This is a genomic window from Delftia sp. WSY_12, assembly GCF_043104645.1.
Classification (GTDB): domain Bacteria; phylum Pseudomonadota; class Gammaproteobacteria; order Burkholderiales; family Burkholderiaceae_C; genus Comamonas; species Comamonas tsuruhatensis.
Map to the genome: position 1 here is coordinate 111,867 of NZ_JBICKW010000016.1, position 221,333 is coordinate 333,199.

The following is a 221,333-nucleotide window of genomic DNA, read 5'->3' on the forward strand; positions in this document are numbered from 1 at the left end:
TCATGTAGGGGTTGATGTGGGGCTCGACCACGCCGGGCTCGTCCACCACGGAGGAATCCAGCTCGAACCAGCCCGCCTCCGACTCACGGCGGAAGAAGGCCGTGCCGCGCACGTCGGTAATGCTTTCCACGGGCTCGCGCGCAGCCAGGCGGTGGGCCACCTCGACCAGGGCGCGTTCGGCGTTGCCGTACAGCAGGATGTCGCACTTGCTGTCCACGACGATGGAGCGGCGCACCTTGTCGCTCCAGTAGTCGTAATGGGCGATGCGGCGCAGGCTGCCCTCGATGCCGCCCAGCACGATGGGCACGTCCTTGTAGGCCTCGCGGCAGCGCTGGCTGTAGACGATGGCCGCCCGGTCCGGGCGCTTGCCGCCCACGTCGCCCGGCGTATAGGCATCGTCGGAGCGGATCTTGCGATCGGCCGTGTAGCGGTTGATCATGGAATCCATGTTGCCCGCCGTCACGCCCCAGAACAGGTTGGGCCGGCCCAGGGCCTTGAAGGCCTCGGCGCTTTGCCAGTCAGGCTGGGCAATGATGCCCACGCGAAAGCCCTGTGCCTCCAGCACCCGGCCGATCACCGACATGCCGAAGCTGGGGTGATCCACATAGGCGTCGCCCGTCACCAGGATCACGTCGCAGCTGTCCCAGCCAAGCTGTTCCATCTCGGCCCGGCTCATCGGCAGGAACGGGGCCGTGCCAAAGCGCTTGGCCCAGTAAGGACGATAGCTGGTCAGCGGCTTGGCGGCGCGATGGAAGAAGGAAACGTCAACGGGGGCGTTCATGATGGGCGGTTCGGCTTCTGGGAGCCTGTGCGGAAGGAACCGGCCAGTGTACGTTTCGGCACTCAACCCTGCTGGTCAAGGGTCTTGCTCCAGCCCCCTGATACGGCCTTCCTGCTGCTGCCAGCCCGACCTCTTTGCGGCCTCCTGCGCCAGCCAGGCCTTGGGCGTGTGCCCGGACCAGCGGCGAAATGCCCGCGCAAACACCTTCGGCGAGTCGTAGCCCGCGTTCTCGGCGATGCGGGCCGATGACAGCCCGCCGGCTTCCATCTGCTGGGCCGCCAGCGCCATGCGGTGCGCCGTCAGATAGCCGATGGGCGTGGCACCCACCAGCTCCTTGAAACGCATGCTGAAGCGGGTGCGCGACATGCCGGCCTCGATGGCCAGCGTCTCCACGCTCCAGGCCCGCTGCGGTTCGCGGTGCATGCACACCAGGGCACGCGCAACACAGGCATCGCCCAGGCCCCGCAGCCAGCCTTCGCCAATGGCAGTCTCGCGCGCCAGGTGCTCGCGCAGGATGTTGACCAGCAGCAGCTCGCCCATGCGCGCGGCCGACAGGCGCCAGCCCGGGCGCCGCGCCAGCGTCTCCAGCGTGAGCGACTCCATGGTGGTGGCCAGGCAGCCGGCCAGCGGCAGGTCGCTTGCCCGGATGTGGATCAGCGGCGGCAGGATGCGGAACACCGAATGACGGCAGTAGGCGGAAAACCACAACAGGGCCGAAAACATGTCCGTGGCCTCGCCGCCGCCGCCATGGCTGAAGACCAGGGGATTTTCGTCCCGCGGTCCTTCGGCGTGGCGGGCGATCATGCGCGAGAACAGCTCGCTGGCAACGTCCATGTCGGACGCCACCACATGCGCGGCGCCCATGGGCAGCATGACCAGATCGCCGGGCTCGACCCGCAGCGCCGGCATGCCCTCCACCTGGATCCAGTAAGGCGCGCCGCGCGCCATGCGGATCATGGCGCCAGTGACGCCCGTGGACTTCAGGCTCCACGGCGCCGTCAGCGCAAAGCGCGCCGTGACGGCGCGCTCCGAGCGGCAAATATCGAGAACTTCACTGAGTACATCCATGGCTCGCGGGACCCTTGTTTTCGGGCCGATGTTAGCCAGTGCCGGCCATGCCACGGCCCGTCGGCGCCCCGACAGCGATAGCGGTTTTCCCTGGAGCGCGACTACGCACTAGAGATCCTGCTGCGCCGCCTGCACCAGCTCCGAGAACACGGACGCGCTGCCCAGCCGTTCGGCCGCCAGCAGCGCCAGCTTGACCAGGAACAGCTCGGACCGCTGCGGGCCCGCCGTGTCGATGGCTGTGGCCAGCTGGTCGTAGACAGTTTCCAGGCCGGCGATATCGAGGGTGTGGGGTGATGTCTGTTCTTGGCTCATGCCGGAACTCCTTGCGTGCAGGTGGCGTTGTCGATGGCCGATTGCAGGCGCCGGGCATCCAGCGCCAGCCAGCGCGCGCAGACATGCTGATCGGGCCGCAGCAGATAGGCGGCACCAGGCGGGTGCCCTGCCGGCACGCCATGGCGTGCACGGCAGCGGCCATCTGCATCGGCCAGGGTCAGATCGGCACCCTGGACCGGCTGCGCGGCCGCCTGGCTGGAGATGGCCACGATGCGCAGGCCCACGCCACGGCCGCGCACCATCCTGGCAACTTCGCACCACTGGGCAGGCACGGGCGTGCCATCGGTGAAATACAGCAGGTCGAATCCACCGCCCAGGTGGTCCAGCAAATAGTCATCGGGCCCCAGGCGCAGGTTCAGCGGCGGTGCGCCATGGCCAGGGCCGGCTTCAAACAGGTGGTTGTCGTCATCCGCGCTGTTGAGCGGCGAGTGCGCGTATTCGTGCGGCCGGGAGGTGCGCCAGTGGTACAGCGGCCGCACGAATTCCTGGGTGAGCGACAGCGACAGCACGGCATCGCGCAGCAGCCGGAAGCCGCGCGAGGGCGGCGCCATGAAGCGCGTGCTCTTGCCGGCCTCTTCGACAATCTCGCGCGCCGCGCCCACGCGCTCGCCGCTGTAGCTGTCCAGCAGCCTCACCGGCGCCACGCCGCGCGCCACCAGGGCCAGCCGCCAGGCCAGGGCCTGGGCATCCTGAAAACCCGTGTTGGCACCGCGCACGCCGAAGATGGGCAGCATGTGGGCCGCATCGCCCGCGAAGATCACGCGGCCGTGCACATAGTCCGGCAAGGTCAGCGCGCGGGCGGAGTAGACCGAACTCCAGTCCATTTCCCAGGGCGTGCCGCCGAAGCCGATCATCTCCAGCTGCGCGTCGATGCGCGCCTTGAGCGATTCGGGCTGCAGCGCCTGCTGCGCGTCCTCGCCCGCAGGCAGTTGGTAGTCCACGCGCCAGATGCCATGCGGCTCGCGGTGCATGAGGATGGTGTTGCCGGGGTTCCAGACCGGGTCGAAGAAGGCCAGGCGCTCCGTGGGCAGTGGCAGGTCGATGCGGATGTCGGCGATCACGAAGCGGCCCTCGTACGACGCCCCCTCCATCACCAGGCCCATGGCCGTGCGTATGCCGGAGCGGGCGCCATCGGCGGCGACCAGCCAGTCGGCCTCCATCGCATACGGGCCTTGCGGCGTGTCCACTTGCAGCCGCGCCTTTGCGGCGGCGCCGCTGCCGACCTGCTCCACCCGGTCCACGCGGTTGCCCCAGCGCAGCTCGATCAGCGGATGGGCCAGCACCGCATCGACCAGGTATTCCTCCAGGTACTGCTGCTGCAGATTGGTCATGGGATGGAAGCGATCGTCCTCGCTGTGCGGCGCCTCCATGCGGAACACGCGCTGCCCCCGGTAGAACGAGTTGCCACAGCGCCAGGGCAAGGCGTTCGCCATGACCCGCTCGGCCACGCCCACCTGCTGCAGGATCTCCATGGAGCGGCGCGTGAAGACGATGGCGCGGCTGCCTTCGGACACCTGCAGTTCGGACTCCAGCAGCACGCAGCGCTGGCCGTGGCGCGCCAGCTCCAGCGCCGTGGTCAGCCCCACAGGGCCCGTGCCGACGATGACGACAGGATGGCGCTGCACCCCTGGATGCTGCGAAGGCAGCCAGGGCTGGTGCACCCGGTACCGGTAGTAGATGGAATGCCGCGGCTGGGCATGGGGCTGGTGCATGGATGTCTCCGTCTTGCGTCTTGCGTCTTTGTGAGGCCGCAGTGTAGGCAGCCCCCGCTCCGGCAATGTCCCCGGATGGGGACAGACAGGACCCTTCAGCCCCCAGGCTCAGGACAGCGCCTCGGGCTCCATCAGCAAGGCAAACAGCTCGCGCTGCCCCTGCACGCCCAGCTTGCCGCAGACGCGCTTGAGATAGGTCCGGGCACTGGCCACCGTGATGCCCAGGCGCTGCGCCAGCCGCTCGGTGTCCAGCCCCTCGACCACGCAGCGCACCACGTCCATATCGCGTTGCGTGAGATGCGCAAAGCGCCGCGCCAGGCGCGCCAGCACCAGGCCCGCCAGATCGTCCTGCAGGGCCTGGCCCGCGTAATGCAGGCGCATGGCCTGCATGACCAGCGGAGCAAAGGCCCCGATGCGTGCAATGGACTGCGGGTCAAAGCCGCCGTGCTCCTCACCCCGGTACAGATTCACCGCCAGCCAGCGTGCGCCGGTCTGCAGGGTCAGCAGCGAAAGCCGCTCCACCAGGCGGGGCAGGTCATAGCAGACACGGCGGTACTCGGGATGGCTCACGTCCGAAGGCTTCTGGCGATGGAGCCAGACGCGCGCTGGCGCCTGGGGATTGCGCTGCTGCCGCGCCAGCTCGGCCTGCATCACGCGCTGCGCGCCGTCCAGTGGATAGAAGCGCTCGCTGTAATCCTGGGAAATCAAAGGCAGTGCGCCTGTGCGTGCCCGGTCCCCGAACCCCACGATGCGCGGCCGAGATCGCCCCTGGAACGAAAAGATCGTGCACTGCGCCAACGGCACATGCCGGCCCAGCAGGTGCAGCAGCTGCCCGGCCACCTCGTCGCTGCTGCCGCTGGAACGGCCCACCTGCTCCAGCAGCGCCGTCACATCGCCCAGCGGCACAGGCAGGCTGGCATCGCTGGCGCAGGCAGGTGCCAGCAGCCAATGGCTGCGGACGGTGTCATTGCTCATGGGTGCGGGAACAGGCTGTGGCAGGAATGCAAAAAGGCCGGTGCATTGCGCAGCCGGCCTGGGTGAAGATGTTGGAATGATAAATCCAGCGCAGCGAGGCCATTGCCTGCTGCGTTCCCGTCGGCGGTCGTTGGAGCCGCTCAGCCTGGCCGGATGGCCCTTGGCTGCACGGCTGCAGCCATCACCATTCGCCTACGTTGCGAATGCGCTGGTCCAGGTCCAGAGGAAGGCCGCCACCGGCGGCTTCATGGTCCTGGCCTGCCTGCTCCAACGCCATGGGCGGAGGACTGAAATGATCGCGGCCAAAGGTGTGTTCGGTGAGAACGGGATCGCGGGAAGGTGGGGTGTTCATGGTTGCGCCTCCTTGACAGAAAGCTTACTGCGAATCTTTCACGATTTCTGTAGGACAAACCTGGATGCAACCCTCTGAAGCTGAAATGACACAAGGTACGCATGCTCACAAATGTGTAGCGCTTCGTAATAAAGGCGTAATGAATCCATGCGCCAAACACCGAGCCAGGGGCAATCGGGTAAGCTTGCCGCCCTCCATGCCACAGACACTCCGCGCGCCTGCGCACAGCGAACTCCTCATCAAGAAAAGCCGTTTCATCGGCTGCGTGCAGCCCATGGCCGACCGCGCCAGCGCCCAGGCGGTGGTCGATGCGCTATGGCACGAGCACCCCGGCGCCGCCCATGTCTGCTGGGCGCTGCTGGCAGGCGGCCAGTCGGCAGCCGTCGATGACGGCGAGCCCAGCGGCACGGCAGGCCGCCCCATGCTGGACGTGCTGCGCCACCAGGACCTGGAAGGCGTGCTGGCCACCGTGGTGCGCTACTTCGGCGGCGTCAAGCTGGGCGCCGGCGGCCTGGTCCGTGCCTACACCGATGCCGTGGCCCAGGCCTTGCTGACCGCCGAGAAGGTGACGCTGCAGCGCATGCAATTGCTGCGCTGCAGTGTCCCTTATGCGCTCGAAGGCCTGGTGCGCCGCGAGATCGATGCGGCAGGCGCCGAGCTGCTCCAGGTCGAGCATGGATCGCTGGTGCAGTTCGATCTGCGCCTGCCGCAGTCGCAGGCTGAAGGCTTTGTGAGCCGCCTCAACGAGAGCGGTCAAGGACGCGTGGGCTGGCTGGAAGTCCACCCCAGCGAATGAGATGCGCCGGGCTCAAGCAGTTCAACCGGCCACCAGAAACCGCTGCGCCAGCAGCACCCAATAGGCGGCTCCCACGGCGATGTTGTCGTCGTTGAAGTCATAGCCCGGGTTGTGCACCATGCAGGCGCCTTGCTCGCTTCCCTCGCCATTGCCAATCAGCAGATAGCTGCCTGGCACGCGCTGCAGCATGAAGGCAAAGTCTTCGCTGCCCGGCAAGGGTGGCGCCTGCAGCGTGACATGTTCCGGGCCCAGCAGCTCCAGCGCGATCTGGCGCGCGAAGTCCGTCTCCTTGGGCGTGTTGACCAGCACGGCATAGCCGGGTCGCCAGTCGAGTTGCGCCTGCACGCCGAAGCTCTCGGCCTGCGCACTCACCAGGTCGCGAATGCGCTCCTCCAGCAGCCTGCGCACATCGGCATCCAGCGCACGCACGCTCAACTCCAGCACCGCGCTGTGGGCGATCACGTTGTTGGCCTTGCCCGCATGGATGGCGCCCACGGTCACCACCGCCATCTGCAGCGGATCGATGTTGCGCGAGACGATGGTCTGCAAGGCCATGACGATGCTGGCGGCCGCAACGATGGGGTCGGCCGCGCGGTGCGGCATGGCACCATGCCCGCCCACCCCGGTGAGCGTGAGCGTGGCGTAGTCGGAGGACGCCATGGCCGCGCCCTCGCGCAGGGCCAGCCTTCCCTGGGGCAGGCCCGGCATGTTGTGCATGGCAAAGATGGCGTCGCAGGGATGTCGCTCGAACAGCCCGTCTTCCATCATGCGCAAGGCCCCGCCGCCGCCCTCCTCCGCAGGCTGAAAGATCAGCGTGAGCGTTCCGTCGAAGCCGCCGTGCTCGGCCAGATGCCGGGCCGCTGCCAGCAGCATGGCGGTATGGCCGTCATGGCCGCAGGCATGCATGACGCCGGCATGCGTGCTGGCATGGGCGAATTCATTGGCCTCGGCGATGGGCAGCGCGTCCATGTCGGCGCGCAGACCCAGACGCCGGCTGCCGCTGCCGCGCACCAGCCGCCCCACCACGCCCGTGCCACCCAGGCCGCGTTCCACCTCGTAGCCCCATTGCTCCAGTTGCTGCGCGACCAGGGCGCTGGTGCGGTGTTCCTCGAAGCCGAGCTCGGGGTGCCTGTGGATGTCGCGGCGCAGCTCGACGAAGGCTGCGGCCGAGCCGCGCAAAGTGTCCAGAAGGGTGTTCATGTGCGGCGTCTCACTGGGGTTGCAGGCGGATGGAGCGGGCAATGCTGCGGTAGCGGGCCGTCTCGGCCTCATAGAACTGCGCCGCTTCGGCCAGCGACATGGGCGCCGCGGCCAGTTGGGTCTGCAGGGCCAGTTGCTCGCGCACGCCCGGGTCCTTGAGCATGGCGCCTATCGCCTGGTGCAGCCTTTGCACCACCTCCTGCGGCGTGTCCTTGCGCACCAGGAAGCTGGTCCAAGTCTTGTAGGCGAAGTTTTTCAGCTCCCGGCCCTCACGCACCGTGGGCACATTCTTGAGCAGCTCCGATCGCTGCTCCCCCAGCTGGCCCAGGATCTTGAGCCGGCCCTGCTCGGCCAGCGCGCCCATGGCAGCGCTGTAGACGAGCACAGCGAAATCGACCTGCCCGCTGCCGATGTCCTGCAGCAGCGGCGCATTGCCCTTGTAGGGCGCATGCATGAGTTGTATGCCGGCGTCCTGCTGCACCTTCTCCAGGATCAGGTGGTAGAGCGAGCCAATGCCGACACTGCCGTACGACAGCGGCCGGCTGGCGCTTTTGCGGGCCAGCGCGATCAGCTCATCCACATTGCCGGCCTCCAGGTCCTTGCGGGCGACAAACACCATCACGGCCTCGGCCACGGGATGGACCAGGCGGAAATCCTCGGCCTTGAGCCGCACGGCGGCATTGGCCAGCGGCGACAGGATCACCTCGTTGGGCGAGCCCTGGAAGACGTAGTGCCCGTCGGGCGGCGCTGCCAGCACTTTCTGAGCGGCCATGGCGCCGCTCACGCCGCCCAGGTTCTCCACGATGACCTGCTGGCCCAGCGCCTTGGACAGCGGCACGCTGAAGATGCGGGCAATGGCGTCCGAAGGGCCGCCGGCCGGATAGGGAACCATCAGGCTCACGGGCCTGGAGGACGGGCTCTGCGCACAGGCCAGGCCCGCGCTCAGCAGCAGGCCGGCGCCCGTCAGCCAAACGCGCTGGAACAAAAATCTCATCATGTCTCCTTGGTGGATGGCTCCGGCTCGGTCGGCCGGATACGCGGCATCCTAGGAGCCGGGTCATCGAACGTCCAATGCATTGTTGGCTGCATTAGCATGAGTTTCATGCAGACTTCAGGGCGCGAAAAATCATGACGCTGGTGCAGCTCAGACATCTCATATCGGTGGCGCAGACCGGCTCCTTCAGCCGCTCGGCCGAGGCCATGCATCTGACACAGCCGGCCCTCAGCCGCAGCGTGCGCGCGCTGGAGCAGGAGCTGGGCATACCCTTGTTCGACCGCATCGGCCGCCACAGCGAACTCACAGCATTCGGCCGCGAGATGCTGGGACGGGCACGCGCCCTGGTGACTGAAGCCGACGAGCTGCGTGACAGGGGGCGCCAATTGCGCGAGGGTGCGGCCGGCACTGTGCGTGTGGGCCTGGGATCGGGCCCCGGCGCAATATTGATGACGCCGTTCCTGCAGCACATGACCGTGCACCACCCCGGCGTGCGAACCGAGGTGGCGCGCGGCAGCACCGATCTGCTGGTGCACTCGCTACGCGAGCGCCTGCTCGACGCCCTGGTCGTGGACCTGCGCGCGCTGCGGCCCGCACCCGACCTTGCGTTGGACGTCGTGCACGAAATGCGCGCCGCCTTCATGTGCCGCACCGACCATCCACTGGCCCGCCTGCAGCGGGATCTGCGCTTCGAGGATGTGCAGCGCTACCCCGTCGCCTCCACCCCGCTGAGCGACCAGGTGGCCTGGCTGCTGGTGGAGACCTATGGCGCCACAGCACACCCGGCGCGGTTCGTCACACTGCAGTGCGAGGAGTTGCCCAGCCTTGTGGACGTTGCGCGCAACAGCGACACCGTGCTGCTGGCCGTGCGCGCCGTCGCCCCGGACCTGGCCGAATTGCCCATGGACCCGCCCATGCGCAGCACCGCCCGCTTCGGGCTGGTCACGCTGCGTCAGCGCAGTGAGGCGCCGACGCTGGCAATCCTGCGAGGCCTGATGGTCGATTTGATGTGCGATGGCCCTCCAGCCGTCGCATAGACAAGGCCTCTGCCCTGCACGGCCGGGCAGAGGCGTCTGCAAGGGCCGACAAGGACCACAGGCAGCGCTTCAGCGGCGGTCTTGGGTCGGCCACCAGGGATATGCGAAATCGGCTTGAAACGAAGGCAGCTGTGCTCAAAACAGAAAATGATCATCGATCAGTTTTTGCTGGACATCTTTACCCATTCCAACCAATGAAGAATGTCCACCAAAAGAGTAAATTGGATTTTCCAATGACCACATCCCTATACTATTTGCTTGGACTCCACATGACCAAAAAGCCGCAATGGCAACTGACACTGCCGCTGTAAATCTTGCATATCGCTTTTTCATAAATCACCTTTCTTGGATTTGAAATGATTTCAAGCTTTCATGGCGCACACAGGTTCTGTATGAAAGCGTGCGTCGCAAGCTGCGTGACTTCGCTTTTGCCTGTCATATAGCAGCCATCCTGGCTCAACGCCGAGGCAGTGCTGTTCTCACCGCCCGCGAGGGTTCCCCGGTCCACCGTGCCGCCCGTTGGCGTCCAGGTGATGGCGTGGGAGCTTCCGTCGGCCAGTTCGCTGTGGCCTGCCACCGTTCCGTTGTCACCGATATCCACCACACGTGCATTCATGCCGCCAGGCAGCGGAGGAATATCGCGGATGACACCGGTCTGGCTGTTCCAGTAATAGGGCATGCTGCGCCCGTCTGCCAACTGGTAGTGCCCAATCACCTCGCCGAGGATGTTGAGATCGACGCCGCTGTTTCGCGCGGGCGGGGACGATATGGACAACACCTGCGGACTGGAGGACGAGTTGAGCCAGACGACGGTGCGTCCACCCTGGGCACCGAAATCGCAGTAGCCCATGATGCGGGTATTGACGACGGTCTTTGCGCGGCAGAAGACGGCATTGAGAGGCAGGTTCAGGGCCGTGGCCATATAGCCGCCCAGAACTGCGGCAGACCAATAGACAGGACGCGGATGCCCGCTGTTGTCGGGACAGTTGCCCACGATGCCCGGCATGTTGCCGCCCACCACGAAATTGTCCACATCGGACGGAATGCAGTTGGTGCTGTTCAGGCCCAGCAGGCCCGCCGGCAGCGCGCGTGCCGTGGTTTCATTGTTGCGCCACATGACAGGGCGGGCCGTGTTGCTGCCGCTCAGGCTGACGCCTGCCACATAGCCGCCCTGGTTGAATGCCGTGGGCATGCTGCGCACATCGAGCGTCAGCGGCTGCAGTGTCTGCACCGTGGCCGGCGTGGCCGCATTCCAGAACACGCCCACGGACACCGAATTGCCGTCCAGGCAGCTGCCCACCACCTGGCCGCTGTTGGTGATGGCCGCCGCGTTGCAGTTGCGCCCCGGCGACAGGCGCACAAGGTCTGCCGCACTGCCCGGCGCCAGCGACACGAAGCCTGCGGACGAGCCGTCGCTCTCTGCACAGGCGCCCACGACATGGCCGCTGTTGTTGATGTCCAGGCCCACGCATTGCGGGCCTGCCGACGTGCCCACGTCCTGCATGGGCAGGGCCTGCGCGGCCGGCAGTGCCAGCAACGCAAGGCACGCAACGGAAAAATTCAAATGCTTTGGCTGAAGGCGCATGAAGGGTTCTCCTGAAAAAGCAAAGAAGTCGTTCATGTAAATCGGGCACCGAACAGGAAATCCGCATGGGGCTTGGCATATGCGCGCCGGTGCAGACGCTATTTCCGTGATCCGCATCCCGGCCCCACGATAGGCATCGCGGTATGGAGCCGTCCATCCGAGCAGCAATCAAAACAACAAAAACCATCAACAAAATCAAAAGCTTGCAAAAGAATCCCCCATCAATAATTGTCTCATCGGCATCCGGGATTCAGGCCATGCCATAGCGCAGCGCCATATGAATGGGGGCTCTCCATGGCAATCACACACTGCCTGACATCCGACAGCGCACGGCCGAATGGCGCAATCCGCCGCCGCTGGAGTCCGGCAGAACTGCTGGCACTCGAACGCTGGGCCGGCGTCCTGCCCGTGCAGGTGATCTGCCGCCGGCTGGACCGCAGCGAACGCTCCGTTCGCTGCCAGATGCACAGGCGCGGCCTGAGCACCCGAGTCCGCGAGGGCGTCGGGCTGCGGCAGGTCTGCGAGGACCTGCAGCTGTCCGCACGGTCGGTGAAGGCCTTCATCCTCGATGGCCGCCTGCGCCTGCACAGCGCACAGGTGCATGGCGGGGTGATGGCCCAGCTTCATTGGTCCCTGCGCCGCTGGCTGCAAACAGCGCAAAGCCGCTTGTGCCGTGTCAGCCATTTGAGGGTTACCGAGACATCCCTCAGGCGCTTTGCGCGGGAAGCGGATTTCGGCGCATCAGGCAGCCGCACGGGCGCGGCATGGCAACACTGGGCATCCGGCTAGCCCCTGCGCGGCACGGGCCGGGCCCTGGATGTCCAGCAGCGGTTTCGGCCCTTCGCCTACGACTGCCGCGAGCGCCAGCATGCAGACTGGCACGCATGTCCCATGGCAGGCGAGGCAGTCATCTCGACCATCTGTCGGTACTTCAGTCGGCACTTCAGTCAGCACTCCCGTCGGCACACCTTTCGGCACATCCACCGGCGGCGGAGACCTCCACGGGACCTGGTGCCACAGTCAAAGGAATCAGACAGCATGAAAAACCCACCCACCACCGCCCTCGACGTGATCATCGTCGGTGCCGGCTCGGCCGGACTGTCGGCACTGCGCGAGGTGCGCAAGCACACGGAGCATTTCGCCATCGTCAACGACGGGCCCTGGGGAACGACCTGTGCGCGGGTGGGATGCATGCCGTCCAAGTTGCTGATCGAGGCGGCCAACGCCTTCCATGCACGCCATCACTTCGATGCCTTCGGCATACGCGGCGCGAGCGGGCTGCAGCTGGACCTGCCCGCCGTTTTGCGCCGCGTGCGCAAGCTGCGCGACGAGTTCGTGGCAAGCACGATCAAGGCCACGGAGGGCCTGGGCTGGCGGGCCATCGACGGGCGTGCCAGGCTGCTGGCAGCCAATCGGATCGAAGTCAACGGCAAGGTGCTGGCTGCGCGCAAGCTCATCCTCGCTCCAGGCTCCAGCCCCGTGGTGCCGGAGGAATGGAAGCGCTTTGGCAAGCGCATCCTGACCACCGACACCTTGTTCGAACGCAAGACGCTGGGCCCGCGCGTGGCCGTCGTCGGCCTGGGTCCGCTGGGCGTGGAGATTGCACAGGCGCTGGCACGGCTGGGACTGGAGGTCACCGCACTGGGACGCGGTCCGAAGCTTGCCGGCCTGTCCGACCCGAATGTCACCGACGCATTGCGGCATCTGCTTGAGAAAGAGATGACGGTGATCACCGACCATGAAGTGCAGTTGAGCAAGGGCCCGGACAGCAGCATCGTCGTGCGTGCAGGCGACACCCGCATCGTCGTGGACCACGTGGTGGCCGCCATGGGCCGGCGCCCGCAGCTGGAAGGCCTGGGGCTGGAGACGCTGGGACTTGAGCTGGACGAGCACGGTCAGCCGCCCGTGAGCCGCGAGACACTGCAGGTCGGCGAGCTGCCGCTGTTCCTCGCGGGCGATGCCAATGGCGACCGCCCCTTGCTGCATGAGGCCGTGGACGAAGGCCATATCGCGGGCACCAACGCCATGGCAGAGAACGTGGCCTGCTTCGAGCGGCGCGCGCCGCTGTCCATCGTCTTCAGCTCGCCCAACGCGGCCGTCGTGGGCCAGCCCATGAAGGCGCTGCTGGGGCAGGACTTCGTGGTGGGCCGCGTGGATTTCGCGCACCAGGGGCGTGCGCGCGCTGCGCAGCACAACGCGGGCCTGCTTCACGTCTATGCGGACACGGCCAGCGGCCGGCTGCTGGGCGCGGAAATGTGCGCACCGGGCGGCGAGCATCTGGCCCATCTGCTGGCCCTGGCCGTGCAGCAGCAACTGACCGTGCAGGAGTTGCTGCGTGCGCCCATCTATCACCCCGTGCTGGAAGAGGGCCTGCGCACCGCCCTGCGCGACGCGGTGCGCCAGCTGCCCCAGCAGCCGCCCTCCGACCTGGGCAACTGCGATTCTTTGCCCATGGACGATTGATCGCGCGCGGCCCAGGGCCGCACGCGGATCAATCCTGGGGCGCGCTCTGCGGTGCGCTTACTTCCGACAGCGTCCACCCGCCATTGCCATCGACCGCCAGCGCGTGGGTATGGAAACCCGCCAGCGTGCTGCGGTGGCCCACGCTCACCAGCATGGTCGAGCGCATCTGCTCGCGCAGCAGCGTGTACAGCGCATGCTCCAGGCCCTCGTCCATGGCCGAGGTGGATTCATCGAGAAAGACGATGGCGGGCCGGTTGAACAGCACGCGGGCAAAGGCCAGGCGCTGCTGCTCGCCAATCGACAGGATGCGGGACCAATCCTGGTTGACATCCAGCTTGTCGGCCAGATGGGCCAGGCTGACCTGGCGCAGCGCCTGTTGAAGGTGCTCGTCGTCCTGCGGTGAAGCATCCATCGGATAGGCAATGGCCGTGCGCAGGTCGCCCAGCGGCAGATACGGGCGCTGCGACAGGAACAGCGCCTGGTGGCCGCCCGGGCGGCCCACCGTGCCCTGGGCATGCGGCCACAGGCCGGCAATGGACCGCAGCAAGGTGGTCTTGCCACTGCCCGAAGGCCCCTTGATCAGCAGCGCCTGGCCGGGAATGAGCTTCAGTTGCAGGCCGCTGAGCAGGTGGTGGCCGTCCGGGCGGCTGACCTGCAGGTGCTCGATGTCCAGGGCGCCGGGCTGCTCTCTGTGGACGACCTGGGGCAGTTCGCGGGTCTGCGCATTGGCATCCAGAAAGCCGCACAGGCGATCCAGCGCAGCGCGGTACTGGGCGAAAGTGTCGTAGGAGGTTCGGAAGAAGGACAGCGCATCCTGCACCTGCCCAAAGGCCTGCGAGGTCTGCATCACATCACCGAGCTTGATGGCACCGCTGAAAAAGCGCGGCGCCTGCAGCAGAAAGGGAAAGACCACGGCCACCTGGTTGACGGTGAGGTTGAAGCCGTCGAACTTCAGGCTGCGGTAGACCAGGGCCCAGACATTGGCGATCAATGCCGAGAATCGCGTCAAAAGCGTGTTGCGCTCGATGGCCGCGCCCTGGTAGAAGGCGATGTTCTCCGCGTATTCGCGCACGCGCACCAGGGCGTAGCGGAAGTTGGCGGTCAGCCTCTCGTTCAGGAAGTTCAGCCGGATCAGCGGCTGGCCCAGGCGAAAGGCGATCAGCGTGGCGATGATCACATAGATGTAGACCGCAAAGACCATGGCCCGCGGAACCTCCACGCCCGCCACGGCAATCGGGGCAGACAGCCCCCAGAGAATGCCCGTGAACGCCACCAGCGAGACCACCGCGCTGACGGCACCCAGCGCCAGGGTCAGCGAGTTCGAGACAAAGGTGTTCACATCCAGCTCGATGCGCTGGTCGGGGTTGTCCACCGGCTCGTCCAGGAAGTGGCTGCGATAGTAGGCATCGCCGCGCATCCAGTCGGTGGTCACGCGCTCGTTGAGCCACACCCGCCAGCGGATGCGGAACGCCTGGTTCACATAGAAATTGAACAGCTCGCGCAGGATGTGGACCGTGGCCAGCACCGCAAAGATACCCAGGAAGCGCCAAAAGCCCTTCTGGTCCAGTTCCTGCAGCGCGCTGTAGAAGCCGTTGTACCAGTAGGAAAACAGCACGTTCATGCGCACCGAGACCAGGGCCAGCACCAGCAGCAGCGTGAACACCAGCAGCGGCCACCAGCTGTTTCTGGGGTGCAGGAACGGGCCGGCCAGCTGCCAGAACTGCCGACCCCAGCGGGTGAATCGAACCACCAGCAGCGCCACGGCCGCGAAAGCCACGACGGTGATCACTGAGGCCGCCGCCAGCCAGACCAGGCTTTCCTGCAGCGCCTTGCTCCAATCCATGTCCATGTCGGAGATCCTCGGGTTGTGTGGGTGGAGAGAATCTACTCCTGTTCAGACAGGCCGGCGGGCAGGCCTGGGCGCATGCCGGCAGCAAGCCATCTGCGCTTGCAATGCCCCCATCGCCGTTGCCGATGGGGCCGCTGCCGACAAGGCCGCTGCGCAGGATTAACATTCCGTGCGTGCCGCCCCGGCGGCAGGCACGAAGACAGGACCGGCCCGCGCGGTTCCCCCACGACAACAGCGATGCCCTCCCGGGGCCCTGCCCGGGCGGCTCAGACACAAGCCAGAACATGCCCGCATCGCCGCCCCAGGCCCACCCGCCACACGACCCCGCCGATGTGCCGGCCCGGCGTCCCGCCCCCGTCAATCTGCGCGATCTGTTCTGGTCCTTCACCTGGCTGGCCCTGCAGGGCTTTGGCGGTGTGCTGGCCGTGGTACAGCGCGAGCTGGTCGAGAACAAGCGCTGGCTGACCAATGAAGAGTTTGTGGAGGACTGGGCCGTGGCCCAGATCATGCCCGGCCCCAATGTGGTCAACCTGTCCATCACCATTGGCGAGCGCTACTTCGGCTGGCGCGGTGCCGTGGTGGCCGTGTGCGGCATGCTGTGCTTTCCCATGCTGCTGGTGCTGACGCTGACCGTGATCTATTCCCAGCTGGCCGACCACCCCGCCGTGGCCGGCGCGCTGCGCGGCATGGGCGCCGTCGCAGCCGGCCTGGTGGCGGGCATGGGCCTGAAGCTGGCCAGCACGCTGAGCCGCCACCCGCTGGGGCGCTGGTGCAGCGCGGGCCTGGCGCTGGCCTCGTTCATTGCCATGGCGGTGATGCGCATTCCGCTGGCCTGGGTGCTGCTGGTGGTCGGCGGCGCGGGCTGCGTGCTGACCTGGAGAAAGCTCACGCCATGAATGCTGCCCACCAGATTGCACTGAGCCTGCAGCCCGCCGACTGGTTGCAGTTGCTGCTGTATTTCCTGACGCTGTCGCTGATGGCCGTGGGCGGGGCCATTGCCACGGCGCCTGACATGCACCGTTTTCTGGTCGATGGCCATGGCTGGCTCAGCGAGGCGCAATTCAGCTCCTCCATCGCCATTGCCCAGGCGGCGCCCGGGCCCAATGTGCTGTTCATCGCCTTGCTGGGATGGAACCTGGGCCTGAACGCAGGCGGAGGCACGGGCCTGCTGGCCTGGGCCTTTGGAGCACTGGGGGTGACCATCTGCATGATCGGCATCCTCTTGCCAAGTTCGCTGCTGGCCTGGCAGGCATCGCGCTGGGGCCAGCGCAACAGGAACCGGCGCGGCGTGCGGGCCTTCAAGCAGGGCATGGGCCCTCTGGTCATCGGCCTGCTGCTGGCCACGGGCTGGCTGCTGGGCACGGGCAGCGGCCGCCCCGCCCAGGATTGGCGCCTGTGGCTGCTGACCCTGGTCTGCGCCCTGCTGGTCTGGCGCACGCGCATTCACCTGCTGTGGCTGCTGGGCGCCGGCGCGGCGCTGGGAGCGCTGGGCTGGATCTGAGCGGATGCGCGAGAGGGAGGGGACTGCCCCGGTTGTGCGTCAAAAGGAGCCGCCATGGCGCAAGCCCCTTCCCTCCCCCTGGGCCGCGTCGGGCGGCCTGCCCCTCCGCCTTCAGTCGCCCAGCAGCAGCGGCAGCACCTGTGCCGACGGGCCGCGCAGGCATTGGTGGGCCGCGTCATCCAGCTCGGACGGTGCGGGATTGATCACGGCCACATGTGCGCCCGCCCTGCGTGCGATTCGCGCCAGCCCTGCAGCCGGGTACACGGCGCCCGATGTGCCCACCACCAGCAGCACATCGCAGTGCTGCACCGCCGCCTCGGCGGCCTGCCACACGCCCATGGGCAGGGACTCGCCGAACCAGACCACGCCCGGGCGCACCAGGTTGCCGCAGACGGCGCACTGCGGCGGCTCGCCCGGCTTCACCTGGGCCAGATCGCAGCATGCGCGCGGCCTTTCCAGCCATCGGTCCCGCATCAGCTCACCATGCAGGCACAGCACGCCGGGGCTGCCTGCGCGCTGGTGCAGGCCATCGACGTTCTGCGTGACCAGCGTCATGCGGCCCGGGTGGCGCAAGGCCCATTGCGCCAGCGCATGGTGGCCGGCGTTGGGCTGCACCGCAGCCACGGCTTCGCGCCGGTGCGCATACCACTGCCAGACGCGCTGCGGATGCGCGCGAAAGCCTGCCTCGCTGGCCATGTCCTGCGGGTTGAACTGTGCCCAGTAGCTGTTCTTGTCGTCGCGAAAGGTGGGTACGCCGGATTCGGCGCTGACGCCTGCGCCCGTGAGCACCGCGATATGGGCTGCACGCGCGATGCGGTCGCGCAGCTCGCCCTGGCCGGCCAGTTTAGGCTCGGCGGGGGAAGGCGAGGAAAGGGAATGTTCGTCGGGCATCGGGGCGGCGATGGAAAAAAGGCAGGCCATTGTGAGGTAGTGTCGCCCCGCCACGCATCAAATGCCTTTTTCCACCATCTCCAGCAGGCGCAGCGCCAGCGCGCGCCGCTGCTCGGCGGTGGCGTGGCGCAGCGGCCCGTCTATCACCAGCAAGGCCATGCCGTGCACCGCGGACCAGGCCAGGAACTCGGCCTGGGGCCGGCGCTCGGCAGGCAGCACGCCGGCCTCGGCCATGCTGTCCAGCGCATAGCCCAGCAGCTCGAACGGGTTCAGTCCCATGGCCGCTGCACGCGTGGTGTCGGGCGGCAGGTCCACGTCGTACTCGACCGAAGCAAAGGCCGTGCGAAACCAGCCGGTCTCCGTCTGGGCAAAGCCCAGATAGCCGCGCCCCACGGCAGCCAGCAGCGCGCGTGAGCGCTGCAGCACATCGGGCAGGGTGCGCGCCTGGGCCATTTCGGCCTCGATGGCTGCGGCCAGTGCGCCCAGGGCCGCAGCGCGCACGGCATCAAACAGCGCCTGGCGGTTGGCAAAGTGACGATAGGCTGCATTGGGCGCCACGCCCGCACGGCGCGTGGCCTCGCGCAGCACGATCGCCTGGGGACCGCCTTCACGCGCCAGCGCCAGGCCAGCCTCGACCAGGGCCTGGCGCAGGTCGCCATGGTGATATGACTCACGCCTGACACGTCGCTGCGTCACTGTTTTGCTTCCTTTTTTCTGCGTGGCCACATCACCCGAGAGGGAAGACAGCCCGGCCCCGCCGATTTACAGCTTGACACCGAAGCTGACAGCGCTTGATGTGGACAGCGTCCATTTTAGTCCCTAGCATATGTGAACGGCGTACACACGCCGGGCAGAAATCGATAAAAAGCCGGCATCGAACGGCATGAAACGGTTATCACCGTCACCAAGGAGACAAGCATGGCTTTGCACACCGGCCGCATACAGCCCTGCCTCTGGTTCGACAACCAGGGCGAGCAGGCGGCGCGCTTCTATACCGAAGTCTTTCCCGATTCCCGCATCACGGCCATTGCGCGCTACGGCGAAGCAGGCCACGACATCCACGGCAGGCCGGCGGGCAGCGTGATGACGGTGCAATTCGAGCTGGAAGGCCAGCCCTTTCTGGCGCTCAACGGCGGCCCCATGTTCCGCTTCAACGAGGCCGTCTCGCTGATGGTCAGTTGCGATACACAGGACGAGATAGACCACTACTGGGGCGCCCTGTCCGAGGGCGGCGACCCGGCGGCGCGTCAATGCGGCTGGCTCAAGGACCGCCATGGCCTGTCGTGGCAAATCGTTCCGTCCCAGATGGCCAGCTGGATGGGAGGCCCCGACATGGCCGCCGCCCAGCGCGTGATGCAGGCCCTGCTCGGCATGCAAAAGCTGGACATCGCCGCTCTTGAGCGCGCGCATGACGGCGGCTGAAGCCTCCTGGTCCCCTCCTCCCGTCGTCCCGTCCTCCCGTTCCTCCACTCCCCTCGCCACCGTCCCTCCCAGGAGCGTTCCATGCAATTCATCCCCTATCTGAACTTCAACGGCAACTGCGCCGAGGCTTTCGCCTTCTACGCCAGGCTGTTCGGCGGCACCATCGTGCACCAGAGCACCTTTGGCGAGACGCCGGGCATGGAGCAGATGCCCGAGGCCGACAAGCGCCTGATCATGCATGCCCACCTGCAGATCAAGGACCAGGCGCTGATGGCCTCGGACGCCACCGACAACTGCGGTGGCGGCGGCTACCAGCAGGCCCAGGGCATGTGGATCTCGATCGGCGTGGACGACGCCACCGAGGGTGGCCGCATCTTCAACGCGCTGGCCGAAGGCGGCAAGGTGACCATGCCCTTCCAGGCCACGTTCTGGTCGCCGGGCTTTGGCATGGTGACGGACCGCTTCAACACACCCTGGATGGTCAACGTCAAGGGCGAGGCCTGAACAAGGCCGGCCGACACATTGCCTCTGTCACCCACGAAGGAGTCCTCATGAACGCCAATCCCGTCGTCTGGTTCGAGATCCATGTGCAGGACATGGCGCGTGCGCGCCGGTTCTATGAAACCGTCTTCCAGGGCAAGCTGGAGCACCTGCCCGCGCCCGATGGCTCCGACAGCCAGGAGATGCTGTCCTTTCCGATGGACATGACAGGCCCCGGCGCGAGCGGAATGCTGGTGCGGATGGACGGCGCACCTTCCGGGGGCGGCGGCACGCTGGTCTATTTCGGCTGCGAGGACTGCGCCATAGAACAGGGCCGCGTCGAGGCCGCAGGCGGGCGCATCGAGCAGGCCAAATTCTCCATCGGCCCCCACGGCCACTGCGCCGTCGTGGTGGACACCGAGGGCAACCGCATCGGCCTGCACTCCATGCAATGAGGAGCACCATGACAGCACAAGACCTTCCCGAACACGCCAACGACCTGGTGCTCACGCGCCTGTTCGACATCCCCGCCGACAGGCTCTACCGCTGCTGGACCGAGCCGGCGCTGATCCAGCAATGGTTTGCACCCAGCCCCTGGAGCGTGGCCCGGGTGGACAACGACGTGCGGCCCGGCGGCCACAGCCTCATCGTCATGCGCAGCCCCGAAGGCCAGGAGATGCCCGGCAGCGGTGTCTACCTGGAAGTCATTCCCAACCGGCGCCTGGTCTTCACCGACGCCTTCACCCAAGGCTGGGTGCCAGCCGACAAGCCCTTCATGACGGGCATCGTCACCTTCGACCCCGAAGGCAGCCAGACCCGCTATACCGCCCGGGTGCGCCATTGGAATGCCGCCGACCGCGCCCAGCACGAGGCCATGGGCTTTCACAGCGGCTGGGGCCAGTGCGCAGACCAGTTGGCGGAACTCGCAGCCCGGCTCTGACGCCGGTTTTCACCAGGAGAGCACCATGCACTACATCGACGGATTCGTACTGCCCGTTCCCCGGGCCAACCTGCAGGCCTACCGCGAGGTGGCCGAGGCCGCAGGCAAGGTCTGGATGGAATACGGCGCGCTGCAGTACTGGGAATGCGCGGGCGACGACGTGCCCATGGGCAAGCTGACCTCGTTTCCCCAGGCCGTGCAGCTCAAGGAAGGCGAGATCGTGTTCTTTTCATGGATCGTCTATGCTTCGCGCGCGGAGCGCGACCGCATCAATGCCGCCGTCATGAAGGACCCGCGCATTGCCTCCATGGACCCGGCCACCATGCCCTTCGACGCCAAGCGCATGTTCTGGGGCGGCTTCGAGAGCGTGGTGGAGCTGGGCGCCGGCGGCGCGCCAGCCTAGATCTGGTCGGCCGGGACGGCGGATACGGCAGGCGTGGTGCCCAGGCCGCGCTGGCGCAGCGCCTCGTACAGGCACACGCCGCTGGCCACGGACACATTGAGGCTGGAGACGGCGCCCATCATGGGAATGCCGATCAGCTCGTCGCAGGTCTTGCGCGTGAGCTGGCGCATGCCGTCGCCTTCTGCGCCCAGCACCAGGGCCGTGGGGCCCTTGAGGTCCACCTCGTACAGGGTCTTGGGCGCATCGTCGCTGGTGCCGATGATCCAGATGTCGCGCTCCTTGAGCTCGTTGAGCGTGCGCGCCAGATTGGTGACCATGAAATAGGGCACGGTCTCGGCCGCGCCGCTGGCCACCTTGGCCACGGTGGCGTTCACGCCCACCGCATGGTCCTTGGGGGCAATCACCGCATGGGCGCCTGCGCCATCGGCCACGCGCAGGCAGGCGCCGAGGTTGTGCGGATCGGTCACGCCGTCCAGCACCAGCAGCAGCGGGTTGCTAACGCCATCGGCCTCCAGCTGCTCCAGCAGTTCATCCAGCGAATGCACCTGTGCCACCGCCTCCACGCGCGCGGCCACGCCCTGGTGGCCGTGGCTGCCGGCGAGCTTGGCCAGGCGTTCACCGTCGGCCTCGATCAGCCGGACGCCGGCCGACTTGGCGCGGTCGAGGAACTGGCGCATGCGCGCATCACGGCGCGTGGCCTCGTAGTAGACCTCGATGATGGATTGGGGCGCGGTCTTCATGCGCACGCCGACGGCGTGGAAGCCGAAGAGAACTTTGGGGGACGACATGGGGCGCGATTATCCCGCCAATTGGGCGCAGCCCCGGCACCCGCCGGACGAAGCCCGTCTGCACGCAACGGCTCCTGTGGTTTTTACGTAGCCGCTACACTGCGCGGGTTGGCCGCTTTCCAGCGGGCCCCTCTCATTGCGGCATGCACCGAAGCCACGGGCATGCCGCTTTGCATTTTTCATCGCCCTGTTTTTCCATTTCTTTCTCAACCATCATGCTCAAAGCCTTTCTTGCCTGGCTTGCCCGCACCAGCCTGGTGGGCCAGATCGCCATCAGTCTGGTCGCCGGCGGCCTGTTGGCCTGGCTCTGGCCCGAGGCCGCCCAGTCCGTATCCCTGCTTGGGACGCTGTTCATCTCCGCCCTCAAGGCCGTTGCCCCTGTCCTGGTGCTGCTGCTGGTGGTCTCGGCCACCAGCAACCACCGGCCCGGCCACGCCACGCAGATACGGCCCATCCTGTGGCTGTATGTGCTGGGCACCTTTGCCGCGGCCGTGGTGGCCGTGGTGGCAAGCATGGCCTTCCCGTCCACCATCCAGTTCAAAGACGCCGCCCCCGCCCAGGGCGCGCCTGGGCGCATTGGTGAAGTGCTGATGGCCCTGGTGCAAAGCGCCTTCGACAACCCGGTACGCGCGCTGATGAATGCCAACTACATCGGCATCCTTGCCTGGGCAGTGGCCATGGGCCTGGCCCTGCGCCACGCCTCTGAGACCACGCGCGCCGTGATGCATGACCTGGGCCAGGCCATCACCCGCGTGATCCAGGGCGTGATCCGCCTGGCGCCGCTGGGCATCTTCGGCCTGGTGGCGGGCACCTTTGCCCAGTCGGGCCTGGAAAAGCTGCTGGACTATGCCCACCTGCTGGCCGTGCTGCTGGGCTGCATGCTCTTCGTGGCCCTGGTGGTCAATCCGTTCATCGTCTGGACGCAGACGCGCCGCAATCCCTATCCCCTGGTGCTGACCTGCCTGCGCGAGAGCGCGGTCACGGCCTTCTTCACGCGCAGCTCGGCCGCCAACATCCCGGTGAACCTGGCGCTGGCCAAGCGCCTGGGCCTGGATGAGGACACCTACAGCGTCTCCATCCCGCTGGGCGCCACTATCAACATGGCCGGCGCCGCCGTCACCATCAGCGTGCTCTCGCTGGCTGCGGCCCATACCCTGGGCATCCAGGTCGATCTGCTGACCGCCATCTTGCTGTGCGTGGTGTCCGCGGTGTGCGCCTGCGGCGCCTCGGGCGTGGCCGGTGGCTCGCTGCTGCTGATTCCGCTGGCCTGCAGCCTGTTCGGCATCTCCAACGATCTGGCCATGCAGGTGGTGGGCGTGGGCTTTGTGATCGGCGTGATCCAGGACTCGGCCGAAACCGCACTCAACTCCTCCACGGACGTAATCTTCACGGCCGCGGCCTGCGAGGCGGCCGGGTGGCGCGAAGCTGTCGCCGCCTGAGATCAAGCCGCCAGCGCCTGCCCCTCTTCGATGCTGGCGACGCGGCCGGCCTCGATGGTCACGCGCCGCTCGCAGCGCGCGGCGATGGCTCGGTCATGCGTGACCATGACCAACGTGGTGCCGCGCTCACGGTTGAGCGCGAACATCAGCTCCATGATGGTTTCGCCGGTCGCAAAGTCCAGGCTGCCCGTGGGCTCGTCGGCCAGCAGCACGGCGGGCTCGACCACGAAGGCGCGGGCCAGCGCCACACGCTGCTGCTCACCGCCCGACAGCAGCTTGGGATAGTGGCCCAGGCGCTGGCCCAGCCCCACGCGCTCCAGCATTTCGGTGGCGCGGCGGCGGGCGTCGCGGCTGCCGGCCAGCTCCAGCGGCAGCATCACGTTCTCCAGCGCCGTCAGATTGCCCAGCAGCTGGAAGCTCTGGAAGACAAAGCCCAGCTTCTGCGCACGCACGGCAGCGCGCGCATCCTCGTCCAGCGCAAACATGTCCTGGCCCTGCAGCCGCACCGTGCCGCGCGTGGGCGTATCCAGGCCTGCGAGTATGGACAGCAGCGTGCTCTTGCCCGAGCCCGAGGCACCGACGATGGCCACGGTTTCCCTTGCCGCGAAGCGCAGATCGATATCCCTCAGAATATCCAGTGTTCCGGTCGAATCGCTGACCGACTTGAAGACATGCTCGACTTCGATCAGGGGCTGGGCAGTGCTTTGTGACATGGAGGATGGGAAGACGATGCAAGACAAGCTGCGCGCAATGCGCCGACGCCGCCACTTTATCTCGGCCGGCTTGGCCTTCGGTCTGCTGGGTACTTGGACGGCCATGCCCGCCCGGGCTGCAGACGCCGGCCCGTTGCTGGTGCTGGGCGATTCGCTGAGTGCCGAGTACGGTCTGGCCCGCGGCACGGGCTGGGTGGCGCTGCTGCAAAAGCGCCTGCAGGAGAGCCAGAAAAATGTGCCGCTGGTCAATGCCAGCGTGAGCGGCGAGACCACCTCGGGCGGCCGCTCGCGCCTGCCGGCCCTGCTCAAGCAGCACAAGCCGTCGGTGGTGGTGATCGAATTGGGAGGCAACGATGCGCTGCGCGGCCTGCCGCTGCAAAGCACGCAGGGCAATCTGGACGCCATGGTACGCGCGGCCCGTGATGCCGGGGCCAAGGTGCTGCTGGTGGGCATGCAGGTGCCTCCCAACTACGGCAGCGGCTATACGCGCCAGTTCGAGCAGTTGTTCTCCAAGGTGGCGCAGGAGCAGAAGGTGCCGCTCGTGCCCTTCCTGCTGGCCGGTATAGGCGATGCGGCCGACTCGGCCCAGTGGTTCCAGGCTGACCGCATCCACCCCACGGCCAAGGCCCAGCCGCGCATGCTGGACAACGTCTGGCCACAGCTCAGCAAACTGCTGCCCTGAGCACAGGGCAGCCAGGCTGTCAGCTGCTGCGGCCTTCCTCGCCGGAATGCGCCGCTGCGGGGGATGCCTGGTCTTCACCCGCCATACCGCCGCCCTCATGGTCGTCGGGTTTTCTTTCGGCCTTGGCCTTCTCCTTTTCAAGCTTCTTCTGCTTCTTGGCCAGTTCGCGCTGGCGTTTTTCATAGGCGTAGTTGGGTGTCGCCACAGGTGGACTCCTCTGTTGTTGCAAGCCCCACTGTAGCCGCAAGACGGGGCCCGGCCGTAAAACCTCAGGATAGGGGGGACGCAGGGTCGGCAGATTCACCCACGCTGCAGCGGTAAGCATGCCAACTGGCGCACCCCAGCAAAGGCCCCACCAGCAGCAGGCCCACGCCGTGCCACCACAGCGCAGCAGCCACCAGCACGGTGATGATCGCGGCCCATTGCAGCATGACGGCCAGGTTGAGGCCGACCACGCGCATGCTGGTGATGCAGGCCGTCAGCGCATCGCTGCCCCGGTCCAGCATGGCCGGCAGCGCCACCACCATGCTGGCGAACACCAGGGCCGCGAAGGCGCCGCCGACCAGCACGTAGATCGCCAGGAACTCCCAATTCTCCGGCCGTGTCACGGCCTGCAGCATGCCGGCCGTGGTGGGCATGCCGGTATCGAAGAACACGGCAAACACCACCATGGAGGCGCGCGCCCAGAGCATTTCCAGCACCAGCAAAACCATGACCAGCATGCCCATGCTGCCCATTTGCGTGTCCCAGCAGGTCAGCGAGCTGCTCAGTTGGGTCGGCAAGCCCCGCTCCAGCCTGCGGCTGGTGTCGTACAGGCCCATGGCCAGGAAGGGGCCGATGAGCAGACAGCCGCTGGCCATGGCCATGCTGTATTCAGGGCTGGCACGGGACACCCAGCCGATGAGCAGGGCCATGGCCCAGAAGCACAGGCCATAGAACAGCGCAACGCCCGGCGCCCGCCGCAGATCGCGCCAGCCCAGCGCCAGCCAGCGCCAGGGATCGGCCATGCGCAGCGGTTGCACCTGCAGCGCGCCAGCCGGGTGGTCGGAAGCTTTCTCGGGAGCGGGGGATGCCTGCATGCCTGGACCTCCTGGATCAGCGAGCCCCAAGTTAGCGCAGCCATGGCCGCGCTGCCATGGCGGAAACTACCGAGGGCCCCCGCCCAGACCGCGCAGGCCCGCACCCCGGTCCGCCCTCAGGCCTGCACCAGCTTGCCCGGCTGGCCGGGCAGCACCTTCCAGGCCGCGTCCCGCACGGTCTGATACTGGCGGCTGAACACCGTATCCACATAGATCCATTCGGCCTGGCAGGCCTGGGGGGTTGCCGTGACGATCATGTAGCCGCGGCGGGAGGTATCGCAGTACTTGAGCGTGTTGATGAACTGCAGCAGCGCGCCACGCAACTGGGCCGGATCCTGGCCGGGCAGGTAGTCCTCGAAGCCGGGCGAGCTGACGGACGAGGTGGCGAACTCCACGCCCACGCCCTGCCCGCTGCGGTCGCGCAGCTCGCTGGCCCAGGCGTTGTGGGTGTCACCGGCCAGCACGACCAGGTTCTTGCCCAGGCTGCGCGCCGTGGCCAGCACGGTCTCGCGAGCCACGGCGTAGCCGTCCCAGGCATCGAGGTTGTAGGGAATGCTGGGCTGGGCCAGGATGGCCTTTTCCGCCGCCGTCAGGCTGGCCGGGTTGGCCTGGGCCTTGGCCAGCAGCGCCGCGTAGGCCGGCAGCGAGACACCGCTGCCGGGGCTGAGGATGTCCATCAGCAAGGGCGCCGGCAGCTCCATGCGCCCCATCAGCACCTGCTGGCCCAGCACCTGCCAGGTGGCCTGCGAGGCCGCCATCTGCTGGCCAAGCCACTGGGTCTGCGTGGCGCCCATGAGCTGGCGTGCGGGATTGGCCATGTCGGAGGAAAAGCGCGCCGCGTCCAGCCCCTGTGCCGTGAAATAGTCGGCGTAGTCCAGCTGTTCGTCGCGCCCGATGACGCGCGTGTCCAGCATGTGCAGCGCCAGCAGGTCGCCGAAGGCGAAGCTGCGGTAGATGATCTCGGGCTGTGCGTTGCGCGTGGGCATCCACTCGTGATAGGCCTTGAGCGCGGCCACCTTGCGCAGCTCGAAGTCGCCTTCGGTGGCCGGCTGGTGGTTCTCGGCGCCGTGCATCCAGGTGTCATTGGAGACTTCGTGGTCGTCCCAGACCGCAATCATGGGCGCTGCCGCATGCAGGGCCTGCAGGTCGGCATCGCTCTTGTACTGGGCATGGCGCTGGCGGTAGTCGGCCAGGCTGACGATTTCGTTGGCCGGCAGGCTCTGGCGCTGCATGGCTTCGGCCTTGCCGTTGGCATAGCCGCCGCGCGCATATTCGTAGATGTAGTCGCCCAGATGCACGGTGGCGTCCAGGTCGCCCTGGCGTGCCGCATGCGCGTAGACATTGAAGTAGCCGGCCGGGTAGTTGGCGCAGGAAAACACGGCCAGCTTGACCTGCTGCACGGCGCCCACGGGCAGGGTTCGCGTGCGGCCCGTGGCGCTGGTCATGCCCTGGCAGCGAAAGCGGTAGTGGTAGCGCGTGGCGGGCCTGAGGCCCGTGGCATCGGCCTTGAAGGTGAAATCCTGGGTGGCGCGCGCCATGGCCTTGCCCGAAGTCACGAGGGTCTTGAAGTCGGCGTCCGATGCCACTTCCCACTCCACCTCGATGTCGCTGGAATGGCCCTGCGGCGGCGTCACGCGGGTCCAGAGGATGACGCGGTCACTCAACGGGTCGCCGCTGGCCACGCCGTGGCGGAACTCGACGGGAATGCGGCTGTCGCCATCCGACCCGCCGCAGCCAGCCAGTGGCAGCGCCAGGGCCGAGGCGCCCATGCCGCGCACGAAATGGCGGCGGCTGGCCACGAGGCCGGATTCGCGGGAGCCGGCTTTCGCCTGCTGCAGGATGTTGGTGATGCTCTCTTTGTGCTTCATGCTGGACCGGGGCCCGAAGGCCTCCGTGGGGTGGTATGAAGCCAGCGAGCATCGGCGGCGCAGGTGACAGGCAGATGTCACCTGCGCCTGGCGCTCAACTATGCAAACGCGGCGGCCAGGGCCTGCTCCAGGTCGGCACGCAGGTCCTGCACCGCTTCCAGGCCGATGGCAAAGCGCACCACGGTGCCGCTGCGCAGCTGGGGCGTGGGGCAGCTGCGCATGGACGACAGCTCATAGGGCACGACCAGGCTGATGGGACCGCCCCAGCTGTAGCCGATCTTGAACAGGCGCAGGCTGTCGCAGAAGCGGTCCACGGCCTGCTGGCCGTGGCGCGGATCGATGACCACGCTGAACAGGCCGGCGGCCACGCCCTCGCCGCCTGCGGCTGCGCCACACAGCGCCGTCCAGTTCTCGTGGCCCGGAGCGCCTTCCAGCGCCGGGTGCAGCACCTGGGCCACGGCCGGCTGCTGCTGCAGCCAGCGCGCCAGCTCGCGCGCGGCGCGGTCCTGGGCGTGGTAGCGCAGCGCGATGCTGGGCAGGGAGCGCAACACGGCCTCGGTGTCGTTGCCGCCCACGCCCAGGCCCAGGCGCATGTGCGCCAGCTTGATGCGCATGTGCAGCGCCTGGTCGCGCGTGATGATGCTGCCCATGAGCACGTCGCCACCGCCGCTGGGGTACTTGGTCAGCGCATGCACGGTGGCATCCACGCCCAGGCTGTGCGTTCCATCGGCCAGCAGATCGAAGGGGTTGAAGGCCAGGCCCGCGCCCCAGGTGTTGTCCAGCACGGTGGTGATGCCCCGCTCGCGGCACAGGCGCACCATGGCGATGAGGTCGGGGAACTCCATGGTGACCGAGCCCGGCGCCTCCAGCCAGACCAAACGCGTCTTGGGCGTGATTTTGGCTTCGAGGTCGGCAACATCCATGGCGTCATAGCACTGGTGGCGCACGCCGAAATGGGCCAGCTCTCCCTCGCTCAAGGTCTTGTTGGGGCCGTAGGCGTTGTCGGGCAGCAGCATCTCGTCGCCGGTGCGCAGCAGGGCCAGGGAGGTGGTCGCAATCGCAGCCAGGCCGCTGGGTACCAGCAGGCACTGCAGGCCGCCTTCCAGCGCGCTCAGGCGCTCTTCCAGCAAGAAGGTGGTGGGCGTGCCGTGCAGGCCGTAGGTATAGCTGCTCTTGTCCAGCCACTGGCGCCGGCGCATGGCCGCCACGTTCTCGAAGATCACCGTCGAGGCCTTGTGCACGGGCGGCTGCGGCGCAACAAAGCCCTCGGGCGGCTGGTAGGGATGGTGGATGAGATGGGTGCTGATCTGCAGGTCGGGTGTGCTCATGCAGCGCATCTTATGCGCTGGGCTGCAGCGTTCGGGCATAAAAAAACCAGGCGGGGAATCCGCCTGGTTTTCACAAGGGCAACGGAGCCGGTGGCTGCGATCAGCTGGCCTTGATCTCCAGCATGTTGCTGACGTTGTTCACGCCCTTGACGGACTTGGCAATGTCGCCTGCGCGCATCTTGAGTGCTTCGCTGGGGACCGAGCCGGTCAGCGTCACGGCGCCTGCCTTGGTGTCCACGTCGATCTTGAGGGCGGAGATATCGGGCTCCTTGATCAGGTCGGCCTTGATCTGGGCCGTAATGCCGGCGTCGTCGAGTGCGGCGCCTGCCTGGCTCATGGCGTTGTTGGTGGCCGCTTCGGCCTTGGCAGCACCTTCCTCGATCTTGGTGCCGGCGCTGCTCATGGCGTTGTCGATCTTCTGGCCGGCGCTTTGCGCGGCCTGCTGGGACTGCTGAACCGCAGAGTCGAGCTTCTGGCCCGCAGTGTCTTCGGTCTTGCCGCAGGCGGCAAGGCCGAAGGCCAGGGCAGACACGGCGAGGATCTGGCAGCAGCGTTGGGTGATGAAAGTCATGCGGTTACTCCTTGAATAGTTGTGAGGCGGTCAACACAGGCCTCGACTTTATTGAGGGCCCTGGGACAAACCCATACGACGCCGACGCAAGCGCCTGTAGGACAAGCCCGAACATCCCGGCACCATCCAGTTAGCATGACAATAGCGGCCATGCATTCCCTGGCGCGCTGGTTTCCCTTCCTGGCATGGCCCAAACCTTCGGCAGCCGTGCTGCGCGGGGAGTTCTGGGCAGGTCTCACCGTTGGTCTGATGCTTCTGCCCCAGGGCGTGGCCTATGCCGCCCTTGCGGGCATGCCGCTGATCACGGGCATTTACGCATCCATCGTTCCGGCCCTGGTGGCCGTGCTGTTCAGCGGCTCGCCCCGTCTGGGCGTGGGACCCACGGCCCTGAGCGCGCTGCTGATCGGCGCCTCGCTCACGGGCCTGGCCGAGCCCGGCTCCGCGCACTGGGTGGCGCTGGCCGCATGGATGGCGATTCTGTCGGGCCTGGTGCAGTGGTCGCTGGGGCTGATGCGCGCCGGCTGGCTGCTCAACCTGGTGACCTCGCCCGTGCTCACGGGCTTCACGCAGGCTGCGGCGCTGCTGATCCTGGCCTCGCAGCTGCCCACGCTGCTGGGCCTGCGCTCGACCTGGGGTGCCGTCTGGAACACGCCGTCGCTGCAGCTTTTCGACTGGCAGTCCATCGTCTACGGCATGGCCAGCATTGCCTTGCTCGTGCTCGCCAAGCGCTGGCGTGCGGCCTTTCCCTCGGCCATCTTCATCATCGCGCTGACCGGCGTGATCAGTTGGGCCACGGACTTTGCCGACGACGGCGGCGCCGTGGTCGGCCATCTGCCCGCGGGCCTGCCCAGCTTCCAGCTGCCGGGGCTGCTGAGCTGGGACGAGTTCGGCGCCCTGGTGATGCCGGTGCTGGTGATCTCGCTGGTGAGCTTTCTGGAGACGGCCTCCAGCGCCCAGGTGGAGCACCAGCAGGCCGGCACGCGCTGGAACGAGAACCAGGACCTGGTCGCCCAGGGCCTGTCCAAGATCAGTGCGGGCCTGTTCGGCAGCTTTGCCACCAGCGCCTCGTTCTCGCGCTCGGCCGTGAACCTGCTGGCCGGCGCCAAGACGGGATGGTCCAACGTGTTCTCCATCCTGCTGGTGGTCATCGTGGTGATGTGGTTCATCCCGGCGCTGTACCACGTGCCCAAGGCGGCGCTGGCGGCCATCGTGATCACGGCCGTGGTCAACCTCGTCAAGCCGCGTGTGCTGCTGCAGCTGTTCAAGGTGTCGCGCGTGGAGGGCAGCATTGCCCTGGCCACGCTGCTGCTGACCATCGTCACGGCGCCGCGCATGTACTGGGGCGTGTTCGCGGGCATCGTGCTGAGCCTGGGCTACTTCCTCTACCAGCGCCTGCACCCGCGCATCATCGAGGTGGGCCAGCATCCTGATGGCAGCCTGCGCGACCGCAATCTCTGGCAGCTGCCTCCGCTGGCGCCAGGCCTGCTGGCCCTGCGCATGGATGCCGAGCTGGACTTCGGCTCGGCCTCGGCCCTGGAGCGACGCATCGGCGACGAATGGGCGCTGCGCCCCGAGACGCATCACCTGTGCCTGCTGGCCCAGCCCATCAACCGCATCGACGTGACGGGCGTGGAGACCTTCGTGCGCCTGCAGCTGCTGGTGGCCAAGCGCAGCGGCGTGCTGCACGTGGTGGGCCTGAAGTTGCCGGCCGAGCAGGTGCTGCTGCGCGCCGGCGCCCTGCACCGCGGGCCGCACCTGCGGCTGTACCGCACCGATGCGGAATTCCTCGCCGCGCTGGCCCTGCCGCCCTTCATATCTCGGCCGGGATCAACATCTGTTACCAGCGATGGTGCAAAAGTCGACGCCGGCGCGGCGACAATTGAGCCTACACACTGATACACTTCACCGGCTTTTGATTCAGCCCTCTGTGACTGCCCCCGCCTCCCACCAATCCGTATACCTGCGCGACCTGCGCCTGGCCACAGCCCACGCGCTGGTTACCCACGCTGGCGGGGCGGTCCATTTGCCCACGGATTCGCCGACGCGATACCTGCAGGCGCTGATCGATGAACTGTGCTCGCTGTCGCTGCGCGACCCGCTCACGGGACTGGCCAACCGCCGCCATTTCCGCACCATTGCCGAGCGCGAGATCGACCGTGTGGCGCGCTCGGGCGAAGCGGCGCTGATGCTGATGCTGGACATCGACCATTTCAAGCAGATCAACGACCAGCACGGCCATATCGTCGGCGACCGGGTTCTGCAGTCGGTGGCCCGAACCCTGACCAGTTGCGTGCGCCCCATGGACACGCTGGCCCGCTACGGAGGCGAGGAGTTCGCCATCGTGCTGCCGGCCTGCCCTGCGACGTTCGGCCTGTCCGTGGCCGAGCGCATACGCAGCGCCATCGAGCGCATGCCGGTGGTCATCTCACCCACGTTGACACTGCAGATCACCATCAGCATCGGCGGCGCCTATGCGCTGCAGTGGATACGCAGCACCACGACCTTGTGGACCGAGCGTGCCGACAAACAGTTGTACCTGGCCAAGTCTGCCGGCCGCAACCGCGTGCACATTGAAGAACAACCAGACAGTACGGTAAGCGCGGAGGAAAAAAGCCTGCTTTTCGGACCTTTGTATGCCCCCTCCCCGTTTGACAATGGGCTGAATCCAGATATTGCAACCGATGTGGACCCCGAAGATGGACTCCGCTGATAGCCCGGTGGTAAGCGACAACGCCATTCCCCACCCCTCCCTGCCCGCTGCCGTTTCGATGAGCGATGCCGTGCGCGCCAAGCCGCGCGGACACATCATCGCCGTGACCAGCGGCAAGGGCGGCGTGGGCAAGACCTTCGTTTCGGCCAACCTGGCCGCAGCGCTGACACGCCATGGCCTCAAGGTCCTGGTGCTCGATGCCGACCTGGGCCTGGCCAACCTGGACGTGGTGCTCAACCTCTACCCCAAGGTCACGCTGCACGATGTGTTCACCGGCCGTTCCACGCTGGAGGAAGCCATCCTGCCCGCCCCCGGCGGCTACTCGGTGCTGCTGGCCGGCTCGGGGATGATCGAGTACTCGCGGCTCACGCCCGAGATCCGCCAGCAGTTCACGCACACCATCGAGACGCTGGCTCCTCGCTACGACATCGTGCTGCTGGACACGGGCGCGGGCATCTCCGACGTGGTGCTGTTCTCGGTGTCCATGGCCACCGAAGTGCTGGTCATCGCCACGCCCGAGCCCACCTCGCTGACCGATGCCTATGCGGCCATCAAGGTGCTTGCCATTCAGCAAAAGCGCCAGCAGATCCGCCTGGCCATCAACCAGGCCGCGCGTCCCGGCGATGGCCGCGCCATCACGGGTCAGCTCCAGCAGGTGCTCAACCGCTTTGTCAGCACGGCCTCCGGCGAGCCATTGCGGCTCACGCACCTGGGCGACATTCCCTCCGACCCGGCCGTGCGCGAGGCCGTGATGCGACGCCAGTTGCTGCTGCAATCCATGCCCGGTGCACCGGCTTCGCTGGCCGTGGCCCAGCTGGCCAATAAAATCAAGGCCCTGCTGGTGTCGGGCGGCTGATCGGGCCGCCCCTCGCCGGCGACCCGATCCAACCTGCGGCCCTTGCCGCCCCCCGCCTGCCTGCCTGTGCCCGATATCCTCAATATTTCCTGCTACAAGTTCACGCCGCTGCCCGACGCAGCGGCGCTGCGCGACACCCTGGCCGAACGCGCCCAGGCCCTTGCGCTCAAGGGCACCATCCTGCTGGCCGAGGAAGGCATCAACTTCTTCCTGGCAGGCCCCGCCCAGGCGGTGCACAGCTTCGTCGATCAGTTGCGCACCGATGAGCGCTTTGCCGACCTGGCCCCCAAGGAAAGCTGGTCCGACACCGTGCCTTTCCGCAAGATGCTGGTCAAGGTCAAGCGCGAGATCATCCGCATGGACCACCCCACCATCCGCCCGGCAGAGGGTCGCGCGCCTTCTGTCAGCCCCGCCACGCTGCGCCGCTGGCTGCAGCAGGGCCACGATGACGAGGGCCGCGAGGTGGTGACGCTGGATACGCGCAACGACTTCGAGGTCGATGCCGGCGCCTTCAAGGGCACCATCGACTGGCGCATCACCAAGTTCACCGAATTCCCGCCCGCGCTGCGCGCCCACAAGGCCGAACTGGCCGGCAAGACCGTGGTCAGCTACTGCACGGGCGGCATACGCTGCGAGAAGGCCGCCATCCTCATGCAGGACGAAGGCCTGGACCATGTCTATCAGCTCGAGGGCGGCATCCTCAAGTACTTCGAGGAGACCGACGGCGCCTTCTATGACGGCGGCTGCTTCGTCTTCGACGAGCGCCGCGCCGTGGGTGCGGACCTGTCGGCCGCACCCCAGCTGGAGCATCCGCAGGCCCAGGAGACTCCGTCTGCATAGGCCGATCCCCCAGCCCTGACCTGAAGCCCGGGGCATGCACACCACGCTTGCGGCGTGCACCACCAATGCGGCCATACCGGCTGCAGCATCGGCTGCCGTTCAACCCAGGGCACGCACCGAGTTGCTGAGCGAGCGGGCGCAGGCCAGCAGCCCTGGGCCCAGGCGGGCCTGCGCCTCCTCCACCGTCCATCGGCTGGTCGGCGCGACGATGTGCACGGCAGCCACGGGGCGGCCATGGCTGCCGATGACGGGCGCGCCCAGCGTCATGTCGCCCAGAAAGAGTTCCTCCCGGTTGACGGCATAGCCGCGCTGACGCGCCTGGGCCAGCTCATCGAGGATGGCGGCCTCGTCCGTGATGGTGAAACGTGTGTGCGCGGTCCGCTCGCTCTGGCGCAGCAGGGCCAGGGCTTCTTCATCGGGCAGTGCGCTCAGCCAGGCACGCCCCGAGGCAGTGCAGTACATGGGGATGCGGCTTCCAATGGGCATGTGCACCGGCACAAACTGGGCGCTGATGAAGCGTGCCACGTAGACCATCTCCAGCCCGTCGGGCTCGGTCAGGCAGGTGGTCTCGGTCGTGATCTTGGTCAGTTCCGAAAGATACGGATTGGCCAGGTCGATCACCGGGTTGGCCGCCAGGTAGTTGTAGCCCACGCGCATGACGCGCGGCGCGAGCTGGTAGCGCCGGGTTTGCGGATGCTTGCGGACATAGCCCAACTGCTCCAGCGTGAACACCATGCGTTGCGCCGAGCTTTTGTTGATGCCCGCAGCGGCGGCCACATCGGCCAGCGTCATGCTCCGGTGCTGCGCGCTGAAGGCGCAGAGCACGGCCAGGCCCTTCTCCAGCGACTGGTTGAACAGGGGGTTGGTGTCGTCATCCATCGGTGACGAAGCGGGTTGAGACGGTGCTTGCATGGCGGCAAGTATAGGCATCCACATCAAAAGAATCGCATATCGATTTCTTTGAATTGCTTAGTGGTTTTTTCTTATTTTTTAAAGATTCATCCACATTGATCATTGGCACGGTTCCGAGAATTCTCCGCTGCAGGCGAGGGCTGCCCCCAAGGTGACCTGTCCCTGCTCTTTCCTTCCGTCGTTCACGCCAAGGAGTCAGGCAATGCCAGGTTTTGTCCACCGCGTCCTCCACCTCGCCTTGGGCCTGTGTGCCGCCGGCGCCGTCGCGCTGGCTGCGGCGCAAGGCGGCAGCGCCCCGGCCAGCTACAACGTGGGCGCCACGCCCACAGGCATTCCGTTCACCTTTCTGGACGTCAAGAGCAACAGCATCCAGGGCATGATGGTCGACACCATGCAGGCCGTGGCCAAGGCCGGAGGCTTCCAGGCCCATGTGCAGCAGACCAGCTTTGCGGCGCTGATCCCCTCGCTCACATCCAGCAAGATCGACATCATCTCGGCGGCCATGCTCAAGACCGCCGCACGCCAGCAGGTGGTCGATTTCAGCGATGCGGTCTACTCCTACGGCGAGGGCCTGATCGTCAAGGCCGACGATGCCAAGGCCTATGTGTCATTGGACGACCTCAAGGGCGAGGTCGTCGGTGCCCAGGTGGGCACGGTGTTCTACGACCTGCTGCAGAAAAAGGGCATCTTCAGGGAAGTGCGCAGCTACGACTCGGTAGCCGACATGACGCGCGACCTGGCGCTTGGCCGCATCAAGGCAGGGCTGGGTGACCAGCCCATCATTGCCTACCAGATACGCCAGCACAGCTTCCAGGGCGTGAAGCTGGCCGAAAGCTACAAGCCCTCCAACGTGGGGGATGTGTGCCTGGTGGTGCGCAAGGGTGACACCGAAACACTGGCCCGCCTGAACAAGGCCATCGCCACCATCAAGGCAGACGGCACCCTGGCCCAGATCGTCAAGAAGTGGGGCATCTGAGGACATCGGACGCCCGTCGGATCGCCTCGCGCATCACCCCCTTTGCCGCGCAATGCACGGCAATGACACCTTCGAGGAAAGTACGCCATGCAAGCATTTGTGCAGCACGCGCGAGAGTTCCTGCCCATCCTGCTGCAAGGAGCGGTGGTCACAGTGCAGGTCACCGCGCTGTCGTTCCTGTTGTCCAGCGCGATCGGACTGGTGCTGGCGCTGGGCAAGCTCTCACCCGTGCGCGCCGTCTCGTGGGCCGCGTCGACCGTGGTCAATGTGATACGGGGCCTGCCCATCATCGTGCAGCTGTTCTACATCTACTTCGTGCTGCCCGAGGTCGGCATCCAGCTCACCGCCTTCCAGGCCGGGGTGATCGGCCTGGGCATTGCCTATTCGGCCTATCAGGCAGAAAACTTCCGCGCCGGCATCGAGGCGGTGGACCCAGGCCAGCGGGAAGCCGCATTGGCCATGGGCATGCGACCGGCCCTGCTCATGCGCCGCGTGGTGCTGCCGCAGGCATTCCGCATAGCGCTGCCGCCCTACGGCAACACCCTGGTGATGATGCTCAAGGACTCGTCCCTGGTCTCCACCATCACCGTGGCCGAGATGACGCGCCAGGGCCAGCTGATCGCAGCGTCCACCTTCCAGAACATGACGGTCTACACCCTGGTCGCCCTGCTCTACCTGGCCATGAGCCTGCCGCTGGTATGGGGGCTCAGGTGTCTGGAGAAGCGCTTTGGAGCGGGAAGGAAGTCGCCATGATCGAGATCGATCACCTGGAAAAGGCCTACGGCGAGCATCGCGTGCTGCGGGGCGTCAACCTGCGCGTGGCACGTGGAGAGGTGGTGTGTCTGATCGGCCCTTCGGGTTCAGGCAAGTCCACGGTGCTGCGCTGCATCAACGGCCTGGAGTCGTACCAGGGCGGCGAGGTGCGCGCCTTCGGTGAGCGCGTGGACACACGCGCGCCGTCCATCCACGCGCTGCGCAGCCGCATGGGCATGGTCTTCCAGCGCTTCAACCTCTTCCCGCACCGCACCGTGGTGCAGAACGTGATGGAAGGCCCCATCCATGTGAAGGGCCAGGCGCCCGGCCAGGCCCATGCCGAGGCATTGGAGCTGCTGCGCAAGGTAGGTCTGGCAGACAAGGCACAGGCTTGGCCCGCACAGCTTTCGGGCGGGCAGCAGCAGCGGGTGGCCATTGCCCGCGCCCTGGCCATGAAGCCAGAGGCCATGCTGTTCGACGAACCCACTTCGGCCCTGGACCCCGAACTGGTAGGCGACGTGCTGGGCGTGATGCGCCAGCTGGCCGAAGAAGGCATGACGATGATCGTGGTCACGCACGAGATGGCCTTTGCTCGCGAGGTGGCCGACCGCGTGTGCTTTCTGCACGGCGGCACCATCGTGGAGGAAGGCCCTTCGGCCCAGGTGCTGGGCGCACCGCGCCATGCACGCACGCAGGACTTCCTGCGGCGCGTGCTGCACCAGCACTGTGCGCCATCAGAAGGTGCGGCATGACGATGGCAGCTACCGCCTCCATCGCATCGTCTTCGTCGGTACGCCCCGTGCTGTCGCACCCGTCAGCGCCATCGCTGTGGGCGGCCACTGCACCCGCCGCACCGCCCACGCCACCGCTGGCGGCAGCGCTGACCACCACCGACGTGCTGGTGATCGGCGCGGGATATACCGGCCTGTCGGCAGCACTGCACCTGGCCGAAAGCGGCGCCAGCGTGTGCGTGGTTGACGCCCATGCTCCCGGCTGGGGCGCGTCGGGCCGCAACGGCGGCCAGGTGAACCCCACCCTCAAGTACGACCCCGACGAACTGCAGCGCATCCACGGCGCCGCTCGTGGCGAGCGGCTGATCGACGCCGTCTCCCGCTCGGCCGACCTTGTGTACGGGTTGATCGAACGCCACGGCATCGACTGTGCGCCCGTGCGCGCCGGCTGGCTGCAGGTCGGATACACCCAGCAGGCGGTGGACGGCATGCATGCGCGCGCCCGGCAGTGGGAGCGGCGCGGCGTGCGCGTGGAACTGCTGGACCGCACTGCCACGGCAGCACGCACCGGCACGCCCGCGTTTGCCGGCGGCTGGCTGGATGGCCGCGCCGGCGCCATACAGCCCCTGGCCTACGTGCGCGGACTGGTGCGCGCCGCACAGACCCTGGGCGCGCAGGTCCACAGCGGATCGCCCGTGCTGGCACTGGAGCGACAGGGCACGGACCATTGGGCCGCCACCACGGCCCAGGGTCAACGCATACAGGCCAGGCAGGTGCTGCTGGCCACCAACGGCTATACCGATGGCCTGTGGCCTGGCCTGGCGCGCACGGTACTGGCAGCCAACAGCTTCATCGTGGCCACGCAGCCCCTGGGCAAGGCGGGCGCGCACATCCTGCCCGGGGGCGAGACAGGCTCGACCTCGCAGCGCCTGCTGCTGTACTTTCGCAAGGACGCACAAGGCCGTCTGCTCATGGGCGGGCGCGGACATTTTGCGGACCCGCAGGGTGCAGGCGACTATGCCCACCTGGAACGCGCCGTGGCGCTGATGTTCCCCGGACTGGGCCCCCTCCAATACGAGTACCGCTGGGCAGGGCGCATCGCCGTCACACGCGACTTCATGCCCCACCTGCACCAGCCTGCCCCCGGCATCACCATGGCCCTGGGCTACAACGGCCGCGGCATTGCCATGGCTACCCTGCTGGGGCGGGAGGCGGCCGCGCTGATGGCCGGCGGAAATGCGCCGGCCTGCCCCTTTCCGGTAACGCCGGTTCAGCCGATACCGCTGCATGGGTTGCAACGGTTGTACATAGCGGCAGGGGTGGCTTGGTACAGCCTGCTGGACCGGCTGGGTGCGTGAGGTTCAGTGGAGCCGGCCGATCAAGCCGCGCCGGCCTGGCGCACCAGCCGCAGTGCCTGCTGCGCCACGCGCTCGCCGAACAGGCGCGCGGTCTCCAGGTCGCCCGGCAGCATCTCGGCGGCCGAGGCATCCGAGGCCGATTGCGCCATGGCGCCGCTGAAGGCGCCTATCCAGTTGAGGTCGTTGCGCTGCGCGGCGCGCGCGTTGGACGGCAGCATGCCGCTGCCCACCCACAGCCCGCCGTGCTGCATGGCCAGCTGGAACAGATAGTCCAGCGTGGTCTGCTTGTTGCCGTTGACGCTGGCACTGTTGGTGAAGCCGGCGAACAGCTTGTCCTTCCAGGCCTGCACGAACCACGGCTTGGACGAGGCATCGGCAAAGCGCTTGAACTGCCAGCTGGGCCCGCCCATGTAGGTGGGCGAGCCGAAGATGATGGCATCTGCCGCCGCCAGCAGCTCCCAGCCGCCGGCAGGCAGCTGGCCGTCGCTGTCTATGGCCAGCATGCGCGCACCCGCGCCATCAGCCACGGCCTGGGCCATGCGCTGGGTGTGCCCGTAACCCGAGTGGTAGACCACCACGATATCTGCCATACAAGAAATCCTCGGGCGCCGGCCACGGCTCCAGGCCGGCAGGCGCCACATTCATCGATCATCCACGCCAAAAGGCCCCACAGCGCTGCTGCGGGGCCCACTCAGGCCGGTAGCCTAACAAAAATAAAGGAGCCGGCAGCAGTGCGCGGGCCACTCAATGGCGCCGTGCATCCACACTCCAGCCACCGGCGCCATGGGCGGCAAAGCCCAGCAGGCCGCCCGTGACGGCGATGTTCTTCCAGAACAGCAGCTGCTGCATCATGGCCGCGTCAGCCGGCACGCTCCAGTAGGCATGGAAGAAGAAGCTGGCCACCAGCGTGAAGAAGGCCAGCGCCAGGGCCGCCCAGCGCGTGCACCAGCCCAGCAGCAGGGCCAGCCCGCCGACGATCTCCACCACCAGGGCCACGGCCACGCCGATCTGCGGCATGGGCATGCCCACCGAGGCCGCATAGCCCACCGTGCCGGCGAAGCCTCCGATTTTCTGAAAGCCCGCAGGCACGAACATCAGCGCGATCAGGATGCGGCCGGCCAGCGCCAGCGGGTTGCTCAGACGGTTCAGCATGATGGTTACTCCTCGTGAATGCTCAGGCTTGCAGATCGAACACCAGGACCTCGGACTGTTCCCCGTCGTGCAGGCGCAGTCGCGGTTCATTCTCCACAAGGGCCGCATCGCCCGTTGTCAGCCGTTGCCCATTGACGCTCAGCGCGCCGCGCACCAGGTGCACATAGGTTTTGCGGCCGGGGGGCAGCTCCATTTCGGCGTGCTCATCGCCGTCGAACAGGCCGGCATAGAGCCGGGCATCGGCATGGACGGTGACCGAGCCATCCGCGCCATCGGGCGAGGCCACCAGGCGCAGGCGGCCGCGCTTTTCCTCGTCGGCAAAGGCTTTCTGCGCATAGCCGGGCGCAATGCCCGTCTCGCTGGGCAGCAGCCAGATCTGCAGGAAATGCGTGGTCTGGCCCGGTGCGTGGTTGTGCTCGCTGTGCACCACGCCCGAGCCGGCGCTCATGCGCTGCACCTCTCCCGGCGAGACGGTCTGCTCATTGCCCATGCTGTCCTTGTGCGAGAGCCGGCCTTCGAGCACGTAGCTGATGATCTCCATGTCCTTGTGGCCATGGGCGCCAAAGCCCGTGCCCGGGGCGATATGGTCTTCATTGATCACGCGCAGGTTGCCAAAGCCCATGTGGCGCGGATCGTGATAGCCCGCAAACGAGAAGCTGTGGTGCGAGCGCAGCCAGCCGTGGTCGGCATGGCCGCGTTCGCGGGATTTGCGCAGGGCGATCATGTGTATGTCCCTTTCAACTGGTCAGATCTTCAAAACTCTTGCGTCGGTGGCTCCACTGTAGAAGCCGCTGTAGCAGGCCAGGCACAGCGGGATTGATGGCATCATTCAAAGCTTTTGAATCCATAACGCCCCATGCCCAGCCCCCGCGACGTGCTCACTCCCGACAGCCTGGCCATGCTCCAGGCCATTGCCGAGGCCGGCAGCTTTGCCGCCGCCGCACGCCAGCTGGGCCTGGTGCCAAGTGCCCTGACCTACCGCGTGCGCCAGATCGAGGATGCGCTGGACGTGCTGCTGTTCGACCGCCGCTCGCGCCACGCCCAGCCCACCGAGGCCGGCCGGGAACTGCTGCGCGAAGGCACCCGGCTGCTGCATGAGATCGACACCGTGGCCCACCGCGTGCGCCGTGTGGCCACGGGCTGGGAGCCGCATCTGACCATCGTGGTGGACGGCGCCGTGGCGCGCACGCCCATGCTGGAACTGGTCGAGGCCTTCTACGCCATGCAGCCGCCCACGCGGCTGAAGCTGCGCGACGGCATCCTCACCGGCACGCTGGAGACGCTGACCTCGGGCCGCGCCGACCTGGCCATCGGCGTGGCCGTCAACTCCAGCAACGTGGCGGGCCTGCAGGCCTGCGAACTGGGCGAGCTGGACTTCGTCTTTGCCGTGGCGCCCCACCATCCGCTGGCCACGGCGCCCGAGCCCATCACCGACGCGACGCTGCTGCAGCACCGCATCATCGCCGTGGCCGATTCAGGCCTGCGCGACAGCGCCAGCATGGGCCTGCTCAGCGGCCAGGACATCTTCACCGTGGACTCCATGCAGGCCAAGATCGAGGCCCAGGTGCGCGGCATAGGCTGCGGCTTCCTGCCCCATTTCATGGCCGACGTCTATGTGCAGGCCGGCCTGCTGGTAACGCGCCAGGTCGCCCGGCCCTCGCGCAATGTGCGCATGCACTACGCATGGTCCTGCCCGCCGCAGCAGGACCCGCCGCGCGCGCTGCAGTGGTGGCTGCAGCAGCTGGAAAGCCCCGCCACGCGCCGCGCTCTCATGGAAAATCATCACCGACATTGAGCTGGCGCACGCCGCCGGGCGGTCTGTGCGGGTGTAGAGTGGTTACAGGTCCCGGCCTGCTCCGCCGCTGCGGCGAAGCAGGCCGGCAAGGACATGCTTCCCGGAATCTGCCACTGCCCGCAAAGGTCTGCTCCATGAACGCTTCCCGCGCCGCCTCCAAGTCCACGGTCAAGAAAAAGGCCACCAAGCCCCCCGAAGCCTCCAAGGCGCGCCCCAAGGCCGGCGCGCGCCGCATCGCCGTGATCGGTGCCGGCATGGCGGGCCTGGCCTGCGCCCGCACGCTGATGCAGGCCGGCCACGATGTCCATGTCTACGAACGGCTGCCCCAGGTGGGCGGGCGCATGCGCTCCGTCAACGCCGCGCATGGCGCCTTCGACATCGGCGCGCAGTATTTCACCGTGCGCGACAAGCGCTTCGAGCTGGCCCTGCAGACCGTGCCCGGCCTGTGCCGCCCCTGGAGCGTGAGCACGCTGCGCGTGCTGGATGCGCAGGGTCGCCAGTCCAGCGCCGCACCCGCACCCACCGAGGCCCATTGGGTGGCCACGCCCGACATGCAGGCCCTGCCCATGGCCTGGGCCGCGCCGCTGTGGGACGCCGACCGCCTGCATCTGGGCCAGCGCGTGACCAAGCTCGAACGCCAGCCCGGCTCGCGCGGCTGGAGCCTGCATGTGGAGACGACCGAGCCGACCACGCAGATCCGCACCGGATTCGATGAAGTGATACTCGCCCTGCCCGCGCCCCAGGCGCGCCAGCTGCTGCAGACCACGCCCCTGGCCCTGTCGCTGGTGCAGGGCATGGCGGCCGTGGAGATGGCACCCTGCTGGGCGCTGACGCTGTCCTATCCCATGGCCACCGAGGCCGGCCTGTCCACCCTGGGCCCACAGTGGAATGCAGCCCGTACCACCCATGAGCGTGCAGTCTGGGTGGCGCGCGAATCGTCCAAGCCGGGACGCTCCCAGAGCGAGCGATGGACCGTGCTGGCCAGCCCCCAATGGTCCCAGGAGCACCGATCCGACGACGCGCCCCGCGTGCTGGCCAAGATGCAGAAGGCCTTTGGCGAGATCACGCGCATCCGCATCCCCCCCCGCCATGCCAGCGTCTATCTCTGGCCCCATGCCCAGACCCTGTCGCCGCTGGGCAGCAGCCATTTGCGCAACAAGGACGCCGGCCTGGGCCTGTGCGGCGACTGGTGCATTGGCCGCCGTGTCGAGGATGCCTTCGTCTCGGGGCTGGAGATGGCGCTGGCCATGGTTGCGGACTGAGCCGGGGCAGTGTCCGGCTCCCAGGTCATGGCAAGGGGCGGCGCGAGGCTTTAACATCCGGCCCCGATGATTTGCGCCGTCCCTCAGTCCCCCGCTCCCGGCATTGCCACCGCGGCCTCCCCCTATGTGGGCCGCTTTGCGCCCTCGCCCACGGGCCTGCTGCACGCAGGCTCCCTGGTGGCAGCGCTGGCCAGCTGGCTGGATGCCCGGGCCCACGGCGGGCGCTGGCTGGTGCGCATCGAGGACATAGATCCCCCGCGCTGCCAGCCCGGTGCCGACATGGCCATCCTGGGCCAGCTCGCCGCCTGCGGCCTGCTGCCCGACGAGGAGCCGGTCTGGCAATCCCGCCGCGGCGCCCTCTACGAGGCCGCTGTGGAGCAGCTCAAGGCCAGCGGCCTGGCCTATCCCTGCGGCTGCACGCGCAAGGACATCGAGGCCGCCTGGGACCGCCTGGGCTGGATCCATGAACGCCATGTGGAGCGCCCCTACCCCGGCACCTGCCGCGACGGCCTGCATGGCAAGAGCCCCCGCGCCTGGCGCTTTGCGCTGGACCACTTTGCCGGCCGCCACCCCGTGCTGCACTGGCAGGACCGCCGCATGGGCGCCCAGCAACAGGACGTGACCCACAGCGTCGGCGACTTCGTGCTGCGCCGGGCCGATGGCCTGTGGGCCTATCAGCTGGCCGTGGTCGTCGATGACGGCCTGCAGAGCGTCACCCATGTGGTGCGCGGCGCCGACCTCGCCGACAATACGCCCCGCCAGATGCTGCTGCAGCGCGCCCTGGGCCTGCCCGCCCCGCAGTACCTGCATACGCCGCTGGTGCTCATGCCTGACGGCGAGAAACTTTCCAAGCAGCACGGCGCCCCCGCCCTGGACCTGAGCGTCCCCCTGGCCACGCTTCGCACCGCCGCCACCCACCTGGGCCTGCCCCAGCCTTCTCCACAGACCGCATTGGGCGAAGCGCTGCAGTTCTGGGTACGGAGCTGGCGCCATACATACAATTGAGCCCGTGAACCCAATTCCTTCCTCCCACGCCGAGCAGTCCATGGACGGCGACATCCCGAACACCATGCCCGCTGCCTCCGGCACGCCGCATGATTGCCCTTCACCCTCCACGCCTGCGGCCGCGCGTACCGGCCAGCCGCCCGAGGGCGTGGCCCATCCCAAGACCATCAAGAGCTATGTGCGCCGCGCCGGCCGCACCACGACCGGCCAGGCCAAGGCCTTCGAGGAACTGGGCCCGCGCTTCGTGCTCAACTACCAGGCCGCGCCGCTGGACGCCGCAGCCACCTATGGCCGCCAGGGCCGGCTGATCCTGGAGATCGGCTTCGGCATGGGCGAGGCCACGGCACACATTGCGCGCGTGCGCCCGGACGACAACTTCCTATGCTGCGAGGTGCACGAGCCTGGCGTGGGCGCCCTGCTCAAGCGCATTGGCGAGCAGGACATCACCAACATCCGCATCCTGCAGCACGACGCCGTCGAAGTCATAGACAACATGCTGCCCGAGGCCAGCCTCGACGGCGTACACATCTTCTTTCCCGATCCCTGGCACAAGAAGAAGCACAACAAGCGCCGCCTGATCCAGGAGCCGCTGGTGGCCAAGCTGGCGCGCCGGCTGCGCCCCGGTGGCTACATCCACTGCGCAACCGACTGGGAACCCTACGCAGTGCAGATGCTGGAAGTGCTGGGCGCCGAGCCCCTGCTGGCCAACACGGCACAAGGCTATGCCGCCAAGCCCGACTACCGGCCGCTGACCAAGTTCGAGAACCGCGGCATCCGCCTGGGCCACGGCGTATGGGATCTGGTGTTTGAGCGCCGCTGAGCCGGTCGCGCCCTCCTCCAAGACAAGGCCTCGCATGCAGCCATTGCTACAGAATCTGGTCGAGATGACGGCCCACCGGGACCATCTGCGATTGGAAATCTCGGTGCTGTCCACCTTGTTCAAGCTCAACGGCGTGGTGCAGGTGCGGGCGCTGGAGCTGTTCGCCATGCCTGACGGCAGGCACTGCGTGCGTGCGCGCACCTGGAGCCAGGGCGATGAGGTCATGTCCACCGATGCCGAGGCCCTGTACGACCCGCAGAGCGTGGAGCTGTCCTCCATGCCCTCGCTGCAGCAGGCCCTGCAGCAGCGCGCCCTGGTCGCCTCGGCCGTGCAGCCCGATGGCCGCCATGTGCTGTGGCTGCCGCTGTGGCGCCAGGAGACGGCCTACCACTGCCTGGAGATTGCCCAGTCCACGGCCTTCTCGCCCAGCCGGCTGGATGTGATCCAGGGCATCTTCGGCGTCTATCACAACTACCAGAGCCTGCTGGACTACAGCGAGCGCGACGCGCTGACCGGCCTGCTCAACCGCAAGACCTTCGACGAGCAGTTCCTGCGCCTGTCTCTGCAGGAGCCGCCGGCAGCCATGCCTGGCGTGGCCACGCAAGATGTTCCGGGCCAGTGGCTGGCCGCCATCGACATCGACCATTTCAAGCGCATCAACGACCGCTTCGGCCATCTGTATGGCGACGAGGTGCTGATCCTGGTGGCCAACATCCTGCGCAGCTGCTTCGATGCCAAGGACCGCGTATTCCGCTTCGGCGGAGAGGAGTTCGTGGTGCTGCTGCGCTCGGTCAGCCTGGCCAATGCGCGCAAGGCGCTGGAGCGCCTGCGCCACGATGTGGAGAGCTATGAGTTTCCCCAGGTCGGCCGCATCACCGTGAGCGCGGGATTTGCCGCCATGGGCACGGGCGCGCCCGTGGAGGTTCTGGGGCATGCCGACCAGGCGCTCTACCACGCCAAGGAGCATGGCCGCAACCAGACCTGGTACTACGGCGACCTGATCACCCAGGGATTGCTGGCACCCCAGGTGAACAGCAACGACATCGAACTGTTCTGAGCCCGACCTGAGGGCAGGCCGGTCAGGCCGGGTCGGCCACGCGCACGCAGTCGCGCCCGGCGTGCTTAGCCTCGTAGAGCATGGCATCGGCACGCTGCAGCAGTTGCTGCACGCCCTCGCCGCCACGCAATTGGGCCACGCCAAAGCTGGCCGTCAGCATCAGATCCAGCCCGTGGACATGCACGGGCGTGGTGCGCACGGTCTCGCGCAGTTGACCGGCCAGTGCCCCGGCCCGGGCCGCAGCGACACCTGGGATCACGATCAGGAACTCCTCCCCGCCGTAGCGCGCCATCCAGTGCGCCGACGAATCCAGCTCCAGCGCACGCTGGCAGCGCAGCGCCACCTCGCGCAGCGCGGCGTCGCCAGCGGCATGGCCGTGCCTGTCGTTCACCCGCTTGAAGTGGTCCACGTCCACGAACATCACGCTCAGCGCCGCGCCCCGGTCCCGGCTCTGGACGACCTCGGCCGCCAGGCGCTCGTCCATGGCGCGCCGGTTGAGGCAGCCGGTCAGCGCGTCGGTCAGCGACATGCGCTTGACCTCTTCCACCAGCTCCTGCAGTTGCCCGGTGCGCTGGGCCACCAGCAGGTCCAGATGCTCGATGTGGCCGCGCAGGTCATGCTGCAGCTGGGCAAAGCCCTGCACCACCAGATCGATCTCGTCGTGCTGGCCGCGCCGGGTCCGCTCCAGCACCAGTGGCCGCGACAGCTCGTTGGGCTTGAGGCTGGCCGCAAAGCTTGCAATCTGCTGCAGCGGCTGGCGAAGTTCGCGGCGCATCACCCAGGCCACCATCAGGCAGACCAGGGCCGTGAACAGCGCATAGCCCAGCAGCACACGCAGCGTGGAGTCGCGCAGCACCTCCAGGTAGTGGCCCCGGTTTTCCCAGACCTGCAACTCACCCAGCGGCAGGCTGGACTGGCTGTGCCTGGGCGCCGCAATGGCCATGGACACGGCGGGAGCCTGGCCATCCCTGGGCTCGCCGGCCTCGTACATCTCGCCCGTGGAGGTGACGCGCAGCTGCACATGGCCGACCAGGGGCAACCGGCCCAGCCACTGCACCTGCTCGTGCACCAGGGCAGGCTCTATATCCCACAGCGCGGCCGACAGCGAGATCATGCTGTTGGTCACCACCGTCTCCATGGAACGGCGAAACTCCTGCTGCCCCTTGCGGTACTCCCACCAGGCGTGGGCACCGCCGAACACCAGCATGCAGGCCACGGCCAGCAGCATGATGCGCACAATCAGCAAGGAGGCGATCGAACGGAAGCGGGGCATGGAAGGCGCTCAGCGCAGCAGGTGCTTCAACTCGAATCCGTAGCGCCGCAGCCGGGGATTGAGGTGCTTGCTGTAGCTGCGAAAGTCCAGCGGAGCCAGGGGCGCGCTGATCCTGTGCTCGTAGCGGTCGATCTGGGACTTGTCCAGCAAGGCGAACATGGGCCGCACCTGCTCCAGCCCTTCGGTGGCGAAATCGCTGCCGTGCGCATGGTCGTACAGCATGACCAGGGCCCAGGCGCCCGTGAGGAAATGGCCGCCCGCCAACGCGCTCAGCTCGCCCGTGCGCAGCGCCGTCATGGCGGCGGCCGATGAATTGATGGCACTGAAGAAGGCATCGTGCCCGGGCGCTCCCCCGCGCGCGCGCCAGGCCTGCATGGCGCCAAAGGCCATCTCGTCGTTGCCGGCCCACACCAGGCGCACTTCGGGATAGCGCTGGAACAGCACGGCCGCCTGCTGCTCGGCGCGTTCGCGGCGCCATTCGCCAAAGACTTCCTGCTGCAGCACCACGTCGCCGGCCTCGGCCGCTGCGCGGCGCATGCCGGCATTGCGCTCCACCGACGAGGGCGTGGAGCGGTCGCCGGCAATGGCCACCATGTGCAGCCGGCCATCGGCCGCACGCGCGTGGCCCGACGCCCGCGCGGCGGCGAACAGGGCCTTGGCCGTGAGGTAGCCGGCCTCTTCGGCGCCCGGCTCCAGGCTGCCCAGCCAGTGGCGATAGCGCTCCCGCGCCACGCCGGTCTGGCCACGCAATGTCTCGGGCACGCCACTGAAGGCCATGAAGCTGTCTATGCCTGCCGCCTCCAGCGTACGCAGGATTTCGGGCGCCACGCTGTAGTCGTTGGTGAACATCACGTAGCGGGGCCGCTGCGCCTTGGGCAGGGCCGCGATCTGCCGCGCGATCTCGATGGGGCGCAGGTGGTCGCGCTGCGCATAGCGCACCTGCAGCTGCATGCCCAGGCTGCTGGCCGCGTCCTGCATGGCCTCGCTGACCGTGGTCCAGTAGCGCTCGTCGGACCGGCCGGGGTTGATGAAGACCACGCTTTGCGCGGCGGCAGCGGCCGATTGCGCCACCACGCCCATCACGCACGCCATGCGCAGCGCCCACGGCAAGACGCCCCGGTGGAGGAATCCACCGGGGCGTCCCGAAGCGGGAGCAGCAGCAATCATCTGCCGCGCAGCTGGATCAGGCGCGCTCTGCCACCCAGGCCTGCACGGCGGCCAGCGCGGCCGGCAGGCCCGCTGCATCCGTGCCACCGGCCATGGCCATGTCGGGCTTGCCGCCGCCCTTGCCGCCGACCTGGCTGGCCACGAAGTTCACCAGCTCGCCAGCCTTGATGCGCGAGGTCTCGGCCTTGGTCACGCCGGCAGCCAGCTGCACCTTGTCGCCATCGACCGCCGCCAGCACGATGGCGGCGGCGCCCAGCTTGTCCTTGAGCTTGTCCATGGTCTCGCGCAGGGTCTTGGCATCGGCGCCTTCCAGTCTGGCGGCCAGCACCTTGATGCCCTTGACGTCGACGGCCTGACCGGCCAGTTCGTCGCCCTGGCTGGAAGCGAGCTTGCCCTTGAGCGCAGCCACTTCCTTCTCCAGCGCACGGATCTGCTCCAGCGCGCCGCCGATGCGGGTGTTCAGCTCGGCCGTCGGCGCCTTCAGCGCAGCGGCCGCCTGGTCCACCGTGGATTCCAGCGATTGCAGGTAGGCCAGCGCGTTCTCGCCGGTCACCGCCTCGATGCGGCGCACGCCAGCGGCCACGCCGCCTTCGCCCACCACCTTGAACAGGCCGATGTCGCCCGTGCGCTGCACGTGGGTGCCGCCGCACAGCTCGCGGCTGGTGCCGATGTCCAGCACGCGCACGGAGTCGCCGTACTTCTCGCCGAACAGCATCATGGCGCCCGTGGCCTTGGCCGATTCGATGTCCATCACCCGCGCGTCGGTGGGCGTGTTGGCCAGGATCTCGGCGTTCACGCGGCGCTCGATCTCGCGGATCTCGGCAGCGGTCACGGCCTGGTTGTGGGCAAAGTCGAAGCGCGTGCGCTCGGCGTTGACCAGCGAGCCCTTTTGCTGCACGTGGTCGCCCAGCACTTCGCGCAGGGCCTTGTGCATGATGTGCGTGACCGAGTGGTTGCGCATGGTGGCGGCACGCAGCTGCGTGTCCACCTCGGCCTGCACGGCATCACCCACCTTCAGGCTGCCGGACTCCAGCACGCCGTGGTGGCCGAACACATCGGCCTTGATCTTGAGCGTGTCCTCGACCGCGAAGCGCGCGCCTGCGGTGCTGATCACGCCCTGGTCGCCCACCTGGCCGCCGGACTCGGCGTAGAAGGGTGTGGTGTCGAGCACGACCACGCCGCTCTGGCCGGCCTTGAGTTCCTGCACGGCGCTGCCTTCGGCATACAGTGCCACCACCTTGGCGGCCTCGGCCAGCTTCTGGTAGCCGGTGAAGGCATTGGCCTGGCCCGTGTACTCGAGGGCGCGGTCCATCTTGAACTTGCCAGCCGCGCGGGCCTTGTTCTTCTGTTCTTCCATGGCGGCCTGAAAGCCTGCCTCGTCCACGCCCAGGCCACGCTCGCGGCAGACGTCGTTGGTCAGGTCCAGCGGGAAGCCATAGGTGTCGTGCAGCTTGAAGGCCACGTCGCCGGGCAGCACCTTGGCGCCACCGGCCAGCGCCGCATCCAGGATTTCCATGCCGTTGGCCAGGGTCTCGAAGAAGCGTTCTTCCTCGACCTTGAGCACTTCGGTGATGCGCGCTTCCTGCTCGCGGATCTTGGGATAGGCGTCGCCCATCACGGCCACGAGGTCCTTGACCAGCTTGTGGAAGAACGGAGTCTTCTGGCCCAGCTTGTAGCCGTGGCGGATGGCGCGGCGCACGATGCGGCGCTGCACGTAGCCGCGGCCTTCGTTGGACGGGATCACGCCGTCGGCCACCAGGAAGGAGGTGGCGCGGATGTGGTCGGCAATGACCTTGAGCGACGGGGTCTCGAGGTCGGCAATGTGCGTCTCGCGCGCAGCCGCCTTGATCAGTGCCTGGAACAGGTCGATCTCGTAGTTGCTGTGCACATGCTGCAGGATGGCGGCCAGGCGCTCCAGGCCCATGCCGGTATCCACGCAGGGGGCGGGCAGCGGCTTGACGTTGCCCTGTTCGTCCATGTCGAACTGCATGAACACGTTGTTCCAGATCTCGATGAAGCGGTCGCCGTCTTCGTCAGGGCTGCCCGGAGGGCCGCCGGCCACGTGCGCGCCGTGGTCGTAGAAGATTTCCGAGCAGGGGCCGCAGGGGCCGGTGTCGGCCATCATCCAGAAGTTGTCGCTCTTGTAGCGGCCGCCCTTGTTGTCGCCGATGCGGATCACGCGCTCGGGAGGCAGGCCGATTTCCTTGGTCCAGATGTCGTAGGCCTCGTCGTCCTCGGCGTAGACCGTGGCCAGCAGGCGCTCCTTGGGCAGCTTGTAGACCTCGGTCAGCAGTTCCCAGGCCCACTTGAGCGACTCGCGCTTGAAGTAGTCGCCAAAGGACCAGTTGCCCAGCATCTCGAAGAAGGTGTGGTGGCGGGCGGTGTAGCCCACGTTTTCCAGGTCGTTGTGCTTGCCGCCTGCGCGCAGGCAGGTCTGCACCGAGGTGGCACGCGTGTAGGGGCGCTTGTCGGTACCCAGGAACACGTCCTTGAACTGGACCATGCCCGAGTTGGTGAACATCAGCGTCGGGTCGTTGCCGGGCACCAGGGGGCTCGACTCCACGATGGTGTGGCCCTTGGATGCGAAAAAGTCCAGAAAGCTCTTGCGAATGTCGGCAACGGTGAAAGTGGGTGTGCTCATGGTGTCTAGGAGTTCGGAGCGCGCACGCGGGGCGCTGTCCCTGGCGGGAGGGTGTCCCGTCGGGACCAACGCGCATTATAGGTTTGCCCCATCGTCGCGGCAGCGAGCCCCGCCCGTCCCTCCATCGCGCACCTGGCCGAAGAAGGCCTTACCCCCCATCTGCCCGCCCTTGAGCACGATCTCCAGCCCGCCGCTGGCCGGATCGCTGACATGCGCGCGCAACAGCGGCGCGCGACTGGCCGGTCCGCGGCGCCTGCAGCTGTGGGTGGCGCCCCATCCGGGCCGCAGGGCCGACATTCTTGCGCTGGAGAAATGGCTGGTGCAGGAGATGGGGGAGATGGCTAGCACAGGCGATCTCGCCGTTCCCTGATCCCGCTCAGACTGCGCGCGATGGGCGCCCTGGATAATCGCCAGCCGGAACCACAGCAAGCACACCATGGCGCAACCACCGACACCCGAGCCTCATTCCGCCAAACCGGCCCAACCAGGCAAAAGCCGCATCGTGCCCTGGCTCATCGGCCTGCCCGTGGCCTTCTTCGCTGTGCTCATGCTGGCTGGCCAGTTGCTGTCCACGCCCGAAGGCGAGGCGCGCTGGGTGGAGCGCGAAACCATCAAGATCTGCCGCAAGGAAACCGCCAGGCCTGAGGCCGAGCGCAAGACGCGGCAGTTTGAATCGGTGCAGGACTGCGACAGGCTCGAATTCGACTTCAAGCAGCGCTACGGTGAAAACCCCTGAGGCGGAGCCGCAACGGAAAATGCCCCCACGCTCCCCTGCTTCGCAAGGTCCGCTGCCCCCCAGGGGGCCAGCTTTTTGCCTTGGGGCAGCCCGGCGACAAAAAAGGCCGGCAGAGCCGGCCTTTGGCTTGCAAGGGCCCGTTCAGTCGCGCGTCTCGATGGCCCGGTTGATGCCCAGCGCCGCCAGCGTGCACAGCGCGCCCGACAGCAGATAGATGCCCAGCGCCACCAGTCCGAAGCGCGAGGACACGCCCAGCGCCACCAGCGGGGCAAAGGCCGCGCCGACCAGCCAGGCCATGTCCGAGGACAGGGCCGCGCCCGTATAGCGATAGCGCGAGGGGAAGTTGGCCGTCACCGTGCCTGCCGCCTGCCCGTAGGACAGGCCCAGCAGGATGAAGCCGACGATGATGAACACGTTGTTGCCCGTGGTGCCGCTGCCCAGCAGCCAGGGAGCCACAAAGCTGAAGATGCCGATCAGGCAGGCCATGGTGCCCAGCGTGTTGCGCCGCCCCACCCGGTCGGCCAGCCAGCCCGAAACCATGATGGCGCCGGCCGCACAGAAGGCGCCAACGATCTGCACGCCCAGCACATGGTTCACCGACTGGTCCGAATACAGCGAGATCCAGGACAGCGGGAAGATGGTCACCAGGTGGAAGAGCGCAAAGCTGGCAAGGGCTGCAAAGGCGCCGATGACCACGTTGCGGCCCTCGTCGCGCATCAGCGGCACCACGCCCATGGGCTCCAGCTCGCGCTGCGCCAGCAGCTCGGTGTAGGACTGGCCCACCACCAGGCGCAACCGGGCAAACAGTGCCACCACGTTGATGGCAAAGGCCACGCAGAAGGGATAGCGCCAGCCCCAGCTGAGGAACTCGTCGGCATCCACATGGGCATAGATGAAGGCAAACAGGCCTGCCGCCAGCACAAAGCCCAGCGGCGCACCCAGCTGCCCGATCATCGAATACCAGCCCCGCCGGTTCTGGGGCGCCGACATGGCCAGCAGCGACGGCAGGCCGTCCCAGGAGCCGCCCAGTGCAATGCCCTGGCCGATGCGCAGCAGCGCCAGCACGATGATGGCGTTCACGCCCGCCTGCTGGTAGCTGGGCAGGAAGGCCATGCCCACCGTACACACGCCCAGCAGGAAGAGCGCCAGCGTCAGCTTGGTCGCCCGGCCCCAGCGCCGCTGCACGGCCATGGACAGCGCCGTGCCCAACGGCCGCGCCACGAAGGCCAGCGCGAAGATGCCGAACGACATCAACGTGCCGTCAAGCTTGGAAAGATAGGGGAACAGCAGTGCCGGGAAGACCAGCACGCAGGCGATGCCGAACACGAAGAAGTCGAAGTACTCCGAGGATCGCCCCAGGATCACGCCGACGGCGATCTCGTTGGGCGTGACATCTTCGTGGGTGTCGGCGCGGGACAGAGATTCCTTGCTTTCGTAGCTTCCGTTGGGGAAGCTTGCAGTTGTGTCGAGGCCGCTCATAGATGGATGCTCCTTGTCTCGTCTCACTGACAGCTCCGTTCTACGCCCTCGCTTGATCTGGCGCAAGGCGGTTTCACCTCGACCGGACTTGGTGTTTTTCCTGCTGCGCGCGGCCGAAAAATGCGGCCTCCGGATCGCCGGGACCCCGCTGCCTGCCCCGCCAGGTAGCAGAAAGTTCCCGGCTTCTCCTTGACGTTGGACAAAATGTCCAATGGACAAATTTATACTTCGTAATACATTTGCCCGGATCTTGTAATCCGCGTTTCTATGTAAACGCGCTCTTGTTGCGCCCCTAGCATGCTAAAAATCAAGGAACTCCGTGGGCCTGCGTGGCTCACCGCGGCCGCTTTGACAGCCAGTCTCACTGGCTGCAGCAAAGCCGTCGTGCTCAACCCGGCCGGCGATATCGCCGCGCAGCAAGGCAACCTGGTGGTCACGGCCACCTTGCTGATGCTGATCATCATCATCCCGGTGATCATCCTCACGCTGCTGTTCGCCTGGAAATACCGCCAGTCGAACACCGAGGCCCACTACGACCCCGAATGGCACCACTCCACCACGCTGGAGCTGGTGATCTGGTCCGTGCCGCTGATGATCATCATCGCGCTGGGCGCCATCACCTGGATCAGCACCCACAAGCTCGACCCCTACCGCCCGCTGGACCGCGTCTCGGCCTCCAAGCCCTTGAGCACCGATGTCAAGCCGCTGGAAGTGCAGGTCGTGGCCATGGACTGGAAGTGGCTGTTCTTCATCCCTGAAAAGGGCATCGCCACCGTCAACGAGCTGGCCGCTCCCGTGGATCGTCCCATCCACTTCAAGCTGACCGCCACCTCGACGATGAACGCCTTCTACGTGCCTGACCTGGCCGGCATGATCTATGCCATGCCCGGCATGCAGACCGAGCTGAACGCAGTGATCAACAAGACCGGTGTGTTCCACGGCCTGGCATCGCACTACAGCGGCGCCGGCTTCTCGGGCATGACGTTCAAGTTCCACGGCCTCAGCGACGAGGAATTCGAGCAGTGGGTTGCCAAGGCCAAGTCCGAAGGCAAGGCCCTGAACCGCGACACCTACCTGAATCTGGTCAAGCCCAGCGAGCGCAACCCGGTCGAGCGCTTCGCCACCGTGGACGAAGGCCTGTACGACAAGGTGCTCAACCGCTGCGTCGAGGAAGGCAAGATGTGCATGCACCACATGATGGCCATCGATGCCGCAGGCGGTGAAGCCTATCTCAAGGCCGTGGGCATGAACCTGCCCCAGGATGTGTGCACGGTGCAAAACGCCGACCGCGTCGTGGCCTTCCTGGACCAGCGCGACGGCTCGGCCGCCAGCGCACAGCAATAAGCAGATAGCGGAAGCGGACGACGGCCAGCCCGCCGCCCGTTCCAAAACGACCTAAGAGACTCGATATGTCTGAACATACCTCCCCGGCACAGGCCCACTGGCTGCTGGGACGCATCACCTGGGACTCCATCCCGATGGCGCATGAGCCCATCGTGCTGGTGACCTTCATCGCCGTGGTGCTCGGCGGCCTCGGCGTGCTGGGCCTTCTCACCAAGTTCCGCCTGTGGGGCCCGCTGTGGCGCGACTGGCTGTGCAGCATCGACCACAAGAAGATCGGCATCATGTACATGATCCTCGGTCTGGTCATGCTGCTGCGCGGCTTCGCAGATGCGCTGATGATGCGCCTGCAGCAGGCCATGGCCTTCGGCGACAACCTGGGCTACCTGCCTCCGCACCACTACGACCAGATCTTCACGGCCCACGGCGTGATCATGATCTTCTTCGTGGCCATGCCCTTCGTGACCGGCCTGATGAACTACCTGGTGCCGCTGCAGATCGGCGCCCGCGACGTGTCCTTCCCGTTCCTGAACAACTTCAGCTTCTGGATGACCACGGGCGGCGCCGTGCTGGTGATGATCTCGCTGTTCCTGGGCGAGTTCTCCACCTCCGGCTGGCTGGCCCTGTCCAACCTGGGGGCGCAGAACCCGGGGGTGGGGCTTGACTACTACATCTGGGGATTGCAGGTGGCCGGTGTCGGCACCACGCTGTCGGGCATCAACCTGATCGTGACCATCATCAAGATGCGCGCACCCGGCATGAACCTGATGAAGATGCCCGTCTTCACCTGGACTGCCCTGTGCACCAACGCGCTGATCGTGGCCTCGTTCCCCATCCTGACCGCAGCCCTGGTGCTGATGTCGCTGGACCGCTACGTCGGCACGAACTTCTTCACGAACGACCTGGGCGGCAACCCCATGCTGTACGTGAACCTGATCTGGATCTGGGGCCACCCCGAGGTCTACATCCTGATCCTGCCGTGCTTCGGCATCTTCTCCGAGATCGTCTCGACCTTCAGCCGCAAGCGCCTGTTCGGCTACACCTCCATGGTGTACGCGACGGTGTGTATCACCATCCTGTCCTACCTGGTGTGGCTGCACCACTTCTTCACCATGGGCTCGGGCGCCAGCGTGAACACGTTCTTCGGCATCACGACGATGATCATTTCGATCCCGACGGGCGCCAAGATCTTCAACTGGCTGTTCACCATGTACCGCGGCCGCATCCGCTTCACCGTGCCGATGCTGTGGACCGTGGGCTTCATGTGCACCTTCGCCATCGGCGGCATGACCGGCGTGCTGCTGGCCGTTCCCCCGGCCGACTTCGTGCTGCACAACAGCCTGTTCCTGATCGCCCACTTCCACAACGTGATCATCGGCGGCGTGGTGTTCGGCGTGTTCGCCGGCATCAACTTCTGGTTCCCCAAGGCCTTCGGCTACAAGCTCGACGAGTTCTGGGGCAAGTGCTCGTTCTGGTTCTGGCTGGTCGGCTTCTGGGTGGCCTTCACGCCGCTGTACGTGCTGGGCCTGATGGGTGTGACGCGCCGCGCCAACCACTTCGAGGACCCCTCGCTGCAGATCTGGTTCATCATCGCCGCCTGCGGCGCAGGCCTGGTGGCCCTGGGCATCGGCAGCTTCCTGATGCAGCTCGTGGTCAGCTACTTCAAGCGCGACCAGCTGCGTGACGAAACCGGCGATCCATGGGAAGGCCGCACGCTGGAGTGGGCCACATCCTCGCCCCCGCCCCAGTACAACTTCGCCTTCACGCCCGTGGTGCATGAGATCGATGCCTGGTGGGATATGAAGAAGCACGGCTACCAGCGTCCGCTGACCGGCTTCAAGCCCGTGCACATGCCCGCCAACACCGGCGCCGGTGTCGTGATCGCTGCGCTGTCCACGGTCTTCGGCTTCGCGATGATCTGGCACATGTGGCCCCTGGCCATCGTGTCCTTCGCCGCCACCGTGCTGGCGTCGATCATCCACACGTTCAACTACAAGCGCGACTACTACATCCCCGCCGCGGAAGTCGCGGCCACGGAAGAACTGCGCACACAACAGCTGGCACGTCATGTCTGATATCCGTTACACCGCAGGCGGCGCTGCCGCCCTGGCCCCGCGTGAGTACCACCTCGCCGAGGAGCCCCATCCCGAAAACGGCACCGCTCTGGGCTTCTGGCTCTACCTGATGAGCGACTGCCTGATCTTTGCAGCGCTGTTCGCCACCTATGGCGTGCTGGGCCGCAACTACGCTGCAGGCCCCACGGGCGCCCAGCTGTTCGACCTGCCCCTGGTGGCGATGAACACGGCCTTCCTGCTGCTGTCGTCCATCACCTTCGGCTTCGCCATGCTGCAAAAGCAGCAGGGCAAGCTGGGCGGCACGCAGATGTGGCTGGCCATCACTGGCCTGTTCGGCCTGTGCTTCCTGGGCCTGGAACTCTATGAGTTCTCCCACCTGCTGCACGAGGGCGCTGGCCCTCAGCGCAGCGCCTTCCTGTCCTCGTTCTTCACGCTGGTGGGCACCCACGGCCTGCACGTGACCTTCGGCCTGATCTGGCTGGTCACGCTGATGATCCAGATCAACAAGCACGGCCTGACGCACGAGAACAACCGCCGCCTGATGTGCCTGTCGATGTTCTGGCACTTCTTGGACGTGGTCTGGATCGGCGTCTTCACTTTTGTTTATCTGATGGGGGTGCTGTAAATGGCTGCACACGACATCCACGCCGGCCACGGTCACCACGACCATCACGGCCATGACGACCACCACCACGATGCCGGCCCGCACAGCACGTTCTCGGGCTACATGTGGGGCTTCGTGCTCTCGATCATCCTGACGGCCATCCCGTTCTGGCTGGTGATGGGCAACATCATCTCGGACCGCTCGACGGCCGTGATGGTGCTCGGCGGCTTCGCCGTGGTGCAGATCCTGGTCCACATGGTCTTCTTCCTGCACATGAACGGCAAGATCGAAGGCGGCTGGACCCTGCTGTCCACCATCTTCACCGTGGTCTTCGTGGCCATCGGCATCGCAGGCACGCTGTGGGTCATGTTCCACATGAACACCAACATGATGCCCCAGCACACCATGCCGGCCGATCCTGCGGCGCAGACGGCACCGGCCGTGGTCACGCCTTGACCGCATCCGGAAACTCCGGGCCCTCCAGCCGCGCAGGCGCATCGCGCCGGCGCGGCCCACTCGCTCAGGCGATGCTCATCTCGGTGGGCATCGCCTTGTTTTTGGGCTTCATCTTCCTGGGCAGCTGGCAGGTGCAGCGCCGCGCCTGGAAGCTGGATCTCATAGAGCGCGTGGAGCAGCGCGTGCACGCCGCACCCGCTGCCCTGCCCCCGCCCGCCGAATGGCCGCAGATCACGGCCGCCGACCATGAATACCGCGCCGTGCAGGCCAGCGGCCAATGGCTGACAGGCAAGACCGTGCTGACCCAGGCCGTGACCGAGCTGGGAGCAGGCTTCTGGGTGCTGACGCCGCTGCAGCTGGACGATGGCAGCCAGGTGCTGGTCAACCGGGGCTTCATCCCCACGGAGCAGCGCGCACGCTGGCAGGCGCAGCCCGGGCAGGCATCCCAGGACCAGGTGACGGTGTCCGGCCTGCTGCGCATCAGCGAGCCGCGCGGCGGTTTTCTGCGCGAGAACGATCCTGCTCAGCAGCGCTGGTTCTCGCGCGATGTGGCGGCCATTGCACAGGCCCAGGGCCTGGACCATGCAGCCCCCTACTTCATCGACGCCGGCCTGCCCGGCCAGCCCGTGGCGGACGGCACCTGGCCGCGCCCGGGCATGACCGTGATCCGCTTTCCCAACAGCCACCTGGTCTACGCACTGACCTGGTACGGATTGGCGCTGATGGTGGTCGGTGCCGCCTGGCTGGTCAGGCGCAATGACCGGCAGCCGGCCGACAAGCCATAGAACCGCCTTGCGCAGGCAACGAGGCCATCGATGACATCGGTGGCCCTTTTTCTTCAGTCCTCTACAAGACCCTGCCGCGCCACGGCTGCCTGCGGTAGCGCACAATCGCCCGCGTGAATTCGCCTTCAGAGTCCCTGTTCCGCGTCGAGCGCACCACCGAACGCCAGAACATGCAGCTGCTGATACAGCTGCGCTGGTTTGCCGTGGTCGGGCAGGTGATCACCATTTCCCTGGTGCACTACGGCTTCGGCATCAACCTGCCGCTGCCGGCCATGGCCCTGGTGCTGATGGCCAGCGTCTTCACCAATCTTGGCTACATCTACTGGTACCGCAGCCACCGCCGCCAGATCTCGGCGCGCAACCTGTTCCTGGCCCTGCTGGCCGACGTGCTCGCCCTGGCCATACAGCTGTATTTGAGCGGCGGCGCCAGCAATCCCTTCATCTATCTGTTCCTGCTGCAGGGCATTCTGGGCGCCGTGCTGCTCAGGCCCGTGCACGCCTGGATCATCGTTGCCAGCACCTCGCTGTGCACCCTGGTGCTGGCCATCGTGCACTGGCCCCTGCCCATTGGCGCGGCGGGACCGGACGGGCTGCCCGGCCTGTACGTGAGCGGCATCCTGATCAGCTTCGGGCTGACCACGGTGCTGCTGGTGGTCTTCCTGCGCCGCATCGTCTCCAACCTGCGACGGCGCGACGCGCGGCTGGCCAACATGCGCCAGCGCGCCAGCGAGGAAGAGCACATCGTGCGCATGGGCCTGCTGGCCACGGGCGCGGCGCACGAGCTGGGCACGCCGCTGTCGACCATGTCCGTCATCCTGGGCGACTGGCAGCGCATGCCCGTCATCACGCAAGATCCCGATCTGCTCGCCGACCTGCAGGAGATGCAGCAGCAGCTGCTGCGCTGCAAATCCATCGTCTCCAGCGTGCTCATGTCCGCCGGCGAAACCCGCGCCGACGCGCCCCAGGCCACGACCTTGCATGCCTTCATGGATGGAGTGGTCGCCCAATGGCAGTCACGCCATGCGGTGGAGCGTTTCGACTATGTCCAGGCCGAAGAGGACTTCCCCATTCTTTCGGATACCGCGTTGCAGCAAATGGTTTGCAATGTGCTCGACAATGCCGCCGAGGCATCTCCCGGCCATGTGGCGCTGCACCTGTCCGTGCGCACCGGCATGCTGTGCATCACCGTGCGCGACAAGGGTCCCGGCTTTGCACCTGCCGTGCTGGAGCAGCTGGGCCAGCGCCATATCTCCACCAAGACGGAGCGCCCGGGCCGCGGACTGGGCCTGTTCCTGGTGCTCAACGTGGCGCGCTCGCTGGGCGGACGCGTTCAGGTGAGGAACACCCCGCCCAGGGGCAGCGAGGTGGAGATCCGCCTGCCCCTGTCATCGATTGCCATTGAACCCGGCGCCTGAAGCGGCGCCCACAGGAACCCGAATCGCCCATGGACAGCTCCCGCCTCCTGCTGCTGGTTGAAGACGATGCAACGTTTGCACGCACGCTGACGCGATCGTTCGAGCGGCGCGGCTACCGCGTGCTGCAGGCCGCCAGCGCCGAGGAAGTGCGCGAGCTGCTGCAGACGCATTCGCCGCAATACGCCGTCATGGACCTCAAGCTGGCCGGCAATGCCTCGGGCCTGAGCTGCGTGCAGATGCTGCACCAGCACAACCCCGAGGCGCTGATCGTCGTGCTCACCGGCTATGCCAGCATTGCCACGGCCGTGGAGGCCGTCAAGCTCGGCGCCTGCCACTACCTGGCCAAGCCGTCCAACACCGACGACATCGAGGCCGCCTTCGGCCGCCTCGAAGGCCGCACCGACGTGGAGCTGTCTCGCAACCCCACTTCCATCAAGACACTGGAGTGGGAACACATCCACGAAACCCTGGCCGAGAGCGACTTCAACATCTCCGAGGCCGCACGCCGCCTGGGCATGCACCGGCGCACGCTGGCGCGCAAGCTGGAAAAGCGGCAGATCAAGTAAGACGGCAGGCACCAAGACAAACCGGGCCTCAAGGGCCCGGTTTGTCATTGCGCGGCCATGGCCCTCAGGCCATCAGCCCAGCCAGAGGTAGTGATCGATCAGCAGTGCCAGGAACAGCATGCTCAGATGCACCAGCGAGAAGCGGAAAGTCCTGCGCGACAGCTCGTCCGAGTAATTGCGCCACAGCGCGAAGGCATAGCCGCAAAAGCCCACGCTCAGCACCACGGCCACCACCAGGTACAGCCAGGAGCTCATGCCGTACATGAAGGGCAGCATGCAGGCTGCGAACAGGATCACCGTGTACAGCAGGATCTGCAGCCGCGTGTACTCGCTGCCATGCGTGACGGGCAGCATCGGCAGGCCCGACTGGCGGTAGTCCTCCACGCGGTACAGCGCCAGCGCCCAGAAATGCGGAGGCGTCCACAGGAAGATGATGAGAAACAGGATCAGCGCCTCGGGTCCGACCTGGCCCGTCATCGCGGCCCAGCCCAGCACGGGCGGCATGGCGCCGGAGGCGCCGCCGATCACGATGTTCTGCGGCGTGGCGGGCTTGAGGATCACCGTGTAGATCACGGCATAGCCCACGAAGGTGGCCAGCGTCAGCCACATGGTCAGCGGATTGGTGCACAGCAGCAGCACCAGCGCACCCAGCGTGCACAGGATGGCCGAGAAGGCCAGGGCCTGCTGGCTGGTCAGCTCCCCGCGCGCCGTGGGCCGCCAGGAGGTGCGCTTCATGCGCGCATCGATATGGCGCTCCACCAGGCAGTTGAAGGCCGCTGCGGCGCCCGCCACCAGCCAGATGCCCAGGCAGGCCAGCGCCATGTGCAGCCACTGGTCGGCGTTGGGCCAGCCCGGCACGGCCAGCACCATGCCGATCAGCGCGCAGAACACGATCAGCTGCACCACGCGCGGCTTGGTCAGGGCATAGAACTGCGTCCAGCGTGAGGACTCGACACTCAGGGAAGCTTGTTTACTCATGCAATCTCTCCACGGGCAACCGGCAACCCGGCCCGCAGCGTGCCCGGGCGACTGGCCGCCAGGCACCAAACAATCACGGTCACCAGCGCGGCTGCGCCACCCGTATGCAGCACCGCGGCCACCAGCGGCCAATCGAGCACCACGTTCGACAGGCCTGTCAGCACCTGCAGCACCAAAAACGCACCCAGCACGCGGCGCTGCAACGCCAGTGCGGGCACTTCACCCAAACGCCACCACAGCCCGGCCAGCGCAGCCACCACCACATAGGCCGCCAGGCGGTGCAGATAGTGGATGGCCGTGAGGCCCGCAAAGCTGATGTTGCTGCCGTCCTGCAGCAGGCCCAGCGGACGCCAGATCTGCAGCGCCTGCGAAAAATCCATGGCCGGCCACCAACTACCCTGGCAGGTCGGAAAACTGCTGCAGGCCAGCACCGCATAGTTGGTGCTGACCCAGCCACCCAGTGCCACCTGCAGCACCAGCAAGCCCAGGCCCAGCCACAGCAGAGCACGCAGGCCCGGGGAAATCACCGTTGCCTGCTGCTGGCGTGCCGCCCGGCTCAGCCCCACGGCGGGCACGCACAGCAAGGCCAGCAGGCCCGTGCCGCCCAGCAGGTGCAGGGTCACGATGGCCGGAAACAGCTTCATGGTTACGGTCCAGGCGCCAAAGGCACCCTGCAGGCAGACCCAGAACAGCGCCAGCGTGGGCCACCAGGGGCTCATGGCCCCCCGCCGTGCGCCTTCCACGCCTTGGGCGCCACCCGCCCTGCCCTGGCGGCGCGCACGCCGCCAGGCCATGATGGTCATGGCGATGATGAGCACGCCCACGGTGGTGGCCAGATAGCGGTGGACCATCTCTATCCATGCCTTGCCATGCGTCACCGGCCCGGTGGGCATGGCGGCCTGCGCCTCGGCAATCTGCGCGCGGGCGCCCATGGGGCTGGCGCTGCCATAGCAGCCCGGCCAGTCAGGGCAGCCCAGGCCGGAATCGGTCAAACGCGTAAAGGCGCCGAACAGCACCAGGTCGAAAGTCAGAAACAGCGTCAGCACCGACAGTGCCTGCAGCCGCTTGAGCGAGCCACCGTTGCGGTTGCGCAGCCACACCCAGGCCAAGGGTCCCAGCGCCAGCAACAGGCCCAGCAGCATCAGCTCCAGAACGGGGGCCAGATCGTACAGCGCCTGCTCGTTCACCTCCGCCCTCCGCAGCGCAGCGTCCACCGGACGGAACCGACCCCAGGCAAGCCGCAAGGCAATGCCACAGGCGCATCCGGTTGGCGACAGCAGAACTTCATAAATGAGAGCAATTTGACGAGAAGGCTCAGCCCCATGCGCGAGATTGGATCGCAGGCCGGGCCCACAGAGAATCAGGACATGCACCCAGATACAGGCTGCGGGACGGCGCCCCATGCACAAGGCCCGCCAAGCGGGCCCGGTCGCTGCAACTTTCAGAGCAGCATGTCTTTGATATGAAACAATTCTACTTGCCTGCGCACCACTCAAGCGCCCAAGCGCGCAGTGCCCCTAGACCGCAGCCAGCTTCTTTTGGCCGGCGTGATGCGGCTTGGGCCGGGCGCACACGAATTTGCGCAGGGTGCCACCCGAGGCATCGGTGGCCCGGCTTTGCACAACTGCTCAGATTCGCTCAGACTCAGACGCCCAGCGTTCCTTAGATTGACGCTTTTACTTGGGGACCGGCAACCGCCGGGTGAGGCCATGATTGCAGGACGCTCGTGGACTGTGCTTGATGGGCGCGGACACGAAATCGGGCGTGTCGAAGGCGATGAATTCGTCCGGTGCGGGACCAGGCTCATCTACCGCATCGATGGGCCGGCGCTGTACTCCATGGACGGCTCGGCCAGACTGATGGGCTTTATCGAAGGGACCGAGGTCAGAACGCGGCAGGGGCGGATCTTTCTCAAATTCCTCGCGCATTGAACTGCGCTGCTCTGATCTGCGCAGCACCGTGCGCATGCAGCGGCAAGCTTTCGGCCCCTTCTGCGCCAGCCGATGACAATCTATATCAATTCATTCATAGCCAGTCGCTAAGACGCACAGATAATTGCCGGCATTCGTGTGAATTGTGAGAAGGGACCGGGCCACGTGCCACGCCCTTCGCATGCTGGAGGATTGGCAGATGAGCGCCCCGGAAATGGAGGCCATACAGGAGCGGCTGAAGAAGCTGCGGGCCGACGAGGCGCAGGTAGCCGAGCAGCTGGAACGGCTGCAGACCCAGAAGGCTGCGCTGGAGCACAGGCAAGCCATGATCCAGGGCGCCTTGGAGGTGCTGGAAGAGATGCGGCAGGAGCTGGAGCCATGAACCGCGGCAAGCCCGGTTCGTCCCCGTCCCCGTCCTCGTCACCGCCCGCCACTGCCCTGCCAACAACCCAGGACTGGCTGGAAAGAATTGCAGCCCTGGATGCCACGCAGCCGCCGCCTACCCCACCTCGTCCGCGCAACACCCGCAAAGCAGCGCGCCGCAAGGCGGTCACCATCGTGGCAAGGCTGGTGCTGCTGGTGCTGCTGGCCATCGCCCTGGCCGTGGCGGCGCAATTGATGTGGGTCAAGTAGCTGCCTGCGGTATACCCTCGCATCCTGGCGAAGTTCCCATATTGTTTGCATGCTCACTTGCGCCTAGCATGGAGGCACACTCAACGCAGTGGAGGTGTCATGGCCGATCCCGAAGAACCGCTGGAAATACGCTCAGAACGCTGGCAGTCGCTGAAGGGGCTGGACATCGCCTCCGTGGATCTGGGCCCCATCTGCGTGGTGCTCTTGCTGACGTTGATCTGCATGGCCGTGATGCTGCTGCTGGCCAAGTCCGGCGCCGAGCAGGTGCGGCAGGCCCAGCCATCGCCCCAGGCCAAAGGCCCTGCTCCCCGACCGCAACCGGCGCAGCCCGTGGCAGAACCCGCCCAGCAACAGACCTGGATACCGGCCTTGCGCACCTGAGCGCGGCAAGGCCGGTCCAGGCCGTAGGTAGCGCGTTCAGACCTTCATCGAACGTGTCGCAATGAAGGTCGGCACGAACTTCTCGATCACAAAACGGGCGTGGGGCTGCCAGTCCTCGTGGAAGCCCGTCAGCACAAGCCCCGCATCCAACTGCCCCCCGATCTGATCGGCCAGCGTATGGCCGAACACCAGGGCCTCGTTGCGCTCGCGCTTGGCCGCAATCGCCTCGGGCGGCAAATCCGCCACATCGGAATACGGCAGGCGCCAGGCGGGCCGCACGAGTCCTTGCTCGCGCAATGCAGGATCACGGTCCTCCACGAAGACCACCGGATTCCAGAAGCTGGACAGAAGACGCCCGCCCGTCGTCAGCACCCGCGCGCATTCACGCCACACGGGCCGCACATCGGGCACGTAGAGGTTGGAGATGGGGTGAAAGATCACATCAAAGCTGGCGTCTGCAAAGACCCCCAGATCGCGCATATCGCCCTGCACGCAGGTCAGCGCAAGGCCTTCGCGCTCGGCCACATGCCGGTCCTGCGCAAGCTGGCCGGCTGAGGCGTCGAAGACGGTGACCTGGGCGCCCGCCGCAGCAAGAATGGGCGCCTGCTGGCCGCCGCCGCTGGCAAGGCAGAGGATGCGCAGGCCGCGTACATCATCCAGCCAGCCGGCAGGCAAGGGGCCTGGCGTGAGCCGCGCCTGCCAGCTTCCGGCGCGGGCCCGTGCTATTTCGGCGCTGTCGACCGGGCGCGACCAGTCGCAGGACTTGGCAGCCTGCTGGTTCCAGGCGGCCGTGTTGTGGGCAAGGATATCGATGGATTCCGTCATGGGCACTCTTTCAAAAATTCCGAAAGGAGGCCGCACGGCGACGCCGGGTTGCGTTCAGGAAACGCAGAGCAATCAACGAACAGGCAGGAGGTGACGCAGGCGTCCGCCGTCGGCCGGCAAAGGGCTTCGGGGGATTGGTCGGACGAAGGTCCGAAGGCGTCACAGGTTCATGTCAGGCTCGCAATGGTCGCAGGAACGGAAGCAAAAATTCTAGGGCTGCCCGAAGCACGCTGTCAAACAGCTGCGGCGCCTTCCCCACACGGTCATGCAAAAGTCACAACCGTGAGACGGCCTGGCTGTAAGTTGAACACGCACCCTCGATGGCGCCGGCTTCTGCTGCGCCTTGGCGCGCCCGCTGACGACCGCCTTTTCCAACCCGGCGCCCAATGGATACCGAGGAGCAACACTTTGAAGGAGAGCTATGCGTAGTCCCAAGAAAGGCAGAGAGCCGATCCGGCTCCTGGACCTGGCCCCCGCCGTCTTCTGCATGCAGTGCGAACAGGAAAAGCCCGCCACAGGCGCCCGCCAATTCCATGCGTGGCACGTGTGCAGCGATTGCTCGCAGAAGCTGGCCCGACTCCCCACGGCGCAAGCACCGACGGCGCACCCTGCGCACTGAGGCAAGCGATTCCCCAAAACGACAGCCCGCCAAATGGCGGGCTTTCTCATGCCCTTTCGGGCATGGGCGGGACCATGACAGTGGATCGCGCCTACCAGGGCGCAAACACCATCATCAGCGCCACGGCCACGACGGCTGCGGCGATGTACATGGTCCGCCTGGTGGCGAACCGGTTGCGGGACGACGACGTGGGCACTTGGCCAGGGGTGTTGGGAGGAGGTGTGTTCATGGCCTCAAGCATGGGTGCCGCCCAGGCACGCCCTTGTCGGACAAGCACAGGTCAGGGAATCAGCGCAAGGCAGGACCAGGCCGTCGGCATTGGCCCATGGCCCGGTGGTCTGAAAGACGAATGGCGCTGCAATCGCTCGCGTGTGCCTCAATATGGGCGGACTCCGCAGATCAGGTGTGAACCGGTGCCGAGAAATCCCAGGCGTTTGCGGGCATGACCGCGCAAAACGCCCCTTCCAGCGTCGCGTTGTGGTGTTCCACAATCTTCTGCGCTGCAAGCTGGGGGGTGTCGGCACAAGTATGTCCATCCGCAATAAGGACGGCATCAAGGCCCAGATCGCGAGCGACCCGGCAATTGGTGTCCACGCAGTACTGAGTCTTCATGCCGGTGATGACCAGGCCGGTCACGTTGCGTGCTTGAAGCTGCTGCAACAGATCGGTGCCTGCAAAGGCGCTTGGGCGGTGTTTTTCGAACACAACCTCACTGCCGTCCAGTTGCAGTTCGGGTGCGAGTTGGGTCAGTGGGCTGCCTGGGCCAATGGGCGTTCCCACGGGACCGATGTGACGAGCCAGAAAAATTGGCGCTCCCGCACGGCGGGCCTGTGCCATCAAGGTATTGATGGTGTCCAGCACCTCGGTGCAGCGCCACATGGGTTCAGGGCCTCGGACCAGGCCGACCTGAACATCGAGGACTAACAGAGCAAACATGAGAACAACTCCTTGCGTGGTGCCGGCGACGCAAGGGCAAAAAAAAGGGCCCTGTCCATCGCTGGCGGGCCTGGGAAGTGGTTCAACTGAGACTCACGGCACTTCACACGGTCCGCAGGAAGCGGTCGTGGAGGTGATAGTGGTGAGAGTGCAGTGAACCATGGAGTTCCATTGTAACGAGCGCCTTCGCCTGTCATCTCAGCACCTATGCGGCTTTTTTGCGTTTGTCGCGCCGCAGATCTCGCCCCTGTAGTTCCGGACGCTGTCCAGCTGTTTTCGGGGGAGACGTCAGGCAAGAACAAGCCCACTGTTAGGGCTTGTCTGCACCTCGGTGTGCTTCACCTTCTTCGACGTCTCGTCACTTCCCAGGATGACAAGGTGCTGCGTCCTTTGCGAGACCAGTTCATGGAGAACCCTCAGGCGCTGACGGATCCGGGCAGCGACTACGCCGACAAAAGCGCCCAGCGTTCGTGATCTCGCCAGCGACCACCGACCTTCATGAATGCGGGCGACAACCCCTCCAACTTGAAACCACAGGACTTCACCAGTGCTATGGCTGCCTTGTTCTCAGGCTGAATGTTGGCTTCCAGCCGATGCAGCTTCGAAGTCCTGAAGACCTGCTTCACGACATGCGCGAGGCCCTCCTTCATCAGGCCCTTCCCTTCGAAGCCCGAGAATGCAAAGAAGTCGATATGGGCAGAGCGGAACGGGTCCATCAGGATGTTCGTGATCTGCACGACCCCGGCAAAACCATCGCTGCACCACTCCCAGATCACAAATGCCGCACCCGACGGCTCCTGCACGCGAGCCAGGTAGCCCTGGAACTCCTGTGCCGTGCTGGGCGGCGAAACCCATGGAGCGTGCAGTTTGCGGCTCTGTCCGACCGCGTCGATGAACTGCTGCTCCAAATCGGCGGTCAGCGTCGAAACGTAGATATCTGTGCCCATGACTTCCCTTCTCTGTGGAAAGAAAAGTGTAGCCAGCCCAGGAATCCGTCGGAAGCCTGGCAGCGCGCTTGCACCCTACAGCTTTGTCAAGTGCACCATTGAAACGACGAAGCCCGCTCGGCGCGGGCAGCCTAAGAATTCGAGTTCGAGCTCGGCGCACCATCAAGAGGCGATGCGCAAGCGCTCGGGTCGAACGATATGGAAGAAATGGCGCGACTGCCAACGGCGCAGCGTTGTGGAGGCGAAGAAGAACTTGCTTTAAGCGGCCGGGCGAAATGGTGACCGTACGCATGTTCGACTGCCAGCTTGTGGAACTGCATGTCCACGTCGGCTTGCTCAATCGCTTTAGCCAGATTGGCCACTCTCAAGCCGCATTCTGTTTGTGCACCAGAACCGACGTCAGTAGGGATGTCTATCTGGAGCGGGCGATGGGAATCGAACCCACGTCTTGAGCTTGGGAAGCTCAGGTCCTGCCATTGAACGACGCCCGCCTTGGCCAAGCCATTGTCGAATCATGCATTTCTTCGCCAAGGGCTTGCATTTCTTGGAAATTTCACGGCGCGCTTGCCGCAGAACCTCAACTTGGCACCCAGCGAATCCATCTTCACTTACGAACTTGGCGTAGGTTCTGGCGTAGGTTTTTGCTCCCTACGCCGTTGGCAATAAAACCTACGCCATGACTCTGGAAGAGATTCTAGTGCCATTCGGTCCGCGTTCTTTCAAGCAGCTTGCTGCGTGGGCACGGGACTCACGGAGTGGTCGAGCATACGAACCTGGGCGGTCTTCGTCAGGGGCTTGCCAGGGGACGGTACGGTCGATGAGGTAGCCAGGAGGAAAGTCTTGGGCGTTATGGAGTTCGCGCGGCACCAGCATGCGCAACGTGATAGCCACGATCCTCCCAAGGCTCGCCCTTGAGCCACACGGTCGCGAACGCCAGGCGGTCGCGCGTGGTGGTCGTGTTCATGGGGTCGCGCAGGTCGCGGGCCGGCGTGCTGTTGAACCCGCCGTTGGCCTGGACCATGAAAGCAGAGGCGAGGTTTTGGCCGCCGCCGCTGGCCGTCGCGGGGCCCAAGGAGCCCTTGATGTATTTGGCGCCGTGGCTCCAGCGCTTGTTGCCGTCCTTGCCCTCGCCGTGTTCCGGACAGGCCAAGTCGTCATGGACAGCTTGATGCTCGTTGTCGGTGTCGCAGAAGACCGGGACCATGCTGCAGGATGGGCAGCGCTCCATGGCGAGCAGCAGCACGGCTGTGCTGTCCTTGCCGCCAGATACGGAAATGACGTGCTTTGTCGCCATGGATTGGGAATTCAGAACATCAAAAGCCCGAGTTGCCTGCACCGTTCGGGCTTCGGGGCGGGTTGCCGGCCTCTTGATGCAAGAGTTAGTGAGCAAATAGATTACCCAAATTGAATCCAAAACTTGACTTGAATTGGAATATCGCAGTCACATGATTGCCAGTTATAGTTAATCGTTTTTTTCAGTTCAAACATCAATGGAGTCGTTATGAATCGTTTTGCCCGTAGTGCTGTGTTCTCTGCGCTCGTATCCTGCCTGGCTACGCCGGCAATGGCGGCCCTGCCTGATTCAGGTATGTGGACGATTGACGGGGAGCTGAACGGCAAGCCAGGACGCGGCATTCAGATCGACAGGCAAAGCGGGCTGAACGTCATCGTCACCTATTACGGCTATAGGACGGACGGGTCGGCACTCTTCCTGCAAGCGGCAGGCCGGTTGAAGGACGAGAAGATCTTCGAGGGGGAGCTGACCGAATACCAGGGCGGTCGCGTGCTGGGAGGTCCGGCGCAAAACGGCGAAGTTGCACAAGTCGTGGGCCCTGTTCGCATCGTCTTCGACACTGAGACATCGGCGTCCATCACGCTCCCCGGCGAAACCACTCAACTGATGAAGAGATTTCGCTTTGAAGACCACTTGAGCCGCCTTCACACAAAATCTTTCAGCTATTCCACCGCGGAGGAAATGGTCAGAAAGGTGACCCCTGGGACGATCCACATCTACGCAAAGGATGGCATCTTTCGGATGGAAGAAGAGTTGGTCAACGGCGGTTCATGCTTTTACGAAGGTGGACTCGAAGTCTCGGGGCAGTCTGTCAACTCCGCCGGGTCCGTGACCTGCAAGGACCCGTCTACTCGACCGAATGTCCATTCCTACAAGGTTGAGAACCTGCAAGTAGACGAGTATGGGGTCTTGACTGGGCGCTTCAACTGGTCCGGGTGGGACACTGCGGGAAATACGCTGAGCAATACGCGCACCGTGGTCGGCATCTGCAGCTCCAATCTGGAGCCGCTTGACGCAAAGGCCTGTCTTGAAAATGGTCACAGCTTCTATACGAAGCCGAATTGATCCGATTCCTTGATCCCAGGCCCACAGTACCGTGCTGAAAGAAAAAAGCCCCTGGCGCGTGCGCGCCCAAGGGCTTGAGGTGCCGCCTAGACTTGGCGCGCACCTGCCTGCTTGGTGTATCGGCAGTCCGTTGCCTAACTTTTGGCTGTTTCGATCAGGAATTGCTCCCTGTCCTTGCCGTCGATCCAGTTCGAGGCCTGCCTCGGTACTTCGGGGTGCCCACGCTGCCCAGGGGGACGACATCGGCAGCCGGCAGGGCGTCGCCGCGGCGGTGGTCTTCGGGCTGGCTACGGGCGTGGGCGCGGCGATTTGTGCGACAAATCCGAGCCAAGCGGGCTACAGTCGCAAGCAACGTTCCATCCAACCTCGGCAGACAGCATGCAGGACACCGTCTCTTGCGAGAGCACCAACGCAGAAATCCGGCTGAGAGGCTTGCGCGTGCAAAGCATGCGCCCCTGCGATTCCTACGTACGCATGCACATGAATCTCGAAGCCTGTGGCTCGCCCGACGCACTGGGCGTCATGCACCACTTCTTCAACTGCTACTGGCTCAACGACCTGGAGCTGCCCTATCTCACCGATCTGCTGGATTTGCGCAATCCGCAGGTGTGCCCCGTCAGCCTGCGGGAGGACGGCTGGGCGCAGATGGAGCCGGACCGACGCCAGGTACGAATCTGCAGCACCTATGGTGATTCACCCTGCGCGTTGATCGCCTGGGAAGAGTTCAGCGCGGCCATGCAGCTCAAGCACCGCTTTCTTTGCCTGATGCGGCAGTACGAGGGTCAGGGCATCCCTCGCTACAGCATCGCTGAAGGCTTCAGGGTTCGCCTGCGTGCACCTGCTCGTGCATAGGCCGGGTGTCCACCCTGGAGACTAGGGACACGGAAATCTTTCCTCCTGATGCAAGCATGAAAAGGCTTTCAGAGGCCAGGGAGACCAGGTGCAGTTGCACACAGAGCATCCTGCATGCAGAAGCCCCTGACGTTTTCGACCGAGCGTCAGCCTGGGGCAAGACCATCCATCCGGCACTCAGGCCATGAGCCCCAGCAGCCAGTCCGCATACTCCACGGTGGCGGGAGTGGTCCCGGAAGGAGGCTTGATGCATGCCGCGCGTGTGGAATTCGCCATGGCGCGTATGTCGCTGGGTGTGTGGCCGAATTTGGCCCGGAATGCGCGGCTGAAGTGGGCCTCACTGGCAAAGCCCAGGCGTGCGGCCACCTCGGCGACACGCAGGCGTCGGTAGGCAGGGTTTGACAGGGCATGGAAGGCCTCTTGCAACCGTCGCTGCTGCACATAGCGCATCACACCCCCCAAAGGTTCGAAAAGGTGGTAGAGCCGGTGACGTGAGATGCCGAAGCACCGGCAAAGCAGCTCGGGCGAGAGGGGAGCGGCCAGGTTTCGTGCGATATGGCGCTTGATACGGTCCAGCATTGCTGCCTGCAATTCAGTCCGAGCCTCGGCCACCGTCCGTAGACTGGGGCGCAGGCAGGCCGCCAGCATCTGGGTAGTGGCATGCACTATGTCGTCAGCCTGCTCCAGGCCGATGGAAGGCAGGCGTCGCTGCAGAGCGCAAAGATGATCTGCCAATAGCCCGGCGAAGATGCTGCTGCCGGTCAACACGGTTCCGTGCAAGCCTGAACTCGATGCACCCATTGCCTGGTCGCCAAGGCTGCGGGGCACGATCAACGAGAGCACATGGGAGTCGTCCGCAACGGTATGCTGGCAGCGAGCCATGTCGAAGAAGACCACATCACCTGCTTGCACCGTCAGCTCGTGACCATCGTCACAGCGCCCTGTGAAGCCGCCTCCCCGGTACCACTGCACCAGATAGTGGTCCAGCCCGTCATGGGCCGCGCGTGCATGTCCGCGCGAGAAGCGCTGTGCACCGAAGCGCAGGTCTCCCAAAAGCAATTGTCCCAAGTGGACTGCATCTACCGAGGCGTGGAAGCCACCGCGCACCGTACCGCGTTCCAGCGGGGTCACATCGAACAGTACAGAGATGCCGCTGCGCCAAGCGTCGAACCTGTGCGCCTCCAGGCACTGCTCGGTGGTGAAGGTGGTGCTCGGCAGGGCTGAGGTCGGAGTCTGCATGTCGAATGATCTGGGCAAAAGAATGCCGTGGTGAAGCCGTCCCTCCGATAGCAGCCAAGGCGTTGCGACACACTCGCCCAGGACGGCTTTCATTTGAGAGCCGCGGCATCGTAACGCAATGTGTGCTGGGGCGAATCAAACTGACGAACGGTAGCCCGTCAAGATGCAACCCAGGCAGTGATGCATGAAGATGCGCAGAAGTTGGTGCCTCGGCAGGTCCAGCAGCCATTCAGCCTGTGGCGGTGGATAGCGTTCACAGGCCTTGGAGAATCGATGCTTGAGTTTCTCAAGAGTCAAAACGGAGTGTTCCATGACCCCTACCACCGAACAAAAACGTGCCAGCTTCCGGGCCCTGCACCGCCAGGGCTGCTTTGTACTGCCCAATCCATGGGACGCCGGCAGCGCCCGCATGCTGCAGGGCCTGGGCTTCAAGGCGCTGGCCAGCACCAGCTCGGGCCATGCATGGTCGCTGGGCCGGCCCGATGGCGCCATCTCGCGCGACATGACCCTGGCGCATCTGCGCACCCTGGTCGCGGCCACCGACCTGCCCGTGAACGCGGACTTTGAAAGCGGCTTCGGCCTGGGTCCGCAGGAGGTGGCAGAGAGCGTTCGCATGGCCTTGGACACCGGCGTGGCAGGGCTGTCCATCGAGGATTCGACAGGCGATGCGGCCAACCCCTTGCGCAGCATCGAGGACGCCGTGGCCCGGCTGCGCGCCGCCCGCGCTGCCATCGACGAGGCAGGCGGCAGCACCTTGCTGGTCGGGCGTGCGGAGAATTTCTTCGTGGGCCGGCCCGATCTGGACGACACCATTGCCCGGCTCAAGGCCTATGCCGAGGCCGGCGCGGACTGCCTGTACGCACCCGGCATCCGCAGCGCCGAGCAGATCCGTGCCGTGGTGGCGGCCGTGGCACCCAAGCCGGTGAATCTGCTGATCGGAGGGGCCAGCGAATGGAGCCTGCAGGATGCCGAGGCCATGGGCGTGCGCCGCATCAGCGTGGGCGGCGCACTGGCGCGCGCAGCCTGGGGCGGCTTTCTGCATGCGGCGCGCTCCATTGCCGAGACGGGGCGCTTCGACGCGTTCGCCCAGGCCACGCCGGGCGCCGAGCTCAATGGCTTTTTTCAGGGCAAGGACTGATCCGAACCGGCCTGCAGCCGCTGCGCGGTCATGACCCAGACCGCGATATCGAGCAGGGCGGCCGCGCGCTCCACCGGCGCGAGCTGCGGGTCCAGCACGCCGTCCATCTGCCGTGCCAGGGCGGACCAGCCCAGCAGTGCGGCCTGATCGGCCCAGGCCCGGCCTGCGGCCAGCAGCGGTGCGCCGGCACCCACCAGGCCTGCGGCCTGCATATCGGCCAGCCAGACCTGGCCCTGTGCCAGCCAATGGCGCAGCGGCGCCTCGGCGTTTTCGTTCGGTGCCGTGCTCATGGCTGCTTCTCCCTGCTGCCCTGCGCTGGCGGCGGCTTCCAGGCCGTGCTGGGATGGTGCCAGTCCGTACTGTCCCGCCAGCGCACCGATGCCACGGCCATCTGCAATCGCCCGGCCACGAATTCCACGCGGCCAAAGACTTCCTGCAGCACCCGGCCGCACGCCAGCTCCCGGCGCAGGGCCTCGCCCGCCCTGCCCTGCATGCCGTGCAGATCGCCGGCCAGGCATATGACGGGGCCGGAGGTTGGCAGCTGCGGTTGCAGCTCCATCGTCCAGCGCTGCAGCAGCAGGTCAGTCTGCGGCAGGCCGCTGCCGCTCACCTGCCATCGCGCCCAAAGGGGCGGCTGCTGGCGCCAGGGGTCTGCATGCAGCTCCTGCAGATGGCGGCGCAGCAGGACCTGGGGGTCGTCGGCCTCCGGCAAGGGGCCGGCCGCCTGGGCCGCCACCAGCCGGGTGGCATCCCGCGCCGAAAGGCGGCCGTCGTCGCTGACCCAGCCGTCCACCAGCACATGAGGACCTTGCAGCAGCTGCCTTGCCGTGAGGCCGCCCAGGGTTTCCGATTCCAGCGCCTGGGCAGGCTCCCATTGCGGATCAAAGCCCTCAGCGCGCGATGCCGACCAGGTCAGGAACCGGCCGCTGGCCGCATCCTGCAAGTGCACCGAAAAACCGCGCTGCCCTCCGCGCGCCAGCCACAGCTCGGCCGCCACGGCATGCAGGCACAGGCCTTGCACGCGCCGGTAGCTGCGCCTATGCACGCCAGCCAGCTCCTGCAGGGGCCGAGGCAGGGGTTGCTGGGCCAGGCCGCGCAGCAGCATCCACAGCGCGGCCAGCAGGGGCGCCACGCGCTCGGCCGCGCCGGCACGGCCCGCGCGCTCGTCGCGCAAGGCGCGCACCAGCAGGTTGAGCACGCTGGAGGGGCGCGGCAGGTCGGCCTGGCGCAGTTCGGTGGACAGTGCCTCGCCCTGATCGAGGAAGGCCGGGCTCATGCCGGCACGGCCCTGCAGCACCCAGCCGGTCAGCCAGAGCCTCACCTGCGCCAGGCGCTGCAGTGCGCCGGCTTCCAGCGCATGCGCAGGCAGCTCGGGCATGGGTGCGCCCGCTGCGCGCCGGGCCTGCAATGCCACCAGGGCGCGGTGCGCGCAGGTGGCGGCCTTGCAGTTGCAACTGGCCGCCGCCAGGCCGCCAGCACGCGGCAGGCGCACGGTCACTTCGTCGGGATTGGAGAGTTCACCGACCAGCGCGGCCGGCGTCTCTTCCAGCACGGCCTCGAAACCCTGTGCCATCCAGCGCAGGGCCTTGCGCTGGGCAGCGCTGCCGAAGGCCCGCGCCACGGCCTCGGCATCGCCCTCCAGCCATGGCGCGATAGGGGCCTGTGCTGCCTCATCGGCCGCCCCTCCGCTGGCCAGGCGCGCGCGCAGGCCCAGCAGCAAGGCGCACAGATGGTGGCAGGGTCCATACGCCGGGCAGCTGCATTGCAGCGTGGCAAAGCCCGCGCCCGTCAGGGTCTGGACATGGCCTTCGATATCGGCCCGGGCATGGCTGGCATCCAGCTCCCAGGCCGCCTCATCCAATGTCGCCAGGGCCTTTGCGCCGCGCTTGAGCAGGCCCTTGTTGGCCCAGTCGGCAATGGCGTCATCGTCCAGGGTGCGCAGCCATTCCTGCATCATGAGGATCGCCCTCCCTGCATGGCACAGGCCAGCCAGTCCACCAGATGGTCGGGCGTCATGGCGCCGATCTGCGCACCGCGTTCCACCAGTTGCGCAGCCAGGTCCCGGTCGTAGTCGGGATGGGCGCGGCGATCCAGGGCGGCCAGCACCAGCACGCGCGCACCGCTGGCGATCAGCCGCTCGGTCTCGGCGATGACGCGGGCCTCGTCATGGCCTTCGTAGAGATCGGTGATCAGCACGACCACGCTGCGGCGCGGCGCGCCCAGCTGCCCGGCCGCATGCGCCAGGGCGGCACCGATATTCGTGCCTCCGCCCAGTTGCGCGCCCAGCAGCAGTTCTTCGGGCGCATGCAACTGGCCGGTGACATCGGCCACCTCGTCGGCGAACAGCAGCACATGGGTGCGCAGGGCGCGCACGCGCGCGAAGATGCTGCCCATCACGGCGCTGTGGATGACGGATTCGTACATGGAGCCGCTCTGGTCCACCAGCAGCCACAGGTCCCAGGTCAGGCGCTGCGCCTCGTTCTCCCTGAAGAACAGGCGCTCCAGCACCAGCACCTGCTCCTCGCTCTGGTAGTGGCGCAGGTTGTGGCGCAGGGTGCGCGGCCAGTCCAGATCGCTCATCTGCCCCTGGCCACGGCTGCTGCGGCGCCTGCGCCGCCGCCCCAGGGCCGAGTGCACGCGCGAGGACAGCCGTGCCTGCAGATCCGCCACCACGCGTGCCACCAGCCGCCGGGCCTCGTCCAGCACCTGCACGGGCAGGCTGGCGCGCACGGCCATCAGCGCGGCCACCAATTCAATGCTGGGCGTGGCCTGGGCCAGTACCTGGGGGTCGCCGAGCAGGCCGTGCAGCCCGTAGCGCGACAGCGCATCACGCTGCAGCGTTTCCACGGCGCTGCGCGGGAACAGGTCGCGCACCTCGCCCAGCCAGTGCACTGCCTGGGGCTCGGGCACGCCGCTGCCGCCCTGGCGCGCGGACAGCCCGCCCGTGCCCTGCCAGGCGTCGGTGCCTGCACCGTCGGGCTGCTCGCGCAGGCGGTGCTCGCGCTGGTAGAGATAGTCCAGTGCCGCGTCGCGGCGCGCATCGGCGTCATCGAGCGGCTGCGCCGCAGCCAGGGGCTGGGCCGCCTCGGGCCCGAGGATGAGGCGCCAGCGCCGCAGGGTGGCGGCATCGATTGCCTGTTCCTGCATTGGCGGCTCGTGCATTGGCAGTTCGTGCATTGGCGGATCTTTCCGGCTCATGACAGTCCCCAAGGTTGCAGCAGCCGGCCCACCTGGGCCGCCAAGGCGCGGCTGTGCGCCAGGGCCTCGTCCGATGGCAGGTGCACGCAGGCCAGCGTGGTTGCGCCGGGTGGCGTGGCCGCGCCCGACAAACCGGCCAGCCGCCCGGCCAGCTGCCGCAGTTCGGCACGGGTCAGCTGGGCAAAGGCCATCCGCAAGGCCGGCAGGCCGGCCAGGAAGGCGTCTTCCGGCCAGTGCGCAATGCCGTCGCTGAGCAGGCGCAGCAGCGGCGGATGACTGAGCAGCCAGCCCTTGGCCACGCGCACAAAGCCCTGCAGGTACTCGCCCATGGCGGCAGCATCGACCTGCGCCAGGCCCAGCATGGCGCGCAGGGCGGCATCGGTCTGCGCAATCTGCCAGCGGCCGGCCATGCTCAGGATGCCGGCCGTGGCGCCGCGCACGCGCGCGGGCGTGCTGTCGGCGCCTGCCTCATGCAAGGCGGCACAGGCATCGTGGAACAGGCCGGCGTCGGCCCAGGGCGCGTGGCGGCAGACCATGCCGTGCAGATCGGCCAGGGCATCCAGGGCCTGTGCCTGCTGGGATGCAACGCCCTCGCCCAGCCAGGGCAGGCGCAGGCAGGCCTGCGCAAAGCAGCGCCGCAGCAGCGGCAGCAGGCGCGCCAGGCCCACGCCGCCCAGCGCATGGCGGGCCTCGTAGGCCAGGGCCAGGCAGCCGGTGGCGCGGGCCAGGGCCAGGGCGTCGTGGCTGCGCTCCATCCAGGCCTGCACGGTGTCCAGCACCTGCTGGGCAATGCCGTCCAGGCCCATGACCAGCACTTCCAGCACGCGCTGCGCCGGCTCGGTGTCGGCGGTCTGCGACAGCCGCTCCAGCACGCGGTGGACAGCGGCCTCTTGCAGGCTGGAGCCGTGGCGCATGGCCTCGGTGAGTGCCACCGTGGTCTCGACCTGCCAGCCCAGCGTCCAGACCTCGCGCACGCGCGCCAGGCCGGTGCCCGCCACAAAGTCCGGTCCCGCCAGGCATTGCGCATAGGGCACGCCCAGGTAGCGCAGCCGGTGCAGTCCCTGCGACAGGCGGCGGTGGCGGGCGCTGCGGTAGATGTCCAGCTCCTTGCGCACGGGTGCGGCAGGCCGCACGGGCAGGCGGTGGCGCAGGCAGAAGGCCTGTACATCGACCAGCAGCGGGGCGGCCGGCGCGTTGGGTGGCAGCTGGCCGTAGTCGTCGGCGTCCAGCAGCCATTGACCAGTCTGCTGCCCGGCCTGCGGCTCCATAGGCTGCGGACGCAGGGCCTGGGCATGCTCCTTGAACACGGCGCTGTCCAGCGCTTCCAGCAGCTCGGCCCGGCCGCCGTGGCAGGCGCGCAGTGCAGCCAGGCCATGGGCCAGGCGCACGGCCTCTGCCGCGTCGGGCAGGCTGGCGGGCAGGCCCCGGGCACGCAGGCCGTTCACGGTGCGTGCCGCCATCTCGGGCCAGGCCTGGGCATCGGGTTGCGAGGCGCCCTGCTCCAGCGCCTGCCAAACGCCCTGGTAGTAGCCGGGCATGGGCATGCCGGCCGCGTAGCCGCTGGCACGCTCCAGCCGCTGCAGCGTGTAGGGGATGAGATGCACGCCCACATCGATGGGCTGACCGGCCGCAGCCGGACGCTCGGGCGCCGACAGGCCAGCGGTGATGCCAGCCACGATGCCCGCCACATGAAAGCCGCCGCAGACCACCAGGCAGCGCCCGCCTTCGGCCAGGGCCTCGCGGACCTGGGCGGCCATGTGGGCCTCGCGAGCCCTGTCTTCGGCATCAGGACCCGCGCCGCCCGCTGCCTCGTCCCGCTCGCGCAGCAGCTGGCTGAAGGCCAGCACGCCGGCAAAGTACGCCTGGGGCGAGGCGTCCTCATTGCCCGATTCGTAATGCCGGTCCCACCATTCGTCGAAGTCGCGGCAGCCGCCGGCCTGGATGAGGCCGGCCAGCACGTCGGGCGCGCGCCGCGAGGGCTCGTCGGCCAGCAGGGGTTCGGGCGCGCAGGCGAAGTAGTCCAGCTGCGCGGCCTGGGCCAGCCGCGCCGCATAGGGCAGGTCGATGAAGCGCACATGGCTGCGCAGCCGCACCGCCTCGCGCAGGGCCACCCATTCAGGAGAGAAGGCCGCAAAGGGCACATAGCAGCGGCAGCGCCAGTCGTCCTCCAAAGCGCCATTCGAGCCATTCGTTTCATGTGCGCCATCGCCGCCTGCCACGGTCGCATGCAGGTAGGCCGCCAGCGGCGGACGCGCCTGGGCGTGCTGCAGCGCAGGCAGCAGGGCATCGAGCTCGCCCGGGCCTTCGATCAGCACGTGGGTGGGCTTGAACTCGCGCATCAGCGCGCGCAGGTGATGGGCGCAGCGCGGGCTGTGGTGGCGCACGGGCACCAGGCGCAGCTGCGGCAGCGGCGCCAGCCACGCGGCAGCGTCAGTGCTCACGGCCGCCTGCGACAAAGTCCTGCCAAGCCGGCTGCCCTGCACGCTGGCGTGCCACCACGCGCAGGTATTCGGCGAAGCGGCGACGGTCCTCGTCGTCGTCCTTGATCACCGTGCCCAGCAGGTGGCGCGCCAGGTGGGCCGGACCCACGCGCTCCTGCCCGAAGTACCAGCACTGGCAGGCGGCGTTGAAGGCCACGTCGATGGCCTCGGCCGTGGACAGCACGGTGCCCGGCCGCTCCACGGCCGTGCCCTCCACGCTGCCGCTGCGCAGCTCCTGGAAGGCCGTGGCCAGCAGGGCCAGCACATCGGGCGCGACGGTGGTGCCGATGCGCTGCTGCGCCAGTGCGCGGCCCACCTCCTGCCCTATCAATGCGGCCTGCGCGGCCACGCCTTCGAGCGGGCGCATGGTCTCGAAGTTGAAGCGGCGCTTGAGCGCGGCCGACATCTCGTTGACGCCGCGATCGCGCAGGTTGGCCGTGGCAATCACATTGAAGCCCGGCCGTGCCAGCAGCCAGGGCTGCTCGTGCTTGAGTTCGGGAATCTGCAGCAGCCGGTCGGAGAGCACGGGCACCATGCAGTCCTGCACTTCGGTGGAGCAGCGCGTGATCTCCTCGAAGCGCAGCAGCCGCCCTTCGCCCATGGCGCGGTGCAGCGGGCCGGGCACCAGGGCCTCGGGGCCGGGGCCGTCGCGCAGCAGCAGGGCGTAGTTCCAGCCATAGCGGATCTGCTCCTCCACCACGCCGGCACCGCCCTGCACGGTGAGCTTGCTGTCGCCGCTGATGGCGGCGGCCAGCAGCTCGGACAGCAGGGATTTGGCCGTGCCCGGCTCGCCCACCAGCATCAGGCCGCGCTGGCCGGCCAGGGTGACGATGGCGCGCTCGACCAGGGCATCGTTGCCGTGGATCTTGCGGGCGATTTCGGGGCCGCCGCCATCCGGGGCCGGGCCGCCCAGGATGAAGCGCCGAACGGAGCGCGGGCTCAGGCGCCAGCCGTCGGGGCGCGGGCCCTGGTCGGCGGCCTGCAGGGCCGCAAGTTCCTGGGCGTGGGCCATCTCGGCCGGCAGCCGCTGGGCGGCAGGTTCCGGGGTGGGCGCTGCAATGCGTTTGGTGGCCATCAGTCGCTCTCTTTGGTGCTGGCCGATTTGGCGGCGATGGCCGCGAACTGCGCCATCAGCGTGGCCTGCAGCGCGCGCGGCCACTGCTGCGGCTGCAGCCGGGGCCAGCGGCCATCCTCGCCGCGGTGGCTGCTGTCATAGACCACGGCGTGGGCGATGTCCACGCGGTGGTCCAGTTCCATGAACGGCAGGTAGCGCCCGTGGTGGAGTTCGATGTACAGCTGCGGTCCTGCCAGGTCCAGCTTGTGCTCGTAGATGCCGGGGCCGTCCCCCACGGGGCCGGGGCGGTAGTTCCACTTGGCCAGCAGGCCGGACAGCGCGCCCTGGCGTATCTGCAGCGGGCCGGCGGGGTGCAGGGCATGGTTCTTCCACTGGCTGGCGTCGGGCAGTTGTGCGCCTGCGCCCAGCTGGTCGATCAGCGGCTGCAGCTCGTAGTCGGCCAGGCAGGTGCGCCAGGCCTCAACCTCGCCCGCTGCGGCATCGACCGGATGCCAGAGCAGCACCTGCGCATCGTCGGGCAGCTCCACGGCATCGTCTGCGGCATCGAGCAGGGAAAAGTCCTCGGCAATGCGAAAGCTGGCGCCCTGCTCCAGCCGCCAGATCAGGGTGCGGCCCATGATGCGCAGCAGGGGATGCTGCAGGAACAGGCGGCGCCAGCGCGGGACGGACCAGCGCTGTCCCGTCATGAAGGCGGTACCCATGCGCGGCGCCTGCTGCCTGGCGATGGCCTTGACGCCAGCGGCAACGGTCTTGAATTCGGCCTGTGCCGCATTCCACTGAAGGCGCAGCGATTCGTCCTTGAGCGCAGGCAGGGTCTTGGAGGCCTTGCCCTTGTCGCTCACCACGCGCAGGCTCAGGTCGCCCTGCAGCTGCAGGCGGTAGCGCTGCGGGCCCACGTCCAGCACCAGGCCTTCGCCGCCCAGGCCGAAATCGGGCGTCAGCTCGTCATACAGCTCGATCAGGCTCAGGCCGCGCCGCTGGGCGGCTGCCTCCAGCGCGTCATGCGCTGCCGCAATCACCAGGTCCTTGAGCTTGCGCGAGGTGGACAGGGTCTGGACCTGGGACAGCGCGTACAGCGTGTCCAGCGCACCGAGCTGCTCCACGGCGATGATGGCGCGCAGCTTCTTGCTCCAGCCCCAGGCCTTCACGGCGGCCACCAGGGTCTGCACCAGGCGGTCGTCGACATGGCCGTTGGCCAGTCGCAGCGCCCAGCGCGCCTTGGGCTCGCCCTCCAGGGCCACCCAGGCATTGACCAGGTGCAGGGACAGCTGGGCGCGGCTTTCGGCCGGCACATGGGCCAGCAACTGCTCCACCAGCGGCGGCAGCTCTTCCTCGGCCGTGGCCACCAGATGCAGCACGATGCGGGCCGCATGCCCGGACAGCGGCGCGAACAGGGCCAGGGTCTCTGGCTGGTCATAGGCCTTGATGCTGCTGGAAAAGCGCTTGAAGCGCGCCACGCGGGCCTCCAGTGCGTCAAGCGGCACCCTGCCCCCCTCCCCCTGCGCCACGGTCAAAGCACCCGGCACTGGCACACCCAGGGCCAGCAGCCGGCCCTCGACCATGCTTTCGGAGCCCAGGTCCAGGCCCGTGCGCAGCAGCGCCTGCAGCAGCGGTGCGACCCCGGGATCGGGGTGGACCAGCAGGATGTCGCGGCAGGCCAGCTGCATCGCCTTCTCGCGCCGCTGCAGCCAGGCGTTGGACTCGAAGACAGCGCCTACGGCCTGCGCATCCAGCCCTTGCATGAAGCGCGCCACCGCTTCGCGCAGCGCCCGCGAGCTGCTGGCAGCCAGCAGTTCGCCCAGCAGGGGCAGCCGGGCATGCAGCATGGCCGGGTCCAGCTGCGCCAGCAGCGGGGCCAGGCGCACGGTAGGAATCTCGCGCAGATAGTCGGGCTGCTCGGTCAGCATCTGGTTGAGCAGGCCGATGAAGGGCTCGATCCGCGATTTCTGCATTATGCAGCGCAGCAGATGGGGCAAAAGCTCCGGGTAGCGTGCCTTCCAGATCTGCTGGGCGACCACCGCATCGAAGTGGTACTTGGGCTGCCATCCTTCGATCCAGGCGACGAAGGGCGCGGAATCCTCCCGCACCAGGCGGTCGAAAATGGGGATGAAGTAGTCGGCCGGCTCATGGTCCGCCCTGCCCAGCAGCAGGTTGACCAGTTCCAGGCGCCGCTGGGCATCGGCGCCCAGGTCCCAGCGCAGCGCGATCAGGCCCGGGTCTTCGTTGATGGGCTTGTCGTCGAACCAGTCGGGATGGCGGCGGTAGAAGTCGTACCAGGGCGCGCAGCGCTGCGGGTGCGGAACGTCGCCGTGCCGCGTCATGTAGACATCGCGGATGTCGGCATAGAGCGCGCCGCCGCGCTCGGCCAGCTCCATCAGGTCCTGGTCGTCCAGGCTGCCCAGCAGCAGCTTCCAGTCGGCTCTGTCATACCCGCCACCGGACTGGACGTTCAGCTCTGCGGCCCAGTCCAGCAGCTGCATCACCCGTTCACGGCTGATGCCCGGGTACCAGAGCCAGCCGAACATGTCCAGGATGCGGATCTCACGGTAGTCGTTGTCGCCGTCCGGCGCAGGTGGACGGGCCAGGCTGGCGCGCGCCATCTGCTCGAACTCGGCCGCAAGCTCGGGACTGTGGCGTGGAATGTCGCCGTCCAGGCTGCCGTCGATCCTGCACCCGAAGGGGATGGTCTGCCGCGCGAAGGCCAGCCACAGGTCATGGTCATGGGTCCAGGGCAGATCGAAGTTGCCCAGGGCGCGGATGGGGTTGGAATAGTCGTCGAAGGCCTTGCGCGTGAAGGCGCCCACTTCGTCATGCCGGCCCGCGCGCATGCGGCTGGCCAGCACCTGGACCAGTTCGGCGGGTGGCAGCGAGGCGCTCAGTTCCTCCAGCGTGGCCTGGTCGGTGTGTTCTAGGGTCGAAGAGTTCATGGATTCAGGGGTTATGGAGGGAGTCAAACCTGGGCTGCAGCCGCGCCCGCAGCGCGCGAGGCCAGGGCCTGGAGCATGCCGCACAGCGATGCCTGCAGCGGCAGCGGCCATTCGGCCGGGGGCAGCAGGCGGTCGACGGCCATGTCGCGCAGGGCAAAGCCTTCGATGTCGATCTCATGGCCGGGCTCGTAGTACGGCATGGCCGCGCTGTGCAGCAGTTCCACGCGCCAGCGCTGCACGGCAAAGTCCCGCAGGTGCAGGTAGATGCCGGGGCCATCGCACACGGGGCCGGCATGAAAGCGCCATGGCCCTGCCAGGCCGTCCAGCGCCTGCTGCGTGAGCCGTATCGGTGCCAGGGGCTGCAGCAGTTCCTGCTGCCACTGGCTGGCCAGCGGCAGGTCGGCGGGCGCATCGACCTGCTCGACCAGGGCCTTGAGGCCGTAGTCGGCCAGGCATTCGCGCCACTGCGCACGCTCCTGCTCGGTGGCCTGCGCGGGGTGCCACAGGGCGATGCGGCCCTCGGCCGGCAGTTGCACCGCGTCGCTCTGGGCATCGACCAGGGACAGGTCCTCGGCAATGCGCAGGCTGAACGGCTGGCCGGCCGCGGGCTCCACCCGCCAGACCAGGCCCTGTGCCACCACGCGCAGCAGCGGGTGTTCCAGGAAGAGGCTGCGCCAGGTGTCCAGCGGCCAGTGCCGGCCCAGCATCAGGCAGGACTGCAGGCGCGGCGCCTGCTGCTGCAGCACGGCCTTGATGCCCTTGGACAGCGTCTTGAGCCGCGCGGCGGCCGCATCCCACTCCGTGCGCAGGCCCTCGTCGTCCAGGGCCGGCAGGCTGCGCACCAGCTTGCCGGCCGGCGTGCGCAGGCGCAGCGACAGGTCGCCCTGCAGCAGCACATCATAGGTCTGCGCGCCCACCTGCAATTGCACGCCCCGGCCCAGGTCGAAGTCCGGGGTCAGCTCGTCGCCGAGGTCGGCCAGCGCCATGCCGCGCCGCGTGGCGGCCTCGGCCAGCACGGCCTGCGCGGCGGCCAGCACGCTGGGCTTGAGGGTCTTGCCGGTGGCCAGGGCCTGCACGCAGGACAGGGCATAGACCGTGTCGAGCCGGCCCAGCTGCTGCAGCGCGACCACGGCGCGCTCCTTGCGCGTCTTGTGCCAGGCCAGGGCGGCCGAGGACAGCACATCGACGATGCGGTCGTCCGCCGCGCCGGGCAGCAGCTTGAGCACCCAGCGCGATTCGGGCGCGCCATCGGCAGCCACCCAGTGCTGGACCAGGGCCAGCGCCAGCCGCGCACGGTTCTCCGCGCCGGCCTGGGCCAGCAGTTGGCGGGCCAGCGCAGGCAGCTCCTGCGGGCTGGAGGCCGCCAGGTGCAGCAGCGCACGCGCGGCCTGGGCCGACAGGGGCGCGAGCAGGTCCAGCAGCGCCGGCTGGTCCAGCGCGGCAATGGCGGGCGACAGGCGCTGCAGGCTGGCGGCCTGGGCTTCAAGCGCTGCCAGGGAGCCGGCATCGCTGCCCGCTGGCACGGCCTCGCCGCCAGGTGACCCGGCTGCGTCCGCAACCGGGGCTGCGGCACCCAGATCCTTCAGTCGCGCCTGCACCGGGCCTTGCTCGGCCACGTCCAGCAATCCACCCGACAGCAGTGCCGACAGCAGGCTGCCAGACGCCGGATCAGGATGGGCCACCAGCACATCGCGGTAGGCCAGCACCAGGTTCTTGTTGGGCTTGGCCAGCCAGCCGGCGGCCTGGGGCGCATCCACCGGCAAGGCAGACAGCGCCTGTGCCAGCGCCGCACGCAAACCCTTGGAGGCACTGCCGGAGGCGGCCTTGCCCAGTTGCGGCAGCAGCCGCTGCAGCGTGTCCACGCGCAGCGCGGGCAGCAGGTGCGTGAGTGGGCCGGCGGCCAGCCGGGCCAGGTCGCCAGGGCGATCGGCCAGCAAGGTTTCGGCCACCGGGGCGTAGCCGGCGCGGTCGGATTCGTGCTTGCAGCCGTCTGCGCAGGCCGGCAATAGCAGCGGCAGCAGGGCCGGCCACCGGGCTTCCCACAGCCGCTGCGCCACGGCGGGATTGATCGCCAGGTGGCCCAGTTGCTTGAACCAGGCGGCCAGGGGCGCAGCGTCGGTCTGCAGCATGCGCTCCACCAGGGCACGGTCATGCGGCCAGTCATCGTCCGAGGCAAAGCACAGGGCCTTGAACAGGTCCTGGGCCAGCAGGTCGCGGCGCGCGGCATCGGCCGTCTCCCAGCGCGATGCGATCAGCACGGGCTCGGGCAGGCGCAGCTGGTCAAGCACGGCGGGGAATTGCGCAAAAAAATCCCGCCACAGCGCCCAGCGCTGCGCTGCAGGCCGCGTGCGCTGCAGCGGCAGCTGGCGTTGGACGATGTCGCGGCTGAGCTGGCCGCCGCCGTCCTCGATGGCCATGGCCAGCAGTTCGGGCTCGGGCAGCTGGTGCAGCAGGTGCTGCCACTGGCAGTAGTACTGCGCGCCGGGCGCAATGCCGGCCTTTGCGCTCAGTTCCCGCGCCCAGCGCAGCAGGCCGGTGATATCGGCACTGGACATGCCTTCATGGCCCAGCACGCCAAACACCTGCCTGAGCACGAGGTCGTAGCCATCGCGCAGTCTCCAGGGCTGGTGGGTGCGGCTGCCCCAGTCATCCAGCCAGGCGCGGGCCAGTGCCGTCAGCTCTGCGGTCAGCTCGGCACTGCGCCGGGGCACGCCCGGGTTGCCCCCATAGAACTGTCCCAGCGGAAGGCTGATGCGCGCCAGCGCCAGCCACAGCGCGTGGTCACGCTGCCAGGGCGCATGCTCGCCGGGCAGCTGGCGCAACCGCTCCTGGCACAGGCTGCTGCTGTCGCGCAGGAAGTCCGCCACCTCGGCATCACGCCCCTGGGCCAGGCGCTTTGCCAGTTCGGCGGCAAAGGCCGGCATGCCCTCGCGCCCGGCCGGCGCGGCCGTGTGCAGTTCGTACAAAGCCTGCAGGGGAAGCGCTGCTGTCTCGTTGTTGCTCATGGTCTGTGGAGTCTTCGGTGATGGGCGATCGGCCGGCCAACGTTTCAAGGGAGCAAAGGTTCACAAAGACAAGGGCTCAGGCAGCCGCCTTGGCCGCCAGGGCCAGCCACTGGCCTTGCAGCGTGGCCAGCAGCGGCTTGGGCAGCCGCGCCGGGTCGGCGCTGGCCCCGTAACCCTTGCTCAGGTCGTGCACGCGCAGGCCTTCCACGGCCACGGGCAGGCCCAGGTCCAGGTAGGGCGGGAAATAGCCGTGCGACAGCTCCAGGCTCAGCTCCAGCGCGGGCAGGCGCCACACATGCTCGTTGATGCTGGGGCCATCGCCCACGGGGCCGGGCCGGTAGCCGAACTTCTTGAGCATGGCGCCGAGCTGCTCCTGCGCCAGCGTGATCGGCGCGGGCGGCAGCAGCATGCCGTTCTTGAACTGGCCGGGCGCGGGCTGCTCGGCGCAGGCGCCCAGCTGGTCGACCAGGGGCTCCAGCTCATAGTCGGCCATGTAGGCCTGCCAGGCCTCGCGCTCGCCGGGCTGGGCCGTGGCCGGGTGCCAGAGGCTGATGCTGCAGCCTGCCGGCAGGGCCACGGTTTCATCCTCCACATCGACCAGCGAGAAATCCTCGGCCAGGCGGAAGCTGGTGCGCGCCAGGCCCGGCGCATCCTCTGCGCGCCAGATCAGGCTGCGCCCCACGATGCGCAGCAGCGGGTGGGCCACGAACAGCCGCTGCCAGCGATCCAGCGGCCAGCGCTTGCCGCTGACCAGGGCCGCCAGCATGCGCGGCGCCTGCTGCTTGACCACGGTCTTGAGGCTGGTGGCCAGGGTCTTGAGCTGCGCGGTGGCGGCCTCCCATTCGGGCTTGAGCGCCTCGTCCTTGACCGCAGGAATGGTCTTGCTGGCCTTGTTCCTGTCGTTGATGACGCGCAGGCTCAGATCGCCCTGCAGCTCCACGCGGTAGCTGTGCGGCCCGACCGTGACCGTCAGGCCCTGGCCCAGGCCGAAGTCCGGCGTCAACTCGTCGAAGAGCTCGGGCACGCTCATCTTGCGGCGGGCAGCGGCGGCACGCAGGGCGCTGCGCGCCGTGCGCTGCACCTGATCCTTGAGCGAGCGCGATTCGGAGATCTCCTGCACGCGCAGCAGAGCGTAGAGGCTGTCCACCTCGCCCAGATGCTCGACAGCGGCGGCCGCGCGCTGCAGGCGCGGGCGGTTCCAGGCCTGGACGGCGGCCACCAGCGCATCGACCACGCGGTCATCGGCATGGCCGGGCAGCAGCCTGAGCGCCCAGCGCTGCTTGGGTTCGCCCTCGGAAGCAATCCATTGCTGCACCAGGGCCAGCGCCAGGCGGGCACGGTTGTCGGCCGGAATGCGCGCCAGCAGCTCGCCGGCCAGCGGCGGCAGGCCGCCTTCGGCAATGGCGGACACATGCAGCAGCACGCGGGCCGCGTGCTCGGACAGCGGCGCGCACAGCGCCAGCAGCTCGGGCGTGTCGAAGGGCTTGATGGCCGCGCTCAGGCGCTTGATGGAGGCGATCTGGGCTTCCAAGTCCACGCCGCCAGCGGCAGACGCTGGCGATGCGGCATCCGCCTGGCTTTCTTCCGATGCCGAGGCGCCCTGCCCGGTCAGGCCCAATTGGTTCAGCCGCTGCTGCACGCTGCTGGCCGAGGCCGCATCCAGCTTGCCGCCGGCCAGCAACTGCGCCAGCAAGGGACCGACGGCGGGGTCGGGGTGGGCCAGCAGCACGTCGCGGCAGGTCAACAGCAGGTTCTTGGGCGGCTTGTTCAGCCAGCCGGCATCCACCAAGCTGGCCAGCGGAATATGGGCGGCCAGACCGGCCATGGCGGCGCGCAGGCCCTTGGCGCTGCTGCCTGCGATGAGCGGGGTCAGGGTGGGCAGCGTGGCCTTCAGGCTGGCGGTGTCGAACGCGGGCAGCACATTGACCAGGTCCTTGACAGGCACCTCGGCCAGATCGGCCGGGCGGCGGGTCACCAGTTCGCGGATCGCGCTGCGGTAGCGGCGCAGCTCGTCCTCGCGGTCGCAGTGCTGGGCAATGGCCGGCAGCAGCAGGGGCAGCAAGGCGGCATCGTCCTGCTTCATGACATGCATGGCCAGCGCCAGGCTGATCCGATAGCCGCCGTTCTCACGCATCTGCCTGGCAAAGGGCGCGGGATCCTCGGCCACCAGGCGGTCCAGCAGCTGCAGCGCACGGGTACGCTCCCCGCCCTGGGCATGGCCCAATTGGCCCATCAGGGTGCCCGCCAGTTCCTCACGCCGTGGGGCATCTGCGCTGGCCCAGCGCTGCTCCATCAGGTCCGGATCGCCTATGTAGGTCTGGTCATACAGCTCGGGATGCGCGGCAAAGAAGCCCATCCAGGACTTCCAGCCCTGCCCCTTGGGCTGCTTGGGTTGGCGCTCTTCGCGGTAGTGCACTATCACGTCGGCGAACAGCTTGCCGCCCACGGCGGCGTAGCGCTGCAGGTCGGCATCGTTCAGCTGGGCGATCAGCCGCTTCCAGGGCGCGTGGTACTCGGTGTCGGGCTTGTACTCACCTTCCTTGCGCAGCGCCAGCGTCCAGTCCAGCGTGGCCGTCACTTCCTCGTAGGGCATGCCTGGATAGCAGAGCCAGGGCACCAGGTTGCCCAGCACCATGCCTATGCCTTTGAAGACCGGCAGATCCGCGCTGCGGGCATGGGCCAGCCATTGCTCGGCCATCACGCGCACTTCGGCGGCCACCTTGGCATTGGTCAGCTTCTCGCTGAGCCCTGCCGGCGCATGGCCGCGCGGCACCGTGAGCCGTGCCAGGGCCAGCCAGCGCTCACCGTCATGTGTCCAGGGCGATTCGCTGCTGTTCAGGCGCCCCAGCATGTAAAGGCAGCGCTCCTCGCAATCACGCAGGAAAACCTGCACCTCATCGGCCCGCCCGTCATGAAGCCGGGCATCAAGTTCGGCGGCAAAGGCCTCTTCGCTGAGGCCTTCGTCCAGCCGGTCATAGAGATCGCTCAGGGAAGCTGCGTGAAGATCGGTAGTGCTCATAAAGATGAGGAGATGAACAATGTGGGCAGCCGCAAACCGGGGCCTGCCGGGATGGAGACGGGGGTGGAGCCTGCACGGGATGGGCGCAAAGGTTCTTGATCCATTCGGACAGTTCCTCGGAAAACTCACAGATTCATGCCCTGCGTATGTCGTCAGCTTCGGAAAAATCTGTAGCGCCGTCGGCAAGGAATGCGCCATTGTTCAGCGGCACGCGCGCGGCGCGGGCGCCGATCTTGTCAGGTCGCGGACCCGGGCACTTGACAGGCTGTCAAGCAGCCGACTGCCACCGCTGCGGGCCATGGACTGTACTGGGGACTTTTCGCCCAGGCGTACTGCCCGGCCCCGCCATGCCGCCGATACCATGGACCGCGACATGACCCCGGAGACACCCCATGCCCATGCCCATGCCCCTGTCCCAGACGCACAAGCTCTTTGACGACGACGCCTACCTGGACCGCTGCGAAGCCACCGTGATCGCGGTCAGCCCCGAAGGCATCGAGCTGGATGCCACGGTCTGCTATGCCCGCAGCGGCGGCCAGGCCGGAGACACCGGCACGCTGATCCTGGCCGACGGACGCAGCCTGGCGGTCATCGACACCGTCTATGCCGATGACCGCCAGCGCATCCTGCATGTGCTGCAGACCGATGCGCCGCCCCAGGTCGGCGAGCGCGTGCAGGTTGCCATCGACTGGGACAGGCGCCACCGTCTGATGCGCCTGCACACCTGCCTGCACCTGCTGGGCGTGCTGGTGCCCGTGCCCGTGACGGGCTGCAGCATCTCGCCGGACTCGGCACGCCTGGATTTCGACCTGCCTGAATCCACGCTGGACAAGGCCGATCTGACGGAGCGCCTGAACGCCCTGATCGCCGCCAGCCATGCCGTGAACGTGGACCGCATCACGCCCGAGCAATTGGCCGCCCAGCCCGACCTGGTACGCACCGCAGGCGCCGCGCCCCCGGGCGGCACGGCGACGATCCGCATCATCGACATCCCCGGCCTGGACCGCCAGCCCTGCGGCGGCACGCATGTGCGCAGCACGGCCGAGATCGGCACGGTGGCCGTCACCAAGATCGAGAAGAAAAGCCGCACGAACCGGCGCGTGGTCGTGCAGTTCGCCTGAGGCCTGCCGGACCTGCCTGGCCTGCCTTGGCTGCCGCCCCGCGCCTCAGGACATCCAGGACCTGGGCGCCGAGGGGCCACCCGGCTCACGGGACCCCTCGCCGCCCGGAGCCACCCCTTCGGGCTGGCTGCCGGACTTTCGCATCAGCTGCAGGATCTGATCGAGCTTGTCCTGCTCGACGGCGATCGAGTGCAGCCTGAACAGCACGTACGGAATGAGGACGCTGGCACAGGCCATGCCCGCCAGTGCCGTCTGTTGCTGGGAGCTGTCGACGAAGAACGCCGTCAGCAGAAAGATGGCGCCAATGACAGCGCCTATGAAAACCATCACTCTCATAAACCCCCTCTATGTTCCGCAATCGTACCCAAATGTGACTGAGGTGAGTAGAGGCATGCGAGCTGTGGGGTTGCCCGTCGCCAAAAGACGACGGACGGCAAGTGATTCCCGGCGACAGCCACCGCGCATACCCTGCCGGCGTGACGCCATACCGCATGCTTGGAGCGCAGGTCTTCGAACTGTTTTGACTTGATTCAAATCAACCCGCCCTCCCCCATCCTGTCTATGCTGGAGGCAGCCATACAAAGCATCCATGGCGACAGACCGCCTGCCGGTCCATGGCCACCGGATGCCAGCCACCTCACCCGCTTTTCAAGGAGAAAACAATGGCAATGCAATGGAAACCCGTCCTCTTGGCCCTCGCAATGACTGCCGTCGCCGCACCTGTGCTGGCCGCCGACTGCGCCGTCGAGATCGAAGGCAATGACGCCATGCAGTTCAACAAGCCCACCATCAGCGTGCCCGCCAGCTGCAAGCAGTTCACGGTCAAGCTCAAGCACGTGGGCAAGCTGCCCAAGACGGCCATGGGCCACAACTGGGTACTGAGCAAGACGGCCGACCTGCAGCCCGTGGCCAATGACGGCATCGCCGCCGGCGCCGCCAAGGACTTCGTGAAGGACAAGGACGCCCGCGTGATCGCCCACACCAAGGTGATCGGCGGCGGCGAGACCGACTCCGTGACCTTCTCCACCGCTGCCCTGAAGGCGGGCGAGGCCTACAGCTACTTTTGCTCCTTCCCCGGCCATTCCGCGCTGATGAAGGGCACGCTGACGCTGGCCAAGTAAGCCGGCGATCTGCCCTGGCCCGGGACCTTGCGCCCCGCGCCCTACCCGGCGGCACTTCGGTGCCGCTTGTCGTTTCCGCCCCTCACATTTGCGGGGCCGGGCAAGCCACGCTTGCCTGGCCTGCCGGTCCCTGCTGGTTCCTGCCGATGCATGCCGATCCGTGCCGTTGTGCGCTGCCTCTCAGTGCCGGCTGGCGGTCCTGCCGTGCGGGCGGCCCTGCATTTCCATGCAACCCTTTTGCATCAGGCGCAGCAGCAGCTGGGTCCAGCTGGCGTCGGCCCATTTGGTGCTTTCCAGCACCAGGGACCGTGCCGACTGCAGGCCGTCGCCGGGCTGCAGCTCCACGCGGAAACTGCCGCGTTCACGCTGGGCCGTGACGGCCACCACGCTGCCCAGCAGGGCGATATCGAGGGAAGGGCGCGGGCCTTGCGGGCCGTCCAGGTCCACGCGCAGCACGCAGCCGGGGCGAAGTTCGTAGGTCCAGCGGTGGTCGGCATGGCCGGCCGCGCCCATGGCGTTCATTTCGGCAAGCCGCTGCTCCTGCGTCATGTCGTAGGGGCTGATGATGGGCGCCTGCTGCTGCGGGTAGCCCTGCACGCCGTCCAGGCAGGCGGCCATGAAGACCACGGCCGCCGCGCATGCCAGCAGTTTCCAGGCGCAGCGCGGGGCCCTTCGTTCAACGCGGTGCATGGGCTGCTCCTGCGTCTTCGTCGCCGGGCACCTGCAGCGACACGTCCACGCGCATGGCCAGCACCTTGTCGATGGCCTTGCCGTCCATGTCCACCACCTCGAAGCGCCAGCCTTCCCATTGCACGGTGTCGGTGACACGCGGCAGCCGGCCCGTGAGCAGCATGACCATGCCGGCCAGCGTGTGGTAGCGGCCGCGCTCTTCCTCGGGCACGGTGGCCAGCTCCAGCCGGTCCTTGAGCTCGGGCACGGGGATGTGGCCGTCCAGCAGCCAGCTGCCGTCCTCGCGCTGCAGCGCCCAGGAGTTGCGCGGATCGCGGGGCTGGAATTCGCCCGTGATGGCCTCCACCAGGTCCTGCAGGGTGACGATGCCCTGGACCTCGCCGTACTCGTCGATCACGAAGGCCATGTGCACGTCGGACAGCCGAAAGCTCTCCAGCAGCTCCATGCCGGTGATGGTCTCGGGCACATAGAGCGCGGTCTGCATGGGCTGGTCGGTCAGGCCCTGATCCTTGCCCTGCAGCGCGCGCGACAGCCACTGGCGCGCGTTGAGCACGCCGATGATGGAGTCCATGCCGCCGCGCACCACGGGAAAGCGCGCGTGGTCGGACTGCTCGATCACGCGCAGGTTGTCCTCGAACGGCGCATCGGCATCCAGGCAGACCACGTCGCTGCGCGGCACCATCAGCGAGCCGATCTGGCGGTCGTCAAGGCGGAACACGTTGCGCACCATGGTGTGCTCGTGCGATTCGATGACGCCGGCCGTCGTGCCTTCGGCCAGCATGGCGTGGATCTCTTCCTCCGTGACGGCGCTGCCGCTGTTTTCCTTGACGCCCAGCAGGCGCAGCAGCGCATGGGTGGACACGGACAGCAGCACCACGAAGGGCTTGGTCAGATGGGCCAGCCAGTTGACTGGGCGTGCGATCAGGCGCGCAAAGGTCTCGGGATAGGTCTGGCCGATGCGCTTGGGCACCAGCTCGCCGACGACGATGGAGAAATAGGTGATCAGCACCACCACCAGCGCCGTGGCCGTGTAGCCGCCATAGGGCGCGGGCACGCCCAGGCGCTGCAGCCACTCGGCCAGGGGAGCGGCCAGCGCGGCCTCGCCGACGATACCGTTGAGCACGCCGATGGAGGTGATGCCGATCTGGATGGTGGACAGGAAACGCGTGGGGTCTGCCCCCAGCTGGGCGGCTGCGGCGGCGCCGGCGTCCCCCTCGTCTATGAGTTTTTGCAGGCGAGCCTTGCGCGCCGTCACCAGCGCGATCTCGGACATGGCGAAGACGCCATTGAGCAGGATCAGCGCAAAAAGAATGGCAATTTCCATGATGCTTGTTCTGGGAACCGGGAGCCGCCGCTGCGGCAAAAAGGGCCCATGCTGCGCTGGGTCCGGAGAGATTGGAAGCGATAGGCCAGCCCCGCAGACGGGGCATGCCGGACAGGACCCGGCGAACGGCGTGGATGCCGCATGCGCCGACCCGGAGGAGCCAACGGCCCCGGCAGGTCGCAAAGGGGATCAGGCCGCCCGGGGAGGCCGGTCGGGCGGGGCCAGGCTGCGCCACGGTCCTTCGCGAAGGCTGCTGGCGACATGGCGATCGGCCTGCAGCCGGGGGGCATCCACGCCATCGACGGCATGCATGACATCGGGGAGGTCCTGCTGATCGTCCATCAGCGCATGGTCGAAGTCATCGAGCAGGGAGGCCGTGTCCACCAGCGGCGCTGCCGTGCGCTGCACGCTGGCGCAGGCGGCGCCGGCCGGCTCGCAAGCGGCCCCCGGCAGGGCCCGCCATGGCACAAGCCCCAGCGTGGACAAGGCCACGCTGACGACGAAGTGCAGGGAAAAAGCCACGATGAACCATCTGGACATGGTCCGGGGATTTTATCCATGCGCCGCACCCGCGGGCAGGCACCGCGCCTGCCCACCGCTGCCTGCCACTGTCCACGGCTGTTCGCCGTTTCCTACAAGCGGCGCGCCGGCGCCGTGGAAACATGCGCCACGGCCCACTCTCCGCCCTTTGCCATGAAAGCACTCCATACCCTTTTCACCGTCGTGCACGCGCTCATCGCCCTGCTGTTTTCGCTGGCGGCCATCGCCCTGCTGTGGATTGCAGGCCTCAAGGGCTGGAACGCCATGGCGCATGGCGTGGATGGCGATTCGGGCCTGCGCATCGTCGAGGCGCTGGGCATTCTGGCCTCGGGCGTGGTCGCGCTGCAGATCGCCCAGACCATCACCGAAGAGGAGGTCATACGCGAGGCCCATATCAGCGGCCCCACGCGCGTGCGCCGGTTTCTCTCGCGCTTTCTGGTGGTGCTGGTCGTGGCCCTGGCCGTCGAAGCCCTGGTCGCTGCCTTCAAGACGCAGGAAGAGCCGGCCCACCTGCTCTATCCCGCCGCCCTGGTCAGCGCCGTGGGTGTCCTGCTGCTGGGCTGGGGTGCCTTCATCCACCTCAACCGCTCCGCCGAGGAGCTGGAGCCCGAGGCCATGGAACAGGCCAAGGGCGAGGACCACAAGGTGAACAAGGATTGATGGCAGGCAGCTTCCCTTCGGGTTGCCTGCATTCGTGCGAACAGGCCCTAATATGGGTATCAGCCCTTGAAGCAATTCATGGAAGGTGGATGCCGCCCGCCCCGGCCGGCAACGCACAGGAGCCCGCCATGCCCGAATCTCTTGCCCCGACGGCCGCAACGGCCTTGCCCGACGCGCAGCCCTCCTCGCCACGCCAGGAAAAACTGTCCGATGTCAGCGAGACCTTGCGCATTCCACTGGCCGCACGCGCCCTGGGCGAGCGGCTGTTTCCCGGCATGGCCGTCAGTGACGCCCACGCCTTGGACACCCTGACCCAGCTGGGCGACGACGGCAGCCGGTGGCTGCAGGACCGGCAGAGCATCTACGGCGTGCTGGCGCGCACGCACTGCTTTCGCGCGCTGGCGCAGGACTTCTTGCAGCGCCAGCCGCAGGGCCATGTGGTGAACCTGGGCTGCGGCCTCAGCGACTATTTCCAATGGCTGGACAACGGGCAGATGCACATGACGGATGCGGACCTGGGACCGGTGACCGCGCTGCGCAGGCAGCTGCTGCCCCGGCAATCGGAGCGCCAGGAGATCCGCGAATTCGACCTGGCCGATGCCGACTGGTGGCAGCGGCTGGGACTGCCAGCCGACAGGTCCGGGCCTGCGGTGTTCATGATGGCCGAGGGCGTTTCCATGTACCTGCAGCCAGAGCAGATGCAGGCGCTGTGGACCACGTTTGCGCAACGCAGCCCGCCGGGCTCGGAGCTGGTGTTCGACGCCATGTGCTGGCTGGCGGCCGGGCGCGCAAGCCAGCACCCTTCGGTCCGGCTCACCCAGGCCCAGTTCCATTGGGGCCTGCGCCGCGAGGCCGATCTGGCGCAAGCCCATCCCCGCCTGCAGCTGGTGGCCGCGCACCAGGTGATGGAAGGCTACGGCCCGCCCTACTCGCTGGTGGGGCCGGCATTCCGCTGGACCTTTGGCGTGCACTTCTATGCCATCTACCAGCTGAAGTCGGTCGAGACGGCGGCTTAGGCCGATTGCGCAGCCGCAACGAAAGATGCCCGGTCAAGCCGGGCATCTTTGCTTGAAGGAAGCAGGATCAGCCTGCGTCGGCCGCGCTGGCGGACAGGGCCAGGGCCAGGCCTTGCACCAGGTCTTTCCCGGGCTGCCATTCGCGCACAAAGCGGTTGCGCGGCGGCCGCAGGGCTTCGCGGCCGGCCGAGACGGGCGTGCCCACATACAGCAGGCCGACGAGCCGGTCATGGGGCTCGAATCCCAGGGCCTCGCGCACGCGCGCATCGTGGCTGTTGGCGCCGCTGGCCCAGAAGCCGCCAAAGCCCAGGATATGCAGGGCGTTGAGCATGTTCATGGCGGCAGCGCCACCAGCCAGCAGTTGCTCGCTCTCTGGCACCTTGTGCTCGGGCTGCAGGTGCACGCCCAGCGCAATGATCAGCGGGGCGGACAAGGCCTTGGCGCGGAAGCGCTCGGCGTCGGCCTGCGGGTCGCGCGCCCTGGCGGCCTGCACGAACACCTCGCCCAGCGCATGGCGCGCATCGCCCTGCACCAGCACGAAGCGCCAGGGCCGCAGCTGCCCGTGGTCGGGGGCGCGCAGTGCAGCGTCGATGACGGTGTCGATCACGCCTGCGCCCGGCGCCGGGTCCTGCAGCGGCCAGCGCGACTGGCGCGACATCAGCAGGTCCAGGGCGGCGCGCTGCTCGGGGGTCAGGGATCTGTCGTCGGTGCTCATTCGTTGTCCTGCAGCGCAGGCTGTCTTGCCTGCTCGGGCTGTGCCGGTGATTCGGGTGGCAGCTGCGAGCACGCGCTGCAATGGCCGTACAGGGCCAGGCGGTGGTCGGCCAGGCGGTAGCCGTGGGCCTGGGCCACCTGGTGCTGCAGCGCCTCGATGTGGTCGTTGCTGAATTCATCCACGCGTCCGCACTGCAGGCAGATCAGGTGGTCATGGTGCGGGCCCTCGTTGAGCTCGAAGACGGCCTTGCCGCTTTCAAAGGTCTGGCGCAGCAGCAGGCCCGCCGCCTCCAGCTGCGACAGCACGCGGTAGATGGTGGCCAGGCCCACTTCGGCACGCCGCTCGGCCAGCAGGCGGAACACGTCCTCTGCATGCAGGTGGCGCGATGCGCTCTGCCTGAAGATTTCCAGCACCTGCATGCGCGGCAGCGTGGCCTTCAGGCCCACGCTGCGCAGTTCGGGTTCGCCACCCGGGCTCAGGGGCATCTTGCTGCGTGTCATGCGGTCGTGTCTCCGTGGCTCAGCGTCATGGCGGGGTTGTCGCCGCCGTCGGCGCCCCGGTGTATGCGGACGATGCGCAGCGCATCGGGCTGCTCCACCAGCACGCAGGTCTTGCCCGTGCGCTGGCAATGGTCCTGCACGCGCCAGTACTCGCCGTGGCTCAGGCAGCCGGTCTGGCAGATCACCAGGTCGGCCTCGCGCAGGCTGGCCTCGAAGGCCTCGGCGTCCTGTTCGGGCTCCCGCGCATGCGCGCCCGCTGCAGGCACGGCGGGCTGCGCCAGGGGCGCGGCCGATTGGCGCTGCCAGCGTGCGCGCTCGCGCAACAGGTCCTGCACGCGCACCAGCAGCGACTCCACGCGCCGCGCCAGCGTGACGCGGCGCGAGAGGCCGGGAATGGCCTTCTCCAGCGCCTCGCGCTCCTCGCGCGCCCACAGCAGCTGGGTTTCCTTGGCCATCAAGGCCGCGCGCTGGCGGATCACCAGCCTTTGCAGCCTCTCTATTTCCTGGGCTTGAAGGCACAGCAGCTCGCTGCTGCGCAACTGGGCGTGGCCGTAGCCACGCAGCAGCACCTGGTGCTCGTGCGCCAGCTGCTGAATGTCGTCCAAGGTCTGGGTCATGGTTTCCTCGGCAAACCTGAGCATCGCGCGGCGGTCGCGCGAAGGCCTTTGCGCATGGCCCTGTGCGGCACGGGCCGGGCTTGCCGGCAAGGCGGTGTGCTGCGGTGCAAGCCGGATGCGTCGGCAAATCAGTGAGAATGATTCTTATTAAATCATGAAATGCCGGCCGTCAAACCGATGACCGTACGCCGTCTGGTGCAAAGGCCGCACCGGCGCAGATGCGCATGCAGGGCGGCTGTCAGCGCCCTGTCCCTTGCAGCAACGCAGGCCTGCGCCCGGCCTGCCGTTGCCTGTCCGATCCGCTCAAAGACCCTTGAGCAGCCGCCCGTTGACCTCGGTGCCGTACAGCGAGTACGGGTTGTCGTGGAACTGCTTGCGCGTGTCGGCCACGTTGCCGGTGAAGCGCGGGTCCTGGGGGCGCTCCATGCTGTTGATGTAGGTGGCCACGTCCCAGGCCTCCTGGTCATCCAGCGTGGGGTTGCCGTAGGGCATGTTGCCCTTGATGAAGCTGGCGGCCTTGTCCACTTCGTGCGTGCCCGCGCCCCAGTTGTAGGACTGCTTGCCCCACAGAGGCGGGAACACGGTCACGCCGCCCGCTTCCTGGCCCTGGCCCTGCGCGCCGTGGCACAGGGCGCACTTGGCCTCGTACACCTTGGCGCCGCGCTCGAAGCTGGGCTCCTGCGCGGCCTTGCCCACCTTGGTGAAGCCCGCGCCCGGCAGCTTCTCGCCCGTGGGCGCCTTCTGTGCCATCCAGTAGGCATAGGCCTCCAGCGCCACGAGGATGTCGTGGCCGTCGTCGGGGGCCTTGCCGTTCATGCTGTACATGAAGCAGCCGCGCACGCGCTCGGCGAAGGTGTCCACGTGGTTGGTCTTCTTGCGGTAGGCCGGGTACAGCGGGTAGGCACCCCACATGGGTGCGGCGCCCTTGAGCCGGCCTGCGTCCAGGTGGCAGTTCACGCAGTTGAGGGTGTTGCCCGAAAAGCCCACGGCGTTGGCCGGCGTGCGCAGGAAGATGGCCTCGCCACGGCGGATCCACTCGCCCATGGGGGTGTCCGGAATGTCGCGGGCACCGGGCGGCGTGAAGGCTGCGCCGTCGGCAGCCCCCTGAACGGGCTGGGCATCGGGCTTTGCGGGGACAGCAGCGGGTGCGGCGGGTGCGGCGGCCACGTTGACCGGCACGTCGGGCCGGGCTGGACGGCTGACGTACATGCCATAGGCGAGTGTGCCCGCCAGACCGGCGAACAGGCAGGCAACGACGATGTATTCGGCGGTGTTGGAACTGCCGGGGGCGGGATTGCGTGGTGTGTCGGACATGATCGGCTCCCGGTCCATCAGGGTTTGGCCGGCGCGGAGGCCGTGGCTGCGGTGGCTGTGCCCGCGCCATGCAGGCGGGCGTAGTAGGACGCCACCGCCTGGATGTCTTCGGGCGTGAGCTTGCGGGCGATCTTGCCCATCAGGCCCAGGGGGCCGGCCTCGCGCTGGCCCTTGTTCCAGGCGGCGACCTGGCTTTGCATGTAGTCGGCCGTCAGGTGGCCGATGGCGGGGAAGTCCGCTCCCACGCCCACGCCGCCAGGGCCATGGCACTGGGCGCAGGCAGGAATGCCGTCGGCCCAGCGGCCACGCTCGACCAGCCAGGCGCCGTCATCGTCCTTGCCCTTGGGCAGCGGGCCGCGCACGGGCTGGATGGGCAGCGGCAGGCTGGCGTAGTAGGCCGAGACGTCGGCACGGTCCTGGGCCGACAGGGCCTTGGCCATGGGCGCCATCACGGGCGCCTGCCGGCTGCCGTCGGCCAGGTGCTGCAGCTGGCGCGCCAGATAGCCGGCGTGCTGGCCGGCCAGGGCCGGAAAGCCCGCCATGCCCTCGCCCTTGGCGCCGTGGCAGGTGGCACAGGCCGCCGCGCCCTGGGGCGTGCCCGCCTGGGCGATCTTCTGGCCAGCGGCAGCGTTGCCTTGCACTGCCGCCTGCGCAGCGGAGGTGTCTTGTGCCCAGGCGCCGCCCATCGGCATGCAGATGCCGACAGCAATGGCGATGCACGACCGGGACAGGGTCTGTTTGTTCATGCGGTTCATCGTGGGAAGAGGCTGTTGCCCTGCCATGCGTGGGCGCCGGCAGGTGCGCGGCAGCGGCGGACAGGGTCAGTTCTGGATACCTGCGGCTGCCCCCGCACGGCGCAATGCCTGCGCGGCTGGCCAGCCAGGTCGGCACGATACGCAGCGCAGATTAAGTCGGCGTTAATGCGCCGGCGTCGGTGCGCTCTCGTCAGTGCGTCGGCACCAGTGCGCCGGCGCCCGCCGCCAACGGCAGATAAAGGCGTGCGACCAGCCCGCTCGCATCGCCTTCTTCGGGCCGCCACAGGCTGCGCGGCTGCAGCAGCAGGCAGCCGCCTGCGCATTCGGCGATGCGCTGCACGATGGGCAGGCCCAGGCCGCTGCCATGCTCCTGGGGACGCTTGCGCCAGAAGCGGCGCGTGGCCTCTTCGCATTCCTCGGCGCTGAGCCCCGGGCCATGGTCGGCCACAGTGAACTCCACATAGCCTGAGCCCGGCTGCTGCGTCTTGCCCGGCATGGCGCCAATGGGCCGCACCGCCAGTTCCACGGCATGCTGCGGCGCATGGCGCAGGGCGTTTTCCAGCAGATTGCGCAGGGCCGAGACCAGCAGGGGCTCGGAGATGGCCAGCGGCCAGGCGCCGTTGCCGGGCTGCTGGTGCGTGTCCAACCATTGGCGCTGCGCCGGCGCCGGTGCTCCGGCGCTCACGGCATTCACCGCCAGTTGCCAGGCCTTGTCCAGCGCCTGCAGCGCATCGGCAGGCGCATCGCCGCAGGCCAGCGCATTGGCGGCGCCCGGTTCATGCTGCTCCAGCCGCGCCAGCAGCAGCAACTGCTCCAGCGTGTGCTGCAGGTGCTCCACGCCCTCGCCCGCCTGTGCCAGCGAATCGCGCGCCATGGAACCAGGCGGCGCGGCCAGAAAGCCGGCAGGCATGCCGGGCGCCGCCAGCGCCATCTGCGCCACCTGCACATGGGTCTTGATGGCGGTCAGCGGCGTGCGCAGCTCATGGGCCGCGTCGTCGCTCCAGCGGCGCTCGCGGTCGATGGCCGCGCGCACGCGGTGCAGCAACTGGTTGAGCGTGCCCACCAGCGGCGCCAGCTCGCGCGTCTGCAGGCCCTGGGCCACGGGCGAATCGTCGCCGGGCGGGCGGTGCGCCAGCTCGCGCCGCAGGGCCTCCAGCGGCCTGAGGCCCTGGGTCACGGCCCACCACATCAGCCCCATGCTGGCCAGCAGCGCCAGCACGAAGGGCAGGACGATGGTGTAGGCAAAGCCGTGGACCAGGCCCTCGCGCACATCGATGCGGTCGGCCGTGGCGATGCGCACGCCGTGGTCCTCCAGCACATAGGTGCGCCAGGGCTTGCCCCCCTTGATGATGGTCGAGAAGCCCAGCGGCATGCTCTGCGGGAACACGGGGCTGCCCTCGGTCTTGGCCAGCACCTGCGGCAGGGCCGATTCGGGCCGCACGGGCTGGACCTCGCCGCGCACCAGGCTGACCTCGCAGGCCACGCCGTCGCGCGCGATCACGTTGAGCATGGGGCTCCAGTCCTGCGGCAGCTCCCGGGCAGGCCGGAACTGGTGGACGATGCCTGCCACCATGCGCGCCGAGGCGATCAGCCGGTCATCCAGCACGGTGCGCAGCTCGTTGCGCATGTCCGAGAACATCCAGGCCGCCACCCCGCCCCACAGCGTGCACAGCGCCAGGCACAGACATGCCAGCAGGCGCACGCGCAGGCTGCGCATCATGGGTGCAGGCCCAGGCGGTAGCCCTCGCCGCGCACCGTCTCCACCAGTTCATGGCCCAGCTTGCGGCGCAGGTGGTGCACATGCACGTTGACGGCATTGCTCTCCACGTCCTGGCTGTAGCCGTAGAGGCTGTCGCGCAGTTGCTCGGTACTCAGGATGCGGCCCGGCGACTGCAGCAGCGCGCGCAGCAGCGACCACTCGCGGCGCGACAGCTCCACGGTGCGGCCCTGGCGCTGGATATGGCCGGCAGCGGGGTTGATGCGCACCTCGCCCAGCTCGATCCAGTCCACGCTGCGGCCGGCCGCGCGGCGCAGCAGCGCATGCAGGCGCGCCGCCAGTTCGTGCAGGTCAAAGGGCTTGACCAGGTAATCGTCGGCGCCGGTCTGCAGGCCTTCGATGCGCTGTGACACGGCATCGCGCGCCGTCAGCACCAGCACGGGCACCTGCAGGCCCTGGCCGCGCCAGCGTGCCAGCAGCGAGAGGCCATCCTCGTCGGGCAGGCCCAGGTCCAGCACGCAGGCATCGAAATGCGAGGAACGGATGGCCGCATCCGCCTGCCCGGCCGAGGCCACGGTATCCACGCCAAAGCCCTGCAGCTGCAGGCCGGCCCGCACGCCGCTGGCCACCAGCGCGTTGTCTTCCACCAAGAGAACATGCATGTTGTTGTCCGCAGGGCCTGGCGCCAGGCCCCGCCGTCTGTATCCAAGTCGGGAACGAAAAGCGACTGAGCATCGCAGATTTGCCGCGCTGGCGCGGCGGCGTGCCGAATTTCGCAGGCGGGTGCACAAGAATGCGGCCAGGCGGCCCGCTCAGGGCCGGGCCAGCAGCCCGCCCAGCAGCAGGTCCAGCGCCGCCGCGCCGCGCTCCAGCCGCAGGTCGGCGTCCTCGCCCTCGGCAATCCAGAAAGCCGCTTCGGCCAGGCTGCCGTAGATCAGCGATGCCAGCGCCTGCGGATCGGCCCGGGCCACGATGCCCTGCGCCATGAGGTCCGCAATCAGTGCCTGCATGGACGCAATGCAGTGGCGCTGCGATTGCGGCAGCGCTCCGCCCAAAGCCGCGCGCGCATCGCGCAGCACGATGCGCTGGATTTCAGGCTCCAGCGCCATTTCCAGGTAGGCCTGGCAGCGACTGCGAAAGCCCTGCCAGGGATCCCGGGCATGGGCGGTGATGGCCTTCAGGCGTTCATCCACCTCGGCATCGATCTGCTCGACCACGGCCGCCAGCAGGCCCTGCTTGTCGCCGAAATGGTGGTACAGCGCGCCCCGCGTCAGGCCAACCTGCGCGGTGAGATCGTCCATGGAGGCATCGGCGTAGCCCTGCTCTCCAAAGGCCTTGCGGGCCGTGGCCAGCAGCGTGGCGCGGGTTTCTTCCATCTCGGCGCGGGTGCGGCGGACCATGGCCAATCTCCTTACATACGGCGTGCATGATTATTTACATACGCTTCGTATGTATATAGGATTCTATTCATACGCAGCGTATGTATTTTCTCTGTCCCGCGACGGCGGTGCAACACCCCCCCACCTGTTTGAAGGGATCTGGACCATGAATTCGTATTCCTCCACGCGGCCCGAACCCGCCGCGCGCCGCCCGTGGCTGGCCGTGTCCGCCGTGGGCCTGGCCACCTTTTCCGTGGTGACCACGGAAATGCTGCCGGTCGGCCTGCTCACATCCATTGCTGGCAGCCTGGGCACCTCCATGGGCAGGGCCGGCCTGATGATCTCGCTGCCGGCGCTGCTGGCCGCGCTGTTCGCGCCGCTGGTGGTGATGGCGGCGGGCGGCATGGACCGGCGCCGCATCCTGTGCGGACTGCTGGCCCTGCTCGTGCTGGCCAACCTGGCCTCGGCGCTGGCGCCGTCGCTGATCTGGCTGCTGGCCGCGCGCGTCCTGGTGGGCTTTTGCATGGGCGGCATCTGGGCAATCGCGGGCGGGCTGGCGGCACGGCTGGTACCCCAGGCGTCGATGGGCCTGGCAACCTCCATCATCTTTGGCGGCGTGGCGGCGGCCTCGGTGCTGGGCGTGCCGCTGGGCGCGCTGATCGGCGATTTCGCGGGATGGCGCTGGGCATTCGGTGGCATGGCAGGCTTCAGCGCACTGGTGCTGGCGCTGCACATGGCCGTTCTCCCCGCCCTGCCTGCCACAGGCTCGGCCAGCCTGCGCCAATTCAGTCATCAGCTGGCCAACCGCAGGCTGCAGGCCGGGCTGGCACTGACGCTGCTGCTGGTGGCCGGGCATTTCATGTCCTTCACCTTCGTGCGCCCGCTGCTGCTGACGGTGTCGGGGTTCGATGCGCAATGGATGAGCGCGCTGCTGCTGGCTTACGGCATCGCGGGCATTGCGGGCAACTTCCTGGCGGGCATCATCGCGGCGCGCCGCACGGTGCCGAGTCTGGCGGCGATCGCCCTGGGCCTGCTGCTGGCGCCTGTGCTGTTCCTGTCCGTGGGCGACTCGCCAACCGGTGGTGGCGCCGTGCTGCTGGTCTGGGGCCTGGCCTACGGCGGCGTATCGGTGGGCCTGATGACCTGGATGATGCAGGCTGCGCCACGCGCCGTGGAAATTGCCACGGCGCTGTACGTTGGCGTCTTCAACATCGGTATTGCGCTGGGCTCATGGGCAGGCGGCCAGCTGGTCGATGGCTGGGGGCTGCACGCCACGCTCTGGCTGTCTGGCGGCTTGGCCGCTGCGGCCTTGCTGCTGTCTGCGGCCATGGGATTGGTTGGGCGAAATGGACCGGTCGCAGCCTGATGGCCATGAGGCCGTTAACCCCCCGTTAATTCCCCGCTGCCAGCATCCACGGCCTGTCAGCCCGCATGGCTGAAACTCCCTTCCATGCATCTCCGGTCATCCCCTCTTCTTTCGTCCTTCCTGCCCTTGCTTGCCGGCCTGCTGCTGGCGCCTTCGCCTGTTCTTGCCGGAGCGGCAGAGCCTGGCGGGCCGTCAGCGCTATCGGCGCTGGGCGCCTGGCTGCACCTGCCTGCCAGCCTGGCGCTGGGGCCGCTGGTCCTGCCGATGGGCGTGGTGGTGGCCATGCTGGCCTGGCTGCTGGCGCAGTGGCTGGCGCGCAGGAATGAAAGGCGCACGGGCCAGGCCGTGGATGCGCTGCTGTGGCAAAGCACCCTGGCCGGCCTGCTGGCGGCGCGCCTGGCCTATGTCGCGCAGTGGTGGGCCGAGGTCGCGCCGGCCCCCTGGGATTGGAGCGGGATGCCTGCCTTCGCAGGCCGCATCATCGATATCCGCGACGGGGGATGGAACCTGTGGGCCGGCCTGCTGGCCGCGCTGCTGTACATGCTGTGGCGCAGCCGCCGCTCCCCGGTGCTGCGCCGCGCCACAGGGCTGGCGCTGGGCGCGGGGGCGGCCCTGCTGGTGCTGGGCAGCCTGCTGCAGGCGCTGCCCTCCGCAGATGCACCGGCCCTGCCGGCCTTCACCCTGGTCAACGGACAGGCGCAGCCGGTCTCTCTGCAGCAGTTGCAGCAGGCCGATGGCAAGCCCATGGTGATCAACCTCTGGGCCACCTGGTGCCCGCCCTGCCGGCGCGAGATGCCGGTGCTGGCCCAGGCCCAGCAGCAGCGGCCCGATGTGCGTTTCATCTGGATCAACCAGGGCGAGACGGCAGAGGCCGTGATGGGCTATTTGCGGCGCGAGCAGGCGACGGCCCCGCTGCCGCTGGCCCAGGTGCTGTTCGACCCGCAGCAGCAGGCCGGCCGGCACTGGCGCCAGCGGGGCCTGCCTTCCACCTATTTCTATGGCGCCGACGGCCGGCTGTGCGGCATGCGCATGGGCGAGCTGTCGCGCGCCAGCCTGGCCCAGCATCTGAAGGAATGTTCATGAGCGCTTCCCCCCTGTTCCCCCTGCCTGCACTGGCAGGAGCCCTGGCACTGTCGGCAGCCTTGGCCCTGCCGGCTGCGGCGTCCGAGCTGCCATCGGAGGATTTCCTGGCCCAGCAGGGACTGACCCTGGTGGGACCGCTGCCGGCCGTGGGCGGACTCAAGGCCTGGGCCGCCTACCGCGACCGCCAGCCCGTGCCCATCTACCGCATGCCTGACGGCAAGCACTGGGTGCTGGGCACGGTGATCGATGCCCAGGGCCGCGACGTGAACGCCCAGGCCCTGCAGGCCGCCGTGCAAAAGCCCATGGGCGAGCAACTGTGGAGCGATGTGCAGCGCGCCCAATCCATACCGGATGGCCGCGCCGACGCGCCGCGCACGGTCTATGTGTTCACCGACCCCAACTGCCCCTATTGCAACCAGCTGTGGAACGATGCCCGGCCCTGGGTGGAGAGCGGCCAGGTGCAGTTGCGCCACATTCTGGTGGGCATCCTCAAGCCCAGCAGCGAGGGCAAGGCCGCCGCCATGCTGACCGCGCGCCAGCCAGAGCAGGCCCTGGCCGAGCACGCACGTGCCTATGCCAAGGCCGGCCGCGCCAGCGCAGAAGGCGCGGGCGCCACGCCGCTGGCCCCGGTGCCGCAGGCCACGCGGCAGGTGCTGGCCAGCCATGCCTCGCTGATGTCCACCTGGGGCCTGCGTGCCACGCCGGCCCTGGTCTGGAAGGATGACAAGGGGCTGGTGCAGGTACGCACCGGCCTGCCGCCGGGCCTGCTGGAAGAGGTCATGGGGCCGCGTGGCAGGAAATGATGAGGACGACCATGAGCACAAGCCGTTCTCCCGCAGCTTCCACCTCCTCCAGCGACTGGAGCGACCTGTTCCCTACCCGGCCGGATGCGCCGCCGCTGCGCATCGTGCTGCATGCGCCCACACCCGGCGCCCTGGCCCGTGCGCGCAGCAATCTGGCCAACCTGCGCCAGGACCGGCCCGGTGCCGAAGTCCGCATCGTCATCAACGGCCCGGCCGTCGAGGCGCTGCTGGACGCCGCGCCGGGCACGCCGCAGCATCTGGATGCAGAGGCCCTGGCCCATGCGTTGGTCTGCCCGAACACGCTCAGGAAGCTGGGCCGCGAGGCGCCTGCCGGCATGCGCGTGCTGCCGCAGGGCGGCATCGAGTCACTGGCCCTGCTGCAGCAGTCGGCCTGGTGCTACGTGCGCTGCTGAGCGGCCTGCGCCAGCGAGGCAAGGCAGCGCGCCTGCCATTGGTATTCAGGCTCGAACGACTCGCGGTCCGTGACGGCGCCGTGGCCGCCCTCGCCATAGACCATGGCATAGGCCGCATAGTCGGCCGCCTGCAGCGCCCGGCCCGCCAGGCCGTGGGCCGTGGCATAGGTGGCGGACACGGCGGCATGGCCGCAGCCGTCGAGGGAGCGTGATCCCTGGTGGTGGTTGGCCAGGCTGGCGGCCTCGCGAGCCAGGCGGTCCAGCTCCTGCCTGTCGATCTGGCCGTCCAGGTAGCGGCGAAGGCCTTGTGCGCAGCGGATGACGTCCGGGTCTTCCAGCAGGTGCGCGATGCGGTCCACGCAGGCCTGTGTGAATTGCAGCCTCAGGTGCTCACCGGCTTCGGCGGCAAGGTCCAGTTTCGAAGCAAGGCTGTTCAGGGCGTGGTTCATGGAGAACTCCTTGGCAGTGGCGACACAAGCAGCGTAGACCGGGGCCGCGCGCGGAAACAAGAGGGTGATTTCCGATACGCGTCCCGCATTCCCGAGGAATGCAGTCACCCTGTTAACCCCGTCTTAATCCCTGCGCCACACGCTATGGACTGCCTTGGGCGCCTGTCCATGGCAGGCAGTCGGTGGCGCTTTGCAAGCCCATTGCTTGACTCACATCAAGCCGCCAAGGCCCTGAATTTCATATATTAAATTCAATATAAAAAGCATATTTTTAATGCTTTATTGAGTTTGAGCGACCACGATCCGTGGCCGCAGGACGATGAAAGACAGGCCATGCCAAAAACATCCCGCGCCGGCAGCGGCTGCAACGACTGCAGCTGCAAGCCCTCCACCCAGGACATCCTCGCCCCTACCCTCTCCCATGCGCAGCCCGCCGCAGGCAAGCGCGGCTTCCTGCAGGACCTGCTGGCCGCCGCCATGGCGGCCGTGGCCCTGCCCGTGGCGGCGGCCGCGCCCAGCACCACGGGTTTCCAGCCGCCGCGCCGCCCCGGCGAGGCCGGCAAGCGCTACGGCATGCTGGTGGACCTGCGCCGCTGCATAGGCTGCCAGGCCTGCACGGTGAGCTGCTCCATGGAGAACCTGCCGCCGCTGGGCCAGTTCCGCACCACGGTGCTGCAGTACGAGGTGCAGCACGCGGGCAACGAGGACCTGCCGCCGGCCATGCTCAACCTGCCGCGCCTGTGCAACCACTGCGACAACCCGCCCTGCGTGCCGGTCTGCCCGGTGCAGGCCACCTTCCAGCGCAGCGACGGCATCGTGCTGGTGGACAACGAGCGCTGCGTGGGCTGCGGCTACTGCGTGCAGGCTTGCCCCTATGACGCGCGCTTCATCAACCACGAGACGCAGACCGCCGACAAGTGCACCTTCTGCGAGCACCGCCTGGAAGCCGGCCTGCTGCCGGCCTGCGTGGAAAGCTGCGTGGGCGGCGCCCGCGTGATCGGCGACCTCAACGACGAGGGCAGCGAGATCCGCCAGCGCATGCGCGAGCACGCCAAGGACCTCAAGGTGCTCAAGCCCGCCATGGGCACGGACCCGCATGTGTACTACCTGGGATTGCCCGACGCCTTCGTCGACGGCGTGGACGGGCAGGCCAGCGTGCGGCTGGTCACTTCCCACTGAACGCAAGGAGCACCCCATGCACATCGTCGAACTCCTGACCCCCGCCTACGAATCGGCCTGGCTGCCCTGGGCCGTGCAGTACTTCTTCCTGGCCGGCATTGCCACGGGCGCCGCCCTGCTGGCCGCCGCCTGCACCTGGGCGCCGCGCGCCAGCGCCATGGCGCGCCTGCTGCCGGCCGCCGTGCTGGTGCTGGCCGTCAGCGCCATCGCCGCGCCCGTGTCGCTGCTGGCCGACCTGCACCAGCCTGCGCGCTTCTGGCATTTCTATGCGCACTTCACGCCGTGGTCGTGGATGTCGGTGGGCGCCCTGCTGCTGCCCGTCTTCGTGGGACTGGCGCTGGCCTTCGTGCTGGCCTGGTGGCTGGGCCGGCCGCAGTGGCTGCGCTGGCTGGCGCCGCTGCTGGCCGTGTCGGCGCTGACCATCACCGCCTATACCGGCGCCGAGCTGATGGCCGTGCGCTCGCGCCCGCTGTGGAACACGCTGTGGGTGCCGCTGAACCTGGCACTCACGGGCTGGCTGGCCACGGTGGGCTGCATGCTGGTGACGGCGCGCTTTCTGCCCGCCCGCCACCGCCCCGATGCCGGCGCCCTGCAGGCGCTGCGCATGCTGGGCCTGGCGCTGGCGCTGTGCCTGCTGGCCATGGTGGTGGTCTGGGCCGTTGCCGGCTGGCTGGGCCAGGGCCGCTCCTTCCAGTCGGCGCTGCAGCTGTGGCAGCAGTTTCCGGTCTGGCGCCTGAGCATGCTGGGCTCGGCCGTGGCCGGTGCCGCCTTGCTGTGGGCCCTGGTGCGGGGTGGTCAGCGCATGGCCTGCCCGCGCTACACGCTGGCCCTGGGGCTGGGCCTGGCCGCCGCGGCCTGGGCCTTCCGCTGGGCGCTGTTCATGGGCGTGCAAGGCGTGCCCAAGTACGGCGCGGGCCTGTACATCTACCACATGCCGCTGGGCGGCGACGGCCTGCTGGGCATGCTGGGCGTGGCCGGCCTGTGCATTGCACTGGTGACGCTGGCCACCTGGGCGCTGGAGCTGTTTCCCGCGCGCTCGGCCGCGGCCCGCGCCGTCTGACACCGCCGCCCTGACGACCCCTCACCCATTCACGGAGCGCGGCCCGCCACCGGCCGGCCGCGCCACAGAAAGCCTTTCATGACCGACAAGAAGAAACTCCCCCAAGCCCCCGAAGATTCCCTGGATGCCGAGGCCGCCCGCCGCCGCCTGCTGCTGCGCGGTGGCCTCACCGCCGGTGGGCTGGCCGCCTTTGCGGCCGGCTACGGCGAGACGCTGGCACGTGGCGCCAAGGGCCTGGTGACAGGCAGCTCGGGCACGCCCACGGCCAGCGCCACGCGCGGCAATTCGCTGACGCCCGAGTTCCGCATCGACCCGGCCACGGGCGCGCTCGCCACCCAGCCCGGCCAGGTGGTCAGCCCCTCCAGCTGCCTGGGCTGCTGGACGCAGTGCGGCGTGCGCGTGCGTGTCGATACCGCCAGCAACCGCATCCTGCGCGTGGCAGGCAACCCCTACCACCCGCTGGCCACCACGCGCCCGGCCGCCATGGAAGAACCCGTGCGCGAGGTCTACGCCAAGCTGGGCAAGGAGCTGGGCCTGGAGGGCCGGGCCACGTCCTGCGCGCGCGGCTCGTCCATGCTGGAGCACCAGAGTGCGCCGCACCGCGTGCTCACCCCGCTCAAGCGCGTGGGCCCGCGCGGCAGCGGCCGCTGGCAGAGCATTTCCTTCGAGCAGCTGGTGCAGGAAGTCTGCGAGGGCGGCAATCTGTTCGGCGAAGGCCAGGTCGATGGCCTGCGTGCCATCTGGGACCCCAAGACGCCGCTGGACGCCGACAACCCCGAGTTCGGCCCGCGCTCCAACCAGTTGCTGGTGACCGACGCCTCCAACGAAGGCCGCGCCCAGCTGCTGCGCCGCTTTGCGGGGCCGTCCTTCGGCACCGTGAACGTCAGCAACCACGGCGCCTACTGCGGCCAGAGTTTCCGAGTGGGTGCGGCAGCGGCCCTGGGCGACCTGCCCGGCATGCCGCACGGCAAGCCGGACTGGAGCCATGCCAGCTTCGGCCTGTTCATCGGCGCGGCGCCCGCGCAGTCCGGCAACCCCTTCCAGCGCCAGGGCCGCGAACTGGCCGAGGCCCGCTCGCGCGAGGACAACCGGTTCCGCTACGTGGTGGTCTCGCCCGTGCTGCCCACCTCGTCCAGCCTGGCTGCGGGCAGCGGCAACCGCTGGCTGGCCGTCAAGCCGGCCAGCGACCTGGCCCTGGCCATGGCGCTGATCCGCGTCATCCTGGACGAGGCACGCCATGACACGGGCTTTCTCGCCCAGCCCGGCCCGGCCGCCATGCAGGCGGCGGGCGAGGCGTCCTGGAGCAATGCCACGCACCTGCTGGTCAACGAGCCCGGCCACCCGCGCCACGGCAGCTTTCTGCGCGGCGCCGACCTGGGCTGGGCGCTGCCCGCGCCAGCCGAAGACGGCAAACCGGCCCAGGACGTGTTTGTGGTGCAGCGTGCCGATGGCCGCCTGGCGCCGCACACCCAGGCCGAGCCTGCACAGCTGATGGTGCGCACCCGCGTGGCCGTGCCCGGCCTGAAGGCCGAAGGCGCGGACCAGGCCCCCGAGCTGTCGGTCTGCTCCTCGCTGGCCAAGCTGCATGAGCAGGCCAGCCTCAAGACACTGGACGAATACGCGGCGCTGTGCGGCGTGGCGCGCGGCGAGATCGAGGCGCTGGCGCGCGAGTTCACCAGCCATGGCAAGCGCGCCGTGGCCGATGCGCATGGCGGCACCATGAGCGGCGCGGGCTTCTACACCGCCTACGCCATCAGCATGCTCAACACCCTGGTGGGCAACCTCAACGTGCAGGGCGGCCTGGTGCTGGATGCGGGCCCGTTCGGCCCCTTCGGCCCGGGCCCGCGCTACGACTTCGCCAACTTCGACGGCAAGGTCAAGCCGCGCGGCCTGGCGCTGTCACGCCACCGCCAGCCCTACGAGAAAAGCGCGGAATTCCAGCGCAAGCGCGAGGGCCAGCCCGAGGGCGCGAAGGACTACCCCGCCGCCCAGGCCCCGTGGTACCCGGCCGTGGGCGGCCTGTCCAGCGAGATGCTGGCCAGCGCGCTGGCCGGCTACCCCTACCGCGCCAAGGCCTGGATCAACCACATGAGCAACCCCGTCTACGGCATTGCGGGCTTTCGCAATGCGCTGGTGGACGATCTCAAGGATCCGAAGAAGCTGCCGCTGATCGTCTCCATCGACCCCTTCATCAACGAGACCAGCGCGCTGGCCGATTTCATCGTGCCCGATACCGTGACCTACGAGAGCTGGGGCATCTCGGCGCCCTGGGCCGACGTGGTGGCCAAAAGCTCCACCGTGCGCTGGCCCGTGGTGCAGCCCGCCGTGGCGCGCACGGCCGGCGGCCAGCCCGTGAACGTGGAGAGCTTTCTCTTCGCCGTGGCAGAACGGCTGGGCCTGCCCGGCTTTGGCGAGGCCGCCATCAAGGACGCCCAGGGCCAGCCCCATGCGCTGCGCTCGGCCGAGGACTTCTTCATCCATGCCCTGGCCAACGTGGCCTGGGCAGGCGGCAAGCCCGTGCCGGCGGCCAGCGATGACGACATCGCCATCACCGGCGTGGACAGGCTGGTGCCCGCGCTGCGCCAGCGCCTGAAGGACGATGAATGGCGCCAGGTGGCCATGCTGCTGACGCGCGGCGGGCGCTTCGACCGCATCGAGGACGCCTGGAAGGACGGCCACACCCGCAAGGCCCACGCGCCTGCCCTGCAGGTGTGGAGCGAGGAGCTGGCCCGCATGCGCCACGCCATGACGGGTGAGCGCTACAGCGGCTGCCCCACCTGGTATCCGGCACGACTGGCCGACGGCAGCGCCATGCGCACGCATTTCGGCGAGCAGCAATGGCCGCTGCTGCTGACCTCGTACAAGTCCAACCTGATGAGTTCCATGTCGATTGCCGTCTCGCGGCTGCGCCAGGTGCATCCGCACAACCCGGTGTCCCTGCACCGCGATGACGCCGAGCGGCTGGGCATCGCCAACGGCGACACGGTGCGCATCCGCACGCCGGGCGGCGCGGTGACGGCCGTGGCCATGGTGCGCGACGGCGTGATGCCGGGCACCGTGGCCATCGAGCACGGCTACGGCCACCGCGAGCTGGGCGCAGGCCGCCACAGCATCGACGGCCAGCCCATGCCGGTGAACGCCGAGCACGCCAATGGCGTGAACCTCAACGACCTGGGCTTTGCCGATCCCACGCGGCCCGGCTGCAAAAACGTGTGGGTGGACTGGGTGTCGGGCGCCGCGGTGCGCCAGGGCCTGCCTGCGCGCATCGAGAAGGTCTGATCAGCGGGCGGGGCTGGCGACAGGTGCAGCGACGGGTGCGGCCACTGGTGTGGTGGCGGCCTGCCAGCCGCCGCCCAGCGCCTGGTACAGCGCAATGGCGTTTTCCAGCTGGCTCTGGCGCAGGCGTATCACCTCCTGCTGCGCCTGGAAGAGATTGCGCTGGGCGTCCAGCTCTTCCAGGTAGCTGGCGTAGCCGGCCTCGTAGCGGTCCTTGGCAAAGCCCAGGGAGCGCTGCAGCACCGCCTCGCGCTCGCTGGCGTGCTGCCACTGCGACTGCAGGCGCCGGGTGCCGACCAGGGCGTTTTCCACATCGGCCAGGGCCTTGATCACCACGCCACGGTAGGCATAGGCGGCCTGGTCGCGCTGGGCGGTCACGGCGTCGAACTGCCCTTGCAGCCGGCCGCCCGTGAACAGCGGCGCCAGCACGCTGCCGCCCAGGGCCCAGACCGTGGCCGGGTGGTATTGCAGGGCATTGACCAGCAGGCTGCCGGCGCTGGCCGTCAGCGAGACCTGGGGCAGGAAGGCGGTGCGCTGCACGGCCAGGCTTTCGTCGGCGGCCGCCAGTTGCAGCTGCGCCCGTGCAATGTCGGGGCGGCGCTGCAGCAAGGCAGAAGGCAGGCCGGCGGCCGGCGCAGGCGGCGGTGCGCCCAGCGCAGCGGACTGGCCGTCGGTTGTTGCCATGAGCGCGGCTGCCTGCTCGTCACCCTCGCCGCCGGCCAGCAGCAGGAGCGCCGTGCGCTGGCGCGCCAGCGACAGCTCCAGCTGCTCCACGGCCTGCTGCACGGATTGCAGCTCGGCCTGCGCCTGGGTGAGCTGTAGCTGCGAGGTGTAGCCAACGCGCGCCTGCTCGTCGGCCAGGCGCAGGGCCTGTTCGCGCGAGCGGGCCGTGGCCTGGGCCACTTGCAGCTGCGATTGCAGCGAGCGCAGGCCCACATAGGCCTGGGCCGTGGTGGCGGCCACGGCCAGGGCCACGGCGTCGCGGTCGGCCTCGCTGGCCTGCAGGCGCAGGGCGGCGGCCTTTTCCAGGTGGGCGATGCGGCCCCACAGATCAGGCTCCCAGCTGGCCTGCAGGCCGGGCTGAACCGAGCGCGTGTGCGCCAGGCCCCGAGCGCCCAGGCTGCGGCCCGTGGAGGCGCCGACCGTGGCCGAGAGCTGGGGCAGGCCCGCAGCGCCTGCCACATCCAGGTTGGCCCGCGCCTCATCCACGCGCGACAGGGCCAGCAGCACATCGTTGTTGCGGGACTGGGCCAGTTCCACCCAGCGCGTGAGCAGCGGATCGCCAAAGGCCTGCCACCACGATGCCTGGACGGCGGCGGCCGGCTCCTGGCCTGCCCCGCTCCACTGGGCGGGCATGACGGGCCGGGCCGCTTCAGGCGCGGTGCTCAGCGGCGGCACGCTGCAGCCGGCCAGCGCGGCGGCGCAGGCGATGGCCATGGCCAGTGCGCGGGCGGTCATGGGCGGGCCTCCGGTTGGGGTGCGGGTTGCCGTGCGGGCTGCTGTGCGGGTTGGGGCTCAGGCTGCGCCGTATCCAGCCGCACCACCACCGACATGCCCGCGCGCAGCCTGGCGGCCAGCTCCTGGTCGGGATCGATTGCAATCTTGACCGGCAGGCGCTGCACGACCTTGGTGAAGTTGCCCGTGGCGTTGTCGGCCTTGAGCACGCTGAATTCCGAGCCCGTGGCCGGCGCGATCTCCAGCACGCGGCCCGTGAGATGGGCGCCGCCCAGCGCATCGACGCTGAAGCGCACTGCCTGGCCTATGCGCACCCGGGCGGTCTGGGTTTCCTTGAAGTTGGCCACCACCCACAGCGTGTGCGGCACCACGTACATGAGCTGGGAGCCGGCCGTGACGTACTGGCCCCGGCGCACGCCGACTTCGCTGACCTGGCCATCGCCTGGCGCGTGCACCACGGTGTTGTCCAGGTTGATCTGGGCCTGGCGCAGCTGCGCCTCGGCCATCTGGACCTGGGCTTCGAGCGAGGCGCGGTTCACCGTCGTCGCCTTGATCTTCTGGGCGTTGATCTCGATGTCGGCCTGGGCCTTGGCCACGTTGGTGGCCGCCAGGCGCGCGGTGGCACGCACCTTGTCGCGCTCGTTGAGCGAGACGGAGCCGCGCTCGGACAGCGCCTGCACGCGCTGCAGCTCGGCTGCGGCGCGGTCGGATTCGGCCTGCGCCGCCGCCAGGCCGGCGCGGCTGGCGCCCAGCGTGGCGCGGTTCTGGGCCTGGGTCTGGTCGGCATTGGCCAGCTGTGCGCGGGCATTGGCCAGCTGGGCCTGGGCCTGTGCCTGGGCGGCTTCGTAGGTGCGGGCGTCGATGCGCACCAGGGGCTGGCCGGCCTTGACGTTCTCGTAGTCCTGCACCAGCACCTCGGTCACATAGCCGCTGACCTGGGGCGCGAGCACGGTGACGGCGCCGCGCACATAGGCGTTGTCGGTGCTGACCACGGTGCCCGCGAAGGGGAACAGGTTCCAGGCACGCAGCACCAGCAGCACGCCGGCCAGTGCGACCACCAGCATCACCAGCACGCTGCGCAGCGAGGGCTTGATGAGCTTGGGCGATGGCGATGGCGATGGCGAGGGTGAAGGCGAGGGCGCCGCAGCGGGAGCCGGCGCAGGCGAGGCAGAGGCGGCCGTGCCGCCATTGGAATTTTCGGAGTCACTCATGTTGTTGTCTTTTCTCTGGGCGAACGGTTTCAGGCGCGGGCGACGGGTTGGGTGGGCGGCTGGCCCGGCGCGTCCTGCGGCGCGGCGGCATCGGTGCCGCGCATGGCCGAGGCATCGGCAGCGGCGGCGCGCATGCGCTCCACGAAGGCGCGCTGGCGTGCGCGGCCGGCCAGGGCCAGCGTCCACAGCAGGTAGAGCACGGCCACGCCGGCCGTGAGGGCGAACACGTCGTTGTAGGCGCGCACATTGGCCTCGCGGCGTGCCGCCTGCGCCAGCTGGGCCGTGCCCTGGGCCGCGCGCAGGGCCGGGTCGGCAATGACGCGGGCCAGGCTTTGCTGCTGCAGGCGCAGGCGGTCGGCCACGATGGGGTCGGAGGGATCGACGTCGGCCACGATGGCGGCCGAATACACCTGCTCACGGTGCATCTGGTAGGTGCTCAGCACGGCCGAGCCCATGAGCGCGCCCATGGCCTGCGTCATGGAGATGGTGACGATGGCCGTCAGCATGTAGTGCGCGCCGAACTTCAGGCCCTGCACCACGCCGATCAGCATCAGCGGCCCCATGAACAGGCCCGCGCCCACGGCCATGAGGAACTGGCTGCCGAAGAAGTCCTCGGGCCGGGCCAGGCTGGTGCGGCTGTGGTCCAGCCAGGCCGCCAGCGCGAACAGCACGATGGAGCCCACGATCTGCTTGCCCATGTTCTCCAGCCCGAAGGTCAGCGCCGACACGGCAATGCCCGCGATGGTGCCCAGCAGGATGACGATGAACAGCGGCTGCATCTGGTCCACCGTCATGCCCAGCATGCGCTGCATGCCGATCACGCCATAGGTCTGCTCGGTGGTCAGAAAGCGCAGCAGCAGCGCACCGATCACGAAGCGCACCGTGGGCGCCAGCACGAACCAGCGCGTCTGCAGCATGGGATTGCGGCGGTGGTGCTCGATGTACAGCGCCACGCTCAGCAGGACGATGGAGCCGATCAGCATCCAGGCCAGCCAGGGCGTGTCCAGCCACCAGTGGTTGTAGCCCTGCACCAGCACGGCGATCAGCAGGCCCACGCCGGGCACCATGAGGAAGAAGGTCAGGAAGTCCAGCCGCTCGAAGCTGCGGATATGCACGCCCGGCGGCAGCTTGAGCACCACCACGCCCGCGAACGAGATCAGGGCCAGGCCGGCCTCGAACAGGTAGAGGTTGTGCCACTCGCTGTTGAACAGCAGGCCCGGCGACAGGATCCAGGCCAGCGGCGTGGCGATCTGCCCCAGGCCCACGCCGATCACCAGCATCTTGAGCACATGCTTGCGTGGCGCGGCCTGCAGCATGTAGAGCGTGCCCAGCGTGCTGCAGGTGGCGCCCGCCAGGCCGCTGGCCGCGCGCAGCATGAGCAGGCTGGTGTAGCTGCCCAGCACCAGGTGCAGCAGCGTCAGCAGCGCATACAGGCCCAGGCCGATCTCGGCGAACAGCCGCATGCCGAACTGCTGGCGGAACTTGTAGACCAGCAGGTTGGCCGTCATGTTGAGCATGACGTAGGCGCCTGTCAGCCAGGCGGCCTCGGAAGACGTCAGCCCCATCTGCCCCTGGATGGTGGGCAGGTTGGCCGTGAACAGTGCATTGCCCAGGCCACCCGTCAGCGCCACCAGCACGGCGATCAGGCCATAGGCGGCGCGCACGGCCGGCTGGTGCAGCGGCATGGACGGCGAGCCCGGCAGGCTGGGCTTTTCATGCTCTTCCCAGTCCGGCGGGGGCTTGAGGTAGACGACGGGGGGCGACGGGGGCAGCACGGGCCCCGGTGGAGGGGGTGTGGTGGCCATGTCAGGCCTTCAGGCCTTGCCAGACGATCTGCAGCGCCTTGCGCGCCAGCGTGCGCCGCTGCTGCGGCGTCTCGCCGCGCAGCGAGGCGCCCAGCATGCCGAAGACCAGGGACAGCTCGGCCTGCGTCAGCGGCTGGCGGCAATGGCCACAGGCCACGGCCCGGTCCATGGCCGGCCGAAAGATCTGCCACATGGCAACGCGGGCCTGGGCGATGACCTCGTCGCCGCGCTCCACGGTGCGCCAGTAATCGGTGATGGGGGCCGAGACCGCAATGCGCTCGGCCAGGCGCGACAGCAGCTTGTAGAAGGCATCGTCATCCTCGGCCATGGCTTCGGCCGCGCTGCGCATGCTGTCCAGCGAACGCTCCAGCAGCGCCAGCATCAGCGCACGCCGGTCAGGAAACTGCCGGTACAGCGTGGCGCGGCCGACCTCGGCGCGCTCGACCACCAGGTCCAGCGGCGCGGTCACGCCATGCTCGGAAAACACGGCATCGGCCGCGTCCAGCAACTGGGCGCGGCGGATATCGGCACTGGGTCTTTTGGAAGTCATGCGGACAATTATCGGACAAAGTTGTCCGTTAAATGTCCGCAACCGGCCTATCCCATGGCGTGGCCATGGGCAAAAAAGCCAGCGGTTTCCGGCAGCGGCAAAGCCTCTACAGGTCGGTCAGCGGCAGCAGCTGGCGGCGGCTGTCAAAGCGCCGCGACTGGCCGTCCAGAGGATCGGTGAAGGCCAGGCTGCGCGCCAGCAGCTGCAGCGGGCGCGAGTAGTCGCCCTCGGGCATGTCATGCACTTCGGGATAGAAGCCGTCGCCCCACAGCGGCAGGCCCAGGGCGGCCATGTGCACGCGCAGCTGGTGGCGCTTGCCGCTTTCGGGCTCCAGCCGGTAGCGCGCCCAGGGGCCGCGCTGCTCCAGCACCTGCATGTGGGTGCGGGTGTTGGGCGTGCCGGCCACCTCGTGCATGCGAAAGAAATGGCCGCTTTCCTCCATGCGGCTTTCATGCGTGCGCGGGAAAACCACGTCCTCGCGCCAGGGGGCCACGGCCTCGTAGGTCTTGTGTATGGCGCGGTCGCGGAACAGCGCCTGGTAGATGCCGCGCGTGGCGCGCTGCACCGAAAACACCACCAGCCCCGCCGTATCGCGGTCGATGCGGTGGATGGGCGACAGCTCGGGCAGGTCGAACTCGCGCTTGAGCCGCACCAGCAGCGTCTGCTGCAGGTACTTGCCGGCCGGTACCACGGGCAGGAAATGCGGCTTGTCGGCCACCAGCAGATGCGCGTCGCGGTGGAGGACCTCGGCCTCGAAGGGAATGGGCGGCTCGGCCTGCAGCTCGCGGTAGTAGTAGTAGCGCAGGCCCGGCGCAAAGGCCGTGCCTGCATCGGCGGCGCGGCCATGCTCGTCCACCACCTCGCGCAGCGCCAGGCGCCGCAGCCAGTCTTCGCGCGCCACGGCCGGCAGGCGCTCGGCCAGAAAATCGATCAGCAACCCGCCGCCCTGGCTGGGCAGCACCACGCAGCTGGGGCTGACGCCGTCGCGTATGGGAAGAACCTTGGGGTCGTGGGCGTTGTGCATGGATTCCTGCCCTCAGCGCTTGTGCAGCGCTGCCCACTCATCGGGCGTCACGATCAGGCCGGGAAAGCTGTCTCGCAGCGCCAGAAGGTCGCCGTCGCCGGTGATGAGCGCCTGGGCCCGGCCCACATGCGCCAGCACCAGGAACACCTGGTCCTTGTCGTCCCGGCACAGCGGCAATGCAGGCCAGGGCTGCGGCAGTGTGACGACATCGGCCCAGGGCAGGAAATCCTCCAGCAAGGCCTGTTGCTCGGCCGTTGACAGCTTGAACTTCGGGTAGGCGAGCACACGCAGCAATTCGCTGGCCGTTTCCCTGCAGACCAGGGGCTTCAACTGCTGGTGCTGCCAGGCCCGGCGTATCCACGCAAGACGGCCGGACGTGAACAGCAATGCCGAGAGCACGACGTTGGTGTCCAGGACGACACGCATCATTTGCGCGCCCAGGAGGTCGCCTCCTGCACATCCTCTTCGGTGATGCCCATCTGCTGCAGCTTGTCGCGGACGGCCTGTGCGCGCTGGACACGCTGCACGTGCACGGGCGTGAGCACGATGCGGCCGTTTTCCACAGCCACCTCGAAATACTCGGCGGCCTCCACCTCGGACACCACGGCCTTGGGCAGGGTGATCTGGTTCTTCGACGTCAATTTGGCAAGCATGGCCGGCTCCTGCAAATCAGAGAAAACACGGAAATCTTACTTCCTTACTTCATTCCTCTGCGTCTCACCGGGGTTCTTCACCTGGCGAGGCTGGCCCGCTCAGTCCACTCACGCCGTTCAACCCGCTGTCCGCCGTCACCAGCACGCCCGCCGAAACGATGTAGTCGGCCGCGCTTTCGATGTCTCCGCGCAGCGCCTCCTTGGCGGCGGGCGCATCGCCGCGCCGCAGGGCCTCGACCAGGCGCGCATGGTGGCCGACCGCCACCTGTTCGCTCACGCGGCGCGAGCCCGAGCGCATGTCGTGGTTGAGGATGGGACCTATGCGCAGCCACAGCGCCTCGATCATCTGCAGCAGCATGGGCATGCCGGCCGCGCTGTAGACGGCGAAGTGGAAATCCTTGTTGAAGGCGATGAGCCGCGCGCCGTCCGGCGAGGCGCTGGCCATCTCGGCCGCAAAGCGGTCCTGCAGGGCGGCGATGCGTTCCAGCCCGGCGGCCGGCAGTTGCCGGGCCGCCTGCTCCGTGGCCAGGCCTTCGAGGTTGACGCGGATGCGGGTGATCTCGCGGAAGGCGCTTTCCGTCATCAAGGGCACGCGCAGCGCGCGGTTGGGCGTGAGTTCCAGTGCCTGCTCGGCCACCAGCCGGTGCACGGCCTCGCGCACGGGCATGACGCTGACGCCCAGCGCGCTGGCCGTGGTGCGCAGCGAGATCTGCTCGCCCGGAATCATCTGGCCCGTGATCAGCAATTCCCTGAGCTGTGCATAGACATCGCTGCTGAGGGTCTGCCGTTTGAGTGGGGTGACTAGTTCGTTGATGGCCATGGCGGCGATGGTAGCGCGGCGCCGCCGCTGTCATGCCTCATAGGGTATTCACCATATTTGATCTGTGATCACAGATACAAAATACAAACCCAACCCGAATCCCTTTCACCTTTGTTTGAGTTCCCAAGGAGTCCCCGCATGTGGAAAAACGATCTTCTGGCCGGCCAGCGCGTCCTGGTGACGGCGGGCGCCGCCGGAATCGGCCTGGAAATCAGCCGCGCCTTTGCCCAGGCCGGCGCGCGCGTCATGGTCTGTGACGTGGCCCAGGCCAGCCTGGATGCGCTGGCTGCCGCCCTGCCCGGCGCCAGCGGCCGTCTTGCCGATGTGTCGGATGCCTTGCAGGTGCAGGCCCTGTTCAAGGCCGTGGACAACGAGTTGGGCGGCCTGGACATCCTCGTCAACAACGCCGGGGTGGCCGGCCCCACGGGCGCGGTGGAGACGCTGGAGCTGGCCGACTGGCAGCGCACGCTGGATGTGAACATCACCGGCGCCTTCCTGTGCACGCGGCTGGCCGTGCCCCGGCTTCGGCAATCGGCACGCGAGGGCCGGCAGGCGGCCATCGTCAACCTGTCTTCGGCGGCAGGCCACCTGGGCATGCCGGGCCGCTCGGCCTATTCGGCGTCCAAGTGGGCCGTGATCGGTTTCACCAAGTCGCTGGCGCTGGAGCTGGGCGCCGACGGCATCCGGGTGAACGCCATCCTGCCGGGCGCCGTGGACGGCCCGCGCATCCGCGATGTGATTGCCGCCAAGGCGCAGGCGCGCGGCCTGCCGCTGGAGGACGTCACGCGCAGCTACACGCACCAGGCCGCGCTGGGCCGCATGGCCACGGCGCGCGACATTGCCAACATGGCCGTGTTTGCCGCCAGCCCGCTGGCCGGCCATGTCACGGGCCAGGAACTGGCCGTCGATGGGCTGACCCAGGCGCTGAGCTGAGCGCCCTCTCCTCGTCCTCCCCCCACCTCTACTCCTCTCGCCTTTTTCACCGTTCGCAAGGACCTTCCATGGCCACCCGCACCAAAGCCATCATCACCTGCGCGCCCACGGGCGCCATCCACACGCCCAGCATGTCGCCCCACCTGCCGGTGACGGCCGAGCAGATTGCCCGCGCCGCCATCGATGCCGCCGAGGCCGGCGCCGCCATCGTGCACCTGCATGCCCGCGATCCGCGCGACGGGCGCCCTTCGCAGGACCCTGAGCTGTTCCGCCCCTTTCTCAAGGCGATCCGTGCCGAGAGCGATGCCATCGTCAACATCACCACGGGCGGCAGCCCGCACATGACGGTGCCAGAGCGCATGCGGCCCGTGACCGAGTTCCAGCCCGAGCTGGCCTCGCTGAACATGGGCTCGATGAACTTCGGCCTGTTCCCCATGCTGGAGCGCTTCCCGAACCTGGAACACGCCTGGGAGCGCGAGCACCTGGAAAACAGCCGCAACCTGGTCTTCAAGAACACCTTTGCCGATATCGAAGGCATCCTGCGGCTGGGCCAGGCCCAGGGCACGCGCTTCGAGTTCGAGTGCTACGACATCAGCCACCTGCACAACCTGGCGCATTTCGTGGACCGGGGTCTGGTGCAGGGGCCCGTGTTCGTGCAGTCGGTGTTCGGCATCCTGGGCGGCATCGGCGGCCACCCGGAGGACCTGATGCACATGCGGCGCACGGCCGACCGCCTGCTGGGCAGCAACTACCAGTGGTCCATCCTGGGCGCCGGGCGCAACCAGCTGCCGCTGGCCACCATGGGCGCGGCCATGGGCTCGCATGTGCGCGTGGGGCTGGAAGACTCTCTGTGGATAGGCCCGGGCCAGCTGGCCACCTCCAGCGCCGAGCAGGTGCGCCGCATCCGCACCGTGCTCGAGGCCCTGAATGTCGACGTCGCCACGCCTGACGAGGCGCGCCGGATGCTGGGCCTCAAGGGTGCGGCCAACGTGGCCTTCTGAACCGCCTTCCCGGGCCAGCCCCCATGCCACCGAACAGGAGACTCCCATGCAGATCGATATCGTCGCCGACCTCAAGACCACGCTGGGCGAAGGCCCGCTGTGGGACGTCGGGCAGCAGCGCCTGTACTGGATAGACAGCTTCGACGGCCGCATCTTCCGCTGCACGGCCGACGGGCGGGAACTGCGCGCCTGGGAAGTCGGCCAGAAGATTGGCTCCATGGCACTGCGCCGCGACGGCCGCTCGGCCCTGGTGGCGCTGCACGGCGGCGTGCACACGCTGGACCTGGAAAGCGGCGAGCTGGAGCTGGTCGTCGCCCCCGAGCCCCACCTTCCCGGCAACCGGCTCAACGACGGCAAGGTGGACCGGCAGGGCCGCTTCGTCTTCGGCTCCATGGACACCCTGGAGGAGCAGCCTTCGGCACGGCTGTACCGGCTGGACACGGACCTGAGCCTGCATGTGCTGGACGAGGGCATCATCTGCTCGAACGGCCCGTGCTGGAGCCCGGACGGCACGACGCTCTATTTCTCGGACACGTGGAGCGGCGAGATCCGCGCCTACGACTACGACACGGCCACGGGCCATGCCAGCGGCCGCCGGACCTTTGCCCCGGTCGACACCAGCGGTGGCGGCGCGGCCGACGGGGCCACGGTCGATGCCGAAGGCTGCCTGTGGCAGGCCCTGGTGTACGCGGGCCAGCTGGTGCGCTACACGCCGGACGGCAGGGTGGACCGGGTGATAGAGATGCCGGTGCGCAAGGTGACCAGCGTGATGTTCGGCGGGCCCGGGCTCGACACGCTGTACGTCACCTCCATGGGCAAGCCGCCATTGCCGCGTTTCCCGGGCGACGGCCAGTCCCGCGGCGCGCTGTTTGCCGTCAAGGGGCTGGGCGTGCGTGGCCTGCCCGAGCAGCGCTTCGGCGCCTGAGCACGGAGCCGGGCATGCAGGCCCGGAGCCTTCGCACCGCAACGCCGCCCGCCCCGCGAAGCGGCGCCTTCATCCACACAACAATGAAACGGCACCCACCGCTGGTGCCCGGGAGACCGCCATGGCCCAGGCCCCGCGCGCTTCGCTGCGCCAGATCCACCGTTATTCATGGGTATCCCTGCTGGTCTGCTGGCTGATCTGGGTACTGAATGCCTACGACCGCGAGATCGTGCTGCGGCTGGGGCCGACCATCTCCCGGCACTTCGGCCTGTCGGCCGACGAATGGGGCACGGTGGCCACCATCGTGATGCTGGCCCTGGCCGTGCTGGACATTCCCGGCGCGATCTGGAGCGACCGCTACGGCGCGGGCTGGAAGCGCGCACGCTTTCAGGTGCCCCTGGTGCTGGGCTATACGGCGCTGTCGTTCGCCTCGGGCTTCAAGGCGCTGAGCGGCAGCCTGGCGGGCTTCGTGGCGCTGCGCGTCGGCGTCAACCTGGGCGCCGGCTGGGGCGAGCCCGTGGGCGTGAGCAATACCGCCGAGTGGTGGCCGGTGGAGCGGCGCGGCTTCGCGCTGGGCGCCCACCACACGGGCTATCCGGTGGGCGCCATGCTCAGCGGCCTGGTCGCCGGCTTTGTGCTGTACGCCTTCGGCGAGGAGAACTGGCGCTATGTGTTCTTTGTCGCGCTGGTCGTCGCCATCCCGCTGATGTGGTTCTGGGCTCGCTACTCCACGCCGCAGAAGATGGAACTGCTGTATGCCGACATCGCCGCCCGGGGCATGACCCCGCCGCAGGCCAGCGTGGCGGCGCAGGTGGAAAAAGGACAGGCCTGGCGCACCCTGCGCAGCACGCTGGCCAACCGCAGCATCGCCCTGACGGCTGGAAACACCCTGCTCACGCAGGTGGTCTACATGGGCATCAACGTGGTGCTGCCCGCCTACCTCTACAACATCATGGGCCTGTCGCTGGCCGAATCGGCAGGCATGAGCGTGGTGTTCACGCTCACCGGCATCCTGGGCCAGCTGGTCTGGCCGGCTCTGTCGGACGTGATCGGGCGCCGCGTCACCCTGGTGATCTGCGGCCTGTGGATGGCCGCCAGCGTGGGCGCCTTCTACTTCGCCGACACCATGGCCCTGGTCGTGGTGATGCAGCTGCTGTTCGGCCTGGTCGCCAATGCGGTCTGGCCCATCTACTACGCGGTGGCCTCGGACTGCGCCCAGCCCGCGGCCACCTCCACGGCCAACGGAATCATCACCACCGCCATGTTCTTGGGCGGCGGCATCGCGCCCGTGCTGATGGGCAGCCTGATCTCCCTGGGCGGCGGCTGGACCAGCCCCGTCGGCTATGCCCTGTGCTTCCTGGTCATGGCCGGCTGCGCGCTGGGCGGCGTGGCCCTGCAGCTGGGCACGCGCGGCAACGCCGCCTCCACCGCCACCGCCTGACCCCGCTTTCATCCACCCATCTTTCCAAGGATTTGCCATGGTCCATCACCCATCGCCCTCCCCTGTTCACGCGCCGCCCGCACGGCCGCAGCCTGCCGCCGGCGACAGGCAGTCGCTGCTCAACGCCCGCATCTTCCGCAGGCTGATGCCGCTGCTGGTGCTGTCCTATGTGATCAGCTTCATAGACCGCACCAACATCGCGCTGGCCAAGTCGCACATCGAGGTGGACCTGGGCATCTCGGCGGCCGCCTACGGCCTGGGCGCGGGGCTGTTCTTCCTGAGCTACGCCCTGCTGGAAGTGCCCAGCAACCTGATCATGCACAGGGTGGGCGCGCGGTTCTGGATCACCCGCATCATGGTGACCTGGGGCCTGCTGTCGGCCGGCATGGCCTTCATCACCGGAGAGACCTCGTTCTACGTGATGCGCGTGCTGCTGGGCGCGGCCGAGGCGGGGCTGTTCCCCGGCGTGATGCTGTACCTGACCTACTGGTTCGGCCGCGAGGAACGGGCCCGCGCCATCGGCTACTTCCTGCTGGGCGTGTGCATTGCCAACATCCTCAGCGGCCCCGTGGGCGGCGCGCTGCTGCAGATGGACGGCTTCCTGGGCTGGCACGGCTGGCAATGGATGTTCGTGATCGAGGGCCTGCCCGCCGTGGCCCTGGCCTGGGTGGTCTGGAAGAAGCTGCCCGACGGCCCGGCCAGCGCGCCCTGGCTGACGGCCGCCGAATCGCGCGAGGTACTGCAACGCCTGCAGGCCGAGCAGGACCAGCAGGCCAGCGCCGGCCAGGTGGGCCACTCGCTCCGGGACTGCCTGCGTGACCGCCAGATCTGGCTGGCCATCCTTGTCTACTTCTGCCACCAGATCAGCATCTACACCGTGATCTTCTTCCTGCCCGGCATCATCGGCACCTACGGCCAGCTCTCGCCGCTGCAGATCGGCACGCTCAACTCCGTGCCCTGGATCGCAGCGGCCATCGGTGCGGCCTGGCTGCCGCGCTTTGCCACCCACCCGCAGCGCTGCCGGCGCATGCTGCTGGCGGGCCTGGGCACCATGGCTGCAGGCCTGCTGCTGGCGGCGCTGGCGGGCAAGGCCTCGCCCGCGCTGGGGCTGCTGGGCTTCAGCCTCACGGCGCTGATGTTCTTCGTGGTGCAGTCCGTCGTCTTCCTGTTCCCGGCCTCGCGGCTGGCGGGCGCGGGGCTGGCGGGCGGCATTGCCCTGGTCAATACCTGCGGACTGGTGGGCGGCTTCATCGGCCCCACCGTGATGGGGATGATCGAACAGGCCACGGGCAGCACCCGCAACGGCCTGTTCATCATGGCGGGCCTGCTGGTGGTGGCCGCCCTGGCATCGACCCGCCTGCGGCAGGGCCAGGAGACACGGTGATGACAGCGCTTTTGCCGCGGCAGGCCGCGCTGTAGGCCAATCTCCTGTATGCGGGCCTGCCGGCTGCCCGCCAGCGCGTCCCGGACCTTGGCAAGCGGTTTTGCGGCGCTAGGATGGACCGAACACCATTTAGCGGCCCCCTGCGCCATGACCGACACAGCGACCGACAGCTCCCCCACGCCGGCCTCCAAGCCCACACCCCGCCCGCCGCGCCGCCGCTGGCTGCGCATCCTCGTGTGGATGGTCTCGGCCCTGGTGCTGCTGCTGGCGCTGGTCGTGGTCCTGATTGCCACCTATGACTGGAACCGCGCCAGGCCCTGGATCAATGAGCGCGTCAGTGAAAGCACCGGCCGGCATTTCGCGATTGAAGGCGACCTGCGGGTGCAATGGAACTGGCCCCAGCCGCTGGACCAGGGCTGGCGTCACTGGATTCCTGGCGTCACCGTCCAGGCCGAGCAGCTGACGCTGGGCCAGCCCGAAGGCTGGCAGGTGGAGCAGGAGCCGGCCAAGGGCAGTGGCGAGCTGCCTGCCCTGCCTGCGCCGCCCGACCAGTTGAACAAGGGCCGCCTGCCCGAGGAGAAAGCCAAGGAACAGCCCAGGGGAAAGGCGAAGGACAAGGACTCGCAGGCCAGCCCTTCCGCGCCCAGTATCGACAGCGACAGCATCGTCCTGGCCGACGAGAAAATGGCCCCTCCCCCGCGCGACGCCGCCACCATGGCCACGGCAGCCCGCGCCACGGCCAGCCTGCGGCTGTGGCCGCTGCTGGGCCGGCACGTGCTGCTGGACCATCTGCAGCTCGAAGGGCCTGACCTGGTCTTTGCACGGCGCAAGGACGGCAGCAACAACTGGACTTTCAAGCGCCCCGAGTCCACCGGTCCGCGCTGGCGCTTCCAAGTGACGCAATTGAGCCTGCGCGGCGGCCTGGTGGGCTGGAGCGATGGCGTGCGCCAGATGGCAGTGCGCGCACGCCTGGACAGCCTTGTACGGCCGCCCAGTCCAGACTTTCCGTATGGCATGCGCGTCGGCCTGACCGGCCGCATCGCCAAGGCCACGGTCGAGGCCCAGGGCCTCATCGGCCCCGTGCTGGACCTGCAAAGCGAGCAGGCACGCTTTCCGGTCAAGCTGTGGGCCCATGCGGGCAGCCTGCGCGCACGGGCCGAGGGCATTCTCGACAATCCCAGGGCACTCAAGGGCATGGACCTGCAGGTGCACCTGCGCGGCTCCAGCATGGCCGACCTGTTCCCACTGACCGGCCTGCTGCTGCCGCGTACACCGCCCTTCGACACCAACGGCCATCTGGTCGGCAGCCTGCAGCCCGGCCGCGCCGAGTGGGACTACGAAAACTTCGAGGGCCGCGTGGGCCAGAGCGATCTGCGCGGCTCGCTGCATTACGCATCCGGCAAGCCCCGGCCCAAGCTCAGCGGCGAGCTGGCATCGCGCAAGCTGCGCCTGGCCGACCTGGGGCCGGTGGTAGGAGCACCGTCCACCAGGCAGGACCAGAAAAGCCGGCAGGCGGCCAGCGGCAAGACCCTGCCCACGCAGCGCTTCGACACCAGCAAGTGGAATGCCATGGATATGGATGTGCACTTCCAGAGTGACCGCATCGAGCGTCCCCAGGCCCTGCCCATCGAGAACTTCAGCGTACATGCCGTCATGGACAACGGCGTGCTGCGCCTGGCGCCGCTGCGCTTCGGCATGGCCAAGGGCAAGCTGGACCTGCAGGCCATGGTGGACAGCGGCGCCAAGCCGCCCAAGGCCAACCTCCAGGGCAAGGTCCAGGGGCTGCAGCTGTCGGCCCTGTTCCCCGAGATCGAATTGATGAAGAAAAGCCTGGGCAGCATGGATGGCGCCATCGCCCTGGAGGGCCGAGGCCAGTCCATGGCCGAATGGCTGGGCACCAGCTCCGGCGACATGCGCCTGTATGTGCGCGACGGGCGCTTCAGCAAGCAACTGCTGGACCTGGCCGCGCTCAACCTGGGCAGCGTGGTGGTGACCAAGCTGTTCGGTGCCGACAAGGAAGTCCAGCTCAACTGCGCCGTGGCCGACCTGTCCGTGCAGAACGGCCTGGCACGCACGCGCAACGTCAAGTTGGCGACGCCGGAGGCGATCGTGGAGGCCACAGGCCAGATCAGCCTGGCGCAGGAGACCATGGATCTGCACATCAAGCCCGAATCGCTGAAGTGGAAGTTCTTCTCGCTGCGCACGCCCCTGTATGTGCGCGGCAGCTTCGCCAACCCCAAGGTGGGCGTGGAGCCCGGCCCGCTGCTGCTGCGTGCGGGCGCGGCCGTGGCCGCCGCCGTGGTGGCGCCCGCCGCCCTGGCCCTGGTGCCGCTGACGGTGCCGGCTGCCGAGGAAGATGCGCAATGCCAGCGCCTGCTGGCAGACGCCGGCAAGAAGTAGGAAGGCCTGCCCGGCCTTCAGCTGCAGCGCGCCCTGGGAACGCCACGAACGGCCGTCCCCAGGCGCTGGCCAGCAAGACCATGATCACCGCGCGCCTATGTGAGCCGGGGCTTGGGCCAGCGTGCAGTCTGGCAAGAGTGGCAACGCCGACCGTGCGAGCCATCAGTACCATGAGGGCCACAGCCGTTGCGAACGGCGGCGGCGCACAGTGCATATGACCCGCCCCGCTGTAGCAGGCCATGCATTGCGTATTTCCCCTTAGCCCCATCGCGGCGCAGACCGTTGATTTCGCTTAACCTTCGCCGTTAACCCGCTTTTGCCGTGCCCAGCCCTTCTCCCATGTCCTCCAAAGTCCAGTTCCGCCTGCGCGTATACAACGACAGCACCATTGCCATCGGACCCGGCAAGGTGCAGTTGCTCGAATCCATCGCCGAGGCGGGCTCCATCTCGGCCGCAGCCCGTTCGCTGGGCATGTCGTACCGGCGCGCCTGGGTGCTCGTGGACGAGATGAACCGCGCGCTGCAGACGCCGGCCGTCAACACCAGCGCAGGCGGCGCCCATGGCGGAGGCGCCTCGCTCACGGCCACGGGCGAGGCCATCGTCAGGCATTACCGCTCCATAGAAACCACGTCGCGCATGGCGGCTGCGGCCGATATCGCAGCGCTGACGCGCCTGCTCAATCCCCAGGGCACCGCCAGCGCATGAGCGATGCCGCCGCGCAAGCCATAGGCTGCCGCCCCATCGGCCATGTGCGCAGCCGCTTCACCGATCCGGTGGGCATGCCCATACAGACGGCAGGCGCGGCCGACGAGGCCGGCCGCGTGGAGCTGCTGCCCGAGTTCGAGGCCGGGCTGCGCGACATCGAAGGCTTTGACTACCTGATCCTCATCACCCACCTGCACCAGGCCGTGGAAAAGCTGGAAGTCGTGCCCTTCATGGACGACAGCAGCCACGGCGTGTTCGCCACGCGCGCCCCGGCGCGGCCCAACCGGCTGGGCCTGTCCATCGTGCGCCTGGTGCGGCGCGAAGGACTGCTGCTGCATTTCCTGGGCAACGACATGCTGGACGGCACGCCCGTGCTCGACATCAAGCCCTACGTGCCCAGGCTGGACGTGCGCCAGACCGAGCGCATAGGCTGGTTCGGCAAGCGTATCGACCAGATGCCCGACATCCGCGCCGACGCCCGCATGGCCTGAGCCTGCTTCGGCAACAACGGCAACAGCCCTCAGTGGAAATTGCGGCTTGCCACGCCGGCGCCGCCCAGGCGGCCCAGCCAGCGGCTCATGTCGCGGGCGCGGTGCACGATGAGATGGCGCACGGCGGGCACCTCATGGCTGGCCTGCTCTGCAGGCACTGACTCGCCGCAGTCCTTGCCGCCGCCCCAGTCCGAGCTGCTTTGCCAGATGCCCTCGACCGCCAGCAGCCGCGCGCCCAGCAAGGGCTCGCCCCAGCGCGTGACGGTATCGGGCCAGACCACCAGGTTGACCGTGCCCGTCTCGTCCTCCAGCGTGATGAAGACCGTGCCCTTGGCCGTGGGCGGGCGCTGGCGCACGGTGACGATGCCGCAGGCCCGCACGCGCATGCCCGCCAGCGTGGCGCGCAGCTCCAGCGCCGTGCGCAGCCCGTGGCGGCGCAGGCGGTCACGCAGCAGGGCCAGCGGATGGCGGCGCAGGCTCAGGCCCGTGGCCGCGTAGTCGAACAGGATTTCCTCGCCCTCGGGCGCGGCGGCCAGTTGCACGGGCGCCTCGTGCACGGGCACGCCCGCGAACAGCGGGGGCTGCACCTGCAGGGCCGCCGCATCCCACATCTGCTGGCGGCGGTGGCCTGACAGGCCCTGCAGCGCATCGGCCGCCGCCAGGGCCTGCAGCTCGGCGCGCTGCAGCCGGGCGCGCAGGGCCAGGTCCTCGGTGCTCCTGAACGGCGCCTGCGCGCGGACCTGGGCCACGCGCTCGCCCGAAGTCTTTGGCAGCTGCGCCACCATGCACAGCCCCAGGCGCACGGCCGGCTGCGGCAGCTCGACGCCGGCAATGCGCTCGTGCGGTGCCTCCAGCGTGCAGTCCCAGTCGCTGTGGCGCACATCGACGGGCAGCACGCGCACGCCGTGCCGGCGCGCATCCTGGATCAGTTGCGAGGGGGTGTAGAAGCCCATGGGCTGGGCATTGAGCAAGGCCATGAGGAAACAGGCCGGCTCATGGCGCTTGAGCCAGGCGCTGGCATAGGCCAGCATGGCGAAGCTGTAGGCATGGCTTTCAGGAAAGCCGTATTCGCCGAAGCCCAGCATCTGGCGGAAGATGGCCTGGGCAAATTCGGCGCTGTAGCCGTTGGCCAGCATGCCGTCTATCAACGGACGCTCGAAGCGGTGCACGCCGCCCTTGCGCCGCCAGGCCGCCATGGAGCGGCGCAGCTCGTCGGCATCGCCCGCCGAGAAGTTCGCCGCGATCATGGCGATCTGCATCACCTGCTCCTGAAAAATGGGCACGCCCAGCGTGCGCTTGAGCGCCTTCTCGAGCGCAGGCTTTTCCAGAACCAGCTCGCCGCCCTGCCGCCGACGCTCGCGCGCCTGAAGATAGGGATGGACCATGCCGCCCTGTATGGGGCCGGGCCGCACGATGGCGACCTCGACCACCAGGTCGTAGAACTCGCGCGGCTGCAGCCGGGGCAGCATGCTCATCTGCGCCCGGCTCTCGATCTGGAAGGTGCCCACGGTGTCGGCGCGGCAGATCATGTCGTAGGTGGCCGGGTCGTCCTTGGGGATGTCGGCCAGCTCCCAGCGCGGGCCGCGCAGCGCGGCGCGCGCGTGCAGGCTGCCGCGCAGCACGGTGAGCATGCCCAGGGCCAGCACATCGACCTTGAGCAGCTTCATGGTGTCCAGATCGTCCTTGTCCCACTGGATGACCGAGCGGCCCTCCATGGCGGCCGGCTCCACGGGCACCAGCCGCGTCAGCGGCCCGTCGGTCAGCACAAAGCCGCCCACGTGCTGGCTCAGGTGGCGCGGGCTGTCGCGCAGCTGCAAGGCCAGCTCCAGCCACAGCCGCGCACGCTGGGGCGACAGTTGCGGGCAGTCGTCGCCCAGCCGCTCGCGCAGCCGGGCCAGGCGCAGCAGCTTGGAGCGCACCCAGCCCAGGGCGGGGTCATCGGGTTCGGGCTCCGGCTCGGCCGCCTGGTCCTCGGCATCGCTGAACCAGTGGTGCTGCCGGGCCATGGCGTCGATCAGCACCGCATCCACGCCCAGGGCCTTGCCCGCGTCGCGCAGCGCGCCGCGCGTGCGCCAGCAGCTGACCACGGCCGTCAGCGCCGCACGGCCGCGGCCGTATTTTTCGTAGATGTACTGGATGACGGTCTCGCGCCGCGCGTGCTCGAAGTCCACGTCGATATCTGGGGGCTCGCTGCGCTCGCGGCTGATGAAGCGCGCCATCAGCAGCGTGGTCTTGTTCGGATCCACGGCCGTGATGCCCAGGCAATAGCAGACGGCCGAGTTCGCGGCCGAACCGCGCCCCTGGCACAGGATGCCTTCGCTGCGCGCATAGCGCACGATGTCGTGCACGGTGAGAAAGTACATCTCGTAGCGGCATTCGGCGATCAGCTCCAGCTCATCCTTCAACTGCTTGGCGACCGATTCGGGAATGCCTTGCGGATAGCGCCCCGCCGCTCCCTGCCAGGTATGCCAGGCCAGGGTCTGGCGCGCGTCCATGCCGGGCAGCACGCTTTCCTGCGGATAGTGGTAGCTGATCTCACTGAGCTTGAAATCGCAGCGCGCGGCAATCTGCAGGGTTGCATCCAGCATGGCGCGCGGATAGATGCCGCCCAGCCGCAAGCGTGAGCGCAGATGGCGCTCGGCATTGGGATGCAGCTCGAAGCCGCATTCGGCCACCGTGCAGCCCAGGCGCAGCGCCGTCACCAGGTCCTGCAGCGGCTTGCGCGAGCGCGCATGCATGTGCACGTCGCCGCATGCCACGCAGGACAGGCCCATTAACCCTGCCACGTCCTGCAGGCTTTGCAGCCACAGGCTGTCGTCGGGCGCCAGCAGCAGCTCCACGCCCAGCCAGCAGCCCGGCCCCAGCTGCGCCACGGCGGCCTGCACGGCCTGGGCGATGGCGGGCACATCGCCGGCTGGAAGCAGCGCGCGCTGTGGCAGGACGATGCATTCGCAGCCTTCACGCAGCAGATGCCAGGGGCTGTCGGCATCGACCAGGTACCGGCCCTTGTCGGCACGGGCGCGCGCTGCGCTGATGAATTCGCAGAGGTTGCCCCAGCCGTTCAGATCGCGCGCCAGCGCCACCACGCGCAGCGGGCCCCAGGCAAATTCGCTGCCATGGATCAGGGCCATCTCGCAGTCGCGCGCGGCCTCGAAGGCCCGCACGGCGCCGGCCACCGAGCATTCGTCGGTCAGGGCCAGCGCCTGGTAGCCCAGGGCCTTGGCGCGCTGCACCAGTTGGGCCGGCGAAGAGGCGCCGCGCAGAAAGCTGAAGTTCGACAGGCAGTGCAGCTCCGCATAGCCGGGCAGGCCCGGGCCCGATGCCATGCCGGACACCGGCCCGGTGGCCTGGGGCGGGGGCTGCAGCCGCTGCAGCTGCGGGGGCGGCGGCTCCAGCAGGATGTCCTGTTCAGCCATAGATGCCTTGCGCAAACCAGGCGGCGGGCGACAGCAGGGCCGGCATGCCTGGCAGCCGCTCCGATGCAGGCGTGCGCTCGCGGTAGATCCAGACATGGCCGACAGCCGCGTTGCTGGCCACGAAATAGTCACGCACGGCCAGCGCAGCATCGGCCTGCGGCTCTCCCCACCAGCCGGCCTCCAGCCGATAGGGGCCGGCCAGCAATTGCAGCGGCCCCTGCCAGCAAGGGCGGCTGCCCTGCAGGAGCAGGGGCTGGGGCGGATCAAGCAGCCAGGGCGGCAGCAGGCCCTGCCAGGGGTTGGCCGCCTTGCGCGCGTGCGCGGGCCGCCGCGGTGCCTGCGGGGTCTGCAGGGCCTCGCAGGCCGGGGTCCAGCGCTGCATGGCCTCGGGCCGGTGGTCCGATTGCAGCTGCGCCACCCGCACGCCCTGCGCGCCACGGCGGGCCGAGACGCGCTCCACCCATTCATGCCAGGCCATGCCGCTGGCCGCGTCTGCCCCATCTGTCGCGCCTGCCGCCTCGCCCAGCGGCGCCGGACCGGGCGCGGCCGGTGGCAGGCAACTGCCGGCATCGGCCGCGAAAGGCGCGGTGTCCAGCGCCACCAGCTCCAGCATGTCCGCAGGCGCGCACCAGGGCGTGCGGGCCAGGCGTTCGCGCAGCAGGCGCTCCATGTGCTCCAGCGCCTGGGCGGGCCGGGCCGTGCGGATGTCCAGCGCTTCCCAGGCCGGCAGTTGCGTGCCGTCCACGCGCCGCAGATCGTGGTGCCAGCGCAGTTGCAGGCCCAGCACGCCCTGGTGGCGGGCCTGCAGCCAGGCCTGCAGCGCACGCAGCAGGGGCCGGGCGGCCTGCAGCAGGGCCTGGGCGTCGCTGGCCGGATAGCCCAGGTCGGCACGCAATGCAAAGTGCTCGGGCAGCTCCAGCCAGTCCAGCGCATGGGGGCTGCTGCCATAGGCCTGGTCCAGCGCCAGCAGGGCCGGCAGCCCGATGCGCCGCGCCAGGCCCGCGCGCGGCAGGGCGCGCAGCTCGCCCCAGCGGCGGCAGCCCATGCGCTCCAGGGCCGGCGCATGGGGTTGGAGCGCGGGCAGGGTCCAGATCGGCAGGGCATCGGCAGGCGGCCAGGGCTGGCGCGAATCCGTGCCCTGCATGCGCCAGCGCAGCCGGGCCAGCGCCTGCCAGGCCGTGGCGGCCCGGGCCCAGACCGGCATCTGCGGGCTGCCTGCCTGCCCTGTTTCAGGCTGCTGTTCACGCAGAGCGCGCAGCAGGCCCAGCAGCATGGACTGGCGGCCGCCCCACAGGCGCTCCACGCTGCCCACCTCCATCAGCGCCACGGCCTGCCCTGCGCCCTGCCAGACGGCCACGCGCGGCGTCCAGCGCAGGGCCCACCAGGCCTGCTGCGCGCAGGCACTGCCTTTGCCATCACTGTCGCCGTTGCCCTGGCCATCGCCCTGCGCGGCATGCAGCGGCCAGGCAATCCAGTGCAGTGCTTGGTTCGGCTGTGCCATGGCATCTCATCCCAGGGTGTGCGCTGCCGCCTGCAGGGCGGGCGCCTCGGCGGGCAGCAGTTGCCCGTGTCCATGAAGCCAACGCTGCGCCTCGCCGGCCTGCCGGGTGCGCCGCAGGGCCTGGGCCTGCAGCACGTCCTGCCAGGCCCAGTGGTGCAGCGGCAGTTTCAAGGGATGCTCCAGCGCGGGCCCCCGGCGCTTGAGCAACTGCACGCGCAGGCAGGCTGGCGTACCGCCTTCGCCCGGCACCCCCAGCTCGGTCTCCACGCGCAGCCGCAGCGGCGCGGGCGAGGCCACCGTCTGCAGGGAGGCCGAGGCCTCGCGCCACAGCCACAGAATGCGCCCCTGCGCAGCGGCCGCCCATTGCAGCCGGCGCAGCGTGGCCATGGGCAGACCGGCCGGCAGCCAGGCCAGCACGGCCAGCACGTCGCGGCAGCGCAGTGCCTGCTCACAGACCCAGGCCAGCCCTGCCCCATCGCCTGCCGGGTGGGTGCCGGGGTGGGTATCGGCCTCCACGCAGCACAGCCGGTGCGCCGCCACGCCTGCCGCTTCCAGCCCCGGTGCAAAAGGCCTGCAAGGCGGCGCCACCAGCACCACCTGGCCCGCGCTGCGCTGCATCAGAGCGGCCAGACCTGGCAGCAGCAGCGGCCACTCGGCATGGCCATGGGCGGGTTGCAGCAGCTCGACCATGGCGCCCAGCGGCCAGCCCCCGCCCGGCAATTGCGCATCCAGCAGCGCATGGCCCGAAGGCTGGACCCGCTGCTGCAGCGCCTGCTGCCAGCCATCGCCACGCCACACGCCCTGCAACTGAGGCAGCACACGCGCCGCGCCCGCCAGGGAGGCGGACTGCGCAGGTTGAAAGGCGTGTGTCGTGGTCATGGGGAATTCTCAAGATACTGTACAAATATACAGCACTCTTGATTTCCCCACAGCTCCACGGCCGTAAAAAAGCCGGGCAAGCCCGGCTGTCTCAATGCGCAGCTGTTGCCGCTGCCCCACCCGGCGGCGGCGTGGCGTCGATCTGCATGCAGGCTTCGCACCATTGCGCGACCGCCGTGTCCACGGCGTGGGTGCGGGCGTTGATGGCGGGCCAGCGGCGCAGGCAGGCGTTGACGATGGCCTGCAGCTGCCACAGGGCCTCGCGGCTGAGCAGGGCCAGCTCGCTCATGCCCTGCACGTCGTCCTTGAGGTAGGCCAGCAGGTCGGTCTGCTGGTTCGGGTGCAGGCCGGCCTCGGCCAGCTGCTTTTGCAGGCTGCCGATGCTGGAGTCGATGTAGACGGCCGCCTGGTGGTCGGGCATGGCCTGCCAGCGCTCGGGAAAGGCCTGGCTGAACGTGTCCCACATCTGGAAGGCGGCCGACAGCGCTGCCACGCTGTGCGTGACCTCGGCCTGCAGCGGCGGCAGCGGCGTGCCCGGCGAGATCTCGTCGTACAGCAGCGGCAGCAGGATGCCGACCAGATCGGCCGGATAGCGGCGGTGGTTCATGCGCAGCATCAGCGACAGGCGCTGGCCGGGCAGGTCCTGAAATTTGTCGAAGAAGGCCGAGACCACCTCGGCCAGCAACAGGATACGGCCCATTTTGGAGATGGCTTCGCCATGCACGCCGCGCGGATAGCCCGTGCCGTCCATGCGCTCGTGGTGCTCGAGCACGGCCATTTCCACGTCCTGCGAATACGCGCCCGCGCCCCGCATGATGAGCATGCCCGTGACCGAGTGCGCCACCAGGTGCTTGCGCTCGGCGCCCGTGAGCCGGTAGTTGGAGTCGGTCCAGGCCGGGTCCATGTAGAGCATGCCCACATCGTGCAGCAGGGCCGCCGTGGCCAGCGGGCCGCATTCACGCTCGCTCCATTCGCTTTGCAGCGCCAGGTAGACGGCCACCAGCATCATCTGCAGGCTGTGGGCGAACAGCTCGGGCCGCTGCTCGCGCATGACCGTGAGCTTGAAGGCGATCTGCGGCGGCAGCACCATCAGGCGCAGCGGCGCCAGCAGCCGGTCCGTGCCGCCCAGCGACTGCACCAGGCGGCGCATCAGGTCCACGGTCTCGCATTGCACCATGGCCTGGGCCTCGATGGCCAGCACGTCCACGCGGTTGTCCACGCCCAGGTGCTTGTCGATGGGGTCGCGCAGCTTGTGCTTGACCAGGCGCTCGTACATGTTGCTGTCGATGCGCGCGCCCTTGTCCACGAGCTTGACGCCCTTGTCGTTGAAGATGGGCTCGCCGGTCACCACGTTGCAATGCTCGGCCATGTCGGTGACGGCGCGCAGGAAATGCACGCCCTCGTCCTTCCATCCCTGCGCTGTCGGTGGATTGCGCACGGCCGCGACATCCGTCATAGAGGCTCCCATTGGCTCGAAATCTGAAATATAAGCAAAAGAGCCCGCGCAAGGCGGGCTCTTGTCGCGCAGGCCTGCACCAGGCAGGCACTGCACAGCACGGCAACATCAGCGAATCAGCGTCACGCCGGTCTTGGACTGGATGTCCTCGAAGCTCACTTCGGGGGCCAGTTCCACGAGCTTCAGGCCCTGCGGCGTCACGTCCATCACTCCCAGGTCGGTGATGATACGGTCCACCACGCCCACGCCGGTCAAAGGCAGAGTGCAGGCGGGAAGAATTTTGAGGTCGGTCGTGCCGTCCTTCTTCTTTGCCACATGCTCCATGAGCACGATGACGCGCTTGACGCCCGCCACCAGGTCCATGGCGCCGCCCATGCCCTTGACCATCTTGCCGGGGATCATCCAGTTGGCCAGATCGCCCTTCTCGGACACCTGCATGGCGCCCAGGATGGACAGGTTGATCTTGCCGCCACGGATCATGGCGAAGGACTGGTCGCTGCCGAAGATGGACGAGCCGGCAATCGTCGTCACGGTCTGCTTGCCGGCGTTGATCAGGTCGGCGTCCACGGCATCCTCGGTCGGGAAGGGGCCGATGCCCAGCATGCCGTTCTCGGACTGCAGCCACACTTCCTTGTCACCCGTGTGGTTGGCCACCAGGGTGGGAATGCCGATGCCCAGGTTGACGTAGAAGCCGTCTTCGAGTTCTTGGGCCGCGCGGGCGGCCATCTGGTCTTGGGTCCACGGCATGGTCAGGCTCCTTGTTTTTCTGTGATGGTGCGCTTTTCGATGCGCTTTTCGGGGTTCGGGTTGTGCACGATGCGGTGCACGTAGATGCCGGGCAGGTGGATGTCGTCCGGTGCGATCTCGCCGACCTCGACCACCTCCTCCACTTCCACGATGCAGACCTTGCCGGCCGTGGCGGCGGCAGGGTTGAAGTTGCGCGCCGTCAGGCGGAACTGCAGGTTGCCGCTCTTGTCGGCACGGTGGGCCTTGACCAGGGAGACATCGGGCACAAGCGAGCGCTCCATCACATAGGTCTCGCCGTCGAACTCGCGCAGCTCCTTGCCCTCGGCCACCATGGTGCCCACGCCGGTCTTGGTGAAGAAGGCGGGAATGCCGGCGCCGCCTGCGCGCAGCTTCTCGGCCAGCGTGCCCTGGGGCGTGAATTCCAGCTCCAGCTCGCCGGCCAGGTACTGGCGCTCGAACTCCTTGTTCTCGCCCACATACGACGAGATCATCTTCTTGATCTGGCGCGTCTCCAGCAGCTTGCCCAGGCCAAAGCCGTCCACGCCCGCGTTGTTGGAAATCACCGTCAGGCCCTTGACGCCGCTGTCACGCAGCGCGTCGATCAGGGCCTCGGGAATGCCGCACAGGCCGAAGCCTCCCACAGCCAGCAATTGCCCGTCGGCCACGACGCCCTGGAGCGCCTGCTCCGCAGAGGGGTAGAGCTTTTTCACACATGTCTCCTTCAGATTGGATGCGCTACGATACTACGTACTTGCATAAGTAGTTTTTCGTAAAGATTTGCCCATGGATATAGATTACAGGCTGGCGTTCGAGGCCGCCCCCGTCGGTCTCGTGATCTCGCGCAACCGCACCATGATCGACTGCAATCGCCAGGTCTGCGAGATGTTCGAGGCCTCGCGCGAGGTGCTGATCGGCCAGACCTTCCAGATCCTCTACCCCAGCGCCGACGAGTATGAGCGGCTGGGCGCGCGCATCGCGCCCATTCTCAATGCAAGGGGCTTTTATTCGGACAACCGCATCATGAAGCGCGCCAACGGCGAAACGTTCTGGTGCCATGTCACGGGCCGCACGCTGGACCGCAGCGACCCGCATGCCTCGGGCATCTGGAGCTTCGAGGACCTCAGCGCCCAGCGCCCCGTCAAGGCCGAACTCACGGGGCGCGAGCGCGAGGTGGCCGCCCGCCTGCTGGAAGGCCTGACCTCCAAGGAAATCGGCCGCGCCCTGGCCATCAGCCACCGCACGGTGGAGATCTACCGCGCACGGCTGATGCGCAAGTACGGCGCCTCCACGGCCGCCGATCTGGTCCACAAGCTGGTCTCTGGCTGACAGGGCGACGGCCTACACGGGCCGTATCCGCCCGCGCAACACAATGCCTTGGCAAAAAGCATGCCCGGCACGACGCAGGCGGGGTGCGGTGAAATTTTTTGGCTATGGCGCAGTTGAGATTTGCCAATCGCCAAAGCCTTGCCGCATCCATAGAACGAAACAACAATAAAAGCAATTCGATAGCACGCAGCTATTGATTTTCCAAGCGCCGCGCTGCCTGCGTGCAAGCCGGCGCCGCTACCACCCCTCGATCAAGGAGAGACCATGACCCACAAGCTCACCACCGCCGCAGGTGCCCCGGTTGCCAACAACCAGGACTCGCTCACGGCCGGCCCGCGTGGCCCGATGCTGCTGCAGGACCTGTGGCATCTGGAAAAAATGGCCCACTTCAACCGCGAAGTGATTCCCGAGCGCCGCATGCACGCCAAGGGCTCGGGCGCCTTCGGCACCTTCACCGTGACGGGTGATATCACGCGCTACACCCGCGCCAAGGTGTTCTCCGACATCGGCAAGCAGACCGAAGTGTTCGCGCGCTTTTCCACCGTGGCCGGCGAGCGCGGCGCGGCCGACGCCGAGCGCGATATCCGTGGCTTTGCCGTCAAGCTCTATACCGAGGAAGGCAACTGGGACCTGGTGGGCAACAACACGCCGGTGTTCTTCTTCCGCGACCCGCTCAAGTTCCCGGACCTGAACAAGGCCGTCAAGCGCGACCCCTACACCAACCTGCGCTCGCCCGAGAACAACTGGGACTTCTGGACCGGCCTGCCCGAGGCGCTGCACCAGATCACCATCGTCATGAGCGACCGGGGCATTCCGCGCGGCTACCGCCACATGCATGGCTTCGGCTCGCATACCTACAGCTTCATCAACGCCAGCAACGAGCGCCACTGGGTCAAGTTCCACTGGGTCTGCCAGCAGGGCATAGAGAACTTCACCGATTCCGAGGCGGCCTCCGTCGTCGCCTCCGACCGTGAAAGCAGCCAGCGCGACCTGCTCGAGGCCATCGACCGCGGCGAGTTCCCGCGCTGGAAGCTGTGCGTGCAGATCATGCCCGAGCATGAAGCCGAGACCTACCGCTTCCACCCCTTCGACCTGACCAAGGTCTGGAGCAAGAAGGACTACCCGCTGATCGAAGTGGGCGTGATGGAGCTCAACCGCAACCCGCGCAACTACCACGCCGATGTGGAGCAGGCCTCGTTCACGCCGGCCAACCTGGTGCCGGGCATCGGCCCCTCGCCCGACCGCATGCTGCAGTCGCGCCTGTTCTCGTATGGCGATGCCGCGCGCTACCGCCTGGGTGTGAACCACCACCAGATCCCCGTGAACGCGCCGCGCTGCCCCTACCACGCCTACCACCGCGATGGCGCCATGCGCGTGGACGGCAACTACGGCGGCACCATTGCCTACGAGCCCAACACCAAGGGCGAGTGGCAGGAGCAGCCCGCCTTCGCCGAGCCGCCTCTGGCACTGCACGGCGCGGCCGACCGCTGGAACTACCGCGAGGACGATGCCGACTACTTCACCCAGCCCGGCGACTTGTTCCGCCTGCTCACGCCCGATGCGCAGCAGCGCCTGTTCGAGAACACGGCGCGCAACATCGCCGGTGTGTCCGAACACATCGTGCAAAAGCACATAGCGCACTGCACCCAGGCCGACCCGGCCTACGGCAAGGGCGTGGCCGATGCCATTGCCCGCCAGAAGGCCGGCACGCTCTGACCGGCTGACGCCCACGGCAAAACGCCCCCGAAACTTCGGGGGCGTTTTTCATGGCACGCCCTGCCCTCAGGCCACGGCCTTGAAGGCGGGAAGCTTGTCGCCCAGCCGCTTGCCCATCTCCGTGCCCAGGGCCTGCAGGCCGCTCATGGGGCGCACCATGACCTCGAATTCCCGGATCAGCCCCTGCTCGTCGAAGCGGATGAAGTCGATTCCCTTGAGGTTCTTGCCACCCACGCTGGCGCTGAACTCCAGCACCACGTCCAGGCCGTCATCGCTGGCCATCTGGCGGTGGTAGGTGAAGTTCTCGAAGACCTGGACCACGGTGGACAGCGCCAGCATCAGCGCGGCTGCCGAGGCATAGGGCGTGTTGGCCATGGGCGAGCGGAACACCGCATCGGGATGGACGATGGTGTGCAGCTCGCCCAGGTCGCTGGCGGCAACCATGCGATGCCACAGCTCCAGGGAGCGGGCGACTGCGGGATGGGCGTTCTTCGGGGGCTGGGACATGCTTGTCTCCTGGTGGTTGAGGTGGGAAACGGAATCGGGCGGCGCCCTCAAAGGCTGGCCGCCAGCGTGGTGCCTTGCAGGATGGCGCGCTTGGCGTCGAGTTCGGCCGCCACGTCGGCGCCGCCGATCAGGTGCACGCTGCAGCCCGCCGCGCTCAGGGCCGCATGCAGCTCGCGCTGCGGCTCCTGGCCCGCGCAGAGCACGACGTTGTCCACCTCCAGCAGTTGCGGCTGGCCGTCCACGGTGATGTGCAGCCCGGCGTCGTCGATGCGCTCATAGGCCACGCCCGAGCCCATGGCCACGCTGCGTGCCTTCAGCGAGGTACGGTGTATCCAGCCCGTGGTCTTGCCCAGCTGGTCGCCCACCTTGGTGGACTTGCGCTGCAGCAGGTGCACGCGGCGCGGCGAGGGCTCGGCCTGCGGCTGCGCCAGGCCGCCGGCCCGGGCGTAGTCCGTGTCTATGCCCCACTCCGCATAGAACTTGCGGGGCACCACGGCGCCGCTGTCGCCGGCATGGGTCAGGTACTCGGCCACATCGAAACCGATGCCGCCCGCGCCGATGATGGCCACGCGCTCGCCCACGGGCCTGTCGCCCTGCAGCACGTCCAGGTAGCCGAGGACCTTGGGATGGTCCACGCCGTCGATGGCGGGAACGCGCGGCCGTATGCCCGTGGCCAGCACGATCTCGTCATAGCCGCCCTCGATGAGCTGGGCAGCCTCCACGCGGTGGCCCAGTCGCAGCGCCACGCCGCCCAGCTCCAGCTGGCGGCGAAAGTAGCGCAGCGTCTCGTGGAACTCCTCCTTGCCGGGCACCTTCTTGGCAATGTTGAACTGCCCGCCGATCTCGCTGGCCGCATCGAACAAGGTCACCGCATGGCCGCGCTGCGCGGCGGTGACGGCAAAGCTCAGGCCCGCCGGGCCGGCGCCCACCACGGCGATGCGCTTGGCGGCGGGCGCGGGCGCAATCACCAGCTCGGTCTCGTGGCAGGCGCGCGGGTTGACCAGGCAGGAGGTGATCTTGCCGCCAAAGGTATGGTCCAGGCAGGCCTGGTTGCAGGCAATGCAGGTGTTGATCTCGTCGGCACGGCCCTGGCGTGCCTTGCGCACGAAGTCGCCATCGGCCAGCAGCGGCCGGGCCATGGAGACCATGTCGGCATAGCCCTCGGCCAGCAGGCGCTCGGCCACTTCGGGCGTGTTGATGCGGTTGGAGGTGATCAGCGGGATGTCCACCTGCCCCATCACGCGCTGCGTGACCCAGGCATAGGCGGCGCGCGGCACCTTGGTGGCAATGGTGGGGATGCGCGCCTCGTGCCAGCCTATGCCCGTGTTCAGCAGCGTGGCGCCCGCGGCCTCGATGGCCTGGGCCAGCGCGATCACTTCCTCCAGCGTGGAGCCGCCCTCCACCAGGTCCAGCATGGACAGCCGGTAGATGATGATGAAGTCCCGCCCCACGCGCTGGCGCGTGCGCCGCACGATCTCCACCGCAAAGCGCATGCGGCCCGCGTAGCTGCCGCCCCATTCGTCATCGCGGTGGTTGGTGCGTGCGGCGATGAACTCGTTGATCAGGTAGCCCTCGGAGCCCATGATCTCCACGCCGTCGTAGCCCGCATGCCGGGCCAGGGCTGCGCAGCGCACGAAGTCCTCGATGGTCTGCTCCACCTCGTCGCCCGTCAGCGCATGCGGCACGAAGGGGTTGATGGGCGCCTGCAGCGCGCTGGGCGCCACCAGCCCGGGCTGGTAGGCGTAGCGGCCGAAGTGCAGGATCTGCATGGCGATCTTGCCGCCCTCGGCATGGACGGCCTGCGTGACGATGCGGTGCTGGTCCGCCTCGTGTTCGTTGACCATCATGGCGCCGCCCTTCATGGGCCGGCCCCGCTCATTGGGGGCGATGCCGCCCGTGACGATCAAGCCCACCTCGCCGCGCGCGCGCTCGGCGTAGAAGGCGGCCATGCGCTCGAAACCGTTGGGCGCCTCTTCCAGGCCCACGTGCATGGAGCCCATGAGCACGCGGTTTCTGAGCGTGGTGAAGCCCAGGTCCAGTTCGGCATTCAGGTGGGGGTAGTGGGTCATGCCTGTCTCGCTTTTTTATGCAACTGATTGCATGAATGTAGTCAGCCTCCTTTATTTATGCAACTGGTTGCGCAAAAAATTGCAGAAATGACCGCAGCGCTTGGCCGCGCCTCCATGCAGGCCCGTAAGATGGCGCCCAGCTCCAGCGCCTTTCTTGTTGCCGATGTCCCTGCCACACGCCCTTCTCACTGCCTTGGTCGAGCACCCCTGCTCGGGCTCGGAACTTGCCGAGCGCTTCGACCGCTCCATCGGCTACTTCTGGAACGCCACGCACCAGCAGATCTACCGCGAACTCGCGCGGCTGGAAGAGGCGCAATGGATAGAGGCCCTGCCCGCCGAATCCGGCCGGGGCCGCAAGCGCCAGTACCGCATCCTGCCCACGGGCCGCAAGGAGCTCAAGCGCTGGGTGGCCGAGCAGGAAGACCCCAAGCCGCTGCGCGAGGAATGGATGGTGCGCCTGCGTGCCGAGGCGGTGGTGGGGCCCTGCGGACTGCAGGACGAAGTGCAGCGGCTGCTGGCACTGCACCAGGCGCAGCTGGACGTCTACCAGCGCCTGGAGCAGCGCGATTTCCTGGACAAGCCGCCCACGCGCGAGCGGCGACTGCAGCACCTGGTGCTCAAGGCCGGCATACAGCAGGAGCAGCTGTGGATAGGCCTGCTGCAGGAAGCCCGGGAGATCCTGGACATGCCGGCCAGGCCCTGAGGAACGGTTGCGACGACTGAGACTGCCGAGACGGCTGAGAAGGTCGCGACGGCCGCCTCAGCCCTTGTTCAAGCCGTGCAGCGCCAGCCCCGGCGCCTCCAGCCGGGCACGCAGAATGCACCCGTGCGTGGAGTCCGTCACATGCAGCGTGCGGCGGTCCGCGCCGCCAAAGGCCAGGTTGGTGAGCGAGCTTCCCGGCACGCCGCGCAGCACCTGCACGGGCTCGGCCCGATGGTTGAGCACCCACACCAGGCCCAGGCCCGGGTTGGCCACCAGCAGTCGGCCCTGGTCATCCACGGCCAGCCCGTCGGGACCGCTGGGGCCGTAGGAGGTGAAGAACTGCCCCACCTTGGCCACGCTGCCATCGGGCAGCAGGGGCACGCGCCAGACGCAGTTGCCGCGCGTCACGGCCAGGTAGAGCACGCGGCCATCGGGCGACAGCGCCACGCCGTTGGGGCTGGGCACGTTGGCCAGCAGCAGGTCCAGCCGGCCGTCCGGCCGCAGGCGGTACAGGCGGCCGCTGGGATCGTGCAGGCCGCTCTGGCCCTGGTCGGTGAAGTAGAGGTTGCCTTCGGCATCGAAGACCAGGTCGTTCACGCCCTTGAAACGCTCGCTGTTGCGCCGCTGCAGATAGGGGCTGACGCGCCCCGTGGCCACCTCCAGGCACATCAGGCCGTTCTTGTAGTCGGTGATCAGCAGCGTGCGCTCGTCAAGGAACTTCATGCCGTTGGGCTCACCGTCGTACTCGGCCACCAGGGTCCAGGCGCCTTGCGGATCGATGCGGAAGACGCGGCCCCAGGGAATGTCGGCCACGTACAGGTTGCCGGCGCCGTCGAACACCGGCCCCTCGAGGAAGGAGTCGGTGACGGCGCCGCCCCGGTTGGCATCGGCCCAGTCGCTGCGCTCGGGGCGGCGCAGGGCGTCGGGCATGGCGGTGAACGATTCGAGTTCGCAGACCTGGGGGGCTTGCAGCAGGAACATGGTGCTTGTCTTTCTCGGGATTTCAGGGGATGGCGCTGAAACCGTACAGGCGCGCTGGATTGTCGACCAGGATGCGGTCCATGGCCTCGTCCGTGCCCGCCCAGGCCTGCAGCAGATCGACCAGATCGGCATCGTCGACGGAGCCCGGCGCCTCGGTGGTGTGCGGCCAGTCGCTGCCCCAGACCAGGCGCTCGGGTGCGGCGCGCACCAGGTCGCGGCCCAGCGGCAGCGTGTCGGCATAGGAGGGGCCGCCCACCGATGAACGCATATAGGCGCCGGAGAGCTTGACCCAGGTGTTGCCGCCATCGAGCAGCCGGCGCAGCGCGGCATGGGCCGCGCCCTCCACGCCCTGCATGCCCGCGGCCGGGTCGATGCGACCCAGGTGGTCCACGACCAGGGGCACGGGCAGCGCGCCCAGCACGGGCTCCAGCGCCACCAGCTGTTCGGGCTGCACGAAGACCTGCACATGCCAGCCCAGCCGTGCGACCCGGTGCGCCAGCGTGACCAGCATGTGGGCCGTGGTCTCGCCCCAGGACTGCGGCGAGACAAAGTTCACGCGCAGCCCGCAGACACGGTGCGTGGCCAGCCGGTCCAGCTCGGCATCGGCCACGTCGTGGGCGACCACGGCCACGCCGCGCGCATCATCGCCCAGGCGCTCCAGCGCATCCAGCGTGCAGGCGTTGTCCGTGCCATAGGTCGAGGGCGTGACCACCACGGCGCGCGAGGTGCCCAGGCGCCGCTGCAGTTGACGGTACATGGCCACGTCGGCCTGCGGAGGCGTGCGCGGCCAGTGCGGCGACGGCGCAAAGCGCGCATCGAAGATGTGCATGTGGCTGTCGCAAGCCAGGGGCGGCAGCGTGCGCGCAGGCCTGCTCGTGCCGGCCGAGTGCGGCACGGCCATGGCGATGTCGGTCATGCCCATGCGCTCAGTCCAGCACGATGGCGCCCTTGCGCACCACCTCGCCCCACTTGGCGTCTTCCTTCTGGAGGAAGGCGGCGAACTCGGCCGGCGTCGATGCCATGGGCTGGGCGCCCAGGTCGCTCAGGCGCTGGCGCACCTCGGCTTCCTGCAGCACCTCGGACAGCGCCTGGTGCAGGCGCGCGGCCACGGGCTCGGGCGTGCCCGTGGGCAGGAAGATGCCGTTCCACTCATAGGCCTCGTAGCCGGGAATCACGGTCTCGGACACGGTGGGCACATCGGGCAGGCGCGCCGAGCGCTGGGGCGCCGCCACGGCCAGGGCGCGCAGCTTGCCGCCCGTGACCAGCGGATAGGTGGCCGCCATGGTGCCGAACATGAAGTCCACCTGCCCGCCCATCACATCGGCAATGGCCGGCCCGCCGCTCTTGTAGGGCACATGGACCATGTCCAGCTCCAGCCGCTGGCGGAACAGCTCGGCCGCCAGGCGCTGCACCGTGCCGCTGCCGCCCGAGGCGAAGTTGATCTTGCCCGGCTGCGCCTTGGCCCTGGCCGCCAGGTCGGCCACGCTGCGCACGGGCGAATCGGCCTTCACCACGACCACATTGGGCATGAGCAGCACCAGCGACAGCGGCTGCAGCGCGCTGCGCGCATAGGGCAGCTTGGCAAACAGATGCGGGTTGATGGAAAACGGCGTGGCGTCGTAGAGCACCGTGTAGCCATCGGCGCGCGCCTTGGCCACCTGGCTGGCACCAATGGTGCCGCTGGCGCCGGGCCGGTTGTCCACGATGATGCTGGTGCCCAGCCGCGCGCCCATGCGCGTAGCCAGCAGGCGCGCGGCCGCGTCGGCGCCGCCGCCGGGCGCATAGGGCACGACCAGGGTGATGGGACGCTCGGGAAAGGCGGCCTGGGCCACGGCGGCGGCCAGGGCGCAGGCCGCGATCAGGGTTCTGGCAAGGAATTTCATGGCTTGTCTCCACATTGTTTAGAGGGGGCGGCGGCCGAATCAATCCGCCTTCAGGTTCAGTTCGCGGGCGATCTGCGCATAGGAGGCCGCTTCGCTGGCCACGCGCTGCGCGAAGGCGCTGCCGCAGCTGGACTCGGCATCCATGCCCAGGCCGTGCAGCTTGTCCGCGGCCGATGCACTCTTGGCGAACTCCACGGCCACGCGCTCCAGCGCCTGGGCCGCACCGTCGGGAATGCCAGCCGGCGCGAGCACGCCGTACCAGACATCGGCCGAGTAGTCGCCGCCGCCCGCTTCGGCAAAGGTGGGCACCTGGGGCAGCAGGGACGCGCGTCTGGGCGAGGCCACGGCCAGCGCCGTGAGCTTGCCGCTGCGCACCTGGGGCAGCACCGAGCCCAGCGTGGCGAAGGAGCTGTCGAGCTGGCCGCCCATGAGATCCGTGACCACGGGCGCCGCGCCCTTGTAGGGCACGTGGTTGAGCTTCAGGCCCTTGGCCCGCGCAAACATCTCGGTGGCGAAATGGCCCGAACTGCCCATGCCCGCCGTGCCGGCCGTGACGCTGCCGGGCCGGCTGCGTGCCTGGTCCATGTAATCCTGCAGGTTGCGCGCCGGCATGCCCGGCCCCACGACCAGCACCGTGGGGCTGCTGGCCACCGTGCACAGCGGCCGGAACGAGCGCACCACGTCGAACTTCACGCGGCCCTGGTACAGCGCCGGGATCATGCTGTGGTTGGTGGCGCCGAACAGCAGCGTATAGCCATCGGCCGGCGCGCCAGCCACGGCCTGCGCGGCCAGTATGGTGTTGGCCCCGGGCTTGTTGTCCACCACGAAGGGCTGGCCCAGCGCCTTGCCCGCATGGTCGGCAAAGGCGCGCGCCACCACGTCGGTGGGGCCGCCCGCCGCAAAGCCCACGACCAGCCGCACGGGCTTGGCCGGATAGTCCTTCTGCGCCAACGCGGGCTGGGCGCCCAGCACGGCCAGCCCCACGGCGGCCAGCAGGCCGCCGCGCAAGGCCAGGCGGCGGACCTCTTGGAAATTCCTCGACATCGCTTGTCTCCTCAAATCACATGCATGCACATGCATGGGCCAAGGGCGCACACGGCGCCCCTGCCCTGGCTCAGGCGCCGGCCACCGCAGGCACGCGGGCCAGCACCTCCAGCACATTGCGGGCCGCGCCCACGCCCATGTTCACGTAGGCATCGCCGGTCACGCCGCCGATATGGGGGCTGAGCACGAAGTTCCTTTCGCCCTGGAACGGGTGGCCGGCCACCATGGGCTCCACCGCAAAGCTGTCCAGCCCTGCGGCCGCCACCTGGCCCGAGCGCACGGCGGCCAGCAGCGCGGCCTCGTCGATCAGGCCGCCGCGTGCGGTGTTGACCACGATCACACCGCGCCTGCAGGCCGCCAGCGTGGAGGCGCCGAGCATGCCCCGGTTTTCCTCGGTCAGCGGGCAGTGCAGCGAAATCGCGTCGGACTCGCGCCAGATGGTTTCCAGGTCCACGGGCTGCACGTAGGCGGGCAGGTTCTTTGCGAAGGGATCGAAGCCGATCACGCGCATGCCCAGCGCATCGGCCATGCGCGCAAAGCGCAGCCCGATGGCGCCCAGCCCCACCAGGCCCACGGTGCGCCCGCCCAGCTCCAGGCTCTTGTGCGTGGCCTTGTCCCAGTGGCCTGCGTGCATGCGGGCGTCCAGCGCCACCACCGACTTGGCGCAGGCCAGCAGCAGCGCGAGTGCCTGCTCGGCCACGGCCGCCGCGTTGGCGCCCGCGGCGGCCACCACGGCAATGCCGCGTTCGGCGGCGGCCGCCTTGTCGATGGTGTCCGTGCCGCTGCCGTGCTTGGAGATCACGCGCAGCGAGGGCGCCGCGTCCATCACGGCCGCGCCCACCTTGCCGTAGCGCACGATGATGGCCACGGGATCATGGGCGCGGCACAGCGCGACCAGGTCCTCTTCGGTGGGCGTCTTGCCCGCATAGACGATGTCGTGCCGGGCCAGCAGCTCCAGGGCCTGTGGCGCCAGATCGGCGCCGGTGACGATGATGGTGCTCACAGCGATTCCCCTTCCTTGAGCACGCCGGCCGCGCGCAGGGCCGCGGGCAGCCACTTCGATGCCGTGTCGCCGCGCGCAATGGCCTCGATGCGGGCGGCCTCGTCGGCCACCTTCTTCACGGCCAGCTCCAGCATGGCGGGTGCCTTGGCGCGCTCGATGACGACCACGCCATCGGCATCGCCCACCACCAGGTCGCCCGGGTGAACCGTCGTGCCACCAGCGCAGATGGCGTGGTTGATGCGGCCCGGCACGAACTTGGTCGGGCCTGCGGGATTGAAGCCTGCGCTGAACACGGGGAAGTCCAGCTCCAGCAGCTCCAGGCGGTCGCGGATGGCGCCGTCCACGATGACGCCGGCCAGGCCCAGCTTCTTGCAGGCGCTGAGCATCAGCGTGCCCATGAGCGCCGCCGTCTGGTCGCCCTTGCCGTCGATGACCAGCACGTCGCCGGGCCGGGCCAGCGCGATGGCGGCGTGGATCATGAGGTTGTCGCCGGGACGCACCTCGACGGTGAAGGCCGGGCCGGCCACTTTCATGCCCTGGTGCACGGGCGCCACGCGCGAATGCATGGTGCCGCGGCGGCCCGCCACGTCGGCCAGGATGGCGGCCTGAAAGCCGGCTGCGCGCTGCACGACTTGGGCGTCCACGCGCTCTATGTCACGGATGATTTCTGGGAGTTGGCTCATGATGGTCCAGTGAGATGAGGTGAAGGAAAACAGAAAGATGTGCGCGCGTCAGTCGGCCTTGATGCCGGCCTCGCGGATGAGTTGGGCCCACTTGGCGGAGTCGGATTTCTGCAGCTCGCCCAATTGCCGTGGCGTGCCGCCGACCAGGGTCACGCCCAGCCGCTCGGCCAGTGCCACGACGGCCGGGTCCCTGAGCGCCAGGCCGATCTCCTGGTTCAGCCGCTGCACGATGGCGGCCGGCGTCCTGGCCGGCGCAAAGACGGCCTGCCACTGTTCGACCACGAAGTCGCCGATGCCGGCCTCGGCCATGGTGGGCACGTCAGGCAGGGCCTTCAGGCGCGCCGCCGAGGTCACGGCCAGCGCACGCAGCTTGCCGCCCTGCACATGGGGCAGCGCCGCGGCCACGGGGGCGAACATGAACTGCACCTGGCCCGCCAGCGTGTCCTGCAGCGCGGGCGTGTCGCCCTTGTAGGGCGCATGGATGAAGCGCACGCCGCCCTTTCTTTGCAGCAGCTCGCCCTGCATCTGCAAGATGGTTCCGCTGCCGCCCGAGGCAAAGGCCAGCTGGCCCGGCTGCGCCTTGGCGGCGGCCAGCAGATCGGCCACCGACTGGAAGGGCTGGGCCGCGCCCACCACCAGCAAATGGGGAATGGTGCCGATGGTGATGACGGGCTCGAAGCCCGCAATCGGGTCATAGGGCAGCTTGCCCATGAGGTGGGGCGCGATCGCCTGCGGGCCGATGGAGGTGCCCAGCAGCGTGTGGCCGTCCGGCGCCGCCTTGGCCACGTAGGCCGCGCCGATGGTGCCCGTGGCGCCCGCGCGGTTGTCCACGATCACGGTGCTGCCCAGGGCCTTGCCCAGGTGCAGTGCCACCTGGCGGCCCAGCACATCGGTGCTGCCGCCGGGCGGATAGGGCACGACCCAGGTGATGAGCTTGCCTGCCGGCCATGCGGGCTGCGCGTGGACGGCGGCGCTGCACAGCGGCCCCAGCAGGGCGGCGCCCCCTGCGGCCAGCAGGGTGCGGCGCGTGGGATGGAAGGTGTTCATGGTTTGTCTCCTGCTTGTGTGCAATGCAATGGCGGCGCTGCGGTCTCGAAGCCGTACAGCGCCCGCGGGTTGTCCACCAGCACGCGCCGCAGCGTGGCGGCACCGCCGGCATGGGAGGTCCAGTCGGCCAGGCGGTCGATCTGGCGGGCGTCATCAGGCAGGGGCTGCATGCCTGCCGAGGCGCTGACATGCGGCCAGTCGCTGCCCCAGAGCACACGCTCGGGCGCGCAGCGCAGATAGCTGGCGGCCAGGGCGTCCAGCGCCGGGTCTTCGACCGACTGCAGCGCGCTGACGATGTAGCCGCCGGACAACTTGACCCAGGCCCTGCCACCCTCCAGCAGCTCCAGCAGCAGCGCATGGCCCGCATGGCGCCCCGCCTGCTCGGGGGCGATGCGGCCGAAGTGGTCGAACACCAGCGGCACCGGCAATTGCCGCAGCACGCCGGCCAGCGACGCCAGCAGGTCCGGCGCCATCAGCAGTTGCAGATGCCAGCCCAGCGGCGCAATGCGGCGGGCCAGCGGCACCAGCAGCTCGGCCGTGCCCGTCACGCCCAGCGACAGGTTCAGCCGCACGCCGCGCACGCCCAGGCCGTGCAGGCGCCGCAGCTGGTCATCGCTTTCGCTGCCATCGATCACGGCCACGCCCCGCGCCTGCGGGCCGAGGGCGGCCAGCCCGTCCAACATGCAGCGGTTGTCGCTGCCGTAGGTGGACGGCGTGACCAGCACGCAGCGCGAGGTGCCCAGGCGCCGCTGCAGCGCGCGGTAGTCGCCGGCCGAGGCGTCGGGCGGCAGCAGCCGCGCGCCCGGGGTTGCCGGGTAGCGGCCGTCATAGACATGCACATGGCAGTCGCAGGCATCCGGGGGCAGCACGGCACGGGGCCGGGCGCTGCCCTGCGAGAAACGGACGGGCACGGCAAGGCTGTCGCAGTCCATGGCGAGATCTCGATGGAGGAAAGGAAGGGAGGTGGGAGCGAGAAGGAAGCGAAAGGGCTGGCGCCCCTGCCCCGGGCTCAGTCCAGGCTGGCGCCCGAGTCCTTGACGATGCGTGCCCAGCGCGGCACCTCGGCGCGCAGCAGCGCGGCGAACTTCTCGGACGAGCCGCCCAGCACCTCGCCGCCTTCGGAGCGCAGCTTCTCGGCCACCTCGGGCACGAGCAGCGCGTCGTTGATGGCCTTGTTCAACTGCTGCACGATGGCCTGCGGCGTGCCAGCCGGCGCCAGCACCCCGAACCAGGTGACGGCCTCGAAGTCCTGGTAGCCGGACTCGGCCAGCGTGGGCGTCTGCGGCAGCTGGGCGGAGCGCTTGAGCGAGGTGACCATCACCGCGCGCAGCTTGCCGTTGCGCACCTGGCCCAGCAGCGTGGGCACGGCGGACATGTAGAAATCGATCTGCCCGCCCACCAGGTCGGTCATGGCCTGTGCTGCGCCCTTGTAGGGCACATGGCGCAGCTTGATGCCGGCCGCGTTCTCGGCCAGTTCGCCGGCCAGGTGCGCCACCGTGCCGTTGCCCGGGTAGCCCAGCGTGAGGCCGTCGGGCTTGGCCTTGGCGGCCTTGACCAGGTCGGCAAAGGTCTTGTAGGGCGAGTTGGCCGGCGCGGCCATGACGATGGGCGCGGAAGCCACCAGCGCCACGGGCACCAGATCCTTCAGCGGGTCATAGGGCAGCTTGGCGTACAGCGAGGGGTTGATGGCCAGGTTGCTGGTCTGGCCCATGACCAGGGTATGGCCGTCCGGCGCGGCCTTGGCCACGGCGTCCACGCCCAGGTTGCCGCCGGCGCCGGGCCGGTTGTCCACCACCACGGTCCACTTGTTGTGGTCCGCCAGCCGCTGGGCCACGGTGCGCGCGATCATGTCCGTGCCGCCACCGGGCGGAAACGGCACGACCAGGCGGATGGGCTTGCGGGGATAGGCGTCCTGGGCCTGGGCAGCGCCCATGGGCACGATGGCGGCAACGCCGACCAGGACGGCAAGAAGGCGTGCGTTGAGGCAACGCGAAAGCGAGGGAATCGGCATGGCGGTTTGTCTCCGTTTGTTGTGTCCAACGCCCGCATGGCTGCGGTGCGTGGGACGAACTTTATGAAAACGTTTCAACCCATACAATGCCGTTTCATACAGCGCAACCAATTGCATGCCTTGCACCATGAACAAGCCCCCCAGCACCCCTTCCCCGGCGCAGCCACCCGATGACAAGGCCAGCGCGGCCAAGGACGGCGGCGTCATCGCCGTCACGCGTGCCTTGCAGCTGCTTGGCGCCTTCGCCCTCGGGGAGTCGCACCTGTCCCTGGCGGAACTGAGCCGGCGCTGCGCGCTGCACAAGACCACGGTGCTGCGGCTGGCGCGCACGCTGGCGCAGTCGGGCTTCATGGTGCAAAGGGACGATGGGGACTGGCGCCTGGGCCCGGCCGCTGGCTGGCTGGGTGCGCGCTACCAGGCGGGCTTCGATGTGCAGAACGTGCTGGAGCCCGCGCTGCGCGCGCTCACGCAGGCCAGCGGCGAGAGCGCGGCCTTCTATGTGCGCGAAGGCAATGTGCGCACCTGCCTCGTGCGCGTGGAAGGGCCGCAGGCCCTGCGCCACCATGCGCGCATGGGCGAGGGGCTGCCGCTGGACCAGGGCTCGCCAGGGCGCGTGATCCTGGCGTTTTCAGGCGAGCCGGGGCCGGTGTACGAGCAGATCCGCCAGCGCGGCTACCACTGGTCCATCGGCGAGCGCGAACAGGGCGTGGCCACGGTGTCGGCGCCGGTGTTCGGCATGCACTGGCGGCTGATGGGGTCGGTGTGCATTTCCGGGCCGGCATCGCGCCTGCCCGAGGCCCGGCTGGAAGCCATGGCGCAGACGGTGGTGGCGGCGGCCAACCAGCTGTCCTATGCGCTGGCGGGCAGCGCCAGCACACAGGCCCCTGTGGTGCGCGCCAGCCAGTGGCATCCCTGAGAACCCCTTCCGGGGCGACGCCCCGAAGGTGGATGGCCGCTTACTGCAGCGCGCCCATGGGCAGGGCGATGGGCTTGCCGTTGAGCGTGACCTGGCCGGCCTGCATCTTGAGCGCGCTGACCAGCTTGTCGCCTTCCAGGCGGGCATAGCCCGTGGCCTGGGCCATGCCCAGCATGCCTTCCACATCCTCGGCCGAGACATCGGGCTTGCCCGATGCCTTGATCAGCGGCTCCAGCCAGGCCTTGGGCAGGCTGGCATTGGCCTGCAGTGCCGAGGTCTTGAGCAGCGCCGGCATCCAGCCGGCCTGGGCGACCTGCTCCTGCGTGGGCGCGCTTTGCACTTCGGCGCCGTACTCCAGGTGGCCGGTCTGGCCCTGGTAGGTGGCCTGCAGCTTCATGGAGTAGGCCGGCAGGGCCGCCACCAGGCGCGGGGCGTTCTGCATCAGCACGCCCATGCCCTGCTCTTCCAGCGATTCCAGTGCCTTGGCCAGGCCCTCCTTGCGGTAGCCCTCGACCATGACGCGCTGGAAGCCGCGCAGCGCCTCGATGTCCAGGCGCTGGATCTTTTCCTCGTAGCCCACGGACTCGAAATCGATGGGGCCGATACGGCCCGTGCCCTTGACCTGGGTGGTCATGCCCAGCGTGGTCTTGTCGGACTCGATGACCGAGCTGCCGTCCACGTTCTTGAGGTCCAGCAGCGTCTTGGCCTCGCCGCCTTCGGCGGGCGTGCTGCTCATGCCGAAGCGGGCGATGCGCACGCTGGCCTTGCCGGGGCCCAGGCCCCACAGGCCGTCGATGACCTTGTTCTCGAAGCTGCTTTCCAGGCCCGTGAGCACGATGCTGGTGCGCTCCACCGGCGCTGCGGCCGGCTGGGCGGCGATGGCCTCGTCGTTGTCGGATTCCTCCTCCTCGCCCTCTTCCTCTTCCACGCCCATGGACTTGTCGCGGCTGGGCAGGCCCAGCAGGGCCACCTCGGGCCAGCGCCAGGTGCCCTTGACGCTGCCACCGCCCAGGGCCGTGTCCAGCACCATTTCCTGCCAGCGCATGGTGACTTCGTTGTCGCCCATCTCGCCTGCAGGCAGCAGCAGGCGCACATCCTGGCCGCCCGTGAAGTGGTGCACGCTGGTCAGCGTGGGAGCGACAGCCTTGGCCAGGGTCTGGCGGCTCTTTTCGTCCAGGCCGTCGAGCGCAAAGCGCGTCTCCGACACCGCTGCCGCCAGGCGGCCACCGGCCAGCGGGCCATGGCGCACCGTGGTGTCCACCACCAGGCGCACGGGCTTGGGGGCGGCTTCTGCGCCGGCGTCTGCAGCGGCGGGCGCATCGGCCTCGCCAGCCGCAGGCCACTGCAGCACCAGCTTGGCCTGGGACGACAGGAATCCCTTGTGGTATTCGTCGGTCACGACGGCCTTCTCGCCCAGCACCTTGCGCAATTCGGCCACGGCATCCTTGTAGCCGGACTCGGCCCTTTGGCCCGTATACCAGGTGGTTCCTCCATAGGCCACGACGGCCAATGCCACGGCAGCAGCCACTGCGGTTTTCTTGTTGCTCATTGTGAATATCCCGTGATGAATAAGACCCTCCCCCTCGGGCGGGCCGCGCGACTGTATCAGTTCGGCGTTTCACCATGCATCGGCAATGGGCTGCGCATTGGCCCGCCTGCACCTTGTGCGGTGGTCCCCTATGGGCGCAAGGCGTTGCCCAGCCCTTGCCAGGCCTTGTCTCCAGCGGCTTTCAAGGATTGAGACCTGGGCATTGCATGCTGGCAGCAGGCATGCGGTTTTTTCAATTGCTTACCTTTTCCGGACACGATTGGCATACCAATTGAATCCATGGAGAACGCTATGTCTCCCCAGATATGGTGCGAATGCACCTTTGCCCTCTTTGCCCTTTTTTGCCGGCTTGCCTGAATGCAGTCCCGAAAGCCAGCAATGACCGCACTCACCCAGCCTGCAACAGAAATGGCAGGGCCGCGTCCAGCAGTGCGTCGGGCGCCTCCTCGGCAATGTAGTGCCCGCAGGCCAGCGGCCGGCCGCGCACATCGTCGGCCACGAGCTGCCACTCGCGCAGCGGATCGAAGCAGCGGTGCACCACGCCCTCCTCGCCCCAGAGCACCAGCAGCGGCATGGACAGCCTGCGCCCCAGCCGGCGGTCCTCGCGGTCATGGTCCAGGTCGATGCCGGCCGAGGCGCGGTAGTCCTCGCACATGCCGTGCGCGCTGCCCGGCAGCGCCAGGCAGCGCTGGTACTCGGCCAGCGCCCGGGGATCGAAGGGCGCCAGGCCGGCGCTGCGCCGGCCCATGATCTCGCGCACATAGGCGGCGGGGTCGGCCTCGATCAGGCGCTCGGGCAGCGGCGCGGGCTGGATCAGGAAGAACCAGTGCCAGTAGGCGCGCGCAAAGGCCTCGCCGGTCTGCTCGTACATGGCCAGCGTGGGCGCAATGTCCAGCAGCACCAGACGCTGCACGCTGGCGGGATAGTCCATGGCCAGCCGGTGCGCCACGCGCGCGCCCCGGTCATGCGCCAGCACGCTGAAATGCTCATGGCCCAGCCGCGCCATCAACCGCAGCAGGTCGCGGGCCATGGTGCGCTTGCTGTAGCTCACATGCTCGGGATCGCCGGCCGGGCGCGAGGAGTCGCCATAGCCGCGCAGGTCGGCCAGCACCACGGTGAACTGCTGCGCCAGCCGGGGCGCGACGCGGTGCCAGATGGCGCTGGTCTGCGGGTGGCCGTGCACCAGCAGCAGGGCCGGCCCCTGGCCGCCCACCCAGGCGTTGATCTCCACCCCGTCATCGACCGTGATGCGCTGCTGGCGCAGGCCCGGCATCCATGGATCTGTGTGCATCCCGGAGATTCCTTCTACGTTGTTCATGACTGTCAGCCTGCCATGCTAATCAGTAAACCAGGCTGCATAAATAGCAAAATATTGCATTGATCCATCAGTTCAATTTACGAATCAACCATCCACCGCATCCACCATGGACGGCTTTTCCGACCTGCGTTTCTTCTCGCTGCTGATCCGCGAAGGCAGCCTGGCCGCTGCGGCCCAGCAGATGGGCGTGACGCCGCCCGCCGTCAGCCGCCGCCTGTCCTTGCTGGAGCGGCGCCTGGGCGTGCGCCTGCTGCAGCGCACGACACGGCGCATCCACCTGACGCCCGAGGGCGAGGCCTACCTGCTGGACGGCGCGCGCATCCTGGCCGACCTGGAGGCGCTGGAGCGCAGCATCTCGGGCACGCGCGCCACGGCGCGCGGCCCGCTGTCCATTGCCTGCACACTGGGCTTTGGCCGCCAGCGGCTGGCGCCCGCGCTGTCGGCCTTTGCGCGCGCCTATCCCGAGGTGCAAGTGCAGCTGCACCTGACGGACAGGCCCGTCAACCTGGTCGAGCAGGGCTTTGACGCCGTGGTGCGCTTTGGCGCCCTGCCCGACTCCGCCCTCACCGCCCGCCTGCTGCTGCCCAACCGCCGCGTGCTGTGCGCCGCGCCCTCCTACCTGGATGCCCATGGCGAGCCGCGCCAGCCTGCGGACCTGCAGACCCACCGCTGCATCGTGATCCGCGAGAGCGACGAAACCTATGGCAGCTGGCGCCTGAGCCGTCGCACGCGCCAGGGCCTGAGCGAGCACAACATCAAGGTCAACGGCGTGATGAGCACCAACGATGGCGCTGCAGCCCTGACCTGGGCACTGGACGGCCACGGCATCCTGCAGCGCTCGCTGTGGGACGTGGCCGCGCCGCTGGCCGCAGGCGCCCTGCGCGAGGTCCTGCCCCAATGGCAGCTGCCTGCGGCCGACATCTACCTGGTGCACGCCACGCGCAGCGAGATGTCGGCCCGGATCCGCGCGCTCACCGGCTTTCTGGGCGACTGGTTTGCACAACGGCCTGAACCGGAGATGGCGCCCGCCTGAGCCCGGGCGCAATCTGCAACCTCGGCGGCAGGCAGGCTGTCATGCGCGTTCACCCCGCGCAGCGCAGGCCATGCGAACATGGCCCGCAACGACAACCACCACCCCCAGGAGACAAGACACATGGCCACCGCCCGCTACCCCCAGCCCGAACTGTCCAGCCTGCCCGAGGACATCCGCACCCGCATCCTTGAAGTGCAGGAAAAGGCAGGCTTCATCCCCAACGTCTTCCTGGCCTTTGCGCGCCGCCCCGCCGAGTGGCGCGCCTTCTTCGCCTACCACGATGCGCTCATGCTCAAGGAAGAAGGCAGCCTGACCAAGGGCGAGCGCGAGATGATCGTCACCACCACCAGCGCGGCCAACCAGTGCCTGTACTGCGTGGTGGCCCACGGCGCCATCCTGCGCATCTACGAAAAGCAGCCCTACGTGGCCGACCAGGTGGCCGTCAACTACCGCAAGGCCGACATCAGCGCCCGCCAGCGCGCCATGCTGGACTTCGCCATGAAGGTCTGCGAGCGAAGCCATGAAATCTGCGAGGCCGACTTCGAGGCGCTGTACCCGCATGGCTTCGACGACGAGGACATCTGGGACATCGCCGCCATCACCGCCTTCTTCGGCCTGTCCAACCGCATGGCCAGCTTTGCCGGCATGCAGCCCAATCCCGAGTTCTTCCTCATGGGGCGCGTGCCGCGCGAGAAGAAGTAGGCTGGCCGACCTGTGCCCCCTGGCGCGCCGCAGCACCCTCGACCAAACCCCGGCATATCTCCCCCACCTGCCCCACGGCCCCCAGCAGGCGCGGCGTGGGCTCGTTGGCGCAGTTCAGGCGCAGGTGGTTGGGCAGGTCCGAGCGCGATGAGAACAGCGGGCCGGGGCTGACGCCAATGCCCAGCTCCAGCGCGCGGCGGTGCACCTCCAGTGCATTGACCTGGCGCGGCAACTCCACCCACAGCAGAAAGCCCGCGCGCGGGGCCGAGACGCGGGTGCCGGGCGGAAAGCTGGCCTCGACCCTGGCCGTGACGGCCTGCACCCCGGCCTGCACGCGGGACTTGAGACGGCGCAGGTGCCGGTCGTAGTCGCCGCTGGCCAGCACCTCGCTCACGGCGGCTTCCAGCAGCGGCGCACCGGCCCAGTCGCCCGCCAGGCGCACCTGCAGCACCTGGGCATGGAAGCGGCCCGCCGCAATCCAGCCCACGCGCCAGCCCGGCGCCAGGGTCTTGGACACCGAGCCGCAATACAGCACGTTGCCGCTGCCGTCGAAGGCCTTGCAGGCCGGCGGGCGCTGTCCGTCGCCCGCAAGGTCGCCATAGACATCGTCTTCGATCAAGGGAATGCCCGCCCGCTCCAGCAGCGCCACCAGGGCCTGCTTGCGCTCCACCGGCATGCTGGCGCCCAGCGGGTTCTGCACGGTGGGCGATGCCAGCACGGCAGCCGGCCGGTGGCGGGCAATGGCCTCGGCCAGCGGCTCCAGCAGCAGGCCTTCGCGGGGATCGGTGGCAATCTACAGCGCCTTCAGGCCCAGGTCCTCCAGCAGCAGCAGGCTGCCGAAATAGGCGGGCCGCTCCACGGCCACGACATCGCCGGGCTTGCACACGGCGCGCAGGGCCAGCCGCACGGCCTGGGTGGCGCCTGCCGTCAGGACCAGGTCGTCGGGGCCGAAGCGCGCACCCCATTGCGCGGCCCGGGCCGCGATCTGGCCGCGCAGGTCGGCGCGGCCCGGCGGCATGCTGTAGGTCTGCCCGTGCGCGTCCAGGCGGCGCCCGGCGGTCTGCAGCGCGCGCTGCAGCCGGGCCGTGGGCAGCCAGGCCGGATCGGGCAATGCCGCACCCAGCGGGATCAGGCGCGTGTCGGGACTGCTGAACAGCGAGCGCGCCAGGGCCGACAGGGTCACGGGCACGGGGCGCGACGACGGGCGGGACGCCTGCAACGCCGCGCCGCCGGTTGCCTGCCGTACAAAGTAGCCCGAGCGCGGGCGCGCGACGATCAGGCCCTCGGCCTCCAGGCAGCGCAGCGCCTCCAGTGCGGTGGGCAGGCTGACCTGTTCGCGCTCGGCCAGGCTGCGGGCGGAGATCAGCCTGTCGCCGGGGCGCAGTGCGCCGCAGGCCAGCGTCTGGCGCAGGGCCTGGGCAATGCGGCGGTACTGGGGCAAGGGTTCGTTGGTGGTGGGCATGCCAATCTGTACAGGTCAGTTTTCTTGAATTCTGCTTATACAGGCATTGGCTGCCCGGATTTATCGTTGTAGCCATCAAGCAACCCGAGGAAACCCATGCAAGCCAGCAATTTCGATCTCCAGGCCTACTTCCGCCGCATCGGCTTCAGTGCCGGGGCCTCCGCCCAGGCAGATGCCGCCACCCTGCATGCGCTGATGCGCCAGCAGCTGTTTTCCGTGCCTTTCGAGAACCTCGACGTGCAGGCCGGCAAGATCGTCTCTCTGGTGCCCGAAGACATTGCGGGCAAGATCCTCGGCGGCGCCCGTGGCGGCTACTGCTACGAGGTGAACGGCCTGTTCGCCATGGCGCTGCAGGCCCTGGGCATTGCCTACCGCTTTGTGGCGGCGCGGCCCATGTTCTATCCGGCACGCCGGCCCCGCACCCACATGGCCTTGGTGGCCGAGGTCGAGGGACGGCGCTGGCTGTGCGACCTGGGCTTTGGCAGCTACGGCATACGAGCCCCCATGGCCCTGGACGAGCTGGACACCGAGGTCCGCCAGGACGGCGACACCTTCCGCCTGAGCCTGGACGACCAGGGCGAATACCTGCTGCAGGCCCGCGTGGACGGTGAATGGGCCAACCAGTACGCCTTCAACCTGTCGCCCCAGGAATGGGTGGATTTCGCCCCCGCCAACTACCTGAACTCCACGCACCCGGATGCCATCTTCGTGCAAAAGCGGGTGGTGGTGCTGCACCAGCCGGCCGGCCGCATGATCCTGGTGGGCGACGCGCTCAAGACCATCACGGCCAGCGGCACCGAGACCAGGCAGCTGGCCCCTGATGAGATCCAGCACGTGCTGGGCAGCCTGTTCGGGCTGGCGACCGAGCGCCAGGCTGCTGCCGTGTGCTGAGCCTCTAAGCCAGGCGGGTCGAATCCCGCTCGATCAGCTCGAACCCCAGGTCGAACGCCGAGCGCCCGGCACTGCGGCCCTGGCAGCGTGCCAGCACGAGTTCGGCGGCCAGGCGGCCTATGCCCGGCCCGTCCACATGCACGGTGGTCAGCGACGGCAGCAGATGGGCCGCGAAATCGGCATTGCCGAAGCCCGAGACGGCCAGATCCACGGGCACGCGCAGGCCGCGCGCCTGGGCTTCCACCAAAATGCCGTGGGCCAGCATGTCCGAGCTGCAGACCACGGCCTGCAGATCAGGCTGCTGCGCCAGCAACTGGCCCAGCGCCTGCCGGCCCAGCTCCAGGCTGCCGGGCGCGGACACGGTGACCGTGGGCACCTCGCGGCCCCAGGCTGCAAGAAAGCCCTCGCGCCGCTGCTGGGCCCGGTGGTCGCTGCCCGTGGCCATGCCCACGCGCTGCAGGCCGCGCGAGAGGAAATAGCCGGCCAGCGCGCTGCCCACCTTCAGGTGGGAAAAGCCCACCACCATGTCCAGCGGCCGGTCGCTGAAGTCCCAGGTTTCCACCACGGGAATGCCGGTCCTGCGCAGCCGCTCGCGCGCCTTGCCGGACTGCACCAGGCCCATCATCACAATGCCGTCGGGCTGGCGCCCGATCATGGCGTTGAGCACCTCCTCCTCGCGCTGCTCGTCGTAGAAGGTCTGGCCCAGCAGCAGCTGATAGCCCTCCTGCGCCAGCGTGGCCGTCAATGACTGCACCGTGGGCAGGAACTGCGACACCGAAAGCGCAGGCACCACGCCCGCCACCATGCGGCTGCGCCTGGACTTGAGCCCGCCGGCCAGCAGGTTGGGGATATAGCCCGTGGCCTCCACGGCCTGGCGCACGCGCTCGCGCGTCTTCTCCGAAACGATGGAAGGATTGCCCAGTGCGCGCGAGGCCGTGATCAGCGAGACGCCGGCCGCCTCGGCCACGTCGTGCAGCGTGGCGGGCCTGGGTGGTGTGGGTGTGTTCATGGGCAAGCGCGATCGCGGGCGGGTATCGGGGACGGGCCTGAAGATAGCAGACCGCCCTCCACGCACGGGCGCCAAGCCTGCCCTGCATCGCAGAAATCGTGATTGACAGCCAAAATGACAACGATATCATTTTGCTGAAAGCGCAAATCCTTGCATCTACAAAACGGCATCGGCGCTTTTTCATTTCCTTAGAAATGACAACGATGTCATTCACAAATCAGGAGACAAGATGAATCACATTCTTCGTGCCATGGCGCTGGCCCTGGCCGCGCTCACCGCCTTTTCTGCATCGGCCCAGGCCTGGCCCGACAGGCCCGTCACCCTGGTCGTGCCCTTCCCCGCCGGCGGCTCCACCGACCAGGTCGCGCGCGCCGTGGCGCCCAGGCTGGGCGAAAAGCTCAGGCAGTCCTTCGTGGTGGAGAACAAGGCCGGCGCCACGGGCACCATCGGCGCGGCCTTCGTGCAGCGCGCGGCGGCGGACGGGCAGACCTTTCTCGTCACCTCGCTGGGCCCGCTGGTCATCGTGCCCCACCTGATCAAGAACCTGCCCTACGACGCCCTCAAGGACTTCGACCTGATCACCGTGGCTGTACAGTCGCCCAACGTGCTGGTCGTGCCTGCCGCCTCGCCGCACAGGAGCGTGGCCGACGTGGTCGCCCACCTCAAGGCCCATCCGGGCAAGATGAGCTTTGCCTCGGCCGGCCACGGCTCCAGCGACCACCTGACGGCCGAACTGTTCTGGCAGCAGACGGGCACCCAGGGCGTGCACATCCCCTACAAGGGCGGCGCGCCCGCCCATGCCGACCTGATCGGCGGCCAGGTCGATGCCTCGTTCCAGAACATCAATGCCGTGATCCAGCACATCCGGGCCGGCAAGATGCGCGCCCTGGCCGTGACCAGCCCGCGCCGCTCGCCCGTGCTGCCGGACCTGCCCACGCTGGCCGAAGCCGGGGTGAAGAACGTGGAGGTCGCCTCCTGGCAGGCCATCGTCGCGCCCAAGGGCCTGCCGCCTGCGCTGCGCGACAAGGCCCATGCGGCCTTTGTCGAGGCGCTCAACGATCCCCGGGTGCGCGAGCAGTTCGTCTCCATCGGCTACGAGATGGTGGCCGGCACGCCCCAGCAGTTCGCCGAGTTCCAGCGCCAGGAATACGCGCGCTGGAAGTCGGTCATCGAGGCCGGAAAGATCAGCATCGACTGATGCCTGCCCCTGTCCTTTTCCCAACCACCGCACTCCCGCAGCCATGACTTCTTCCGCGCTCTCCGAAACCACCAGCCAGGACCGCATCCAGTGGATACGCCTGTCGTCCTGCTACCTCCCCCTGGCCCGGCCCATCAGCGATGCCAAGGTGCTCACGGGCCGCCAAAAGCCCATGACCGAGGTCGCCATGCTGTTCGCCGAGATCCAGACCCGCGACGGCCACCGGGGCCTGGGCCTGAGCTACGCCAAGCGCGCAGGCGGCCCGGGCCAGTTCGCCCATGCCCGCGAAATCGCGCCCTCCCTGCTGGGCGAAGACCCCAGCGACATTGCGCGGCTGTGGACGCGCATGTGCTGGGCCGGCGCCTCCGTGGGCCGCAGCGGGCTGGCCGTGCAGGCCATCGCGGCCTTCGACGTGGCGCTCTACGACATCAAGGCGCGCCGCGCGGGCCTGTCGCTGTCCAAGCTGCTGGGCTCGCAGCGCGAATCCGTGCGCTGCTACAACACCTCGGGCGGCTTTCTGCACACGCCGCTCGATGAGCTCAAGCGCAACGCCAGCGCCTCGCTGGAGCGCGGCATTGGCGGCATCAAGCTCAAGGTGGGCCAGCCCGACTGCGCGCTGGACATACGGCGCGTGGAGGCCATGCGCGCCCACCTGGGCGATGCCGCGCCCATCATGGTCGATGCCAACCAGCAATGGGACCGCCCCACGGCCCAGCGCATGTGCCGTGTCTTCGAGGAATTCAACCTGGTCTGGATCGAGGAGCCGCTGGACGCCTACGACCACGAAGGCCACGCCGCGCTGGCCGCGCGCTTCGACACGCCGATCGCCACCGGCGAGATGCTGACCAGCGCCGCCGAGCACGGCGATCTCATACGCCACCGCAGCGCCGACTTCCTCATGCCCGACGCGCCGCGCGTGGGCGGCATCACGCCCTTCCTGCAGATCGCCGCCCAGGCCGAACTGGCCCACCTGAGCCTGGCGCCCCACTTCGCCATGGAGCTGCACGTGCACCTGGCCGCCACCTGCGCCAACGAGCCCTGGGTGGAACACTTCGACTGGCTGGAGCCGCTGTTCAACGAACGCCTGGACATCGCCGATGGCCGCATGCTCGTACCCACGCGCCCCGGCCTGGGACTGAGCCTGAGCGAGCAGGCACGGCGCTGGACGCGCGAAAGCGTGGAGTTCGGGGAGCGGGGTTGAGGGTGGCTGCGAACGGCTGAGGGCCTGGGTACACCCGGTACCTCAGGCCTTTCACATATATTGATTGGCTAAATGGAGTGGACTGTGGACAGCCAGACCAAGACACCGGCTGCGCATGCCGGGCCGGGCCGGGCCGGGCCCGGCCGGGCCATTCGACCATCACAACCTCAACAGGCGAAATTTGGGAGCTGACTTGATGCGCGTGGCCTTGCTTCTTTTGGTTCCAGCCATCGCCGGATGCACCCCAGACACGAATCCCGCAGGTGGCGCTCGCACGCAAGTGCAGCGCGACGTTGAAAGCTATGCCATCGCAAGCTGCCTGACCCAGCAGGCCGAGCCCTATCTCAAGGACCAAGGAGATGCCTGGGCATCCGTTGTAGTGCAGCGCATGCACGGGGATATCGAAGTGCTGGCGGGCATTGCCGAGCAGGTGCAGAGGGAGAACACCAAGGGCGCCAACGGCGATGTGGCCGTCATGCGCGACGAAACCCGTCCCGGGCAGGGCAAGCCATTGCCCGTGCTGCACTGTGGCGAGGTGATCGACCGGCCCGCCGTGCGCGCTGCGATTCAAAAGGCGATTGCGGCACTGCGCCCGTTCTACGAATCCAGGCAGGCCAGGCCGTTTCCCGAAAATCCGGGCTGAAGGCGGCGAACCGGCCCCTACCCATCCAGCCCGTACTTGCGGATCTTGTCGTGCAGCGTGGTCTTGGGGCTGCCCAGGGCCTCGGCCGTGCGTGCCAAGCTGCCGCCGTGGCGGCGCAGGGCGTCGGCGATGAGGGCGCGCTCGAAGGCCTCGACGGTGGCGGACAGCGGCCGGGGCGCGGTGTCCTGCGCGGTGGTGCCGGCCGGCTGGCCGAAGGGGGGCGAGCCGGTCTCGATGCCCAGCACCGTGCGCTCGGCCACGTTGCGCAGCTCGCGCACGTTGCCGGGCCAGTCATAGCCCAGCAACTGCTGCACGCGCGCGGTGGTCAGCTCGGGCACGGGCCGCTGGTGGCGCGCCGCGCCCTGCAGCGCGAAATGCTCGAACAGCAGCGGCACGTCCTCGCGCCGCTCGCGCAGCGGCGGCAGCGAGACGGTGGCCACGTTCAGGCGGTAGTAGAGGTCGGCGCGGAACAGGCCTTGCCGGCTCAATTCCAGCAGATCCACCTTGGTAGCCGCGATCACGCGGCAGTCGATGGGGATCAGGGTGTTGGAGCCCAGGCGCTCCAGCACACGCTCCTGCAGCACGCGCAGCAGCTTGATCTGCATGGGCACGGGCATGCTCTCGATCTCGTCCAGGAACAGCGTGCCGCCGCTGGCGTGCTCCAGCTTGCCGATGCGCTTCTTGCCCGCGCCGGTATAGGCGCCGGCCTCGCTGCCGAACATCTCGCTGTCGAACAGCGTGTCGGGCAGGCCGCCGCAGTTGACGGCCACGAAGTTGCCATCGCGCCGCGCGCTGGCCTCGTGCAGGCAGCGCGCCACCAGTTCCTTGCCCGTGCCGGTCTCGCCCTGGATCAGCACGTCGGCCGCGCTTTGCGCCAGGCCCGTGAGCATCTGGCGCAGCTGGCGCATGTTGGGCGCGCGGCCTATCAGCCGGTGCTCCAGGCTGTCGCGCTGCTGCAGTTGCTGGCGCAGCGCCCGCACTTCCAGAACCAGGCGGCGGCGCTCCAGGGCGCGGCGCACGGCGCCGACCAGGGTTTCGGGGGCGAAGGGTTTCTGGATGAAGTCCTGGGCGCCGTCCTTCATGGCCTGCACGGCCATGGAGATGTCGCCGTGGCCGGTGATCAGCACCACGGGCAGCTCGGCATCCATGGCCACCAGCTCGCGCAGGAAGGCCATGCCGTCCATGCGCGGCAGGCGGATGTCGCTGACCACGATGCCCGCGAAGTCGCGCGACAGGCGCCGGCGCGCCTGCTCGGCGCTGCCCACGCTTTCACAGGCGATGCCTTCGAGCTGCAGCGCCTGCTCGCAGCCGAGCACGATGTCGGGGTCGTCCTCGATGATCAGGACTTTGAGGGCGTCGGTCATGGTGTGTCGGCAGAGGGTGTGGAGGGAGCCAGGGCCAGGCTCAGCGTGAAGACGGCGCCGCCGCCCGGATGGTTGCTGCCCGTCAGCGTGCCGCCGCATTCACGCACGATGCCGGCCGACAGCGCCAGCCCCAGGCCCAGGCCCACGCCCTCTTCCTTGGTGGTGAAAAACGGCTGGAACAGATGGGCCTGCGCCGCTTCGCTCAGGCCCGGCCCGTGGTCGCGCACGGTGACCTGGGCGCGGCCATCGGCCACGGCGCAGGCCAGCTCCAGGCAGGGCGCGGGCTGGCCGCGCATGGCGTCCAGGGAATTGTTGATCAGGTTGATCAGCACCTGCTCGATGCGGTTGCGGTCGCACCAGGCCACGGCCTCGGGCACGCCGTCATCGCGCAGGATGCGGGCGCCGGTCTCGGCCACGCGCGACTCCAGCACGGCCAGCGCATTGTCCAGGGCACGCGCCAGCGACACGGCCTGGCTGGCGCCGCTGGACTTGCGCGCAAAGTTGCGCAGCTGGCCGGTGATGCGGCCCATGCGGTCGGCCAGCTGCGCCATGCGCTCCAGGTTCACGCGCGTGGTTTCGGTATCGCCGCGCTCCAGAAAGCGCTGGCTGTTGCCGGCCAGGGTGCGCAGCGCCGTCAGCGGCTGGTTGAGTTCATGGGCCACGCCCGTGGACAGCTGGCCTATCACGGCCAGCTTGCCGGCCTGCACCAGTTCGTCCTGGGCGGCGCGCAGCGTGGCCTCGGCGTGGGTGCGCTCGGCCACCTCGGCCTGCAGCGCCTCGTTGGCGGCCGACAGGTCGGCCGTGCGCTGCTCCACCTTGCGCTCGAGCTCGTCGTGCGCGGCCTGCAGCGCCTCGCGCGCGGCCAGCCGGTCGCGCAGGTGGCGGCGGCGCTCGTTGACCATCATGGCCAGCAGCAGCACAAAGGCCGCGCCCACGGCCGCGGCCAGCGCGCGGCTCTGGGCCAGCTGGTCGACCTGCTCCAGGTGCGAGAGCACGGTAATCGTCCAGGGCGTGCCAGGCAGCTGGCGCGACTGGGCCAGGAAGCGGCCGCTGACCGGGTAGACCGAGCCTGGCGATTCCTCGCCATGGCGGGCAATGCGCACCAGGCGCGCGCCCTGGCCCAGGTCGCGCAGCACCTGCAGGCCCAGCGGCTCCAGCGCGCGGCGGTTGTACTGGCGCGTGTGGTCGAAGGCGGCGCGCGTGCCCTCGTCCAGCGTGCGCAAGGTGGTGAATTTCCAGTCGGAGACCGTGCCCAGGATGACGACGCCGTTCTCGTCGCCCACCAGCACGGGCGCCTCCACCGTGGACCACGATTGCTCCAGCTGGTCCAGGCTGACCTTGACCACGGCCACGCCCAGCGTGTGGGTGTCGTCGCCCAGGGTGGAGGCCAGGTAGTAGCCGGGCTCGCCGCGCGTGGTGCCAATGCCGAAGAAGCGCGCGCTGCCCGTGGCCATGGCCGTGCGGTAGTAGGGGCGAAAGCTCAGGTCCTCGCCCAGGTAGCTGTCGGAGCGCCGCCAGTTGCTGGAGGCCACGACATGGCCGCGCGCATCGACCAGGTAGGCGGTCAGCGTGCCCGCGCGGTCGTTGAGCTGCTCCAGGTAGGCGTTGACGCGGTTGGTGAGCTGCTCGTCGCCGGGCTCGGCCAGCAGCCTTTGCACATTGCCTTCCAGTGCCAGCACGTCGGGCAGGAAGGCGTACTTGCCGATCTCGCGCTGCAGGCTGGCGCCGTACAGCTCCAGCCGGTGCATGCCCGTGGCACGCAGATCGGCGATGCCCAGCCGCTGCGCCATCAGGTACGCACCCCAGCCGCTCAGCCCGCTCAGGGCAAGCCACAGCAAAAGCAGGATGAGCTGGCGCAGGGGGCGGCGGGCGGGCATGGTGAAGGCACCAATGTTATCAGTGCCCCCCAGCGCCGCCTGGGCCTCAGGCCGAGACAGCGGGCCGCCCTTCCTGGGAGTGCTCCATGGGCAGCAGCGACTCGTCGTCGTCCGTGGTGGCATTCGGATCGACCGCGCCTTCCCACTTGGCCACCACGGCCGTGGCAATGGCATTGCCCAGCACATTGGTCAGCGTGCGGCCCATGTCCAGGAAATGGTCGATGCCCAGGATCAGCAGGATGCCGGCCTCGGGCAGGCCGAACATGGGCAGCACGGCGGCCACCACCACCAGCGAGGCGCGCGGCACGCCGGCAATGCCCTTGCTGGAGACCATCAGCACCAGCAGCATGGTGATCTGGGCCGTCAGTGTCATGTCGATGCCGTAGGCCTGGGCGATGAAGATGGCCAGGAAGGTGGTGTAGACCATGGAGCCATCGAGATTGAACGAGTAGCCCAGCGGCAGCACGAAGCCGATGATGCGCGGCTTGATGCCGAACTTCTCCAGCTGCTCCATCAGCTTGGGATAGGTCGATTCGCTGCTGGCCGTGGAAAAGCCCACCAGCAGCGGGCCGCGGATCAGGTTCAGCAGGCGGAAGATGTCACGGCCCAGCACGACGTAGCCGGCCACGATCAGCAGCACCCACAGCGTGGCCAGGGCCAGGTAGAAGCACAGCATGAACTTGCCGAACACCGACAGCATGCCCAGGCCATGGATGGTGATGGTGCCGGCCACGGCGCCGAACACGCCCACGGGGGCGAAGCGCATCACGTAGTCGGTGACCTTGAGCATGATGTGGACCACTTCGTCCATCAGGCCCACCATGGAACGCGCGGCCTGGTTGTGCAGGTTGCCCAGCGCAATGCCGAAGAACAGCGCGAACACCAGGATCTGCAGCACCTCGTTGGTCGCCATGGCCTCGAAGATGTTCTTGGGGAACACGTGGGCGATGAAGTCCTTGAGGTTCAGCGCCGAGGTCTTGAGGTTCAGCCCTTCGGCCGACGACGGCAGGGCCACGCTCAGGCCATGGCCGGGCTGCAGCACGTTTGCATAGATCAGGCCGATGGCCAGCGAGCAGAACGAGGCCACGATGAACCAGCCCAGCGCGCGGCCGCCGATGCGGCCCACGGCCTTGGCGTCGCCCATGTTGGCCAGGCCCGACACCAGGGTGGCGAACACCAGGGGCGCGATGATCATCTTGATCATGCGCAGGAAGACATCGGTGAGGATGCCGAAGTAGCTGGCAATTTCCTTGGTGGCCTCGGGCGTGGGCGCGTAGCTGTTGCAGGCATAGCCCACCAGCACGCCGAGGACCATGGCCACGAGCACCATGGTGGTCAAGCGATTGAATTTCATGCGGATTTTTTCGTTGGACGTATTTCGGTCTTGCAAGCGAGCCCGGTCCGCCGCAGCCCCCGGGCCTCTGCCGGATGCCATTGCGAAGACGGGCTTGTCTCCCTGCACACACAACCACGACGCACGTGGCCTGCGCCTGACAGTGCACAGACCGTGCCAGCCGCATCCGGCACCTGCGCCGCGCGCTAACTGCTTGATTCGCCTATATCGACCTTACTTTTATGCATAAGGTGGAACGGAAATCCGAACAATGAAATGCAGGCTCCGTTCGGAAAACCGGATGGCGCGATCTGCGGGCTCCGGCCCTCCCGGGCCATGGCGCAACTGTTTGAACGCCGGCCGGTGCCCGGGCAGGACGGCAGCAGCGGCTGATGCTCCGGCGTCTGTAGAGAGGCCCGCTCTCCCAAAGTCCCGCACCGCGTCTTCACCAGGTGCATCAACCCTGCGCCATCCCTGCCTCAACCCTGCGCTTGAGGCCCCAGGCGAAAAACGCTCACGGACTGCACAAGGTCATGCGCTTGCTGGCGCAGGCTCGTGGCTGCCGCCGCCATTTCCTCCACCAGGGCCGCGTTTTGCTGCGTCGCCTGGTCCATCTGCGTGACCGCCTCGCCCACTTGTGCCACGCCGCTGCGTTGTTCGGCAGAAGCCGCGCTGATCTCTCCCATGAGGTCGGTGACGCTGCGTATGCTCATCACCACTTCAGCCATGGTGCCGCCCGCGCGGTCGGCCAGCACAGAGCCCTGCTCGACCCGCTCGACGCTGTCGGAGATCAGGGCCTTGATCTCCTTGGCCGCCGCCGCGCTGCGGCCGGCCAGGCTGCGGACCTCGGAGGCCACCACAGCGAAGCCGCGGCCCTGTTCACCGGCACGCGCAGCCTCCACCGCAGCGTTCAGCGCCAGGATGTTGGTCTGGAACGCGATGCCATCTATGACGTTGATGATGTCGGCGATGCGGCGCGAACTTTCACTGATGCCCTTCATCGTGTCCACGACCTGGGTGACCACCTCGCCCGCCTGCCCGGCCACGCCGCTGGCCTGCTGCGCGAGCGCGTTGGCCTTGCCCGCTCCCTCTGCGTTCTGGGTCACGGTGGCTCCGAGCTGCTCCATGGAGGCCGCAGTCTGTTCAAGCGCGCTGGCCTGGCTCTCGGTTCGCGAGGACAGGTCGGTGTTGCCCTGGGCAATCTGGGTGCTTGCACTCGCCACGGATTCGCTGCCGCTGCGCACGACGGCCACGACCTGCGATAGCGCATCACTCATCTCGCCGAGGCTGCGCAGCAGGGTCCCCACTTCATCGTGGGTGGTGGCCTCCACCCGCTGCGTCAGATCCCCGCAGGCCACCGCGCGTGCCACCTGGATGGCCCGGCCGATGGGGCCGGTGATGGAGCGCGTGACCCAGGTGCCCAGCAAGGCGGCCAGCACGACGGCCACCAGCGCGCCCCCCAGCTCGAACGCCAGCGTCATTGCCGCCAGCGACTCGGTGCGTGTCAGGCGCTCGGCCATGAGCTCCTCCTCCTCCCGCACCAGGTCCGCCTGCAGTGCGCGCAGCCCATCCATGGCCGCCTTCTCGCGCCCCAGGGAGAACTCGCGAACCAGATCCTCGACCGTCGCCGTGCCGTCCTGAACTTGCCGCCGCAGCGCCTGCAGCGGCTGCACCGCCTGCACGAATTCACGGTGGCGCAGCCGGATTCCGTCGAGCCGGCGCTGCTGGGCGGGGTTGTCCTCGGTCAGGCGTACGGCCTCCTGCCAGGAGGCCTCGAACTCCTTGAGTCCTTCATCCCAGGGGGCCAGAAAACGGGAGTCGCCCGACAGGAGATAGCCCCGCGAGGCCGTCTCCATGTTGACCATGCCCGTGAGCATGCGCTGTCCCTGGGACATCACCTTGAAGGTGTGCTCGTTCCATTGCTGGGCCTCCTTGAGCCGGGCCTGGCTGCTCACGGCCAGCGCGATGACAAGAAGAAAAATGGCGATGACGCATGCGAAGGCAGCTGCGAGACGGCGGGCCAGTGGCCAGTTGGACAAATTCATGATGATCATCGGTACGGACTGCGTGGCCGGAAAGACTGCACACGGGCGCGGCGATCACGATGTCAAGCCTCGCCTGCGCCTGGGGCCGTCATCTCCTGGCCGGAATCTACAGAGCACTCGCGCCAGCGGCTGCCGGGTGGCGGCCAGCGGGCCTGCGCTTTGTTTCTCTATGTAATATATTGGACAAAACATATTTTTGTCCTAGACAATTCGCAAAATCCCTCAAAACATTCCGGCCATGGCCGGACGTTTTGTTCCCTTCAGATCAATGACGCCACTTTCTGACCCCCTGCCTTTGGCGCCTGGCCCCGGGCTGCCCATCTCGGCCGTCGAACGCGAGACCGGACTTGCCAAGGACACCCTGCGTGTCTGGGAAAGACGCTACGGCTTTCCAAGGCCTGAACGGGATTCGGCAGGCGATCGCCGCTACCCGGCAGACCAGGTTCGACAACTGACCCTGATCCGGCGGCTCATGGATACGGGGCTGCGCCCCAGCAAGCTGATGGGGGTGGACCTGAACGGCCTGCAGGCGCTGCTGGCCCGCGCCGACACCTCGCCAGCCATGGATTTGTCCAGGACAAATTCAGAGAATGCAGCAGACTCTGACCGCTTCGCACCCATGCTCAACGCCATTGCCGCACATGATCCCGCCCAGCTCAGGCATTGCCTGAGCCTGGCCCAGTCGCGCATGGGCCTGGCCGGTTTCGTGACCACGCTCGTGGCCCCGCTGACCACGGCGGTCGGCGAATTCTGGGCACAGGGGCGTTTTGAAGTGTTCGAAGAGCACCTGTACACCGAGGTGCTCACCGGCGTCTTGAGGCAGGCGATCGCCTCGCTCGTCCCGCCTTCCCCGCCGCCCGCGCCCAAGGTATTGCTGACCACGCTGCCGCAGGAGATGCATGGACTTGGGCTGCTCATGGTCGAAGCCTTGCTGGCCCTGGAAGGCTGCAACTGCGTATCGCTGGGCACCCAGACGCCCATCGGCGACGTGGCACAGGCCGCGCGGGCGCATCGCGCCGACATCGTGGGGCTGAGCTTCAGCAGCGCGCACAACGGAGCAATGGCGCAGGCTTGCCTGGGCGAGCTGCGCAGCCACCTGCCGCCGGCCATCGAGTTGTGGGCCGGTGGAGCATGCCCGGCGCTCTATTCCAGCCCTGTCGCGGGCATCACGCCGGTGCGCCATCTCACGGATCTGCAACCGCTGGTCGCCCGATGGCGGCAGGCGACAAGAACACCAAGGACATCCGCATGAACTTTCCCGCCCCCCGCCCCGTCTTCACCGCCAGGCGGCGCACCCTGCTGGCAACGGCCCTTGGCGCCGGCCTGCTGGCCAGCGGTTGCGCCAGCATGCGCCCGCCAGGCTCGGTCACGCCCGTCTCACCGTTCGACCTGCAGCGCTACCAGGGCCTGTGGTACGAACTGGCACGGCTGGACCATGGTTTCGAGCGGGGCATGACCGATGTGACCGCCGAGTACACGCCGCAGGCAGACGGCAGCGTGAAGGTGGTGAACCGGGGTTTTTCCGTGCCCCGGGGCCAGTGGCAGCGCGCCGTCGGCAAGGCCTTGTTCACGGGCAAGCCGGACACGGCTTCGCTCAAGGTCTCCTTCTTCGGTCCGTTCTACGGCGGCTACCATGTGGCCGCCCTGGACCCTGACTACCGCTGGGCGCTGGTCCTCGGGCCGGACACGCAGTACTGCTGGATACTGGCCAGGGAGCCGAAACTGCCCCCGCAGACCCTGCAATCCATCGTCGCCAAGGCCGCGGAACTGGGCGTCGATACCGGCGCGCTGATCTGGGTCAGCCATGATCGGCACCAGGAAGCGCGCAGCCAGGAGGCCTTGTGAACAGCCTGCCCCCCGTCGCGGTGATCGGCGCAGGAATGGCGGGTTTGGCCTGCGCACAGTTGCTGGCCGAGGCTGGCTGCCGCGTGGATATCTTCGAGAAAAGCCGAGGCCCATCCGGGCGCATGAGCACACGGCGCGCGCAGGATCCGCAGGGTGCGTGGCAGTGCGATCACGGCGCCCCATCGTTTGCAGCCCAGGACCCTGAGTTTGTGCAGGAGGTGCGCCAGTGGGAGCAGCACGGCGTTGTCGCCGCCTGGCGTCCGCGCGCAGTGCGCCTGCAGGGCACAGACGCGGTGCCCGCAGAGGCAGGCCCCGACCGCTGGGTGGGCGTGCCGCGCATGACCTCTCCCGCAGCGTTTCTTGTCCAGCGGCTTGGACAGCAGGGGCATGGCGTACGGCTGCACCTGCAGGCCACGGTGCAGCATTTGCAGCACGGGCCTGCCCGCTGGACAGTGCACTGTGCCGAACAAGGGCAGATGGGGCCGGAATACTGCGCCCTGGTGCTGGCAGTGCCTGCACCGCAGGCGGCAGCCTTGCTGGAGCCGGTCTCGCCCTATGCGGCGGCACTGGCCGCCAGCGCACGCATGCAGCCTTGCTGGGTGGCCATGCTGCGCACCGACGCCCCCCTGCCGCTGGACTGGGATGCGGCAGAAATCACGGATGGCCCGCTGTGCTGGGTGGCACGCGACAGCGCCAAGCCAGGACGGCAAGGGCAACAAGGGCAGCAGACCTGGGTACTGCATGCCAGTGCACGGTGGAGCCAGGATCACATCGAGTCGGACGCTGAATCCGTGGCCGGGCAACTGCTGCAGGCATTCGAGGCCCTGGCCGGCTCTCTGTCCGACTCTCTGCCAGGCGGCCTGCGCGTCACTGCCCACCGCTGGCGCTATGCGCTGCCGGCCCCCCACCTGGTCAACCGCTGCTGGTGGGACGCGCCTGCGGGCCTGGGCCTGTGCGGCGACTGGATGTGCGGCGCAGGCGTCGAAGGCGCCTGGCTCAGCGGACGGGCGCTGGCCCGGCGCGCCCTGGCCACGCTGACGCGCTGAACCACAGGAACGCCCGCACCATGCACAAGAAGCCCCACCTTCCCTCCAAGCTGTGTGCGTGCTGCGGTCTTGCGTTCACATGGCGCAAAAAATGGGCACGTGATTGGGACGAGGTCAAATACTGCTCGCAGCGCTGCCGCACCGCGCGACTGCCGCCTGATCCCACTCCCCCATCTGCAGGCCGTCAGCCAAGGCGCTGACCTCCAAGCGGGCCATGCGCCCGCACATCCTGGGAGCCCTGGATTGCCGCAAGGCCGGCCCCATAATGCGCCACCCCATTGCATCAAGGAATTGGCACCTATGTCTTCCGGCGGCTTTCACGTCCACGGCCCACACGATCACGAACTCGAACATGCTGCCCAGGGCGAGCATGGCCACACCGCCCATCACGGCATCGGCGGCGGCAGCCTGACCAACCAGATCGCCATGTGCACGGCAGTCATCGCCACGGTGGGCGCCATCTTCGCGTACATGGGCGGCGCCACCCAGGCCAATGCCGGGCTGTACAAGAACGACGCAGCCATCAAGAAGACCGAAGCGGCCAACCAGTGGGCCTTCTTCCAGGCCAAGAGCACCAAGCAATCGCTGTCCGAGTTCGCGCGTGATCTGGCGACCACGGAGGACAGGCGGGCGGCCTACCAGGCCAAGGTGGAGCGCTACGAAAAGGAAAAGGACGACATCAAGCGCGATGCCGACCGCCTGGAAGCAGAGGCCCGGCAATGGGACGAGAAGTCAGAGATGCAGATGCACCTGCATCACCGCTGGGCGCAGGCCACCACCGCGCTGCAGGTCGCCATTGCCCTTGCAGCCATCGCGCTGCTGACCAAGAAGAAATGGCTGGAATACGCCATGCTCGGCGTGGCAGCGCTGGGCCTTGGCGTGGGCGGGCTGGCCATGCTGCACATCTAGAGCGTGTGGCAAAGCCGCAAAGCCGCAAAGCCGAATATCCGCCTTGGAAGGCACCTGTGAAGCAGCCCCCTGATTCCCCGGCCTTGCCCGCGGCTCAGTCCTCGCTGGGACGGGGGTAGCCAGCCTCTGCCCAGGCTTGCGCAGACGTCCGGGTGAGCTGATGGTCCGGCCTGACTCCCAACTTGGCCAGCTCGCTGCCGTCGGCGGCAGTGGCGGTGAGCGTGGCGCTGGGATTGTCTTCATCGGGCTCGATATCCAGAGAGACGGTCACGCGTGACCCGCCCACCACGATCTGCACATCCTTGTGCAACTGCGCTGCCAGATGCTGCTCATGCCGGCGCATCACCTCGTGCGCCGTCTTCACCAGCGTGTTGAAGGCGGAAACGTCCAGCGGCTTGGGATTTTTCTTGTCGCGGCCCATGGTCCACGGGCCGACCAGGCTTGGCTCCACCTGGCCGTCCTGGGTCATGGCAACGGCCCAGCCATCGTCGTCTTCATTCTTGATGACGCGGGCCTCCCAGCCGTTGTGATGCCAAAGGCGGTCTTCGAAGATCGAGACGACTTCTTGTTCGAGTTCTGCGGACATGTCCAGACCCTTCCCTTGTGGAAACTATCGAGCCCGAAATTCTACTGTCCATCCATACAGTTCGCGCGCAGGGGTCTATTGCGCAGGCAGCGGCTTCCACGGGGCCATGACACCCAGCAGATACGGCAGTCAAAGCAGGCGTGCAGGCTGGTCAGCGGCTGACCGAGCTGCGTCAGGTCGCATCGCTTGCACGTTGCGCTCGCCGCAAATTGCCGCTGGAGCGAAGGGCTTGCGAGTACGATAAGCTTCAAGTCTTGTTGAAGGTCAAGGACCCCTTGCCGAAGGTTGCGCATGAACATTGGTGAACTGAGCAAACGCACAGGCCTGTCCACATCACGCATTCGTTTTTATGAGCAAAGTGGCCTGCTGCAAGCGGCTGAGCGTGGCGCGAATGGCTACCGCAGCTATCCGCCTGAGATGGTGCAGATGCTGGAGCTGATTGCGATTGCGCAAGGGGTGGGCTTCAGCCTGGATGAAATCCGTGCACTCTTGCCGCCCGGCCTGCAAGGCTGGGACCATGAGGCCGTCGTGGGCGCGCTGCGCCAAAAAATTGCCGATATCAAGGCCATGGAGAAAAAGCTGCAAACCAGCAAAAAGCAGTTGCAGGCTTTGTTGTCCGATATTGAAGCGCGGCCAGACAACATGGATTGCCACGACAACGCACGCCGCGTGCTCTCCCATGTACTGGCCCAGCAATCCGAATCCTTGGCCTCTGAAGCAGCGGCCGAAGAAAAAATGGGCAAGCTCATGCGCACAGGACACAAGAAGCGGGCAAGCGCGGCATAGGCCTGCGCCAGTTTGGAACGCAGCCCTAGCGCCTTGCCAAAGCCTGCACCACCTGCTTTGCAGTCGCTTTGGCCGACCCCGGGTTTTGCCCGGTGATGAGGCGGCCATCGGCCACCACATACGAGATAAAAGGCAGCAAGGCTTTTTGATAGCGCGCACCGCGCATCTTCATTTCCTGCTCGGCGTTGTAGGGCATGGACCGGGCCACTCCGGCCAGGATTTCTTCCGTCCATGAAAAACCCGTGACCCGTTTGCCCGCGACCAGCAAAGAGCCGTCGCTGAGCTGCGTATTGAGCAGGCCGCAGTAGCCGTGGCAAACCGATGCAACGATGCCACTTCGCTCCCAGATGCTGCGTGTGATGTGCTGCAGCCCCGCACTATCGGGAAAATCCCACATCACCGCATGCCCTCCAGTGAAGTAGATGGCATCGAAATCGCTCGCATCGATATCGGCAGGTGCCGCAGTGTTCGCCAGCAGGGCCATGCACGCGGGATCATCGAGCCAGGCCTTGGCCGAAGCATCGAAGAACGGCCATTGGAGTGCGCGCGGCTCCAGCGGTACGGCGCCACCCAGCGGGCTCACAAGTTGCTGCAGATACCCTTGCGCAGCAAACACATCCCAGGCATGGGTCAGCTCCGACAGCCACAGCCCTGTGGCGTGCGCAGGGTCGTCGTAATGAGCGACATTGGTGACGACATGCAAGACACGTGGCGTACTCATGATGACTCCTGCGCGATGTGCTTGAGGCCCTGTGCGTAGCTGGTGACAGCAAAGTCGGGAAAGCGGCGCTTGAACTTGGACGAATCAAACACATTGTCGTGCGCGTAGCGTGGCAGCAGTTCACGCAGTTCGCGCACGGGCTTGGAGACCCAGCCAGCAACCACCATGGCCAGGTGGCTCAGTACCTTGTAGCGCGGCTCAACCCCAAAGGTTGCAGCCGCCAGGTTCACAAAGGCCTGATAGGTCAACCGCTCGTCCCAGCAAGGCAGATGCCAGGTCTGGCCATACGCATCTTGCGCATTGCCAATGGCTGCCATGGCGCGGCTTGCATCGGGCGTCCAGATCAGGGTGCGCAGCTTGTCGTCACGGACCGGCACTTTGGCCTTCTGGCCCGCCTTGAGCGGGCCGATCACCAGGGTGTTGGTGATGCTTTGGGTTTTGCCGGGGCCGTAGAACTCTGGCGCGCGGGCAATGGCGACGGGGATATCGCCGCGCTGCATCTCGGCCAGCACCATCTCGGCCATCAAGGCGCGCACGCGCCCCTTGCGGCCCACCGGGGCAAAGGCGGTTTCCTCGGTCTGCCGCTGCGCGGTTTGCGGGTACATGTAGGTGTTGTCGAAGTAGACAAACTTGGCCCCCGCTGCCCGCGTGGCATCGAGCGCGTTGCGCAGCATGGCAGGAAATTGCCCCTCCCATAACTCTGTGTCTGGTGGCAGGCCAGCGGTGAAGTACACGACCTCGCTGCCACGCACGGCCTCCAGGGTTTGCGCGGAATTCATCAGGTCGGCGGACACCAGCTCGTCCGTATCGTTCACCTTGCGCGGCTTGCGGCTGACCAGGCGCAGGTTCTGCGTGTAGTTGCGGTGGAGCTCGCGCGCCAGCTCCACAGCGATCTGGCCATTGGCGCCCAAAATGGTTTGCATATCGATCCTTGCAGCATCTTGTGTGATGAGAGGATATGGAGCTTAAGCTTCAACTTGAGTTGAAGGTCAAGCGGCAAAACTGCAGTTCCCTGATATCAGGTCGAAGCCCCCTGCCGGCTCGCTGGCTGTCTGAAGAAACCCGGCACTTCCATCATGTCGGGGAGCCTGGGGCCTGGACACTGCGGCCTGCTTTGGTGCACCTGGTGAAGGCCCGGTTCGGGTCGGCAGCGCCTGTGCATGAGCCGCGATGGTGGACTTGCCTCTTTGCGGTTGCTCATCTGTGGTCCGAACTTGTCGGCTTTATCGAGACTGCCACCGCACACCGGCATCAATTGCTGTAATGGGTGCAATGAGAGCAATGGCAGCAATGTGTGTACAGCAACTATTTGATGCGATCAGAATGCACCACCACCATTGAAAAGAAGAAGCCATTCTCAATCCAACGATTGAATTGACAACTTCCGATGGACGCCGCTTATTCAATGTGACAGAATGAAACGCCAGCAATGAATGGCCTGAAGACCTCTGATGATGGCAGTGGCAAATATTGCCATGGCGATCGCAATGACAGGGCGAAAAACCGGATGTGCCGCTATTGAGATCCAGAAATCAAATCGTGTTGACTTCGCGCATTTCTGAGGGATCGTTTGGTCAATGAACGTCAGAGCGTGCTCTTGTCGCCCGCACCTCATTTGCACTGGAAGCGCACGACGGCCATTGTCGCCATTCGGCCAATCATTGAATCCAGCTTCTGGCTTTCGAGCCTTATGCTTCTATGAACATCGCCCCGTAGAAGCCAAAAAACCAAGGGCGATTGACAACGGAGATTTATATGCCTTACAAGAAAAGTCAACAAGTCGGCGGTCAGGGTGGAGACGAATTTTCCGATGATCTGACCCAAGTGGTTCGAATTGTGAGGATTTCGATCAGGCATGGAGCCAGAGTCGATGCCATCCAAACCACATGGCTTCTGACAGACGGAACACAACTCACTGGTGCACGCCATGGTGGCGGGGGCGGCGAAGAAACTGTGATCGAGTTTGGCAGCAACGAGCACATCGTTACGATACAAGGGCGAAGCGGAAGTCGAATTGATTCCCTGACCATTACCACCAACAAGAAGTCCTACGGCCCCTACGGAGGCGACGGAGGGAAACCCTTCGGCCCCATTCCTGCTGAAGCAGCGGGTGGATTCTTTGGTCGATCCGGCACAAATGTTGACGCGATAGGCGTTTTCATTCCAGCGTAGTGTCAAGCCGGTGATGGTGCCATCGCATCAACAAGGCACCGAAACGGACTGGGATGAAGCCGAGGTTTATTCCAGTCCGCTCATCGGCTCTATTGATTCCTGCTGTCAATCAGGCATCAATCAGCAAAGTCAACGCCCCCGCATCCCCATCAAAACCTCAATCGTCACCGTCGTCGCGTCGTCATCCGGCCTTTTGCGATGCGCGATGCCCAACGCCCTTGACAGTGCTGGCCGCAGGGGTCGCGTGGTGATGCGGGGGTCAGGCTGCGGTGCGCCGGCCTCGTGGGGCAGCAGCGCGGCGCCGTAGCCCGCTGCCACCAGGCTCTTCATTGCGTCGTTGTAGTTCAGCTCGATGCGTGCCTGCGGCCGGGCGCCGCCTGCGGCAAACCATTCGGCGGTCTGGCGCGACAGCCGGGTGCCACGGTCGTTGGCGATCAGCGGGCGGGCCGCAAGCCAGGCGGGCGTGATGTGTCGCGGCGGTTTCCAGGCGGCCGGGATGAAGGCGAGCACGGGGTCCTGGCGCCAGGCCTGCACCTGCAGCCCGCGCAGCACGGGCTGCGGCAAGGCAACGATGCCGATGTCCAGGCTGCCGGCCGCCAGGCGCGCCAGGGCTTCCTCGCTGGTCATCACCGCCACTTGCACGTCGATCTCGGGATGCCGGGCGGCCAGGGTTTCCAGTGCCTGGGGCAAGAGGTGCGCGAGTGCGCCGGTGGAGGCGCCCAGGCGCACGCGGCCCCCGCGCGTGGCGATCTGGCGCTGCACGGTCTGCAGGAGATCGTCGGCCTCGGCCAGGAGCTGGCGCGCCTTGTCTATCAGCAGGCTGCCCGCCGATGTGGCGGTGACGCCGGCCGGTGCGCGGTGCAATAGACGTGTTCCCAGACGCTCTTCGAGCTGCGCCACATGCAGCGTCACCGTGGGCGGCGCCAGGTGCAGCACCTTGGCGGCGGCGGCGAACGAGCCCAGGTCGGCCACCGTCAGCAGGGTGCGCAGACGGTCCAGATTGATTTCGCGCATGGTGCGGTGTCCCAGGTTGCCAGCAATTCAGGAATCATGAATCTGTAGTTTGTCAGATTCAACTGGCCTGCATGCGGCAGGCGCTGCAACATGCGCTCCACACCCAATCGGAGCAACCCATGACCTCTCTTGTTTTCATCGATGGCGACCAAGGCACCACCGGCCTGCAGGTGCGCGAATGGCTGGCGGATCGGACCGACCTGCGCCTGCTGCAGCTGCCGGCCGACCAGCGCAAAAGCACGGCGCACCGCGCCGAGGCGCTCAACGACTGCGACATCGCCTTGCTGTGCCTGCCGGACGAGGCTGCGCGCGAGGCGGTGGCGCTGGTGCGCCGGCCCGGCGTGCGCGTGATCGATGCGAGTTCTGCGCATCGCACCGCGCCGGGCTGGGTCTATGGCCTGCCGGAACTGGAGGCAGGCCAGGCTGAACGCATCGCCCATGCCCGGCGCGTCAGCAATCCCGGCTGCTATCCGACAGGTGCTCTGGCACTGCTCAGGCCCTTGATCGACGCGGGCCTGCTGCCCCCCGACTACCCGCTGGCCATTCACGCGGTATCGGGCTATTCGGGACGGGGCCGCGCAGGGCTGCTGGACCATGAGGGCGCTGCCGCCGCCACTGCCGTGCCCCTGCAGGTCTATGGCCTGGGGCTGCACCACAAGCACGTGCCCGAGATCCAGCAGCATGCCGGCCTGGCCCATGCGCCGGTGTTCGTGCCGGCCTATGGCCACTACCGGCAAGGCATCGTGCTGACCATCGCCCTGCATCTGCGGCTGCTGCCCGCCGGTGTGACCGCCCGCAGCCTGCACGCTGCCCTGCAGGCGCGGTACCAGGGCCAGCCCTGCATCGAGCTGCAACCCCTGGAGGAGGACGCCGATGCGCAGCGGCTCGATCCGCGCGCGCTCAATGGCAGCAACCGGATGCGGCTCGCGGTGTTCGGACAGCCGCAGGAGCAGCAGGTGCTGCTGACCGCCGTGTTCGACAACCTGGGCAAGGGCGCCGCCGGCGCGGCGGTGCAGAACCTTGATCTGATGCTCGGGCTGCAGCCGATGCTGCAGCCAGGATGCGATGAATCCCTGAGCGTGGTGTGAGCCTGGTGTGAGCCTGGTGTGAGCGTGGAGTGAGTGCGGTGTGAGCTGCCGGCCTGGGGAAGACGAGGCAAGATCCGGGCAATCCTGCTTCAAGCCTCGACGCCACAGGCCACCGACAGATAGCTTTTCATGCGCGCGCTGGCCCGCTCCGGGTCGGCCAGCGCACCGCAGGCATCGGCCAGCTCGAACACCTTGGCAAAGTGCACGGCCCCGCGTGCAGACTGCATTGCGCCGGCCATGGAGAAGTGCTTCTGGTGGCCATTGAGCCAGGCCAGGAACACGATGCCTGCCTTGTAGTGCCGCGTGGGCGCGCAAAAAATCTCGCGCGACAGCGCCACCGTGGGATCCAGCAGTTCCCGGAAGCGTCCCCTGCGGCCCTGGGCCAGTTCGGCCAGCGCCACGGCCGCCACCGGGGCGATGGGGTCGAAGATGCCCAGCAGGCCGTGGGAGTGGCCGCCCTCAACGGCTGCCGTCCCATCGCCGGCCATGAGTTCGGCGTAGTGGAAATCGTCACCCGTGTACATCTTCACGCCCGCAGGCAGCCTGCGGCGCAGCGCCCTCTCCCATTGCGCATCGAGCAGCGATACCTTGATGCCTTCGACCTTGGGCGCCTTCGCTGCGATCAGCGCGGCGACGGTATCAAGGGCCTGCACCAGGTCCGTACTGCCCCAGTAGCCGCGCAGCGCAGGGTCGAACATCTCGCCCAGCCAGTGCAGCACCACGGGCTGGTCGGCCGCGTCCAGCAGCCGGTCATAGAGTTGCAGATAGTCCTGCGGGCCGCGCGCGGCCTGGACCAGGGCGCGGCTGGCCATGAGGACCACGGGGCAGCCTTCGGCCTGCACCACGTCCATCTGCTCGCGGTAGGCCCCCTCGACCTGTGCCAGCGTGACCCCGGGTTGCGCCGCCAGCTGGTCGGTGCCCGCGCCGCAGGCCAGTTGGCCGCCCACTGCCCGCGCATGGCGCGCGCTGCGCTGGATGAGTTCGCGTGCCGATGGCCAGTCCAGGCCCATGCCGCGCTGGGCCGTGTCCATGGCTTCGGCGACCTTGAAGCCCAGGCGGTACAGATGCTCGCGGAAGGCCAGCGTCGCCTCCCAATCGATGGCGGGCGGGCCATCCCAGGGATGCGTGGCGGCCAACGGGTCGATCACCACATGGGCCGCTGCGTAGACGCTGCGGTTGAAGGCAGGAGCCGGGCCCGCGGGAGCGATGGGATTGGCTTTCATGGCCAGTGGTACGAGACGGCCGTCGCTTCGGGGAAGGAGGATCTGCATGGGGGTCTCCTGCCTCAAGCCCGTTGGCCGAGGATGTGGTCGGCAGCCTTCTCGGCCACCATGATGGTGGGAGCGTTGGTGTTGCACGAGGGGATGAAGGGCATCACGGACGCATCGGCCACGCGCAGCCCCTCCATGCCGATGAGCTGCAGTTGCGGCGTCACCACGCTGTACGGGTCGTGCTCGGGGCCCATGCGGCAGGTGCCCACGGGATGGTGGTCGGTCTTGGCATGGGCGCAGGCGTAGTCAGACAGCTCGGCATCGCTGTCCCGATGTCCGCCCGGCAATACCTCGCCGTGCACGTAGCGCCGCAGCGCGGGCTGGCCCAGCAGCTTGCGCGCAAGGCGCAGGCCCTTGATGGACATGGCCCGGTCATGGGGGTCGGCCCAGTAGTTGGGATCGATCAAGGGCGCCGACGCCGGGTCTGCATCCGCGAGCCGGACCGTGCCGCGCGAGCGGGGGCGCAGGTAGGCCGTGTTCAGCGTCACGCCCGCGTTCTCCAGCCCGGTGATTCCGGCTTCTATGCCCGAGCCCAGCCCCAGATGGAACTGGATGTCGGGCGAGCGCGCGAGCGCATCGGGGTCGGCATACCAGAAGCCCCCGGTCTCGAAGAGGCTGGAGGCGGCCGGCCCTTTCTTGAGCAGCAGGTACTGCAGGCCCGCCCAGGCCGCGTGCCAGGGGCGCTGGTATTTGTCGTAGGTGTGGTCGCCCGTGCATTCGGCGATCACGAACAGGTCCAGGTGGTCCTGCAGGTTGGAGCCGACACCAGGGAGGTCATGCACAGGCGCCAGCCCCACGCTGCGCAGATGGTCGGCAGGGCCTATGCCGGAGTGCATCAGCAGCCTGGGCGAGCCTATGGCACCCGAGCAGACGATGACTTCGCGGCTGGCGTGCACGCTGAAAGGCGTGCGGCTGGAGCCCGAGACCGCCTCCACGCCAACCGCGCGCCGGCCCTGCACCAGCACGCGCAGCGCCTGGGTCTGCAGCTGGATGGTCAGATTGGGGCGGCGCATGCGCACCGGATCGATGAAGCCCGTGGCCGCCGACGCACGGCGCGCATTCCACTGCGTGAGCTGGTAGTAGCCCAGGCCCTGCTGCGCGGCACCGTTGAAGTCGGGGTTGAAGGGCATGCCCATTTCCTGGCCGGCCTGGAAGAATGCCTCGCAGATGGGCAGCGGGCTGACGGGGCAGGACACGCCCAGCGGGCCGCCGTAGCCGTGGTACTCGTTGGCAAAGCGCTGGTTGTTCTCCGAACGCTTGAAGTACGGCAGCACGTCGCGCCAGGACCAGCCCGTGGCGCCGCCCAGGCGCTCCCAGTCGTCATAGTCTGCCGGCACGCCGCGCGTGTACAGCTGGGCGTTGATGGTCGAGCCGCCACCGATGACCTTGGCCTGCGTGTAGCGCAGCACGCGCTGGTTCAGATGCCGCTGCGGCACGGTCTGCCATCCCCAGGAGCCCCGGCCCCGGGTCATGCGCGCAAAGCCCGCAGGCCAGTGGTACAGAAGATGCGAGTCCCAGCCCCCGGCCTCCAGCAGCAGCACGCGCACCGAGGGGTCGGCGCTCAGCCGGTTGGCCAGCACGCAGCCCGCCGAGCCCGCGCCCGTGATGATGTAGTCATAGCTGTCCATGGTCATCCTCCTCACAGCCGCGCGATGGAGAGCGCGCCATCCACATGCAGCACCGACCCCGTCGCAAACGCCAGCCTGCCGCTGGCCAGCGCGCTGGCGGCCTGCGCCACGTCCTCGGGCCGGCCCCAGCGGCCCATGGGCACAAGGCCCGCAGCGATCAGGCCGTCGTACCGATCGGCAGCACCCGCCGTCATGGCCGTGCGGACGATGCCGGGGCGCAGCTCGAACACGCCAATGCCGTGCGCCGCCAGGCGCAGCGCGAACAGGCGCGTCAGCATGCCCAGGCCGGCCTTGGACAGGCAGTACTCGCCGCGCTCCACCGACGCCATCTCGCCGCTGACCGAGGACACGGTGACGATGGACCGCGCAGCGCCCGAAGGCGCAGCCAGCATGCGCTGCGCCACGGCCTGCGTGAAAAAGAAGCTGCCGCGCAGGTTGGTGGCCATCACCCGGTCGAAGTCCTCGGCGCGGATGTCCAGCAGATCGCCGCGGCGCGGCGAGCCCATGCCTGCGTTGTTGACCAGGCAGGACGGCACACCGCCCCAGGCGCAGACCGCATCGAGCACACGAGCGTGGTCGTGCACGTCGGCCAGGTCGCCGCGCACACGCAGCGCACGCGCGCCGCAGGCCTGGATCTGCGCGACGCTGGCGCCGTCACTGGCACCATCGTCCTGCAGCGTGGTGATGGCCACGTCAAAGCCGTCGTGCGCCAGTTGCAGCGCAATGGCGGCGCCTATGCCCTGGCTGCCGCCGGTGACCAGGGCCACGGGGCGCCGTGCCGTCGATTGCGGATTCATGGCAGCAGCTCCTGAAGGTGGTGACGCAGGTGACTGCCCACGCGCAGGGCCTGGGCAGCCACGGTCAGCGCGGGGTTGACGGCGGCCGAGGACGGGAAGAATCCCGCATCGACCACATACAGGTTGTCCAGCTCCCAGGCCTTGCACTGCGGGTCCAGCGCCGAGGTGGCCGGATCACTCCCAAGGCGCACCGTTCCGCACTGGTGCGACACCACCTCGGTGCCGAAGCCGCGCGACAGCACCAGCGGGTAGCCGGTGCCGCGCAGTATCTGGGCGCAGCGCGCCACCCAACGCTGGTGGGCGCGCAGGTTGGTGCGGTGCCAGTGCAGGTCGATGTCTCCGTCTGCGCGCAGCGTGACGCGGCTGCTGGGGTGGGGCAGGTCCTCGCTTTGCGCGTACCAGTCCACACTGCGCTCGGCCAGCGCGCTGCGCAGCCACCTCGGGGTGCCCGGCAGGGCGGCACGCAGCATGGGCTCGCGGATCTTTCCCAGCAGTTGCAGGCTGCCCAGCGGCGGGCCGCCCGCGCCGTCGCCGAAATAGAAGTCGTGCAGCGCCAGCGTCTTGGGAAAGCGCGTGCGGTTGCGCCTGAACGGGTGCCATGCCATCAGGGCCGTGGTGTTGTGCGTCATGTAGTGGCGGCCCACCACGTCGCTGCCATTGGCCAGGCCGCGCGGATGCCGCGCATTGGCCGAGCGCAGCAGCAGGGCCGCCGAGTTGATGGCGCCGGCACTGAGCACGAACAGCCCCGCCGTGATGCGGCGCGCCACGCCGCGGTCCACCACCTCCGCCGCGACGACGCGCCGCCCGCCCGCATCGGTGAGCAGGCGCTGAACGCGCACGCCGGTATGCAGCCGCACATTGCGGTGCGCCAGCGCAGGCCGCAGCAGGCAGGTTTCGGCATCGCCCTTGGCCCCCACCATGCAGGGCACGGCGTCGCAATTGGCGCAGCGCCGGCAGTGTCCGCCCGGTCCCAGGTCGATGGCGCAGGGCATGGGAAACGGCCGCAGGCCCTGGGCACGCAAGCGCTGCTCGATGCGCGAAAGCAGCGGCTCGTGCGGCACCGGGGGATGGGCATAGGCCGTGCTACGCGGCGGCTCCGTGGGGTCGGCGCCGCCCTGGCCGCGCACGCCGAACAGCTGCTCGGCCAGGGCATACCAGGGTTCGAGATCGGCATAGCGCAGCGGCCAGGCGGGCGAGATGCCCTCCTCATGCTCCACCGCCTCGAAATCGCGCTGCCGAAAGCGCAGCATGGCCGTGCCGTAGAACTTGGTGTGCCCGCCCACGAAATAGAACATGCCGGGCCGAAACGCCCGCCCGCTGGCGTACCAGACCTCGTCGGTCTGGTAGCGTCTTTCGGCGAAGACGGCCTCGATGTCCCAGTTCTGCGCCTCGCGCGGCAGCACCGGGCCGCGCTCCAGCACCCATACGCTCGCACCGCTGTCCGCCAGTTGCAGGGCCACGGCCGAGCCGCCCACGCCCGAGCCGATGATGAGCACATCGCAGTCCAGCCCGTTGTGCGCCATGGCGGTCATGCGATCAGCGCCTGGGTGGCGGCATCGAAGCAGACCAGCCGAGACAGGTCGATCAGCAGGCGTGCCCTGTCCCCGGCGCGCAACGGCGCATCGGGCGGCAGCCGCGCGGTGAACGCATGGCCACCGAGCTTCAGCAGGGCCAGCGTGTCCGATCCGGTGGGCTCCAGCAGCTCGACGCGGGCCTCGGCCAGGCCCTGGCCAGGGGCGGCCGGCACGCCTTCGGGCGCCAGGCCCACGGCCTCGGCACGTATGCCGGCAATGACTTCGCTGCCCGCATGGCCCTGCAGCGCGGTGGCCAGCGGCTGCGGCAGGGGCAGGGACTGGCCGCCGATATCGAGGAAGGGACCGCCCTGCCCCTCACCCGCCCCCTCACCCACGCGCGCAGGCAGCAGGTTCATGCGCGGCGACCCCATGAAGCCCGCCACAAAGGTGTTGGCCGGCCGGTTGTAGACCTGCTGCGGCGTGCCCAGCTGCTGCAGCACCCCGCCCTTCATGACGGCGATGCGCGTGGCCAGGGTCATGGCCTCGATCTGGTCGTGCGTGACATAGATGATGGTGGCGCCCAGGCGCTGATGCAGCTTCTTGATCTCGGCGCGCATGTCCACGCGCAGCTGGGCATCGAGGTTGGACAGCGGCTCGTCGAACAGGTAGAGCTGCGGCTCGCGCGCCAGCGCCCGCCCTATGGCCACGCGCTGGCGCTGGCCGCCCGACAGCTGGCGCGGCTTGCGCCCCAGCAGGTGCTCTATCTGCAGCAGCCTGGACACCTCCTGCACCCGCGCAAGGCGCCGCGACTTGTCCACCTTGCGCATCTCCAGCGGAAAGCCGATGTTGCCCGCCACGGTCATGTTGGGGTACAGCGCATAGGACTGGAACACCATGGAGATGTCGCGCTCGGCCGGCGCCGCGTGGGTGATGTCGCGGCCGCCCAGCGCCAGGCGGCCGCCGCTGGGCGGCTCCAGGCCCGCGATGATGTTCATCAGCGTGCTCTTGCCACAGCCCGACGGGCCGACGAGGACCAGGAATTCGCCCTCATGCACGGCAATGCTGATGTCCTGCAGGATGCTGGCCGCGCCGAAGCGCTTGTGGATGCGGTCGAGATCAAGGAATGCCATGGAATGCCTCACTGCAAGATGCTGGGCATCAGCCTTTGACGGCGCCGGCCATCAGCCCGCGCACGAAGAACCGGCCCGACACCAGGTACACGGCCAGCGTCGGCAAGGCCGCGATGAACGCCCCCGCGAAGTGGACGTTGTATTCCTTGACGCCGGTGCTGCTGTTGACCAGGTTGTTCAGCGCCACGGTCAGCGGGTAGGAGCTGAAATCGCTGAACGAGGCGCCGAACAGGAACTCGTTCCAGATGCTGGTGAACTGCCATATCGCGGCCACCACGACGATGGGCAGGCTGTTGGGCAGCAGCACGCGCCACAGCAGCCCGAAGAACCCCGCGCCATCCATGCGCGCCGAGCGCACCAGCTCGGCCGGGAAGGCCGCGTAGTAGTTGCGAAAGAACAGCGTGGTGAAGCCTATGCCGTACACCGTGTTGACGAAGACCAGGCCCTTGAGGCTGCCCGCCAGGCCCAGCGCCCCCAGCATCTTGGCCATGGGGATCAGCACGATCTGGAATGGAATGAAGACCGACAGCAAGATGGCGCCGAACAGCAGGTCCGCCCTCCGGAAACGGAACTGGGTCAGGATGCAGCCGTTGAGCGCGCCCAGGGCCGTGGACAGCAGCACGGATGGCACGGCCACCAGGAAGGAATTGAGGAAGAACGGCCGCAGCCCCGTGGCCTGCACGCCGATCTGCGCCGTGCTCCAGGCGCTGCGCCAGGGCGCCAGCGTCCACTGGCCGGGCAGCGCCAGCAGGTGGCCGCTGCGGATCTCGTCGAGCGGCTTGAAGGAATTGGCCAGCATCACATAGACCGGCAGCAGGAAGACCGCCGCCAGCAGGACCAGCGCCGCATACAGCAGCACGCGCCAGGGCTGAAGCCGCCGTGTCACGGACCAGGGTGTGCGCAGCTCAGTCATGGCGACCTCCTGCGCTGCGCATGGCGCCCCAGAGATAGGGCAGGACGATGGCGCCCACGGCCAGCAGCATCAGCACCGAGCTGGCCGCGCCCACGGCCATCTCGTTGCGGGTGAACGAGTACTGGTACATGAACACCGAGGGCAGCCAGGTCGAGCGGCCGGGCCCGCCATTGGTCAGCGCAATCACCAGGTCATAGGACTTGATGGCCATGTGCGCCAGGATCACGAAGGCCGATACGAAAACCGGCCCCAATTGCGGCAGGATGATGCGCCAGTAGACCTGCCAGGTGCGCGCGCCATCGAGCCGCGCCGCATGGATCTGCTCGGAGTCCACCCCGCGCAGGCCCGCCAGGAACAGGGCCATGGCAAAGCCGCTGGTCTGCCACACGGCGGCGATGACCACGCAGTAGATGGCCATGTCGCCGTCCTTGATCCAGCCGAACGCAAAACCCTGCCAGCCCAGCAGGTGCATGGATTTTTCCAGGCCCACGCCGGGGTCGAGCAGCCATTTCCACGCCGTTCCCGTGACGATGAAGGACAGGGCCATGGGGTACAGGAAGATGGAGCGCAGCACGGCCTCGGCGCGGATCTTCTGGTCGATCAGGATGGCCAGTACCAGGCCCAGCGCCATGGCAATGGCGATGTAGAGGCTGGCGAACACCGCGAGGTTGTTCGCCGAGATCTTCCAGTTCTCCAGCCCCAGCAGCCGCGTGTAGGCAGCGGTGCCGGCCCATTCATGGCGCGGCAGCAGGGTCGATGCCGTGAACGACAGATAGACCGTGAACAGAATGCATCCGTACACGCACACCAGCGTGAGCAGCACGCTGGGGCTGAGCAGCAGCCTGGGGAGCCAGCCGGCCTTCATGGCAGGGTCCTCCATCAGTCGGCCAGGGCCGAGGCCAGCTCGGTCACGGCCCTGGCATCGTCGATCTGGCCGTTGAAGTGGCGCGTGACCACGTCATAGATGGCGTTCTTGGCCGATGCGGCCGTCGCATGGCCCAGCGCAATGGAGCCCAGCATGCTGCGCCGGCCATCGGCCTCGGCCACGTCGCGGATGGCCTTTTTGCCGCATTCGTCGAAGGCCGTATCCGCCACGTCCAGGCGCGCAGGCGCCGCACCCTTGACGACATTGAACGCCGACTGAAAGGCCGGCTCCATGATGGCGGCCGCCAGCTTGCGCTGAGCGGCCGCCTTGCCCGCGTCGGACAGCCTGAACATCACGAACTGGTCGGTACTGAAGGCCACCATGCCCTGGGTGCCCGGGAAGCGATAGCAGGCAAAGTCCTTGCCGGGCTGCTTGCCGGCGTTGAGGAACTCGCCCTTGGCCCAGTCGCCCATGATCTGGAAGCCCGCCTTGCCGGCGATGACCATGCCCGAGGCCACGTTCCAGTCTCGCCCCGAAAAATCCTTGTCCACCAGGCTGCGGATCTGCGCCATGCGCTGGAATACCTTGCGCGTGGTCGCCGACCGGATGGTGGCCGGATCGCGCTCGATGAAGGCCTTGCGGTAGTAGTCGGCGCCGCCCGTGGACAGGGCCACGCTGTCGAACACGATGGCCTCCTGCCAGGGCTGGCCGCCATGGGCGATGGCGATGAAGCCGGCCTGGCGCACCTTGCGCGCCGCCGCGATGAATTCGTCAAAGCTCGCCGGCTCGGCCGTCACGCCCGCCTGGGCCAGCACCTGCCGGTTGGCCCACAGCCAGTTGGTCGAATGGATGTTGACCGGCGCCGCGATCCAGCGGCCCTGGTAGCGCGAGAATTTCTGCACCTCCTGCGGCACGCTCTTGTCCCAGCCCTCGCGCGCGGCCAGGGCATCCAGGTCGGCGACCACGCCCTGGCCGCCCCAGTCCAGGATGTCGAAGCCCAGCATCTGCACCGCCGTGGGCGGGTTGCCCGAGGTCACGCGGGCGCGCACCGCCGTCATGGCCGCCTCGCCGCCGCCACCGGCCACGGGCATGTCGTTCCAGCGCACGCCCTGCTTTTCCAGCCCGCTCTTGAGCAGGTTCAGCGCGGCGGCCTCGCCGCCAGCGGTCCACCAGTGCAGGACCTCGACGCTCTGCCCGGCCATGGCGGCCGGCGGTGTGGCAAGGGCCATGGCCAGCGCCATGGCAGTCAGTGGCCGCTTCATGCCGTGTCTCCTTCGTGGATGGGCAGATACCAGTGGCTGCGCGCACCCAGGTGCATGTGCAGGGTCTTGGCCTGGGTGTAGTCCTCGGCGGCACGGCGGCCCAGCTCTCGGCCCAGGCCGCTTTGGCGGTAGCCGCCGAAAGGCAGCTCGGCATGGCCTTCGAGGAAGGTATTGACCCAGACCGTGCCGGCCTTGATGCGCCGCGCCGCCGCCAGGCAGGTGCTGAAGTCACGGCTCCAGACGGCGGCCGACAGGCCGTAGAGCGTGGCGTTGGCCAGGTCGATCGCATCGTCCAGGTCCTCGAAGACCAGCACCGCGAGCACGGGCCCGAAGACCTCCTGCCTGGCAATGGCCATGTCCGGCGTCACGCCGGCCAGCACCGTGGGCTCCACATACAGGCCCGGGCGCGCCATGCGGCTGCCGCCCAGCACCACGCGGGCGCCGGCCTGGCGCGCGGCCTCGATGTGGGTGAGGATGGCGTCCAGCTGGCGCTGCGTGGTGATGGCGCCCACCTGCACGCCCTGGTCCAGCGGATCGCCCACGCGCACCTGCCGCGCGCGCTCGGCCACGGCGGCCACGAAGCGTTCGGCGATGGCCGCCTGCACCAGCACGCGGCTGCCGCTGTTGCAGCACTGGCCGGCATTGAAGTGCATGCCCAGCACCGTGGCATCGACGGCCGCCTCGAAGTCGCAGTCGGCAAAGACGATCTGGGGGTTCTTGCCGCCCAGCTCCAGGGACAGCTTCTTGAGCGTCTGCGCCGATGCTGCGGCCACCTTCCGGCCTGTTTCCGTGGAGCCCGTGAAGGACAGCATGTCGATGTCCGGGTGCGCGGCCAGGACCTCGCCGACAGCGCCACCGCCGCCTGGCAGGATGTTGACGGCACCGGGCGGCAGGCCGGCGTTCATGAGGATCTCGCCCAGCATCAGCGTGGTGGCCGATGTTTCCTCGGCCGGCTTGACCACGGCCGTGCAGCCGGCGGCCAGCGCAAAGGGCAGCTTCTGGCTGACGATGAGCAGGGGAAAGTTCCAGGGCGTGACGATGCCGACCACGCCCAGCGGCTCGCGCAGCACCACACCCAGCGTCTGCTCGCCCAGCGTGTCATAGCTGTCGCCATGCAGGTTGCGCGCCAGTGCGGCGGCGTAGTGCCACAGGTCGGCTGCCGCGCCCACCTCGTCCAGCGACTGGGCCAGCGGCTTGCCGGTCTCCAGCGTCTCCATACGCGCCAATTCCTGCCTGCGGTCCAGCAGGCATTCGGCCACGGCACGCAGCACGCTGGCGCGCTGCGCCCCCCTCATGCGGGGCCAGGGCCCGTGGTCCGCAGCGCGGCGTGCTGCGGCAATGGCACGCGCGGCATCGGCCCGCCCGGCCCGCGCATGGATGCTGGCCACGGTGCCGTGGGCCGGGGAGCGGCGTTCCAGCGTCGCGCCGTCGGCCGCATCGGCCCAGGCGCCATCGATGAGCAGCCGGCCATGGAACGGGGGCCTGTGGACGAGGCCGGCCATGGCCCCTGCATTCACTGCAGGTGCATGGGCTGGAGGCGGGTTCGCGGCAGTCATGGTGGCGGTCTCCTTGGGTGGTTCAGGGGGCAAGGGCGGGACGGCGAATCGGCAGGTCGGCAGGTCGGCAGGTCGGCGCAGATTCAGTGGCCCAGGTAGCGCGGCGCGCGCTTTTCCTTGAAGCTGAGCAGGCCTTCGGCTGCATCGGCCGTGCTCGCGGCCAGGGCTGCGGCCATGGCTTCCAGTGCGGCGGGTGCGTCTTCGCCGGCGGCGGCATTGATCAGTTGCTTGGTCAGCTGCAGTGCCACGGGCGCCTGGCCTGCCATGTCGTGGGCCAACGCAGCAGCGCGCAGGCCCAGTTCGCTGGCCGGCACCCGTTCATGCACCAGCCCGCAGGCCAGCGCCTGATCGGCGGACAGCCGCACGCCGCCCAGGGCCAGGTACTTCGCGTGGCCGGGGCCGATCAGCCGCACCAGCCGCTGCGAGCCGGACCAGCCGGGACAGGTGGCGATCGATGCCTCTGGCAGCGCGAACTGCGCCGTATCGACGGCGATGCGCACATCGCTGGTGATGGCCAGCTCCAGCCCGCCGCCGAACGCATGGCCGTTGAGCGCCGCAATCACGGGCTGGCGCAGCCGCGCCCACCGGTCGAACACCTGGTGGCCGCGGCGCACCCACTGCCGCCACATGTCCAGCGGCTGCAGCGCGGCCCAGGCATGGATGTCGGCACCCGCGCAAAAGGCCCTGTCGCCACGGCCGGTCAGCACCACGGCACGGATGGCGCCATCGGCCTCGATCTCGCGCGCCATGTGCTCCAGTGCGTCAAGCATGCAGGGGGTCAGCGCGTTCAGCCGTGCGGGCCGGTCTATCGTGACCTGGGCCACTGGGCCCTGGCGCACCAGTTGAACCAGGGTCTCAGCCACGGCGGACCTCCCGGGCCTGCAGGGCCAGGCCAAAGGGCGCATCGTGGAACAGGCACTCATCCATTCGCCGCAGGTCGGGCGCCACCTGCAGCGCCATGCCGGCCTGCTCCAGCACATCGCGCTGCAGGTCCACGCCGGGCGCGATCTCGCGCACGACCAGGCCCTGGTCTTCGAGGTCGATGACGCAGCGCTCGGTCACATAGCGCACCCGCTGCCCGCGCTGGCGCCCGACCAGGCCGCTGAAGCTGATGTGCTCGGCCGTGCCGACGAACTTGCGCGTGCCGCCCTCCTCGAGGATGTCCAGCCGCCCTTCTCCCACGCGCAGCCTGGCGCCGGCCGTGAAAAGTCCGCAGAAGACGATGCGCCGCGCATGGGCCGTGATATCCACAAAGCCGCCGCAGCCGGCCGTCAGATAGGGACTGGCCCCCAGCCGCGAGACATTGACGCTGCCATCGCCATCCACCTGCAGGAAGGACAGCAGCGTCACATCGAAGCCCCCGCCCTGGAAATAGGTGAACTGCTGGGGCGAGGCCACGATGGTATCGGCATTGGCCGCGCAGCCAAAGGCAAAGCCCAGCAGCGGCATGCCGCCGACGGCGCCCTGCTCTATGACCCAGGTCACCTCGCCATGCAGGCCCTCCTCGAGCAGGATGCGCGGCACATTGGCCGCAATGCCAAAGCCCAGGTTGGCGGCATGCCCGTGCGCCAGCTCCATGGCGGCGCGGCGCACAATCACCTTCTCGGGCCCCCAGGCCTGGGGCTCGAAGCCGGACAGCGGTTGCGCAACCTCCCCGCTGATGGCCGGGTCATACACAGTCTGCGTGGTCTGCCACTGATCGGCATCGACCACCACATGGTCCACCAGATGGCAGGGGACGCGGACATCGTGCGGCCTCAGGTGGCCGGCCCTGACGATGCGCTTGACCTGGGCGATGACGATGCCACCGTTGTTGCGTGCGGCCATCGCCTGCTCCAGCGCACCCAGCAGCGCGCCTTCGTGCTCATAGCCCAGGTTGCCGCGCTCATCGGCCGTGGTGGCGCGCAGGACGGTCACGTCGGGCGCCACAGCGGGAAAGAACAGCCAGTCGCGCCCGTCGAAATGCTGCAGGCGCACTACCGGATGGCGGCTGGCCGGCTCGTTCATCGCGCAGCCCTGCTGTGCGGGATCGACAAAGGTGCCCATGCCCGCCTGGGTCAGCACGCCCGGGCGCCGCGCAGCGGCCTCGCGGTGCATGTCGAACAGGATGCCGCTGGGGATGTTGTAGGCCTGGATCTGGTTGTCCACCACCATGCGCCAGATCGCAGGCATGGGCAGCGTGGACGGGCCGCTGGGATACGAGCCGGCCAGGACACGCGACAGCAGCCCGGGCCGGGCCAGATGGTCCATTCCCTTGATGCCGTACATATCGCCGGCCGCAATCGGGTGCAGCGTGGTCAGGTTGCGCGGAGCACCCTCGCGTTCGAAGCGCTCGCCAATGGCGGCCAGCACCTTGTCGGGGCAGCCCAGCCCGCTGGACGAGCTCACGCTGACGATGTCGCCGTCGCGCAGCAAGGCTGCAGCCTGTGCGGCGGTGATGTGCTTGCTCATGCGGCTGCCCCCCGTTCCCGTGCAAGGGGATTGGTTATGGGCACGGCCCGGCCCGTGCTGCAGGCCTGGGCCATGGCCACCGCCGCCGCCAGCGAGCGCACGCCGTCCTCGCCGGTGGCGGCAGGCAGGCCTTCGCCGCGCAGGGCGGCGCAGAACGCGGCCACCCCATGCGCGTAGAGACCGTGGTGCTCCACGGCAATGGCCTGCTCGCCGGCCCCATTGCGCAGCAGCACCTCGCCGCCCGGCCGCTGCGTCATCACATCGCGCCCGATGAGCGAGCCCGAGGTGCCATGGATTTCGATGCCGGTTCCCGCATGCGCCACGGTGAATGCCGCATGCAGTTGCGCCAGCACGCCGTTGTCCAACCGCAGCACGGCCATCACGCCGTCCGCCACGCCGTTGCGGGACAGCGGTCCTTGCTGCTCCAGCGCCACCGCCTCCACCGGCTCAGCCCCCAGGATGAAGCGCAGCGCATCCACGTCATGCACGCCGATGTCGAGGATCACGCCACCGGCCTCGGGCCGCTCCAGCCGCCAGCCCTGCACAGAGGGCGGCAGTTCGATGGCGTGGAAGACGCGCGCAAACAGCGGCTGGCCCACGGCGCCATCGCGCACCAGCTCGCGCATCCTGCGGTGCGTTGCCGCGTTGCGCAGGTGGTGGTTGGTGCCCAGCACCACGCCTGCGGCCCGGCATGCCCTCACCATGTCCAGCGCCTGTTGCACGGTCAGCGCCAATGGCTTCTCGCACAGGACATGCTTGCCGGCCGCTGCCGCAGCAAGGACCTGGGCGTGGCGCAATTCGTTGTCGGAGCTGACGTAGACCACCTGGACTGACGGGTCGGCCAGCATGGCGGGCACCGAGTCGTAGGCGCGGGCAATGCCCTGCTCGGCAGCAAACTGCGCCGCGCGCTTTGCACTGCGGCTGGCGACCGCCGCCACCGTGTGCCCGCGCTGCGCGCGGATGGCACCGATCATGTGATCGGCAGCAATGGTGCTGGCCCCTATCAATCCCCAACCGACCTCGCTCATGATCTCCCTTCCTATATTGATAATTTCTATTGGAACGTTCTAATTGATTATTGGAACGTTCCAAAAGAAGATCAAGCACAATCGCGCCGACCCAGGGAAAACACCGAACCATGATGAACAAGCCCCCTTCCGTGCGCGCCGTGACCATCCTTGACGTGGCGGCTGCGGCCCAGGTCTCCAAATCAACGGTGTCGCTGGTGCTCAAGGGCAGCCCCCTGATTCCGGCCGAGACATCGGAGCGCGTGCGTGCAGCGGCAGCGCAGCTCGGCTACGTCTACAACCGCCGCGCCGGAGAGCTGCGGCGCCAGTCGTCCAACATGGTCGGAGTCGTGATCAACGACCTGATGAACCCCTTCTTTGCCGAGGTGCTGGCGGGGCTGGAGCGCAGGCTGGCCGATGCCGGCTTCATCACGCTCATGGCCCACACCAGCGAAAGCCTGGAGCGCCAGCAAAAAGTGCTGACCACCATGCGCGAGCACAACGCGGCCGGCATTGCGCTGTGCCCGGCGCTGGACACGCCGGCCTCGCTGGCGCAGGACCTGCAGTCATGGGGCATTCCCCTGGTGGTCATGATCCGCACGCTGGGCGAGGGAAGCTACGACTTCGCAGGCGCCGACAACGCCCACGGCGTGATGGCGGCCACACGCCACCTGCTGGCGGCCGGGCATCGCCGCATCGGTTTTCTGGGAGGGATGGACGGCCTGATGCTGGAGCAGCGCCTGAGCGGCTGCAGGGCCGCCTTTGCCGATGCGGGTCTGGCTTTCGATGAAGACCTGGTTTTCTACGCCAGCCCCACGCGCACGGGAGGGCATGACGCCATGCGCAGCCTGCTGGCCGCGCAGCCAGCCATCAAGGCGGCCATCTGCTACAACGATCTGGTGGCCTTTGGCGCACTGTCTGCCCTGGACGAAAACGGACTGCGCGCAGGCAAAGACTTCGCGCTCATGGGCTTCGACAACGTGTTCGATGCCGCGCATTCCCATCCCCCCCTGAGCACGGTGGACGTGCGCCCCGCCGAGCTTGGCGAACAGGCTGCCACCTTGCTGCTGGCACGCATGGCCCATCCGGGCCAGCCCCGCCAGCAGTTGTTGGCCAGGCCCAAGCTGGTGCTGCGCCAGTCAGCCTGAAGACCGCGGCGCGGTCGGAACTGGCCCGGATACCGACTGGCTCCACCGCGCTGAGCGGGATGCGCTCTGGCCTGCCGGCTTTTGATGAACCAGGCTCATGGTTTCATGAAATAAGACCACTTTACTTCATCGATTGCCGTCCATAACATCCGCACCTATTGCTTGCCCGCAGTTTTCGGCAAGGGCATGAATCAGGTCGCAGATCACAATGAACCAAGAACTCAGCTTCCATCTCAAGCGCATTCGTTTCGATGAAGACTATCAACCATCGGACAGCACGCGAATTACCACCAACTTTGCCAATCTGGCCCGTGGCGATTGCCGGCAGCAGAACCTGCGCAACACGCTGAGGATGATTGACAACCGCTTCAACGACCTGGCCCACTGGGACAATCCCACGGGAGATCGCTACTCGGTGGAGCTCGAGATCATCTCGGTCGAAATGGGAATTGGCGCCAGAAACGGCCTTGGTGCGTTTCCGTTGATCGAGATATTGAAGACCAGCATCCTCGACAAGAAGAACCACAAGCGCATAGACGGCATCGCAGGGAACAATTTCTCCTCCTACGTGCGCGACTACGATTTCAGCGTTGTGCTTGCTGAGTACAACGCCAACCGCTCCGAATTCGGCACCCCCGATGATTTTGGCGACTTGCATGGAAAGCTGTTCAGGCAATTTTCCAGTTCAGGCACCTACAGGCAGCACTTCGACAAGCCGCCCGTCATCTGTATCAGCGTGTCCACCAGCAAGACCTACCAGCGCACCGGAAACCGGCACCCCATACTGGGCATCGAGTATCGGCAGAGCGAGTTCTCCTCGACCGACCGGTATTTCGAGAAGATGGGAATGCAGGTTCGCTTCTTCATGCCTCCAAATGGCGTTGCGCCACTGGCCTTCTACTTTCACGGCGACCTGCTGAACGACTATACGAATATCGAGCTGATCGGCACGATCAGCACCATGGAGACCTTCCAGAAGATTTATCGCCCCGAAATCTACAACGCGAATTCTGCAGCCGGGATGCTCTATCAACCCAGCCTGAAGAATCACGATTACTCGTCGACGCAGATTGTCTATGACCGGGAAGAGCGCAGCCAGTTGGCTGTCAAGCAGGGCAAGTTTGCAGAGCAGCACTTCATCAAGCCGTACAAGAATGTGCTTGAGCAATGGGCTGCCGATTTCGCCCTGTAGCCACCCGCCGCCATGCCTGCCATGGCACCCAATCCGTGGCGGGCCGGGGAAAACCGTCCCGGAGCACGCCCGCCATACTCCTGTTTGATTTGAAGGAATTCCCAGATGTTCGAAACCTCGATCGCCGGCAGCCTGCCCAAGCCCGCCTGGCTGGCTGAAACCAACAAGCTCTGGCCCCAGTGGAAGGCCGAAGGCGATGCGCTTCGCCAGGCCAAGGCCGATGCAACCCTGCTGTGGATCAAGGCCCAGGAAGACGCAGGCCTGGACATCGTGTGCGACGGCGAGCAGTCGCGCCAGCACTTCGTGCACGGCTTCCTGGAACAGGTCGAGGGCATCGACTTCGAAAACAAGGTGAAGATGGGCATCCGCGACAACCGCTACGACGCGATGGTGCCGCAGGTGGTGTCGGCCCTGCGCCTGAAGGGCCGCGTGCATGCCTTCGAGGCCCAACTGGCACGCGCGCACACCAGGAAGAAGCTGAAGTTCACGCTGCCCGGCCCCATGACCATCGTCGACACCGTGGCGGACCGCTTCTATGGCGACAGGGTGAAGATGGCCTTCGCCTTCGCCGAGCTGCTCAACCAGGAGGCCCTGGCGCTGCAGGCCGACGGCGTGGACATCATCCAGTTCGACGAGCCCGCCTTCAACGTCTACATGAAGGACGCCGCCGACTGGGGCGTGCAGGCGCTGGAACGTGCGGCGCAGGGCCTGACCTGCACGACGGCCGTGCATATCTGCTACGGCTACGGGATCAAGGCCAATACGGACTGGAAAAGCACCCTGGGCGATGAATGGCGCCAGTACGAGACGGTGTTCCCCGCGCTGGCCAGGAGCCGCATCGACCAGGTGAGCCTGGAGTGCATCCACTCCCACGTGCCGCCCGACCTGATGAGGCTGCTGGCCGGCAAGGACGTGATGGTCGGCGTGATCGACGTGGCCAGCGACGTGGTCGAGACCCCCGAAGAGGTGGCCGACACCATCGGCCGGGCGCTGGAGTTCGTGCCGAAGGAGCGGCTGTTCCCCTGCACGAACTGCGGCCTCGCACCCATGGGCCGCGACGTGGCGTGGCGCAAGCTGCAAGCGCTGGCAGCAGGCACGCGGCTGGCAAAGGAGCGGTTGGCGGCGGCCCCACATCAGGCACTGCGAGACACGGCCTGAGTGCCCCACAGCTTGAAATGGCCCGGCTCTGCAGGCTCAGCGCGGTAGCCCGTCAATCGTCTGGATCAGCAGTTGCGCCAATCGGTCGCTGGCCGCCTGCGTGCGGTGCACGCCATCCGGGTTCAGGTCTTCGTCACCCCGAAAGTCCGCATCCCAGCCGGCGTGCGGTATGCCCTGTTGCGTGGCGACGTCGTGCATCACCGCGTTCAGGGCGTCCAGGTTGTCCGTCCATTCCACGGGAAAGCGCCCCAGCGGCATGCCGGGCAGGCCCGTGAACACGGGAGTGGAGCCACATTCCCGGCTGATGCGCACGGCCTCCAGCAGGTCGGCCCGGTACTCGTCTGGCGGAACCAGGCCGAAGCCGTCATTGGCGCCCAGGGCGATGACCGTGACGCGGCTGCTATGCGGCACGTCGGCAAACGTCAGCATGAGTTTTTGCAACCGCAGGCCGTTGATGCACCTGTCATCCAGCGTCCACCAGGGGCGTGCCGCCTGGATGCGCTGCACCGGCGTGATGTCCACGCCGTAGCCGTTGAGAATGCTGTCGCCGTTGAGCTCGATGCTCAACGGGCAACGATAGCCAAACAGCCGGCACAGCAGCTTTTGCAACCAATCCATATCGAACCTCCTGGGGAATGCGGGCATGGACGACACGGCATGTGTCGTTCACCCGATGATCCGCGAGGCTCCCGCGCCCGCAGGCACTCCGGGCGCCACGGCCTGGCGTGCAGTGCCCGGGCACATCATCTGAAGGGCGCCTGGGCCGCTATCCCACCATCTCCCGCACCCAGCCCGGCAGCTCGACGGCCTTCTGCCTGGGAAAGTCCACCCAGATGACGGTGCCGCCACCGGCCGCGCAGATCACGCCGGGTTCGGAGACGCGTTCCATGGTTCCCCAGGTCTCGAAGGTGGTGCGGCCGGGGTCGCTGACGTACATCTTGAGTAGTACTTCGTCGGGATAGGCCAGCTGCTGGTGGAAGTTGCAAAAAGCATTGACGATGACCGGCCCCTGCCCGCCCGGCGTAGGCGCCATGCCCGCTTCAACCATCCAGTCGATGCGTGCAGTCTCCAGATAGCGGAAGTACATGGCGTTGTTGACATGGCCCATGGCGTCCATGTCGCCCCAGCGCACTTTGAATCGCATCTCGTGAACCCATTTTTTATATTCTGGAATCTCTATGCGCATGCCTGCAGTCTCCTTGTTGTAGCGCCACCGCAAGGCACCATGCCCCGCAGCCCCCGGTCACTGTGCAGCAGGGCGGATTCCCGCGCTGTCACCTATCAGCAACGGCAGGGTCCAAGCACGTCATAGAATCCACCGCATTGCGGCTTTTGCGCTGCAACCGAACAAACGTTCGGTCTGCCGACCATCCTGTTTTTCAATATCCAAGCGAGACACCCCGATGACGAACGAAGAAATCCTGGCCCAGTACGGGCCGCGCGAAGCCATGGAATACGACGTGGTGGTGGTCGGCGGCGGCCCCGGCGGGCTGGCCACGGCCATCCGCCTCAAGCAGCTGGCGGCCGAAAAAGGCCAGGATGTCTCCGTCGTCGTGCTGGAAAAGGGGTCGGAACCCGGTGCCCACATCCTGTCGGGCGCCATCATGGACCCGCGTGCGCTGACCGAGCTGATCCCTGACTGGAAGGAAAAGGGCGCGCCCCTGACCCAGCCCGTCACCGATGACGCCATGGTCTTCCTGGGCGAGAAATCCGCCCTGCGCACGCCCAACTTCCTGCTGCCGGCCTGTTTCCAGAACCATGGCAACTACATCGTTCGCCTGGGCTACGTGGTCAAGTGGCTGGGCGAGCAGGCCGAGGCACTGGGCGTTGAAATCTTCCCGGGCTTTGCTGCCGCCGAGGTGCTCTACAACGAGGACGGTTCGGTCAAGGGCGTGGCCACCGGCAACATGGGCATCGGCAAGGACGGCGAGCCCACGGGCGAGTTCCAGCTGGGCATGGAGCTGCACGCCAAGTACACGATCTTTGCCGAAGGCTCACGCGGCCATCTGGGCAAGCAGATCATCGCCAAGTACCAGCTGGACGCCGGCAAGGACCCGCAAAGCTACGGCCTGGGCATCAAGGAGCTGTGGGAAATCGACCCGGCACGCCACAAGCCCGGCTTCGTGATGCACACGGCCGGCTGGCCCATGGACAGCAAGACCTACGGCGGCGCCTTCCTCTACCACCTGGACGACAACAAGGTCACGCTGGGCTTCATCACGGGCCTGGACTATGCCAACCCCTACCTGAGCCCCTTCGAGGAATTCCAGCGCTGGAAGACCCATCCCAACATCCGCTACTACCTGGAAGGCGACGAGTCCAAGGGCATCAAGCCGGCCAAGCGCCTGGGCTACGGCGCGCGCGCCATCACGGCCGGCGGCCTGCTGTCCCTGCCCAAGTTCGTGTTCCCGGGCGGCGCGCTCGTGGGCTGCGACGCAGGTTTCCTGAACGTCAGCCGCATCAAGGGCAGCCATGCCGCCATCAAGACCGGCATGCTGGCCGCCGAAGCCGCCTATGACGCCATCGTCGCGGGCCGCCAGGGCGACGAGCTGGGCGCCTATGTCCAGGCCTTCGAGAACAGCTGGCTGTACGAAGAGCTGAACAAGTCGCGCAACTTCAAGGCCTGGTTCAAGAAGGGCCTGACCACGGCCACGCTGATGAACGGCATCGAGCAGTTCGTGCTCAAGGGCAACATCCCCTGGACGCTGCACCGCGACAAGCCCGACCACGCCTACCTGAAGCCGGCGGCCGAGTGCAAGCCCATCGACTACCCCAAGCCCGATGGCAAGCTGACCTTCGACCGCCTGTCCAGCGTCTTCATCAGCAACACCAACCACGCCGAAGACCAGCCCGCCCACCTGACGCTCAAGGACGCCTCGGTGCCCGTGGCCATCAACCTGGCCAAGTACGCAGGCCCCGAGCAGCGCTACTGCCCAGCCGGCGTCTACGAGTTCGTGGACGACACGGCCCAGGGCGGCAAGCGCCTGCAGATCAACGCCCAGAACTGCGTGCACTGCAAGACCTGCGACATCAAGGACCCCACGCAGAACATCGTCTGGGTCACGCCCGAAGGCGGCGGAGGGCCGAACTACGCGGGCATGTGATCCGCGCGCCACACCGGCCCTTCTCTGAAGCCTGCCCAAGCCTGCTTGTGCAGGCTTTTTCTTTGAGCCTCGTCAAAGCAACATCGGTGCAGAAAGCATAGAAGGCCATCCGAAATGCCATCGCACGCAATAAAAATGCACGGCAAAGCCAAAAACAGGCCCTTGAAGACGCAAACCTGCATCGCCAAACCTGTCCAAGACGCATGAAAAAGTTGCACCTAGGGCATTCCCCGCAGATTTCATGCCAATTTTTAGATACAAACCTATAGGTGAAAACCGGGTCGTCCAAACGCCAAGGCGTACAGGGCGGCTGCAGTAGACTTTGCCGCGAAGCGCCGCGACCGTCCTGTGCGGCCTTCTGCTGAGCAAACAGGAACAACCACAAGCACGTTGGAGATACACGTATGAAGCACTTGTCTTGGGCGCCCCTGGGCGCGCTGGCCCTGGCAATTTCCGCCATTGCGGGCGGCGCCCACGCCGCTGACGAGAAGTCGGTCGCAGTGACCGCCATCGTCGAGCATCCTGCACTCGACGCCGTGCGCGACGGCGTGCAGGCCGCGCTCAAGGAAGCAGGCTACGAAGCCGGCAAGAACCTCAAGTGGCAGTACCAGAGTGCCCAGGGCAACACCGGCACGGCCGCGCAGATCGCTCGCAAGTTCGTGGGCGACAAGCCTGATGCCATCGTCGCCATCGCCACGCCCTCGGCCCAGGCCGTGGTCGCCGCCACCAAGACCGTGCCCGTGGTGTTCTCCGCCGTGACCGACCCCGTGGCCGCCAAGCTGGTGCTCAGCTGGGAGCCTTCCAAGAACAACGTGACCGGCGTGTCCGACCTGCTGGCCCTGGACAAGCAGATGGAGCTGGTCAAGCAGGTCGTGCCCAACGCCAAGCGCGTGGGCATGGTCTACAACCCCGGCGAGGCCAACTCCGCCGTGGTCGTCAAGGAACTCAAGACCCTGCTGCCCAAGCTGGGCATGACCCTGGTGGAAGCCGCCGCTCCCCGCTCCGTGGACGTCAGCAGCGCTGCGCGCAGCCTGGTCGGCAAGGTCGATGTGATCTATACCAACACCGACAACAACGTGGTCTCGGCCTACGAGTCGCTGGTCAAGGTCGGCCAGGACGCCAAGATCCCGCTGGTGGCCTCGGACACCGACTCCGTCAAGCGCGGCGCCGTGGCGGCCCTGGGCATCAACTACCGCGATCTGGGCGAGCAGACCGGCCGCATGGTGGTGCGCATCCTCAAGGGCGAGAAGCCCGGCGACCTCAAGACCGAAGTCAGCACCAAGATGGAGCTGTTCGTGAATCCGGGCGCCGCCGAGAAGCAGGGCGTCAAGCTGTCCGACGCGCTGGTCAAGTCGGCCGCCCAGGTGATCAAGTAATACCCGGGGTTTGCCTGCCCGGGACCAACCCGGGCAGTGCGCCCACGGTGGCAGGCGCCATGGCAACATGGCCCTGCCCTTTTTTTAAGTCGTTTTCCGTTCCCACGCGCCTGTCGCTCTTCCTATGTCCCTCTTTTCATTGCTCGGTGCCGTCGAGATCGGCCTGATCTTCAGCCTGGTGGCGCTGGGCGTCTTCATCTCGTTCAGACTGCTGCGCTTTCCCGACCTCACGGTGGACGGCAGCTTTCCGCTGGGCGGCGCCGTCTGCGCCATCCTGATTTCCACGGGCACCAATCCCTGGCTGGCCACGCTGGCCGGCACGGCCGCTGGCGCCGTCGCGGGCCTGATCACGGGCTGGCTCAATGTGCGCCTGAAGATCATGGACCTGCTGGCCTCCATCCTGATGATGATCGGCCTGTATTCGGTCAACCTGCGCATCATGGGCGGCCCCAACGTGCCGCTGATCAACGAGACCACGCTGTTCACCCTGCTGCAGCCCGACAGCGTGGCCGACTATGTGATGCGCCCGGTGATCCTGTTCGTCATCGTCGTGCTGGCCAAGCTGGGCCTGGACTGGTTCTTCGCCACCGAACGGGGCCTGGCCATCCGCGCCACGGGCTCCAACGCCCGCATGGCACGCTCGCAGGGCGTGAACACCGGCGCCATGATCCTGCTGGGCATGGCGATCTCCAACGGCCTGGTCGGCCTGGCCGGCGCGCTGTTCGTGCAGACCCAGGGCGGCTCGGACATTTCCATGGGCATCGGCACCATCGTCATCGGCCTGGCTGCCGTGATCGTGGGCGAGTCCATCCTGCCTTCGCGCCGCATCGTCTGGGCCACGCTGGCCGTGGTGGTGGGCGCCATCGTGTACCGCTTCTTCATCGCAGCGGCCCTCAACAGCGATTTCATCGGCCTCAAGGCCCAGGATCTGAACCTTGTCACCGCGCTGCTGGTGACCGTCGCCCTGGTGATCCCCCAACTGAAGCGCAAATTTGCGCAAAGGAAATGACACCCCCTGAGCGGCTATGCCGCTTCCCCCTCTCTACTCGCTGCGCGAGGGAGGGGAACGACGCCATCGCTGCGGGGCGGCCCTTGCTCGGCGTCCCTGAGTTTGGACCGCGTCAGTTCAAGCACCACGCCTTGAGCGACTGAACGAAGAAATACCGGAGATTGCACTCATGCTGAGCGCACAACAACTCGAAATCACCTTCAACCCCGGCACGCCCATCGAAACGCGGGCGCTGCGCGGCATGTCGCTGGACATTCCCGACGGCCAGTTCGTCACCGTCATCGGCTCCAACGGCGCCGGCAAGTCCACCTTCCTGAACGCCGTCTCGGGCGACCTGTCCGTGGACAAGGGCCGCATCGAGATCGCCGGCCAGGACATGACGCGCCTGCCCGTGTGGGCACGTTCCGAGCGCGTGGCCCGCGTCTTCCAGGACCCCATGGCGGGCACCTGCGAGGACCTGACCATCGAGGAAAACATGGCCCTGGCCCAGCGCCGCGGCACCTTCCGCCGCCTGAGCCGCGCCGTCAAGGCCGAGATGCGCGACAACTTCCGCGAACGCCTGTCCATCCTGGGCCTGGGCCTGGAAAACCGCCTGACCGACCGCATCGGCCTGCTGTCGGGCGGCCAGCGCCAGGCCGTGAGCCTGCTGATGGCGGCGCTGCAGCCTTCGCGCATCCTGCTGCTGGACGAGCACACCGCCGCGCTCGACCCGCGCACGGCCGACTTCGTGCTGCAGCTGACGGCGCGCATCGTCTCCGAGGCCAAGCTCACCACCATGATGGTCACCCACAGCATGCGCCAGGCGCTGGACGTGGGCGAGCGCACGGTGATGCTGCACCAGGGCCAGGTGGTGCTCGACGTCAGCGGCGAGGAACGCGCCCGCATGGACGTGCCCGACCTGCTGCAAATGTTCGAGAAAGTGCGCGGCGAAAAGCTGGCAGACGACGCGCTGCTGCTGGGCTGAGCGCTCCGCACTTCCGGGAACAAGGGGCGCTGCGGCGCCCTTTGTTCATGGGATGGCTACGGGCTGGCTAAACCCACACGTCGTTCAACGCCGTCCTCTCGCCGCCTTCCTCCCCGGTGTTCAGCACGCCGCGCGGCTCGATCAGCATGAGGCGGGCTTCCCGCTCGGCGCTGGGCTTGTGCTCCGTGCCTTTGGGGACCACGTAGAGCTCGCCCTGGCGCAGCAGCACATGGCCATCACGGAAGTCGATGCGCAGCTCGCCGTCCAGCACCAGGAAGGCTTCATCCGTTTCGGCATGCGAGTGCCAGATGAACTCGCCCTGCACGCGCACGATCTTGAACTGGTAGTCGTTCATTTCGGCAACGACGCGGGGGCTCCACTGGCCGGTGAAGCGGCTGAATTTGTCGGGGAAGTTGATGGCCTCGCAGGGGCGGTTTTCAACGGGGAACGTCATGGGCAGACCTTATGAAAGCGTGTGAAGCCTCCATGCTAGGAAGCGCCTTCCCTGCGGTCTTGCACGATCGTGCAGCTCAGGCCGCGCCCAGGCGCCTGAGCCAGCGTGCGGGCGGCACGCCATAGGCCATGGCGAACTGGCGCGCCATGTGGCTCTGGTCGAAGAAGCCGGCCTGCAGTGCAGCATCGGCCACGCCCTGCCCCGCCAGCAGCAGGCGCCGCACGGTGTCCAGCCGGCGCATGCTCAGGTAGCGGTAGGGGCTGGTGCCGTAGAGCGCGCGGAAATCCCGGCACAGCCGCCAGCGGTCCAGGCCGCTGGCCTGGGACAGCGCCTCCAGGGTTACGCCCTGCTCCAGCGAATCATGGATGCAGGCGCGGGCACGCTCCACGGCCACCAGGTCCGGCAGACGCCTGAGCTTGCGCCGACCGGCCACGGCCTCCAGGGCCAGCGCCAGGTCGTAGAGGGCATCGTCGCGTGCCAGCGGCTCAAGGTCCTCGTCCAGGCACTGCAGCAAGGGCAGCAGCGCAGCCTTGAGCCGGGGATCAGCCGAAAGTCCTCCCTCGACGAAAGGCAAGGGCCTGCCGCCCAGCACCTGCTGGATCAGGGCCGGCTCCACATAGACCATGCGGTAGCGAAAGCCTGCCTCGGTGCCCGCGTGGCCGTCATGCAATTCGTCAGGGTGCAGCACCATGGCACCGCCCGGCAGGCTGTGCCGCTGGCTGCGGCGGTAGGCAAAGCTTTGCACGCCGGACAGCGTCAGGCCCAGCGCGTAGGTGTCGTGCCTGTGGGGCGCGTAGCCGTGCCCGCCGAAATAGGCCTCGATGCGCTCCAGGCCTGCGCCCAGCTGCGAATGTCGGACCCAGTCGCTGGAGATGCTCGTTTCTGCCATGTGGGTTGGTGGTGAGGGGTGTGCAAAGCAGCCGCAGATGGTAACTGCGGGCCAGTGACCTCAAGGCGAGCAGGCAGGCTGCTCCGCGCCCGGCACGGACTGGATTGCCGGTGCGCGGCGCATGGCCGCCGACACCACCCACCCCAGCAGCGCGATCAGCGCGGCACCCCATTCGGCCTGCTGCAGCCCCCGGGCGGTGGCCTCGCGCAGCGCATCGGGCGCCGTGATTCCGGCCAGCGGCGCGGTGGCCACCATGACCAGCAGGGCCAGCCCCAGCGCCGCGCCCACTTGCTGGGCCGTGGCCGCAATGCCCGAGGCCACGCCCTGCTGCGCAGCCGCCACGCCCTGGCCGGCCACCACCCACATGGCGGTCCAGCACGCGCCCTGGCCCAGGCTGAGCACCACGAAGCCCGGCACAAGCCAGACATAGCTGCCGCCCAGCGGCAGCGCCCAGGCCATGTAGGCCAGGCCGAGGGTACCTGCGGCCCAGCCGCCCATGAGCACGGTGCGCGGTGTGGAGCGGTGCAGCCAGTGTTCGGCCCAGCGGATGCCCAGCGTGCAGACCGCCGTGGGCAGCAGGAAGGCCAGGCCGGCCTGCAGCGGGCTCCAGCCGTAGATCTGCTGGAAGTACAGCGCCAGAAAGTAGTACTGCACGCCAAAGCTGCTCATGAAGATCATGGTCAGCAGCATGGCCGAGCGCAGGCTGGGCACGCGCAGCAGGGACAGCGGCATCAGCGGCGAGGCGATGCGGGCCTCGATGCGCCAGAACAGGACCAGCGCCACCATGGCCACGGCCAGCGTCCCCAGCGTGGCGGCGCTGGCAAAGCCCCATTCAGGGCCTTGCACCAGGGCCGTCACCAGCAGGCTGCTGCCCACGGTCACGCTCAGGCAACCGGCCAGATCGAAGCCCTGGCCCGGTGCGGCACGCCCGGTACGGGCCGAGGACGGCAGAAAGCGCAGCGCCGCCAGGGCACACGGCCAGGCCACGGGCACCAGCACCCACAGCACCCAGTTCCAGCCCAGCGTCTGCGTGAGCACGCCGCCCAGCAGCGCGCCGGCCGCCAGCCCGCCGGCCGACGCCATGCTCCACACGGCCAGGGCGCGGTTGCGCTCGGGCCCGGCCGCATACAAGGTATTGATCAGCGACAGCGTGGCCGGAAACAGCAACGCCCCTGCCACGCCCTGCCCTGCGCGGCCCAGCACCAGTTGCCAGGGCTGGGAGGCGAAGCCGCCGACCAGCGAGGCCAGGCCGAACAGCGCCATCCCCGCCACATACATGCGCCGCTTGCCCAGCAGGTCCGCGCAGCGCCCGCCCAGCAGCAGGCAGCCGCCAAAGGCCACGCTGTAGGCACTGACCACCCATTGCAGGTGGTGCGCATCCATCTGCAGCTGCTGGCCCATGGCGTCGAGCGCGACGAAGACGATGGTGGCATCCAGCGCAATCAGCAACTGGGACAGGGACAGCAGCGCCAGCGCTGCGCGCGGGTGGCGCAGGGCGCCAGCGGGGGAGTCGTTCACAAGCATGGGAGCGATCCTAATTAATGCATTTCTGAAGATAAACATCAGATATTCATTTTTCTTATGCAAAATCGAATCAATCAAACATGCCATCGCCATGGACCTCAACGCCGTTCAATTGCTCATCAAGGTGGCCGAAAGCCGCAGCTTCACCCAGGCGGCAAGCCTGCTGGGCACCAGCCAGTCCCGCATATCGCGCGCCGTGGCGCAGCTGGAGAAAGACCTGGGCACGCGGCTGCTGCACCGCAATACGCGCAGCGTGTCGCTCACGCCAGACGGCTGCGCGCTGGTGGACCGCTGCGCCCCGCTGATCGCCGGGCTGGAGGAGGCGCGCCAGCTGGTCAGCGACCGGCGCTGCGCGCCCAGCGGCGTGCTGCGCATGACGGCGCCGTCCATGCTGGGCCGCATCGTGCTGGTGCCGCTGCTGGGGCAGTTGCTGCGCGAGCATCCGCAATTGCAGATCGACACCAGCTTCACCGACCGCATGGTGGACATGGTGGAAGAAGGCTTTGACGCGGCCGTGCGCATCGGCCCGCTGGCAGACAGCCGCATGATCGCCCGCGCCCTGCCGCCGCTGCGCTGGGTGACCGTGGCCTCGCCCGCCTACCTGGCGGCGCGCGGCACGCCGCAGACGCTGCAGGAGCTGGCGCAGCACAGCTGCATGGCCGTCTACAACCACTACCTGGGCCGGCGCGTGCCCTGGCAGTTCCTGGCGGGCAATGGCGAGATGCTGGACTGGCCTGCGCCGCAGACCGTGACCTTCGACAGCGGCGATCCGCTGGTGGAAGGCTCGCTGGGCGGCCTGGGCGTGGCCCAGGTCATGGAGTTCGCGGTGCGCGAGCACCTGCAGGCGGGCAGGCTGGTGCGGCTGCTGCCCCAGCACGAAGGCCGCGCCCGCGAGCTGTCCCTGGTCTACCCGCGCACGCGCCAGGCTTCGCCGCGCATCAAGGCACTGGCACAACTGCTGCTGGCGCAGACACAGTGGTGAGGCGGCAGCGGCCAGCCGAGCTGGCGTGGCGCCGCACACACAGTGGGTGCTGATTCAGATCGGCTTATGCGGGTGAAGGGAGATTAAACTGCTGCCTTTCCACGATGGCTGCGTTCTCGGACAATCACGCCTTTTCGTGGTGCATGCACCTTGATGGGGCCGCGACAGCGCGGCTCTTTTGTTTTCACCTGTTTTGCATTCCTGCCCCCGCGCCGGCCAGCGGCCACGCGGGATCTGATCCACCCATCGACACATCCATGGCAGCAGACAACTCCAAGAACGCCGCTCCCACCGCACTCAGGCGCGAACTCAAGGCGCGGCATCTGTCCATGATCGCCATCGGCGGCTCCATCGGCACCGGCCTCTTCGTTGCCTCGGGCGCCACCATCTCGCAGGCCGGCCCCGGCGGCGCCCTGCTGGCCTACATGATCGTGGGCCTGATGGTCTACTTCCTCATGACCAGCCTCGGCGAAATGGCCGCGAACCTGCCCGTCTCGGGCTCGTTCGCCACCTACGGCGCGCGCTACGTGGACGAAGGCTTCGGCTTCGCGCTGGGCTGGAACTACTGGTACAACTGGGCCGTCACCATTGCCGTGGACCTGGTGGCCGCCCAGCTGGTCATGGCCTACTGGTTCCCCGACGGCAACGGCATGCTGTGGAGCGCCCTGTTCCTGGCCATCATGTTCGGCCTCAACGCCATCTCGGTCAAAGGCTTCGGCGAGGCCGAGTACTGGTTCGCCGCCATCAAGGTGACCACCGTCATCCTCTTCATCGGCGTGGGCGTGCTCATGATCCTGGGCATCGTGCGGGGCGGCGCGCCTGAAGGCATCTGGGGCAACTTTGCCCTGTGGAGCCAGGGCGATGCGCCCTTTGCAGGCGGTTTCTCGGCGCTGATCGGCGTGGCCATGATCGTGGGCTTTTCCTTCCAGGGCACGGAGCTGATCGGCATTGCCGCTGGCGAATCCGAGAACCCCGCCAAGAACGTGCCCCGCGCCGTGCGCCAGGTGTTCTGGCGCATTTTGCTGTTCTACGTCCTGGCCATCCTGGTCATCAGCCTGCTGATCCCCTACACCGATCCGCAACTGCTCAAGAACGACCTGGGCGACATCAGCGTCAGCCCCTTCACCCTGGTCTTCGAGCGCGCGGGCCTGCTGTCGGCCGCCGCCGTGATGAACGCCGTGGTGCTGACCTCGGTGCTGTCGGCCGGCAACTCGGGCATGTACGCCTCCACGCGCATGCTCTACACGCTGGCCTGCCAGCGCATGGCGCCGCGCATGTTCTCGTACGTCAACAAGCGCGGCGTGCCCACGATGGCCCTGCTGGCCACCACGGTCGTGGCTGCGCTGTGCTTTCTGACCAACATCTTCAGCCCCCAGCTGGTCTACATCTGGCTGCTGAATCTGTCGGGCATGACGGGCTTCATCGCCTGGCTGGGCATCGCCATCAGCCACTACCGCTTCCGCAAGGGCTACGAGGCCCAGGGCCTGGACCTGAACCGGCTGCCCTACCGTGCATCGTGGTTCCCGTTCGGCCCCATCTTCGCCTTCGTGCTGTGCATGGTGATCACGCTGGGCCAGAACTACGAGGCCTTCATGGCAGACCGCATCGACTGGACCGGCGTGGTCGCCACCTATATCGGCCTGCCGTTGTTCCTGCTGATCTGGGGCGGCTACCGCCTGGTCAAGGGCACGCGCATCGTGCAGTACAAGGACATGCAGCTGGGCTCCAACGTCGACTGACGCCCTCCCAGTCCCCATGAAAACAGCCCGCAGATGCGGGCTGTCGTCTTTCAGGCATCGGCCGACCACACGGCCAGCTCGTAGCCATCCGGATCGGTGAAGTGGAACCTGCGCCCCCCCGGGAACGCGAACACCGCGCGGCTGATCACGGCACCGGCCGCCTCCACGCGGCGCTGCGCCTCGGCCAGATCGTCGGCGTAGAGGATGACCAGCGGGCCGCCGGGCCGCACCTCCTCGCCGGTGGTGAAGCCGCCCGTCAGCCGGCCATCGCTGAACTCGGTGTAGCTCGGCCCGTAGTCTGTGAAGGTCCAGCCGAAGGCCTCGCCGTAGAACGCCTTGCTGCGTGCGATGTCGGCCACGTTGAATTCGATGTTGTCGATCTGGTGGTTGTTGCCCCTGATGCCCATGTGATGCTCCATTGAATGTCGGTAGGCCGCCATCATCGGCCACGCAGGGGCATGGCATCTTGAACAAAACGGCCAGCCGGGCCGCTCAATCCAGCAGTTGCTGCAGGGCAGCGCGGGGCGTGATGCCGCACAGCGCCCTCACCTCGCGCGACAGATGCGCCTGGTCCGCATAGCCGGCCTCCGCCGCCAGGGCCGCAAGACCTGCCTGCCGGTCAGACCGTGCCAGGGCCAGCAGGCGCTGAAAGCGCAGCACGCGCTCCAGCGTCTTGGGGCCGTAGCCAAACTGCGCGTGGCACAGGCGGCGCAGGCTGCGCTCGGACATGTCCAGCTGCGCGCGCATGGCGGCCAGCACACCGGATTCGTCCCGCCCGGCTGCAGCCGCCACACCGAACAGCTGCATGGCCTGCCGGTCGGGCTCCGGGGCGTCGCGGCCCATTTGCACCAGTCCATGGATGAACACGGCCTGCCCTGCGCCCGGCTGCGCATCGTTGATGCGATGCACCCACTCGCGCGCGCGCGGCCCCAGCAGATCGCCCAGTTCCACCGCCTGCCCCACGATCTCGTCCATGGGCAGGCCCAGCCAGGCGCTGGCCGCACCGGGGCCGAAGCGCGCCCCCCATACCTCGGACCCCGGCACGAGCGCGGGCCGCGCAGCCACCCTGTCAGGCCCCACGGCCAGCAGCCGCCCGCCTTTGCAGACGATGTCCACGCAGCCATCGGGCACCACGAGAAAGCCGCCGGCATAGTCCGGGGCCACGGTGCTGCTCCACAGGCACTGGAAGTGCGGCTGCAAGGCGGGCGGCGGGGAGTGTTCGCGGTAGGGAGCGGGCGGCGGCGCCTGGCCAGAGGGCATGGACTTCAGACCCCCAGCGGCAGGTCGGCCTTCTTCAACGTGCGCAGCACAAAGCTGGACTGGCTGTGGCGTATGCCCTTGATCTTGTAGAGCTTCTCGCGCAGGAGGCGCTCGTAGTCGCGCGTGTCCTTGACGACGACGCGCAGCAGGTAGTCGTACTCGCCCGAGACCAGGTGCGCCTCCACCACCTCGGGAATGGTCGCCAGCATCTCGCCGAATTTCTCCAGCGTGTTGTCCGAATGGCTGTCCAGCGTGACCTGCACCAGCACCGTATCGCCCAGGCCCAGCGCCAGCGGGTTCAGGCGCACGGTATAGCCCTCGATCACCCCCGCCTCTTCCAGCTTCTTGATGCGTGCCCAGCAGGGCGAGGCGCTCAGGCCCACGGCCGCGCCGATTTCCTGCAGGCTGGCGCGCGCGTTGGCCTGCAGGGCGGAAAGAATCTTTCTGTCGAGGATGTCCATGGCCGGCAATCTACTGCAAAACAGGCAGGTGCAGAATAATTTTCTGTAGCAACGCCTGTTTTGAAGAAATAAAGCAGCATTTTCTGAGGCCAAACGCGCACACTTGTCTGCATGGGAGCACGCTTACCGGCGCAGCAAAACCATTCACCCAGCCCCGCCGACTACCGCCAGCGCCCGGATGCGTGATCCCCTCAGGAACCCGTTACAGGCCGCCCCGCTTATCCGCAGTGGGGCGGCCTGTTGCATTGGGGCACCCGGCAGGCATCCGCAGACACCCGGCAGCGCTTTCCCGCAACGGCGGCCGGTGCACAATGCCTCCCGCAAACGTGCACGCCCATGCACTGACCCTGACGTCGGGCATGCATGGGCGCTCGCCACATCAACCAATCGGCCCCTTGATCCACACCCAAGACAATCCCACCGAAGGCCGCCGGAGGCACTGGCCAACGGATTCTGCAATGCGATGGCTGGCGCAAGCCCTGGCAGCCGCAGCGCTTCTGGCACTGCTCACCCGCTTGCTGCCCAACCCCCAGGCAGCCCAGGGCATTGCGGTCTTTCCCGGCAGAAGCATGGCGCCGGCCGCCATGCTGCTTTACGCGTACATGGGCTCGGCCCTGGCCATCACGCTGATGAGCCTGATCCTGTGGTGCTGGCTCAGGGAAAGGCTCTACATTCTTTGCGCCGCGCTCCTGGCAGCCGGTTTTGCCTACGCTGCTTTCCGTTACCGGCCCGAAGGCCTGTGGCTGCCCGGCGCCGACCAGCCCCAGCATGCGCTGTCCATCGCCTACTGCAGCTTCTGTGTGGTGGCGACGGTGTTTTTCAGCCAATTGTTCGAGTTCCGTCGCCATTGGATCTGGGCTGCGCACCTCTTCAGCGTGGTGGCCTGGCTGAATGCCATCGCACTGGGCCTGGCACTGTTGGGTGGCTATGCGCAGATCTCGCGTGCCGTGGTGTTCACGGCCCTGGTGTCCACATCGTTCGGCGCCGTCTTCGTGCTGTACCTGCTGGTGGTCCGAAGGCAGTGGCAATACCTGCCGGGCGCGCTGGCGTTTGCCGTGCCATCCGCCCTGGGCATCCTGAACCTGCTGAGAACCCAGGGCCTGCTGCCCGATGTCGCGCTGCCATCGGCCCAGATGCTGTGGTTTGCCGGGCGTGTTTCCGAGGCCATCCTGCTGGGAATGGCGGTGACCAACCGCACGCGGGTGGCGGAGCGCGCCCTGCGCAGTGAGCGGATGCAGGCCCTGTCACGCGCCCAGGCGGCCGAGCGCGAGCTGGAGTCCAAGGTGCTGCAGCGCACCGCACAGCTGCAAACGGCCCAGCAGGCCCTGCAGACGGCCTTGCACAGCGAGCGGGAGATGCGGCTGGAACAGCGCCAGTTCTTCAACATGATCAACCACGAGTTCCGCACCCCGCTCACCATCGTGGACAGCGCCGCGACCGAACTGCAGACGTTCCCGACGACGGACGCGGACTCCCTCATCGAGCAGGCGTCCCAGATACGCAGGGCCTCGCGCCGGCTGATGACCCTGGTGGACACCTGCCTGATCAGCGACCGGCTGGACGCGGGCGCGTTCCGGCTGCAACTGGAGCAGACGCCATTGGATGAACTCCTGGAGGAGTCTGCAGAGCTCGTCGGCTGGTCCCGGCGGCATCGCCTGAAACTGGATCTGGAACAAGGCCCGCAGCAATGGCAATGCGACCCTGTCCTGGTGCGCATCGCCATATCCAACCTTGTCGGCAACGCCATCAAATATGCCAAGGCGGGCGACATCACCCTGGCCGCCCGCTGCGATGCGTCCGGTGACCTGCTGATTTCCGTCAGCGACCAGGGACCGGGCCTTGCGCCCGAAGCGGCAAGACAGGTTTTCGAGCCCTATGAACGCGCAAGCGCCACCCGGCACGTCAACGGGCATGGCCTGGGCCTGTCCGTGGTCAGGCGCATCGCCAGGCTGCACGCAGGCGACGCATTCTTCCAGCCGGCTGCGGGAGGCGGGGCCTGCTTTGTCATCCGGCTGGGCCGGCTCCCGCCCGGCACGGCAGATGCCTGCCAGGAATGTCCGCCAGCGGCAAGGCCGGCCGCCGTGCCGCCGGGCATGCCCGCCTGACGCGGGCAAGGCCGGGGCCTTTGCCCCTGAAGCAGTGCGTGCTCGCGGCGCTCATGGGGCCGCCGCTGCACGGGCCGTCCCGCCCTGCACCACCAGCAGCACTCCACCCAGGATCAAGGCCACGCCGGCCAGGCGCGTCGCATTGACCGGCCGCGCGCCCAGGCCCATCAGGCCGAAGTGGTCCACCAGCACCGAGACCACGATCTGCCCCGCCACCACGCAAACCAGGAAGCCGCCTGCGCCCAGCCTGGGTGTCACGGCGGCCGCGCTGGCCACATAGATGGCCCCCAGCACACCGCCTATCCATAGCCACCATGGCCCCGCTGCCGCCTGGGCCATGGCCGGAGCGGGCGCGCGCAGCACCCACAGTGCAGGCACCACGACCATGACGCTCACGGCCAGCGAGACCAGCGCGCCCCACAGCGGGTGGCCCAGCAGGCGGCCCACCAGGGCATTGCTGGCAGCCTGGAATGGCAGGATGGCCCCCGCCAGCAGCGCCAGGGCCACGGGAGCAAGGGCGGTGAATGTGCTTTTACCTGTCATGCGGCAAGACCTTTCTTCTTCTGTCAATCGATGCCTGCATGCTCTCGCATCCAGCACGTTGATGAAAATCATTTTTGTGCACGGTCTATATTCATGGCATGGATGAACTGCGCCGGATCGACCTCAACCTGCTGCTGGCCCTGCATGCCCTGCTGGCTGAAAAACATGTGACGCGCGCGGCCCTGCGGCTGCACAAGAGCCAGCCGGCCATGAGCCATTCGCTGGCGCAGTTGCGCGAGCATCTGGGCGACCCGTTGCTGGTGCGGCGCGGCGGCCGCATGGCGCTGACGGCACGCGCACAAGGCCTGGTGCAACCGCTGGCGGATGCGCTGGGCAGCCTCAACGGCTTGCTGGCACAGGCGGAGTTCGACCCGGCCCACGCACGCGGACGGCTGCGGCTGGCGCTGTCGGACTACGCATCGCGCATCGTGCTGCCGCCGCTGATGCGGCATCTGCGCCAGCACGCACCCGGGCTGGACCTGGCCATCAGCCAGTCCACGCGCGAGGTGATGCTGGCCCAGCTGGCCGATGGCGAACTGGACCTGGCCCTGGGCCCCTTCCCCGACGCACCCGACCTGCCCGAGGGCATCGAGGTGCAGGATCTGTTCCAGGAACAGTTCGTGAGCGTGGCCGACCAGGCCGTGCTGCCGGCACGCGGCGGGCTGTCACTGCAGGACTGGCTGCAGCGCCCGCACGTCATGCTGGCCATGCGGCCCGACGCCAGCGAGGAGATCGAACGGGCGCTGGCCGCCCAAGGCCTGAGCCGCCGCGTGGTGCTGGCCCTGCCCCACTGGAGCGCGGCGCTGGAGGTGCTGGCAGGCACCGACCTCGTGCTGACCGTGGGCAGCCGCGCCATTGGCGACCTGCGCCGCCACAAAACGCTGCGCCGCTTCACTCCTCCGCTGGAGCTGCCCGAGTTCGCCTACCAGCAGGCCTGGCATGTGCGCAAGCAGGGGGATGCCATGCATCGGTGGCTGCGCAACTCGATGGCGCAGTGCTGTACTGCGCAGAAGTAAACGCAGGCCGCAGCCTCAGGCTGCCACCACCACCCTCAGCAACTGCTTCTGTATCTTCCCGCTGGCCGTCTTGGGCAGGGCTTCGCGGAAGTGGTAGCGGCGCGGGCGCTTGTAGGCAGCCAGGCGGTCGCCGTGGACCAGGAAGGCGTCCAGCGCCTCGGCCGTGGGCGTGGCGCCCGGCTTGGCGACCACGTGGGCGGCGACGATCTGGCCCCAGCGCTCGTCGGCCTCGCCGATGACGGCGACCTCGAGCACGTCGGCGTGTTCGACCAGCGCGTCTTCCACCTCACGCGGATAGACGTTCTCGGCACCCGAATTGATCATGTAGTCGATGCGGTCGCGGATCCAGAGATAGCCGTCGTCGTCGATGTGGCCCAGGTCGCCCGTGTGGTACCAGCCGTGCGCCAGGGCTCGGGTGTTGGCGTCGGGGCGGTTGAGGTAGCCGGCCATCATGCAGGGGCCGCGCACGAGGATTTCGCCCACCTCGCCGGGCAGGCAGGCCTCGGCCGGGTCGGTGGGGGCGTTGTCTTCGCGCAAGCGGGCCACGATGAGGTCATGGCCCATGGAGGGCAGCCCGGCCGAGCCCGCGTGCGAGAGTTGCTCGCGCGGCAGGAGGATGGACATGCAGGGCCCCATCTCGGTGGTGCCGTAGACCTGGACCAGGTCGCTGCCGACCTTGCGTGTCCATTCGCGGATCAGGTGCGGCGCCATGGAGGCGCCGCCGTACTCCACCAGCCGCAGCGCGGGCGCCTGCTCAGGCGAGGCAATGGGGTCGGCCAGCAGCATGGTGACCATGGTGGGCGCCGCGAAGAAGAAGCTCACGCGCTCTTCGCGGATCAGGCGCCAGGCCTCGGTCACGTCGAAGCGGCGCAGCAGCACCTGGGTGGCACCGGCCTGCAGGCGCGGCAAAAAGCTGGTGTGCAGCTCGGCCGTGTGGTTGAGCGGCGCCATGGCCAGGCCCACGTCGTCGCGCGTGAACTGCATGGTCTGGTGCATGAGGGCGTTGTGCGCCAGCTTGCTGCGGTGCGTATGCAGCACGCCCTTGGGCCGGCCCGTGGTGCCGCTGGTGTACATGAGGATGCAGGGGTCGCTCTCGCGCACATGGGCCTGGGGCGGCGCGCTGCTGCGGCCACTGGCCAGGGCGGACAGGCGCTGCGTGGCCCAGGCCGGCAGCGGGTCGGCCGGGGCATCGTCGGCAAAGATCCAGTGCTCGATGCCCGTGCCAGTGCCGCCACCTTCGGCCTTGAGCAGGGCCTGGGCGCGTGCGGCCACCTCGCCGCCCTCGTGCTCGAACACAAGGGCGCGCGCTGCGCCGTCCTTGAGGATGAAGGCCAGCTCCTGCGCCGCCAGCCGGTAGTTGATGGGATTGAAGATGGCGCCCAGGCGCGCGGCCGCCAGCATGGTGAAGACAAAGGCCGGCGTGTTGTAGAGAAAGGCCGCGACCACGTCGCCATGGCCTATGCCCAGCTCGGCCAGGCCGTGGGCGTGGCGGTTGACTTCGGCATCGAGCTGGGCGTAGGTCCAGGCGCGGCGCTCGCCGCCCTCCCACGCGACCAGGGCTTCCTTGTTCGGCAGGTAACGTGCCGGCCAGGCCAATGTGTCTCCCAGCGTCTGCTGCATGTGCGCTTCTTCCTTCTCGCTCACGAGATTCATATATCGATGCATCTCAATGTAGGAGATTTTTTAGACAGTTATGCAATTTGCAAATGCATCCATGCAGGCAAGCGCATGGAGCTGCGGTCGGCCCGCGGAAATCCCGAAGCCGCACGGACGCTGGCCGCAGCTAGAATGCGCCGGTCAGGAGAGAGTGCCCGCCCGGCCGCAATGGTCACAGGCAGCGGCACCGCCGAAGGCGCAGGGTTCGTCCCGAACGCTCAGGCAAAAGGACTGGCACCGCCTGCCGCCACGGCCGCAGGCGTTCCTAGCTGGAGAGAGATGCAGGGCACGGCGGTGTGCCCCATCCACCGAAGGAGCAAGCCCCACGCATGGAAGGTGCGGGTGAATCTCTCAGGTAAAGCGGACAGCAGGGCAGCACATCCCGGAGGACCGGGATGGCGTTATGCCTTGTTCCTTGCCTGAAAGAGAGCCCTCCTTGTCCGCTGCCTCCACCACCGATCTGCTCAAGACCCCGCTGTTCGACCTGCACCAGGAACTGGGCGCGCGCATGGTGCCGTTTGCCGGCTACTCCATGCCCGTGCAATACCCGCAGGGGCTGATGGCCGAGCATCTGCACACGCGCGAGGCGGCAGGCCTGTTCGATGTCTCGCACATGGGCCAGATCAGCGTGCGCGGTGCCGACGCCGGGGCCGCGCTGGAGTCGCTGATGCCCATGGACGTGCTGGGCCTGGGCGAACACCGCCAGCGCTACGGCCTGCTGCTCAACGACGCGGGCGGCATTCTGGACGACCTGATGTTCGTGCGCCGCGAGGACGACCTGTTCCTGATCGTCAACGGCGCCTGCAAGCATGAAGACCTGGCGCACATCCAGGCCCGCATCGGCCAGCGCTGCGAAATCGAGCCCCAGTTCGACCGGGGCCTGCTGGCGCTGCAGGGCCCGCAGGCCGCAGCCGCGATGGAGCGCCTGCTGCCGGATACGGCCGGCCTGGTGTTCATGACAGGCGGCCACTTCGACTGGGAGGGGGCCGAGCTGTACATCACGCGCAGCGGCTACACCGGCGAGGACGGCTTCGAGATCTCCCTGCCCCCCAGCCACGCCGAGGCCTTTGCCCGTGCCCTGCTGGCCCAGCCCGAAGTCAGGCCCGTGGGCCTGGGCGCGCGCAATTCGCTGCGCCTGGAAGCCGGCCTGTGCCTGTACGGCAACGATCTGGACACGACCACCACCCCGGCCGAGGCCGCCCTGAACTGGGCCGTGCAGAAGGTCCGCCGCATCGGGGGCGAGCGCGAAGGCGGCTTTCCCGGCGCAGCCACCGTGCTGGCCCAGCTGCAGTCGCCCGAGCTGCTCACGCGCAAGCGCGTGGGCCTGGTGGCCCTGGAGCGCGTGCCCGTGCGCGAAGGCACGGAACTGCTGGATGCCGGCGGCCGCAAGGTCGGCCAGGTCACCAGCGGCCTGCTGTCGCCCACGCTGAACCAGCCCGTGGCACTGGCCTATGTGGAGCCGGGCAGCGCCGCCATCGGCACCACGCTGCAGGCCATGGTGCGCGGCAAGGCCGTGCCCATGCAGGTGCAGGCCACGCCCTTCGTGGCGCCCCGCTATCACCGCGGTTGAGGACAGCCTGCGCGCTTGGCGTGGATCGAGTTCGGCGGATTCGTTTTTCCTGCCATCGCATGCCGCTACAGTGCGCACTGACCTTTCTCAAACCGCCTTTCACAGGTTTCTTTTCAGTTTCTATCGGAGCAAGCCATGAGCATCCAGTATTCCAAGGACCACGAGTGGATCAACGCCGCCAACCCTGACGCGGCCATCGTCGGCATCACCCTCCACGCGCAGGACGCGCTGGGCGACGTGGTGTTCGTCGACCTGCCCGCCGTGGGCACCAGCTTCAACCAGGGCGATGTGGCCGGCGTGGTCGAGTCCGTCAAGGCCGCCGCCGATGTCTACATGCCCGTCAGCGGCGAGATCGTCGAAGTCAACGAGGCCCTGCGCGACGACCCCTCCCTGGCCAACAGCGACCCGCTGGGCGAAGGCTGGTTCTTCAAGGTCAAGCTCAGCGACGCAGGCCAGCTGGCCGCGCTGCTTGACGAAGCCGCCTACACGGCCTTTGCCCAGAGCAACTGACGCCACTTTCCGGCCAGGACGGGCGCCAGGGCCCGCCCTGGCGCTTTTCAGCTTTTGAGACAGGTCCCTCCATGCTGATGTCCTCCACCCAGCCCCTTGCCGCCCTCGAGAACGCCACCGAATTCGTGGCCCGCCATATCGGCATCGCGCCCGAAGACGAGGCCCACATGCTCAGCGCCATCGGCGCGGCATCGCGCGATGCGCTGATCGACGCCATCGTCCCGCCCTCCATCCGGCGCCACCAGCCCATGGCGCTGCCGCCAGCGGCCACCGAGGCCCAGGCGCTGGCCGAACTCAAGGCGCTGGCAGGCCGCAACCAGCTGCTCAAAAGCTTCATCGGCCAGGGCTACTACGGCACGCACACGCCCGGCGTCATCCTGCGCAACATTCTCGAGAACCCCGCCTGGTACACGGCCTACACGCCCTACCAGGCCGAGATCTCGCAAGGCCGCATGGAGGCCCTGGTCAACTTCCAGACCATGGTCTGCGACCTGACGGCCATGCCGATTGCCAACGCCTCCATGCTGGACGAGGCCACGGCGGCCGCCGAGGCCATGACGCTGGCCAAGCGCTCCGTCAAAAGCAAGAGCAACCGTTTCGTGGTGGCCGGCGATGCCCACCCCCAGACCATCGAGGTGATACAGACGCGCGCCGCGCCGCTGGGCATTGAGGTGCTGCTGGCCAACTCGCTGGAGGAATGGAACCAGCTGATGGAGGGCGACTACTTCGCCGTGCTGGCCCAGTACCCTGCCACCAGCGGCCGCATCGACGATCTGCGCGCCGACGTGGACAAGGCCCATGGCAAGCAGGCCGCCTTCATCGTGGCCACCGACCTGCTGGCGCTGACCCTGATCACGCCGCCCGGCGAATGGGGTGCCGACATCGTGGTGGGCACCACCCAGCGCTTTGGCATGCCCATGGGCGCCGGCGGCCCGCACGCCGCCTTCATGGCCTGCCGCGACGAGTTCAAGCGCTCCCTGCCCGGCCGCCTGGTCGGCGTGAGCGTGGACGTGCACGGCAAGCCCGCCTACCGCCTGGCACTGCAGACGCGCGAGCAGCACATCCGCCGCGAAAAGGCCACCTCCAACATCTGCACGGCCCAGGTGCTGCCCGCCGTGGTGGCCAGCATGTACGCCGTCTACCACGGCCCCGAGGGCCTGGAGCGCATCGCCCGCCGCGTGGCCTCGTACACGGCCATCATGGCGCGCGGCCTGGCCGAGCTGGGCGCGCCGCTGCGCGAGGTGCCCAGCTTCGACACGCTGAGCCTGCACACGGGCGCGGCCACCCAGGCCATCGTGGAGCGTGCCGTGTCCCTGGGCGCCAACCTGCGCGTGTACTTCAAGGAATACCTGTGCATCTCGCTGGACGAGACCACCACGCGCGCCGATGTCGAGCTGCTGTGGAAGATCTTCGCCCGGGACGGCCAGGCCCTGCCCAGCTTCACCGCCTTCGAAAAGGGCGCGGAGCCGCTGATTCCCGACGGCCTGCGCCGCAGCAGCGCCTTCCTCACGCACCCGGTGTTCAACACCCACCGCTCCGAGACCGCCATGCTGCGCTACATCCGCCAGCTGTCGGACAAGGACCTGGCGCTGGACCGCAGCATGATCCCGCTGGGCTCCTGCACCATGAAGCTCAACGCCACCAGCGAGATGATTCCCATCACCTGGCCCGAATTCGCCCAGGTGCACCCCTTTGCCCCGGCCGACCAGCAGCAGGGCTATGCGGAACTGGACAAGCAGCTGCGCGACTGGCTGTGCCAGGCCACGGGCTACGCCGGCATCAGCCTGCAGCCCAATGCCGGCAGCCAGGGCGAGTACGCGGGCCTGCTGGCCATCAAGGGCTGGCATGCGAGCCGGGGCCAGTCGCACCGCAACGTCTGCCTGATTCCCAGCAGCGCCCACGGCACCAACCCCGCCAGCGCGCAGATGGTGGGCATGCAGGTGGTGGTCACCGCCTGCGACGCCAACGGCAACGTCGACATGGCGGACCTGGCGGCCAAGTGCGAGCAGCACAGTGCCAACCTGGCCTGCATCATGATCACCTACCCCAGCACGCACGGCGTGTTCGAGACCCAGGTCAAGGAGCTGTGCAAGCTGGTGCATGACCACGGCGGCCGCGTCTACGTGGACGGCGCCAACATGAACGC

At 67.8% G+C, this 221,333-nt stretch carries 210 protein-coding genes, 1 tRNA gene and 2 riboswitches (2 of these 213 cut by a window edge); of the genes, 93 read left to right on the top strand and 118 right to left on the bottom strand.

What is annotated here, in order from left to right:
• The 6 genes from ACF8LI_RS10065 to ACF8LI_RS10090 all read right to left on the bottom strand — a co-directional run.
• Window positions 1-781 carry the 5' portion of a YgiQ family radical SAM protein gene (locus tag ACF8LI_RS10065; RefSeq protein ID WP_288897073.1) on the bottom strand. The gene continues 1,706 nt to the left of window position 1, outside the view, so only the first 781 of its 2,487 coding nucleotides appear in the window; the start codon lies at window positions 779-781; its stop codon lies off the left edge, out of view.
• A gap of 75 nt (window positions 782-856) precedes the next feature.
• Entirely contained in the window at window positions 857-1,849 is a 993-nt protein-coding gene (locus ACF8LI_RS10070) for an AraC family transcriptional regulator (protein ID WP_017403934.1), read from the bottom strand.
• 108 nt (window positions 1,850-1,957) lie between these two features.
• Window positions 1,958-2,161 carry a hypothetical protein gene (locus ACF8LI_RS10075; RefSeq protein WP_016447131.1) on the bottom strand — a complete coding sequence of 68 codons (204 nt, stop codon included), beginning with the start codon at window positions 2,159-2,161 and terminating at the stop codon, window positions 1,958-1,960.
• Complete coding sequence (locus ACF8LI_RS10080) at window positions 2,158-3,894, bottom strand: FAD-dependent monooxygenase (protein ID WP_154834204.1); 1,737 nt, start codon at window positions 3,892-3,894, stop codon at window positions 2,158-2,160. The genes ACF8LI_RS10075 and ACF8LI_RS10080 overlap by 4 nt, the downstream gene beginning before the upstream one ends.
• A gap of 108 nt (window positions 3,895-4,002) precedes the next feature.
• The gene (locus tag ACF8LI_RS10085) at window positions 4,003-4,869 is read right to left on the bottom strand and encodes a helix-turn-helix transcriptional regulator (protein WP_392412545.1); all 867 of its coding nucleotides are present in this window, start codon (window positions 4,867-4,869) and stop codon (window positions 4,003-4,005) included.
• A gap of 181 nt (window positions 4,870-5,050) precedes the next feature.
• Window positions 5,051-5,221 (bottom strand): hypothetical protein, encoded by a 171-nt coding sequence (locus ACF8LI_RS10090; protein ID WP_016447134.1) that lies wholly within the window; start codon window positions 5,219-5,221, stop codon window positions 5,051-5,053.
• A gap of 196 nt (window positions 5,222-5,417) precedes the next feature.
• Between ACF8LI_RS10090 and ACF8LI_RS10095 the strand changes: the two genes are divergently transcribed.
• Window positions 5,418-6,017: an IMPACT family protein gene (locus tag ACF8LI_RS10095; protein WP_392412547.1), complete on the top strand. Its 600-nt coding sequence runs from the start codon at window positions 5,418-5,420 to the stop codon at window positions 6,015-6,017.
• Between the two features lie 21 nt (window positions 6,018-6,038).
• Here ACF8LI_RS10095 and ACF8LI_RS10100 read toward each other — a convergent pair whose 3' ends face one another.
• Both ACF8LI_RS10100 and ACF8LI_RS10105 read right to left on the bottom strand, forming a co-directional pair.
• On the bottom strand, window positions 6,039-7,217 hold the full coding sequence (locus ACF8LI_RS10100; RefSeq protein ID WP_017403929.1) for a M20 aminoacylase family protein: 1,179 nt from the start codon (window positions 7,215-7,217) through the stop codon (window positions 6,039-6,041).
• 10 nt (window positions 7,218-7,227) lie between these two features.
• Window positions 7,228-8,211 (bottom strand): tripartite tricarboxylate transporter substrate binding protein, encoded by a 984-nt coding sequence (locus tag ACF8LI_RS10105; protein ID WP_013802199.1) that lies wholly within the window; start codon window positions 8,209-8,211, stop codon window positions 7,228-7,230.
• Window positions 8,212-8,345: 134 nt separating this feature from the next.
• Between ACF8LI_RS10105 and ACF8LI_RS10110 the strand changes: the two genes are divergently transcribed.
• Window positions 8,346-9,248 (top strand): LysR family transcriptional regulator, encoded by a 903-nt coding sequence (locus tag ACF8LI_RS10110; protein ID WP_392412550.1) that lies wholly within the window; start codon window positions 8,346-8,348, stop codon window positions 9,246-9,248.
• A gap of 135 nt (window positions 9,249-9,383) precedes the next feature.
• Here the strand turns inward: ACF8LI_RS10110 and ACF8LI_RS10115 are convergent, their stop codons facing one another.
• A complete protein-coding gene (locus ACF8LI_RS10115) occupies window positions 9,384-9,581 on the bottom strand; it encodes a hypothetical protein (RefSeq protein ID WP_148078937.1) in 198 nt (65 codons plus the stop codon).
• 37 nt (window positions 9,582-9,618) lie between these two features.
• The gene (locus ACF8LI_RS10120; RefSeq protein ID WP_392412552.1) at window positions 9,619-10,833 is read right to left on the bottom strand and encodes an HAF repeat-containing protein; all 1,215 of its coding nucleotides are present in this window, start codon (window positions 10,831-10,833) and stop codon (window positions 9,619-9,621) included.
• Window positions 10,834-11,127: 294 nt separating this feature from the next.
• Between ACF8LI_RS10120 and ACF8LI_RS10125 the strand changes: the two genes are divergently transcribed.
• Together ACF8LI_RS10125 and ACF8LI_RS10130 are read left to right on the top strand one after the other, a co-directional pair.
• Window positions 11,128-11,622 (top strand): hypothetical protein, encoded by a 495-nt coding sequence (locus tag ACF8LI_RS10125; RefSeq protein ID WP_046239843.1) that lies wholly within the window; start codon window positions 11,128-11,130, stop codon window positions 11,620-11,622.
• Window positions 11,623-11,871: 249 nt separating this feature from the next.
• Entirely contained in the window at window positions 11,872-13,296 is a 1,425-nt protein-coding gene (locus ACF8LI_RS10130) for a dihydrolipoyl dehydrogenase (protein WP_392412554.1), read from the top strand.
• A gap of 28 nt (window positions 13,297-13,324) precedes the next feature.
• Here ACF8LI_RS10130 and ACF8LI_RS10135 read toward each other — a convergent pair whose 3' ends face one another.
• Window positions 13,325-15,145, bottom strand: a complete 1,821-nt coding sequence (locus ACF8LI_RS10135) for an ABC transporter ATP-binding protein/permease (RefSeq protein ID WP_392412556.1) — start codon at window positions 15,143-15,145, stop codon at window positions 13,325-13,327.
• Between the two features lie 284 nt (window positions 15,146-15,429).
• Between ACF8LI_RS10135 and ACF8LI_RS10140 the strand changes: the two genes are divergently transcribed.
• Together ACF8LI_RS10140 and ACF8LI_RS10145 are read left to right on the top strand one after the other, a co-directional pair.
• The gene (locus ACF8LI_RS10140) at window positions 15,430-16,041 is read left to right on the top strand and encodes a chromate transporter (protein ID WP_250438893.1); all 612 of its coding nucleotides are present in this window, start codon (window positions 15,430-15,432) and stop codon (window positions 16,039-16,041) included.
• Window positions 16,038-16,646 (top strand): chromate transporter, encoded by a 609-nt coding sequence (locus tag ACF8LI_RS10145; protein ID WP_016447144.1) that lies wholly within the window; start codon window positions 16,038-16,040, stop codon window positions 16,644-16,646. The genes ACF8LI_RS10140 and ACF8LI_RS10145 overlap by 4 nt, the downstream gene beginning before the upstream one ends.
• 111 nt (window positions 16,647-16,757) lie before the next feature.
• On the opposite strand, the gene ACF8LI_RS10150 is transcribed toward ACF8LI_RS10145, so the two are convergent.
• Window positions 16,758-17,537 carry an NAD-dependent deacetylase gene (locus tag ACF8LI_RS10150; protein WP_392412559.1) on the bottom strand — a complete coding sequence of 260 codons (780 nt, stop codon included), beginning with the start codon at window positions 17,535-17,537 and terminating at the stop codon, window positions 16,758-16,760.
• 57 nt (window positions 17,538-17,594) lie between these two features.
• Window positions 17,595-18,233: a TetR/AcrR family transcriptional regulator gene (locus ACF8LI_RS10155; protein ID WP_016447146.1), complete on the bottom strand. Its 639-nt coding sequence runs from the start codon at window positions 18,231-18,233 to the stop codon at window positions 17,595-17,597.
• 222 nt (window positions 18,234-18,455) lie between these two features.
• Between ACF8LI_RS10155 and ACF8LI_RS10160 the strand changes: the two genes are divergently transcribed.
• From ACF8LI_RS10160 to ACF8LI_RS10180, 5 genes are all read left to right on the top strand, one after another.
• On the top strand, window positions 18,456-18,959 hold the full coding sequence (locus ACF8LI_RS10160) for a VOC family protein (protein ID WP_016447147.1): 504 nt from the start codon (window positions 18,456-18,458) through the stop codon (window positions 18,957-18,959).
• An 81-nt stretch (window positions 18,960-19,040) separates the two neighbouring features.
• Window positions 19,041-19,463 carry a VOC family protein gene (locus ACF8LI_RS10165; protein WP_034365141.1) on the top strand — a complete coding sequence of 141 codons (423 nt, stop codon included), beginning with the start codon at window positions 19,041-19,043 and terminating at the stop codon, window positions 19,461-19,463.
• Window positions 19,464-19,510: 47 nt separating this feature from the next.
• Window positions 19,511-19,894: a VOC family protein gene (locus ACF8LI_RS10170; RefSeq protein ID WP_046988004.1), complete on the top strand. Its 384-nt coding sequence runs from the start codon at window positions 19,511-19,513 to the stop codon at window positions 19,892-19,894.
• Window positions 19,895-19,902: 8 nt separating this feature from the next.
• Window positions 19,903-20,379 (top strand): SRPBCC family protein, encoded by a 477-nt coding sequence (locus tag ACF8LI_RS10175; protein ID WP_017403914.1) that lies wholly within the window; start codon window positions 19,903-19,905, stop codon window positions 20,377-20,379.
• Between the two features lie 25 nt (window positions 20,380-20,404).
• Entirely contained in the window at window positions 20,405-20,782 is a 378-nt protein-coding gene (locus ACF8LI_RS10180) for a DUF1428 domain-containing protein (RefSeq protein ID WP_047217000.1), read from the top strand.
• Here ACF8LI_RS10180 and rlmB read toward each other — a convergent pair.
• The gene (gene rlmB / locus ACF8LI_RS10185; protein WP_392412562.1) at window positions 20,779-21,570 is read right to left on the bottom strand and encodes a 23S rRNA (guanosine(2251)-2'-O)-methyltransferase RlmB; all 792 of its coding nucleotides are present in this window, start codon (window positions 21,568-21,570) and stop codon (window positions 20,779-20,781) included. The genes ACF8LI_RS10180 and rlmB overlap by 4 nt on opposite strands.
• 215 nt (window positions 21,571-21,785) lie before the next feature.
• Here rlmB and sstT point away from each other — a divergent pair, with 215 nt between their 5' ends.
• On the top strand, window positions 21,786-23,009 hold the full coding sequence (gene sstT, locus ACF8LI_RS10190; protein ID WP_392412564.1) for a serine/threonine transporter SstT: 1,224 nt from the start codon (window positions 21,786-21,788) through the stop codon (window positions 23,007-23,009).
• Between the two features lie 2 nt (window positions 23,010-23,011).
• On the opposite strand, the gene ACF8LI_RS10195 is transcribed toward sstT, so the two are convergent.
• Window positions 23,012-23,722, bottom strand: a complete 711-nt coding sequence (locus ACF8LI_RS10195) for an ABC transporter ATP-binding protein (protein ID WP_017403911.1) — start codon at window positions 23,720-23,722, stop codon at window positions 23,012-23,014.
• Between the two features lie 16 nt (window positions 23,723-23,738).
• On the opposite strand from ACF8LI_RS10195, the gene ACF8LI_RS10200 reads away from it, so the two are divergent.
• Window positions 23,739-24,404: an arylesterase gene (locus ACF8LI_RS10200; protein WP_016447154.1), complete on the top strand. Its 666-nt coding sequence runs from the start codon at window positions 23,739-23,741 to the stop codon at window positions 24,402-24,404.
• A gap of 19 nt (window positions 24,405-24,423) precedes the next feature.
• Here the strand turns inward: ACF8LI_RS10200 and ACF8LI_RS10205 are convergent, their stop codons facing one another.
• From ACF8LI_RS10205 to ACF8LI_RS10225, 5 genes are all read right to left on the bottom strand, one after another.
• Window positions 24,424-24,609 carry a hypothetical protein gene (locus ACF8LI_RS10205; RefSeq protein ID WP_016447155.1) on the bottom strand — a complete coding sequence of 62 codons (186 nt, stop codon included), beginning with the start codon at window positions 24,607-24,609 and terminating at the stop codon, window positions 24,424-24,426.
• Between the two features lie 64 nt (window positions 24,610-24,673).
• A complete protein-coding gene (locus ACF8LI_RS10210) occupies window positions 24,674-25,483 on the bottom strand; it encodes a DUF2189 domain-containing protein (RefSeq protein WP_392412566.1) in 810 nt (269 codons plus the stop codon).
• 116 nt (window positions 25,484-25,599) lie between these two features.
• The gene (locus ACF8LI_RS10215; RefSeq protein ID WP_047327362.1) at window positions 25,600-27,351 is read right to left on the bottom strand and encodes an alkaline phosphatase; all 1,752 of its coding nucleotides are present in this window, start codon (window positions 27,349-27,351) and stop codon (window positions 25,600-25,602) included.
• 98 nt (window positions 27,352-27,449) lie between these two features.
• Complete coding sequence (locus ACF8LI_RS10220) at window positions 27,450-28,679, bottom strand: PLP-dependent transferase (RefSeq protein WP_392412569.1); 1,230 nt, start codon at window positions 28,677-28,679, stop codon at window positions 27,450-27,452.
• Window positions 28,680-28,779: 100 nt separating this feature from the next.
• Window positions 28,780-29,250, bottom strand: a complete 471-nt coding sequence (locus ACF8LI_RS10225; RefSeq protein ID WP_016447159.1) for a BON domain-containing protein — start codon at window positions 29,248-29,250, stop codon at window positions 28,780-28,782.
• 150 nt (window positions 29,251-29,400) lie between these two features.
• On the opposite strand from ACF8LI_RS10225, the gene ACF8LI_RS10230 reads away from it, so the two are divergent.
• The 4 genes from ACF8LI_RS10230 to ACF8LI_RS10245 all read left to right on the top strand — a co-directional run bounded on the left by ACF8LI_RS10230 (window position 29,401) and on the right by ACF8LI_RS10245 (window position 33,656).
• On the top strand, window positions 29,401-31,146 hold the full coding sequence (locus ACF8LI_RS10230) for a SulP family inorganic anion transporter (protein ID WP_016447160.1): 1,746 nt from the start codon (window positions 29,401-29,403) through the stop codon (window positions 31,144-31,146).
• 31 nt (window positions 31,147-31,177) lie between these two features.
• On the top strand, window positions 31,178-31,960 hold the full coding sequence (locus tag ACF8LI_RS10235; protein ID WP_017403908.1) for a GGDEF domain-containing protein: 783 nt from the start codon (window positions 31,178-31,180) through the stop codon (window positions 31,958-31,960).
• Window positions 31,947-32,816: a MinD/ParA family protein gene (locus tag ACF8LI_RS10240; RefSeq protein WP_016447162.1), complete on the top strand. Its 870-nt coding sequence runs from the start codon at window positions 31,947-31,949 to the stop codon at window positions 32,814-32,816. The genes ACF8LI_RS10235 and ACF8LI_RS10240 overlap by 14 nt, the downstream gene beginning before the upstream one ends.
• Window positions 32,817-32,882: 66 nt before the next feature.
• Window positions 32,883-33,656 (top strand): sulfurtransferase, encoded by a 774-nt coding sequence (locus ACF8LI_RS10245; protein WP_034365147.1) that lies wholly within the window; start codon window positions 32,883-32,885, stop codon window positions 33,654-33,656.
• Between the two features lie 99 nt (window positions 33,657-33,755).
• Here the strand turns inward: ACF8LI_RS10245 and ACF8LI_RS10250 are convergent, their stop codons facing one another.
• Window positions 33,756-34,535 (bottom strand): IclR family transcriptional regulator, encoded by a 780-nt coding sequence (locus ACF8LI_RS10250; protein WP_016447164.1) that lies wholly within the window; start codon window positions 34,533-34,535, stop codon window positions 33,756-33,758.
• Between the two features lie 235 nt (window positions 34,536-34,770).
• On the opposite strand from ACF8LI_RS10250, the gene ACF8LI_RS10255 reads away from it, so the two are divergent.
• The 4 genes from ACF8LI_RS10255 (at window position 34,771) to ACF8LI_RS10270 (ending at window position 38,386) form a co-directional block, all read left to right on the top strand.
• Window positions 34,771-35,544, top strand: coding sequence for an ABC transporter substrate-binding protein (locus tag ACF8LI_RS10255; protein WP_016451665.1), 774 nt, complete (start codon window positions 34,771-34,773; stop codon window positions 35,542-35,544).
• Between the two features lie 87 nt (window positions 35,545-35,631).
• On the top strand, window positions 35,632-36,297 hold the full coding sequence (gene ehuD / locus ACF8LI_RS10260; RefSeq protein ID WP_250438894.1) for an ectoine/hydroxyectoine ABC transporter permease subunit EhuD: 666 nt from the start codon (window positions 35,632-35,634) through the stop codon (window positions 36,295-36,297).
• A complete protein-coding gene (locus ACF8LI_RS10265) occupies window positions 36,294-37,049 on the top strand; it encodes an amino acid ABC transporter ATP-binding protein (protein ID WP_016447167.1) in 756 nt (251 codons plus the stop codon). The genes ehuD and ACF8LI_RS10265 overlap by 4 nt, the downstream gene beginning before the upstream one ends.
• 2 nt (window positions 37,050-37,051) lie before the next feature.
• Window positions 37,052-38,386 carry an NAD(P)/FAD-dependent oxidoreductase gene (locus ACF8LI_RS10270; RefSeq protein WP_392412712.1) on the top strand — a complete coding sequence of 445 codons (1,335 nt, stop codon included), beginning with the start codon at window positions 37,052-37,054 and terminating at the stop codon, window positions 38,384-38,386.
• Between the two features lie 20 nt (window positions 38,387-38,406).
• On the opposite strand, the gene ACF8LI_RS10275 is transcribed toward ACF8LI_RS10270, so the two are convergent.
• From ACF8LI_RS10275 to ACF8LI_RS10285, 3 genes are all read right to left on the bottom strand, one after another.
• Complete coding sequence (locus ACF8LI_RS10275) at window positions 38,407-38,976, bottom strand: flavodoxin family protein (protein ID WP_046239827.1); 570 nt, start codon at window positions 38,974-38,976, stop codon at window positions 38,407-38,409.
• Between the two features lie 154 nt (window positions 38,977-39,130).
• Window positions 39,131-39,538, bottom strand: a complete 408-nt coding sequence (locus ACF8LI_RS10280) for a DoxX family protein (RefSeq protein WP_016447170.1) — start codon at window positions 39,536-39,538, stop codon at window positions 39,131-39,133.
• Window positions 39,539-39,560: 22 nt separating this feature from the next.
• Window positions 39,561-40,262: a pirin family protein gene (locus ACF8LI_RS10285; RefSeq protein WP_392412571.1), complete on the bottom strand. Its 702-nt coding sequence runs from the start codon at window positions 40,260-40,262 to the stop codon at window positions 39,561-39,563.
• A gap of 132 nt (window positions 40,263-40,394) precedes the next feature.
• Between ACF8LI_RS10285 and ACF8LI_RS10290 the strand changes: the two genes are divergently transcribed.
• From ACF8LI_RS10290 to ACF8LI_RS10310, 5 genes are all read left to right on the top strand, one after another.
• Complete coding sequence (locus ACF8LI_RS10290) at window positions 40,395-41,333, top strand: LysR family transcriptional regulator (RefSeq protein WP_016447172.1); 939 nt, start codon at window positions 40,395-40,397, stop codon at window positions 41,331-41,333.
• 134 nt (window positions 41,334-41,467) lie between these two features.
• Entirely contained in the window at window positions 41,468-42,595 is a 1,128-nt protein-coding gene (locus ACF8LI_RS10295) for an NAD(P)/FAD-dependent oxidoreductase (RefSeq protein WP_016447173.1), read from the top strand.
• Between the two features lie 66 nt (window positions 42,596-42,661).
• Window positions 42,662-43,600, top strand: coding sequence for a tRNA glutamyl-Q(34) synthetase GluQRS (gene gluQRS, locus ACF8LI_RS10300; protein WP_392412573.1), 939 nt, complete (start codon window positions 42,662-42,664; stop codon window positions 43,598-43,600).
• 64 nt (window positions 43,601-43,664) lie between these two features.
• Complete coding sequence (gene trmB / locus ACF8LI_RS10305) at window positions 43,665-44,420, top strand: tRNA (guanosine(46)-N7)-methyltransferase TrmB (protein ID WP_197065211.1); 756 nt, start codon at window positions 43,665-43,667, stop codon at window positions 44,418-44,420.
• Window positions 44,421-44,454: 34 nt separating this feature from the next.
• Window positions 44,455-45,477 (top strand): GGDEF domain-containing protein, encoded by a 1,023-nt coding sequence (locus ACF8LI_RS10310; protein ID WP_016447176.1) that lies wholly within the window; start codon window positions 44,455-44,457, stop codon window positions 45,475-45,477.
• A 22-nt stretch (window positions 45,478-45,499) separates the two neighbouring features.
• On the opposite strand, the gene ACF8LI_RS10315 is transcribed toward ACF8LI_RS10310, so the two are convergent.
• The 3 genes from ACF8LI_RS10315 to alaS form a co-directional block, all read right to left on the bottom strand.
• On the bottom strand, window positions 45,500-46,750 hold the full coding sequence (locus ACF8LI_RS10315) for a GGDEF domain-containing protein (protein ID WP_046985055.1): 1,251 nt from the start codon (window positions 46,748-46,750) through the stop codon (window positions 45,500-45,502).
• A 9-nt stretch (window positions 46,751-46,759) separates the two neighbouring features.
• On the bottom strand, window positions 46,760-47,842 hold the full coding sequence (locus ACF8LI_RS10320) for an ABC transporter substrate-binding protein (RefSeq protein WP_016447178.1): 1,083 nt from the start codon (window positions 47,840-47,842) through the stop codon (window positions 46,760-46,762).
• 91 nt (window positions 47,843-47,933) lie between these two features.
• Window positions 47,934-50,558: an alanine--tRNA ligase gene (gene alaS, locus ACF8LI_RS10325; protein ID WP_016447179.1), complete on the bottom strand. Its 2,625-nt coding sequence runs from the start codon at window positions 50,556-50,558 to the stop codon at window positions 47,934-47,936.
• A 169-nt stretch (window positions 50,559-50,727) separates the two neighbouring features.
• On the opposite strand from alaS, the gene ACF8LI_RS10330 reads away from it, so the two are divergent.
• Both ACF8LI_RS10330 and ACF8LI_RS10335 read left to right on the top strand, forming a co-directional pair.
• The gene (locus ACF8LI_RS10330) at window positions 50,728-50,928 is read left to right on the top strand and encodes a hypothetical protein (protein WP_392412575.1); all 201 of its coding nucleotides are present in this window, start codon (window positions 50,728-50,730) and stop codon (window positions 50,926-50,928) included.
• Window positions 50,929-50,994: 66 nt separating this feature from the next.
• On the top strand, window positions 50,995-51,294 hold the full coding sequence (locus tag ACF8LI_RS10335) for a hypothetical protein (protein WP_392429756.1): 300 nt from the start codon (window positions 50,995-50,997) through the stop codon (window positions 51,292-51,294).
• A gap of 141 nt (window positions 51,295-51,435) precedes the next feature.
• On the opposite strand, the gene ACF8LI_RS10340 is transcribed toward ACF8LI_RS10335, so the two are convergent.
• Window positions 51,436-52,773, bottom strand: coding sequence for an MFS transporter (locus ACF8LI_RS10340; protein WP_016447181.1), 1,338 nt, complete (start codon window positions 52,771-52,773; stop codon window positions 51,436-51,438).
• Window positions 52,774-53,070: 297 nt separating this feature from the next.
• Between ACF8LI_RS10340 and cyoA the strand changes: the two genes are divergently transcribed.
• The 7 genes from cyoA (at window position 53,071) to ACF8LI_RS10375 (ending at window position 60,015) form a co-directional block, all read left to right on the top strand.
• Complete coding sequence (gene cyoA, locus ACF8LI_RS10345; RefSeq protein ID WP_016447182.1) at window positions 53,071-54,117, top strand: ubiquinol oxidase subunit II; 1,047 nt, start codon at window positions 53,071-53,073, stop codon at window positions 54,115-54,117.
• 65 nt (window positions 54,118-54,182) lie between these two features.
• Entirely contained in the window at window positions 54,183-56,189 is a 2,007-nt protein-coding gene (gene cyoB / locus ACF8LI_RS10350; RefSeq protein WP_016447183.1) for a cytochrome o ubiquinol oxidase subunit I, read from the top strand.
• Window positions 56,182-56,814, top strand: a complete 633-nt coding sequence (gene cyoC, locus ACF8LI_RS10355; protein WP_016447184.1) for a cytochrome o ubiquinol oxidase subunit III — start codon at window positions 56,182-56,184, stop codon at window positions 56,812-56,814. Before cyoB ends, cyoC begins: the two co-directional genes overlap by 8 nt.
• Window positions 56,815-57,249: a cytochrome o ubiquinol oxidase subunit IV gene (gene cyoD / locus ACF8LI_RS10360; protein WP_016447185.1), complete on the top strand. Its 435-nt coding sequence runs from the start codon at window positions 56,815-56,817 to the stop codon at window positions 57,247-57,249.
• A gap of 71 nt (window positions 57,250-57,320) precedes the next feature.
• Window positions 57,321-58,034, top strand: a complete 714-nt coding sequence (locus tag ACF8LI_RS10365) for an SURF1 family protein (RefSeq protein WP_047475367.1) — start codon at window positions 57,321-57,323, stop codon at window positions 58,032-58,034.
• Window positions 58,035-58,147: 113 nt separating this feature from the next.
• Window positions 58,148-59,449, top strand: a complete 1,302-nt coding sequence (locus ACF8LI_RS10370; RefSeq protein WP_016447187.1) for an ATP-binding protein — start codon at window positions 58,148-58,150, stop codon at window positions 59,447-59,449.
• Between the two features lie 29 nt (window positions 59,450-59,478).
• Window positions 59,479-60,015: a response regulator transcription factor gene (locus ACF8LI_RS10375; RefSeq protein WP_012205888.1), complete on the top strand. Its 537-nt coding sequence runs from the start codon at window positions 59,479-59,481 to the stop codon at window positions 60,013-60,015.
• A gap of 72 nt (window positions 60,016-60,087) precedes the next feature.
• Here ACF8LI_RS10375 and cyoE read toward each other — a convergent pair whose 3' ends face one another.
• Window positions 60,088-60,993 (bottom strand): heme o synthase, encoded by a 906-nt coding sequence (gene cyoE, locus ACF8LI_RS10380; RefSeq protein ID WP_392412580.1) that lies wholly within the window; start codon window positions 60,991-60,993, stop codon window positions 60,088-60,090.
• On the bottom strand, window positions 60,990-62,180 hold the full coding sequence (locus tag ACF8LI_RS10385; protein ID WP_392412582.1) for a heme A synthase: 1,191 nt from the start codon (window positions 62,178-62,180) through the stop codon (window positions 60,990-60,992). Before ACF8LI_RS10385 ends, cyoE begins: the two co-directional genes overlap by 4 nt.
• A gap of 522 nt (window positions 62,181-62,702) precedes the next feature.
• Here ACF8LI_RS10385 and ACF8LI_RS10390 point away from each other — a divergent pair.
• The 4 genes from ACF8LI_RS10390 (at window position 62,703) to ACF8LI_RS10405 (ending at window position 63,938) form a co-directional block, all read left to right on the top strand.
• Window positions 62,703-62,924: a hypothetical protein gene (locus ACF8LI_RS10390; protein WP_017403888.1), complete on the top strand. Its 222-nt coding sequence runs from the start codon at window positions 62,703-62,705 to the stop codon at window positions 62,922-62,924.
• Window positions 62,925-63,123: 199 nt separating this feature from the next.
• A complete protein-coding gene (locus ACF8LI_RS10395) occupies window positions 63,124-63,306 on the top strand; it encodes a hypothetical protein (RefSeq protein ID WP_016447190.1) in 183 nt (60 codons plus the stop codon).
• Window positions 63,303-63,557 carry a hypothetical protein gene (locus tag ACF8LI_RS10400; protein ID WP_047216988.1) on the top strand — a complete coding sequence of 85 codons (255 nt, stop codon included), beginning with the start codon at window positions 63,303-63,305 and terminating at the stop codon, window positions 63,555-63,557. Before ACF8LI_RS10395 ends, ACF8LI_RS10400 begins: the two co-directional genes overlap by 4 nt.
• Window positions 63,558-63,656: 99 nt before the next feature.
• A complete protein-coding gene (locus tag ACF8LI_RS10405) occupies window positions 63,657-63,938 on the top strand; it encodes a hypothetical protein (protein WP_016447192.1) in 282 nt (93 codons plus the stop codon).
• A 36-nt stretch (window positions 63,939-63,974) separates the two neighbouring features.
• Here ACF8LI_RS10405 and ACF8LI_RS10410 read toward each other — a convergent pair whose 3' ends face one another.
• The 6 genes from ACF8LI_RS10410 to ACF8LI_RS10435 form a co-directional block, all read right to left on the bottom strand.
• Window positions 63,975-64,763: a class I SAM-dependent methyltransferase gene (locus ACF8LI_RS10410; RefSeq protein ID WP_017403885.1), complete on the bottom strand. Its 789-nt coding sequence runs from the start codon at window positions 64,761-64,763 to the stop codon at window positions 63,975-63,977.
• Between the two features lie 710 nt (window positions 64,764-65,473).
• Window positions 65,474-65,611: a hypothetical protein gene (locus ACF8LI_RS10415; protein WP_193726258.1), complete on the bottom strand. Its 138-nt coding sequence runs from the start codon at window positions 65,609-65,611 to the stop codon at window positions 65,474-65,476.
• Window positions 65,612-65,781: 170 nt separating this feature from the next.
• Window positions 65,782-66,318, bottom strand: a complete 537-nt coding sequence (locus ACF8LI_RS10420; RefSeq protein ID WP_082001667.1) for a cysteine hydrolase family protein — start codon at window positions 66,316-66,318, stop codon at window positions 65,782-65,784.
• A 443-nt stretch (window positions 66,319-66,761) separates the two neighbouring features.
• Complete coding sequence (locus ACF8LI_RS10425; RefSeq protein ID WP_074921323.1) at window positions 66,762-67,265, bottom strand: GNAT family N-acetyltransferase; 504 nt, start codon at window positions 67,263-67,265, stop codon at window positions 66,762-66,764.
• Window positions 67,266-67,682: 417 nt separating this feature from the next.
• Window positions 67,683-67,756, bottom strand: a tRNA-Gly gene (locus ACF8LI_RS10430).
• A 356-nt stretch (window positions 67,757-68,112) separates the two neighbouring features.
• Entirely contained in the window at window positions 68,113-68,559 is a 447-nt protein-coding gene (locus ACF8LI_RS10435) for a hypothetical protein (protein WP_392412585.1), read from the bottom strand.
• A gap of 207 nt (window positions 68,560-68,766) precedes the next feature.
• On the opposite strand from ACF8LI_RS10435, the gene ACF8LI_RS10440 reads away from it, so the two are divergent.
• Entirely contained in the window at window positions 68,767-69,624 is an 858-nt protein-coding gene (locus ACF8LI_RS10440) for a hypothetical protein (protein WP_392412587.1), read from the top strand.
• A 480-nt stretch (window positions 69,625-70,104) separates the two neighbouring features.
• Window positions 70,105-70,476, top strand: a complete 372-nt coding sequence (locus ACF8LI_RS10445; RefSeq protein ID WP_237426641.1) for a hypothetical protein — start codon at window positions 70,105-70,107, stop codon at window positions 70,474-70,476.
• Between the two features lie 177 nt (window positions 70,477-70,653).
• On the opposite strand, the gene ACF8LI_RS10450 is transcribed toward ACF8LI_RS10445, so the two are convergent.
• Entirely contained in the window at window positions 70,654-71,715 is a 1,062-nt protein-coding gene (locus tag ACF8LI_RS10450; protein ID WP_392412714.1) for a helix-turn-helix domain-containing protein, read from the bottom strand.
• 310 nt (window positions 71,716-72,025) lie between these two features.
• On the opposite strand from ACF8LI_RS10450, the gene ACF8LI_RS10455 reads away from it, so the two are divergent.
• Window positions 72,026-72,853 (top strand): oxaloacetate decarboxylase, encoded by an 828-nt coding sequence (locus ACF8LI_RS10455; RefSeq protein WP_016451625.1) that lies wholly within the window; start codon window positions 72,026-72,028, stop codon window positions 72,851-72,853.
• On the opposite strand, the gene ACF8LI_RS10460 is transcribed toward ACF8LI_RS10455, so the two are convergent.
• The 8 genes from ACF8LI_RS10460 to ACF8LI_RS10495 all read right to left on the bottom strand — a co-directional run bounded on the left by ACF8LI_RS10460 (window position 72,838) and on the right by ACF8LI_RS10495 (window position 88,557).
• Complete coding sequence (locus ACF8LI_RS10460; protein WP_133072922.1) at window positions 72,838-73,143, bottom strand: hypothetical protein; 306 nt, start codon at window positions 73,141-73,143, stop codon at window positions 72,838-72,840. The two genes, ACF8LI_RS10455 and ACF8LI_RS10460, sit on opposite strands and share 16 nt — an antisense overlap.
• On the bottom strand, window positions 73,140-74,810 hold the full coding sequence (locus ACF8LI_RS10465) for a hypothetical protein (RefSeq protein WP_392412590.1): 1,671 nt from the start codon (window positions 74,808-74,810) through the stop codon (window positions 73,140-73,142). Before ACF8LI_RS10465 ends, ACF8LI_RS10460 begins: the two co-directional genes overlap by 4 nt.
• Entirely contained in the window at window positions 74,807-76,000 is a 1,194-nt protein-coding gene (locus ACF8LI_RS10470; protein ID WP_392412591.1) for a VWA domain-containing protein, read from the bottom strand. The genes ACF8LI_RS10465 and ACF8LI_RS10470 overlap by 4 nt, the downstream gene beginning before the upstream one ends.
• Window positions 76,001-76,047: 47 nt before the next feature.
• Entirely contained in the window at window positions 76,048-78,492 is a 2,445-nt protein-coding gene (locus ACF8LI_RS10475; protein ID WP_392412593.1) for a DUF5682 family protein, read from the bottom strand.
• Window positions 78,482-79,606 (bottom strand): AAA family ATPase, encoded by a 1,125-nt coding sequence (locus ACF8LI_RS10480; RefSeq protein WP_046241649.1) that lies wholly within the window; start codon window positions 79,604-79,606, stop codon window positions 78,482-78,484. The genes ACF8LI_RS10475 and ACF8LI_RS10480 overlap by 11 nt, the downstream gene beginning before the upstream one ends.
• Window positions 79,606-82,533, bottom strand: a complete 2,928-nt coding sequence (locus ACF8LI_RS10485; protein ID WP_392412595.1) for a DUF4132 domain-containing protein — start codon at window positions 82,531-82,533, stop codon at window positions 79,606-79,608. The genes ACF8LI_RS10480 and ACF8LI_RS10485 overlap by 1 nt, the downstream gene beginning before the upstream one ends.
• 23 nt (window positions 82,534-82,556) lie before the next feature.
• Window positions 82,557-85,538 (bottom strand): DUF4132 domain-containing protein, encoded by a 2,982-nt coding sequence (locus ACF8LI_RS10490; RefSeq protein ID WP_392412597.1) that lies wholly within the window; start codon window positions 85,536-85,538, stop codon window positions 82,557-82,559.
• 76 nt (window positions 85,539-85,614) lie between these two features.
• Complete coding sequence (locus ACF8LI_RS10495; protein ID WP_392412599.1) at window positions 85,615-88,557, bottom strand: DUF4132 domain-containing protein; 2,943 nt, start codon at window positions 88,555-88,557, stop codon at window positions 85,615-85,617.
• A gap of 398 nt (window positions 88,558-88,955) precedes the next feature.
• Here ACF8LI_RS10495 and ACF8LI_RS10500 point away from each other — a divergent pair, with 398 nt between their 5' ends.
• Window positions 88,956-89,678, top strand: coding sequence for an alanyl-tRNA editing protein (locus ACF8LI_RS10500; RefSeq protein ID WP_016451616.1), 723 nt, complete (start codon window positions 88,956-88,958; stop codon window positions 89,676-89,678).
• Window positions 89,679-89,723: 45 nt separating this feature from the next.
• Here the strand turns inward: ACF8LI_RS10500 and ACF8LI_RS10505 are convergent, their stop codons facing one another.
• Window positions 89,724-90,014 (bottom strand): hypothetical protein, encoded by a 291-nt coding sequence (locus ACF8LI_RS10505; RefSeq protein ID WP_016446216.1) that lies wholly within the window; start codon window positions 90,012-90,014, stop codon window positions 89,724-89,726.
• Window positions 90,015-90,340: 326 nt separating this feature from the next.
• On the opposite strand from ACF8LI_RS10505, the gene azu reads away from it, so the two are divergent.
• A complete protein-coding gene (azu, locus tag ACF8LI_RS10510; protein ID WP_016446217.1) occupies window positions 90,341-90,799 on the top strand; it encodes an azurin in 459 nt (152 codons plus the stop codon).
• 180 nt (window positions 90,800-90,979) lie between these two features.
• Here the strand turns inward: azu and ACF8LI_RS10515 are convergent, their stop codons facing one another.
• From ACF8LI_RS10515 to ACF8LI_RS10525, 3 genes are all read right to left on the bottom strand, one after another.
• Window positions 90,980-91,489 (bottom strand): hypothetical protein, encoded by a 510-nt coding sequence (locus ACF8LI_RS10515; protein ID WP_047327407.1) that lies wholly within the window; start codon window positions 91,487-91,489, stop codon window positions 90,980-90,982.
• Window positions 91,476-92,813, bottom strand: a complete 1,338-nt coding sequence (locus ACF8LI_RS10520) for a hemolysin family protein (protein ID WP_016446219.1) — start codon at window positions 92,811-92,813, stop codon at window positions 91,476-91,478. Before ACF8LI_RS10520 ends, ACF8LI_RS10515 begins: the two co-directional genes overlap by 14 nt.
• A 189-nt stretch (window positions 92,814-93,002) precedes the next feature.
• Window positions 93,003-93,353, bottom strand: a complete 351-nt coding sequence (locus ACF8LI_RS10525; protein WP_016451613.1) for a hypothetical protein — start codon at window positions 93,351-93,353, stop codon at window positions 93,003-93,005.
• A 153-nt stretch (window positions 93,354-93,506) separates the two neighbouring features.
• Here ACF8LI_RS10525 and ACF8LI_RS10530 point away from each other — a divergent pair, with 153 nt between their 5' ends.
• Entirely contained in the window at window positions 93,507-94,013 is a 507-nt protein-coding gene (locus tag ACF8LI_RS10530; RefSeq protein ID WP_026061999.1) for a hypothetical protein, read from the top strand.
• Window positions 94,014-94,141: 128 nt separating this feature from the next.
• The gene (locus ACF8LI_RS10535; RefSeq protein ID WP_016446222.1) at window positions 94,142-95,029 is read left to right on the top strand and encodes a class I SAM-dependent methyltransferase; all 888 of its coding nucleotides are present in this window, start codon (window positions 94,142-94,144) and stop codon (window positions 95,027-95,029) included.
• 67 nt (window positions 95,030-95,096) lie between these two features.
• Here the strand turns inward: ACF8LI_RS10535 and ACF8LI_RS10540 are convergent, their stop codons facing one another.
• The 8 genes from ACF8LI_RS10540 to ACF8LI_RS10575 all read right to left on the bottom strand — a co-directional run bounded on the left by ACF8LI_RS10540 (window position 95,097) and on the right by ACF8LI_RS10575 (window position 102,047).
• A complete protein-coding gene (locus tag ACF8LI_RS10540) occupies window positions 95,097-95,744 on the bottom strand; it encodes a nitroreductase (protein WP_392412602.1) in 648 nt (215 codons plus the stop codon).
• Complete coding sequence (gene fur, locus ACF8LI_RS10545; protein WP_047327410.1) at window positions 95,741-96,244, bottom strand: ferric iron uptake transcriptional regulator; 504 nt, start codon at window positions 96,242-96,244, stop codon at window positions 95,741-95,743. Before fur ends, ACF8LI_RS10540 begins: the two co-directional genes overlap by 4 nt.
• On the bottom strand, window positions 96,241-96,861 hold the full coding sequence (locus ACF8LI_RS10550) for a DUF2325 domain-containing protein (RefSeq protein ID WP_016446225.1): 621 nt from the start codon (window positions 96,859-96,861) through the stop codon (window positions 96,241-96,243). Before ACF8LI_RS10550 ends, fur begins: the two co-directional genes overlap by 4 nt.
• 303 nt (window positions 96,862-97,164) lie before the next feature.
• Window positions 97,165-98,175 (bottom strand): c-type cytochrome, encoded by a 1,011-nt coding sequence (locus ACF8LI_RS10555; RefSeq protein ID WP_034366032.1) that lies wholly within the window; start codon window positions 98,173-98,175, stop codon window positions 97,165-97,167.
• A 17-nt stretch (window positions 98,176-98,192) separates the two neighbouring features.
• Entirely contained in the window at window positions 98,193-98,930 is a 738-nt protein-coding gene (locus ACF8LI_RS10560; RefSeq protein ID WP_016446227.1) for a c-type cytochrome, read from the bottom strand.
• 190 nt (window positions 98,931-99,120) lie between these two features.
• A complete protein-coding gene (locus tag ACF8LI_RS10565; protein ID WP_392412605.1) occupies window positions 99,121-100,650 on the bottom strand; it encodes an ATP-binding protein in 1,530 nt (509 codons plus the stop codon).
• The gene (locus tag ACF8LI_RS10570; RefSeq protein WP_012206042.1) at window positions 100,647-101,309 is read right to left on the bottom strand and encodes a response regulator transcription factor; all 663 of its coding nucleotides are present in this window, start codon (window positions 101,307-101,309) and stop codon (window positions 100,647-100,649) included. The genes ACF8LI_RS10565 and ACF8LI_RS10570 overlap by 4 nt, the downstream gene beginning before the upstream one ends.
• A gap of 150 nt (window positions 101,310-101,459) precedes the next feature.
• The gene (locus ACF8LI_RS10575) at window positions 101,460-102,047 is read right to left on the bottom strand and encodes a TetR/AcrR family transcriptional regulator (protein ID WP_017403860.1); all 588 of its coding nucleotides are present in this window, start codon (window positions 102,045-102,047) and stop codon (window positions 101,460-101,462) included.
• 145 nt (window positions 102,048-102,192) lie between these two features.
• Between ACF8LI_RS10575 and ACF8LI_RS10580 the strand changes: the two genes are divergently transcribed.
• The 4 genes from ACF8LI_RS10580 (at window position 102,193) to ACF8LI_RS10595 (ending at window position 105,691) form a co-directional block, all read left to right on the top strand.
• Window positions 102,193-103,392, top strand: a complete 1,200-nt coding sequence (locus ACF8LI_RS10580) for an MFS transporter (protein ID WP_392412607.1) — start codon at window positions 102,193-102,195, stop codon at window positions 103,390-103,392.
• An 84-nt stretch (window positions 103,393-103,476) separates the two neighbouring features.
• Window positions 103,477-104,475, top strand: a complete 999-nt coding sequence (locus ACF8LI_RS10585; protein WP_160852299.1) for a TlpA disulfide reductase family protein — start codon at window positions 103,477-103,479, stop codon at window positions 104,473-104,475.
• Complete coding sequence (dsbG, locus tag ACF8LI_RS10590; RefSeq protein WP_016451605.1) at window positions 104,472-105,278, top strand: thiol:disulfide interchange protein DsbG; 807 nt, start codon at window positions 104,472-104,474, stop codon at window positions 105,276-105,278. The genes ACF8LI_RS10585 and dsbG overlap by 4 nt, the downstream gene beginning before the upstream one ends.
• An 11-nt stretch (window positions 105,279-105,289) precedes the next feature.
• Window positions 105,290-105,691 (top strand): hypothetical protein, encoded by a 402-nt coding sequence (locus ACF8LI_RS10595; protein WP_392412610.1) that lies wholly within the window; start codon window positions 105,290-105,292, stop codon window positions 105,689-105,691.
• Here ACF8LI_RS10595 and ACF8LI_RS10600 read toward each other — a convergent pair.
• Complete coding sequence (locus ACF8LI_RS10600; RefSeq protein ID WP_392412612.1) at window positions 105,676-106,140, bottom strand: hypothetical protein; 465 nt, start codon at window positions 106,138-106,140, stop codon at window positions 105,676-105,678. The two genes, ACF8LI_RS10595 and ACF8LI_RS10600, sit on opposite strands and share 16 nt — an antisense overlap.
• A 333-nt stretch (window positions 106,141-106,473) precedes the next feature.
• Here ACF8LI_RS10600 and dsrO point away from each other — a divergent pair, with 333 nt between their 5' ends.
• The 3 genes from dsrO to ACF8LI_RS10615 all read left to right on the top strand — a co-directional run bounded on the left by dsrO (window position 106,474) and on the right by ACF8LI_RS10615 (window position 111,658).
• Window positions 106,474-107,319, top strand: a complete 846-nt coding sequence (dsrO, locus tag ACF8LI_RS10605) for a sulfate reduction electron transfer complex DsrMKJOP subunit DsrO (protein ID WP_046985198.1) — start codon at window positions 106,474-106,476, stop codon at window positions 107,317-107,319.
• A gap of 16 nt (window positions 107,320-107,335) precedes the next feature.
• Complete coding sequence (gene nrfD, locus ACF8LI_RS10610; RefSeq protein WP_392412614.1) at window positions 107,336-108,379, top strand: NrfD/PsrC family molybdoenzyme membrane anchor subunit; 1,044 nt, start codon at window positions 107,336-107,338, stop codon at window positions 108,377-108,379.
• Between the two features lie 78 nt (window positions 108,380-108,457).
• Window positions 108,458-111,658, top strand: coding sequence for a tetrathionate reductase subunit A (locus ACF8LI_RS10615; protein WP_392412616.1), 3,201 nt, complete (start codon window positions 108,458-108,460; stop codon window positions 111,656-111,658).
• Here the strand turns inward: ACF8LI_RS10615 and ACF8LI_RS10620 are convergent, their stop codons facing one another.
• The 8 genes from ACF8LI_RS10620 to ACF8LI_RS10655 all read right to left on the bottom strand — a co-directional run bounded on the left by ACF8LI_RS10620 (window position 111,659) and on the right by ACF8LI_RS10655 (window position 119,173).
• On the bottom strand, window positions 111,659-113,113 hold the full coding sequence (locus ACF8LI_RS10620; protein ID WP_392412617.1) for an efflux transporter outer membrane subunit: 1,455 nt from the start codon (window positions 113,111-113,113) through the stop codon (window positions 111,659-111,661).
• Complete coding sequence (locus tag ACF8LI_RS10625) at window positions 113,110-114,321, bottom strand: HlyD family secretion protein (protein WP_392412619.1); 1,212 nt, start codon at window positions 114,319-114,321, stop codon at window positions 113,110-113,112. The genes ACF8LI_RS10620 and ACF8LI_RS10625 overlap by 4 nt, the downstream gene beginning before the upstream one ends.
• A 29-nt stretch (window positions 114,322-114,350) precedes the next feature.
• Window positions 114,351-116,126 carry an MFS transporter gene (locus ACF8LI_RS10630; RefSeq protein WP_392412621.1) on the bottom strand — a complete coding sequence of 592 codons (1,776 nt, stop codon included), beginning with the start codon at window positions 116,124-116,126 and terminating at the stop codon, window positions 114,351-114,353.
• A gap of 1 nt (window position 116,127) precedes the next feature.
• Entirely contained in the window at window positions 116,128-116,676 is a 549-nt protein-coding gene (locus tag ACF8LI_RS10635) for a TetR/AcrR family transcriptional regulator (RefSeq protein ID WP_016446240.1), read from the bottom strand.
• 106 nt (window positions 116,677-116,782) lie between these two features.
• Window positions 116,783-117,700: a pseudouridine synthase gene (locus ACF8LI_RS10640; RefSeq protein WP_123693696.1), complete on the bottom strand. Its 918-nt coding sequence runs from the start codon at window positions 117,698-117,700 to the stop codon at window positions 116,783-116,785.
• A gap of 12 nt (window positions 117,701-117,712) precedes the next feature.
• Window positions 117,713-118,129 carry a putative toxin-antitoxin system toxin component, PIN family gene (locus tag ACF8LI_RS10645; protein WP_012206055.1) on the bottom strand — a complete coding sequence of 139 codons (417 nt, stop codon included), beginning with the start codon at window positions 118,127-118,129 and terminating at the stop codon, window positions 117,713-117,715.
• The gene (locus ACF8LI_RS10650; RefSeq protein WP_012206056.1) at window positions 118,126-118,353 is read right to left on the bottom strand and encodes an AbrB/MazE/SpoVT family DNA-binding domain-containing protein; all 228 of its coding nucleotides are present in this window, start codon (window positions 118,351-118,353) and stop codon (window positions 118,126-118,128) included. Before ACF8LI_RS10650 ends, ACF8LI_RS10645 begins: the two co-directional genes overlap by 4 nt.
• Window positions 118,354-118,417: 64 nt before the next feature.
• Window positions 118,418-119,173, bottom strand: a complete 756-nt coding sequence (locus ACF8LI_RS10655; protein ID WP_392412624.1) for a GntR family transcriptional regulator — start codon at window positions 119,171-119,173, stop codon at window positions 118,418-118,420.
• Window positions 119,174-119,311: 138 nt separating this feature from the next.
• Between ACF8LI_RS10655 and ACF8LI_RS10660 the strand changes: the two genes are divergently transcribed.
• From ACF8LI_RS10660 to tsaA, 8 genes are all read left to right on the top strand, one after another.
• Entirely contained in the window at window positions 119,312-120,106 is a 795-nt protein-coding gene (locus tag ACF8LI_RS10660) for an SDR family oxidoreductase (protein WP_338500535.1), read from the top strand.
• 68 nt (window positions 120,107-120,174) lie between these two features.
• Window positions 120,175-121,107 (top strand): 3-keto-5-aminohexanoate cleavage protein, encoded by a 933-nt coding sequence (locus tag ACF8LI_RS10665; RefSeq protein ID WP_197943630.1) that lies wholly within the window; start codon window positions 120,175-120,177, stop codon window positions 121,105-121,107.
• 46 nt (window positions 121,108-121,153) lie between these two features.
• Complete coding sequence (locus tag ACF8LI_RS10670; RefSeq protein WP_017403842.1) at window positions 121,154-122,032, top strand: SMP-30/gluconolactonase/LRE family protein; 879 nt, start codon at window positions 121,154-121,156, stop codon at window positions 122,030-122,032.
• A 121-nt stretch (window positions 122,033-122,153) separates the two neighbouring features.
• Window positions 122,154-123,473 (top strand): MFS transporter, encoded by a 1,320-nt coding sequence (locus ACF8LI_RS10675; protein WP_392412625.1) that lies wholly within the window; start codon window positions 122,154-122,156, stop codon window positions 123,471-123,473.
• A gap of 37 nt (window positions 123,474-123,510) precedes the next feature.
• The gene (locus ACF8LI_RS10680; protein ID WP_017403840.1) at window positions 123,511-124,857 is read left to right on the top strand and encodes an MFS transporter; all 1,347 of its coding nucleotides are present in this window, start codon (window positions 123,511-123,513) and stop codon (window positions 124,855-124,857) included.
• A 147-nt stretch (window positions 124,858-125,004) separates the two neighbouring features.
• A complete protein-coding gene (locus ACF8LI_RS10685) occupies window positions 125,005-127,257 on the top strand; it encodes an AsmA family protein (protein ID WP_392412626.1) in 2,253 nt (750 codons plus the stop codon).
• A gap of 339 nt (window positions 127,258-127,596) precedes the next feature.
• Window positions 127,597-127,962 (top strand): winged helix-turn-helix domain-containing protein, encoded by a 366-nt coding sequence (locus tag ACF8LI_RS10690; RefSeq protein ID WP_016446251.1) that lies wholly within the window; start codon window positions 127,597-127,599, stop codon window positions 127,960-127,962.
• The gene (gene tsaA, locus ACF8LI_RS10695; protein ID WP_016451588.1) at window positions 127,959-128,453 is read left to right on the top strand and encodes a tRNA (N6-threonylcarbamoyladenosine(37)-N6)-methyltransferase TrmO; all 495 of its coding nucleotides are present in this window, start codon (window positions 127,959-127,961) and stop codon (window positions 128,451-128,453) included. Before ACF8LI_RS10690 ends, tsaA begins: the two co-directional genes overlap by 4 nt.
• Window positions 128,454-128,482: 29 nt before the next feature.
• Here tsaA and ACF8LI_RS10700 read toward each other — a convergent pair whose 3' ends face one another.
• The 6 genes from ACF8LI_RS10700 to ACF8LI_RS10725 form a co-directional block, all read right to left on the bottom strand.
• Window positions 128,483-131,869: an error-prone DNA polymerase gene (locus ACF8LI_RS10700; RefSeq protein ID WP_392412627.1), complete on the bottom strand. Its 3,387-nt coding sequence runs from the start codon at window positions 131,867-131,869 to the stop codon at window positions 128,483-128,485.
• On the bottom strand, window positions 131,862-133,370 hold the full coding sequence (locus ACF8LI_RS10705) for a Y-family DNA polymerase (RefSeq protein WP_392412628.1): 1,509 nt from the start codon (window positions 133,368-133,370) through the stop codon (window positions 131,862-131,864). Before ACF8LI_RS10705 ends, ACF8LI_RS10700 begins: the two co-directional genes overlap by 8 nt.
• Window positions 133,371-133,376: 6 nt before the next feature.
• The gene (gene imuA / locus ACF8LI_RS10710; protein WP_392412629.1) at window positions 133,377-134,249 is read right to left on the bottom strand and encodes a translesion DNA synthesis-associated protein ImuA; all 873 of its coding nucleotides are present in this window, start codon (window positions 134,247-134,249) and stop codon (window positions 133,377-133,379) included.
• Window positions 134,250-134,340: 91 nt separating this feature from the next.
• Window positions 134,341-135,705, bottom strand: coding sequence for an HD-GYP domain-containing protein (locus tag ACF8LI_RS10715; RefSeq protein ID WP_392412630.1), 1,365 nt, complete (start codon window positions 135,703-135,705; stop codon window positions 134,341-134,343).
• A gap of 108 nt (window positions 135,706-135,813) precedes the next feature.
• On the bottom strand, window positions 135,814-136,452 hold the full coding sequence (locus tag ACF8LI_RS10720; protein WP_012206068.1) for a 3-oxoacid CoA-transferase subunit B: 639 nt from the start codon (window positions 136,450-136,452) through the stop codon (window positions 135,814-135,816).
• A 2-nt stretch (window positions 136,453-136,454) separates the two neighbouring features.
• Entirely contained in the window at window positions 136,455-137,162 is a 708-nt protein-coding gene (locus ACF8LI_RS10725; protein ID WP_016446257.1) for a CoA transferase subunit A, read from the bottom strand.
• Between the two features lie 73 nt (window positions 137,163-137,235).
• Here ACF8LI_RS10725 and ACF8LI_RS10730 point away from each other — a divergent pair, with 73 nt between their 5' ends.
• Both ACF8LI_RS10730 and ACF8LI_RS10735 read left to right on the top strand, forming a co-directional pair.
• Window positions 137,236-137,778: a PAS and helix-turn-helix domain-containing protein gene (locus ACF8LI_RS10730; RefSeq protein ID WP_016446258.1), complete on the top strand. Its 543-nt coding sequence runs from the start codon at window positions 137,236-137,238 to the stop codon at window positions 137,776-137,778.
• Window positions 137,779-138,042: 264 nt separating this feature from the next.
• Window positions 138,043-139,494, top strand: a complete 1,452-nt coding sequence (locus ACF8LI_RS10735) for a catalase (RefSeq protein WP_373789454.1) — start codon at window positions 138,043-138,045, stop codon at window positions 139,492-139,494.
• 66 nt (window positions 139,495-139,560) lie between these two features.
• Here ACF8LI_RS10735 and ACF8LI_RS10740 read toward each other — a convergent pair whose 3' ends face one another.
• Window positions 139,561-140,001 (bottom strand): nuclear transport factor 2 family protein, encoded by a 441-nt coding sequence (locus ACF8LI_RS10740; protein WP_016446260.1) that lies wholly within the window; start codon window positions 139,999-140,001, stop codon window positions 139,561-139,563.
• A 47-nt stretch (window positions 140,002-140,048) separates the two neighbouring features.
• Window positions 140,049-142,070, bottom strand: coding sequence for an FAD-dependent oxidoreductase (locus ACF8LI_RS10745; protein WP_392412631.1), 2,022 nt, complete (start codon window positions 142,068-142,070; stop codon window positions 140,049-140,051).
• 163 nt (window positions 142,071-142,233) lie between these two features.
• Here ACF8LI_RS10745 and ACF8LI_RS10750 point away from each other — a divergent pair, with 163 nt between their 5' ends.
• Complete coding sequence (locus ACF8LI_RS10750) at window positions 142,234-142,773, top strand: PadR family transcriptional regulator (protein WP_016446262.1); 540 nt, start codon at window positions 142,234-142,236, stop codon at window positions 142,771-142,773.
• A 57-nt stretch (window positions 142,774-142,830) separates the two neighbouring features.
• On the opposite strand, the gene ACF8LI_RS10755 is transcribed toward ACF8LI_RS10750, so the two are convergent.
• The 9 genes from ACF8LI_RS10755 to ACF8LI_RS10795 all read right to left on the bottom strand — a co-directional run bounded on the left by ACF8LI_RS10755 (window position 142,831) and on the right by ACF8LI_RS10795 (window position 151,425).
• On the bottom strand, window positions 142,831-143,754 hold the full coding sequence (locus ACF8LI_RS10755; protein ID WP_392412632.1) for an SMP-30/gluconolactonase/LRE family protein: 924 nt from the start codon (window positions 143,752-143,754) through the stop codon (window positions 142,831-142,833).
• Between the two features lie 22 nt (window positions 143,755-143,776).
• Entirely contained in the window at window positions 143,777-144,676 is a 900-nt protein-coding gene (locus ACF8LI_RS10760; RefSeq protein WP_043790525.1) for an amidohydrolase, read from the bottom strand.
• A gap of 4 nt (window positions 144,677-144,680) precedes the next feature.
• The gene (locus ACF8LI_RS10765) at window positions 144,681-145,637 is read right to left on the bottom strand and encodes a tripartite tricarboxylate transporter substrate binding protein (RefSeq protein ID WP_016446265.1); all 957 of its coding nucleotides are present in this window, start codon (window positions 145,635-145,637) and stop codon (window positions 144,681-144,683) included.
• Window positions 145,638-145,676: 39 nt separating this feature from the next.
• Window positions 145,677-146,681, bottom strand: a complete 1,005-nt coding sequence (locus ACF8LI_RS10770; protein ID WP_070080455.1) for a tripartite tricarboxylate transporter substrate binding protein — start codon at window positions 146,679-146,681, stop codon at window positions 145,677-145,679.
• Window positions 146,682-146,751: 70 nt separating this feature from the next.
• A complete protein-coding gene (locus tag ACF8LI_RS10775) occupies window positions 146,752-147,684 on the bottom strand; it encodes an NAD(P)-dependent oxidoreductase (RefSeq protein ID WP_392412633.1) in 933 nt (310 codons plus the stop codon).
• Window positions 147,681-148,367 (bottom strand): hypothetical protein, encoded by a 687-nt coding sequence (locus tag ACF8LI_RS10780; RefSeq protein ID WP_016451551.1) that lies wholly within the window; start codon window positions 148,365-148,367, stop codon window positions 147,681-147,683. The genes ACF8LI_RS10775 and ACF8LI_RS10780 overlap by 4 nt, the downstream gene beginning before the upstream one ends.
• A 48-nt stretch (window positions 148,368-148,415) precedes the next feature.
• A complete protein-coding gene (locus tag ACF8LI_RS10785; RefSeq protein WP_074921351.1) occupies window positions 148,416-149,414 on the bottom strand; it encodes a tripartite tricarboxylate transporter substrate binding protein in 999 nt (332 codons plus the stop codon).
• A complete protein-coding gene (locus ACF8LI_RS10790) occupies window positions 149,411-150,346 on the bottom strand; it encodes an amidohydrolase family protein (protein ID WP_392412634.1) in 936 nt (311 codons plus the stop codon). The genes ACF8LI_RS10785 and ACF8LI_RS10790 overlap by 4 nt, the downstream gene beginning before the upstream one ends.
• 77 nt (window positions 150,347-150,423) lie before the next feature.
• Window positions 150,424-151,425 carry a tripartite tricarboxylate transporter substrate binding protein gene (locus ACF8LI_RS10795; RefSeq protein ID WP_016451549.1) on the bottom strand — a complete coding sequence of 334 codons (1,002 nt, stop codon included), beginning with the start codon at window positions 151,423-151,425 and terminating at the stop codon, window positions 150,424-150,426.
• Window positions 151,426-151,552: 127 nt separating this feature from the next.
• On the opposite strand from ACF8LI_RS10795, the gene ACF8LI_RS10800 reads away from it, so the two are divergent.
• Window positions 151,553-152,341, top strand: a complete 789-nt coding sequence (locus ACF8LI_RS10800) for an IclR family transcriptional regulator (RefSeq protein ID WP_016451548.1) — start codon at window positions 151,553-151,555, stop codon at window positions 152,339-152,341.
• Window positions 152,342-152,381: 40 nt separating this feature from the next.
• On the opposite strand, the gene ACF8LI_RS10805 is transcribed toward ACF8LI_RS10800, so the two are convergent.
• Together ACF8LI_RS10805 and ACF8LI_RS10810 are read right to left on the bottom strand one after the other, a co-directional pair.
• On the bottom strand, window positions 152,382-153,890 hold the full coding sequence (locus ACF8LI_RS10805) for a YdgA family protein (RefSeq protein WP_016446273.1): 1,509 nt from the start codon (window positions 153,888-153,890) through the stop codon (window positions 152,382-152,384).
• Window positions 153,891-154,278: 388 nt separating this feature from the next.
• Window positions 154,279-155,181, bottom strand: coding sequence for an alpha/beta fold hydrolase (locus tag ACF8LI_RS10810; protein WP_026061995.1), 903 nt, complete (start codon window positions 155,179-155,181; stop codon window positions 154,279-154,281).
• A gap of 133 nt (window positions 155,182-155,314) precedes the next feature.
• On the opposite strand from ACF8LI_RS10810, the gene ACF8LI_RS10815 reads away from it, so the two are divergent.
• Both ACF8LI_RS10815 and ACF8LI_RS10820 read left to right on the top strand, forming a co-directional pair.
• Window positions 155,315-156,241, top strand: coding sequence for a LysR family transcriptional regulator (locus ACF8LI_RS10815; RefSeq protein WP_392412636.1), 927 nt, complete (start codon window positions 155,315-155,317; stop codon window positions 156,239-156,241).
• 120 nt (window positions 156,242-156,361) lie between these two features.
• Entirely contained in the window at window positions 156,362-156,943 is a 582-nt protein-coding gene (locus tag ACF8LI_RS10820; protein WP_013801997.1) for a peroxidase-related enzyme, read from the top strand.
• Here the strand turns inward: ACF8LI_RS10820 and ACF8LI_RS10825 are convergent.
• Together ACF8LI_RS10825 and ACF8LI_RS10830 are read right to left on the bottom strand one after the other, a co-directional pair.
• Window positions 156,912-157,736: a PLP-dependent aminotransferase family protein gene (locus ACF8LI_RS10825; protein WP_392412717.1), complete on the bottom strand. Its 825-nt coding sequence runs from the start codon at window positions 157,734-157,736 to the stop codon at window positions 156,912-156,914. The two genes, ACF8LI_RS10820 and ACF8LI_RS10825, sit on opposite strands and share 32 nt — an antisense overlap.
• On the bottom strand, window positions 157,737-158,405 hold the full coding sequence (locus ACF8LI_RS10830; RefSeq protein WP_392412638.1) for a GntR family transcriptional regulator: 669 nt from the start codon (window positions 158,403-158,405) through the stop codon (window positions 157,737-157,739).
• Between the two features lie 96 nt (window positions 158,406-158,501).
• Between ACF8LI_RS10830 and ACF8LI_RS10835 the strand changes: the two genes are divergently transcribed.
• The gene (locus ACF8LI_RS10835; RefSeq protein ID WP_392412640.1) at window positions 158,502-159,296 is read left to right on the top strand and encodes an arylamine N-acetyltransferase; all 795 of its coding nucleotides are present in this window, start codon (window positions 158,502-158,504) and stop codon (window positions 159,294-159,296) included.
• A gap of 4 nt (window positions 159,297-159,300) precedes the next feature.
• Here the strand turns inward: ACF8LI_RS10835 and ACF8LI_RS10840 are convergent, their stop codons facing one another.
• Window positions 159,301-160,305, bottom strand: coding sequence for a LacI family DNA-binding transcriptional regulator (locus ACF8LI_RS10840; RefSeq protein WP_017403823.1), 1,005 nt, complete (start codon window positions 160,303-160,305; stop codon window positions 159,301-159,303).
• A 229-nt stretch (window positions 160,306-160,534) separates the two neighbouring features.
• Between ACF8LI_RS10840 and ACF8LI_RS10845 the strand changes: the two genes are divergently transcribed.
• The 3 genes from ACF8LI_RS10845 (at window position 160,535) to ACF8LI_RS10855 (ending at window position 163,347) form a co-directional block, all read left to right on the top strand.
• Window positions 160,535-161,503, top strand: coding sequence for a Bug family tripartite tricarboxylate transporter substrate binding protein (locus ACF8LI_RS10845; RefSeq protein WP_392412642.1), 969 nt, complete (start codon window positions 160,535-160,537; stop codon window positions 161,501-161,503).
• Between the two features lie 43 nt (window positions 161,504-161,546).
• Entirely contained in the window at window positions 161,547-162,704 is a 1,158-nt protein-coding gene (locus ACF8LI_RS10850) for a mandelate racemase/muconate lactonizing enzyme family protein (protein WP_047216939.1), read from the top strand.
• Window positions 162,705-162,984: 280 nt separating this feature from the next.
• Window positions 162,985-163,347, top strand: a complete 363-nt coding sequence (locus ACF8LI_RS10855; protein WP_392412644.1) for a hypothetical protein — start codon at window positions 162,985-162,987, stop codon at window positions 163,345-163,347.
• Window positions 163,348-163,364: 17 nt separating this feature from the next.
• Here the strand turns inward: ACF8LI_RS10855 and ACF8LI_RS10860 are convergent, their stop codons facing one another.
• The 4 genes from ACF8LI_RS10860 to ACF8LI_RS10875 all read right to left on the bottom strand — a co-directional run bounded on the left by ACF8LI_RS10860 (window position 163,365) and on the right by ACF8LI_RS10875 (window position 169,975).
• Window positions 163,365-164,711: a sigma-54 dependent transcriptional regulator gene (locus tag ACF8LI_RS10860; protein ID WP_209668926.1), complete on the bottom strand. Its 1,347-nt coding sequence runs from the start codon at window positions 164,709-164,711 to the stop codon at window positions 163,365-163,367.
• On the bottom strand, window positions 164,708-166,588 hold the full coding sequence (locus ACF8LI_RS10865) for an ATP-binding protein (protein WP_017407470.1): 1,881 nt from the start codon (window positions 166,586-166,588) through the stop codon (window positions 164,708-164,710). The genes ACF8LI_RS10860 and ACF8LI_RS10865 overlap by 4 nt, the downstream gene beginning before the upstream one ends.
• Before the next feature lie 46 nt (window positions 166,589-166,634).
• Window positions 166,635-167,942 carry a dicarboxylate/amino acid:cation symporter gene (locus ACF8LI_RS10870; protein ID WP_016451539.1) on the bottom strand — a complete coding sequence of 436 codons (1,308 nt, stop codon included), beginning with the start codon at window positions 167,940-167,942 and terminating at the stop codon, window positions 166,635-166,637.
• 458 nt (window positions 167,943-168,400) lie between these two features.
• Complete coding sequence (locus ACF8LI_RS10875) at window positions 168,401-169,975, bottom strand: methyl-accepting chemotaxis protein (protein ID WP_203400810.1); 1,575 nt, start codon at window positions 169,973-169,975, stop codon at window positions 168,401-168,403.
• A 259-nt stretch (window positions 169,976-170,234) separates the two neighbouring features.
• Here ACF8LI_RS10875 and ACF8LI_RS10880 point away from each other — a divergent pair, with 259 nt between their 5' ends.
• The 5 genes from ACF8LI_RS10880 to ACF8LI_RS10900 all read left to right on the top strand — a co-directional run bounded on the left by ACF8LI_RS10880 (window position 170,235) and on the right by ACF8LI_RS10900 (window position 173,766).
• Window positions 170,235-171,218, top strand: coding sequence for a MerR family transcriptional regulator (locus ACF8LI_RS10880; RefSeq protein ID WP_392412646.1), 984 nt, complete (start codon window positions 170,235-170,237; stop codon window positions 171,216-171,218).
• Window positions 171,179-171,811 carry a lipocalin family protein gene (locus ACF8LI_RS10885; protein ID WP_047216934.1) on the top strand — a complete coding sequence of 211 codons (633 nt, stop codon included), beginning with the start codon at window positions 171,179-171,181 and terminating at the stop codon, window positions 171,809-171,811. Before ACF8LI_RS10880 ends, ACF8LI_RS10885 begins: the two co-directional genes overlap by 40 nt.
• Complete coding sequence (locus ACF8LI_RS10890; protein WP_126311515.1) at window positions 171,808-172,857, top strand: NAD(P)/FAD-dependent oxidoreductase; 1,050 nt, start codon at window positions 171,808-171,810, stop codon at window positions 172,855-172,857. Before ACF8LI_RS10885 ends, ACF8LI_RS10890 begins: the two co-directional genes overlap by 4 nt.
• Before the next feature lie 20 nt (window positions 172,858-172,877).
• Window positions 172,878-173,057 (top strand): DUF2256 domain-containing protein, encoded by a 180-nt coding sequence (locus ACF8LI_RS10895; RefSeq protein ID WP_013801983.1) that lies wholly within the window; start codon window positions 172,878-172,880, stop codon window positions 173,055-173,057.
• Window positions 173,058-173,157: 100 nt separating this feature from the next.
• On the top strand, window positions 173,158-173,766 hold the full coding sequence (locus ACF8LI_RS10900) for a DUF4337 domain-containing protein (protein ID WP_034366698.1): 609 nt from the start codon (window positions 173,158-173,160) through the stop codon (window positions 173,764-173,766).
• A 94-nt stretch (window positions 173,767-173,860) separates the two neighbouring features.
• On the opposite strand, the gene ACF8LI_RS10905 is transcribed toward ACF8LI_RS10900, so the two are convergent.
• Complete coding sequence (locus tag ACF8LI_RS10905) at window positions 173,861-174,352, bottom strand: hypothetical protein (protein WP_392412648.1); 492 nt, start codon at window positions 174,350-174,352, stop codon at window positions 173,861-173,863.
• A 291-nt stretch (window positions 174,353-174,643) separates the two neighbouring features.
• Between ACF8LI_RS10905 and ACF8LI_RS10910 the strand changes: the two genes are divergently transcribed.
• Window positions 174,644-175,138 carry a MerR family transcriptional regulator gene (locus ACF8LI_RS10910; protein WP_016451534.1) on the top strand — a complete coding sequence of 165 codons (495 nt, stop codon included), beginning with the start codon at window positions 174,644-174,646 and terminating at the stop codon, window positions 175,136-175,138.
• Between the two features lie 25 nt (window positions 175,139-175,163).
• Here the strand turns inward: ACF8LI_RS10910 and ACF8LI_RS10915 are convergent, their stop codons facing one another.
• Complete coding sequence (locus tag ACF8LI_RS10915) at window positions 175,164-175,859, bottom strand: type 1 glutamine amidotransferase domain-containing protein (RefSeq protein WP_392412650.1); 696 nt, start codon at window positions 175,857-175,859, stop codon at window positions 175,164-175,166.
• Window positions 175,856-176,782 (bottom strand): NAD-dependent epimerase/dehydratase family protein, encoded by a 927-nt coding sequence (locus tag ACF8LI_RS10920; RefSeq protein ID WP_047327461.1) that lies wholly within the window; start codon window positions 176,780-176,782, stop codon window positions 175,856-175,858. The genes ACF8LI_RS10915 and ACF8LI_RS10920 overlap by 4 nt, the downstream gene beginning before the upstream one ends.
• A gap of 832 nt (window positions 176,783-177,614) precedes the next feature.
• Here ACF8LI_RS10920 and ACF8LI_RS10925 point away from each other — a divergent pair.
• Window positions 177,615-178,031 carry a jacalin-like lectin gene (locus ACF8LI_RS10925; protein WP_074922946.1) on the top strand — a complete coding sequence of 139 codons (417 nt, stop codon included), beginning with the start codon at window positions 177,615-177,617 and terminating at the stop codon, window positions 178,029-178,031.
• A 129-nt stretch (window positions 178,032-178,160) separates the two neighbouring features.
• On the opposite strand, the gene ACF8LI_RS10930 is transcribed toward ACF8LI_RS10925, so the two are convergent.
• Window positions 178,161-179,045, bottom strand: a complete 885-nt coding sequence (locus tag ACF8LI_RS10930) for a LysR family transcriptional regulator (protein WP_017407463.1) — start codon at window positions 179,043-179,045, stop codon at window positions 178,161-178,163.
• A gap of 119 nt (window positions 179,046-179,164) precedes the next feature.
• On the opposite strand from ACF8LI_RS10930, the gene argC reads away from it, so the two are divergent.
• Window positions 179,165-180,133 carry an N-acetyl-gamma-glutamyl-phosphate reductase gene (gene argC / locus ACF8LI_RS10935; RefSeq protein WP_061287978.1) on the top strand — a complete coding sequence of 323 codons (969 nt, stop codon included), beginning with the start codon at window positions 179,165-179,167 and terminating at the stop codon, window positions 180,131-180,133.
• A gap of 89 nt (window positions 180,134-180,222) precedes the next feature.
• Here argC and ACF8LI_RS10940 read toward each other — a convergent pair whose 3' ends face one another.
• From ACF8LI_RS10940 to ACF8LI_RS10995, 12 genes are all read right to left on the bottom strand, one after another.
• Window positions 180,223-181,404 carry a dihydrodipicolinate synthase family protein gene (locus ACF8LI_RS10940; protein ID WP_392412653.1) on the bottom strand — a complete coding sequence of 394 codons (1,182 nt, stop codon included), beginning with the start codon at window positions 181,402-181,404 and terminating at the stop codon, window positions 180,223-180,225.
• 14 nt (window positions 181,405-181,418) lie between these two features.
• Window positions 181,419-183,032, bottom strand: coding sequence for a GMC family oxidoreductase (locus ACF8LI_RS10945; RefSeq protein WP_392412654.1), 1,614 nt, complete (start codon window positions 183,030-183,032; stop codon window positions 181,419-181,421).
• A gap of 11 nt (window positions 183,033-183,043) precedes the next feature.
• Entirely contained in the window at window positions 183,044-183,829 is a 786-nt protein-coding gene (locus ACF8LI_RS10950) for a 3-ketoacyl-ACP reductase (protein ID WP_016451528.1), read from the bottom strand.
• Entirely contained in the window at window positions 183,826-185,361 is a 1,536-nt protein-coding gene (locus ACF8LI_RS10955) for a GMC family oxidoreductase (protein WP_392412656.1), read from the bottom strand. The genes ACF8LI_RS10950 and ACF8LI_RS10955 overlap by 4 nt, the downstream gene beginning before the upstream one ends.
• Entirely contained in the window at window positions 185,358-186,473 is a 1,116-nt protein-coding gene (locus ACF8LI_RS10960) for an ABC transporter ATP-binding protein (RefSeq protein ID WP_392412658.1), read from the bottom strand. The genes ACF8LI_RS10955 and ACF8LI_RS10960 overlap by 4 nt, the downstream gene beginning before the upstream one ends.
• A 28-nt stretch (window positions 186,474-186,501) precedes the next feature.
• Window positions 186,502-187,386: a carbohydrate ABC transporter permease gene (locus ACF8LI_RS10965; RefSeq protein ID WP_392407504.1), complete on the bottom strand. Its 885-nt coding sequence runs from the start codon at window positions 187,384-187,386 to the stop codon at window positions 186,502-186,504.
• On the bottom strand, window positions 187,379-188,251 hold the full coding sequence (locus ACF8LI_RS10970) for a carbohydrate ABC transporter permease (RefSeq protein WP_016446303.1): 873 nt from the start codon (window positions 188,249-188,251) through the stop codon (window positions 187,379-187,381). The genes ACF8LI_RS10965 and ACF8LI_RS10970 overlap by 8 nt, the downstream gene beginning before the upstream one ends.
• A gap of 14 nt (window positions 188,252-188,265) precedes the next feature.
• Window positions 188,266-189,513, bottom strand: coding sequence for an ABC transporter substrate-binding protein (locus tag ACF8LI_RS10975; RefSeq protein WP_277849859.1), 1,248 nt, complete (start codon window positions 189,511-189,513; stop codon window positions 188,266-188,268).
• On the bottom strand, window positions 189,510-191,069 hold the full coding sequence (locus tag ACF8LI_RS10980; protein ID WP_392412660.1) for an aldehyde dehydrogenase family protein: 1,560 nt from the start codon (window positions 191,067-191,069) through the stop codon (window positions 189,510-189,512). The genes ACF8LI_RS10975 and ACF8LI_RS10980 overlap by 4 nt, the downstream gene beginning before the upstream one ends.
• An 83-nt stretch (window positions 191,070-191,152) precedes the next feature.
• A complete protein-coding gene (locus ACF8LI_RS10985) occupies window positions 191,153-191,932 on the bottom strand; it encodes an enoyl-CoA hydratase/isomerase family protein (RefSeq protein WP_392412662.1) in 780 nt (259 codons plus the stop codon).
• Window positions 191,925-193,520, bottom strand: coding sequence for an acyl CoA:acetate/3-ketoacid CoA transferase (locus ACF8LI_RS10990; RefSeq protein ID WP_392412664.1), 1,596 nt, complete (start codon window positions 193,518-193,520; stop codon window positions 191,925-191,927). The genes ACF8LI_RS10985 and ACF8LI_RS10990 overlap by 8 nt, the downstream gene beginning before the upstream one ends.
• Window positions 193,517-194,548: a Gfo/Idh/MocA family protein gene (locus ACF8LI_RS10995; protein WP_392412666.1), complete on the bottom strand. Its 1,032-nt coding sequence runs from the start codon at window positions 194,546-194,548 to the stop codon at window positions 193,517-193,519. Before ACF8LI_RS10995 ends, ACF8LI_RS10990 begins: the two co-directional genes overlap by 4 nt.
• A 110-nt stretch (window positions 194,549-194,658) precedes the next feature.
• On the opposite strand from ACF8LI_RS10995, the gene ACF8LI_RS11000 reads away from it, so the two are divergent.
• The 3 genes from ACF8LI_RS11000 (at window position 194,659) to ACF8LI_RS11010 (ending at window position 198,025) form a co-directional block, all read left to right on the top strand.
• Window positions 194,659-195,675, top strand: coding sequence for a LacI family DNA-binding transcriptional regulator (locus tag ACF8LI_RS11000; protein ID WP_392412668.1), 1,017 nt, complete (start codon window positions 194,659-194,661; stop codon window positions 195,673-195,675).
• Between the two features lie 208 nt (window positions 195,676-195,883).
• Window positions 195,884-196,867, top strand: a complete 984-nt coding sequence (locus ACF8LI_RS11005; protein ID WP_016451520.1) for a DUF1852 domain-containing protein — start codon at window positions 195,884-195,886, stop codon at window positions 196,865-196,867.
• 105 nt (window positions 196,868-196,972) lie between these two features.
• Window positions 196,973-198,025, top strand: coding sequence for a methionine synthase (locus ACF8LI_RS11010; RefSeq protein ID WP_343740126.1), 1,053 nt, complete (start codon window positions 196,973-196,975; stop codon window positions 198,023-198,025).
• A gap of 36 nt (window positions 198,026-198,061) precedes the next feature.
• Here the strand turns inward: ACF8LI_RS11010 and ACF8LI_RS11015 are convergent, their stop codons facing one another.
• Together ACF8LI_RS11015 and ACF8LI_RS11020 are read right to left on the bottom strand one after the other, a co-directional pair.
• On the bottom strand, window positions 198,062-198,643 hold the full coding sequence (locus ACF8LI_RS11015; protein WP_312841470.1) for a GDSL-type esterase/lipase family protein: 582 nt from the start codon (window positions 198,641-198,643) through the stop codon (window positions 198,062-198,064).
• A gap of 148 nt (window positions 198,644-198,791) precedes the next feature.
• A complete protein-coding gene (locus ACF8LI_RS11020) occupies window positions 198,792-199,211 on the bottom strand; it encodes a thioesterase family protein (RefSeq protein WP_312841471.1) in 420 nt (139 codons plus the stop codon).
• A gap of 217 nt (window positions 199,212-199,428) precedes the next feature.
• Here ACF8LI_RS11020 and ACF8LI_RS11025 point away from each other — a divergent pair, with 217 nt between their 5' ends.
• The 4 genes from ACF8LI_RS11025 to ACF8LI_RS11040 all read left to right on the top strand — a co-directional run bounded on the left by ACF8LI_RS11025 (window position 199,429) and on the right by ACF8LI_RS11040 (window position 204,478).
• A complete protein-coding gene (locus ACF8LI_RS11025) occupies window positions 199,429-201,129 on the top strand; it encodes an electron transfer flavoprotein-ubiquinone oxidoreductase (RefSeq protein WP_016446313.1) in 1,701 nt (566 codons plus the stop codon).
• 404 nt (window positions 201,130-201,533) lie between these two features.
• Complete coding sequence (locus ACF8LI_RS11030) at window positions 201,534-202,505, top strand: ABC transporter substrate-binding protein (RefSeq protein ID WP_392412672.1); 972 nt, start codon at window positions 201,534-201,536, stop codon at window positions 202,503-202,505.
• A 124-nt stretch (window positions 202,506-202,629) separates the two neighbouring features.
• Window positions 202,630-203,514 carry an ABC transporter permease gene (locus ACF8LI_RS11035; protein ID WP_034366175.1) on the top strand — a complete coding sequence of 295 codons (885 nt, stop codon included), beginning with the start codon at window positions 202,630-202,632 and terminating at the stop codon, window positions 203,512-203,514.
• A 169-nt stretch (window positions 203,515-203,683) separates the two neighbouring features.
• The gene (locus ACF8LI_RS11040) at window positions 203,684-204,478 is read left to right on the top strand and encodes an ABC transporter ATP-binding protein (RefSeq protein WP_016446316.1); all 795 of its coding nucleotides are present in this window, start codon (window positions 203,684-203,686) and stop codon (window positions 204,476-204,478) included.
• Between the two features lie 67 nt (window positions 204,479-204,545).
• On the opposite strand, the gene ACF8LI_RS11045 is transcribed toward ACF8LI_RS11040, so the two are convergent.
• From ACF8LI_RS11045 to ACF8LI_RS11055, 3 genes are all read right to left on the bottom strand, one after another.
• Window positions 204,546-204,932, bottom strand: coding sequence for a cupin domain-containing protein (locus tag ACF8LI_RS11045; protein WP_046240279.1), 387 nt, complete (start codon window positions 204,930-204,932; stop codon window positions 204,546-204,548).
• Between the two features lie 76 nt (window positions 204,933-205,008).
• Window positions 205,009-205,821 carry an AraC family transcriptional regulator gene (locus tag ACF8LI_RS11050; protein ID WP_392412675.1) on the bottom strand — a complete coding sequence of 271 codons (813 nt, stop codon included), beginning with the start codon at window positions 205,819-205,821 and terminating at the stop codon, window positions 205,009-205,011.
• Between the two features lie 60 nt (window positions 205,822-205,881).
• Window positions 205,882-207,345 (bottom strand): MFS transporter, encoded by a 1,464-nt coding sequence (locus tag ACF8LI_RS11055; RefSeq protein ID WP_392412677.1) that lies wholly within the window; start codon window positions 207,343-207,345, stop codon window positions 205,882-205,884.
• 91 nt (window positions 207,346-207,436) lie between these two features.
• Here ACF8LI_RS11055 and ACF8LI_RS11060 point away from each other — a divergent pair, with 91 nt between their 5' ends.
• Together ACF8LI_RS11060 and ACF8LI_RS11065 are read left to right on the top strand one after the other, a co-directional pair.
• Window positions 207,437-208,327: a LysR family transcriptional regulator gene (locus tag ACF8LI_RS11060; RefSeq protein ID WP_016446320.1), complete on the top strand. Its 891-nt coding sequence runs from the start codon at window positions 207,437-207,439 to the stop codon at window positions 208,325-208,327.
• 257 nt (window positions 208,328-208,584) lie between these two features.
• Window positions 208,585-210,066 (top strand): amino acid permease, encoded by a 1,482-nt coding sequence (locus ACF8LI_RS11065; protein WP_392412679.1) that lies wholly within the window; start codon window positions 208,585-208,587, stop codon window positions 210,064-210,066.
• Window positions 210,067-210,116: 50 nt separating this feature from the next.
• On the opposite strand, the gene ACF8LI_RS11070 is transcribed toward ACF8LI_RS11065, so the two are convergent.
• The 3 genes from ACF8LI_RS11070 to ACF8LI_RS11080 all read right to left on the bottom strand — a co-directional run bounded on the left by ACF8LI_RS11070 (window position 210,117) and on the right by ACF8LI_RS11080 (window position 211,787).
• On the bottom strand, window positions 210,117-210,473 hold the full coding sequence (locus ACF8LI_RS11070) for a VOC family protein (protein ID WP_016446322.1): 357 nt from the start codon (window positions 210,471-210,473) through the stop codon (window positions 210,117-210,119).
• An 85-nt stretch (window positions 210,474-210,558) separates the two neighbouring features.
• Window positions 210,559-211,326: a helix-turn-helix domain-containing protein gene (locus tag ACF8LI_RS11075; protein ID WP_374007783.1), complete on the bottom strand. Its 768-nt coding sequence runs from the start codon at window positions 211,324-211,326 to the stop codon at window positions 210,559-210,561.
• Window positions 211,327-211,331: 5 nt separating this feature from the next.
• Window positions 211,332-211,787: an Lrp/AsnC family transcriptional regulator gene (locus ACF8LI_RS11080; protein ID WP_012206124.1), complete on the bottom strand. Its 456-nt coding sequence runs from the start codon at window positions 211,785-211,787 to the stop codon at window positions 211,332-211,334.
• A 458-nt stretch (window positions 211,788-212,245) separates the two neighbouring features.
• On the opposite strand from ACF8LI_RS11080, the gene ACF8LI_RS11085 reads away from it, so the two are divergent.
• Entirely contained in the window at window positions 212,246-213,892 is a 1,647-nt protein-coding gene (locus ACF8LI_RS11085) for an ATP-binding protein (RefSeq protein ID WP_392412681.1), read from the top strand.
• Window positions 213,893-213,943: 51 nt separating this feature from the next.
• Here the strand turns inward: ACF8LI_RS11085 and ACF8LI_RS11090 are convergent, their stop codons facing one another.
• Window positions 213,944-214,435, bottom strand: coding sequence for a DMT family transporter (locus ACF8LI_RS11090; protein ID WP_046985421.1), 492 nt, complete (start codon window positions 214,433-214,435; stop codon window positions 213,944-213,946).
• Between the two features lie 98 nt (window positions 214,436-214,533).
• On the opposite strand from ACF8LI_RS11090, the gene ACF8LI_RS11095 reads away from it, so the two are divergent.
• Complete coding sequence (locus ACF8LI_RS11095; protein WP_126312578.1) at window positions 214,534-215,451, top strand: LysR family transcriptional regulator; 918 nt, start codon at window positions 214,534-214,536, stop codon at window positions 215,449-215,451.
• Window positions 215,452-215,466: 15 nt separating this feature from the next.
• On the opposite strand, the gene ACF8LI_RS11100 is transcribed toward ACF8LI_RS11095, so the two are convergent.
• On the bottom strand, window positions 215,467-217,071 hold the full coding sequence (locus ACF8LI_RS11100; protein ID WP_047217052.1) for a fatty acid--CoA ligase: 1,605 nt from the start codon (window positions 217,069-217,071) through the stop codon (window positions 215,467-215,469).
• 168 nt (window positions 217,072-217,239) lie between these two features.
• Window positions 217,240-217,351, top strand: a riboswitch (glycine riboswitch).
• A gap of 15 nt (window positions 217,352-217,366) precedes the next feature.
• Window positions 217,367-217,485, top strand: a riboswitch (glycine riboswitch).
• A 25-nt stretch (window positions 217,486-217,510) separates the two neighbouring features.
• Between ACF8LI_RS11100 and gcvT the strand changes: the two genes are divergently transcribed.
• The 3 genes from gcvT to gcvP all read left to right on the top strand — a co-directional run.
• Complete coding sequence (gene gcvT / locus ACF8LI_RS11105; protein WP_392412683.1) at window positions 217,511-218,677, top strand: glycine cleavage system aminomethyltransferase GcvT; 1,167 nt, start codon at window positions 217,511-217,513, stop codon at window positions 218,675-218,677.
• A 135-nt stretch (window positions 218,678-218,812) separates the two neighbouring features.
• Window positions 218,813-219,187, top strand: a complete 375-nt coding sequence (gene gcvH / locus ACF8LI_RS11110; RefSeq protein ID WP_012206130.1) for a glycine cleavage system protein GcvH — start codon at window positions 218,813-218,815, stop codon at window positions 219,185-219,187.
• A gap of 71 nt (window positions 219,188-219,258) precedes the next feature.
• On the top strand, window positions 219,259-221,333 hold the 5' portion of the coding sequence (gene gcvP, locus ACF8LI_RS11115; protein WP_392412685.1) for an aminomethyl-transferring glycine dehydrogenase. The gene runs 817 nt beyond the window's last position; 2,075 of the gene's 2,892 nt are visible here — the first part of the coding sequence; the start codon lies at window positions 219,259-219,261; its stop codon lies off the right edge, out of view.

Excerpts from the sequence above, each read along its gene's own strand:
- ACF8LI_RS10220 (WP_392412569.1), bottom strand. The coding sequence starts at position 28,679 with ATGAGCACACCCGACCTGCAGATCAGCACCCATCTCATCCACCATCCC.
- gcvH (WP_012206130.1), top strand. The coding sequence starts at position 218,813 with ATGAGCATCCAGTATTCCAAGGACCACGAGTGGATCAACGCCGCCAAC.
- ACF8LI_RS11025 (WP_016446313.1), top strand. The coding sequence starts at position 199,429 with ATGACGAACGAAGAAATCCTGGCCCAGTACGGGCCGCGCGAAGCCATG.
- ACF8LI_RS10100 (WP_017403929.1), bottom strand. The coding sequence starts at position 7,217 with ATGAACACCCTTCTGGACACTTTGCGCGGCTCGGCCGCAGCCTTCGTC.
- ACF8LI_RS10840 (WP_017403823.1), bottom strand. The coding sequence starts at position 160,305 with ATGAACACACCCACACCACCCAGGCCCGCCACGCTGCACGACGTGGCC.
- ACF8LI_RS10915 (WP_392412650.1), bottom strand. The coding sequence starts at position 175,859 with ATGAGTACGCCACGTGTCTTGCATGTCGTCACCAATGTCGCTCATTAC.
- ACF8LI_RS10925 (WP_074922946.1), top strand. The coding sequence starts at position 177,615 with ATGCCTTACAAGAAAAGTCAACAAGTCGGCGGTCAGGGTGGAGACGAA.
- ACF8LI_RS10225 (WP_016447159.1), bottom strand. The coding sequence starts at position 29,250 with ATGACTTTCATCACCCAACGCTGCTGCCAGATCCTCGCCGTGTCTGCC.
- ACF8LI_RS10500 (WP_016451616.1), top strand. The coding sequence starts at position 88,956 with ATGCCCATGCCCCTGTCCCAGACGCACAAGCTCTTTGACGACGACGCC.
- ACF8LI_RS10335 (WP_392429756.1), top strand. The coding sequence starts at position 50,995 with ATGGCGCAACCACCGACACCCGAGCCTCATTCCGCCAAACCGGCCCAA.
- ACF8LI_RS10515 (WP_047327407.1), bottom strand. The coding sequence starts at position 91,489 with ATGCACCGCGTTGAACGAAGGGCCCCGCGCTGCGCCTGGAAACTGCTG.
- ACF8LI_RS10530 (WP_026061999.1), top strand. The coding sequence starts at position 93,507 with ATGAAAGCACTCCATACCCTTTTCACCGTCGTGCACGCGCTCATCGCC.
- ACF8LI_RS11080 (WP_012206124.1), bottom strand. The coding sequence starts at position 211,787 with ATGGACATCCTCGACAGAAAGATTCTTTCCGCCCTGCAGGCCAACGCG.
- ACF8LI_RS10465 (WP_392412590.1), bottom strand. The coding sequence starts at position 74,810 with ATGATGCAGGAATGGCTGCGCACCCTGGACGATGACGCCATTGCCGAC.
- dsrO (WP_046985198.1), top strand. The coding sequence starts at position 106,474 with ATGCCAAAAACATCCCGCGCCGGCAGCGGCTGCAACGACTGCAGCTGC.
- ACF8LI_RS10120 (WP_392412552.1), bottom strand. The coding sequence starts at position 10,833 with ATGCGCCTTCAGCCAAAGCATTTGAATTTTTCCGTTGCGTGCCTTGCG.
- azu (WP_016446217.1), top strand. The coding sequence starts at position 90,341 with ATGGCAATGCAATGGAAACCCGTCCTCTTGGCCCTCGCAATGACTGCC.
- ACF8LI_RS10815 (WP_392412636.1), top strand. The coding sequence starts at position 155,315 with ATGGACGGCTTTTCCGACCTGCGTTTCTTCTCGCTGCTGATCCGCGAA.
- ACF8LI_RS10830 (WP_392412638.1), bottom strand. The coding sequence starts at position 158,405 with ATGCCCACCACCAACGAACCCTTGCCCCAGTACCGCCGCATTGCCCAG.
- ACF8LI_RS10895 (WP_013801983.1), top strand. The coding sequence starts at position 172,878 with ATGCACAAGAAGCCCCACCTTCCCTCCAAGCTGTGTGCGTGCTGCGGT.
- ACF8LI_RS10425 (WP_074921323.1), bottom strand. The coding sequence starts at position 67,265 with ATGGGCACAGATATCTACGTTTCGACGCTGACCGCCGATTTGGAGCAG.
- ACF8LI_RS10405 (WP_016447192.1), top strand. The coding sequence starts at position 63,657 with ATGGCCGATCCCGAAGAACCGCTGGAAATACGCTCAGAACGCTGGCAG.
- ACF8LI_RS10865 (WP_017407470.1), bottom strand. The coding sequence starts at position 166,588 with ATGCCCGCCCGCCGCCCCCTGCGCCAGCTCATCCTGCTTTTGCTGTGG.
- ACF8LI_RS10960 (WP_392412658.1), bottom strand. The coding sequence starts at position 186,473 with ATGGCATTCCTTGATCTCGACCGCATCCACAAGCGCTTCGGCGCGGCC.
- ACF8LI_RS11065 (WP_392412679.1), top strand. The coding sequence starts at position 208,585 with ATGGCAGCAGACAACTCCAAGAACGCCGCTCCCACCGCACTCAGGCGC.
- ACF8LI_RS10965 (WP_392407504.1), bottom strand. The coding sequence starts at position 187,386 with ATGACTGAGCTGCGCACACCCTGGTCCGTGACACGGCGGCTTCAGCCC.
- ACF8LI_RS10760 (WP_043790525.1), bottom strand. The coding sequence starts at position 144,676 with ATGGGCATGACCGACATCGCCATGGCCGTGCCGCACTCGGCCGGCACG.
- ACF8LI_RS10640 (WP_123693696.1), bottom strand. The coding sequence starts at position 117,700 with ATGCACAACGCCCACGACCCCAAGGTTCTTCCCATACGCGACGGCGTC.
- ACF8LI_RS10795 (WP_016451549.1), bottom strand. The coding sequence starts at position 151,425 with ATGCCGATTCCCTCGCTTTCGCGTTGCCTCAACGCACGCCTTCTTGCC.
- cyoD (WP_016447185.1), top strand. The coding sequence starts at position 56,815 with ATGGCTGCACACGACATCCACGCCGGCCACGGTCACCACGACCATCAC.
- trmB (WP_197065211.1), top strand. The coding sequence starts at position 43,665 with ATGCCCGCTGCCTCCGGCACGCCGCATGATTGCCCTTCACCCTCCACG.
- ACF8LI_RS11060 (WP_016446320.1), top strand. The coding sequence starts at position 207,437 with ATGGACCTCAACGCCGTTCAATTGCTCATCAAGGTGGCCGAAAGCCGC.
- ACF8LI_RS10950 (WP_016451528.1), bottom strand. The coding sequence starts at position 183,829 with ATGAATCCGCAATCGACGGCACGGCGCCCCGTGGCCCTGGTCACCGGC.
- ACF8LI_RS10400 (WP_047216988.1), top strand. The coding sequence starts at position 63,303 with ATGAACCGCGGCAAGCCCGGTTCGTCCCCGTCCCCGTCCTCGTCACCG.
- ACF8LI_RS10140 (WP_250438893.1), top strand. The coding sequence starts at position 15,430 with ATGCCCGCATCGCCGCCCCAGGCCCACCCGCCACACGACCCCGCCGAT.
- ACF8LI_RS10115 (WP_148078937.1), bottom strand. The coding sequence starts at position 9,581 with ATGAAAAAGCGATATGCAAGATTTACAGCGGCAGTGTCAGTTGCCATT.
- ACF8LI_RS11040 (WP_016446316.1), top strand. The coding sequence starts at position 203,684 with ATGCTGAGCGCACAACAACTCGAAATCACCTTCAACCCCGGCACGCCC.
- ACF8LI_RS10420 (WP_082001667.1), bottom strand. The coding sequence starts at position 66,318 with ATGTTTGCTCTGTTAGTCCTCGATGTTCAGGTCGGCCTGGTCCGAGGC.
- ACF8LI_RS10575 (WP_017403860.1), bottom strand. The coding sequence starts at position 102,047 with ATGGTCCGCCGCACCCGCGCCGAGATGGAAGAAACCCGCGCCACGCTG.
- ACF8LI_RS10105 (WP_013802199.1), bottom strand. The coding sequence starts at position 8,211 with ATGAGATTTTTGTTCCAGCGCGTTTGGCTGACGGGCGCCGGCCTGCTG.
- ACF8LI_RS10835 (WP_392412640.1), top strand. The coding sequence starts at position 158,502 with ATGCAAGCCAGCAATTTCGATCTCCAGGCCTACTTCCGCCGCATCGGC.
- ACF8LI_RS10175 (WP_017403914.1), top strand. The coding sequence starts at position 19,903 with ATGACAGCACAAGACCTTCCCGAACACGCCAACGACCTGGTGCTCACG.
- ACF8LI_RS10415 (WP_193726258.1), bottom strand. The coding sequence starts at position 65,611 with ATGAACACACCTCCTCCCAACACCCCTGGCCAAGTGCCCACGTCGTCG.
- ACF8LI_RS10735 (WP_373789454.1), top strand. The coding sequence starts at position 138,043 with ATGACCCACAAGCTCACCACCGCCGCAGGTGCCCCGGTTGCCAACAAC.
- ACF8LI_RS10970 (WP_016446303.1), bottom strand. The coding sequence starts at position 188,251 with ATGAAGGCCGGCTGGCTCCCCAGGCTGCTGCTCAGCCCCAGCGTGCTG.
- ACF8LI_RS10785 (WP_074921351.1), bottom strand. The coding sequence starts at position 149,414 with ATGAACACCTTCCATCCCACGCGCCGCACCCTGCTGGCCGCAGGGGGC.
- ACF8LI_RS10875 (WP_203400810.1), bottom strand. The coding sequence starts at position 169,975 with ATGATCATCATGAATTTGTCCAACTGGCCACTGGCCCGCCGTCTCGCA.
- ACF8LI_RS11090 (WP_046985421.1), bottom strand. The coding sequence starts at position 214,435 with ATGACAGGTAAAAGCACATTCACCGCCCTTGCTCCCGTGGCCCTGGCG.
- dsbG (WP_016451605.1), top strand. The coding sequence starts at position 104,472 with ATGAGCGCTTCCCCCCTGTTCCCCCTGCCTGCACTGGCAGGAGCCCTG.
- ACF8LI_RS10480 (WP_046241649.1), bottom strand. The coding sequence starts at position 79,606 with ATGGCCACCAAACGCATTGCAGCGCCCACCCCGGAACCTGCCGCCCAG.
- fur (WP_047327410.1), bottom strand. The coding sequence starts at position 96,244 with ATGACACGCAGCAAGATGCCCCTGAGCCCGGGTGGCGAACCCGAACTG.
- ACF8LI_RS10435 (WP_392412585.1), bottom strand. The coding sequence starts at position 68,559 with ATGGCGACAAAGCACGTCATTTCCGTATCTGGCGGCAAGGACAGCACA.
- ACF8LI_RS10995 (WP_392412666.1), bottom strand. The coding sequence starts at position 194,548 with ATGAGCGAGGTCGGTTGGGGATTGATAGGGGCCAGCACCATTGCTGCC.
- ACF8LI_RS10460 (WP_133072922.1), bottom strand. The coding sequence starts at position 73,143 with ATGAGCACGGCACCGAACGAAAACGCCGAGGCGCCGCTGCGCCATTGG.
- ACF8LI_RS10295 (WP_016447173.1), top strand. The coding sequence starts at position 41,468 with ATGAACGCTTCCCGCGCCGCCTCCAAGTCCACGGTCAAGAAAAAGGCC.
- ACF8LI_RS10585 (WP_160852299.1), top strand. The coding sequence starts at position 103,477 with ATGCATCTCCGGTCATCCCCTCTTCTTTCGTCCTTCCTGCCCTTGCTT.
- ACF8LI_RS10540 (WP_392412602.1), bottom strand. The coding sequence starts at position 95,744 with ATGAGCACCGACGACAGATCCCTGACCCCCGAGCAGCGCGCCGCCCTG.
- ACF8LI_RS10320 (WP_016447178.1), bottom strand. The coding sequence starts at position 47,842 with ATGGCGTGCGTGATGGGCGTGGTGGCGCAATCGGCCGCTGCCGCCGCG.
- ACF8LI_RS10395 (WP_016447190.1), top strand. The coding sequence starts at position 63,124 with ATGAGCGCCCCGGAAATGGAGGCCATACAGGAGCGGCTGAAGAAGCTG.
- ACF8LI_RS10555 (WP_034366032.1), bottom strand. The coding sequence starts at position 98,175 with ATGTCCGACACACCACGCAATCCCGCCCCCGGCAGTTCCAACACCGCC.
- ACF8LI_RS10135 (WP_392412556.1), bottom strand. The coding sequence starts at position 15,145 with ATGGACATGGATTGGAGCAAGGCGCTGCAGGAAAGCCTGGTCTGGCTG.
- ACF8LI_RS10075 (WP_016447131.1), bottom strand. The coding sequence starts at position 2,161 with ATGAGCCAAGAACAGACATCACCCCACACCCTCGATATCGCCGGCCTG.
- ACF8LI_RS10920 (WP_047327461.1), bottom strand. The coding sequence starts at position 176,782 with ATGCAAACCATTTTGGGCGCCAATGGCCAGATCGCTGTGGAGCTGGCG.
- ACF8LI_RS10905 (WP_392412648.1), bottom strand. The coding sequence starts at position 174,352 with ATGTCCGCAGAACTCGAACAAGAAGTCGTCTCGATCTTCGAAGACCGC.
- ACF8LI_RS10945 (WP_392412654.1), bottom strand. The coding sequence starts at position 183,032 with ATGGACAGCTATGACTACATCATCACGGGCGCGGGCTCGGCGGGCTGC.
- alaS (WP_016447179.1), bottom strand. The coding sequence starts at position 50,558 with ATGAGCACACCCACTTTCACCGTTGCCGACATTCGCAAGAGCTTTCTG.
- ACF8LI_RS10265 (WP_016447167.1), top strand. The coding sequence starts at position 36,294 with ATGATCGAGATCGATCACCTGGAAAAGGCCTACGGCGAGCATCGCGTG.
- ACF8LI_RS10690 (WP_016446251.1), top strand. The coding sequence starts at position 127,597 with ATGTCCTCCAAAGTCCAGTTCCGCCTGCGCGTATACAACGACAGCACC.
- ACF8LI_RS10680 (WP_017403840.1), top strand. The coding sequence starts at position 123,511 with ATGGTCCATCACCCATCGCCCTCCCCTGTTCACGCGCCGCCCGCACGG.
- ACF8LI_RS11020 (WP_312841471.1), bottom strand. The coding sequence starts at position 199,211 with ATGCGCATAGAGATTCCAGAATATAAAAAATGGGTTCACGAGATGCGA.
- ACF8LI_RS11035 (WP_034366175.1), top strand. The coding sequence starts at position 202,630 with ATGTCCCTCTTTTCATTGCTCGGTGCCGTCGAGATCGGCCTGATCTTC.
- ACF8LI_RS10655 (WP_392412624.1), bottom strand. The coding sequence starts at position 119,173 with ATGGCCATCAACGAACTAGTCACCCCACTCAAACGGCAGACCCTCAGC.
- ACF8LI_RS10070 (WP_017403934.1), bottom strand. The coding sequence starts at position 1,849 with ATGGATGTACTCAGTGAAGTTCTCGATATTTGCCGCTCGGAGCGCGCC.
- ACF8LI_RS10095 (WP_392412547.1), top strand. The coding sequence starts at position 5,418 with ATGCCACAGACACTCCGCGCGCCTGCGCACAGCGAACTCCTCATCAAG.
- ACF8LI_RS10255 (WP_016451665.1), top strand. The coding sequence starts at position 34,771 with ATGCCAGGTTTTGTCCACCGCGTCCTCCACCTCGCCTTGGGCCTGTGT.
- ACF8LI_RS10210 (WP_392412566.1), bottom strand. The coding sequence starts at position 25,483 with ATGCAGGCATCCCCCGCTCCCGAGAAAGCTTCCGACCACCCGGCTGGC.
- ACF8LI_RS10800 (WP_016451548.1), top strand. The coding sequence starts at position 151,553 with ATGAACAAGCCCCCCAGCACCCCTTCCCCGGCGCAGCCACCCGATGAC.
- cyoC (WP_016447184.1), top strand. The coding sequence starts at position 56,182 with ATGTCTGATATCCGTTACACCGCAGGCGGCGCTGCCGCCCTGGCCCCG.
- ACF8LI_RS11100 (WP_047217052.1), bottom strand. The coding sequence starts at position 217,071 with ATGCAGCAGACGCTGGGAGACACATTGGCCTGGCCGGCACGTTACCTG.
- ACF8LI_RS10470 (WP_392412591.1), bottom strand. The coding sequence starts at position 76,000 with ATGCAGGAACAGGCAATCGATGCCGCCACCCTGCGGCGCTGGCGCCTC.
- ACF8LI_RS10200 (WP_016447154.1), top strand. The coding sequence starts at position 23,739 with ATGCAAGACAAGCTGCGCGCAATGCGCCGACGCCGCCACTTTATCTCG.
- ACF8LI_RS10600 (WP_392412612.1), bottom strand. The coding sequence starts at position 106,140 with ATGAACCACGCCCTGAACAGCCTTGCTTCGAAACTGGACCTTGCCGCC.
- ACF8LI_RS10990 (WP_392412664.1), bottom strand. The coding sequence starts at position 193,520 with ATGAGCAAGCACATCACCGCCGCACAGGCTGCAGCCTTGCTGCGCGAC.
- cyoE (WP_392412580.1), bottom strand. The coding sequence starts at position 60,993 with ATGAGTAAACAAGCTTCCCTGAGTGTCGAGTCCTCACGCTGGACGCAG.
- ACF8LI_RS10750 (WP_016446262.1), top strand. The coding sequence starts at position 142,234 with ATGTCCCTGCCACACGCCCTTCTCACTGCCTTGGTCGAGCACCCCTGC.
- ACF8LI_RS10410 (WP_017403885.1), bottom strand. The coding sequence starts at position 64,763 with ATGACGGAATCCATCGATATCCTTGCCCACAACACGGCCGCCTGGAAC.
- ACF8LI_RS10445 (WP_237426641.1), top strand. The coding sequence starts at position 70,105 with ATGAATCTCGAAGCCTGTGGCTCGCCCGACGCACTGGGCGTCATGCAC.
- ACF8LI_RS10630 (WP_392412621.1), bottom strand. The coding sequence starts at position 116,126 with ATGGCCACCACACCCCCTCCACCGGGGCCCGTGCTGCCCCCGTCGCCC.
- ACF8LI_RS10645 (WP_012206055.1), bottom strand. The coding sequence starts at position 118,129 with ATGATGCGTGTCGTCCTGGACACCAACGTCGTGCTCTCGGCATTGCTG.
- gluQRS (WP_392412573.1), top strand. The coding sequence starts at position 42,662 with ATGATTTGCGCCGTCCCTCAGTCCCCCGCTCCCGGCATTGCCACCGCG.
- ACF8LI_RS10310 (WP_016447176.1), top strand. The coding sequence starts at position 44,455 with ATGCAGCCATTGCTACAGAATCTGGTCGAGATGACGGCCCACCGGGAC.
- ACF8LI_RS10560 (WP_016446227.1), bottom strand. The coding sequence starts at position 98,930 with ATGAACCGCATGAACAAACAGACCCTGTCCCGGTCGTGCATCGCCATT.
- ACF8LI_RS10490 (WP_392412597.1), bottom strand. The coding sequence starts at position 85,538 with ATGAGCAACAACGAGACAGCAGCGCTTCCCCTGCAGGCTTTGTACGAA.
- ACF8LI_RS10675 (WP_392412625.1), top strand. The coding sequence starts at position 122,154 with ATGGCCCAGGCCCCGCGCGCTTCGCTGCGCCAGATCCACCGTTATTCA.
- ACF8LI_RS10485 (WP_392412595.1), bottom strand. The coding sequence starts at position 82,533 with ATGAACTCTTCGACCCTAGAACACACCGACCAGGCCACGCTGGAGGAA.
- ACF8LI_RS10455 (WP_016451625.1), top strand. The coding sequence starts at position 72,026 with ATGACCCCTACCACCGAACAAAAACGTGCCAGCTTCCGGGCCCTGCAC.
- ACF8LI_RS10620 (WP_392412617.1), bottom strand. The coding sequence starts at position 113,113 with ATGACCGCCCGCGCACTGGCCATGGCCATCGCCTGCGCCGCCGCGCTG.
- ACF8LI_RS10275 (WP_046239827.1), bottom strand. The coding sequence starts at position 38,976 with ATGGCAGATATCGTGGTGGTCTACCACTCGGGTTACGGGCACACCCAG.
- ACF8LI_RS11070 (WP_016446322.1), bottom strand. The coding sequence starts at position 210,473 with ATGGGCATCAGGGGCAACAACCACCAGATCGACAACATCGAATTCAAC.
- ACF8LI_RS10850 (WP_047216939.1), top strand. The coding sequence starts at position 161,547 with ATGACTTCTTCCGCGCTCTCCGAAACCACCAGCCAGGACCGCATCCAG.
- ACF8LI_RS10650 (WP_012206056.1), bottom strand. The coding sequence starts at position 118,353 with ATGCTTGCCAAATTGACGTCGAAGAACCAGATCACCCTGCCCAAGGCC.
- ACF8LI_RS11075 (WP_374007783.1), bottom strand. The coding sequence starts at position 211,326 with ATGCCCTCTGGCCAGGCGCCGCCGCCCGCTCCCTACCGCGAACACTCC.
- ACF8LI_RS10730 (WP_016446258.1), top strand. The coding sequence starts at position 137,236 with ATGGATATAGATTACAGGCTGGCGTTCGAGGCCGCCCCCGTCGGTCTC.
- ACF8LI_RS10495 (WP_392412599.1), bottom strand. The coding sequence starts at position 88,557 with ATGAGCACTACCGATCTTCACGCAGCTTCCCTGAGCGATCTCTATGAC.
- ACF8LI_RS10720 (WP_012206068.1), bottom strand. The coding sequence starts at position 136,452 with ATGCCGTGGACCCAAGACCAGATGGCCGCCCGCGCGGCCCAAGAACTC.
- ACF8LI_RS10505 (WP_016446216.1), bottom strand. The coding sequence starts at position 90,014 with ATGAGAGTGATGGTTTTCATAGGCGCTGTCATTGGCGCCATCTTTCTG.
- ACF8LI_RS10700 (WP_392412627.1), bottom strand. The coding sequence starts at position 131,869 with ATGGCTGAACAGGACATCCTGCTGGAGCCGCCGCCCCCGCAGCTGCAG.
- ACF8LI_RS10270 (WP_392412712.1), top strand. The coding sequence starts at position 37,052 with ATGGCAGCTACCGCCTCCATCGCATCGTCTTCGTCGGTACGCCCCGTG.
- ACF8LI_RS11095 (WP_126312578.1), top strand. The coding sequence starts at position 214,534 with ATGGATGAACTGCGCCGGATCGACCTCAACCTGCTGCTGGCCCTGCAT.
- ACF8LI_RS10285 (WP_392412571.1), bottom strand. The coding sequence starts at position 40,262 with ATGATCGCCCTGCGCAAATCCCGCGAACGCGGCCATGCCGACCACGGC.
- cyoA (WP_016447182.1), top strand. The coding sequence starts at position 53,071 with ATGCTAAAAATCAAGGAACTCCGTGGGCCTGCGTGGCTCACCGCGGCC.
- ACF8LI_RS10685 (WP_392412626.1), top strand. The coding sequence starts at position 125,005 with ATGACCGACACAGCGACCGACAGCTCCCCCACGCCGGCCTCCAAGCCC.
- sstT (WP_392412564.1), top strand. The coding sequence starts at position 21,786 with ATGCTCAAAGCCTTTCTTGCCTGGCTTGCCCGCACCAGCCTGGTGGGC.
- ACF8LI_RS10910 (WP_016451534.1), top strand. The coding sequence starts at position 174,644 with ATGAACATTGGTGAACTGAGCAAACGCACAGGCCTGTCCACATCACGC.
- ACF8LI_RS10110 (WP_392412550.1), top strand. The coding sequence starts at position 8,346 with ATGACGCTGGTGCAGCTCAGACATCTCATATCGGTGGCGCAGACCGGC.
- ACF8LI_RS10845 (WP_392412642.1), top strand. The coding sequence starts at position 160,535 with ATGAATCACATTCTTCGTGCCATGGCGCTGGCCCTGGCCGCGCTCACC.
- ACF8LI_RS10440 (WP_392412587.1), top strand. The coding sequence starts at position 68,767 with ATGAATCGTTTTGCCCGTAGTGCTGTGTTCTCTGCGCTCGTATCCTGC.
- ACF8LI_RS11015 (WP_312841470.1), bottom strand. The coding sequence starts at position 198,643 with ATGGATTGGTTGCAAAAGCTGCTGTGCCGGCTGTTTGGCTATCGTTGC.
- ACF8LI_RS10240 (WP_016447162.1), top strand. The coding sequence starts at position 31,947 with ATGGACTCCGCTGATAGCCCGGTGGTAAGCGACAACGCCATTCCCCAC.
- ACF8LI_RS10880 (WP_392412646.1), top strand. The coding sequence starts at position 170,235 with ATGACGCCACTTTCTGACCCCCTGCCTTTGGCGCCTGGCCCCGGGCTG.
- ACF8LI_RS10940 (WP_392412653.1), bottom strand. The coding sequence starts at position 181,404 with ATGCAGATCCTCCTTCCCCGAAGCGACGGCCGTCTCGTACCACTGGCC.
- ACF8LI_RS10085 (WP_392412545.1), bottom strand. The coding sequence starts at position 4,869 with ATGAGCAATGACACCGTCCGCAGCCATTGGCTGCTGGCACCTGCCTGC.
- cyoB (WP_016447183.1), top strand. The coding sequence starts at position 54,183 with ATGTCTGAACATACCTCCCCGGCACAGGCCCACTGGCTGCTGGGACGC.
- ACF8LI_RS10570 (WP_012206042.1), bottom strand. The coding sequence starts at position 101,309 with ATGCATGTTCTCTTGGTGGAAGACAACGCGCTGGTGGCCAGCGGCGTG.
- ACF8LI_RS10980 (WP_392412660.1), bottom strand. The coding sequence starts at position 191,069 with ATGACTGCCGCGAACCCGCCTCCAGCCCATGCACCTGCAGTGAATGCA.
- ACF8LI_RS10390 (WP_017403888.1), top strand. The coding sequence starts at position 62,703 with ATGATTGCAGGACGCTCGTGGACTGTGCTTGATGGGCGCGGACACGAA.
- ACF8LI_RS10090 (WP_016447134.1), bottom strand. The coding sequence starts at position 5,221 with ATGAACACCCCACCTTCCCGCGATCCCGTTCTCACCGAACACACCTTT.
- ACF8LI_RS10975 (WP_277849859.1), bottom strand. The coding sequence starts at position 189,513 with ATGAAGCGGCCACTGACTGCCATGGCGCTGGCCATGGCCCTTGCCACA.
- nrfD (WP_392412614.1), top strand. The coding sequence starts at position 107,336 with ATGCACATCGTCGAACTCCTGACCCCCGCCTACGAATCGGCCTGGCTG.
- ACF8LI_RS10930 (WP_017407463.1), bottom strand. The coding sequence starts at position 179,045 with ATGCGCGAAATCAATCTGGACCGTCTGCGCACCCTGCTGACGGTGGCC.
- ACF8LI_RS10665 (WP_197943630.1), top strand. The coding sequence starts at position 120,175 with ATGGCCACCCGCACCAAAGCCATCATCACCTGCGCGCCCACGGGCGCC.
- ACF8LI_RS10215 (WP_047327362.1), bottom strand. The coding sequence starts at position 27,351 with ATGAAGCACAAAGAGAGCATCACCAACATCCTGCAGCAGGCGAAAGCC.
- ACF8LI_RS10805 (WP_016446273.1), bottom strand. The coding sequence starts at position 153,890 with ATGAGCAACAAGAAAACCGCAGTGGCTGCTGCCGTGGCATTGGCCGTC.
- ACF8LI_RS11030 (WP_392412672.1), top strand. The coding sequence starts at position 201,534 with ATGAAGCACTTGTCTTGGGCGCCCCTGGGCGCGCTGGCCCTGGCAATT.
- ACF8LI_RS10250 (WP_016447164.1), bottom strand. The coding sequence starts at position 34,535 with ATGGATGACGACACCAACCCCCTGTTCAACCAGTCGCTGGAGAAGGGC.
- ACF8LI_RS10130 (WP_392412554.1), top strand. The coding sequence starts at position 11,872 with ATGAAAAACCCACCCACCACCGCCCTCGACGTGATCATCGTCGGTGCC.
- ACF8LI_RS10315 (WP_046985055.1), bottom strand. The coding sequence starts at position 46,750 with ATGCCCCGCTTCCGTTCGATCGCCTCCTTGCTGATTGTGCGCATCATG.
- ACF8LI_RS11055 (WP_392412677.1), bottom strand. The coding sequence starts at position 207,345 with ATGCTTGTGAACGACTCCCCCGCTGGCGCCCTGCGCCACCCGCGCGCA.
- ACF8LI_RS10765 (WP_016446265.1), bottom strand. The coding sequence starts at position 145,637 with ATGAAATTCCTTGCCAGAACCCTGATCGCGGCCTGCGCCCTGGCCGCC.
- ACF8LI_RS10365 (WP_047475367.1), top strand. The coding sequence starts at position 57,321 with ATGCTCATCTCGGTGGGCATCGCCTTGTTTTTGGGCTTCATCTTCCTG.
- ACF8LI_RS10870 (WP_016451539.1), bottom strand. The coding sequence starts at position 167,942 with ATGAAATTCAATCGCTTGACCACCATGGTGCTCGTGGCCATGGTCCTC.
- ACF8LI_RS10625 (WP_392412619.1), bottom strand. The coding sequence starts at position 114,321 with ATGAGTGACTCCGAAAATTCCAATGGCGGCACGGCCGCCTCTGCCTCG.
- ACF8LI_RS10450 (WP_392412714.1), bottom strand. The coding sequence starts at position 71,715 with ATGCAGACTCCGACCTCAGCCCTGCCGAGCACCACCTTCACCACCGAG.
- ehuD (WP_250438894.1), top strand. The coding sequence starts at position 35,632 with ATGCAAGCATTTGTGCAGCACGCGCGAGAGTTCCTGCCCATCCTGCTG.
- ACF8LI_RS10770 (WP_070080455.1), bottom strand. The coding sequence starts at position 146,681 with ATGTCGAGGAATTTCCAAGAGGTCCGCCGCCTGGCCTTGCGCGGCGGC.
- ACF8LI_RS11045 (WP_046240279.1), bottom strand. The coding sequence starts at position 204,932 with ATGACGTTCCCCGTTGAAAACCGCCCCTGCGAGGCCATCAACTTCCCC.
- ACF8LI_RS10670 (WP_017403842.1), top strand. The coding sequence starts at position 121,154 with ATGCAGATCGATATCGTCGCCGACCTCAAGACCACGCTGGGCGAAGGC.
- ACF8LI_RS10820 (WP_013801997.1), top strand. The coding sequence starts at position 156,362 with ATGGCCACCGCCCGCTACCCCCAGCCCGAACTGTCCAGCCTGCCCGAG.
- ACF8LI_RS10885 (WP_047216934.1), top strand. The coding sequence starts at position 171,179 with ATGGCGGCAGGCGACAAGAACACCAAGGACATCCGCATGAACTTTCCC.
- ACF8LI_RS11005 (WP_016451520.1), top strand. The coding sequence starts at position 195,884 with ATGAACCAAGAACTCAGCTTCCATCTCAAGCGCATTCGTTTCGATGAA.
- ACF8LI_RS10755 (WP_392412632.1), bottom strand. The coding sequence starts at position 143,754 with ATGTTCCTGCTGCAAGCCCCCCAGGTCTGCGAACTCGAATCGTTCACC.
- ACF8LI_RS10550 (WP_016446225.1), bottom strand. The coding sequence starts at position 96,861 with ATGACCCAGACCTTGGACGACATTCAGCAGCTGGCGCACGAGCACCAG.
- ACF8LI_RS10900 (WP_034366698.1), top strand. The coding sequence starts at position 173,158 with ATGTCTTCCGGCGGCTTTCACGTCCACGGCCCACACGATCACGAACTC.
- ACF8LI_RS10780 (WP_016451551.1), bottom strand. The coding sequence starts at position 148,367 with ATGAGCCAACTCCCAGAAATCATCCGTGACATAGAGCGCGTGGACGCC.
- gcvT (WP_392412683.1), top strand. The coding sequence starts at position 217,511 with ATGCCTTGTTCCTTGCCTGAAAGAGAGCCCTCCTTGTCCGCTGCCTCC.
- ACF8LI_RS10170 (WP_046988004.1), top strand. The coding sequence starts at position 19,511 with ATGAACGCCAATCCCGTCGTCTGGTTCGAGATCCATGTGCAGGACATG.
- ACF8LI_RS10160 (WP_016447147.1), top strand. The coding sequence starts at position 18,456 with ATGGCTTTGCACACCGGCCGCATACAGCCCTGCCTCTGGTTCGACAAC.
- ACF8LI_RS10535 (WP_016446222.1), top strand. The coding sequence starts at position 94,142 with ATGCCCGAATCTCTTGCCCCGACGGCCGCAACGGCCTTGCCCGACGCG.
- ACF8LI_RS10520 (WP_016446219.1), bottom strand. The coding sequence starts at position 92,813 with ATGGAAATTGCCATTCTTTTTGCGCTGATCCTGCTCAATGGCGTCTTC.
- ACF8LI_RS10565 (WP_392412605.1), bottom strand. The coding sequence starts at position 100,650 with ATGATGCGCAGCCTGCGCGTGCGCCTGCTGGCATGTCTGTGCCTGGCG.
- ACF8LI_RS10280 (WP_016447170.1), bottom strand. The coding sequence starts at position 39,538 with ATGCTGAACCGTCTGAGCAACCCGCTGGCGCTGGCCGGCCGCATCCTG.
- ACF8LI_RS10660 (WP_338500535.1), top strand. The coding sequence starts at position 119,312 with ATGTGGAAAAACGATCTTCTGGCCGGCCAGCGCGTCCTGGTGACGGCG.
- ACF8LI_RS10195 (WP_017403911.1), bottom strand. The coding sequence starts at position 23,722 with ATGTCACAAAGCACTGCCCAGCCCCTGATCGAAGTCGAGCATGTCTTC.
- ACF8LI_RS11085 (WP_392412681.1), top strand. The coding sequence starts at position 212,246 with ATGCGATGGCTGGCGCAAGCCCTGGCAGCCGCAGCGCTTCTGGCACTG.
- ACF8LI_RS10125 (WP_046239843.1), top strand. The coding sequence starts at position 11,128 with ATGGCAATCACACACTGCCTGACATCCGACAGCGCACGGCCGAATGGC.
- rlmB (WP_392412562.1), bottom strand. The coding sequence starts at position 21,570 with ATGTCGTCCCCCAAAGTTCTCTTCGGCTTCCACGCCGTCGGCGTGCGC.
- ACF8LI_RS10180 (WP_047217000.1), top strand. The coding sequence starts at position 20,405 with ATGCACTACATCGACGGATTCGTACTGCCCGTTCCCCGGGCCAACCTG.
- ACF8LI_RS11050 (WP_392412675.1), bottom strand. The coding sequence starts at position 205,821 with ATGGCAGAAACGAGCATCTCCAGCGACTGGGTCCGACATTCGCAGCTG.
- ACF8LI_RS10635 (WP_016446240.1), bottom strand. The coding sequence starts at position 116,676 with ATGACTTCCAAAAGACCCAGTGCCGATATCCGCCGCGCCCAGTTGCTG.
- ACF8LI_RS10145 (WP_016447144.1), top strand. The coding sequence starts at position 16,038 with ATGAATGCTGCCCACCAGATTGCACTGAGCCTGCAGCCCGCCGACTGG.
- ACF8LI_RS10080 (WP_154834204.1), bottom strand. The coding sequence starts at position 3,894 with ATGCACCAGCCCCATGCCCAGCCGCGGCATTCCATCTACTACCGGTAC.
- ACF8LI_RS10745 (WP_392412631.1), bottom strand. The coding sequence starts at position 142,070 with ATGACCCACTACCCCCACCTGAATGCCGAACTGGACCTGGGCTTCACC.
- imuA (WP_392412629.1), bottom strand. The coding sequence starts at position 134,249 with ATGACCACGACACACGCCTTTCAACCTGCGCAGTCCGCCTCCCTGGCG.
- ACF8LI_RS10860 (WP_209668926.1), bottom strand. The coding sequence starts at position 164,711 with ATGACCGACGCCCTCAAAGTCCTGATCATCGAGGACGACCCCGACATC.
- ACF8LI_RS11000 (WP_392412668.1), top strand. The coding sequence starts at position 194,659 with ATGATGAACAAGCCCCCTTCCGTGCGCGCCGTGACCATCCTTGACGTG.
- ACF8LI_RS10740 (WP_016446260.1), bottom strand. The coding sequence starts at position 140,001 with ATGTCCCAGCCCCCGAAGAACGCCCATCCCGCAGTCGCCCGCTCCCTG.
- ACF8LI_RS10955 (WP_392412656.1), bottom strand. The coding sequence starts at position 185,361 with ATGACCGCCATGGCGCACAACGGGCTGGACTGCGATGTGCTCATCATC.
- argC (WP_061287978.1), top strand. The coding sequence starts at position 179,165 with ATGACCTCTCTTGTTTTCATCGATGGCGACCAAGGCACCACCGGCCTG.
- ACF8LI_RS10290 (WP_016447172.1), top strand. The coding sequence starts at position 40,395 with ATGCCCAGCCCCCGCGACGTGCTCACTCCCGACAGCCTGGCCATGCTC.
- ACF8LI_RS10375 (WP_012205888.1), top strand. The coding sequence starts at position 59,479 with ATGGACAGCTCCCGCCTCCTGCTGCTGGTTGAAGACGATGCAACGTTT.
- ACF8LI_RS10340 (WP_016447181.1), bottom strand. The coding sequence starts at position 52,773 with ATGAGCGGCCTCGACACAACTGCAAGCTTCCCCAACGGAAGCTACGAA.
- ACF8LI_RS10165 (WP_034365141.1), top strand. The coding sequence starts at position 19,041 with ATGCAATTCATCCCCTATCTGAACTTCAACGGCAACTGCGCCGAGGCT.
- ACF8LI_RS10580 (WP_392412607.1), top strand. The coding sequence starts at position 102,193 with ATGAATTCGTATTCCTCCACGCGGCCCGAACCCGCCGCGCGCCGCCCG.
- ACF8LI_RS10705 (WP_392412628.1), bottom strand. The coding sequence starts at position 133,370 with ATGGCACAGCCGAACCAAGCACTGCACTGGATTGCCTGGCCGCTGCAT.
- ACF8LI_RS10230 (WP_016447160.1), top strand. The coding sequence starts at position 29,401 with ATGCATTCCCTGGCGCGCTGGTTTCCCTTCCTGGCATGGCCCAAACCT.
- ACF8LI_RS11010 (WP_343740126.1), top strand. The coding sequence starts at position 196,973 with ATGTTCGAAACCTCGATCGCCGGCAGCCTGCCCAAGCCCGCCTGGCTG.
- ACF8LI_RS10810 (WP_026061995.1), bottom strand. The coding sequence starts at position 155,181 with ATGCACACAGATCCATGGATGCCGGGCCTGCGCCAGCAGCGCATCACG.
- ACF8LI_RS10715 (WP_392412630.1), bottom strand. The coding sequence starts at position 135,705 with ATGACGGATGTCGCGGCCGTGCGCAATCCACCGACAGCGCAGGGATGG.
- ACF8LI_RS10615 (WP_392412616.1), top strand. The coding sequence starts at position 108,458 with ATGACCGACAAGAAGAAACTCCCCCAAGCCCCCGAAGATTCCCTGGAT.
- ACF8LI_RS10525 (WP_016451613.1), bottom strand. The coding sequence starts at position 93,353 with ATGTCCAGATGGTTCATCGTGGCTTTTTCCCTGCACTTCGTCGTCAGC.
- ACF8LI_RS10790 (WP_392412634.1), bottom strand. The coding sequence starts at position 150,346 with ATGGACTGCGACAGCCTTGCCGTGCCCGTCCGTTTCTCGCAGGGCAGC.
- ACF8LI_RS10150 (WP_392412559.1), bottom strand. The coding sequence starts at position 17,537 with ATGCCCGACGAACATTCCCTTTCCTCGCCTTCCCCCGCCGAGCCTAAA.
- tsaA (WP_016451588.1), top strand. The coding sequence starts at position 127,959 with ATGAGCGATGCCGCCGCGCAAGCCATAGGCTGCCGCCCCATCGGCCAT.
- ACF8LI_RS10595 (WP_392412610.1), top strand. The coding sequence starts at position 105,290 with ATGAGCACAAGCCGTTCTCCCGCAGCTTCCACCTCCTCCAGCGACTGG.